Here is a 172,584-nt window from a genome sequence, read left to right on the forward strand (position 1 = left end):
GGGCGAAGAGGACCTCGCTCGAGGCCCAGTAGCCTCGACCAGGCAACCTCTCCCAGGCCCTGGCGCCGAACTCCCTGACCACCAGCCCGCACCGATCCACCTATCGGCACCAAGATGGATACCCCTTTACTCGAATATCGACCGTGGGCTGCAGAGCGCACCGTTCCCACCGAACGATTCATAGAGGACGGTGCCCGGCTTCACCGGTGCAGCAGCAGAGCGAGCGATGTCTGCCAGCTTCTTGGCCCGTGCCGCCTTCTTCGGGTCAGACGGACTGGACGTCTGTGGGACGGCCTTTCGTGGAGTGGGCGCTGGACGCCTGCGAGCCGCAGCCTTGCCTCGTGCACGTCGCAGTCGATCTGCGAGCGGCGCAGGGAGCCCCGCCATGAGGGCCTTCTTGATTAACATCTCGGAAGCTTTCCTCCTCGCGGCGTGAACCCTTGTACCGGGGACAGCCTGCAATGCGTTGTATTCGGAGAGGTGGGTCAGACGACCGGCGGGCGTCCGTGCACGGCCATGGCGAGCAGACCGCGTCCAGACAGTTTGCGATGCTCTTCGTCGTCAGCCCACGGAGCGTCTCTCCACCCATCGCGCCACCCGCTGAACCATGTTCGCAGCTGGTCCGGCCGATTCGCCCAGCGCAGACACTGCACGGCGGTCCACGAACCCACGTACGCCCAGCTGATCGGGAAGGGCAGATTGCGTCGGGCCAGCCAGACCCTGTTCCGTGCATTCATGTAGTAGTACTCATCGTGGCGTTTGGGGTCGATCACCGGATGCGCGACGGACAGGTCGCCCATGTACCAGACCTGGTAGCCCGCATCCCAGACGCGCCATGCGAGCTCGATGCCTTCGTGTGCGTACCAGAACGGTGCCGGCCATCCGCCGCTCTCGTCGAAGGCACGTCGTTGAAGTCCGACAGCACCCTCCCACACGGAGAACACGTTCGACGAGTACTCTGCCGAACCCTTCCTGAGGCGCGGGATCCATCGCGTCGGGGCGTCCTCCCGCGATGGGTCGACGACTCGTGGCTGGACGAGGCCGATCTTTGGCTGTGTGCGCATCAGCTGCGCCATCCGCATGAGCGTCGTGTCATCAGGAAGCCAGGCATCGTCATCGAGGAAGAAGAGGAACTCTCCTGTCACGTGTGGGACGCCTTCGTTACGACCGGCGGGAATCCCGACATTCTCCGGCAGCGCCAGCGAACGCACTCCGTCCGGGAGCCCGGTGGGTTCCCACCCATTGCCCACGCACAGGATGTCGAGGTCGACTCCGCGCTGAGCCAACAACGAATCCAGTCCGCGTCGGAGGTCGTCAGGACGCTTCCCCTGCGTCAGCACCACGACTCCATACCCGTAGCGACGGCGTGTGGCCGGGCTGAACAGAGGTGCGCCGGAGAGAGGCGCTGGCCCAGATGAAGGGCCCTCATCCGCAGACCCCGGGGCAGTCTGCTGACGGGACCGCGACGTGGCAGGCGCGCCGGGCGTAGTAGGCGGAGCGAGCTCGAAGGTCTGCGCACCGTCCGGAGCCTGGCCGACATCCAGGACGTGGGCATCGCGGCGCAGGTGCGCGCTCCGGTCCCACGCCTCGGGATAGTCCGGCAGATCGAACGGGCCGTCGTTCTGCGGACCCTGATGCGCTCGCGCTGGATCGGCCGTCAGAAGCCGTCGATTACGACGAGGGTCTGTCATGAGAGCCTCCTGGATGCCACGATCGCGATGAAATGCCCCACGACGGACACTGCGCACAGAACTGCAAGTGCCACGACGAGCACGCGATCCGCGGTGAGTCCGATAGCGGGAACGAGACCGACGATGCCTGCAACGACGGCCAGCAGGGACATCTCGACGGAATGGTAGATGCGATGGAACGGAACGAAGCGCACGATCCGCTTGAGTGTCGCGACGAGTCCTCGGGGGATGTCGGTCGCAGCTGCGGTGTCGGGCAGCCTGCCGAGTCCGTTGAAAGCGCGCGACACATGAACCATGTCGTTGAGTGCCTTGTTCAGGAGTACGAACCACCCCAGGGCGAGGCCGGCCACGATGAAGGGATACGCCTGCCCCGGGTCCGTCCGCACCAGCGAAAGATCACCGACTGCACGGAACCCGAGCGCGACCGCGACCGCGCCTTCCGTGGTGTAGTGCCCTACCTTGTCGAGGAACACTCCCTTCGCTGAGCTGGTGCCGCGCCACCTGGCCACCTCGCCATCGCAGCAGTCGAAGTAGAGCTGCAGCTGCGAGAAGAACAACGCGAGCAGCGCTCCCCAGATTCCGGGTATCAGCAATGCACCCGCGATGGCCCACCCGGAGAGGATCATCAGTGCGGTGACGCCGTTCGCAGTGATGGGGGTGCGCACCAGTGCCGCTGTGAGATAGATCGAGATGTGTCGGAGGTAGAGCTCAGCGGTCCAGTGCTCGGCGTTCTTGCGTGCCCGAACCTCGGGTGGCTGCGCGATCGCACGAAGCTGGTCGAGAGTCGGCGAGCCGGGACGCGATTCGTCGCCCATCAGGTCTCCCGCCTCTCGGTGCGCGGATAAGGGTTCGGTGGAGGTCATCGTCGTGGATTCTAGCTCTGTTCCATGGACTTTCGCTCAATGTTCATCTTGGTCGTTCGATTATCGGCAGAGCCGTCTAGTGAAGAGCGAGTCGACGACACGTTCAGCGGCATGCCCGTCCTCGTGCGGCGCGAACCATTCGAGGAAAGCCTCCCGCGCTGCGAGATCGACGGCTTCCTCACGTCGGAGAGCGCTGGCGAGCTCACCGAGCTCCGTCGCCACCGGTCCCGGCAGGTCGTCCGGATAGTCGAGGTAGAAGCCGCGTAGCTGGTCTCGGTATTCCTCGAGGTCATACGGGAAGAAGGCGATGGGACGGCCGAGTGGCGCATAGTCGAAGAACAGTGACGAGTAGTCAGTGATCAGCGCGTCGCTTGCGACGAACAGCTCATTGAGGTCCGAATGGTCCGTCACGTCGATGATGCGGTCTTCGAACCCCTCAGCTACAGCCAGCCGATTCTTGATAACGACGTGGAGGCGCACCAGGAGGACCGTGTCCTCACCGAGCGCTTCCGCCATCTCTTCGATGCTGAACGGTGGCTGGAACCAGAATCGCCCTCTGCCCGCCGACAGATTGTCCCGGAAGGTGGGTGCGTACAGGACCGCCCTCTTCCCCTCCGGGATTCCGAGACGGTTGCGGACACGCGCACGCACACCTTCTGCATCGTCCGAGTGAAGTGAGTCATTGCGCGGGTAGCCGAGCTCCAGCACCTCCGCGTCGTGACGGAAGGCGGAGGCGAATGCCTCTGTGGCGAACGGACTGGGCGAGAGCACGTGTGACCACTGAGCGATCGCGTTCGTGACACGCGCCTTGTACCCTTCGTCGCGTCCGTGGACGGTCTCCAGATCGTGAAACATGCGTTTCAGCGGTGTGCCATGCCACGTCTGCAGGTACACCCCATCCGGTCTGCGCGTGATGTAGTGAGGAAGATTCTGGTTGCTCACCCAGTACTTAGCGCGGGCGAGGTACCAGAAGTACTCAGGGGAGAGCTTCTTCACCACCCGAGTGCGGGAGTCAGCCACATGCGGCTTCCTGTTGTACACCCATACCTTCGTCCGGGTATCACCACGTCGCAGCAGCTCGTCGTAGATCGCCTTGGGACTGTCGTTCATCTGGCGGCCCAGCCCCGCCTCGAACACGATCAGATCTTCCGATGCGGGCAACCGCTTGAAGACGCTGTACAGGCGACGCATCACCGGCAGGTACTGCCTACGACGGCGAGCGACCCGGGACGCCGACTGCAGGAGCTCCCCGTACTTCTCCTTCATCGAGTTCTTGCGATGGTGAGCCCGCTCGGCGATGTCGAAGATCCGCTCAGAGTTCTGAGAGTCCCGGTGGGCGATGAGCTGGTCGGCCTGCGAAGCATAATCGGCAGAGATCGTCCCGCCGCGCTGAAGCGCTTCGTCGATCCGCGAGACGAGTGGGTCGAGGGCAGCGACACGGGGGCCGGGAAGCTCCGAGTCGAGATCGATGTGGGCGCCGTCTCGAAGGAACCGTCCTGCGTCGAACTGGTAGTACACGACGGACTTGCCGAGGAAGCTGAAGTCCGCACCCACGCTGGAATAGTCCGTGACCAGCACCGCGCTCTGCTTGAGCATCCGCTGCACAGACTCCTCGCCCTGCTCTACGGTCCGGACATGGGGCGCCGAGAAGTGCTCGGCGAACATCCGCATGTTGGGGTGCAGGTGGAAAACGGCTTCCGCTCCATGGTCCGTGAGGACCTGTTGGAAGCGATCGGAATGGAGCAGATCCGTCCACCGGTGGAAGTACTCGGAGTCCAGGAATGCGGCCTCGTTCTGCAGCCATTCGCGCCACGTGGGCATGATGAGTACCTGCCCCGGCCGTGCTGCTTCCCGTCCGTCGAACAGCGTGTCGAAACGGGCGAGGCCCGTGACTGCGACCTCTTCCGGCCGGTATCCGAGGTCGTCGACGATGATCTGCTTCTCACGCTCAGAGCTCACCAGGAACAGGTCCGTGTCGAACCCTTCCACGGATCGCCCGTAGAGCGGATCCACACGTCGGATGGCGATCACACCGTGCTGCAGGAAGACCTTCACAGGGTCGACCATGCGGTTGAACGTGCGCGAACGACTGGGGAAGAGGTACTCGGGATGGTGGGTGCCGAGCACCCGCTCGGCACGGAACATCAGCTCGAGATGCTCCATGGAGCGGTAGTCCACCACATGGTCCAACCCGGACAGGTTCTCGCGGTCAGGTGCAGCCCGATCGATCACGTAGTACGCGTCGATCTCCCGATGGTGCGTGCGCATGTAGCGGAAGAATGCGAGCCCATTGTCTTGGGCCTTGAAGCTCTGCTCGCCGATCAGCCAGACCGGAGCGGGGACGGATCCGCCGCCGTCTGAGCTCGTCTCGGTCACAGTGCCGACCGGTCTCGGCCCCGCCAGCATCGCGCGCAGGACCTCTGGCGCGTAGTACTCGACCCGAATCGAAAGCTTCTTGGCTTTGAAGGTGTAGTACGGGCTCACGAGCACCGCGAGGCCGTCCCGCTCCGCAGTGGCCTCGTTGGCCTGCCGCCGTACGAGGTACCGTGAACGTCCCACACGAGCGCGGTGCTCGTCATCGGACTGCATGGAGCGGCTGACTACACGCACGTCGAAGAGGTCATCGCGAGCGGTGACTGTACTCGCAAGGTCATCGCCGAGGAAGTCTTCGTGCAGGAGGTCTGCGAGCGGGAACGTCCCTTGCAGGTCGTACCGATGATGGCCCCGATGTGACTCAGCGAACCCGGGAGTCGCCTCGAACAGGAGAGGAATGGACAGCACTGCCCCGGTATCGCGTCCTTCGAGCAGCAGTACGGCGTCTTCGAGCTCTCCGTGGCGTGTGTACATACGTCCACGGAAGACGAAGTCACCCTCCGAGATGCGAGCCTCATCGATGTGCACACGACCGTAGGCGTTCGGCAGGTACCCGGCTGCGATGACGAGGTTCCCGAAACGGGTGGGGTAGATCAGCGCACTGCGCTCGGAGGACAGGGGCACGGGCACCGCACCTGTGACGATCGTGCGGTCGAATCGTCCGAGCGCGATGAGGCCGCGCGCTCCGCGCTGCGGAGCCTGAGCTATCTCTTCGGCTTCCGGAACGTCGTCGATGGCCTGCCGCTTCTCCCCCAGGCGCCATGCAGGAGCAGTCACCTCGACGAACAAGTTGAACCGCTCGCCGTTCTCCGGCGAGTCGAGTGCCGCATCGTCATCAGTCCGCGCGTGATCTGCCGCGGCGCGCAACCACCCGGCGGTCTCTGTGTCGGAGAGGGACAACAGCGCCTCGAAGGCACGCGTTCCCGGCACGACGCCGCCACCAGCCGGCGCGAACACCGCCAGCTCGTGCAGGTCGCCGCGACTGGAACGCGCCCACAGCCGCCGCGCCACCGCGTCAGCAGCGACCTCCAGCCGGATGAATACATGGGCGCCCTCCTGCCGATATTCCAGCCTCGCTCGCAACGGCACGTTCTCACTGCGACGGGCACCTTCGCCACGCGGCGAGAGCACTCCGTGAAGGTTATGTCCGAGTGTGTTGAGCAGGTTCATGGCGAAGAAGTTCCTTAGCGGGTGAATAGCAGAAGATGACACAGATCAGAACCGCGTCACCAGGGATGCGACCCAAAGCGCTGTGCGCCTTCAGCCGGGCGCCATCAATCAGCTGGTGCCGAGGTCGCTCTTGATCTGCGTGGTGGAGATCTCCGGGGTGCGCGGCAGATAGACGACGTCGACCTTGTCCTTGAGGAAGTCGAACTCTCCCGTCCAGTCGTCGCCCATGACGAACGTGTCGATGTGGTACTTGTCGACGTCCGTGAGCTTCTGCTCCCACGACTCCTCTGGGATCACAAGGTCGACATAACGAATCGCTTCGAGCATGTTCCGGCGGTCATCGTAGGAGAAGTACGACTTCTTCCCCTTGCCGTCGTTGAACTCGTCCGTCGATAGCGCGACGACAAGGTAGTCGCCCTGTGCCTTGCACCGCTGCAATAGGCGGATGTGTCCGTAGTGCAGCAGATCGAACGTGCCGTATGTGATCACTCGGCGCATGATTCTCTCCTTGAATGTCTGATGTGACGTGCGTTGTGGTTCATCCGAGACGACCTGTTGGAACAAGTTCGAAGCTGGAAGGCACCGGGAACCGGTCCTCGAGGAACTCGCCCACCAGAGCATCGATCGTCTCCTCCGACTGTGGTGGGATCGTGGTCTCGTTGAGACAGACGACGTCCAGGTCAGTGCGCCGTGCGGCGCGGCTGAGACGAAGTGCGAGATCATGACTGGCCAGATCGATGAACTGATACCCGATCCGGCCCTCGACGGACAGCCCCTGCATCGCTGCATCGAAGTGATGCAGGGAGGACGGGATGGAGACGTCGTGCGGCGAACGGAACGGTGACGATGCCACCTCCGCGAAGAGCTCTGGGCACTCGGCTTCCATCGTCTCCAGTACCCGCCGAAGCTGCGCGTGAGGCGTGTGCTTGAACCGCTGGGTCACCGTTCGCTGATACCGCTGGATGAGGTGTTCTCTGCCGCGTTTGGCGGCGGACATGACAGGGAGGTCCCGAACACTCTGTCCACCGATGTCCAAGGGCACAGTGGATGGGAAGTGCTTGGCGAGCCCGCTCCCAGTGAAGAAGAGCTCCGGATCCGTCGGACGGAGGAAGAGCACGTCATCATTGAGGTACAGATATCGATCGCTCAGACCGGGGATATGGTGCAGCTGCGATTCGATCGCGTGGGAGTTGAAGACGGGAAGCACACGGGGATCCGAGAAGATTTCGCGGTGGTCCACGACTGTGACCCGTGGGTTCGACGTATCGAGCCATGACGGGGCCTGCCCATCAGTGACGATGTAGACATGCCTGGCCCAGGAGGCGTAGTACTCCAGCGACCGCAGCGAATAGCGGAGCTCATCGCGCGACGTGAAGCGTGATTCCGCGGTCGAGCTCACCTCTGCACCGTCGTCGGCCCGTTCGTCCCGCGCCGCGACCATGCGCTGACGCCACCGAGGGTCGTCACCGTCCACCCACGTGTAGACGATGTCCACAGGTTCGTTCAGTGCATCGAGATGCGGAGCGGGCAGACCGAGCACGGAGTCATCGGACACGCAGGCGCTCCACACCTTCGGTTCGATGTACTCGAGCAAGAGGCTGCCGTCATTCTGACGGCGCCGCAGCGTGCCTGGCAGATGCACCGAACCGTCGGCTCGAGGCACCCCCGCGCCGAGCTCCTCCCAGAACTCGATCGTGACGGCCTCCGCCGGAGTAGTGAGGTCCCGGCCGTTCGCTGCGATCCACCGCCGACGGCACTCGACTGCGGCCAGCGCCTGCGGCCTTCCCCTTGCGCGGCGAGCGCTCACGACGTGCCCCCGGGCATCTGCGCATCGGATCGTCCAGCGCTGTCGGCTCGAGAGCAATCCGGCGACCGCCGCAAGAGCCGCCGCAGACTGGCTATCGCACACCACAAGAGTGGGGCCGAAATGACTGAGTCGGGGCAACTCGACGTACTGCACGGAAGCGTTCGTCAGTGCATCGCGCACGGCGCGGAGGGACAGATCCTGCATTCGGCGTGCGTCGTACCCGGGGAACTCATCGATCTCCTTCCGCACCGCGGGAGCCGGTGTGCGGCGTTGCCACGAGAGCTCTCCGTGGCGCAATCGGGAGAGCCAGAGCTTGCGCTCCGGGGTCAGCTTGCTGGCTACGATGGAGCGCACGGCTGAAGGGGAAAGCCGCACGGTACGAAACTCCTCACGACACTCGGTGGGCAATGGATGCCGTTAGGGCATGGACAGTATCCTAAACCGCCGAGTTCAACGATCGTTCGCAGAACGTTCACCACCCGGCCCCTTCAGCGCAGCAACTCCTTCCGCTCTCGGACTATATCCGTCACTGCGGTCACGAACCGCCGCACCTGCGCCCCCTGGCCCACCTCACCGAGGTAGTACTGGGCAGCGGCTTCGACTTCTCCGGAGATACCACCTTGACCAGCAGAAACAAGGTTTGCGAGCGATTCGACGGCCCCACCGGCGGCCTCGGCCTCATACGACGGCACACGGTCGAACAGCCCACCGCTCAACATTTCCGCTCGGCTGTCTGTGGGAAGGATGAGAGCCAGCGGCTTCGTGGTCGAGAGCCAGTCGAACGCGACAGAAGACATCTCTGCGAGACAAGCGTCTGCCGCATCGAATTGCCAGCTGACGGAATCAGTCTCGTCGACGAAACCCCCGACGGCTCTCACGTGCTCGCGCAATTCGCGGTCCGCCTCACGGAACCGGCGATCGACGTACCCGGTACGAGGGTGAGGACGATAGATGATTCGCACGCCCGCAGCGTGTGCGGCTTCCACGATGCGCATGCCAGATGTCGGGAGGGTCCCGTAGGCCATGGAGGCTGAATCACCCTCCCACGTGGGCGCCCACAGCAGGACCGGGCCGCCCGAGATGTGCCGTCTCTCTGAAGAACGCAGAAAATCCTTCCACTGCTGCGGCGTGCTGCGCGGCTGGTCCAACTGCGGTCGCCCCACGTCGCGAGTGCGTTCAGGGCCGAAGCCTATGAGCTGCGACGTCAGGCGGTCGCGGGCCGCATGACCTGCCGTCAGCACCTCGTCGTAGGCCTTGAGCTGGTTGGTGACCATGGACGCCTTCTCGCTTTCGCCGTGCGAGAGATGGACATGCGCGGGGCGCGGATGACGAAGAGCGTGGAAGTTCATCGGCGATTGATTCACATAGAGCACGCACAGAGTGGAGTCAGCGCCCAGTGCGGCATCAAGATGGTCGATACTTCGCCCGTACCTCACGGGAGTCGTCGTGAGCTCCGTGACGCGCTCCGCGGTCCGCGCACCACGGCACAGGATTCCCACCGACGTTCGCTTCGCCAGCTGTTCCAGGGGCCACAGCCACTGCTCGAGCTGGTACGTTGACGCCGAATCGCCGGCGAAATGCACTACTACGGTGAACCGGTCTGCCGAGCGGGGAGCGAGTACTCGCGCGACCCTGGGGCCTGCAAGCCGGTTCGAGCAGAGGTCCGCGAGCCTCCGCACGACAGGGCCGAACCGTCCAGCGGCGGCGGCGACCCGGGGAGCGATGATACGACGCAGACCAGACATGCCTAGTAGCGTGCCACATCCGCCGACCACTAACAGGTCATCTCCCGCCGATGCCGAATCCGCAGAATGTATGCATCCGCACCTCTGGGGTCGCTAGTCTGATGAGAGCACCGACGTTCCCTCGCGCCTCGCGCATCAACTCCAAGGAGCCGCCATGAAGCTTCTCGTCACCGGTGGTGCCGGATACATCGGCTCGGTGGTCACGTCCCAGCTGCTCGACGCAGGCCATGAGGTCACCGTCCTCGACGATCTCTCCACTGGGCATCGGGGGTCGGTCCCCGAGGGGGCGCACTTCGTACATGCGCGTATTCACGACAGCCACGCGCACCTGATCGGCCGAAAGTACGAAGGCGTACTTCACTTCGCCGCGAAGTCACTCGTGAGTGAATCAGTCGCCGCACCTGAGTTGTACTGGGAGAACAACGTCGCAGGCACGTTCCTCCTCCTCGAGGCCATGCGCGCGGCGGGAATCCCCAGGATCATCTTCTCTTCCACGGCCGCCACATACGGCGAACCTCAGGACTCACCCATCACCGAACAGACTCCTGCAAACCCGGTGAATGCCTACGGCGCATCCAAGCTTGCCGTCGATCACATGCTGAGCTCGTACAGCCGTGCACACGGTCTGGCAGCGACATCGCTCCGCTATTTCAACGTGGGAGGAGCACGCGGACGATTCGGAGAGAAGCACTCGCCGGAAACCCACCTCATCCCGAACCTACTGAGTGTCGCTGCCGGACTCACGGATTCGTGCAAGATCTTCGGCTCCGACTATGCGACCCCGGACGGTACCGCGCTTCGGGACTACCTCCACGTGACGGATCTTGGGCGGGCCCACCTCCTCGCACTCGACGCATCACAGGCGGGGATCCATCGCGTGATCAATCTGGGCACCGGCAACGGATACACCGTTCGACAGGTCCTCGACGCGTGCCGCGGAGTGACCGGCCATCCTATTCCTGCGACTGAGGAGCCTAGACGACCAGGTGATCCCACGTCGCTCGTCGCGTCCAATCACCGTGCTCAAGAAATCCTCGGGTGGCGACCTGAGCTGACCCTCGAGCAGACGGTCGCCGATGCGTGGAGTTTCATGCAGGGAGTCGAGGACGAGATCTGACATTAGTTCGGTAGCAGGTCGGCCTCCCGGGCTAGGCTGAAAACGCTCACCCCACACCAGCGCGGCACCAGCATCAGAAAGGCGGCTCCCATGGAATATCGCTACCTCGGCAATTCCGGCTTCAAGATCTCCGAGATCACCTACGGCAACTGGCTCACCCACGGCTCACAGGTCGAGAACGACATCGCCACGCAGTGCGTGCACGCCGCGCTGGAGGTCGGCGTCACGACCTTCGACACCGCTGATGTCTACGCAAACACGAAGGCGGAGCAGGTCCTGGGCGATGCGCTGCAGGGCCAGCGTCGCGAGTCGCTGGAGATCTTCACGAAGGTCTACAACCCGACGGGCCCCAAGGGACCGAACGACAGCGGTCTGTCACGCAAGCACATCATGGAGTCGATCAACGGCTCTCTGCGCAGGCTCGGCACCGACTACGTCGATCTCTACCAGGCACATCGCTTCGACTACGAGACACCGCTCGAGGAGACGATGCAGGCATTCGCCGACATCGTCCGTCAAGGCAAGGCCCTCTACATCGGCGTCTCTGAATGGCGGGCAGACCAGATTCGCGCGGCCCATGCGCTGTCGAAGGAGATGGGCTTCCAGCTCATCTCGAACCAGCCGCAGTACAACATGCTGTGGCGCGTCATCGAGGCCGAGGTCATCCCGACTTCTCAGGAACTGGGGGTCTCCCAGATCGTCTGGTCTCCTATCGCGCAGGGCGTGCTCACCGGCAAGTACAAGAAGGGCCAGCCGCTTCCGGCAGGTTCCCGCGCGACGGACGAGGCAGGCGGCGCCCGCGCGGTCCAGCGGTACCTCTCCGAGGACTACCTTGACGCCGTCGCACAGCTGGAGCCCATCGCCAACGACATGGGACTGACCATGGCGCAGCTGGCCATCGCCTGGGTCCTGTCGAATGACAATGTGGCATCCGCACTCGTGGGTGCGTCGAGGCCTGAGCAGATCGAGTCGAACGTCCAGGCCGCTGGCGTGAAGCTCGACTCTGATGTGCTGAAGCGCATCGACGAGGCCATCGGCCACCTGGCAGAGCGCGATCCTGCAAAGACCGTCTCACCAGAAACCCGCCCCAGCTGACCGCTCTGCCCTACGCCCCTTCCGCTCTCCACCCGCCGCATCACTCACGACAACGAGGCGCCTTGAGAAGTCGAGCACGCACCCTTCCCGACGTTCCGATTCACCATCTGCTCTGGACCATTCCGGAATCTTTCGGTGGAATGACCACGGTGGCTCTGCGGCGCGCTTCGATCTTCGCGGACACGAGTCGACGGCGGATGGACATTCTGACCCTCGCCCCTGACTTCTCACCACGCACCAGACAGCGCGAGCTATACCGCGAAGGGAGCATCAGTCGCAGAGTCCGCGTGCGGAATCTCTGGTCCGAACTCAGGCGAGCCGGTAACAAGACTCTTGTGAGGCTGGGGCAGAGCACTCGCATAGCCGACCACTCGGACCATTCACGCACACCCACACGCGGAAGCGAGGACTACGAACTCACGAACGACGCTGGGGAGGTGATACAGATTGCCCGGTTCCGCGCGGACGGGAGCCTCCTCCTGACCGACCGACAGGACGTCAAGACCCCCGGCTCGCGCGGAGGCAGACGGTTGACTCTGTACGCTCGCAGCGGCGTCCCGGTCGGACAGTGGCCGACTGCCACAGCGTTCTACCAGAAATGGCTCAAGATGATCGTCGGAAAGAAGGAATCGATCATCGTCAGCGATTCTGCATTCGTCGGCGGTCTGATGCATTCGTTCTCAAGTCCGCACGCATCATTCGTGCAAGCGCTCCATTCGCATCACCGCAATGACACGAGGCACACAACCGGGCACCTGGTCGAGAGAAACTTCCCGGTTCTCTCGAACGCTGACAGGTTCGACCGCCTGGCGATACTGACCGAGCGGCAGCGCGACGACCTCATCCGAGACAACATCGGGTCAGACAATCTCGTAGCGATTCCCAATCCGTTCCATGGCGAAGCCATCAGATCGATCAAGCCGAGGAGCCGCGAGCGCGGAGTCACTATTGCGCGGCTCTCCGGAATCAAACGTTTGGACCACGCCGTCCAAGCCCTCGCTGCGATCACGCACCCCACGCCTCCGACACTCGACATATACGGGGAAGGGGACGATCGAGGCCGAATTGAGAACCGCATCGCACAGCTCGGGCTCAATGATTCCGTGCGGCTGCACGGCCACGATTCAAGAGCTCGCGACCAGTTCGCGAAATCCTCGTTCAGTCTTCTCACCAGCCGTTCCGAGGGGCAGTCACTGATGCTTGTGGAGAGCATGGCGAGCGGGTGCATCCCGATTGCATATGACATCGACTACGGCCCCTCAGACATCATCACAGACGGAGTCGACGGCTTCTTGGTCACCGCGGGTGATCCACGCGCGCTTGCAGAAGCACTCAGCCGCTTTCTCATAATGGATGAAGAAGACGTGGTCGCCATGCGGGCGGCCGCGGTCGAAACATCCAAGAGGTTTTCGGCGGAGGCCGTCACAGCACGATGGGGACAAGTCTTCCACGAGCTCACGGGTGCTCCCACGACTCCCAGCAGAGGAGTGAGCGCGAGCGTTTCCGCCCAGCTTGTCGCAGCAGAGGTCACTGACGAGAACCTCGAGTTGTCCATTCGTCTGGAGACCGGGGAGGCGGAGACAGCCTCCTGGGCGAAGCTCACGTGGATCGGCAGGGGAAAGGACGGGTACTTGCGTGTCGCGATGCGCCCGTCTGAGAGCGACCGCGGCCTGCTCTTCACGGGCGCTGTGCCGGTCGACCAGCTGATCCTGGGCCCCTCGGGATTCCTGGATCTATTCGTGGACGCCCGAATCGACGGAACACGGGCACGAAAGCGAGTCGCGGTCGGGCCCGACGTCGCCCCGGTCTCTATCGGCGCCGTCGAACTGTATGCGACGGCCCATGGAAACGCCAGTATCCGCCGTCCCGCCGACCCCGCCGCCAGCCCCGCGTGAACGGCATGGCCGCAAGCAGCACACCGACAGTCCGTACCTGATTCGTAGTATCACCTGCGAGCTGCCACCCCCGGCAGCTGTCCGCGTATACGGCATCACCCGACTCTGCTGAACGGATCGCCCGGACGGCGACGGCGTCCTCCTGGGCGACACATCCTTTCGCGACGCTCGCTGGCGGGGCGGCACGCCCGTCAGCCCAATCGTCTCAGCAGTCTCCGAAACGGGGATTCAAGAAGAACTGAACCTCCAGAAGGTGGGTCAGGTCGGCTCTCCGTCGATCCTCGACCTCCTGACGATCTGCGGGCACGAGAGCGAAAACTTCATCGCTGTGACCTTGGCGAAGCGCTCAGCCGTCGCCGCAGGAGATCACTGCTTACCTCGTCACAATGAATGTCTCCCCGATGTTCGGCACGCTCAAATAGACCCTGCCGCGAGCCGGTTCCGACGACACTCTCCGCTACCGTCTGCGGAACACTCGCGCAGCAAAGACCGGGTGGGCGAAGACCGGCACACTCATCGAACGACGCGAGGTCTGAGGTCGGTTTCTGAGACGTCCGCTCCAGGACTCGCTGGCGGGCTTCTGCCGAGGCCGGAAACGGTCGGTCGCGTTCTCCCACGTGAACGGACGCGCAGATAACCGTATGGGGTCTCGCGCCAGGCGTCCGCAGGCAGTGGGTCGCGGCGGTCAGCCCCTGCTGGAATTCCGCCATTTCTCGACTCTGTCTCGCGCTCGCAGCGGCAGCGCGACCTTTCGCGCACCTGCGCCTACTGTGAGGGATATGAACGACATCGTGGTCACCGTCAGGGGCTGGTGACGTGCGAAGGGCCGAAGGCCATAGCCGCGGCGGCTCCGGTGCCGGACCGTCGCGCATGAAGCTTGGCAGGACCGGAGCCTTCTGGACCGCAGCCATTGTTCTGGCCCTGGTCCTCTGGTCCAGTGGTGCGCCCAGCGTGCTCTATCCGATCTACGCGCAGCAGTGGGAGCTCAGTCCGGTGGTCGTCACCACCGTGTTCGCGACGTACCAGCTCGCGCTGCTCGTCGTCCTGCCAGTCTTCGGCAGCCTGTCAGATCAGTTCGGACGCCGTCTCGTGATGACCTGGGGCGTGACGCTGCTGGCGGCCTCCGCGATCGTCTTCGCCTTCGCCCCGCATGTCAGCTTCCTCTTCCTGGGGCGTGCGCTCCAGGGCGCCGGCTCCGGCCTCGCGATGAGCGCCGCCACGGCCTCTCTCGTCGAGAACAACACCACCGGGAACCCCCGGTTCGCCAGCTCGCTGGCAACGATCGCGACTGCCGTAGGACTCACCTTCGCACTCGTCCTCAGCGGAGTATTCGCGCAGTTCCTTCCCATGCCGCTGTTCTGGAGCTACATCGTCCTCCTGGCGCTGACCGTCGGGGCAGTGATCGCACTCGTGCTGACTCGTGACGACCGCCCCGCCTACACGCGGCCGTGGCGGCCCCAGGCTCTGCGCCTCGCTCCGGGGCTGCGCCTGAGCTTCTCGATCGCCACGCTGTCCGTATCGCTCGCATACTGCGTCGGAGCCATCTTCCTCTCACTCGGTGCACAGATGATCGAGCAGTTCACCCAGACGTCCGACACCGCTGTGGTCGGGCTGCTTCTCGGATGCTCGTCCGCAGCCATCGGCGTCACAGCGCTACTTCTTTCACGCGTGACCCCGCACGTCGCGGTCTGGACCGGAACGTTCCTGACCGTCGCCAGCCTTGCTCTCATGGCTTCGGCCGCCGCATTCGGATCGATCACGCTGTTCCTGTGCTGGTGCGTGATGGGAGGCGTCGCCTACTCGTTCGCGTTCACCGGCGGCCTGGGGGTGATCAACCACACTGCCCCGGTGCACAGTCGCGGTGCAGCGCTCTCACTGCTGTACCTCGTTGCCTACGCGCTCCAAGCCGCCACCGTCATCGGCATCGGCGCATTCGCCACCGCGGGGACGCTCCGCACCGCTGTGGGCGCCGCGGCGATAGTGCTCACTGGGCTCTGCATCGCGCTGCTGGTGCTCACCACCGTCGATGCACGACGAGCATCCCCACCGGTGAGTATTCACGCCTGATGGGGAGGTTGAGCCGCAAGGTAACCGAGCACCGTCCTGCGCAGCTGCACGAGCGGGTCCGGCATTGCACCGCCATCCAAACCACCCAGATACATCGCACCGACCAGTGTGGAAAGCCACTGCGCACCCGCACGCGGGTCGAGACCTGCATCCGCCTCACCTGCCTCAAGCGCCCGAGTGAGCAGCTCCTCGATCCCGGCCTGCTCCTCATCGTCGACTTCCTCGAGGATCGTCCGCACCTCCTCGTCACGCTGCGCCTGCATCATCGCCTCGAGGACGAGCTGTGACACCAGCGGATGAGCAGTCGCTGGCGCGGCGAGGTGTTCGACGAACGCCAGCAGCGCCTCGAGCGGGCTCTCTCGTCGTCGCAACTCCCGGAGCACCTCACCCGTCTCACCCCTGTCCGCGGTGAGTACCGCGATGAACAGCGGCTTCTTGCCGGCGAAGTAGTGATACAGGCGGCCGGGGCTCATTCCGACCGCGTCGCAGATCATGACGGTCGTCGTGCGCTCGAAGCCGTGCTCGGCGAAGAGCAGCGCCGCCGCATCCATGATCTGCCGTCGATTGGCCGCGTGCTTGACCGGGTCGACAGTCCTCGCCACAACGCCCTCCTACAATTCACAGACTGACCGCTCGGTTATACACTGGAGTCTCGCACACGAGCCGGAGGTCCTCCACCTCAGCACCGCATATCGGACTCGTCTGATCCCGAATCCATTCAGCGCCCCAGGAGCCCCGCGATGAGCGCACCATCCACCACGATCACCCTCGACCGCCGCCTCACACCCGTCTTCATAGGAGTGGGAGCGGCTGCCGGTCTCGCCCTGGCTTTCATCGCCGAACCCGTCACCGCCTGGCTGCTCGACCGCGTGGACTCCGCTCCGGTCTTCCTGCGCATCGTCGACGAGGTCCCGCTCGTCGTGGCACTCCCGGCGCTGACCGTGATCGGCGCGCTCGCAGGCTGGTTCGTGTTCGCGATCTGGGAGGGTGAAGTCGGCACAGTGACCCTCGATGCGGACGGCGTGCTCATCACGAAGGAGAAGTCATCGGCTCGTTTCATGACCGACGAGATCGCGGAGGCCTTCCTCGACGGCGACGAGCTGGTACTCGTCGATAACGCCACCCGGGAACTCTCCCGCACCACATCGGACAACGGGTTGGAACCGCGCCTTCGCACGGCCTTCGAAGCCCACGGCATCACGTGGCGCGGCAAGGAGGACCCCCGCGGTGCCGCGTTCCAGCCGTGGGTCGATCGCGGTGCGGAGCTCGACGCAGAAGACCACGCGCTGCTGCGCGCCCGTCAGCGAGCACTGACCGACAAACGCGCAGGAGAGGCCGCCACCCTGCGTGATCAGCTGCGCGATCGCGACATCGTCGTCCGCGACCGGGACAAGGCTCAGCAGATCCGACGCATCACCGGCTGAGAACCGGCGGGCCCCGCTCTCACCCCTCCGTGAACCTCGCAGCGATGAACTGGGCGCCCTCCGTCAACGTGAAGTTCGCCTCATCCAACAGCCTGCCGAAGTGCAGGTAGGAGTGCAGCACGCCCGGCACCTCCCGCACATCAGGGGTATGCCCTGCTCGCCGCAGCATCTGCGCGAACGCCGCTGTATCGTCCGCCAGCGGATCGAGTTCCGCAGACCGCATGAACACTGGTGGCAACCCGCTCAGATCCGAGTGCAGCGTCTGCACGTACGGGCTGTCAGCATCGGCCGGGTCTGCGTACAGCGCCTCCTGGAAGCCGGACAGGTCGTCCATCTTCATGCCGTCCCACCAGCCGCCCCACAACCGGCGTGCAGCGGAGTCCTTCAGCCCGAAGCCGCCGTAGATCAGCACCAGGGCCTGCAGCCGCGCGAACACGTCGGGAGCTTCATCCCGCAGCAGCAGTGCGGCCCCGATCGACAGACCCGACCCCGCGGAATCACCCGCGAAGGCCAGTCGGCTGCCGTCCAGCCCCAGCTCCTCGCCGTGCTCTGCCACATGAGCGGTCACCCCGGCGCATTCGCGCAGTGCCTGGGGAAACTTCACTTCAGGCGACAGCGAGTAGTCCACTGCGACGACCGCCGCCCCACTGTGATGGGAGAGCATCCGGTGGATGCGGTCGTGCGTGTCCAGGTCTCCCAGCGTGAAGCCGCCGCCGTGGAAGAACAGGATCGCAGGGACGCGGCCGGACTCGTCCGCGCTGCCGGCGGCGTCCACGGTCGCCGGCAGGTGGATCCGCACTGGCACATCCACCCCTGCAGCGTGGATCTGCAGCTCCCGTGTCGATGCCATCGTCGGCCCGCCCTCGTTCCAGAAGGCGCGCTCCGCGCGATACTCCGCCCGAGCGGCCTCGGTCGGGTCCTCCGGCAGGGTCACCTCCGCCCGCCTCCGGGCCTCGTCCTCGAACTGGTGCTCCAGGACGTCCCGCATCTGCGGAGTGAGCCGCTCCAGCAGATATGCAGGCAGGTCCTCGAGGCGCGACTGCGCCGGCGTCGAATCGTCGTTCACAGAATCTCCTTCCACAGAATCTCCTTTCACAGAGTCGTGTCACACAGAGCTGCCGCTCACAGCTGCGGGATGTCCGACAGCAGTGACTTCGTGTATTCGTGGGAGGGGTTCTCCAGCACGTCCTCCACGGTTCCACGGTCCACGATCACGCCCTTGTTCAGCACGTTGATATGGCCGGACACGTGCCTGGCCAGCGTGATGTTGTGGGTGACGAAGAGGATCGCCAGCCCGCGCTCCTCCCGCAGCGTGTTCAGCAGCGACACGATAGACGCCTGGACGGACACGTCCAGCGCACTCGTGATCTCATCGCACACCAGCACGCGGGGCGCGTTCACCAGGGCACGGGCGATCGCCGCACGCTGCCGCTCACCGCCGGACAGATCGCCGGGCCTGCGGTCGTAGAAGGACCGCCCCAGACGCACTGCGTCCAGCGCCTCTTCCACCGCTTTCTTGTGCTCGCTGCGGGGAAGCCGCTTGCTCATCTCCAGCGGAACGGTGAGCGACTCCCCGATCGTGCGTCGCGGGTTGAGCGACGAGAACGGCGACTGGAAGACGTACTGGATCTCCTGGCGGTGGTCGACCGTGCGCTTGCGCGTCGACTTCGCCAGCTCCTCGCCCCGGTACTTCACGGAGCCCGTGTACCCGTCCACCAATCCGGTGATGCAGCGCGACAGAGTCGTCTTGCCCGAACCTGACTCGCCCAGGATCATCGTGGATTCCCCCGGCTCCAGCGTCATGTCGATGCTGCTGAGCACGACGTTGTCGCCGAACTTCATCGCGAGGTCGCTCACCTGCAGCAGGTACGGCTCTGCCGCTTCCGTCGCCGAGGCCTCGGTCGCGGGAGTCGGTCCGGTCACCTCAGTCCTCGCAGCCTCGGACGCGGGCTCTGTGCCCCCGGCCTGGTCTGTGCGCCCGGCCTGGTCTGCACTCCCAGCAAGACCCGCACCCCCTGTCAGGTCCTTGCGACCGGCCAAGTCCGGCACTGCGGCCAGGAGCCGCTTCGTGTAGTCGTGCTGGGGCCGGTGCAGCACCTGCTGCGCCGGACCCTCCTCCACGAGCTCACCGCGCAGCATGACCGCGACCCGATCCGCCAGCTCCGCGACGACGGCGAGGTCGTGCGTGATGTAGAGGCTTGCGACATCGTGCCTGCGGGTCATGTCCCGGATGGTGTCCAGGACGTGTGCCTGTGTGGAGACGTCCAGTCCGGTGGTGGGCTCATCGAGGATGAGGACGTCCGGGAACATCGCGAACGCCATCGCGATGCCGATGCGCTGCTGCTGGCCGCCGGACAGCTGGTGGGGCCAGCGGCGCTGGTACTCGTCCGTCCCGGGCAGGCCCACGTCCTCGAGCACCTCCTTGACCCGCGCGCTGCGCTCGGCGGAGGACTTCCCGAACGCGTGGACGTCCAGGACCTCCCTGATCTGCTCCCCCACCCGGATGGCAGGGTTGAGGGACAGCGCGGGGTCCTGTGGGATGTAGGCGACGCGTGATCCCCGCAGCTCGCGGGTCTGCTCCGTGCTGAGCGATTCGAGGTAGAACGGATCCCCGTCTCGCGGGAACAGCTCGATCCCGCCAGCGGTGTGCTGGAGCCCTGTGCGGTAATGGCCCATGCAGGCGAGCCCTGCAGTGGTCTTGCCGGAGCCGGACTCCCCCACCAGTCCCAGGATCTGGCCGCGGTACAGCTCCAGCGAGATCCCCAGCAGGATCTCACTGCCGCCCACTGCTGACACTCGCAGGTCATCCATCCGCAGGACGGTCGACAGGCCCTCGGCCGTCTCTGCGGTCGTCGTCATCGCGGTACTCATGATTTCTCCACATTCGTCGAGGCCGTGGCGCGTGCGATCGCGTCGGCCAGCAGGTTCGTGCCGATCGTGAGGATCGCGATCGCGACGACCGGCAGGATCACGCCCCACGGCTGGATGCTCAGTGCGATGCGGTTCTCGTTGATCATCAGGCCCCAGTCCGCCGTGGGCGGCTGCATGCCCAGCCCCAGGAAGGACAGGGAGGCGATCGAGCCGATCGAGTACGTGAGCCGGAGTCCGGCTTCGACGCTCAGCGGCCCCATGATGTTGGGGACGATCTCACGGAAGATGATCCGTGCGCGCGGCACCGCGTACATCTCTGCGGCCCGGATGTAGTCCTCGTTGATGACGTTGAGTGTGGCCGCACGTGACACGCGTGCGATGCGGGGTGCGTGTGTGATGCCGATGACCATGATGAGGACCCAGCCCTGCGGTCCCAGCACCACGATCGCGAGCATCGCGAAGACCAGCTGCGGAATCGCCAGCAGCACGTCGTTGCAGCGCATGATGAGCGCGTCGACGGTTCCGCCGACGTATGCGGCCGTCATGCCGAAGGCCGCGCCGACGATGAGGCCGATCGCGGTCGCCGCCACGGAGTAGGTCACCAGCAGGGTTCCGCCTGCCAGGAACCGCGACGCGACGGAGCGACCCAGATCGTCCGTGCCGAAGAGGCCGGTGTTCTGGAAGGGCCGGTCGGCGAACGCAGTGGGCGAGTAGCCCGTGAGGACAGGAGCCAGCAGCGGGCCCAGGAAGGCGAGCAGGACGATGACGGCCGTGAGGAGGACGCCGATCCGCCCCTCCGACTGCGCCCAGACCCGCTGGACGACGTTGGTGGGCTTCGAAGCGGACTGCTTGAGCTCCGCTGCCTGGTCCTCACGGTGCATGCCGGACGGATCGACCACGGTGTTCTCACTCATGACGCGCTCCTCAGCTTGGGGTTGGACATGATGCCGACGATGTCGGCCAGCAGATTGACCACGACGTAGACGACGGCGACGATCATGGAGACCGCCTGCACGACCTGCACGTCACGGAAGGTGACAGCGTCGATGAGCGCCTGTCCGATACCGGGGTAGCGGAACAGGAACTCGACGACCACGACGCCGCCGGCCAGCCAGGCCAGCTGGATGGCGATCACCTGGGCGACGGGGCCCACGGCATGCGGCACTGCGTGGCGCATGATGACCTGCCGTTCCGGGACGCCCTTGAGCCGCGCCATCTCGACGTAGCCGGAGTCCAGGACATCGATCATCGTCGCGCGCATCATCCGTGCGATGTACGGAGCGACGACGAGCGCCAGGGTGATGGTCGGCAGGATCAGCTGCGATGGGAACATCCACACCTGCTGACCCGGCGGCGACATGGTCACCGCGGGCAGGATCTGGAAGACGGTCGTCGCGAAGATCGTCACGAGCACGATGCCGATGACGAACTCCGGCAGCGCCGCAAGCGTCAGGCTCACCCATGTGACCGCCTTGTCGCGGCGCTTGCCGCGGTGCAGGGCGGAGAAGATGCCGAAGCCCAGGCCCAGCGGGATCGAGATGACTGCGGCCAGCACCATGAGCACGAGGCTCGAGACGATCCGGTCGGAGAGCAGCGCACTGACGGGACCGCCGAAAGCGGTGGACATGCCGAAGTCGCCCATGAACAATCCACCCAGCCACAGGAAGTACCGCACGATGGCCGGCTGATCGAGGTTGAGCTGCGCCTGGAGTGCGGCCACGCGCTCCGGTGTGGCCTGCTGGCCGAGGATCGCGCGGGCGGGATCGCCCGGCAGCAGCAGTGTCGCGAAGAACACCAGCACGGACACTGCCAGGAGGATGAATACCGACAGGACGAGCCTGCGGAGGATCAGTTTCGCCATCATGAGACTTCACCCATCCAGTTGCGTCGGAATGTGTATCCGGACAGCGGCAGCCCCGTCGCGTTCTCGACGAACCCGCCCACATAGTTCTGGTAGGCGTCCGCCTGATTGCCGAATCCCCAGATGATGTAGCCGCCTTCTTCGTACAGCTGATGCTGTGCCTGGCGGATGAGCTCACCGCGCAGCCGCGGGTTGGTCTCCGACCGGGCACGGTAGAACGTGTCCGCGAAGTCCTCATCCGTGTACTGCGTCTCGTTCGTGCTCGATTCCTCGAGTGCGCACGATGTGGCCTGCGGGATGAAGTTGCGGGTGTACCAGAAGCTCTGGGCGAAGTCCCACGACAGGTAGTTCTCGCCGAAGAAGGTGGTGGTGTCGACGCGGCGGATGTCGACGGTGATGCCCGCGAGCTTCGCCTGCTCCGCGTACACCTGCGCCGCCTCGACGGCACCGGCCTGGATGGGCGCGGTCACCAGTTCGACCGTGAGGCCGTCGGGGTAGCCGGCGTCCGCGAGCAGCCGCTTCGCCTCGTCGATGTCCTGCGTGCGCTGCGGCAGGTCGGAGGGGTAGTCCGGGTCCAGCGGGGAGAACATGTCGTTGCCCAGCCGTCCGTGGCCGGAGAAGACCTGTTCGAGCATCTCCTCGCGGTCCACCACCAGGCGCATCGCCTGTCGCACGCGCACGTCGTCGAACGGCGCCTTGTCCACACGCATGGAGAAGGGCAGCCACATGCCGGTCTCAGAATTGAGGATGCGCATCCGCTCATCCGATTCGATGACGTCGACCAGCGAGAGGGGGATCTGGCCCACGCAGTCCACCTGGCTGGACAGGAGCGCGTTGATGACCGCGTCCGTGTCGTTGAAGTTCAGCAGGTGGACTTCGTCCAGGTAGGGGCCCTCGTCCCAGTAGTCGTGGTTGGCCTCGAGCACGGCGGACTGCCCGGGCTCGAACGACTTGAGCTTGAAGGGCCCGGAGCCGATCGGATTCTCCGGGTCGTAGCCGCGCGGCACGATCCCCATGGCGTACTGGCCGAGCGCGTCGTCCAGAGCACTGTTGGCCTCGTTCAGGCGGAACTCGACGGTGTGGTCGTCGGTCGCGACGACCTCGTCGAGCATCGACAGCTGCGCGGCGCCCGACTTCGGATCATCCGGGTTGGTGATCCGCTCGAAGGTGAAGACGACGTCGTCAGCGGTGAGCGGCTTCCCGTCGTGGAAGGTCACGCCTTCGCGGATCTTCGCGGTCCAGACGGTGCCGTCGTCGTTCGTCTCGAACGTCTCCGCCAGCCTGTGCTGCAGCTCGAACTCATCGCCGCGGATGAGCAGGGTGTCGTAGATGTTGATCACGCGCGCGGAGTCCCCGGAGTTCACCGGGATGTGCGCATCGACCGTGTCCGCGGACGAACCGCCGGACAGTCCGACTCGCAGTGCGCCGCCGCGCTGCGGCCCACCGCTCATGTCCACCTGGGCTGCGGGGCCGGGCCCGCACGCTGCGAGCAGCCCGACCGAGCCGACCCCGATGGCCCCTCCCAATATCCCTCTGCGGGTGAGCGCCTGCTCCACCCGTCTCAGTCCGGTTCCCGTTCTCATCGTGCCTTCCCTCTTCCTCACGTCGCCGGCTCAGCGAATCGCTCTCCGGCACACACCCAGCGGACACGGTCCGGGGACCGTCCCGCTCGGGCTCCTCTGTTCAGTCGTCGGTCGCGGCGCCGTCGTCGTGGTGCACGTCCTCGTGGTGCACGACGGCGCCGCTGGGCGTCAGATCCGCACGGCACGCCCCACCCAGACCGGCGGGGAGATCCGATGCTCCGCCGCCGAGGCCGCAGTCGCCTCCGGCAGCACCGTCGCCCGGCCGTCGGCCTGGCTGACATGGATCCCGAGGATCTCCTCCGTCGCGACGAGCTCGTCGCCCACGAACATCTCGTGGGCGAGGTGGAGCTTCTTCTGCGCGACGCCCACGACGTGGGTGCGCACTCGCAGCCGCGCGCCCTGGGCGACCTCCTGCAGGTAGCGGACGTGCGCCTCCACTGTGTAGAGCGAGCAGCCAGACTCCTGCCGGTAGTCGGGGCCCAGACCCAGTGCGTCCATCGCGGCATCGGTCGCGAAGCCGAACACCAGGACGTAGTAGCCCTCCGTCAGGTGGCCGTTGTAGTCGATCCAGTCCTCGAGGACGGGGGTCTCGTACGTCGTGAGGCTCATGCGGCGCCGCCGTCGGACCGCTGGCCGTTCGGCTGAGGGCTGGTCTGTGCGCCGGCGCCCTCCGCAGCCCCGGGCATGCTCGAGCGCAGTTCGCCGACGACCCGGCGGATGTCGATGATCGCGGCGTCGCGAGCCGCGACCAGGTCGTCGAAGGAGCGCCCGTCTGCCTCGTCGTCGCAGCCCGCGATGACCGCGTCGCGCAGCTCTGGTGTGAGCTCCGGTGCGGTGAGCCGGGTCCACGGGGAGAGCAGTGAGGGACCGAAGTGGTCGAGCATGTGGGCCATGCCGCCCTCTCCCCCGGCCAGTGCGAAGGTGAGCATGGGGCCCTGCAGGGGCCAGCGCAGTCCGGGACCGTCGGTGATGGCGCGGTCGATCTGGTCGACGGTGGCCTCGCCCTCGTTGACCATGTGGAGGGCCTCGCGCCACAGTGCCTCCTGGAGGCGGTTGGCGATGAAGCCGGGCACCTCGCGGTCCATCCGGATGACCGACTTGCCGATCACGTCGTACCACTTCGCGGCCCAGCCCACGGCGTCCGGAGCGGTGCGCTCGCCGCCGACGACCTCGACCAGGGGGATGAGGTACGGCGGGTTGAAGGGATGGCCGACGACCAGACGGTCGGCGATGCTCTCTTCGGCAGCAAGTGCGGCCATGTCCGTCATCGAGTAGCCGGAGGTGGAGGAGGCGATGACGACGTCATCGGCAGCCGCGCGGGCGATCCCGGCGAGCAGCTCCTGCTTCATCTCCAGGACCTCGGGCGCGGATTCCTGGACGAAGCCTGCGCCGTCCAGGGCCTCGGCCAGGTCCGTGTGGACGCTCCAGGCGTCCTTGTCCGCGCTCTCCGCCAGGCCCAGGCGGGTGAGCGCGGGCCATGCGGAGTCGATGAGGCGGCGAAGCTTCTCCTCGGCCACCGGGCTGGGGTCCCACACCCGCACCCTCAGTCCGCGGGACAGGAAGTAGGCGGCCCAGCCGCCGCCGATCGTGCCGGCACCCACGCAGGCGACGGTGTCGATGGAGTCGATATCGCGAATCTGCATCTCTCAGGCCTCCTTCGTCGCGGCGGAGGCGCCGGTGAGTGCGGGGTGGGTGGCGTGGCGGCTGGCGCGCTGGTCGACTGCCACGGGCAGGTCGAGCATCTCGCGGGCCTCGTCGGGCGACGCGACAGACGAGCCCATGCCCTCGACGATGCTGACCGCGCGTTCGGTGAGCTGCGCGTTCGTCCCCTTCACGCCCTTCGACAGGTAGAGGTTGTCCTCCAGGCCCACGCGGACGTGGCCGCCGGCCAGGACCGACTGCGCGACCCAGGCGAGCTGGTTGCGGCCGATCGCGAACGACGTGAACTGCGCGGTCTCCGGCAGCATGTTCACCATCGCGTGGAGCAGGCCCGCGTCCACGGGCGCGCCGTACGGGATGCCCTGGCACAGCTGGTAGAACGGCGGGTCGTCCAGGAGGCCCTCCTGGTGCATGACGTTCGCGAACCACAGGTTGCCGGTGTCGAAGATCTCCAGCTCCGGCTTCACCCCCAGCTCGCGGATGCGGGCGGCGCCGGCGCGCATCATGTCCGGGGTGGAGATGTAGGTGCTGGAGCCCTCGCCGAAGTTGAGCGTGCCGCAGTCCAGCGTGCAGATCTCCGGGCGCAGGGCCTCGACGTGCTTGAGGCGCTCCGTCTGGTTCACGAGGTCGGTGCCCTCGAGCTGAGTCGTGGGGTTCTCCGGGTCGATGACCAGGTCGCCGCCCATGCCCGCGGTCATGTTGATGACGGGGTCGACGTCGGAGGCGCGGATGAGGCGGGCGACCTCTGCGTAGAGCTCGGTGTCGCGCGAGCCCTGCTTCGTCTGCGGGTCGCGGACGTGGATGTGGATGATCGAGGCGCCGGCGCGAGCGGCGGCGATCCCGGAGTCCGCGATCTCCTGCGGGGTGACGGGGACGTGCTCGCTCTTGCCGGCGGTGTCACCGGCGCCGGTCAGGGCGCAGGTGAGGATGACGTTCCGGTTCACGGTGCGGTTCATGGTGGTGGTCCTTTCGGACGGAGTGGCTGAGTTTTCAGTCGGTGTGGCTGGTGTCAGTCAGAGGTCTCTGCCACGGGCGGTCCGACCTCAGATGGGTCTGCCCGACGACTGTCGTGTCTCGTCGTGGCGTCTGTGGCGTGATGTGTCTGGGGAGAGATGGGGGGCACATGCGCGGGCCCAGTGGTGCAGGGCCCGCGCCTCCTCGTCACGAGGAGTGCGCGTTGGAACGGTCCGCGGGAGGCGAGCCGTAGGGGCCCTGATGGTCGTCGTCGTCCATCCGGTGTTCGGGGGCCCGCTCTTCGTCGGTCCGATGTCCATCGGCGAGCAGTTCGTCGTCGATGTGGCCGAGCACGGCGGCGAGCATGTCCTGGGGATCCAGGAGTCCGGACAGCACGCGCACGCCCAGTCCGTCGATGAGTCCGGTGAGCTTGAGCACCGCCATGTCGAGCGGCTGGGGTCGGAAGGCGCCGGTGTCGATGCATTCGGCGACGATGTCGCGGATGGTCCGCTCCCAGCGGCCGTAGCTGTACTCGTGCTCCGTGCGGGCTGTTTCGCTGTTGGTGCCGGCGGCGGACCACATCTGCAGCCAGATCGACCATTCCCTGCGGGTGACGGTCTTCTCCGGCAGCTGGAGTCGGACCACTTCACGCAGGCGGTCGACGGGGTCGGCGATCTCGCCGAGCTCCGCGAGCTGGCGGTCGTATGCGAGTTTGACGCTGTACCGCATCGCCTCCGCGAAGATCTCCCACTTGTTCGCGAAGTGGTAGTGCACTGCGGGGGCCGATACCTCAGCGGCCTGAGCGATGTCGGCCATCCGCACGTGCTCGTACCCCCGCTCCGCGAACAGGGTCCAGGCCTCGACGACGATGCGCCGCCGGCGCAGTCCTCGATCCGTCGGGGAGTTCGTCATCTTGGCGGGAAGCGCTCCGGGCGACGGCGCGGCGGTGGATTCGCCATCGGAGTCCGTGCCGGTGAGCAGCCAGCTCACCGTCACACCGGTGACGGTGGCGAAGGAGAAGAGCTCATCCGGCTGGAAGCGACGTGCACCGGAGAGAGACTTCGACAGCTTCGTCTCGTCCAGACCGATCGCCCGGGAGACCTCACGCTGCGCCATTCCGGAATCACGGACAGCGGCACGGAAGCGCGCGGTCATCTCCGGCGCGCGCACATCACTCTGCTGTCCCATGTGGTCAACAGTAGAGGCTACTTGCGAGTATCGCAAACACTTGAGTCAGCTTCAGCAAGAATCGCAAGTTGTGGGGAGACATAATGCGGCCTGAGAGTTCACCACAAGTGTGGGTCAAGGGCGGCGGAGAGGAGCACTGAACGACTTCCACGAAAGACCAGAAGCCACTCGCACACAGACAGTGGATCAGGCGTCAGTCGCGACCAGCCAATATTGAGTGTCTGTCTCAGTGCACCCGTCAGGGATTATCGCGTTCTCCGGTGGCACCGCGAGCGCTCCCCCTCTGAGACTGATCACGTCACCGTCGGATAAAGCAGAGGTTCTCTCGTCCTTGCTGCCGAAGATGGGGATGAATGATCCTTCTATGTTCTCGCCACTGACACGAGTGCAGCCGTTCTGCGTCTCGATGGTTCCTTCCAAGAGAGCGGAGTCCCCTCCCTCGTCAATCGAGCTGCTCGCATAGGTCGCAATCGATTGAGGGACACCGGGAGATGAGCACCCCACACAGAGCAGTGCGATCGCCACCCACGCAGGTGAACCCAGAAGTACGTGGCGAGGAGTGTTCTTCACGGTTCCTCTGTCGAAGAGGTTCGCAGCCTGGAGTGCAGAAACCGCTCCAGTAGCGACAGGAGACCCCAGACGATCACCGCGACGGGGATCAGGACGAGTCCGTGCCCGCCGATAATGCGGGCTGCTTCGACGATCCCGCCTCCTGTCTCGTAGAAGAAGGTCACGACCCACATCCCGACGACGGTCACGATCATGCCCGTGAAGTAGATGCCCAGCGCAGCCCACAGTGCTCGGAGAGTGGAGAACGTGCTCCCGATCGGCACTTCTCGCAGAGGCCAGGCGAAGAAGGGTGCTGTGACGATGAGCCCCAGCAGCAGGAGGAACGCGTACCAGAGCAGGAAGATGGCGAAGCTGACGGGTGGAACGACAGCGGCGAGGATCAGCAGGATGGATACCGAGACTCCGTAGGGCAGCAGACTGGCCGCATACGCCTGCACAACACCCCTCAGCAGAGATGCCGCTCGAGGCTGCTCGCGGAACGAGCTCCCATCATCCGCGACAGCCCGGCCCCTCCCCCGCTTCAGCACATCTCCCACACCACGCCTCCTACAGCACAGGCCTCCGCGCGCCGTGGTCGGTGAGCTCCTCGAACGCCTGGGCGACCAGCAGCAGCTCCACGTCCTTCCCGGGTGCGGCGACCAGCTGCACTCCCACCGGCAGGCCGTCGCGCGTGAAGCCCGCGGGCACGGACACGGCAGGGCAGCCGGTCGCGGAGATGACCGTCGCGGCGCGCATCCACTCGAGGTAGTCCTCCATGGGCTTGCCGTCGATCGCCTCCGGGTACTCCAGGTCCGCGTCGAACGGCGCCACCGAGCTCGACGTGAGGACGAGCAGGTCGTGGTGTGCGAAGTACGTCTCGACCGCTCCCTGCAGCCGGGCACGTGCCGCATCCGCAGATATGAGCTCGTCCACCGTGAGGTTCAGGCCCATCTCCGTGTTCCAGACGACGGATTCCTTCACCTGATCACCGTGACGGCGCACCGTCTCGCCGTACCGCGCGGCGAACTCGTAGGCGCGGGTGACGCGGAAGACCTCGTCCGCGTCCCGGAGGTCCGGGACCATGCCGTCGACGTGACCACCGCCGATGGTGAGCGAGTCCGCCGTCCGGTCCACGACCTCGGCGACGGAGGGGTCGACCCGCAGCATCCCGCCCAGGTCAGTCGAGAAGCCGATCCGCAGACCGCGCAGGCCCGGACCGACCCGGTGCTCGCCGGGCCAGCGGAACTCGAGCCGGTCGAACACCGATCCGGGTTCCTGCACGGACAGCGGCGCACCGTCGGCCGGGCCGGAGGCGATGGACATCAGCAGCGCGACGTCACTCACCGACCGGGCCATGAAGCCCGACTGAGACAGCCACGACCAGGGGTTGCCGGGCAGCGCCTTCGGGATCCGACCGTTCGTCGGGCGCATGCCGACGATGTTGTTGAACGATCCCGGCAGCCGCAGGGAGCCGCCCATGTCCGACCCGTCGCCGGATGCCTGGACGCCCGCGGCGATCGCGGCGGCGGCGCCGCCTGACGAACCGGCCGCGGACTTCGTCGTGTCGTACGGGTTCACCGTCGTGCCGAAGAGCGGGTTGAACGTGTGCGAGCCGGCGGCGAACTCCGGCACGTTCGACTTGCCCGTCGTCACGACGCCTGCGGCACGCAGCCGCGCGATCACCAGCGCGTCACGGATCGGCACGTTGTCGGCCAGGGTCGGCGAGCCGTAGGTCGTGCGCATGCCTGCGGTGTCGTGCGTGTCCTTGTGCGTCATCGGGACGCCGTGGAGCGGGGTGAGGCGATCGCCGCGCGAGAACGCGGAGTCCGCGGCAGCCGCCTGCTCAAAGGCGCGCTCGTCGTCGCGCGTGACGACCGCGTTAAGGGTCGGGTTCACCGCATCGAGGCGGGCCAGGTGGTCGGCCAGCGCCTCACGGGCGGACAGTCGGCCCGAGGCGATCTGGGCCGCCAGCTGCCGCGTACTCAGCCAGGTGAGCTCGGATTCATAGGCGGACCCCTTCGCCGAGGTCCTGCCGGGAGTGACGACCCCGGCGCCTTCCGCTGCGCTCACGGCGGGCTCGAAGCGCGGCGCCTGCGCCGCCCCGCCGGTCACTTCGCCACCTGCGCGTTCCGACCGACCTGCGCGTCCTGACCGATGTTCTGACCCACGCGCGTGAAGAGCGCGGTGAGGCCGGCGCGGACGCCGGTGCGCAGTGTCGCAGGCACGTCGTCGGGGCCGAAGAACGGCGAGTGGTTGCCGCCGGGCACGCCGGTCTCGACGGTGCCTGCGGCGTAGCCGCCGAAGAACCAGTAGACGCCGGGCACTCCCAGCGAATCCGCGAAGACTCCGAAGTCCTCGCTCCCCGACACAGGTCTCGTCTCAGTCACGCTGTCTCCTCCCAGTTCCGCGGTGAGTGCGGCGAGGACCTCCGCCGCCTCTGTGTCGTCGTTGTAGCAGCGCGGGAACCCGTACATCCTCTCGACGTCGGGTTCCGGTGCGCCCGCGGCCTGCGCCTCACCGCTGATGATGCGGCGGACAGCGGCCAGAACGCGTTCCCGCACGTCCGTCTCGAACGTGCGGATGTTGAGCTCGAAGACCGCCTTCGCCGGGATGATGTTCTCCTTCACCCCTGCGTGGAACGTGCCGACGGTGAGCACCGCCATGTCCGAACCGGCGACCTCCCGCGACACGACGGACTGCAGCCGCGTCACCATGTAGGCGCCCAGCACGATCGGGTCAATCGCGTTCTCCGGCTGCGAGCCGTGCGCCTGCCTGCCGTGGACCGTCACGCGCAGGGAATCGGCCATCGCCATCGCGGTGCCGATCGACAGGTTGACGGTCCCGGCGACGCCCGGCCAGACGTGCTGGCCGTAGACGGCCTCGGGCCTGGGGACGCGCTCCCACAGGTCGTCCTCGACCATGGCTGCGGCGCCGGCGGCGGTCTCCTCGCCGGGCTGGAACAGCATGACGACCGTCCCCGTCCACGCGTCGCGGTGGCGGGTGAGGAGGCGGGCGATCTCGAGGCCGGCGGAGATGTGCGCGTCGTGCCCGCACCCGTGCATCACGGGGGTCACGGTGCCGTCGGGCAGGGTGCCGGTCGCAGTCGACGCGTACGGCAGGCCGGTGGCCTCCTCGATCGGGAGTCCGTCCGTGTCCGCACGGAATGCGACGACGGGACCATCGCCATTCTCGATGACGGCGACGACGCCGGTGCCGCCGACGGTCTGGGGCGCGAGGCCGTAGGACTGCAGGCGGACCGCGATCGCCTCTGCGGTCCGGTGCTCCTGCATCGAGAGCTCCGGGGCGGTGTGGAACTCGCGGTAGAGCTCGACGAGCGCGTCGAGCCCCTCCTCGAGACTCGAGGTGATCTCCGAAGGGAGGGCCATGGTGTTCCTCTCGTGGGGCGAACGGTTCATGGATGGCTGAGTGGCGGGCGAGGCACAGTACTCAGGCTATGCCCACTGTGCCCACTGCGTCATCGCCTGACCCGCCGCCCCGGCCCCTCCCCCTGAGCCTCTCATCGATTTGAGCCTCTCATCGATTCCGGTCTGGCGAACCAGGTGACCACGATCGGGAGAAGCACGACGGCGGCGGTGCCGCAGAGACTGCAGCCGCTTCGTGACCCTCCTCACGGTAACGCGGAACGGGGCGATCCGACAGGAAGGGTCCTGTGTTCGGGAAGGTTCTGTGTTCGGGAAGGTTCTGTGCCGAACCTGCCACACCTACAGCACACCTCCCACACGGCGCCGGAGTGGAATGGGGATCAACGACGACCACCCGGCGCAGTGGCAGATCCGTCCCGCCGGTCGAGGAGAGGTGATCCGTGCAGCGTTACCGACACGTACTCGGCCATGGCCGTTCATGCACCGCAGAGGACCCGCCGGCGGATCTCTACGGACTGCCCGCCCTGCCGCCGGACGAACCGATGCCCAAGCCCGCCCCCGCTCGCTCCGGCCCCGGTCAGCCCGGCTCCGCTCAGTCCAGCCCCGCTCAGTCCAGCCCCCGCCGGAGCAGGGTCCGCCCCGTATTCGTGTGGCTGGGTCTGGCAGCGGGCGTGGTGGCGACTGCGGCCTCGGCGGCGGCCTTCTTCTCAGCCTTCTGACTTGCCTCCTGACCTGCCGTCAGCCGAGGAGGCGCGCGAGCGCGGGGACCACCTGCGCACGAGTGAGCGGCGCGATCGTGAGGGCTGCAGAGTCCTCCGGCAGTGCGTCGGGGACGAACCAGGCGACGGAATCGATCTCCGCCTTCGGCCGGATCTCGTCGAAGTCGAATCCCTCAGGCATCCCCCGGTGGATGAACACTTCGCCGATGACCAGGTGGTCCGCCTCGTTCGCGGCCGGAGCCTCGAAGGTGCCGAGCTCCTCAAGGTCCTCAGAGGCGAGGGGAAGCCCCAGCTCCTCGTCGACCTCGCGGATGATCGTGTCGATCGGGGCCTCCCCCGGCTCGGGCTTGCCACCAGGCAGCATGTACGCGGCAGTGCCCCGCTTCCGCACCATGAGCATCGCGTCGCCCCTGCGCAGCACGAGCGCGCTCACGCGGATTGTGCGGATTGCTGTGCGGTCCCCCGGGCTGACGGCGCCGGGTGTCACATCAGTCGAGTCGGGCATCGAGCGGTCATCCTCTCCATATCGGCCGAGCCTCCACATCGGCGGACTCCCCATATCGGCAGACTCGCCACACCGGCAGAGCCTCCACATCGGCAGAGCGCCGATCTTACGCGGATGATGCGGATCTGCAACGCGATGCGCATTGGGTGGCCACCCTGTGCTCGCTATCCTGGGAGAACATCACATCGTAGAAACGGTCGCCGCACCGGTAACGTAGCGCACCGTGACCGGCCGATCGGCCACCGCCCGATCGTCGACCGGCAGACCATCAGCCTTCACAGCACCAACGCGCACCCGACAACTGGGAGAGAACAATGACCTACGGCAACCCCCCGTCCGACCCGTCTCAGGGCGGCCAGGGCCCCTACGGCTCAGGACCTTACGGATCCGGACCGTCGCAGCCAGCCGGACAGCCGGCCTCCGGACAGCAGCCGTACGGCCAGCAGCAACCCCCGCAGTATGGTTCACAGCCCGGTGGCCAGCAGCAGCCCCCTCAGTACGGTTCGCAGCCCGGTGGCCAGCAGCCGTACGGTTCGCCCCAGTACGGCGCACAGCCGTACGGATCCCCGCAGGGAGGAGCGCCGTACGGTGCCCCTCAACAGGGCGGGTCGCCGTACGGCGCTCCTCAGGGCGCAGGCGGGTACGGCGGTGCGTACGGCGCAGCACCGATGGGCGCCGGCTCCATCACGACGACGGTCCCGGGCGGGCCGCAGCAGATGGGCCCCGGCGGCGAACCCGCGCTGAGCCAGCCGCTCTACGGAGCGACCTTCATGCAGGCGACCAAGCGCTTCTTCAAGAAGTACGCGCGGTTCTCCGGGTACGCATCCCTCAGCGAGTACTGGTGGGCGATGCTCGCGATCGGGATCGCGATGCTGATCCCGACGGCCATCGCGATCATCGGCGTCATCATCATGTCCGCCGGCGCGGCGTCCGACCCCTACGGCTCCGCGGGCGGAGCAGGAGCCGCCATCGGCGGGATCCTCATGATCATCGGCTATGGCCTGCTGTTCCTCTTCAGCCTGGCCGTCCTCGTGCCATCGCTCGCGATCTCCGCGCGCCGCTTCCATGACGGCGGCTTCTCCGCGCTCTTCCTGCTCCTGTACCTCATCCCGTCGGTCGGATCGCTCGTGGTCCTCGTCTTCATGATCCTGCCGACCAAGGTCGAGGCTCGGAAGCCGGAATGGGACGATCCCAAGGGCGACTGACCGTCACAGCCAGGCGGAGAAGGCCGGGCAGTCCCCCGAAACCGCCGAGGTGCCGCCCGGGTTCGCATGCAGCGAACCCGGGCGGCATTCTCGTTCCCACACTCAGGCGTTGTCGGGGTGTCGGACGGTGCCGGGGTGTCGGATTCTCTGCAGACCCGCGCCCCTCTGCAGTGCCGCGCTTCCGGGTTATGTGTGGGTTCAGCTCTGGTCGTGACGGTGGGCAGACGGCATACTCAGGGAGTCTGCGTGACACTGAGATGTACCGGCATCTCTTGGGGCTCAACGAACATGGGCTCAACGCACCGCATGATGCCGTCGGTCGGTTACGTGTCCTCGGACTCCAGCACGGCGCTGGCCATCATCACGCCGAGCATGACGGGGCTGCGCACAGCGAGCGGGACCACTGGTTCATCGTTGACGAACTCAACAAGACCGGCCGTCTCCAGGCGGCGCAGTTCGTGCTGTGCTCTGAGGTGGAACAGCTGCGGCAGGCCGTCCCTGGGCGCTTGCACGATGTTAGAGTCCGGCACGATTGCTTCCATAATCCGTGCGATGGTCTGTGTCACGATGGGGCGAATCATCGGGCCCGCAGTGGTGAACAGGGGGTGGGTGACGATCTCGGCGACATAGACAGAGATGAGCTCATCGGCTATGTCCAGCGAGAGTGCCGCCGCGGAAGTGAGCGAATCGGCATGCGGTCCGGGACGAATTCTGGTGGAGGTCAGCTCGATCACGCCGGCTTCGTCCAGGCCGGTCCACCACGCCATCAGCTCAGGCAGCTCTTTGGCGGATTGCACGTACACTCGCTGCCGTTCAGACACCGGGCGGCCCAGTTCTTCAGCCAGTGAATCCCAGTCGGTGTGTGCTGGCCGTGTGGCGACCCCTTCGGCGGAGACGCCGATCATGGCCGCGACCGTTGCAATGTCGCGACGACGGGGTGCACCTGCCTGCGTGATCGGCTGTGAAGTCCCGATCCAGTTGAGCAGCTCCCGGGTGGCCGAGATTATGCGCAGCTCCGTCACCAGGGGGCGGCGTTGTTCGTCGTCTAGCTCTTCTGCTGCCTGTACCGCGTCCAGCACCGCAGCCGAGGCGTCGTCGTCTCCTTCCGCAGACGCCGTGAACACGTTATGGGCTTCCTCCCACCCTTCACGGTCCTGGTCGGTGTCCATCCGAAAGTGCACATAGTCATGCAACACCTCACACGCCCGCTCGGCCTGATGACGGGGATAGAACTCGTCGACCATGTCCCACAAGGCGACGAACTCGTCCGGTAGATGCGGGTCGATGCCCTCGGTCGTCGCCTGCTCAATGATCGCCTTCAAGACGGTGATCTTGGTTTCGGTGTTTCCCGTCGTGGCGCCCTGGTTGTTCTCGAGCCAGGCGCTGAACTCTGTGACGAAGTTCTGCGACGAGACCGCAGCGGCGGCCGCCGGACCGAACGCACTGCCCGGCGCTGCGGACGTGTGACTCGACCGTGCTGCTCCGGGCAGGTATCGATCCGCCAGCTGCGTGAAGTCAGTCTGCTCGTGCTCGGCGAGTGCGACCACAGACGCTGCGACCAGCAGTGCGCTGCCGTGTGCCAGTGCTAGGCCGCCGTGGTTGCGCATCAGGCTGTTCATCGAGGCGTAGGCGCGGCCTTTACGCGCCAAAGCCAGCAGATCCGGGGCGGCCGAACGGCCACGTCCCAGCTCTTGAGGCACACTCAGTCTCGCCAACGGTGCCTGAGTGGGCCCCTGGGAGTGCCACGAATCCAGCAGCTCCATGCTGGTGCCGATCAACTGTGCGGCGCTGGGTCGACGGGAGGTTGCGTCTGGCTCGATGGTGTCGAGGATCCGCCCGGCCCGAGCTGTGTTGCCCTGCTCCACGGCGTCGCTGATGTCTCGCAGTGTCGCCAGTGCCAGGGACCGCTGTTCACCCACGGCGGTGAACAGCTCCAAGTTGTGCCGTTCGGTGGCGTAGTCCAGGGCAACATTGAGCCGGTCAATGTCGATATCGGCGTCGGGGTCGTTGAGGTCAATACCTTCTTCGGCCAGCAGCGGAGCCAGTTCGTCCAGCATCTCGTCAGCCAGACCGGGCCGATGCACCACGCCAGCTCTCTGCATGGCGGCTTTGACTTCCGGATCGTCGAAGGGTGATTCAGGGTCAGCCACATGCAGAAGGATACCAGCGTCGTTCGGGCGAGCTCTTTCAGCGAAACCCCTTGCGGCGCCATGCGTTCGACTATAGAATAGAACTATTCGATCGTTGGTGATCGAGTCATTGAAGGAAGGGGAGCACGGTGCCCACCACAGACGGACTCCCTTCGAATGCCCACATCGCTCATGAACGCGGGATCTGCAGTATGTCGGACGTGCACGCCGCCCTTGCCCACGGGCACCCCGTTCTCGGAGATGTCGAGACGCTGCTGAGCAACCTGCACATCGGCACGTCCGGTGTCGACCAGACCTCGGTCACCCAGACGTCGTCCGAATCCACGCCGTCCCAACTCGCGGAGGATCTCTCCTCTCATGCGGCGATGATCGACCGGCTCCGAGCACACGAAATCGTCCACCTCGCCACCACCTCTCTGTCGTTGGCTCTGACCCGTCGTCGTTCCGAGGACCGGCTCGAGGATCTGCTCGCCGACGAGGAACCCGACGGCGCGGACACGAGCGCCTTCGCCGCTGCATCTGCAGTCGTCGCCACTCCCCTGAGCTTGGAGGACCCCGAGCGCTTCCTCACCCGCGCGGAGTATCTGCTCGAACGTGAGCACGAAGCCGTCCTCAACGTGCGGCTGAACGCGCGAACGGGTGACTCACGCCGTCGCCTCGGGCTCGCCCTCACCGCATACATCGGGATGCCGCTGCTCCTGCGGTCGATGCTCATCGGGCAGATCCGGTTCAATCGGTGGGAGGCTCTCACTCGCAAGCTCAAGCACCTGCCGCTCGCCCACCTGCGGGCCCTCGATGCATTCCTCGCCGGACTGGATCCCCGGTACTCGCTGGGGCAGTTCCTGCGTCATGCCGCATCGTTCCTCGCGCAGTTCGAAACCGAACCCGTCCTCGCTGCCCGGGCCAGGGCAGATCGCGATGTGTGGGTCGAACATCTGCCGGATGGCCTCGCGGTCCACTGCATGAAGGGCCCAGCACCCATCATCGAAGCGCATCACGCGGCGACGAAGGGCACGGCCAGCGCGATCTTCAGAAACCAGCTGAAGAGCATGGCGGTCACACTCGTCGACCGCCCCGGGCATGCGGGGAACGGTGATGCGTCCGAGCCCGATGGACTACCCCGAGCCGGTGCGCGGCCGAACTCCGGTGATCAGCTCGACGCGGGTGAGGTGCTCGCCACTGGTGAGCTGCCGGACCTGAGCGATCTGTCCGTCGCTGACCAGCGCACGCTCCGGCAGCTGATGTTCGACCTCCTCATCGGCGCTCGGCCTCGCACGCAGACCGTCGTAGAGCGGGTGACCGCTGAGGGAGAGACGACCGAGCGCTACCACGTCGACGTCGTGTGCCCTGACGACGCCACGGTCCTTCGCAAGCAGGCCACGGTCGTCGTGACAGTACCGATGACCACGCTCCTGGGACTCGACGACAGGCCGGGGACCATCGCCGGCGAGCCGCTCCCGGCGGACATGGCCCGCGCCATCGCCGCATCCTCGAAGACCTGGTACCGCATGCTCACCGATCCGGCGACCGGACAGGTGCTCGACGAAGTCGCCCTCAAGTACAAGCCCGACAAAGCCACCCGGCTGTCGGTGCTCGGGAAATGGCAGACCTGCACACTGCCCGGGTGCAGCAGACCTGCGCAGGAATGCGAGATCGACCACGGCGTCCCGTTCAACCACGAGCACCCCGAACTCGGTGGCCGGACGGAGCCTGCCAATCTGCATCCGCTCTGCAAGTCGCACCACCAGGCGAAGACGGAAGGACGGATCCGCATGCGTCGCACCGGTCACGACCAGGTCGAGTGGCTGCTTCCCCTGGGCACGACGGCCACCACGGTCGCGCCCTCCGTCGACGACGGCGGCATTCTCACGGCTGCGTGTGCGCCGGCGGACACCGCCGAACGGCGGAAGTCTCGGAGTGCGGTGGAAGAACGACTCGTCCGAGATCCACTCACGCACCGCCGCACCGCAGACGCCGCATTCGACCAGGCGGGGAGGGAGTTCCTCGCGGCAGAACGTGCCCGGGAGGAACGACAGGCCGCCAGGGCGAAGGAACGAGTCCCCCTCATCGAGGAACAGAAGAGGGTGAGGCAGTGGTCAGAAGCGACGACCGCAGACCTGCAGAACAGGGAAGACCGGGTGCGCGACCGCGAAGCCGCGGCGTGCAGGAGGGAACGGACCCTGGCTCGCGACGAACGGCTCGCATCACTCCAGCATTCCCGTGCGGAATCGCAACTGGCAGAAGCCAAGCGACTATCCGCAGCAGCGAGGCACCCGTCTGATCAGACGCAGTCGACACGACGAGCGCGGTTCCGGACCATCATCCCCATGAGGACGGAGGAGTTCGACCTCGGGAACGGAGTGACCAGCAGTCTTCATTCCCCTGTCTTCTTCGGGGCCGAGCCGCTGGGCGACGGCGTGTCGAAGGACCACGGTCTGTCAGCGGCCGACAAGTCGATGGCGACCGCGATCCATGATGCATTCGCTCGAAAGCAGATCGTCATCGACTGCAGCCGCGTGGATCAGAGCCTCATCCTGAAGCCGCCCCGAGAACCACGGCCCACGGACGGCTTCGACGACGGTGAGCCACCGTTCTAGCACGGAGGCCAGTCCCAGCACACAGGACAGGGCCCCGGTTCCCACAGGAACCGGGGCCCTCGCCAGCGCGAACTATGCCGACCAGCGGTCGGACGCAGTCACACGGTGAACGCGGTCACACGGCGAACATCATGCTCAGCGCTTCTTGAAGACCAGCTGCTTGTTGACGAACTCGTCCATTGCCAGCGGTCCCAGCTCACGGCCGACACCCGAACGCTTCACGCCGCCGAACGGCAGGTGCTCACGCGTGCCCTCCGGCGTGTTGAGGAACACCATCCCCGCCTCGATCTTCGAACCGACGCGCTCCGCCCGCTCCAGGTCGTCGGAGAACACCGCGGAACCCAGACCGAACGGCGTGTCATTCGCAAGCGTCACGGCCTCTTCATCAGAGCCGACCTTGAACAGCATGAACGCCGGACCGAACAGCTCCTCGTGGTACCCGCGCATTCCGGGCTTCACGTCTTCGAACACGACCGGCTGCACATACGAACCAGCAGTGTCGTAGTGGTCACCGCCGGACAGCACCGTGGCACCGCCGGCCTTCACCGCGTCGACCTGCTCCATGAATCGCTCACGCGCTGCAGGCGAGGACAGCGGCGACAGGCCCGTGTCACCCGTCGACGGATCAGCCGGCGTCGCAGACTTCGCGAGACTGGTGAGCTCGTCGCGGAACTCGTCGTAGATGTCGTCCATGACGATCATCCGCTTGGGCGAGTTGCACGCCTGGCCGGTGTTGCCCATGCGGGCCTGGAAGAACGTCTTCGCGGACTTCTTCACATCCGATGAGTCCAGCAGGAGATACGGATCGGAACCGCCCATCTCCAGGACGACCTTCTTGAGGTTCTTGCCCGCCGCGGCAGCGACCGCGGAACCGGCCCGCTCAGAACCGGTCACGGACACACCCTGGTTCTTGGGCGACGGCAGGATGATGTCCGCGACCTGCTCGTTCGTCGCGTAGATGTTGATGTACGCATCCTTCGGCACACCCGCCTGGTGGAAGATCTCCTCCATGACGGCCGCCGACTTCGGATCCTGCGGCGCGTGCTTGAGCATGATCGTGTTGCCCAGCGCCAGGTTCGGCGCCGCGAAGCGCGCCACCTGGTAGTACGGGAAGTTCCACGGCATGATGCCCAGAAGCGAGCCCACGGCCTTGCGACGCACGAACGCCTCTTCGTCCTCGCTGGTGCCGCGCAGCTGCTCGTCGGCCATGAACTTCTCCGCGTGGTCAGCGAAGTAGCGGTAGATCAGCTGGCAGAGCTTGATCTCACCCTTCGCCTCCGGGATGGCCTTGCCCATCTCCATGTTGATGATCTCTGCGAGTTCATCGGAGCGCTCGCCGTAGATGTCCGCGACCTTCGTGAGGATCGCAGAGCGCTCTGCCACCGTGGTCTCCGACCAGCTGGTGAACGCCGCCGCGCTGCGTTCCTGCGCGTCGACGATCTGCTCGTCGGTGGCAGTGGGATATGTTTCCACGACTTCGCCGGTTGCCGGGTTGAGGACCTGATAGTTCGACATTGACTGCTCCTCCTCGTGGGGTACGAACACAATCGGCGAACGAGCCGACTAGTGTGGTCCCCACGTTAGGCGGGTCACACCCCCCGGAGCAAAAGGCAGACAGCGGATATGGACGCCCGCGTCTATCGACGTGAGAAGACTCTGTCACGCAACGGCTGCCGAACCCGACCCCGCGGATCCGTACGAGAACGGCCACGGAACCGCACGAGAACGACCGCTCGAAGAGAACACCCGCACGAGAACGACTGACACGCGATCGGCAACGGAGGACCCATGTCACGCACCGAGGATCTGGCACGCCACTACTACACCGTCGTCGACGCCGGCGACGCGGACACGACAGTGGCCCTCTTCGCGCCGGAAGCCACCTACGATCGCCCCGGCTACGACACGCTCACCGGTCCGCAGATCGGCGAGTTCTACCGCGGCGAACGCGTCATCGTGTCCGGCGCCCACACCGTCACGGAGATCATCGCCGATGGCCGGCGCGCCGCGATCCGCGGCACGTTCGACGGCGTCCTCAAGGACGGCGCAGAGGCGCACGAAGGCTTCGCGGACTTCATGGAGTTCGACGACAAGGATCGCATCGCGAAGCGCACCACGTACTTCTTTCGCGCCGCGGTCTGAGACGGCCGGGTCTCAGGGCAACCCCACCACCGCCGAGGCCCCGGTCCCGGTGCGGGCGAGGCCCGGGTCCCGGTGCGGGCGAGGCCCCGGTCCCAGTGCGGGTCCGTCACCTCACTCGAACTCGCCACGGTCGAACGCGTCTCACTCGAACTCGCCTGCCCGCTTCCGAAGCTGGAGGATCTCCTCCTGGATGCGGTCGCGCTCGCGGGCGATCTCCGGCCGCGGCGGCAGTCCGTAGGCGTCCTCGGCCTGTTCGAAGACCTCCGCCATCCCGTCGTCCGCTAGGTCCGGCTCGTGCAGATCGATCGCCGCGAACGACGGCCCGATGTGCTCCATGAAGCCGCGCAGACCGTGCTCTCCCCCGCCCAGGTGCATGCCTTCGAGCGGGCCCACCGCTGCCCAGCGCAGCCCCAGTGAGCCCTTCACGACAGCGTCCAGGCCCTCGGCGTCGACGACACCGGTCTGCACCAGGTGGACCGCCTCCCGCAGAATCGCGTTCTGCAGGCGGTTGCCGACGAACCCGCGCGCCTCCCGGGCCAATGCGACCGGCTCGCGACCGTACGCCCTGTAGATCTCGAGCGCCCTGGCCACCGACCCCTGCGCGGTCCTCTCACCGGGCACGATCTCGACCAGCGGCATGATGTGCGGCGGGTTGAACGGATGCCCGATGAGCATCCGCGCGGCGGCATCGTCCGACAGATCAGCGGCGATCCGGGTCGGCAGGATCGCGGACGAGGACGAGACGAGCAGGGCGTCCGATGCAGCGGCCTCGGCGAGTTCGACGAAGAGCGCAGCCTTCGCGTCCGGGCGCTCCGGACCGCTCTCCTGGACCAGCTCGGAGCCGTCCGCAGCCTCGGCCGCCGAGGCCGCGAGGTCGACAGCATCCGGGCTGACTCCGGCGGAGGCGACGGTCGCGTTCACAACCTCGGCCAGATCGGGCCGGGGGTCGAAGACGGTGACGTGCGAACCATGGGAGGCGAAGAGCCTCACCCAGGACAGCCCGATCGTCCCTGCCCCGATGACAGCGACCCGAGACGGAACCCGAGACACGACCCGAGACGGGACCCGAGGCTGGGACGATGCTGGGTTCGGGACGCTGGTTTCCATCCCTCCACACTACGTCCGGCGGCGAACCGCCTCGTGTCCTGAGTCAGTGGCCCACTGTCAGTGGCACAATATGGACATGGAGACGCACGTCACGCAACCGGTCAGCCAGGAGCACCTCGCCGCCGCGGAGGAGGAGCTCCGGGAAGCTCTCGACAGCGCGGGCATCGATGTGCGGATCATCGAGTCCGCTGAAGCCGCAGCAGAGGCGTCCCTGCTGCTCGACGAGGTCTGGAGCGTGACAGGTTCCGGCACGACGGTGCTGGAGCCCAGCCTCTTCATCGCCCTTGCGCACGCCAAGAACTACACGGCCGCAGCGTATGACCGGAGCAGCGGGCTCATGCTCGGCGTGACCGTGGGATTCTTCGCCGCCCCCGTCGGGACGTCGATGCACTCGCACGTCGCGGGTGTGCGGCACGAAGCGGTGGGCCGCGGCATCGGCGCCGCGATGAAGCTCCATCAGCGTCTGTGGTGCCTGGAGCACGGCATCACGCGCATGTCGTGGACGTTCGACCCACTCATCGCGCGCAACGCCTACTTCAACATCGCACGCCTGGGCGCCCTTCCCTCCGAGTACCACCCGGACTTCTACGGTCAGATGCGCGACGGCGTCAACGCCGGCCACGCCTCCGACCGCGTGTTCGTCGAATGGGATCTCACTGCGCCTCGCCCTGCCTCAGAAACGGGCTCACCCTCAGAGGCGGGCTCACCCTGGGACGCAGACTCACCCTCAGATTCAGACTCATCCTCGGAAGCACGCACACCCGACGGGACCGCGCCCAGCGAAGCAGCTCCGCATTCGCACGGGACGTCGCCGGATGACGCCGTCGCGGCCGTGCGGATCGATGCCGACGGCCGCCCGCTCGAGTTCGACGTGCCGCGCGAGGCGACACTGGTCTCCATCGAGATGCCCAGCGACATGGAGACGCTGCGCGGCACAGACTCGGAGCTCGCCTCCCAGTGGCGGGAAGCCGTGCGCCGGGCGTTCCTCGAGCTGTTCGACGACGGGTGGGAGGTCACCGGCTTCCGCCGCAGCGGCGCCTACCTGCTCACCCACCCCTGAGGGGCGGGAGGTCCGCAGCCCTCCAGCCGCAGCCCCCCCCCAGCCGCAGCCCTCCAGCCCTCCCGTATCAGCCCTCCAGCACAGTGAACAGGTCCGTGCGCAGCGTCGCGGGGTCCATGTCCGGCGTCGGCTCGGTCGTGTAGACCTCCCAGAACGGCATGGCGACCCGCTCGCCCTGGGCCTCGAGCGCGCCGATGAACGTCTGCCACGCCTCGCCCAGGCGGTCGTACCCGCCCAGGTGTGCGGCCGTCGCGATCCGGCCGCCCGGCTTCGCCGAGGCCCGCGCGACGAGCGCGAACGCTCCGCCGTCCGGGGTCTCGATCCGGCCGAGGTCCACCTCCCCGTCGAGCACTCGGTCCACGGGAATGCCCACCTCGAGGTCGACGGTGTCCGCCGGCACCCTCGAGTACAGCGAATACGCGGCACCCACCGGCTCCACGCCCGCCTGTCCCAGTGCGGGGAACAGGCGGGAGAACACACCGTCGAACAGGATCGGCAGGTGCGCCCCAGGGAATCCCTCGACTCGCACGGATGCAGTCACCAGTTCGGGGGCCTCGGTGAGGGCCGGCCGGGACGGGACCGGGACGTCGGAGCCCGCTCCGTCGTCAGGCCCGGCCCCGTCCGCCCCACTACCTTCTGCCCCAACACCGCCCGCCATCAGGTGTCCTCACCCAGGTGCTGCGTGCGGAGCACCTTCTTGTCGAGCTTGCCGACCGACGTGCGGGGCAGTTCGGTGACGAACTCGACGGTGTCGGGCAGCTGCCACTTGGCGAACTTCACCAGCAGGCCCTCGCGGACCTCGTCGGCCGACACCGTCTCTCCGTCGCGCAGGACGACGTAGGCGACGGGGCGCTCGTCCCACTTCTCGTCAGGCACGGCGATGACGGCGGCCTCGAGCACCCGCGCATCGTCCATGATCGAGTTCTCCATGTCGATGGAGGAGATCCACTCGCCGCCGGACTTGATGACGTCCTTGAGGCGGTCCGTGAGCTTCACGTAGCCCTCCTCGCTGATGACGGCGACATCGCCGGACCTCCACCAGCCGTCGTCGAACCGATCCGCGTTGTCATCCAGCTTGTGGTACGCCGTCGCGATCCACGGTCCGCGGATCAGGAGCTCGCCCATCGACTGCCCATCGCGCGGCAGCTCTTCGCCTGTCGGGTCGACGACTTTGACCTCGACACCGGCGACCGGCAGACCCTGCGACCGCTTGAGGTCCCAGTACGCGTCCTCGTCCAGCTCGCCCAGCTCCGGCTTGATGTGCCAGTTCACGGTGACGACCGGGGTCGTCTCCGACGCGCCGTAGGCGTGGATGACCTCCGCCCCCGTGAGGTCGCGGAAGCCCTTCATCAGCGACACCGGCGGTTCCGTCGACCCGCTCACAAGGCGGGCGCGGGACAGATCGGGCGTCTCCTCCTGGGCGCGGATGTACTCGAGCAGCCCCGCGAAGATCGCCGGCGCACCGTTCGCGACCGTCACCTCCTCGTCGACGAACGCCTTCGCGATCGCGCCCATCTCCTCGGCGGAGAACCGGCCCGGCAGCACGACCTTCGCTCCGGCGCCCGCCGCCATCTGCGGGAAGCCCCACGACAGCACGTGGAACATCGGAGTGATCGGCATGATGACGTCGGTGTAGCCGGCCTTCAGCCCAGCCGTGATCGCCATCGTGTGCAGGTAGGAGGCGCGGTTCGAGTAGTACACGCCCTTCGGCTTGCCCGTGGTGCCCGTCGTGTAGCCGGCGTACGCGGCCGTCGACTCCTCGACCTGTTCGAAGTCGTACTCCTCCGGCTCCTCGCTCATGAGGTCCTCGAGGAACACGACGTTCTCAAGCGACGTCTCGATCTGCGACGACGGTGTGTCCGAGGCGACGATCCACTGCTTCACGTACGAACCGGCGGCCAGCTTCTCTGCGATCGGCAGCAGCGATTCGTCGACGACCACGTACTGGGCCTGCGAGTGGTTGACGACGTATCCCAGGTCCGCCTCGCCCAGGCGCAGGTTGAGCTGCACCATCGTCGCGCCCAGCGCCGGGACCGCGAAGTACAGCTCGAAGTGCCGCCGCGAGTTCCAGTCGAGCACCCCCACCGTGTTCCCGGGGCCGATACCCAGCTTCGTGAGCGCGTGCCCCATCCGCGATACGCGACGCAGCTCCTCCGCGTACGTGCTGCGCCCCCAGTCGCCGCCCGACCGGCGGTACACGACCTCCGTGTTCGGGAAGTTCACCGCAGCGTGGCGCAGGAGTGACAGGACATTGAGCTGATGGGCATCGCCCATCGTGGACGGGATTCCGCGGAGCATCGGCACCTCCGGTGCGTTGATCGTGGGACAGGATTCTGGATGTGACTCAGATCCTGGATGTCACTCAGAATCTGGATGTGACTCAGAATACTGTGTAGCCGCCGTCGATCACCACTTGCTGACCGTTGACGAACGACGAGCCCGATCCCGTGAGGAACACCGCGGCCGCCGCGAAGTCCTCGGGCGTGCCCCATTTGCGGAAGGGCACCCGCGAGATCACCTTGTCGGTGAACTTCTGGCTGTCGACCGAACCCTCCGTCATCTCCGTCTCGATCCACCCGGGCAGGATCGCGTTCGTGCGGATCCCCTCCCGCGCGTACTCCGTCGCGAGGCCCCGCATGAGCGACAGGACCGCGGCCTTCGTCGCCCCGTACAGGGTGTTCCGGGTGGGTGCCTCGATGCCCGCCAGCGAGGACACGAGGACGAGCGAGCCGCCCTCCCCCTGCTCCATGAGCGCGCGCACCGCGGCCTGGCAGCTGAGGATGACGCCCTCGACATTCACCGAGGACACGCGCCGCCAGTCGTCGACCGACAGTTCGTGCAGCCGCCCGTACGCGCCGGACACACCGGCATTGGCGATGAGGGTGTCGAGTCGACCGAACCGCTCAAGGGTGCTGGCCATCGACCGGGTGACGTCGGCCTCGTCGGCCACGTCGCAGGCGAACGCCTCGGCGTCGCCACCCAGCCCCCGCAGCTCCGCGACCGCCGCCGCGTTCACCTCTTCATTCCGTCCCCACACCGCGACCGAGGCCCCGGCCTGCACCAGGCCCCGCGCCATCCCGAGGCCGATGCCCCGGTTGCCGCCGGTCACCACGACCACCTTGCCGGTGAGGTCGAGCCCGACGGCTGCTGCGCCTGCCGCCTGTCCCGTCGCCGAGGCCCCGGTCGCCGGATTCTGCTGTGCATCGGTCATCGTCAGGCCTCTTCTCGTACCTGGAGCAGCACCTTGCCGTGCACGCTGCGCGTCTCGAGCTCCTTGATCGCCTCACCGGCCTGCTCGAGGGTGTAGGTCCCGTGGACGACGGGATCCAGCCTGCCCGCGACGAGGTGGTCCCACATCGCCTCCCACTGGCGGGCGATGAGGCCCCGGTCCTTCGCGAACGCCGCGCCCCAGCCCACGCCGGCCACGCCCACGTTGTTGAGGAGGAGGCGGTTGACCTTGACCTGGGGGATCTCGCCGGCGGTGAAGCCCAGCACGAGCACGGTTCCGAAAGTGTTCAGGCAGCGCAGCGAGTCGGTGAACCGGTCGCCCTCCTTCGGGTTGCCGACCGGGTCTGCGACGAGGTCGACGCCACCGGGCGCGATCTCCTTCACCGCGTCCTTGAAGCCGTCGCTCAGGACCGCGTGCTCAGCACCCAGGGACCGGACGGTCTCCGCCTTCTCCTCTGTGGACACGACACCGATCACGGTCGCGCCCATCGCGACTGCGACCTGGACGAGCGCGGTGCCCAGTCCGCCTGCGGCACCGTGGACGAGCACGGTCTGCCCGGCTTCCAGCCGTCCGCGCACGCGCAGTGCGAAGTCTGCGGTCAGCAGGTTCATCGGCATGCCCGCCGCGGCGGACAGCGACACCGAGTCCGGCAGTTTCACAGTCGCGTTCGCCGGCGCGGTCAGCACCTCGGCGTAGCCGCCCTTGCCTGCGATCGTGGCGACGCGGTCACCCACGGCGAGGTCCTTCACCCCGTCGCCGACTGCAGAGATGACGCCGGCCGCTTCGGAACCGAGTGTGAAGGGGAGCTCGTGCTTGATCTGGTAGAGGCCCCGGGTCTGGAGCAGCTCCGGGAAGGTGACGCCTGCATAGGCGACCTCGATGAGGACCTCTTCCGGTCCGGGGGCGGGTGTTTCGACCTCGGCGACGGAGAGGGAGTCGGGACCGTCGAGAGTGGTGACCTGTACGGCTTTCATAGATTCCTTTCGGGAAGCGCATTGGCTGGAACTGTGCAGGATTGGCTTGGTGCAGCAGGATCGGATTGGTGCAGCAGGATTGGCTTGGTGCAGCAGGATCGGCTTGGTGCAGCTGGTGATGGCTGGTCGGGTCAGCGGCCCCTGTACTGGGGTGCCCGCTTCTCGCGGAACGCCGTGGCGCCTTCCTGCGCGTCCTCGGTCCCCAGCAGGTGCGTCTGGCCGACGACCTCGCGGTTGAGGTCGGAGCGCAGGGTCGGCAGCGCGATCTCGTTGATCGCCTGACGGGTGGCCGCCATCGACAGCGGTGCTCCTGCGGCGAAGGATGCGGCGACCTCCTGCGCGCGCTCGAGCGGGGAGGAGTCCTCGACGAGTTCGCTCGCGAGTCCCCATTCCAGCGCCTTGGCACCGTGGACCCGCTCCGCGGTGAGTGCCATCCGCATCGCGCGGTGACGGCCTGCGGAGGCCGCCACGAGGGCGGAGGCTCCACCGTCCGGCATGAGCCCGATCTTCGTGAACGCGAGCATGAAGAATGACTCCTCATTCATCACGACGTAGTCGGTCGCGAGCGCGAGCGAGCAGCCCACTCCGGCGGCGGCACCGGACACTGCGGCGACGGTCGGCACGGACGAATCCTTCAGCAGCATGATGATCTCGTTGACGTCGTCCAACAGGCTGCCGGACGACTCGCCCTCGGCCTCGGCCTTCGCCTGCAGGTCCGCGCCGGAGCTGAACGAGCGGTCGTCGCCCGTGAGCACGATCGCGCGGACGGAGTCGTCGGTCTGCGCGTCCTCGAGCGCCTTCCTCACGGTCGCGACACTCGCGAGCACGAGCGCGTTGAGACGGTGCGGGCGGTTGAGCTGGATGGTCATGACGCCGCGTTCGTCGGTGGAGACGAGGACGGGCTTCTCAGCGGTGTCGGTCATGTGTGTTCCTCTCGAGTGCTGGATTCAGGTGAGCGTGGGACTGGGGTACAGGGGTACAGGGGTGCGTTTCAGCTGCGCGCCAGCGTGGGGTCGAGGCGTCTCTTCACGAGCTTGCCCGTGGGGGTGCGCGGCAGCGATTCGATGGTGTGGAAGCGGCGTGGGATCTTGAAGTTCGACAGGCGGCCGTCCAGCCAGACCCGCACCTGACCGCCGAGGTCCTGCGACGGCTCGACGTGGTCCTCGGGCTCCAGGTACGCGACGACGATCTCGCCCAGCTCCTCGTCCGGTTCGCCCACGACCGCGACATCACGGACGTCCGGATGGAGGGCGAGCGCGTTCTCGATCTCCTGCGGGTAGATGTTCACCCCGCCGGTGATGATGAGGAAGCTCGTGCGGTCAGCGAGGAAGAGGTAGCGGTCTTCGTCGATCCACCCCATGTCGCCGGTCGTCACCCACGTGCCATGGTCGGGATGGCGGGATTCGGCCGTCTTCGCCTCGTCCCCGAAGTACTCGAAGGGCGTCCGTCCCTCCGCGACTTCGAAGTAGACGAGTCCCGTCTCCCCTGCAGGCAGCTCCTCCCCGTCCGGACCGCAGACATGGATGGTGCCCATGTATCCGTCACGTCCCACGGAGCCTGGCTTGCGCAGCGCTTCCTCGGAGCTGATGAGCGTGAGGCCCGCAGCTTCCGTCGACGCGTAGTACTCATAGATGACGGGCCCCCACCACTCGATCATCCGCTTCTTCACCTCGGCAGGACACGGAGCCGCCGCATGGATCGCGTACTGCATGGACGTTACATCGTAGGAGTCGCGCACCTCCTGCGGGAGCTTGAGCATGCGGATGAACATCGTCGGCACCCACTGCGAGTGCGTGACGCGGTACCGCTGGATGACGGCGAGCGCCTCCTCCGGATCGAAGCGAGGCATGATCACGGCGGTGCCGCCCCGTGCGTGCGTCGTCATGACGTAGCGCAGCGGTGCCGCGTGATAGAGCGGGGCGGGCGACAGATAGACGGTGTCGGCGTCGAAGCCGTAGACCTGGGTGAACAGCTGCACGAGCGGAACATTGGGGTCGTCGACCGGCTGGTCTTTGAGTTCCGGCAGGATCCCCTTGGGCCTGCCGGTCGTCCCCGACGAGTAGAGCATGTCGTCCCCGCGCGGCTCGTAGTCCGGCTTCACATCGTCCGCAGCGGCGAGCACGTCCTCGTACGAATCGAATCCTTCGAGGGGCTCGCCGATCGAGATGCGGTGGTCGACGTCCGCGCACAGCCCGGCGAGCTCCTCGACCTTCTCCAGGCCGCTGGAGAGCAGGACCGCCTTCGCCTGGCAGTCGTGGACGATGTACGAGGCCTCGTCCGGGGTGAGGTGGCGATTCACCGCGGTGATGAGCGTTCCGGACCGGAGCGCGGCCCACAGCACCTCGACGATCTCGAAGCGGTTCTCCGCGACGATCGCCACGTGGTCTCCGGGCTCCAGCCCGAGCGACCTGAAGTGGTTCGCCAGCCGGAGCGAACGCTCCTCGAGCTGCGCGTAGCTGAGGACCTCTTCCGTGTCCGCCATGATGAGAGCGGGCTTGTCCGGGTGCGTAGCTGCGTGGACTCCTGGATACATCGTGATCACTTCCCTGTGACGGTCGATGTGCCGATAACGGTTCTTCCTGACGCTACACTCAATTTGAGTGAACGTTTGCTCAGGACCCTAGCGGGATCCTGAACCACAGACAAGGATCGTCCGCGCCCCCGTCCCCACCAGCGGCTCCACGCCGGACCGGACACGGGCGGGACGGACACGGGCCGAACGAACACGGCCCGGATGAACTCGAGAGGACCACCATGGGACAGCGCTCCCCCGCCGCACAGCATTCTGCCGTCGCCCAGCATTCCCCGTTCGCGGAGCATTCCCCGTTCGCGGAGCATTCGGCCGGGCTCACCCGATCGCTCGCGCACGCGCTCGTGAGCGAGACTGACGACGCGGTGCTGGCGGAGACGGTCCGCTCGCTCGCGACCCGTCTGCTCGAGGCCGCCGCCGATCCCGCAGCAGTCACGGTCGACGACCCGCACCCGCGCAGCGGCAGCTTCCCACAGGACCTCACGCCGATCACCTCCGCTGTCAATCCGCTCGCCCCGCCGATGGCCATCCGCCGCGAAGGCGACGAATCGGTGAGCGACGTGGCGCTCCCCCTCCAGTACCAAGGACCGCCCGCCCGCGTGCACGGCGGGATCGTCGCCCTCATGCTCGACCAGGTCCTGGGCAATGCCGCGCACTCGATCGGCCTGCCCGCCTCCTACACGCGCGAGCTCACCATCACGTACGACGCCGCGACCCCGCTCGACCGTCCCGTGCGGGTCGTCGGACGGATCGACCGGGTCGAGGGCCGCAAGCGGTTCATGTCCGGCGAGATCCTGGTCGACGGCGCACCCAGCGCTCGGGCCCACGGCCTGTGGATCAGCCCCCGCGAGGCTCAGACTCCCCGCCCTGCGCCCCAGGATCTCTCCCGACCTCATTCCTGACCGACCACCTGGTCGCTCAGAGCGCGCTTGTCGACCTTGCCGACCGCTGTCTGCGGAAGGCTGTCGACGAAGAAGACCTGCTTGGGCGCCTGCACGGCACCCTTGAGGTCTTTGACGTGCGCCATGAGCTCGTCCGGCTCGACCGAGTGACCGGCTCGCAGCACCACAGCCGCGGTCACCTGCTCGCCCCATCTCTCGTCGGGTACACCGAACACCGCCATCTGGGCGACCGCCGGATGCGTGGCCAGCGCGTCCTCGACCTCGCGGGGGTAGACGTTGAAGCCGCCGGAGATGATCATGTCCTTCTTCCGATCGACGATGTAGAGGTATCCCTCCTCGTCCTTCCGCGCGATGTCTCCGGTGTGCAGCCACCCGTCGATGATGGTCTCCGCCGTCAGGTCGTCGCGCTGCCAGTAGCCGTCCATCGCCCCGCGTCCGCGGATGCACAACTCTCCGGATTCGCCCAGCGGGACCTCTTCACCCATCGGGTCGAGGATCCGCACGTCGACCGACTGCACCGGCTTGCCGCAGGACAGCAGCCGCGCCGGATTCTGATGATCCTCGCGCGACAGGACGGAGATCGGATAGCACTCGGTCTGGCCGTAGAGCTGCCCGAACACCGGACCGATCCGCTCCAGCCCCTCCCGCAGCCTGGACTCCGACATGGGTGAGGCGCCGTAGAGCACGTACTCGAGGCTGGACGTGTCGCGCGCGTCCAGGTCCGGGTGGTCGAGCAGGGCGTAGATCATGGTGGGGACGAACAGCGTGAAGTTGATCCGTTCCCGCTCGATCGTCTCCAGGACGGCCGCGGGGTCGAACCCGTTCATCAGATGCACCGTGCCGCCCCTGGCCAGAGTCGGTGTGATGTTCGTGCCCGCCACGTGGCTCATGGGCGCGATCAAGAGGTAGCGGGGCGAGGCCGGGAGCTCGAAGTCCGCGAGGATGTCCGCGGTCGACGGACCCATGTTGAACTGCCGCCGTGTCACGCCCTTGGGCCGACCCGTGGTGCCGCCCGTGTAGTTGATGATCGCCCGATCGTCGGGCCGTCCCTCTTCCCGGAAGGACTGCGGTCCCGCCTGCGCCGCGGCGGTCTCCAGGTCCCCGGCGTACTCCAGGTCCCCGACGAACTCCGCGGGGCCGAACGACCACGCGGTGAGCCCGGCGCCGGCAGCGAACTCGATGAGCTCACGACCCCGCTCGGGATGATGCAGCTCATCGACGACCAGTGCCGACACCCGGGCATCCTCGATCTGGAAGATCTGGTCCGAGACCCCGCCCATCGGATGCAGCCACGTGGCGTAGAGGCCCAGCGACTGCACCGCAGCGCCCAGTGCCCAGACCTCGAAGCGGTTGGCGCCCAGCGCGGCGATCCCGTCTCCGCGGCGCAGGCCCGCGTCCGAGAGCACCGCCTGATAGCGACTGATCAGGTCGAGGACCTCGGCATAGGTCTTCTCCCCGCGATCCTCCTTGAAGGCGACCCGGTCCGGATAGCGCTCGAGGACGCGCCGGAACTGGGAGGCGAGTGTCGGGCCTGTGAGGTGTGCTGCGATCTCCATTGATCCTCCGTCTCGTGCTGGAATGGTCCAGGTCTCGTACTGGAGTGGTCCAGCTGAATGGGTTCAGGTGGGAATAAGTTCAGGTGGGAACGGGCCAGGGGTGAATGGGTTCAGGGGTGGATGAGACCAGGCCCCTATGCACGGGCCCGGTCGTATCCGCGGGCGAAGTCGTCGACGATCTGCTCGACGGACCGCACGCCGCGCACGCCCGCCACCGAATGCCCGGCAGAGTGGATGTCCGCCCAGCGCTTGGGGCCGATCCCCCTGGCACGGTTGCCGAAGAGCTCTGCCGCAGATTCCCGTGTGACGCCTTCGTCGAGCGACTCCGGGTCCACCCCCGCCGTTCGCATCGACTGCGTCAGCATGTTCGTCTGGAGACCGGTGAAGGCCTTCGTGAGCATGATCCCGTCCGGGTCGGATTCCACGATCTCCTGCTTATAGGACTCTGAGGCGGGGCTCTCGCTGCTCGCGATGAAGGGGGTGCCGGAATAGGCGAGGTCATAGCCGGCCACGCGCGCCGCCGCGATGCTCCTCCCGCCTGTCATGCCTCCGGCGAGCACGACGGGCCCGTCGAAGAAGTCGCGCACCGCGGTGATGAACGCGAACGGATTGAGCCACCCGGTCTGCCCTCCGGCCCCGGCGGTCAGCAGAACGAGGCCGGTGGCGCCCGCCGCCACCGCCTTGCGGGCGTGCGCCACCGTGGCGACGTCGGCGAACACGGCGATCCCGGCCTCGGCGAACAGAGGAGCGACCGGTACGGGCGATCCCACTGACGTGATCACCATGCGTGCGGAGGATGCGGCGATCAGGTGCGCGTGACGCACGGAATCGGCATCGGCCATCACGAGGTTGGGGCACAGAAGGCCGGTCGACTCGTCCTGCACCCGCCCGAGCTCGTCCAACCACTCCCGCAGAGTGGTCTCCGACCGGGCGTTGAGCGTGGGGAACGACCCGACGACCCCCGCACGCAGCGCTGCGGACGTGAGCCGCAGATCGGACACCCGCAGCATGGGGGCGACGATCAGCGGCAGTCGGAGTCCGGAGAGTTCGGGCCCGGAGAGGTCAGGAATCGTACTCATCGCGCGAGGAACGCCTCCGTCCACGTGTCGAGCATCGGTTCGGTGCGGTGGTCGCGGCCGGAGAACGTGTAGGTCAGAGCCATCCCGCGCATGCTCGTGAACACGAGGTCGAGCGTGCGGGGGAACCCGGGCGCAGCGGACACCGCCTCACCGAATGACTTCGCCGAGGTCTCACGCACCCGCCGCAGCACCCGCCGTTCGTGGTCGACGATCTCTCCCGCGAGCTCCGGATCGGTCCGTGCGGCGATCCACGTCTCCATAGCGGCCCAGAAATTCTCCGCGAAGAACGTCTCCCACATGCGTCGCACGGCCCACTGCACTCGGGAGGGCACGTCGTCCGCGGCCGGTGCGTCGGCGAAGTCCGACTCCTGCGCCGCGTCCATCCGGTCCTCCATGAGCCGCTTCACCGCAGACGCGATGAGAACCCGCTTCGACGGGAAGTGGTGCAGCAGCTTGCCCCGCGACACCCCCGCCCGCTGCTGGACGCGGAGCGTCGTCGTCGCCGCGTACCCGTCCTCCAGCAGGCAGTCCATCGCCGCGGCGAGGATCGCGTCCTTCGCGATCCGACCGCGCTCCTGACCACCGCCGAGGCCGTGCTGGTCTCCGAGGCCGTGCTCACCGCCGAGGCCCAGGCCGGCTGGGGCGGGACTGCTCCCCGAACCGGCCGGGACCTCGGCGGCGGTGTTCTCGTGCACGTCGATCGGGCTGCCGATCAGCGCGGAGCCATGCGGATGGCGCCGTCCAGACGGATGGTCTCGCCGTTGAGCATGGGGTTCTCCACGATCTGCGCGGCCATGAGCGCGTACTCGGCGGGCACGCCCAGGCGGGACGGGTGCGGCACCTGCTCGCCCAGCGAGTTGAGCGTCTCCTCCGACGCACCGAGCATGAGCGGTGTGTGGAAGATGCCGGGCGCCACCGTCATGACGCGGATCTTCGACGACGCGAGGTCACGGGCGATCGGCAGGGTCATACCCACGATGCCGCCCTTCGATGCGGAGTAGGCCGCCTGCCCGATCTGCCCGTCGAACGCCGCTGCGGACGCCGTGTTGACGATGACGCCGCGCTCCTCGCCCACCGGATCGATGTCCTGCATGAAGACCGAGGCCAGACGGATGACGTTGAAGGTGCCGATGAGGTTGACGGTGACGACCTTCGTGAACTGGTCGAGCGGGAAGGCGCCCTTCCGGCCCGCCACGCGGTGCGAACCGCCGATGCCCGCGCAGTTCACGACGATGCGGAGGTCACCCAGCTCCTTTGTGCGCTCGATCGCGGCCTGCACCTGCGCTTCGTCCGTCACGTCGCCCTCGACGAAGATCACGGAGTCGCCCAGAGCTGCGATCTCGTCGGACCCCTTGAGGTCGAAGGCGACTGCCTTGCCGCCTCGCTCGACGATCGCCTGCACTGTCGCGAGCCCCAGCCCGGAAGCGCCTCCCGTGACGAAGGCGACCTGGTCCTTGATCTGCATGATGATGCTCCTTCTCCGAGCCCTGTGCTCGCTAGAAAACGATTACCAGTCCATATTGACTGGTTTAGGCGGATATGTGAAGCTGGGCACATAATCACCGAACATTCGTTCAGTCGGATTCACGAAGTTCGATCAGACTCACCGAGGAGAAGCCATGACCGATGCAGTCATCGTCGCCGCGCGACGCACACCCACAGGAAAGCGCGAGGGCGTGCTGTCCGGCGTCCACCCCGCGGACCTGTCCGCCCACGTCCTCGAAGACCTCGTGAAGACGGCCGGCGTCGACCCAGCGCTCGTCGAGGACGTCATCTGGGGCTGCGTCACCCAGGCCGGTGAGCAGACGGGCGACATCGCGCGCACCGCGGCCCTGTCCGCCGGCTTCCCGGAGACCGTCACCGGCGTCACCGTCGACCGCCAGTGCGGATCCTCGCAGCAGGCGGTCCACTTCGCCGCCGCGGGCATCGTCTCCGGCCAGTACGACATCGTCATCGCAGGCGGCGTCGAGTCCATGTCACGCAACCCCATGGGCTCCTCCGCGATGGGCAAGAACCCGTACGGCGACCGATTCATGGAGCGCTACGGAGCCAAGCCCAACCAGGGCGTCGGCGCAGAGATGATCGCCGAGCAGTGGGGCCTGTCCCGCTCGCAGGTGGACGAGCTCGCACTGGAGTCGCACGCCCGCGCCGCAGCGGCCACGGACTCACGAGCCTTCGAATCGCAGATCACCCCGGTCCAGACGGAGCACGGGCTCATCTCCGCGGACGAGGGCATCCGCCGCGGCGGCACCGCCGAAGGACTCGGCAAGCTGAAGACCGTGTTCAAGGAGGACGGCGTCGTCACTGCCGGCAACTCCTCGCAGATCTCAGACGGATCCTCCGCCCTCCTCATGATGAGCGGCGACCGTGCGAAGGAACTGGGCCTCAAGCCGATCGCACGCGTCCACACGGCAGTACTGGCAGGCACCGATCCCGTCATCATGCTCACCGCACCCATCCCCGCGACGCAGAAGGCACTGAAGAAGTCCGGACTCAGCGTCGATGACATCGGCGTGTTCGAGGTCAACGAGGCCTTCGCCACCGTCCCGCTCGCCTGGCAGCAGGAGCTGGGCGTCGACTTCGCGAAGGTCAACCCGAACGGCGGCGCCATCGCGATGGGCCACCCGCTGGGCGGATCCGGCGCGCGCCTCATGACGACGATGGTCCACCACATGCAGGACAAGGGCATCAAGTACGGCCTCCAGACCATGTGCGAGGGCGGCGGACAGGCCAACGCGACGATCCTCGAGCTGCTCTGATCCGGGCAGACCGGTGAAGGACGCAGGCATGAGCACGAACATGGGAGTGAGACAGTGAAGCGAGAGCTCTACAACGAGGACCACGAGGACTTCCGGACGACGGTGGCGGCCTTCTTCGACAGGGAGGTCGTGCCCCACCAGGATCGCTGGGAGGAGCAGGGCGTCGTCGACCGGTCGATGTGGAAGGCCGCCGCAGAGGCCGGCGTGATCGGCTTCTCGCTGCCGGAGGAGTTCGGCGGCGGAGGGGTCACCGACTACCGCTTCGAGATGATCCGCGGGGAGGAGTCCGCGCGCCGCGGCATCCAGTCCTCCACCAGCGGGTGGGGCGTGTCCGACGGCATCGTTCCCGGATACCTCACCGGATTCGGCAGCAGGCACCTGCAGGAGAAGTACCTGCCGGGGCTCGCGGCCGGCGACCTGATCGGCGCGATCGCGATGACGGAGCCGGGAGCGGGATCCGACCTCCAGAACATCCGGACCAAGGCTGTCCAGGACGGCGACGACTGGGTGATCGACGGCGCCAAGACGTTCATCACGAACGGGCAGACCTGCGACTTCGTCATCGTCGTCGCGAGGACGGACCCGGATGCCCGCGGCTCCCGCGGCACCTCCCTCTTCATCGTCGACGACGGCACGCCCGGCTTCACGAAGGGCCGGAAGCTCGACAAGGTGGGGCTCGCGGCCCAGGACACCTCGGAGCTGTCCTTCGAGAGCGTCCGGGTCCCCGGCTCGCAGCTGCTGGGTCAGCTCAACGAGGGCTTCATCCACCTGATGATGAACCTGCCGTACGAGCGGATGGGGATCGCCTCAGGCGGTCTCGCAGGCGCCCGCGCAGCCTTCCAGTGGACCGCCGAGTACGTGTTCTCCCGCCAGGCCTACGGCGGCACGATCGGAGACCTGCAGGCGACCCAGTTCGAACTGGCGGACCTCGAGGCGCGCATCGACATGCTCGAGGCGTTCGTGGACCGCTGCGCCCTCGCGCTGAACGCGGGAACCCTCACCGCGATCGAGGCGTCGAAGGCGAAGATGCTGGGCGCGGACCTCCAGATCGATGTCGTGACCAGGGGGCTCCAGCTGCACGGCGGCTACGGCTACATGCTGGAATACCCCATCGCCCGCGCCTTCCGCGACAGCCGGATCCAGTCGATCTACGGCGGCACGTCCGAAGTCATGAAGCACATCATCGGCAAGGACATCCGCTCGCGCTACCGACAGGACCGGTGACGCACCGGAGACTCCGGATGCGCTGACTTCCACGCCACTGCGATCACGAAGGGGCGGGCCATCGGCACGCCCCTTCGTGCGTCCGAACGACAGTCAGCAGGAGCGACTAAGATCACAAGTTGAGCAAGGCCTCGATTCTTCGACGGTCTCCCCTTGCGCTCTGGGTGATCAATCGATAAGTTCTACCCCGAGGTCGGCGATCCCTGGATCGGCACCCGGCACAGAAGCCGTGATCGGTCCGACCCCGATCCAAGACCAACGGGCAGCGGACACCCGCCTGCCCGTCCAATGAAGGCGAAGGTGACTTCAATGACTCGAGTGAACGCAGGCATGGACAAAGTGCTCTCCGTGCTCACCGCGATCGCCGTCGTAGCGATGATGCTGCACGTCGTCGCGCACGCGCTCATGCGCTTCTTCCTCAACTCCCCCCTCTACGGCACCAACGAGATCGTGTCGTACTGGTACCTGCCGATCGTCGCGCTGCTGGGCATTCCGGCGGCCCACCTGCAGAAGGAGCACATCACCGTCGTCCTGCTGGTGGAGAACCTGGGCCGGAAGGTCCAGAACGTCTTCCTGGTCTTCGCCTGCCTCATGGGTGCTCTCGTGAGCATCGGCTTCATGGTCTTCGGCTTCCGCGAGGCCATGGACAAGATGTCCATGGGAGCGACCGCCGGTGTGACCGACATCGTCACGTGGCCGGTGTACTTCCTCGTGCCCCTGGTCTTCTTCGTCCTGGCCGCGCTCTACATCCTCGACATCTTCGTCGTCGCCCGCACCGGGAGCCCGGACATCGACGTCCGCACCGGCGAGAAGGCCGACGCCGAACCGCTCGACGAGACCGCACTCTGAGACCTCGTCACTGACGAGCCCCCACTTCTCTTGGCGAAGGACCCCACGATGACAGCTTCGAACCTCACCACCGACGGCACCGCAGCCGCCGGTGCCCAGCAGCCCTCCTCCTTGGCCTCGGGCACCCTCCTGCCCTCGGGCAACCGCCGCAAGCCCGGCAAGACCGCGCTGATCGTCTGCTTCGTCCTCCTGGCCGTGTGCCTGGCCGGGTTCTTCACCAGCGCGTCCGGCCCCGTGGCCGGTCTGTGGTGCGTGGCGATGATGATCCTCCTGATGTTCATGTCCGTACCCGTGGCATTCGCCCTGGCGATCCCCAGCCTGATCGGCGTCTACGGACTCTCCGGCGTGCCGGCCATGACGAACATCCTGGCCACCTCACCGTTCAATGCGGTCTCCTCCTGGACCTACTCCGTGCTGCCCATGTTCATCTTCATGGGCATGCTCCTGGCCCAGTCCGGCATGGCCGCCCGCATCTACCGGGCCACCGACCGCTGGTTCTCCTGGCTGCCCGGCGGCATCGGCATCGGCACCACCGCAGCCGGCGCCGGCCTGGCCTCGGTCTCCGGCTCCACCATCGGCATGACCTACACACTCGGCCGAGCCGGAATCCCTGAGATGCTGCGCGCCGGCTACGACAAGCGCGTCGCCGTGGGCACCGTCATCGTCTCCGGCCTGCCCGGCGGACTCATCCCGCCCTCGATCCTGCTGGTCGTCTACGCAGGCATCGCCTCCGTGCCCGTGGGCCCCCAGCTCATGGCCGGCGCGGTCCCCGGCATCCTCATCGCAGTCACCTTCGGCCTGTTCATCTTCTGCCTGGGCATCTTCGCCCCGAAGCTGGTGGGCCGCGGCAAGAACGCCGTCGTCGAGAAGGAGAAGGTCACCTGGGGCCAGCGCTTCCAGTCGCTCGGCGAGATCTGGGGCTTCCCCCTGATCATGATCGTCCTCTTCGGCGGCATGTTCTCCGGTGCCTTCACCCCCACCGAAGCCGGTGCCGCCGCGGCACTGACCGCGATGCTGCTGACCCTGTGGTACAAGCGCAAGGACAGCCCCGTCGGCAACGTGTCCCGCGCCGCCGTGTCCACCGTCTCCTCCACCGCCGCGATCTTCTTCATCATCATCGGTGCGGAGATGCTCACGAAGCTCCTGGCCATCACCGGGCTGGCACCGGTCATCACCGAGTTCATCACGGGGCTCGGCCTCAACCGGATCGGCTTCCTGCTCGTCCTCGTCGTGCTCTACCTCTTCATGGGCATGTTCTTCGACACCCTGTCCATGATGCTGCTGACCATCCCGATCCTCCTGCCGACCCTGACCGTGATGGAAGTCAGCCCGCTCTGGTTCGGCGTGTTCGTCGTCCTGCTGGGAGAGATGGGCATGATCACCCCGCCCGTGGGAATCCTGTCCTTCATCGTCCACAACATCGCGAAGAATCCGGAAGTCAACCTCGGCCAGACCATCACGCTCAAGGACATCTTCACGTCCCTGCTGTGGTTCCTGCCCGTCGCGGTCTTCTTCCTCGTCCTCATGATCTCGTTCCCCCAGATGACCGAATGGCTGCCCGACCTGCTCGAACGCACAGCCGGCGCCACAGCCACCCAGTAGCACAGCAGTACCGCCACACAGCCACACCGCAGCAGAGCCACACAGCAGTGAGGTGCCGACCGGCCACGCGGTCGGTCGGCACCTCCTCGCCCCACCAGTTCGCAGATATTTCCGGGGGTGACCCTCCCGGCAGAAAGTGAGACCACGATGGTCCTCTCCGCAGCGCGCACCGCGCGTCTCCGCCGCCTGGCACCCGCCGTCGCCGGCGCCAGTGCACTCGCATTCGCCCTCACCGCCTGCGCCGGTTCCGCCGGAAGCGGCGGCGGCGGAGGCGGCGGCGACGCCGCCGGCGCCTACGAGGCCGGTGCCAGCCAGGAGGACGTCGACGCGGCACTCGCGGACCTCGAACCGGTGGAGATCATCTACCAGCCGTCTGCCGCATCCCAGGAGTCCGTCCAGTCGCCGTCCGGGACGGTGCTCGCGGAAGCGATCGAGGAGCGCTCCGGCGGCAAGATCACGGTCGACACCGTCTGGGGCCAGGCGATCGCCGGGTACTCGGAGATCCACGACGCCCTGGGCGACGGCCGCATCGACCTCGCCTACACCCTGCCGGTCTACGACCCCGCACAGTTCCCCGCGGTCAACGCTCTCGGCGATGCGCTGGGCGGACTGGATCCCTCGCCGTTCATGGGCGAGATGATCACGAACGCCGTCGCCACCGACGTCGCGTGGCAGACGCCGGAGATCGTCGCCGAGTACGAGGAGCTGGGCATCTCGCCGATCGCTCCCACCGTCGCATCCGGCGGCTACTACACCATGTGCAACACCCCCGGCGTCGAGGAGTCCGACTTCGACGGCCGCCAGGTCCGCATCGCGTCCAAGACGCAGGGTGAGCTCATGTCCAGCATCGGTGCCTCGCCCGTGTCGATGGAGTACACGGAGACCTTCGAGGCGCTCCAGCGCAATACGGTCGACTGCACCCTGGGCCAGCTCGTCCCCTCTGCGGAGAGCGGCATCTTCGAGGTCGCCCCGCACATCGGATACATGACGGAGACGAGCATCTCCCGCAGCCCCGGCGCCCTCATCGCGGGGTCGGGCGTCGACGACCTGCCCCTGGGCTACCAGCAGGTCATCTTCGATGCCTACACCGACTACTTCCACGGCCAGATGATGACCACGATCAATGGCAACTCCGTCGCCATCGGCATGGCCAAGGAAGCCGATGGTGAGATCGAGCAGATCCCCGAGGAGTTCCAGCAGGAGATCGCCCAGTTCAGCGAGGACAAGCGCGCGGAGCTCGCCGAATCCGGCGTGGCCGGCGACGAGCTCCAGGCACGGGTCGAGGAATCGGCCGAGAAGTGGGCGACTCGCATCGAGGAGATGGGCTACTCGGACGAGGGCACGACCGAGGACTTCGACGAGTGGTTCGACGAGGACACGGACTTCCGCCCCGTCGGCCAGGCGATCTTCGACGAGGTGATCCTCCCCCACCGTCCGTCCTGATCCACACAGTCCCACCACGCAGTCCCACCCATCGAGCGGCGCTCACAGAATGCGCCGCTCGGTCGACTCAAAGGAGAGCCGATGACCACTGCACAACTGACTCACCGACTGCCCCGAGCTGCGACCGCGGCCGCCGCGTTCAGCGCACTCGCGCTGACGCTCGGCGCCTGCGCAGGAACGGCGGGCACCGGGGAAGGAGCCGGCGGAGGGGGTGAAGCGGGCGAGGGCTTCGCCTACGACGCGCCTCAGGAGGACGTCGACGCGGCGCTCGCGGACCTCGACCCGGTCGAGATCACCTTCCAGCCGTCCGCCGCCTCTCCGGACTCCGTCATGGCACCGGCCGGCACGGTCTTCAAGGAGATCGTCGAGGAGCGGTCCGGTGGGAAGATCACCGTCGACATCGTCTGGGGCCAGGCGATCGCCGGCTATGCGGAGGTCCACGACGCACTGAGCGACGGACGCCTCGACGTCGCCTACACGCTGCCGGTCTACGACCCTGCTCAGTTCGCTGCGATCAATGACCTGGGCACCGTCATGTCGGCGGTCGAGCCCTCGCCGTACACGGGCGAGCTCATCGCGAACGCCGTGGGCAACGAGCTCGGATGGAACAACGAAGACGCGCTGACCACCTACGAGGAGATGGGCCTGACTCCTCTCACTCCCTTCGCGGCCTCAGGCGGGTACTACACCGTCTGCAACACCCCCGTTGAATCGGCTGACGACTGGGACGGTCTCCAGGTGCGGATCGCGTCCACCGCCCAGGCGGCACAGACCCAGCAGCTGGGCGGTTCGCCCACGTCGATGGAGTACGCGGAGACGTTCGAGGCGCTGCAGCGCGGCACCGTCGACTGCACCCTGGGTCAGCTCGTCCCGTCCGCGGAGGGCGGCATCTTCGAGGTCGCTCCCCACCTGGGTTACACCACGGAGGCCTCCTTCTCACGCAGTCCCGGCGCCTACCTCGCAGGGTCCGGCTTCAAGGATCTCCCGCTGGCGTACCAGCAGATCATCTTCGACTCGAACGCACTGGCGTCCGCCGGCGGCATGGAGGCCGTGATCGGCGGCAACGCGGATGCCGTGCGGCAGGCGAAGGAGGCCGGCGGTGAAGTCACTCCGTTCGCCGATGAGCTCCAGGAGTCGATCAGCGAGTACTCGAAGGAGCTCTCCGAAGAGGCGATCGGCAACGGCCTGATCGGCGAGGACATCCTCGAGACGATCAATTCTTCGGAGGAGGAGTGGTCGGCCCGCTTCGAGGAGCTGGGCTACACCGATGAGGGCACCGTCGAGGACTTCGACGAATGGTTCGACCAGGACACGGACTTCTCCGGCTACGCGAAGGCCGTGTACGAAGAGGGCACTGCGCAGGAGCACCGCCCCAGCTGATCCTCTGCTCGTCCCCCGCTGTTCCCACCGGAGCGTGCGAAAGGGCCCGGGATCTCGATCGGTCATGACGACCGCCGAGGTCCCGGGCCCTTTCGCACGCGCCTGGCCGTTCGCGTGTGCTTCGCTGTTCGCGTGTGCCGGACAGCTCTCACATGCTCAGTACCGGCTCACATGCTCAGTACCGGAAGGTCGCGATGGCGTCGGCCGACCACTCCCACGCATCCCAGGTCCGCACTGAGCCCCGGGCACGGACCGTCGCGAGCACGGCCTCGTCCGCGAGCTCCGAGGCATCGGGAGAGCTCAGCCGCTGCCCGTCGCGCGGCAGGAAGAGGGTGTCCACGCGACCTTCCCGCGCGGCCGCAGCGATCTCCGCCAGGTCGAACGATCCTCGACCGTTGTGGGCCTGCGTGAGGGCGCGCTCCGACTCTTCCTTCTCCACCGCCTCGGACCGTGCCCCCAGTCGCTTCCACGCCTCGGACCTCAGTGCGTCCGGCGAGGTGTGCTCGGGGTTGCCCGCGATCACCTCGTCGTGGATCACCGGATACGGGCAGACGCTGCGGAAGATCGAGAGGTACTCCGCGACGGAGGCGAGCACGAGCGGCTGCGACCGGGCGGTCCCCAGCCTCGCGGCCACCGCTTCGCCCACTGCGCGCAGGAACTTCTCCGTGAGCATCGTGTCCGCTTCGTCCGCGCCGCCGTGGCCGTGGAAGGCGGCCTGGCCCGCACCGATCGAGCGGTGCTGCAGCTGCGGTTCCGGCAGTTCCCCGATGACGTCGTCGAAGTCCGTCGGGATGTCCCCCTGGGGCAGCTGCTCGATGCTGTTGCGGGTGGCGTCGAAGAGGCGCACGGAGTTCTTCGACAGTGCGAGCACATACGCCCTGCCGGCGTTCTCCACCACCGGCACGACGGGACGGACGTGGAAGCGCTCACCCACCGTCACCGCATCGGAGACCTCGATCGGGATGCGGTTGGCCGAGTGGAAGCCCGCCGCCGCGAACACGACGAGTCCGCGGCTCTGCTGCCGCCAGTACGTCGAATCGGAGACCAGCTCACGCACCGGTGCGAGCAGCGCGGACGCTTCCTCCTCACTCAGGCCCTCCTCGCGGAGGCGCGACGCCGCGGTCTTGACCTGCGCGGCGAGGATCGCTGCGGACGTGTCCGCGGTCGTGCTCCGGACTTCCGTGGGGACATAGAAAGTGACCTTGGGACCCGGGACCGCATCCGCTTCGACGACGGTGTCGAATGCGAGTGTGTCTACGATTCCCTGGGGATTGGTCGTCATCGGTGATGACCTCCTTGGCGGCAACGCGTCTACGGTGACGTAGCTGACGCTTCCCACCCTAGTTCAGGCGGCTCCCCCGGTCACCGCTTCGAGGGCCTCCTCCAGGTCCGTCCAGAGGTCCTCGACGTCCTCTATGCCCACACTCAGGCGCACGAGGCCCTCCGGGACGGTCTCCGGCTCCGCCGTGTGCCGACGACGGCGCTCGATGAGGCTCTCCACGCCGCCCAGGCTGGTGGCGGGCGTCCACAGACGGCAGCGGGCGACGAGTGCCTCCGCTGCCTCTGTCGACCCCAGGTCGATCGCGATGATGGCCCCGAAGCCGTCCATCTGCACGGCAGCGCGGTCGTGGCCTGGATCGCTGCGCAGGCCCGGGAAGCGGGTCTCCTGCACCCCGGGGTGGGCCGCTAGCCGCTCCGCGAGCGTCAGGGCGTTCTGCCCGGAGCGCTCCACGCGCAGCGCGAGGGTGCGCAGACCGCGCAGGGCCAGCCACACGTCGAACGGCCCGGCGATCGCACCCTGGATCGAACGGTGGTGCAGCAGCAGGTCCCGGACCGGGGCCTCGGCGGGCACGCATGCGCCCAGGACCACGTCCGAATGCCCTGCGAGGTACTTGGTGACGGAGTGCACGACGACGTCCGCCCCGCTCTCCAGCGGTCGCTGCAGCAGCGGCGTGGCGAACGTGTTGTCCACGACCACGAACGCGCCGTCCGCCTTCGCCCGTTCGACGAGGGCGGGGAGGTCGGCGACCTCGAGCATCGGGTTCGTGGGGGATTCGATCCACAGCATGACGGAACGGTCGTGTCCCAGCGGGGCCTTCGCCTCGGTCGCGCTCCGCACAGCCGCGATGACGGCCTGCGTGTCCTCGATGTCGACCGTCACCAGGTCGAAGCGCCCGGTCCTCGCCGTCTCCTGCGCGCCCAGCAGCGCGCCCTGGTACGTGTGGGTCGGCATGATGACAGTGCCGCCCGGGGCCACGAGGTCGAGTGCCGAGGCGATCGCCGCCAGTCCGGACCCGTAGACGAGCGCGGGCACGTCCGCGCCCTCGAGACGGGCGAGCGCGTCCTCGAACGGATCCCACGTCGGATTCGAGTACCGCCCGTACGCCCGGGCACCGCTCGCGACCTCGCCCGTCCCCACATACGTGGACGACAGCGTGATGGGCGGGTTCACGGGGGTGTCCTCGCCGCGGGCCGGGCGGCCCAGATCGACGACACGTGTGGCGGGACGATGATTCCGGGGTGAGGACTTCGACATATCCCCACTGTAGACCCGGGTGTCCGATAGTCTTCCCCCGGCTCGAAACGAGTCGTCACCAGGTGTGAAGCCCCAGACCATCTCCCCGAGGAACAATGACTGCTCAGATCATCGCCCTGGCGATCTTCATCGCCCTCTTCGCCCTGGGCGCCATCCGCGGTGTGCACATCGGTGTGCTCATGTTCGCGGGTGCGGCGGGCACCGCCCTCCTGCTCACGGACATGCCGCTCGAGGACGTGGTGGGCGGCTTCCCGCTCTCCATCATGGTCCTGCTTGCGGGAGTCACGCTCTTCTTCGCGATCGCCCAGCTCAACGGCACGATCGACAAGCTCATCGACCGCGCACTCGCGAAGGTCGGCTCGAACGCCCTGCTGCTGCCGTTCGTCTTCTTCCTCATCACCGCGGCGATCGCCTCGATGGGCGCACCGCTCGCCGGCCTCGTCATGATGCCCGTCGGCATGCAGGTGGCCCGCCGCTACGGCATCGACTACGCGCTGATGGGTCTGTCGATGTGCTTCGCGATCGGCGCGGGCGGCTTCGCCCCCACCAGCCTCTACGGCATCGTCACCTACTCGACGGCGCACGGCGCGGGCATCGATCTGAACCCGTTCCTCCTCTTCGCGATCGCCGTCGTGACCTACCTGCTCATGCTCGGCTTCTCGTACTTCGTGTGGGGCTTCAGGAAGTCGGCTCGCGCGCCCGAGGCCGTGGCGGCTTCCGCAGGAGCCGGCGGCGGCACACTGACCCGCGGCAGTGCGTCGACCTCGTCGATCGAGTTCGGGGAGGGCGACGACGATGATGCGCGCTTCTCCTCCGCCGACGTCGACGGCGACGGCAATACGGACGGGGACGGCAATGCGGACGGGGACGGCAATGCGGACGGGGACCACTCCCAGGCCTCCACGGCCGCACCCTTCACGTTCGAGCAGTCCGCGACCGTGCTGGCGATCATCGTGCTGCTGGGCTCCGTCGTCCTCGTCGCGGCGCTGGGCGGCGACCCCGACATCGGCATCCTGTGCTTCGGGCTCTCCTCGCTGCTGCTGCTCCTCACGCCGTCCCGCGGCAAGGAGGCGGTCACCCGCATCGACTGGTCGACGGTCCTGCTGGTGGGCGGCATCATCACCTTCGTGAGCGTCCTCCAGGAGATGGGCGCCGTCGACCTCCTGGGAGAGGGCGCGAAGGCACTGGGCTCACCGCTCGTCGCGGCGTTCGCCCTCTGCCTGGTGGGCGGCCTCGTGTCCGCGTTCGCGTCGACGACCGGGATCCTCGCCGCGCTCGTCCCGCTCGCCCTGCCGCTGGTGGCGGACGGCAGTCTGCCCGGCTGGGCACTCATCGCGGCGCTGGGCGTGTGCTCGGCTGTCGTCGACGTGTCGCCGTTCTCCACCCTGGGCGCGACCGTGGTCGCCACCGCACCGGAGGAGGAGAAGCCGCGCCTCACCCGGGTCCTCATCCGATTCGGCATGTCGATGGTCGTCGTCGGGCCGGTCCTGCTGGTGGGCGGCCTCGTCGTGCCCGCGATGATCGCGGGCTGAGAACCGGGCGAAGACTCAACCAGCCGATTCGACTCAGTTCGGCAGCGTGACTCTGTCCGGCTGCATCACGTCGAGCCGAAGAATGCTCAGTCCAGCTGCTTCTCCAGCACGACGAACTCCAGATCCTTGCGCTGGGGACGCCCGAACTGCTCCTGCCCGTAGGGGAAGGGCTCGGTCTCGCCGGTGAGGGCGAATCCCCGCCGCTCGTAGTAGGCGATGAGCTCCGAGCGCTGCCGGATGACGGTCATCCTCAGCGTCGTCGCACCCCAGCGATCGCCGACCGCCTGCTCCGCCGCCGCCATGACCAGTGAGCCGATCCCGCCGCCCTGCTGCTGCGGGAACACCGCGAAGGTGCCGAAGTAGGCGACGCCGTCGCCCCTGTCCTCCAGCTGCACGCAGGCGACGGGAGGAGCCGGGGCGCGTCCGGTGGACGCGGTGACGGCTTCGATGCCCTCCCCCTGCCAGAAGAGGAGGACCAGGCTGCCGGCGGCATCGATCATGTCGCGCCCCATCGCCTCGTCCAGCCGCTGGCCGGCCAGCAGGTCCGCCTCCGTCGTCCAGCCGGCGCGGGAGTCCTCGCCCCGGTATGCCGATTCGACGAGCGCCACGAACGCGGACACGTCGTCGGCCTGCGCTTCTCTCCAGGTGAGTGCATCGGCCATGCGGCCCCCTCCGTCAATAGGTCAGTCGTTCAGTCGTTCCCCCGACCGCGCCAGACCGCGGCCGAGACGACGACATCCTCCCACGACATCCCGGTCGTCACGTTCACGATGGGACGCCCCGGAGCGGGATCGGGGGCGTCCGCCGTGACGACGTCGCGCAGCGTGAGGACCGCGTCCCACGACAGGTGCCCCTCGCGGATCGCGATCCCCACATCGCCGGACTCCGCCTCCGCACTCGCACGGCTCTCCACGATCACCTGCGACCGTGCCAGCAGCGCACCCGGCAGCTCGCGCTGATGCGCTTCGTGCGCACCCATGCCGATGACGACCGCGTGGTCCGGCACTGCCTCCGCGGACAGGAGCGGGTCATCCGACGAGGTGGCGGTCACGATGACGTCCGCATCCCGCACGGCCGCGTCCAGCGCGGGGCCGATGAGGGCCTCGGCGGCGGTGATGCCCTGCTGGGCGGCGACCTCCCGCAGCGCGTCTGCTCGGCCCGCCGTGCGGACTCCATAGGTGACGTGGGTGACCGGCACGACGCTGCGGGCCGCGTCCAGGTGCAGACTCCCCTGCACCCCGGTGCCCACGATCACCAGGCGGATGCCGCCCGGGAAGCGCGCACGGAGGGTCTCCGACACCGCGGCGAAGGACAGTGCCGGCGTCCTGAGGTTCGTGAGTGCGGCACCGTCGAGCACCGCCTGCAGCGTGTGCGTCGTGCTGTCGGAGAGCAGCACCGCCCCCTGGATGAAGGGCAGGCCGCGGTCCGGATTGCCGGGGGTCAGGGTGAGGACCTTGATGCCGGTGTGGGCGCCCACCTCGGACGGCATGAGGACGTAGTCCCCGTTCTCCATGGGCACGCGGGTCCGGATGCGGTCCGACTCCGGGTCGAAGTCCACGACAGCGTCGCGCAGTGCCGCGATGGCGTCAGCGAATCCGACGGACGCGACCTCAGCGGGACCCAGCATGAGAGGCGCGCCGGCTGCGGCCTCGGGCGCGGTTCCGGGGGTTCGGGCACTGTCTGGGGTGCTGGTGCTGTCCGGAGTCATGCGTCCTCCGTGAGCTCGCGAAGATGATCCGCGAGCACGAGCGCGTGGTTCTCCTCCTCGTCCTTCGCCGCATACAGGAGGACCAGCAGGTCCTTCCCCGACTCCGCGAAGCGGTCGAGCAGATCCTGCGGGGCGTCGGAGCGCCGCAGTTCGGCCTCGTAGGCCTGCGCGAAGTTGTGGAAGGTCAGGTGCCCGCCGTGGAATCGTCGGCGCAGGTCGTCCGACGGTGCGACGTCGCGGTCCCAGTCGTCGTGGCCGAGGTCGGACTTCGCCACGCCCCGCGGCCACAGCCGGTCCACCAGGACCCGGAAGCCATCGGGCTGGTCGTCGCGGTGCAGCCGGACTGCCGCGATGCCGTCGGTGTCGTCGATCTTCGTCGTCTCGTCGTCACTCATACATCCACGCTACTCGCACCGGTGCCGGGCGGCGAGTGGTGAGTGCGGGTCTGAAGGGCCGTCGGGTGTGATGGGCCGTCGGGTGGTGAGACGGCCACGGGCAGTGTGGTCCAGGGCACGTAGACTGACGCCGTCCGGAACTCACCGTCCAAACTAGGAGGAGACGACGTGGATCTGACTCCGATCATCGAGAAGCTCAAGACCGGGCTGTTCATCAACGGCCAGTGGCGCGACGCCGAAGGCGGCCGCACGCTGGAGGTCCGCAATCCCGCGAACGGATCTGTCATCACGACGATCGCCGACGCGTCCGAGGCCGATGCGCTCGACGCCATCAACGCCGCACGGGACGCACAGGCCGGCTGGGCGGCGACCGCTCCGCGTGAGCGCGCGGAGATCCTCCGCCGCGCCTTCGACCTGCTGCACGAGCGCGCCGACGACATCGCGGCCATCATGACTGCGGAGATGGGCAAGCCGCTCGCCGAATCGAAGGGCGAGGTGGCCTACGGCGCCGAGTTCTTCCGCTGGTTCTCCGAGGAGGCCGTGCGCGTGGGCGGCGACTTCGTCCAGTCGACGGACGGCAAGAACCGCCTCATGATCTCCAAGGAGCCCGTGGGCCCCTGCGTGCTCATCACACCGTGGAACTTCCCGCTGGCGATGGGCACCCGCAAGATCGGGCCCGCGATCGCTGCCGGCTGCACGATGGTGCTCAAGCCCGCACAGCTCACCCCGCTCACGTCGTTCATGCTCGTCGAGGCCCTGCGCGACGCCGGTCTGCCCGATGGTGTCCTCAACGTCGTGACCTCCTCCTCCGCACGCCGTGTCGTCACCCCGTGGATGGAATCCGGCATCGCCCGCAAGATCTCCTTCACCGGGTCGACCGAGGTCGGCGTCAACCTCATGAAGCAGGCTGCGGAGAGCGTCATGAAGACGTCGATGGAGCTGGGCGGCAACGCACCGTTCCTCGTCATGGACGATGCGGACATCGACGCGGCCGTCGAAGGTGCAGTGCTCGCGAAGATGCGCAACAACGGCGAGGCCTGCACCGCCGCGAACCGGCTCTACGTGCAGAAGCCGGTGGCCGAGGAGTTCTCGCGCAAGCTCGCGGAGCGCATCGGCTCCATGAAGGTGGGCGACGGCCTGGTCGACGGCACCCAGGTGGGACCGCTCGTCGACCAGGACCAGCTGGACAAGGTCGCGGAACTCGTCGACCAGGCGGTGGGCGCCGGTGCGACGGTGCTCACCGGCGGCAAGAAGGTCGAGGGCGACGGCTACTTCTTCGCGCCGACCGTCCTGACCGACATCCCGGAGTCCGCCACGCTGCGCGTGGAGGAGATCTTCGGACCCGTCGCGCCCATCGTCACCTTCGAGACGGACGATGAGGCGATCGAGCTGGCGAACGGCACCGAGTACGGTCTGGCCGCCTACCTCTTCTGCAGTGACCTCGAGCGCTCGCTGGGCCTGTCGGAGCGGATCGAGTCCGGCATGATCGGGCTCAACACCGGCCTGGTGTCCAACCCGGCCGCACCGTTCGGCGGCGTCAAGCAGTCCGGGCTGGGCCGCGAGGGCGGCACGTCCGGCATCGACGAGTACCTCGAGACGAAGTACGTCGCCGTGCCCCGCGCGAACGCGAAGTGATGCGCACAGCCTCCTGATCGGCGCAGCGCCTCGTGATCGGCGCAGCGCCAGAGGCATGAAGAAGGCCGCGCCCACGTGGAATCACGTGGGCGCGGCCTTCTTTGCTGTGCGCTCAGGCTTCGCTGTGTGCTCAGGCGCGACGGCGGGCGAGGATGTCGCCCAGCTGTGCGGGCTGCTCCGCGGCGGGAGAGGTGCTGCGACCACGGCTGCTGCCGCTGCCGCGGATGGCCGCACGGCCGTGGCCCAGAGGCCCGTCCGAGCCCGTGGCCCTCTCAGTCTCAGCCTTCGTCGACTGCACGCTCTCCTCACGCGCCGCGTCTGCGAGCGCAGGACGGTAGCCGAGCTCCTCGGCGAACTGCGCGGCGAGCGATTCGTGGTTCGTGGGTGCCAGCGAGTAGGAGGATGCGTCGGCGACGACCGGCGAGGGCTCGTCCCTTTCGGCGACGGGCGCGTCCACGTAGGAGGGCGTCGGCAGGACGGACGGTGTCCACTCCCCCGGCGCGCGCCTGCGTGCCAGCGATTCGGCGATGGTCGGCGCCTCCGGCTCCGGCAGCGCCGAGGCCGCGAAGATCGACCGCGTGCGGCTCGTGGCGGTGTGCTGGGCAGAGGTGCCTGTCTCAGATGTGTCAGCCTCAGAGGTGTCGGACTCGAACGTGTCAGACCCAGACGTGTCAGCCTCGGACGCGTCCGCAGGAGCCTGCACATCATTCGCAGGCTCTGAGGTCACGTGCTCTGCGCGCGTCGACGCAGTCTCTGCCTTCTCAGCCGGAGTCGGCTCTGCTTCTGCTTGTGCGCCCTCTGTCTGTGTGCCTTCTGCCTGTGCGTCGTCAGCCTGTGATTCCCCTGCGGCGGCGGCTTCGCGGACGACGGGGATGTCCGCGGTGATGGGCTCTTCCACCTCGATCACAGTGCGCGCCGCAGCGGGCGCAGCGGCGTGCTTCTGCGGAGCCGGACGCTCGGTCGCAGCCGGACGCGCCGGCGAGGTGGAGCGAGTACGAGGAGCTGCGGGGGCCTCGGCGGTCATGCCGCGACGCAGGACCCTGATCTCCTTGTTGAGAGCGCGCACCAGACCGAGGCAGGCGAGCCCCAGCGCTGCGGTGACGACCGGCACGCCCCAGGGCATCGATCCGAAGGCGACGAAGCCCACGAAGACGAGCGTCAGCAGTGCCAGGCCCATCAGGGCGAGGCCGCAGAAGGGCAGCACTGCCCTGAGCGTGCGCACGCGCTTCCGTGCAGATGCGTCCATCGTCGGACGAGCGGGACCGGGGCGGTGGCTGCCTCCGCGCGCACCGTGGTGCGTGTGGGGACGAGGCCCGGCTGCAGTCGACGGGCGAGACGACGAGCCGGACCCCGAGCGTCCCGAGGAGGGCTGTGCGAGGCGTGCGCGGATGTCCGCGGGGAGCGCGCTCGGCATGCGCTCGGCGGCCGCATCCACACGTCGAGGAGCGGGGCGGTGCGAGGAGTTCATGGGAAGGTCCATCGTTTCGTGATCAGTGGATCCTGCGGTGGCGACGACTGTCGCGCCCGCGGGGGCGAAGGCGAGGACGTCCGCGGTGCCGGTGGCACTGCGGACGGCGGAGGATGTCGGAGCGGAGAGATCGAGCGGAGCGGACTGCCCCACCGCCATCGGCAGGGCTGCTGCGTCGCTCTCCCATCCCGGTGGGGCGTGGGTGTCCGTGTCGACCCGGTGGTCCGGACGCCTGTCCGAACCGGTGCGCGGCGTATGAGACCCGCCGACCACTTCCAGTGCGGGACCCTCCGTGCGGAGGCTCAGCCGCGGTGCTGCCCGTGAGGTCTCCACGTCCGGCACCGGCAGGTCGATCCCCGCCGGGTGCGAATCGCCCCGCAGAAGATGTGGGCGCGAATCGTCCGTCGTGCAACGCGGGGTGCGGTCGACGTCGACGGTCTGTGCCCGTTCCGGAAGCCGCTCCTCATGCTTCTCAGCGCTGCGCTTGAGGATTGCGGGCACGATGACGGCAAACAGCACTACTGCGAGAAGCAGGAAGGCGATGCTCGTGTCCACGGTCCAACCTTAGATTCGCAGGCGCGGTCACGATCGGATCACCACCCGCGTGTCTCTGATGTTTTCGCTGGAAGTGTCACCGAAGTGCCCCGCCCGCCCGGATCTCGTGCGATTCGGGAGCATTCGACTGAGAAACGGTCCGACTCTGAACCGATCCGGGTCGAGGTCAGTCCGACTCCGGATCAGTCAGACTCAGAATCAGTCTGAGTCGCCCTCATCGACCGGGTCTCCCCCGCCCGCCAGCAGACCACCGTTGAGCCCCTGGTCCTGGGAGTACCAGTCCATGAGTCCGAACGGGACGTCCTCGCTCAGCAGACTGAACACGCGATGGTCCCGCCAGTCGCCGCCGATGTGCATGTAGCGCTCCCGCATACCCTCGTCGCGGAAGCCCAGCTTCTCCACCACCCGCAGACTCGCCGCGTTCTCCGGGCGGATCGCGACCTCCATCCGGTGCAGTCCTGCGGCGAAGCAGTGGTCGGTGGCCAGCGCGACCGCAATGGGCATGCAGCCACGGCCTGCGACTCGACGATCGATCCAGTAGCCCAGGCTCGCGGACGCCAGGGACCCCCACTGGAAGCCCGAGACCGTGAGCTGCCCGCGGAAGCGGCCGTCCAGCTGCAGCGCGAACGGAAGCGAACGTCCTTCGCGACCACTGCGCGCGGACATGCTGCGGACCTCCGCGAAATCGGGAGCGCGCCACGTGGGGTCCGGGACGGTCGCCTCCCACGGACGCAGCCAGTCGGCATTGGCCCGGCGGACCTCGACGTACTCGCGACGGTCGCTGCGGCGCAGCGGGCGCAGCAGCAGAGGCCCCCAGCTCAGCTCAGCCGGCCACATCCGGTCACCGGCCATCTGCGCAGCGCTCGCCGGCGGGCTCAGTCGTCGAGGCCCGCAACGAACTCCTTCAGCCACCCGCGGAGGTCGGCTCCCAGGTCCTCACGGCGGCTGGCGAGCTGGATCACCGCCTGGATGTACGCGAGCTTGTCCCCGGTGTCGTAGCGATCACCGGTGAACACGACTCCGTAGACGCCCTGCTCCGATGAGCTCGCAAGGTCCTTGAGCGCGTCCGTCAGCTGGATCTCGTCGCCGCGGCCCGGCGCGGTCCGGTGCAGCACCGGGAAGATCTCCGGCGCCAGCACGTATCGGCCGATCACCGCGAGGTTCGACGGCGCGTCTTCGGGAGCCGGCTTCTCCACGAGATCGGTGATCTTGACGACGCCGTCCGTGCCCGTCTGCTCGACTGCCGCGCAGCCGTACATGTTGATCGATTCGTGCGGGACCTCCATGAGTGCCACGACGCACCCACCGGTCTTCTCGTACACGTCGATCATCGTCGGCAGGATCGGGCTGCGCTCGTCGATGAGGTCATCGCCCAGCAGCACGGCGAAGGGCTCGTGGCCCACGTGCTGCTCGCCCTTGAGGACCGCGTGTCCCAGCCCCAGCGGGTCGCCCTGGCGGACGAAGTGGATGTCTGCGAGCTCGGAGGACTCGCGGATCAGTTCGAGCTTCTTCTCGTCGCCCTTCGCCCGCAGTGCCGCTTCGAGACCGTCGACGCGGTCGAAGTGGTCCTCCAGCGGCCGCTTGTTGCGTCCGGTCACCATGAGGATGTCGGTGAGCCCGGCGTGCACCGCCTCTTCCACGACGTATTGGATCGCCGGCTTGTCGACGACGGGAAGCATCTCTTTGGGGGTCGCCTTCGTCGCCGGCAGGAATCGCGTGCCCAGTCCAGCGACGGGGACGACGGCCTTGCGCACCGCTGCGGTTTCGTTCTTCGACATGCTGGTCATTCTAAGCTGGAGACGATGAACAGTTCAGGCACTTCTGCAAAATCCGCTCTGAGAGCGTCGATCCGAGCGCGGCGCACCGCCCGGATCGACGCGTCGCGCGCGGATTCCGGAGGTGCTCCCGCCCTCTATGCGGAGCATGTCGCCAAGCTCGTCCGCGCGGTGCGGCCCGCCGCTGTCGTGGGCTATGCGGCGCTGCCGGGCGAGCCGAGCCTCGATGCCGCGCTCACAGCGCTCCTCGACTCGCAGACCCCTGTCCTCCTCCCCGCCACGCGGAAGGGCGAGCCCCTGCAGCTCGGGCACGTCACCGGCCCCCTCGACGATCTTCCCCGCGGCACCTGGGGCATCCGGGAGCCGGACCGCACCCTGCCCGCGCCCGAGGCCCTGGCCCGGGCCGCAGATACCGCTGCGGCTGGTGCTGGTGTCGGTGCGGGTGCGGGTGCTGGTGCTGGTGCTGCGCCGATCCTGGTGCTCGTTCCGGGCCTGGCCTACGACACCCGCGGGGTCCGCCTGGGCAACGGGGGCGGGTTCTACGACCGGACCTTCGGCCCGCAGGGTCAGTTCGCGGGGGGCGTCGCAGACGGCGTCCTGGCACCGCTGCGAGCGCGCCTGCGCTTCGTGGGTGTCTGCTGGGACGACGAGCGCACCGACGACCTGCCGCGGGCCGCATGGGACCTCACAGTCGGAGCGGTGCTCACCGAATCCGGCCTTCATCGCGTGACTTCCGACACCTGACGCTCCGTCCGGAAGACGGGAGCACTATCATTCAGAGGGTCCCTGTCGCGAAAGGTCACAATGCCCACCTACTCTTACCGCTGCAAGAACTGCGATCACGCGTTCGACATCCACCAGAGCTTCTCCGACGATGCGCTGACAGCCTGCCCGTCATGCGGCGAGGAGCGGCTGCGGAAGGTGTTCGGCTCCGTGGGCGTCAGCTTCAAGGGGTCCGGCTTCTACGCGACCGATTCCCGCTCGAGCAGCAGCGCCAGCACTCCTGGATCGTCCGACGCGTCCTCCTCGTCGTCGGCATCGGAGTCGACCTCATCGGCCGCCGCGTCGTCCTCGACGTCCGGATCGTCAGAATCCAGCGGTGCCGCGGCGACGACCTCGGCGGCTTCCGCCCCGGCCGCAAGCTGACAGCAGAGCACGCGCGGCACAATCAGCCGCAGCAGCACCACTAGCGGTCACAGGTTCGCATCCAGGGGCGGTCTCCATCCACAGATGGGGGCCGCCCCTGGCGGACCGTGACCAGTCCCGGCACAGTCGGAGCATGGACGTCCTCTCCACGCTGCGCACCGGACTCAGTCGGCCACGAGCACTGCTGGTCCGCATCCCCGCACGCCCTGCGGGGGTCGCGCTCCTCTGCGCGGCCACCGTGCTCGGGGCCTGGACGATCGTGCCGCGCACCGGGACGGAGTCCGTGCTCGTCGCTGCGCACGACCTGTCACCCGGCACTGCTCTGCAGGCAGGCGACGTGCGCGTCGCCGACTATCCCCCGGAGCTCGCGCCCGCAGGCGCGCTCACGGAGTCCTCGGCCGTCGACGGAGCCGTGGCCGGCGGAGCCATCGCGTCCGGCACTCCCCTGACCTCGGCGTCACTCGTCGGACCCGACTCCGGGCTCCGCCCGGAGGGCACGGTCCTCGTCCCCACCGTGTTCGGCGATTCCCAAGCGGTCTCCGTCATCCGCCCGGGCCATCGCCTGCGGGTCTACACCGCGAACGATGGAGCCGATGAAGCAGGCGCAGATACGGACGACGCAGACCTCCCCGGAGCAGCGGGCGGCACCGACGCCCTTCTCGAGGACGCAGTGGTCACCGCCGTGCATACGCCGTCCGGCGGCATGGGGCAGGGCTCGACAGTCGTGACGCTCGCGATCTCCGAGGAGGAGGCCGCGGCACTCGCACGCGAAGCGGGCTCGTACCTGAGCTTCGCGCTCCTCAACTGAGCGTTCGGCAGGGGCCCGTCATTCCTCCGCCACGCCCTGAGGTCCCCGTGATCATGCGGCTTCCCTGTGATCCGAGGCCCCGTGATCATGCGGCTTCCGTGCGACGTCTCACACGAGAGATGCTCAGATGCTTTGCACACGTGATCAACATGTGTAGTCTCGATCCTCGCAGTACTGTAGAAAGCGCTGAGCCCTGTCATGGACGTGATCGTCAGCTCCGTCGCCGCTCCGTCTCATCGAACACGACGCTGCGAATCACCGCCGGGATCGGCCCTTCAGCCAACTCCGTCGTCGCGGTCGCGAAAGGATCACCCGAAATGTTCCAAGGCTTCAAGGACTTCATCCTCCGGGGCAATGTCATCGAGCTGGCCACTGCGGTCATCATCGGCGGCGCGTTCACTGCGATCGTCACGGCGATCTCCGACAAGGTCATCAACCCGCTGATCGCCGCGCTCGGCTCCCCGGACATGGGCGGGCTGGGCTTCCGGATCCGCCCCGAGGTCGAGGCGACGTTCGTCGACCTGGGCGCCGTCATCACCGCGGCAGTCAACTTCCTCATCATCGCCGCTGTCGTGTACTTCATCATCATCATGCCGATGAACAAGATCTCCGAGATGCGCAAGCGCGGAGCAGCTGAGGACGACATCCCGCCGACCAGCGAAGAGCTGCTCGCCGAGATCCGCGATCTGCTGTCCAACGGCCGCCAGCTGCAGGTCCCGGACCAGCGCGCCGACGGCGACGATCCCGAGGTCCCTCGCCACTGAGACGGATCCAGCCACTGAGGCTGATCCTGCCACGTCACAGTGGCTCGCTCCATCGCTCATGACTCAGGGCGTGGATGACGTTCACCCGTCATCCACGCCCTGAGTCATTGTCGTGGCCGGCACTCATACGATGCGGCCCTCATCCGACCGCGGCGCTCATACGATGCAGTGCTCACGTGCTGTCGTCGCGTGAGCGAGATGCCTCACTGCGGGGCGGAGCCCAGTGCGGGGGCCTCTCCGCGAGGTGCCGTTCCAGGTCGCTCCGCGGCTGACCCATGGCAGCATCGCCTGGTTCGGGATCGGCCACGTTGCCCATCAGCCGCCGGTAGCGGGCGATGGCGGCCTGCGCAGCGGGACTGAGCTCCCGGGGAGCATTGCCCGACTGCTGAGGCACGCCGTCCGGAGTCGTCGAATCGCTGTTCGGCTTCTTGGGAGCGTTGTCCGCGCCCACGGTCGTCAGTCCCTCGGAGTCGGGGAGTCAGTACCGGGGTCCGCCTCAGGGTCGCCCGCATCCGCCGCGTCCTCTGCCGCTGTGGAGTCAGCCTCGTCGGTAGAACCTGAGGCGTCGGTGGGACCAGAGGCGTCAGGAGAACCTGCTGCGTCAGTGGAATCCGCAGTGTCGGCAGAATCGTCTGTCGTGGCCGCGTCGTCTTCTGCCAGGACATCGGTGTCGTCCGCCGGTTCCTCGGCATCAGCGGTCGCGGCGGTATCCACGGGCTCAGCGGCGGTATCCGCGCCGCTGTCTGCTGCGCCGTCTTCCGGGGAGTGGTCCTCCGAGGAATCGGCGTCCGCTGACTGCGTCCATTCCCGCAGACCGGCATCCCGCAGTTCAGCGTGGCGGAGGCTGTCCGTGTCGTACGACGGGATGATCTGGTCGGCCGGGATCGCTTCGGGAGCCGCGTCAGCATCCTGTGCGTCCTCGTCCACGACGGTGCCGGTCGACGGCGTCCGGGCAGCGGCCTCGGCGGCGGCAGCCTGTTCAGCGACCCGGCGCTGGGCACGGGTCAGCGGAGCGTCCGAGGTCGGATCCGATGCGGCCGAATCCTCGGAGTCCTGCTCCGTCTGCGCTGACGAGTTCGACGCTGCGCGCTTCGAGGCCGCCACCCAGGCGCGATAAGCCTTCACTGCGCTGTCCAGTGCGGACTCGGTCCGAGCGGAGCGCAGCTTCTGCGCCAGCGCGGCGCGCAGCTGCTCCTTGAGGTCCGTGTCGGAGCGGGAGACGCCGTCGGACTGGATCCACTCGATCATCGCGATGAGCTGCTCATCGGTGTACATGTGCATCGGCAGACCGGACGCCACACGCGGGCGGCTGCCCTGACGGTCGACGACGACCGCTGCGGCGCGGGCCGCGTTGAGAAGCGCCTGCGGAGACAGTTCCTCGACCGTCTCCTTCCACGCTTCGAAGAGTCGGTTCGCCTGGCGCTGCGGGTCGACGAATGCATCCGTCGTCCAGATGCGCACGGACCTCCATCCGCGACGTGCCAGCTGTTCGGGGCGCAGGCGCTCCCGCTGGCGGATGCTCTCCGTGTTCGCATACATCGCGCCGTCCGATTCGACGGCGACGACCATGCCGTGGACGGCATCCGCGGAGTTCGCGATCGCCAGGTCGATGCCCTGGTAGTCGAGGTGTGCGAGCACGCCCTTGCGGCTCAGCCGTTCCGCGAGGTCGGTCACGATCGGATCGCCCAGTTCCGCTGCCGGCTCCGTCGCGATCCGGTTGGCCTCTTCGCGGTCACTGCGCACCATCGTGCCGGTGCCGGTCACAGCACCGTATGTGCGCTCCGTCGGTTCACCACCGGATGCGATCTCGCCGAGCAGGGCGGGCAGCAGCGCTGCGCCGTGGTCCAGCCGCGCAGGGTCGAAGTCATCGGCTTCGAACGCGGACACGACGGTGAGGCGCCTACGCGCACGGGTGACCGCGGCCGCCAGAAGCCTGTCGCCTCCGGGCTGGGACAGCGGGCCGAAGGAGTGGATGACGCGTCCGTGCCGAGTGCGGCCGTAGCCCAGGGACAGGATCACGGCGTCGCGATCCATGCCCTGGATCTGCTCGCAGTCCGTGACGACGAACGGCTCCTTGTCCGGGTCCTCGAAGAACGCGGCGACGTAGGGGAACTGTCGGATCGCCTTCTGGATCCCCGCCGCGACGCGCTGCGCGTGCCAGGGCGTCAGCGTGATGACGGCGAGCGACTGGCGCGCACGGGTGCGCGCGTGTCGGATGACGAGGTCGACGACCTTCTCCACTTCGACGTCGAGGCTCTCGACCTGTCCCGTCGCGGTGTCCGGCGAGCCCATCGCGTCGGGGACGTAGGCGAACTCCAGTCCGCTGCCCTCTCCCGTGAGCGCGGTGGGCACCGTGCGGATGTGCCCGTCGTAGAAGTGGCGGTTGGCCAGCTCCACGAGCTCCAGCGGGGAGACCCGGTAGCTGGTGTGCAGGCGGTGCAGCGGAAGGAACTCCGCGAGGTCCTCCCACACGCTCTTCGGCGCCTCCTCCGGCGTGAGCGTCCGCCGGTCGACGGTGACGCTGAAGTCGCGGGGACCCGGCAGGCGCATATCGCCCAGGGCTATGACCTGCTTGGCGCGGGCCAGGGCCGGAAGGACCTCTGAGGTCGTGAGGCGCCCGGCATCCGCCACGATGACGGTGTCGAACAGCGGCATGTCCGCGAAGAGCTCCGGCACCTGGAAGGGCGTCACAGTCCACACGGGGGCCAGGGTCGTGACGATGTCCGGTGCGCGTGCGGTGATCTCTGCGACCGTCGGCCGATCGGACCGCAGGGTGTCGCGCACGATCTGCGCCTGATCGCGTTCGTCCGCGATCGCCCGCTTCCACCTGCGTGCGTGCCCGTAGCGCAGACGGGAGGCGCCGGCGGCGACGTACTGACGGTCGGAGATCCGGTAGTCCGCCGCGATGCGATGGAGGACGGCGCCGTCGTGAGCACCGATCAGTGCGTCTGCACCCGCGAGGTCCTGGAGGATCGTCGCCCACAGCGCCAGATCGAATTCGAGTCCCACGACGTCGTGCGAGACGCGGCGGTCCCGCAGATCGTCGAGCAGCTCACTCAGACCCGCATCGCGCAGCGCATCATCCGTGCGGGTGCGTGCGGGGAGGTCGCTCAGCGACTCGTTCTCTTCGGCGAGCGCCTGCAGGCGCGCTTCGAGCTCCTCGACGAGCATGTCTTCGAGTTCGCCCCCGTCGGGGGTCGTGGCGAGCGTGGGACTGAGCGCAGACAGCTCTGCGGACAGTGCTCGGTACTCGGCGACCGCTTCGGGGATGCCGCGGGGCACCTTGGGGCGGATGTCTCCACCGGCGAGCTCCTTGAGCTCCTTCCGCTGCTGCGAGGCGGCCAGCAGCCCTTCGTGCATATCCGTGACCTGGGCGCCGGGGCGCAGGAATTCGCGAGCAGCCTTCTTCAGCCGGTTGCGCTCGAAGAGGCCCATGTCGCGACCCGCCTGGGCGCGGTACTCAGCGGTGCCGGTGGCGGCGATGAGGTCGCTCAGACTGTGCTCGAAGACGTCCGGGCTGAACACATCGAGGGTCTTCCTGAGCTCCTGCAGCAGCAGGAGCGCACGGCCCCATGCGCCGATGGTGCGTTCGGGGTTCAGACCCGATTCGCGCAGCACGGGCAGCGCGACCCGCGAGAACTCCGGGACCAGCTCGACGGACTTCTTCGCGCGCTCCTGCGCGCGGGTCACTTCGTCACTGGAATCGACGCGCGCACCGAACCAGACGGTGTCGCTCACCTCCATCGTGAATGCGCCCATCCGTGACAGCTCGAGCAGCTGGGTCCGCAGATCCGCACGGTCCTGCGTGGACAGTTCCAAGACGGTGCGGTCGAAGCGCACGCTCGTCGAGGGTCCGGGCCGGACCGCGGTCAATGCGGCCAGTCGCTCCATCACTTCATACGCGGAGACTCCCCACGGTTCGCGGATGCGGTGCAGGGACTCCCCGTGCTCGCGCAGTGCGGCCCGCTGCTCCGAGAGCCGGTCCACCAGTCCGGTGAGCTCCGGCTGCGGCGTGCGCTCCGCAGAGCTGATGAGGCGGATGAGGCTGCGGCGGAGGGCTTCGCCGTCACCGCGGCCGTCGATCGCGAAGCCCTCGAGGCCCGCCTGGGACATCCGCTGCGAGAAGTCGCCCAGCTCGTCCTCGTCCTGCGCCACGAAGAGGACGCTGCGACCGGAATGCGTCAGCGAGGTCGACAGAGCCACGGCCAGCTGGGTCGCGCCCGTGCCGGGAGGGGTGTCGACGACGAGCGACGCACCGTCGAGTGCCGAGTCGACCACGGCCTGCTGGTCGCCGTCGACGTCGATCGCGAGGAACTCTTCGTGCGGAGCACGGTCCGGAAGCGGACGAGGGCCCTGGTCCGCAGGGTCGGACATGTCGATGCGCTCCGTCGGCACACCGTCATCCGTCGCGCCCGAGGCTGTGGACGAGACGGCTGTCGCAGCCGAGTCCGTGGTTGCGGTCGAGTCTGAGTCTGCGTCCGGATCTGTGTCCTCGTCCGCCCAGGTGCCGGGCAGTCGGAAGCCGACGCGGGCCTCGGCGTCGCCTGCAAGAGCGCGCAGCAGCGGATGCGCGGCCGGCAGCGATTCAGACGCGTACGGCGCCGTGATGTTCGCGAACGTCGACACGACGAGCCGCTCGTTCACGAGCATGCCCAAGACCGGCCGGGTGAGTGTCCGGAGTCGGTTGAAGACGGGGGCCGGATCGAAGCCGTGCGCCAGCCCCGTCGCGGCGACCCATTCGTCGACGTCGACGATGACGTCGTGCTCCTGCCGCAGGTAGTCCACGAGTGCCGGATTGATGCGGACTTCGTCGGAGAGGCTGATCTCGTAGTCGTCGACGCTGCTGCCGCGCGGCAGCAGGTTCACGTGGCGGAGGATCACGGGAGCCGCGAAGTCTTCGCGCCCGCTGTCCTTCGGCCGATTCCACGACGCGAAGCCGATCGCCAGCTGCGCGGCGGCAATGCCGCGCTGGCGCTGGAGCTGATCCGCCTTGCTGCGGATCGACCGGGCGCGCCTGCGTGCGTCCGAGAGGTGTTCGGGGTCGCGCAGGAGACTGGAGAGCCGCGTCGCGCGGCCCGCGAGCAGCTGGGCGAGGCCGGAGGGGTGGGCGCCGGTCAGATCGATCGATCCGTCGCGAGACTCACGGAAGTGCAGCATCGTGTCGCGACCGCCGATCCGGGCAGCCTGAGCCCTCCAGTCGACGAACACGTCATCGACTGACGGGGGAAGAGCGGAAGCAGATTCTGACACGGCTCCGACACTACCGGGTCGTACGGACACGGCACGATGCGGCGCACCGAGGGCGGCGGAATTTCCAGGAGGCGCCTGACCAGCGGCCCATTCCGCGGCGCACGAAGTGCAAGAACCCGCGCTGGGCGGAGCGGGCCAGAATTCGCGCAGGGGTCGACAACCAGCAGTAAGGCGACGTTCACGCGCACGAGCCTGCGAGCACGCCCCCGCAGCTCGGGGGATAGAGCACCGCTCTCCTAGAGCGAGCGCCGGCGACCCTCAGCGATCCCACCCCGGAACTCCCACTGATCCGGGAAACGCTCCGCCCACCGAAACAACAGCAGTTGCGATACAAAATCTGAAGCCCGACGATGTACAGCATGAGCCAACATCCACTGCCGCCTGCCGGATGGCATCCCGATCCGTCGAATCCCGGACAGCTTCGCTACTGGGACGGAACCGCATGGACGGATCACACTCATCCGACCACTGTGCATTCACCGGGCTCTCATCATGAGTCGGCCCTCTCGCCCGGAACGACGCCAACAGGAAGCGGCGACAGCACATTGAAGCTCTGGAGAGTCGCTAGGATCTGCGGCTGGTCAGCGGGGCTGCTGGCCATCGTTCTCCTTGCGCTGAACCACTTCAACCAGCCTTCCCTCAGCGAGAACCTGTTCCTCAACCGAATCGACTACAGACTCCCGCTGGTGATCATCCTCGGTGCAGTTGTTGCCGTTGCCCTTGAGTACGTCATCTATTTCGCCACGTTCAAGAAGCTGACGCGTCTATCCAGAAAAATCTGGGGCGCCGCCCTCCCCGTCGTCACCGGCGCAATCGTCTTCCTCACAGCTTTCGCCCTCATTTCTCTCTCGAGCTACCTTCGTTTCGAAACAGGCCTCACCTCTCCGGACACACTCGCCTCCTACGAAGACGACGCCCGGTCTCTTGTGGACACTTACGCGGTCACGGACAGCGAATGGCGTGCGCTCAGTGGCGACGCATCAGTGACAGATGTATACGGCGACAGCAGTGACGCCGCAGTCTTCGTCAAGACTATCGACTTCACGTGCGAAGAGGGACTGTCCGGCGAGAAGAGCAGCTTCGACTTCAAGCACATGAAAGATGCCGACAATCAGGAACCCGGCGACGAATCGATCGTCGAAACTGCGAACGCCACCTTCCCGTCGCCAGGCGCCGACTTCTCCTGGGCATACGACAATGATGGCTTCTACGGAACCACCTGCCTGGCGGAATTCGCGTATTTCATCGACAACGACAACAGGGGAGTCATGGACATCAGTGGCATCGATACTCCTTCGCTGATCGTCTATTCCTACCCGGACAGTAAATACATCGAGCCGGAGATCGAAGCGCTGGACGAGGACACCGAACTCTACAACTCAGACGAAGACGGCTTCATCGACGGGGAAAAATTCATTCCGGCTGAACTCTTCGACCGTGGGCTGAACGCCACCACCGTCTTCCCGAACGAGAACACCGGAGTCAACGATATCGTGTTCTCGTGGGCTACATTCGACATCGCCTTCCCCGTCAAGGATGTGGACTCTACGTCGATGATCGCGGTTGCACCCCTGGGCTTCACGATGGGGGACGGCACGGAGCGACCCGGATCCGGGATCAACGAGCCCCAGAATGGCGTGCCGCCTGAGGCCGTCGATCAGACGAGTCCTGACTACGAGTTCGGCGCCGAATCCGTTTCGGTCCAGGACCCGAACGAGATGGGTACCATCGACGACTTCTAGCCGGGCTCTCAGGGATGCGGGGACTTGTAACCGACGCCCGCTGGGAGCCGCGAGTTCGCACTGAAGGCGCAAGGCAGTAGTATGGCGACGTCCACACGCACGCTCTCGGGCGAGCACGCCGTGGGCACGCCCCCGTAGCTCAGGGGATAGAGCACCGCTCTCCTAAAGCGGGTGCCGCGAGTTCGAATCTCGCCGGGGGCGCGATCACGACTCGGACACCATGTGTCCGCGCCATCGCTCGACCGCCTCACCGTTCGCGGGCGGCCCGCCGATGCATGGCCGCGAGCGACAGCCGGGCCTTCTCACTCAGCTCGACCTCGTCCGACGACAGCCGGGCGGAGATCTCCTCGATGATGCCGGCGATGGAGCCGTTGCACGCCATGATCCGAGCTTGCAGCGAGTCGCCCGCGGCTCGCACCGCTTCTTCATTCCCGCTTCTCACCGCATCGTCCAGCTCCCATGACGCGTCGCGGACACCATCGAACAGCAGAGCGACGTCCGCCGTGTGGCGGATGATCTCCTCCGTGTCCGGCACGGACGACAGCAGATTCCACCAGGTCACCAGCGCGGCGGAGAGGCGACTGCGTTCGCGCACGACGGCCCTGCGCAGCTCCTCGGTCCCCGCCAGCAGCGCATCCGGCCCGTGCGACGCATCCGGGATGGGGAGTCGACGCGGCTCGGCAGGCCACTGACCTGCACGACCTCGCTCCGCGTCAGCCAGCTGGCTGAGCATCTCCGTGAGAGCCAGACGAGTCACGGGCGCCCACCGGCGCCGTGCTGCGCGCTGGATGAACCGGTCGATGAAGAGCGTCGTGAACAGGAACGTCACGACACCGGCGACCAGCCCGGAGACGATCACGAGGTTCTGCCAGACAGGAGTCGTCACATCGATCCAGATGACGACCGCGATGACTGCAAGAGCCGATGTGAACGCGACCGCACGCCAGAGAGAACCGAACACGACGCACCTCCAGAGGTGATTGAACCGGAACCGCTGATCTCAGAGGCGCAGCGGGGAACGCCTCAGACCGTGTAGCCGGCGGGGAACGGGTCGGACGGATCGCCGCGTTCACAGGACGGCGCACCCGCTCAGCAGGGCGACGGCGCCGGCCGCGTGGACGCCCACCCCCGCCGCGGACACCGGCGCGATGAGTGCCGCGAGGCCCGCACCCGGCCACCGCCGGGGGCACTGGCGCCGGCCCACGAGGGACGCCACCCGGGCACTCGGTCCGTCCCCTCTGCGGGAGCCTCCTCGCTCCGGCGAGCCTTCCCTGGGGCTCCCGCCTGTCGCCCCCAGGGCGAACAGTGCTCCCGCAGCGCGGACCTCCGGTTTCGCACCCGAGGCCGTTTCCACTGCAGAGGCACCGGCCGCCTCGGGGACCCGGGGATCCTCCGCGTCCTGCAGCTTCACGAGCGCGCTCACGAGCGCGCTCGTCCCGGCCGTGCGCAGTGCGCCCGTGTCCGCGTCGATCTCCAGCAGGTCCAGGACCGTCCGTTCGCACGTCGCGATGAAGGGGACCCAGCGCAGCGGCGCCGCGATTCCCATCGCGAGGGCGGCAATGAGGTGGTGCCGATGCTTCAGGTGAGTCGCTTCGTGTGCGACGACGGCGCGCAGCTCGTCCTCGTCGAGGATGTCGACGGCACCGCGGGAGACCACGATTCCGCCGCACCGTGCCGGCAGGGCATAGGCGAAGGCCGTGCGGTCATCGTCTATCCGCACCCGCACACCGGCCACCGATGCGGTCGCACGGAGGTCGGCACGACCGGTGCGGCACACCCGCGGAACCAGGACCACGAACTCCCGCAGCACGGAGCCGGCGATCACAGCGATACTGAGCGCGGAGGCTCCGATGAGGACCGCGCTCGGTATGCCCGCCGGGACCGGTTGCTCGGGGAACGGGTTGGTCGCCGCGAGGCACTGCTGACAGACCTCACCCACTGCACCCGGCACCAGGCCAGGGCCGGTCACCGACCACGTGAGGACGGGGCCGACGGCGATGAGCGCCAGTACCCATGCCGCACCTCCCGCGGCGACGGCGGCGATCGATGTCTTCGGGCGCGCGGAGAGCTGAGGCCGCACCGCGCCGAGCGCCACGGGCCCCACGAACGCGACGCAGACGAGGGCGGCGAGCAGGGCCGCCGCGAGGGCGAGCGCACCGGGCATGTCAGCGCTCCCCGCCCTGTGTCCGCAGGTGCTCGCGGAGCAGGTCGAGATCCTCCGCGGACATCGAGTCCGCGAAGCGGAGGATCGTCGCCGACCGGTCGCGGCTGGCGGCAAGCACTCCGCCCATCACCGCGGCGTCGTGGTCGGCCCGGCTGGTGACCGGCACGTACCGGGTCGAACTGCCCTCACGCTGAGACCGCACATACCGCTTGCGCTTGAGGTTCGTGAGCACAGTCGCGATCGTCGTGTAGGCGGGGTCGGTGGGCAACTGGTCGATGACCTGCCGCACCGTGAGTGGGCCGTGGTCCCAGAGGATCTCGAGGACCTGCCGCTCGAGCGGGCCGAGCGCCTTCGGCTGTCGATCCACCGGATCCCCTTCCATAGTCGTCGTCGGGTGTCGCGCGTCGCTGCCCGCACGGCTCATACCGATGTCCGCAGTCGCGGCACGGGGCAGGCGACCAGGCCCTGCAGCCGCCACAGCAGCGCATACCCGGTGAGGGCGAGCGCCAGGACCGCGAGGATGGGCTGCAGCGGCGCGAAGTACGTCAGCGCTCCCGTGTAGCCCAGCGCCAGGAGCGCGATCTTGTTGCAGACCGGGCATCCGACGGCGAACCACGCGAGCACAGTCCCGAGGATACCCATGCGGCCGCCGCGCGAACCGCTGCTGCCTCCGCCCTCGTGTCCGCTGTCGCTCGCGCTCGGTTCCTCTCCGGGCGTCCTGTCCCGTCGCACCGGTGAGTCGATGCGCACATAGGTCGCAGAGAGCATGCCCGTGAGACCGGCCATGAGGACGAGGACGGGCGCATTCCACCACACGGGCGGGATGTCGCGCGCGAAGACGGGGTTCGGGATGAGGACTGTCGCCACACCGATGAGGCTCCCGACCAGCACCGCCACGGCACAGGCCACAAGAGTCCGCCGCAGCGTCCAGGTCCGCAGGCCCAGAAGCACCGTCCGCCCATCGATCCGCCAGGGCATCCGCCCCCGGGGCTTCCGACCGGCTGGGCGTGCTGACGGCGAGCTCGTGCGGTCCGTCGCCACCGACGGACCGCCCTTCGACTGCTGCGGTGCGGACACGGCGGGCTCCCTCAGTCGGCTTCGGCTCACGCCGCCATGTGCGGCGTCAGCGGTATGACTATGCACATCAGTCGACTATGCGTCATAGTATTAGTCGGTCTCGCCCACATGGACTCGGCACAGATCCCAGGAGGTCTCCATGACCGCACGCTCAACGCGCCACCGCCGCCGCAGGTGGTGGATCCCCGCGACCGTCGTCGTCGCTGCGGCCGCCCTCGTGACAGCGGTTCTCGTCGTCGACCGCGACGGCGACGCGGCGGCTCCCTCGGCGCAGACCACGGAGACCTCCGGCACACAGGCCCACGACGCCGCCACCGACGTCCAGGGGCCGGAGCAGGCCGCTTTCACCGAGGCGGAGACGCGCGACGAGGGCGACATCCAGGCGATCGGTCCGGTCGACGCACCGGTCGTGCTGGTCGTCTTCTCCGACTACCAGTGCCCCTACTGCGCGACGTGGGCGAACGACACGCTGCCGGTGATGATGGAGCACGTGGACAGTGGGGACATGCGCATCGAGTGGCGGGACGTCAACGTGTTCGGCGACGCCTCCGAGCAGGCAGCCAAAGGTGCGCATGCCGCAGGCCTCCAGGACTCGTACTGGGAGTTCCACGACGAGCTCTTCGCCGGCGGAGAGCATCGCCCCGCAAGCGGACTGACCGCAGAAGCACTCACGGAGACCGCGAACGATCTGGGCCTCGACGCCGACCAGTTCCAGCAGGACATGGGATCCGACGAGACACAGGAGAAGGTGGACGCCTACGCGCAGATGGGGCTGGACCTCGGTGCGTTCTCCACTCCCGCCTTCCTCGTGGGCGGCGAGCCGATCGTCGGCGCCCAGCCCACGGACGTGTTCGTCGAGGCCGTCGACTCCGCGCTCGCGGCCCAGGGCTGAAGCGCACTCGTGGACATCGGCTTCGTCAGCGCGTTCGTCGGCGGGATCCTGGCCCTGCTGAGTCCGTGTGCCGCCCTCCTCCTGCCGGCGTTCTTCGCCTCGACGGTGGGAGCGGGAACCCGCCTGCTGCTCCACGGCACCGTCTTCTACATCGGGATGCTGCTGGTGCTCGTCCCGCTGGGGATCGGTGCAGGGGCGCTGGGGTCCCTCTTCACCGCCTACCGCACGCAGATCGTCATCGGTGCGGCGATCATCCTCATCGTGCTGGGCGTCGCCCAGTTCGCAGGACTCGGCTTCGACCCGGCGAAGCTCGTGCCGGGCGGTGACGCAGCGCGCACGCGCACGGCGCAGATGAGCGGGATGCCCAAGACATTCCTGCTGGGAGCCACGAGCGGTGTCGCGGGGATGTGCGCCGGCCCGATCCTCGGCGCAGTGCTCACTCTCGCAGCCGCTCGCGGCGACCTGGTGGGATCCGCCATCATGCTCGCGGTCTACGGGGCCGGCATGGTCGTCCCGCTCCTCGTCGTCGCGGCCCTGTGGCACCGCCTGGGCGGACGCGGGCGGGCGCTGCTGCGCGGGCGCGAGGTCTCGATCCTCGGCATGCGACTGCACACGATCTCCATGCTCACCGGAGCACTCATGGTCGTCGTGGGGATCATGTTCTGGACCACGAACGGGCTCGCGTCCATACCGTCATTCGTCCCCCCGGACCTTCTCGCGGAGCTCCAGTCGTCCGCATTCCTCACGAGCGCCGCGGCAGACATCACCGCGATCCTCGTCGTCGCGGCTCTCATCCTCGCACTGTGGTTCGCTCGTGACCGCCGGAACAGGCGGGCGGACGCTTCCGCCTCCCAGACGGAAGGAGCGGATCATCAGACGCATCGATAGCAGCCCGGTCGATATACGCCCGTTCGCGAAGCCCGCCCGGACCCGCACAGGATTCCGCCGCCGTCCAGCGGTCGTTGCGGTTTCCGTGGCCGCCGCCCTGACCCTCACCGCGTGCACATCCCACGGAGTGACCGAGGGTCAGGACCCCGCCGAGGTCGAGGGGCTCGATCGTGTGCCCAACGCATCCTCGGAGCATCTGCCCGCGGCCGACACCTCCGACGTGCGCCTGCCGACCCAGTTCGATCAGCTCGTGACCGTCGAACCCACGTGGGATCTGCCCGTGCAGCGCGGCGGGGACGTCTTCCTGTCTGCCGAGGAGACCGACCGGGCGCTCGTGTATCGCGCCGTCGACTCCACCGGCACCGTGCTCTGGACCGCGCAGCGCCCCCTCGCCTGCGCGGGCTTCGTCGTCACCCAGGATTCGGAGGGCCGCAACCTCGCGGTGCTCACCGATGCGGAGACCTCCGACAGCAGCCTGTCGATCACCACGGCCAGCGCCTACGACCTCGGCAGCGGCGAGCAGGTGTGGGGACCGGTCGAGGTGCCCGGACCCCACACCGGTCCGGGTCTCGTGTTCGCAGCACCGCCCGAGGGATTCATGGGCGAGAGCGGTGAGTCTGTGGCGCTCGACCCGACGACCGGCGAGCCGCTCGGCGACGACGGCAGAGTGATCGGCGAGTTCGACGGCACGGGCCCGCTGCTCGACCTCGAATCCGGTGAGGTGCTCGGTGAGACGGTGCACGACGCAGCCCACGACGCGGGGGCCGGCATCACTGCATTCCTCGACGCTGACGGCCTCACTGTGCGCGACGCCCACGGAGAACAGCAGCTGGCGATGTCAGTCCGGGAAGGGACGACGCTCGAGGCTGTCGTCGGGGCACTCGTCTACCTGCGCGACGGCAGCTCCGTGCGCGTCCACAACGGCGTCACCGGACGCGTCGCGCAGGCCTATGCACAGGACGGCGAAGGCCCCGTCGCCGTCCCCGACCTCGTGACTGAGAAGGGGGCCGGGACGCTGACCGTGGGTGGTCGGACCGTCCTCGCAACCGAACGGGCAGACGAGCAGAAGGGGTGATGCGCGACCGCGTCGCCCCTTCCCCGCGCGGCAGCTTCCCCGCGCGGCATGCTCAGCGCTTGACGCGCACCACCATCGTGGGAGCGGCGGAGTAGGGCAGGACCGACTGCGAGGTCGAGCCCAGGAGGAGCCCCGCGAACCCGCCGCGGCCTCGGGAGCCGATGACGAGGATGTCGCACGTGTCCGACGCACGCACAAGCACTTCGGCCGGCTGACCGTCGAACAGCGTCCACCGCACGTCGAGGTCGGGGTGCTTCTCCGCCAGCGCGGCCCGAGCCGCCTCGAGCTTGTCCGTCCCTTCCTGGATGAGCCGCTCCAGGTCACCCTGGGATGGGATCCATTCCGGCCCGATCACCGTCGTCGTGATGACCGCCTGGATGTGGAGCGGCGAGTTCCGCCGCATCGCGATGTGCGCTGCTTCCCAGAGCGCAGGCGACTCCTTGCCCAGCGAATCGACGCCCACGACCACCTGACCGGAGTAGTCGATGCCCGGAACCGTGTCCGTCTCCTCCGACCGCTCGATGGGGCCCTCCGCGCTGCTGTGGACCGGACGGGACGAACTGGGCCTGGCCTCGCCCGTGCCCTCCGGCGTCCACCCGACCGGCACGACGATCGTGGGACATGCGGAGTGCGCCGGCAGCGCCGAGGACACGGTGCCCAGGAGTCGCCCGGCGAAGCCGCCCTTGCCGCGCGACCCGACCACCGTGAGGCTGGCCTGCTTCGACTCCTCGACGAGGACGCCCGCGGCATCGCCGATCTCGATGATCGCCTCGACGGGCACGTCCGCCGCCTTCACCTCTGCGGCGGCCTCCTTGAGCACCGTCGTGACGGAGGAGCGCACCGCAGAGTCATCGATGGGCACGTAGGACACGTCGATGGTCGCAGCAGCGACGCTCGGCACCGTGTATGCACCGACGACGCGGATGGAACGGCCCAGGGACTTCGCCTCACCGATCGCGAAGCGGAGCGCGTTGCGGCTGGCATTCGACCCGTCGACGCCGACGACGATCGCATCGGGGTCCGCAACCTCCGAGGTCTGGTTGTCTGCCATGTCTCCTCCTCCGTGTCACCACGTGCCGCACTGGGCGGTCCGTGCCTCGCTCACCCCATGTGCGGGTGCGTCACAGCACACATTACCGGCGAAGCCGTCCTACTGGCCGACTCACCACCATGTGATCGACCCGCACCCGCATCCTGGACCGCCGCGCGGCGGCCAATGCACTGACTCTTGCAAGTCTCCTTGTAGGCTGGATCGGCGCACTCATCTGCGGTGCGCTGGGTGCTGTGGTCGGCGGCTGGATCGGCGGCGCAGTGTTCGGCACTGGCGTGTCCGAGTTCTGGTCGCTCAGCTCATGGCTGCTGGCAATCCTGGGCGCCCTCATCGTGCTGGTCGTGTGGGGCTTCATCTCCCGCGCCATCAGCCGGAAGTGACGCCGCTCGCGCAGCAGCGCGAGCACAGCTGACGCACAGGGGCGCGTCGGAGTGGGAACACTCCGGCGCGCCTCTGTCATGTGCTCACGGCGCCACACAGCGACCGGCCGCTCCAGACTGTGCAGCCTCAGGCAGACTGTTCAGCCTCAGGCAGCCGGCGCTGACACTGCCGCCGAGGTCGTCGTCACCGCAGCTCTCCCACTCCGCTGGCCGTCGGGCACGAGGAAGGGACGCCACTCCTCGACGGGCTCGTCGATCTCGCGCAGCCAGAACCGCCCCACCCGCGGCGGCGCCGGGGTGAAGCGCAGTTTCCACCGCATCTCCTCCGGCGTCCGATTGCTCTTGCGGCAGTTGCACGCCCGGCAGCAGGCCACCAGGTTCGTCCACGTGTTCTGCCCGCCGCGCGAACGCGGCAGCACGTGATCGATCGTCGTCGCGTGCGCGCCGCAGTACGCGCACAGATGGCCGTCCCGTCGCAGCACGCCCCTGCGGGACAGCATGACCCGCCGGTTGCGGGGCGGCTTCACGTACCGCGTGAGGATGATGACCGACGGCCGGTCCAGCTCGAGGGATTCGCTGCGGATCGGGACGGCGTCGTCCGACTGCACCACTGCCGCCTTGCCCGTCAGCACGAGCACCACTGCGCGCTTGAAGGACACGACGGACATCGGCTCGTAGCCGGCGTTCAGGACGAGGGTCTTCACGACACACCTCCGGGACAGCGCGGATGCGCGTGAATGACGGAACGGCGCCACACATGCGTGTGACACCGTTCGTGGTGGACCGACCCTGGGCCGAAGAGAGGGGATATCGCCTCTGGGCATATCCCCTCGACAGGTATGAGATGAGGGCGTATCTCCTCCGCGCCGGTCACGGCGCGTCGGATGCCGGCGAGCGCAGACGGCACTGCGAAGCCACGCGCGCACAGTGTGCGGCGCGTGCGCATCACCGGCGTCGTCGCCGTTGGCAGTGCGTGCCTCTCACCCATGACCCCTCCTGGACTCACTTCACCAAGGGTAGGCCCATCCGGGCTCGATGTGGAGTACTGCGGCCCTTGTGTCATCGACCGTGCCGTCTGCGTTCCCGCTTCGTTCACCTGCCGGGGCGGGACTCACGCGCAGTCGTCAGGAGCGCAGGAGACGGGCGATCGCGTCCGAGGCCTCCTGCATCTTGGCGTCGGCCGCCTCGCCTCCGACTGCGGCGGCATCGACGACGCAGTGCTTGAGGTGGTCGTCGAGCAGCCCGAGGCCGACATTGCGCAGTGCGGAGATCTGAGCAGAGATCTGGGTGAGGATGTCGATGCAGTACTGCTCATCGTCGACCATGCGGTGGACGCCGCGGGCCTGACCCTCGATGCGCTTCAGGCGGGTCAGGTACCGCTTCTTGTCGGTGATGTAGCCGTGGTGACCGTGCTGGTCGGCGTCGGTCGGTTCGCCATCGGCGGGCTCGTGGGACGCGTCGTGCTCCCCGGTATGAGTGCTCATGCGGATGTCCTTTCGCGGGATGTGGTGCCCGCCCAGCTGCGGAAGCGGCGCAGCCGCAGGCTGTTGCCGACCACGAAGACGCTGGAGAAGGCCATCGCCACTCCGGCGAGCATCGGGTTGAGCAGCGCGAACGCTGCGACCGGAATGAGTGCTGCGTTGTAGGCGAACGCCCAGAACAGGTTGCCCTTGATGGTACCGAGGGTCTTCCGGGAGAGGCGGATCGCGTCGACGGCAGAGAGCAGGTCATTGTTCATCAACGTGATGTCGCTGGCCTCGATCGCCACATCCGTGCCCGCGCCCATGGCCAGGCCCAGATCGGCGCGGGCCAGTGCGGCGGCGTCATTGACACCGTCGCCGACCATCGCGACATTGCGCCCAGTGTCCTGCAGGCGCTCGACTTCGGATACCTTGTCCTCGGGCATCACGCCTGCGATGACGTGCTCCGCGTCGATGCCGACCTCTGCGGCCACGGCCCGGGCAGCCCCGGCATTGTCACCCGTCAGCAGCCACGGAGTCAGGCCCAGGTCCTTGAGCCCGCGCACGGCCTCGGCGGAGGTCGGCTTGACGGTGTCGCGCACCGCGATGACGCCGGCGCTGACGCCGTCGATCTGCACCACGACGGGGGTGCCGCCCTGGTCCTGAGCTCCGGTGAACGCGTCCTGCAGATCCGTGGAGAGGTCACCGGCGGGACGGCCGACAGTCACTCGCGCTCCCTCGACGGTGCCGGTCACGCCATGGCCTGCGGTGCTGCTGAAGTCGGTGACCTCGACGAGCGGCGCAGAGCGCTCGGCCTCGCGGACGATGGCCTGGGCGATGGGATGCTCGGAGGCTGACTCCACTGCCGCCGCCATGGCCAGCACCTCGGTGGGGTCGAATCCAGTGGCGGGGGTGACGTCGCGGACGGACATGACGCCGGAGGTCACGGTACCGGTCTTGTCCATGACGATCGTGTCGACCTTCTTGGTCGACTCCAGGATCTCCGGCCCCTTGATCAGCAGCCCCATCTGGGCGCCGCGCCCGGTGCCGACGAGGATCGCCGTCGGCGTCGCCAGACCCAGGGCGCACGGGCAAGCGATGATCAGCACCGCGACGGCGGCGGTGAAAGCCGTGGCCACGCCATGACCCAGCATGATGTGCACGATGAGTGCGACGAGCGCGATGACGACGACTGCGGGCACGAAGATCTGGGAGATCCGATCCACCAGACGCTCCACCGGCGCCTTCTTCGCCTGCGCATCAGTGACCAGCTTCGCCATCTGGGACAGCGTCGTGTCCGCACCGACGCGGGTGACCTCCACCAGCAGACGGCCCGACGTGTTCAGGGTCGCGCCGGTGACCTTCGTTCCCACGGTCGCCTCGACCGGCACGGACTCACCGGTGAGCATGGACTCGTCGATGGCCGACGAGCCCTCGACCACCCGGCCGTCGATCGCGATCTTCTCACCCGGACGGACGATGAAGACATCACCGATCTGCAGCTGTGTGACGGGCACCCGGACCTCGGCACCGTCACGGAGCACAGCGGCGTCCTTGGCGCCCATGTCCAGCAGGGTGCGCAGCGCTTCCGACGAGCTCCCCTTGGCCTTCGTCTCGAACCAGCGGCCCAGCAGCAGGAAGGTGATGACCACAGCCGCCGTCTCCAGATAGATCTCATCCATCGTGGAGTTCGTCGGCAGCAGATGCATCTCCATGGTCATCCCGGCGACACCGGCGTTGCCCACGAACAGCGCCCACAGGGACCAGGCGTAGGCGGCAGTCGTCCCCATCGTGATCAGGGTGTCCATCGTGACCGCACCGTGGCGGAGGTTCACGAAGGTGGCTCGATGGAAGGGTGCGCCGCCCCAGACGTAGACGAGGGTGGTCATCGCCAGTACCGCCCACTGCCAGTTGGTGAACTGCAGCGCCGGGACCATGCTCAGCCCGGTGATCGGCACCGTCAGGATCGCCGAGCCGATCACCCGCTGCTTCAGATCAGCGGCCTCCCGCTCACGGGCAGCCCCGATCTGGTCCTGCGGACCCACTGCCCCTCCAGTGGAGTCACCGGACTCGTCACCCCCGGAATCAGCATCACTTCTCAGAGCGAAAGCGTCATAGCCGGCACCGCGGACGACCTCGATGAGCTGATCGGTGTCTGTCGTGCCCGCTTCGTACTTCACCGTCGCGGTCTCGGTGGAGAAGTTGACGCTCGCGTCCACGCCGTCGAGCTTGTTGAGCTTGCGCTCGACTCGCGACGAGCACGATGTGCACGTCATCCCGGTGACGCCCAAGTCGATCTCGAGCAGGTCTACCGATGGTGGAGTCTGAGTCATCAGGGATCATTCCTTCGAGCAGATGAAGACGATGGGGGTTCGGCCGGCACGCTGCGGCGAGGCCGGGAGGGGTTCACAGCTTGACCGTGTAGCCGGCCTCTTCGACTGCGCCGACGATGTCCTCGTCAGTGAATCCCTCACCGCTCACAGCGACCCGGCCGCCGTCCACAGTGGCTTCGACGGAGGTCACGCCCGCGACCTCGCGCACTTCCTCCTCAACGGAGGCCTTGCAGTGGCCGCAGGTCATACCCTCGACCGTGTAGTTCTTCGTCGCTGTCGCCATGATGGAACCCTTTCGCTGCGAATCTGCGGGGCGGGGCCGCCCCGTCACCTTATACCCTATACCCCTATGGGGCATGAATCAAGGGCGCAGTCTCCCCCGACTGTGATACTCATCATCGAGCGGTGCGGACCTCAGTCACTCGCAGGCGCACACACGAAGACACCCGCACTCCGTCCGGACCTGGGGACGGAGTGCGGGTGTCTCTATGCTGCGCGTGATCAGAGAACGCGGATGTACGTGACGCTTCCCATCCACGAGTGGCTGCGGTACGAGGTGCCGGATGATGACGAGCCCGCGTCGTACATCATGCCGTCGCCCGCGTAGATGCCCACGTGTCCGGACTTGTAGACGAGGTCGCCGGGCTTCGCTTCGGAAGCGGAGACGGTCTGGCCGGCTGCCGCCTGGTCGCCGGAGTTGCGGGGCAGGTTCACCCCGACCTTGTTGTACACGAAGGAGGTGTAGCCGGAGCAGTCCCAGCCGGAGGTGGTGGTGCCGCCGAAGACGTAGGGAACGCCCGTGTACTGCTTGGCGATCGCGAGGACCTGCTCGGCCTTCGAGCCGTCCGGAAGCGCAGCGTCGCCGCCACCGTCAGAGGAGCCCGAATCCGAGGACTCGGAATCAGACGAACCGGAGTCGGACGAGCCCGACTCAGAGGAGTCCGACTCGGAATCAGACGAACCGGAGTCGGACGAGCCCGACTCAGAGGAGTCCGACTCGGAATCAGACGAACCGGCGTTCGACTCGACCGACTCGGAGGGAGCCGGCTCGGGCTCCGGCTCAGGCTCCGGAGCCTCGGTCGCGGTCACATTGGAGACCGAGGCGGCACCGACGACGTCTGCGTCCTCGCTGTCCTCGCCCTGCTCCGGGATGACCGTCTTCGCCTGGTTCACGAAATCAGTGCTGGGCTTGTTCTCCGCCTCAGCGGTGACCGCTGCCGCCTCGTCTTCGCCCTGGCCCATTGCGGGCAGAGTGGCGGTGACGACGAGTCCGCCTGCTGCGGCGACGACCGCCGCGCGACGACCGACGACGCCGTAGTTGGCACCCAGCGCGTCGGTGAGTTCTGTGAGCGGGGTCTTGACGCGGGTTTCGGCCGCGCGGCGACCATGCTTCCTTGTAGCCACGATGTCCTCTCCATTTCCTACGAGGCGACGCACGTCGAGCTGGAGACGCCCTGTCCTTCCGGACTGTGCTGCCGGTTTCCCGGCCCCTCGCCGCCGCTCAGGTCCTGTTGCTGTCTCTTCGATCCGATCGTGCGGGTGCGGCGTGCGGAACCCGGGTCGGATGGCCTTCTTCCGAAGGCGCCTCGACAACTGTAAACGATCGGCAACGTCATGTCACATTTGGATCACGGATCAGATCTCATATCGTGATCCTCTGCCCCGGCGGGTCATCATCGATGCAGGTCAGAGAGCCAAGTAACGGGATGAAACGGATGTAACGAGGTGATGTGTCAGCGTGTCACGAACACGAACGCCGCGGTCTCGGACGGAAGATCCAGCACATCGGAGGACCCCTCGGCACGGATGCTCACGTAGTCGCCGTCCGATTCCACGGTCACCACCGTGCCGGGCACGATCCCGGTCTCCTGCAGCTGCGCCAGCAGCTCGATGTCGACCTGGAGCGGCTCCGCGAGCCACGCGATGCCCACGGTCCGCTTCTCACCGGACTTCACCGCGCGCGTGAGCGAGGTCGTCTCCGGAACGGCAGCGGGATCCGCACCCAGATCCTCGAGGGCGGGGATCGGATTCCCGTACGGACCCGTCGTGTGCTCCGGGAGCATCGAGAGGAGTCGCGTCTCGACCTGCTCGCTCATGACGTGCTCCCACCGGCATGCCTCGTCGTGGACGAGTGACCACTCGAGACCGATCACGTCGGACAGGAGCCTTTCGGCAAGACGATGCTTGCGCATCACGCGCGTCGCGAGCTCGCGTCCCTCGTCGGTCAGAGCGAGGTGACGGTCCGCGTCCACGACGACCAGACCGTCCCGCTCCATGCGCGCCACGGTCTGCGAGACCGTCGGGCCGGAATGCTCGAGACGCTCAGCGATCCGCGCTCGCAGCGGCACGATCCCCTGCTCCTCAAGCTCGATGATCGACTTGAGGTACATCTCGGTCGTGTCGATGAGGTCGTTCACGTCTCACGCTCTCTCTACGCAGTCCCGACGCAGTGTCGGGGAGCCATCGCATCCGTCTGGACAGGGCGGAAGCACCCGCGGTCATTTTACGTGGTGCGGCGGGGAACTGATACTCAGCCGGATCGGAGCACACCGCGGCGTCATGGCTGGAGGCGCACCGCAGACCACGTCGCCGCGTCGTCGAGGGGTGCCGGACGGCCATCCCGGCTGGTGAAGAGGAACCGATCATGCATGCGGTTGAGCCGCCCCTGCCAGAACTCGATCTCGTAGGGCTGCACTCGATAGCCGCCCCAGTGGGCCGGCCGCTCGACGTCCTTCCCCTCCCACCGGGCCTCGAGCTCTTCCACCGTCTGCGCGAAGGCATCCCGGCCTCGCACCGGCTGCGACTGCGCCGAGGCCGCCGCCCCGATCTGCGAGCCGCGGGGCCGCAGCGCGAAGTAGGCATCCGACTCTTCCGGCATCACCTTCGACACGAGGCCTCGGACCCGCACCTGGCGCTGCATGTCATGCCAGGGGAAGACGAGCGCCACGAGCGGATGGGCCTCGATCTGGCGGCCCTTCGCGGACTGGTAGTTGGTGTAGAACACGAAGCCGCGCGCGTCGAAGCCCTTGAGGAGGACGATGCGCGCAGCGGGGCCGGCGTCGTCGTCCGTCGCCACGACCATCGCGTTCGGCTCCCCCAGGGCCTCTCCCGCCTCTTCGTACCAGCGCGAGAAGATGCCGTGGGGCGTATCCGCAGGCAGGTCGATGTCCACATCGTCGTACTCGACCCGCTGCCGCGCCAGTGCGGCGATCGCGTCCTGCGCAGCCGCGGGAGTGGCGTCAGTCTGTTCGTCCATGGCTCCACGCTACTCTCGGCAAGCCCACGGGCGTACGGTGCCCGCGGCCGGCCCTCCCTCGGTGCGCGCGACCAGCGGCCTCGCAGTAGGATCGCTCGCGTGAGTACAGACACCCCCGCAGACATCGTGATCCCCGCACACCTCAAGCCCGCCGACGGACGCTTCGGCGCAGGTCCCTCGCGCGTGCGCCCCGAGCAGATGGCCGCGCTCTCCGCCGCCGGCTCCACCGTCATGGGCACCTCCCACCGCCAGAAGCCGGTGAAGGAGATCGTCCGTCGCGTGCGCACCGGACTGGCTGAGCTGTTCTCCCTGCCAGACGGCTACGAGGTGATCCTCGGAAACGGCGGCTCGACCGTGTTCTGGGACGCCGCCGCGTTCGGGCTGGTCCGCACGCGCGCCTCGCACGCCCAGTTCGGTGAGTTCGGGTCGAAGTTCACCAAGGCGACGACGACCTCGCCGTTCCTCGAGGAGTCTCTCGTCGTGGATGCCGAACCGGGCACCTCGGCCGTGCCGCAGACCGATGCCTCCGTGGACGTCTACGCGTGGCCCCACAACGAGACGTCCACCGGTGTCGCCACGTCGATCCAGCGCCCGTCCGGCATCGCCGACGACGCACTGGTCGTCATCGACGCGACGTCCGCGGCCGGCGGCATCCCCGTCGACATCCGCGAGACCGACGTCTACTACTTCGCCCCGCAGAAGAACTTCGCATCGGACGGCGGCCTGTGGGTCGCCCTCGTCTCCCCCCGGGCCATCGCGCGGATCGAGGAGATCGCCGGGTCGGACCGCTGGATCCCCGAATCGCTCAGCCTCGCGACGGCGCTGGACAATTCCCGCAAGGACCAGACGTACAACACTCCGGCCGTCGGCACGCTCATCCTGCTCGCGGAGCAGATCGAGTGGATAAACGCCAATGGCGGACTCGCCTGGGCAGGTGCCCGGACGGAGGAATCCTCCGCGCTCATCTACACGTGGGCAGAATCGTCCCCGGTGGCCCGTCCGTACGTCGCCGACCCGGCCGACCGCTCGCCGGTCGTCTGCACCATCGACTTCGACGAGTCGATCGATGCCGCGCGCCTGGCATCCGTCCTGCGCGCCAACGGCATCGTCGATGTCGAGCCGTACCGGAAGCTGGGCCGCAACCAGCTGCGCATCGCGACGTTCACCGCCGTGGACCCGGATGACGTCCGTGCGCTGCTCGCCTGCATCGATCACGTCCTCGAGCAGTGGGGGGCCTCCGCCACCGCACAGGGCTGAGGCCCGCCGGCACAGGGCTGGGGCATGTCAGCACGAGGCTGGGGCGTGGCAGCACAGGGCTGAGCCGAACCGGCACCGCGGACCGATCACAGTACACACGTCGAAAGCGCAACATCCGAGCCCTCCGAGGGGGGCGAATCGTTCGGATGTTGCGCTTTCGTCGTTGCGGCTTACGGGGTGCGGCGTCCAGCGTGCGGGGTGCGAGGTGTGGCGTGTGGGGTGGGAGGAGTGCGGCCTGCGGCGTGCGAGAAGTCCCGCCCACCTCAGGCGGCGACGTGGTGGCCTCAGGCGGTGACGAAGTGGTGGATGACCGTCCCGCTGAAGACCGCGAGGGCCAGTGCTGCGCAGCCGAACTCGATGAGGATGCCGATGCCCGCGGCCTTGATCGCCGCCCAGCTCGTGTCCCAGGCCTTCCGCGCGTCGCCCAGCCGCTGCCATTCCGCGGCCCAGAGTCCGCCCACGAAGCCCAGCAGCAGACCGATCACGGGCACGACGAAGAATCCGACGACGGCCAGGATCCCGCCGATGAGCAGCGAACGGTTCGGGATCCCCCGCTCCTTCAGCCGTCGACCCGTCAGCACCCAGCCGGCTGCCATCCCCAGGGCCACGAGCACCGTGATCGCTGCGAACGCCGACCAGCCGGGGCCGGTCCCCGCGACGATCGCCCACACCAGCGCGGCGACCGCGATCGTGGCGGAGCCCGGCAGCACCGGGACGACGATTCCCACGATGCCCACGAACATCGCGAGTCCAGCGAGCACGGTGACGATGACGTCTGCGGTCACGGTGAAGAGCTCCATTCGGATCGGGGTGCGGAGGGACGCCGACAGGAGGATCGGTCCTGGCGCATCCGTCCGGTCCGCAGTCTACGGGCGGGGCTGAACACGCGAACAGTGCAGAAGGGGCCGGGACTCACACTGTGATGGAGCTGTGATCGCTCAGCCGTCGGACTCTCAGCCCTCCGGCTCCGGCCGCACCGGACTCGCCGACACACGCCCCTTCGACTTCCGCCCGTCGTAGCTCAGCCGGATGAACCGCCGCGACCGGCGCACGTAGTGCACGCGCATGTGCTTCGCGGACACCATCCAGACCACCCCGATGAGGATCCCCACCGCACCCGCGGCGGCTCCGACCCCCAGCGCGGCCCGCGGACCGAACTGATCGGCGATCCACCCGGCGAATGGAGCTCCCAGCGGCGCCCCGCCCAGGACCACGGCCGCGTAGATCGACATGATCCGACCGCGCACGCCCGACGGAGTGGTCGTCTGCACATACGCGTTCGCGGCCGTGAGCATCGTGATGGACGACAGGCCGAGCGTGGTGAGCGTCAGCGCGAACGTCCAGTAGTTCGGCATGACGGACGCTGCCGCACACGCCGCACCGAACGCTCCCGCCGCCCAGAAGACGGTGCGCAGGCGCGGCCGGTCCCGCCTCGCGGCCAGCAGAGCACCGGTCAGGGAGCCGACTGCCAGGATGGAGTTCAGCAGCCCGAACGCGCTGGCGTCCCGGCCGAACTCCACGCGCGCCATCGTCGCCGTGAAGATGTTGAACTTGATGCCGAAGGTCGAGACCACGAAGATCACCGCCAGGACGACGATGATGTCAGGCCTTGTGCGCAGGTAGCGGAAGCCGCCCATGATCCCCCGACCGGGAGCTCGGCGGGTGCGGGCGTCCGGCGACTGCAGGCGGCTGCGGTCCAGCGACAGCAGCACCCCGACGGTCCCGGCGAATGCCAGTCCGGACAGCAGGAACACGGTAGACGCACCGATCGCCGCGGTCAGCACGCCGGCGACCGCGGGGCCCAGCATCCGCGCAGTGTTGAACGATGCGGAGTTCAGCGATACGGCGTTGGCGACGAGCGAGTCGCCCACGAGCTCGGAGACGAACGTCTGCCGAGCGGGGTTGTCGACGGTCGCGACGATGCCCAGCGCCAGGGCGAGCAGGTAGACGTGCCCCAGCTGGATCGCCCCGGTGACGGTGAGGACGAAGAGGACCAGCCCCATCGTGCCCATGAGGATCTGGGTGATGAGGAGCAGCCTGCGCCGCTGGAACCGATCCGCGATCGTGCCGGCCACAGGGAAGAGGACGAGCTGCGGCCCCAGCTGCAGGGCCATCGTGATGCCCAGAGCAGTGGCGTCCTCATCGGTGAGCTGGGTGAGGACGATCCAGTCCTGGGCGGTCCTCTGCATCCAGGTGCCGGTGTTCGACACCAGTGCACCGCCGAACCACTTCCGGTAATTGGGCTCGGCCAGCGACCGGAACATCGACGTCATCCGCGGGAGTGCGCCTCCTCAGGCAGTGCTCCCGCAGTCCGTGCTCCCACATTCTCGACGAGGTCGAGCGATTCGTCGAAGTCGTCGACGACGGACTTCACGGGCTCCGAGGAGCGGCGCTGCACATCCGTCTCCGAATGAGCACCGCACCCGGCGTCGAGCGCCACGATGCGCCCGTCGAAGGGCGCCCACTTGTTCGCGCACACGCCGAAGCGGGTGCGCATGCTGCCGGCGATGGGCAGGAGGAAGCCGCAGGTCGAGCACTGGCTGCGGGCCTCGCGGGCGAACTCACCGTCCGGTCCGGCGTCGGATTCGACCCACCGCTGCGCGGCGTTCGCGATCCCCTCGCGGGACAGCACGCGGGTCCGGCCCAGCCCGTACTCGAAGTTCGGCACCTGGTCGATGTCATCGCCCGGGCGCAGGTCGACCTGCTCGAGGCCGAGGTCCAGGTTCGGATCGTCCTCCGCCTTCGGCAGGACGTCCTTGGGCCGCATGTCGCCGGGGCGCACGCGCTCCTCCCACGGCTCCCACGCGGGCGCGACGAGGGCGTCCGCGCCTGGCAGCAGTGCGGTCTCGCACACGGTGGCCTTCTTGGCACGCGGCGCACGCGCCAGCACGGCCACCCAGTGCCATCCGCGGTAGGCCGGGTTGGTGCACTCGAAGCTGTGGGTCACGAGCCGGGTGTCCTCGGCGACGGCGCCCAGGTGGGCACCGACCTCGGCCTCGCCGGCGACCTCGGTGATGGCGGCACGGGCCACGTCGACGGCCTCGGCCAGGACGGTGTCCAGGACGATCGCGGCCGGCCTGCGCGGCTGACGGCGCTCCCGTGCGGTCGGCGCATCCGACGCCGAGGCGGTGGTCGCCTCAGCAGGCACGGTCGCCTCTGCAGACGCCGCCTCAGCTGTATCAGCCGACTCAGTGGCACCAGCCGCCTCGGTCGTCGCCGTCGGCGGGGCGGCTTCCATGGACGCCAGCCAGCGGTCGAACAGTCCGGACATCAGCCCTCCAGGTCGTCTGCGATTGCGCGGAGCACTTCCGCCACGCGGTGGGAGTGCCCAGCATCAGGGTACCGCCCGCGGCGCAGGCCGTTCGACGTGTCGTCCAGCATCCTGATGACGTCCTCGATCATCGATGCGGTCTTCTCCGGGTTCCGGCGCACGCGGGCAGGAGACTCGTGGACACGGGCCTTGAGCACCTGCTTGCCCTTGCGGCCGTCGACGATGTCGAACTCCAGCCGCATTCCGGGGGTCGCGGTGACCCCGTCCGGCAGCGACGAGCCGTGGAGGAAGATCTGCTCGCCGTCTTCTGCGGTGACGAAGCCGAATCCCTTGTCTGCGTCGAACCACTTCACGCGTCCTGTGGGCATGTCAGTCCTTTCACGACCGCGCGGCGGCGCGGCCGATCGATGTGGTGCGCGGTGCGCACGTGTGGGAGTGCGCGGTGCGCACTGGGGCTGTGCGCGAGGCGCACGGTGTGGGCGGCGAGGAGGTCGTCGTGTCGACGGTGCCGCGCCGGGTCGCGCCATGCGGCGCAGTGAGATGTGGGGCCCGCAGGCCGGATCCGTCCGGGACTCAGACGGAGCGGCGGCGGACGATGCCCTGGACGAGCACCACCAGCATCAGGACGAACGCAAGCGGCAGCAGTACCATTCCCGTCCAGGTGAAAACCGGTGACACCGACGATCCGAGCAGTCCGACGATCACCACCAGGGTGAGGCAGGCCAGACCGAGCAGTGCGATCACTGCGGCAGCCGTGCCGAGGACGGCACCCGGGGGTCTCTGCGTGTCTTCTGCCATCGGGCACCTCCTTCTTCCGCTGACCGTGGGCCCCCACCATGATAGCCCCGACTAGGATGGGGAGGATGCCCGAGTCGCCGTCCTTCGCCGCCTGGCTGCGCACCGCGCCGGAACCCTGGTTCCGGGCCTTCGCCGCATACCGCACCGATCTGCTCCGCACCGATGTCACCGATGTCGCCCGTCTGGCCGCGCTCGCGCCCTCGCAGGCGGCGGTCGCCCGAGGTCTGGAGTCCCTCGACGCGCCGGCCCTGCGCGTCGTCCACCGCGCTGCCGTGCTGGCCCGCATCGCCCCTGCCGTCGACCGCTCCGAGCTGCTCGCCGCGGCAGAGGACCCCGCTCCCGAGGCCGCCCTCACCTCCGCGATCACGGCCGGACTCCTGTGGCCGGCGACGAGTTCGGGCGACCCGGCCGCGGCCTCGGCGTACCGCGTCCAGCCGGAGGCCGGTGCGCTGCTGCCCGTCACCGCAGCCGCTCGCGCGACGCCCCAGCCGTGGCAGTCCGCGGCGGATCCGCGACCGCTGCGAACCGCCGCGGTGTCGGACGCACTGCTGGAGAACGCGCAGGGCGCCGGCGTGGCCGGAGCCGTCTCCCGTGCCCTCATCGTCGTCGCCGAGTTCTCCGACCACGAGGTCTCGCAGCTGGTGAGCGGCGGCGTCGGCAAGCGAGATGCGCAGACCCTCGCCCGCGCCGCGGGAACGGACACCGCTCACTTCGCGCTGCTCGTCGAGCTCGCCTCGTACCTGGGGTGGCTGTCCACGACGCGCGATCCCGCCGACCCGCAGTGGAGGCCCACAGCAGAGTTCGACACCGCAGCCGCCTCGCCGCGGGAGCAGGTGTGGACCGACCTCGTCACCGCGTGGCTCACGCATCCCGTCGATATCGCGCACGTGCTCGCGGGGACCACCCCTGCGGGCGAGCGCATCCACCTCCTGGGCCGCGATGAGCACGCGCGCACTGCGTTCGGGGGCTTCCCCTCCGCGCGTCCGCAGATCCTCACGCTGCGGCGGCTGGTGCTCGTCGCACTGCTGCGCGAAGGTGGGGGCCGCGCGCTGAGCGAGGAGGACGTCGTGGCCCTCCTGTCGTTCACCCACCCGCTGCTGGCCGCCGTGCGCACGGATGAGGTGGCGCAGGTGCTCGACGAGGCGGAGTCGTTCGGCCTCACCGCCTCGCCGCTGGGCCATCCGGACGCGCACGCGCTCACGCCGATCGGCCGGGTGCTCGCGGAGTGGATCGCGGCGGTCGACGATCCGTTCGACCTGCTCGGATCGAGTCCGGTGAATGCGCAGGAGCTGGCGAGCGGACCGCCGGCGGCCCTGCGCGAGCAGATCGCGGCGCTGCTGCCCCCGCTGGAGACCGCGGTGACACTCCAGTCCGATCTGACCGGAGTGGCGTTCGGGCCGCTCGACCACACGGTCAGCCTGCGCCTCGAGCGGATCGCGGACGTGGACACCCGCGGGCAGGGCACCGTCTACCGGTTCACGGACGACTCGGTGACCCGCGCGCTGCGGACCGGCGAATCCGTCGAGTCGATCCTCGCCGTCCTGGAGGACGTCTCCGCGACCGAGGTCCCCACGACGCTCGAGCACCTCGTGCACGCGGCCGGCGCCCGACTCCACAGGATCCGTGTGGCACGTGCGCGGTCGGTCGTCGTCGTGGACGACCCGACGGATCTGGACATCCTGCTCGATGACCCCGTCGCCTCCGCGATCGGGCTGCGCAGGCTCGCGCCCACGGTCGCGGTCGCGGATGCCTCCTCCGACCGGGTGAGCGCGCTGTTGGAGACCGAGGACCGTCCGATCCTCCGGATCGACCCCGACGCCGAGGACCCGGCCGGCACCCGCGCGCCCGTCCCCGCCCGTGCCGCGCCTCCCACGACGCGGACGACGCGCGTGCCGGCTGCTCGGATCGAGGCGCACATCAACGATCTCGCCGCTGCCCGAGCGCAGTCCCCGCGCACCGGCTCCCCGGCCAGGCGAGCGACCTCCCGCAGTGCGGCAGGGGCCTCAGCCGCGGGGCGTGGCACGACCGCAGGGTCGTCCGGCACCACCAGTACCACCAGCACCACCAGCACCACCGGTGCAGCAGGGGCGGCAGGGGCCTCGGGCACTGCGGCCGGCGAGGGGGCGGGGAATACCGGCACCGGCGCGGCCGTTGGGCAGGATGCTGCCGCGAGTGCGGACGGCGACCCGCAGACGGTGCTCGCGGAACTGGGCGAGGCCGCGGCGGTGTCGGCACCGGTCGACGTGATCCTCACGACCACCGACGGGACCCAGCGGACTGTGCGCATGGTCCCGCAGTCGGTGAGCGGCGGACGCGTCCTGGGTCGCACGGACGCGGGGAAGGCTCTGCGGATATCGGTGGCGCGCATCGTGAGGGTGCGGCGCTCCGGCAGCAGGGACGACGAAGGGAGCACACGCGGATGACGATCGACGGGCACGGCGACGTGACGACGAGGGGACCCCTCATCGTGCAGTCCGACAGGACGGTCCTGCTCGAATCCGACCATCCGGACGCGGCAGAGGCCGCGATCGCGATCGCACCCTTCGCCCAGCTGTCGAAGACCCCGGAGCACGTCCACACCTACGCCATCACGCCGCTGGGGCTGTGGAACGCGCGGGCGTCGGGGCACGACGCGGAATCCGTCGTCGACGTGCTGCTCGACTACGCGAAGCACCCCGTCCCGCACGAACTGCTGCTCGACATCGTCGACGTCATGGACCGGTGGGGCGTCCTCTCGCTCACCCGCTCCCCCGTCCACGGCCTGGTCCTCGAGACCACAGACACCGCCCTGTTGGAGCACCTGCTGCAGCAGCCCGACCTCGCGGGGAAGACCGGCGCGCGGATCGATGACTCGACCGTGGCGGTGCACCCGTCGGAGAGGGGCGAGCTCAAGCACGTCCTGCTCAAGCTGGGACACCCCGTCGCAGACCGGGCGGGCTACGTCGACGGCGAGGCGCACGAGATCGCACTGGCGCACGAAGCGCATGTGGAGGCGGAGCAGGAGTCCACGTGGTCGCTGCGGCCGTATCAGCAGCGGGCGGTCGACACGTACCTCGCCGGTGAGTCCGGCGTCGTCGTCCTGCCCTGCGGCGCGGGGAAGACGATCGTCGGTGCGGCGGCGATGGCGAAGGTGTCGACGACGACCCTCATCCTCGTGACGAACTCCGTCGCCGCGAAGCAGTGGAAGGCGGAGCTGCTGCGGCGCACCTCCCTCACCGAGGACGAGATCGGCGAGTACTCCGGGACGACAAAGGAGATCCGCCCGGTGACGATCGCGACGTACCAGGTGCTCACGACCCGCAGGAAGGGCTCCTACCTGCATCTCGAGCTGCTGGATGCCCGCGACTGGGGCCTCGTGATCTACGACGAGGTCCACCTGCTGCCGGCACCCGTGTTCCGCCTGACGGCGAGCCTGCAGGCCCGGCGCCGGCTGGGGCTGACCGCGACGCTGGTGCGCGAGGACGGCCGCGAGGACGAGGTGTTCTCACTGATCGGGCCGAAGAGCTTCGAGCTGCCGTGGAAGGAGATCGAGCGCGACGGGTTCATCGCCTCCGCCAGCTGCCACGAGGTGCGGGTGCCGCTCGGTGCGGACATGCGCCGCGCATACGGCTCCGCGGAGGGCGAGGACCGGTACCGGCTGGCGGCGACCGCGGACACGAAGGTGCCGGTCGTCCGCGACCTGGTGGAGGGCCACCCCGATGCGCAGATCCTGGTCATCGGGCAGTACATCGATCAGCTCGAGGAGCTCGGTGAGGCGCTGGACGCACCCGTACTGACCGGCAAGACGCCGGAGAAGGAGCGCGAGGAGCTCTACGCCGGGTTCCGCGATGGCTCCGTGCGCGTGCTCGTCGTGTCCAAGGTCGCGAACTTCTCCGTCGACCTCCCGGAGGCATCGGTCGCCGTGCAGGTGTCGGGAGCCTTCGGATCGCGCCAGGAGGAGGCTCAGCGGCTGGGTCGGATCCTCAGGCCCAAGGCAGATTCCCAGGCGGCGACCTTCTACACGGTCGTCACCGCCGATACCGTCGATGAGCGGTTCGCGGAGCACCGGCGCCGGTTCCTCACCGAACAGGGCTACTCGTACACGATCGAGAACCGGTGAGGCAGCGCTTGACCCTCCTGTGAGGGGAGGCCGGATTCTGGACCCATGATGAACATCGGAGAGTTCGCCGCCCTCACCGGGCTGAGTGTGAAGGCCCTGCACCACTACGACGAGCGCGGAGTGCTCGCGCCCGATTCGGTCGACCCCTTCACCGGGTATCGGAAATATACCGAGGACCAGGTGCGCGGAGGACTCGTGCTGGGGACGCTGCGGGACGCGGGAGTGTCCGTTCCCGAGGCCGCAGTCGCGACCGCATCACCCCTGCGGGCGCTGCGTGACCATCGCGCCCGGGTGCTCGCGGAGAGAGATGCGGAGGATCGGGCATTCGAGCGCGCGCAGTCCCTGCTGCGATCGCTTGACCAGCCGGTCGACGTGACCGAAGTGGCGAAGCCCGCCCAGCCCTACGTCGCCGCAGTGCTCACCGCGGACGACGACACGTCGGATGAGCTGGTCGAGCAGGCGATGGCCGATCTCTGGCAGCTGCTCTCTGCCGACGGCGTCCAGCCGACCGGCCCCCTGTGGATCTCCATGCGCATCCGCGACCGGGAGACCATCGAACTCGCCTGCTGCCTGCCGACCTCCCGTCGCCTTCCCTCCGGGTGGGGCGGAGGGTCCGTCGAAGTGGGCGAACTCCCCGCGCGCACGGAGCTGTGCGCGGTCTGGAGTCCCGCGCCCGGCGAGGACGTTCCCGATGGAGTGACCCACCCCGCCCTGGTCGGCCTGCTGGACGCCGTCGCAACGCATCCCTCTGCGGCGGATTTCGCAGATTCTCGCGAACTGCGTCAGACGGCGACCGGCACCTCGCCCGAGGACTGGAGGGTGGAGATCGCCGTTACGGTGGGGTGAGCCCGACCGACGAGAGGAGCCGGACGTGAACGGTGACGAGCTGCACGGATTCGCACGCAGCCGTGCGTTGGAGCTGCCGGGGACCTCGGCGGGGTGGCCGTTCGGACCGAACCACGAAGTGATGAAGGTCCGCGAGAGGGTCTTCCTCATGCTCACGATCGTGCCGGCGGCCAGCAGCGGATACGGCGTCGACGACACCCAGCGCGGTCAGCCCGTCATCACCCTCAAGGCGGAACCGGAGGACGGGGAGGCGCTGCGCAGGCAGCACCCCTCGATCGCCCGGGCTATCACATGAATAAGCGCCACTGGGTCAGCGTGGCGACCGGCGCCTCGATCGATGCGGACCTCGTACGGGAGCTCGTGACGGACTCCTACCGGCTCGTCGTCGAATCCCTGCCGCGGCGAGCGCGACCGTTCGACTGGGACGCCCCCGACCCGGCGTCCACGGCGCGATCGTCGGACACCTCGACGATCGACAGGGGGCCCGTGGCGGGATCGGACAGCAGCACTACGCGCCGTTGGATCCGCCGCTCCTGACGCACTTCGCCCCACTTGATGAACACGACTCCCACGACGATGCCGATCCCGCCGTACATCTGTATCACCGAGGGCAGCTCTGCGACGACCAGCCACGCGACGATGACGGAGAAGGGCACCTCGGTGAGGTTCACGAACGACCCGACGGTCGCGCCGACCATCCGCAGGCCGAGGATCCCGCACACGTAGGCGCCCACCGTGGTGAAGACGATGATGAGGATCGGGACGACCCAGCTGTACGGCGACGCCCCCAGCGTCACGTCCGCCGTGGAGAAGTCCGCGGGGAGGACTCCGAGCAGCAGGAGACCCGCGACCACGAGTGTGCCGACGGCCATCCCCAGACCGGTGAGCGCGACGGGCGGGACATCCACCTCGACCTTGGCGGAGACCATGAAATAGCTCGCCAGGCACACGGCCGCGCCCAGCGCGAACACGACTCCCGCCAGGGACAGCTCCGAGCCGCCCGGGTCCAGGACGAGCACCAGTCCGACGAGTGACACCGCCATCCCGACGAAGGTGACGGTCGCGGGACGTATCCGCGTCGTCGCCCACAGCCAGAACACGATGAGGAGGGGCGCAGTCATCTCGAGCAGCAGTGCGACCGCCACCGCCAGGTGCTCGACCGCGAGGAAGTACAGCAGCTGGACTCCCGCCATCGACACCACGCCGTACGAGACGACGGTCCGCCACCCCCGCACCACCTCGCGCCACCGACCGCGCAGACTGATGATCGTCGGGATCAGGAGCACCAGCGCACACCCCAGCAGGCGCAGCAGGACGACCGCGCCGGGGGACCAGCCGGACGCGTACATCGCCTTCGCGTACGGACCGGACGCGGCGAAGAAGAACGCGGACAGGAGCACGAGCCCGAAGCCCACAGCAGTGCGGTTCACGGCGAAGTCCTCCTCGGGAGCCCTGCGGCGATGCGCGCACATCGCACGACACACGTCGAACGGTCAGTGCACCCACATCGAACACGAGCCGACCGTCATGAGTCAAATGCGTGACGGTCCTGACTTCGCGCGCATTCTGTGCCACCATCGTCGGCATGCCCCTCTCCGTCCACACGCAGTCGATCCTGCGACTGATCGCCGCACTCGCGAACTCCGCCCTGGACCGCGAGACGCTCGTGACGCAAGCGGACGTCCGCGACTTCGCGCTGACCCACGGCTTCTCTCCCCCGGTCCGCGTCACCGCCGATGACGCCTCCGGGTTGCACGCCCTGCGTGAGCGCCTCCGCGCCGCCTTCGCTGCGGAGGCCCCAGCCGCCGAAGCGACAGGGACCGCAGAGATCGATGAAGCGACCGACGCGCATAAGGCGACCGACGCGCACGAGGCCGCCGCCAGCGCCACCGTCGCCCGCGCCGCGGATCTGGCGAACGCCCTCTTCCAGGAGACGAACACGCTGCCGCAGCTGCAGCGCCATGACGGGTGGGGCTGGCACCTCCACGCCGTGCCGAACGAAGCGGGGATCGCAGTCCGCACCGCCGCGGACATCGCGATCGCCCTGGCGGACGCCGTGATCGACGGGGAGGTCTCCCGCATCGGCCGCTGCGCCGCCGACGACTGCAGCGCCCTCTTCGTGGACCTGTCGCGCAATCGGTCCAAGCGGTTCTGCGATCGCGGCAACTGCGCGAACCGCACCCACGTCGCCGCGTACCGCGCGCGCCTCACGTCGTAGCGGGTGCAGCTATAGGTGCAGCTATAGCGGACGCCGCCCCAGCACGACGAGCACTCTGCGTCGGCAGGACGACCGTCACGCCCTCCGACCACGACGCCCTCCGATCGTTACGCTGGACCCATGTCACTCCTGGGATTCGCAGCGCTGCCGGCCCTTCTCACCCTCGCCGGAGCGGTGCTCGCTCTGACGATCAGTCCGTGGTGGTGGATCCTCGCCGCCGTCGGCGCAGCGCTCCTCATCGTCGCGATCATCGACTACGCCCAGCCGAAGAACTCGATCCTGCGGAACTTCCCGCTCCTGGGGCACGGCCGCTTCATGCTCGAAGAGGTGAGGCCGATGATCCAGCAGTACTTCATCGAGCGGAACTGGGACGGCAAGCCCTTCGACCGCGATGCGCGCGCCCTCATCTACGACCGGGCAGAGGGCAGAGCATCGGTCAAGAGCTTCGGCACGGAGCTCGAGGTCCGCCAGCCGGGGTACGAGTACCTCACCCACGCCACCCTCCCCGCGCCCCCGGCCGCCCAGGAGCACCGCGTGACGATCGGCGGCCCCCAGTGCGCACAGCCCTACGACGCCAGCCTCCTCAACATCTCCGCGATGAGCTACGGCTCGCTGTCCGTGAATGCAGTCCGCGCAATGAGCGCCGGAGCCGCGAAGGGAGGCTTCCTCCACGAGACCGGGGAGGGCGGACTCACCTCCTACCACCTGGACAGCGGAGCCGACCTCCTCTGGGAGTTCGGCAGCGGCTACTTCGGATGCCGCACCCGCGAAGGCGACTTCGATCCGGACGCGTTCCGTGAGAAGGCCCTGCACCCGCACGTGAAGATGATCAACGTGAAGCTGTCGCAGGGAGCCAAGCCCGGCCTCGGCGGCGTCCTCCCGGCGCCCAAGGTGACGGAGGAGATCGCGCAGATCCGCGGAGTCCCCGCCTTCCAGGACTGCATCTCTCCCCCGGGACACACGGCCTTCTCCACACCGCGCGAGCTCATGCAGTTCATCGGCCGACTGCGCGAGCTGTCCGACGGGAAGCCCGTCGGCTTCAAGCTCTGCGTCGGCACACGGATCGATGTCCTCGCCATGTGCAAGGCGATGATCGACACCGGCATCCGCCCGGACTTCATCATCGTCGACGGATCGGAGGGCGGCACCGGCGCCGCCCCGCTCGAGTACCAGGACCACATGGGCACGCCGCTGATCGAAGGGCTCCACATCCTGCACAACGCGCTGGTGGGCGCAGGACTGCGCGAAGAGATCAGGATCGGCGCGGCCGGCAAGATCAGCAGCGGGCACGATGTGGTCCGCCGGCTCATCCAGGGCGCCGACTTCACCATGTCGGCCCGCGCGATGATGATGGCCGTCGGCTGCATCCAGGCGCAGAAGTGCCACACCGATCGCTGCCCCACCGGCGTCGCGACGCAGAATCCCCGCTACTACCGCGGCCTCGACCCGGCCACCAAGGGCGAGCGCGTCTTCCGCTACCACCAGGCGACCGTCAAGGAGGTCGCACAGATGATCGCGACGCTCGGCGCCCGCGGACCGCAGGAGCTCTCGCCCACGATGCTCCGGCGACGCATCTCACAGACCGAGGTCGTCTCCTACGCATCCCTCTACAACTGGCTCGCGCCCGACGAGCTCCTCAACGCCCCGCCGCGCGGCTGGGCCGGCGACTGGGAGCGTGCGGACGCCGACCGCTTCGGCGCCATCCCGGAACCCATCACGCCCTCCGGGAGAATGTGACGGGGCGCACACTCACGTCCAGCCTTGACTCAGGAGACTCCCAGACTCGAACGTCACACTGGATACCATGAAAAGCCCCCAGCAGAACACCCCCGCAGAGGTCGAGGCAACACTCCTTGTCGTCGACGACGAACCCAACATCCGCGAGCTCCTGTCCACGAGCCTCCGCTTCGCGGGCTTCGACGTGCTGTCCGCCGCGAACGGGACCGATGCCCTGCGCATCGCGGAGCAGAAGGAGCCGGACCTGCTGGTCCTCGACGTCATGCTCCCCGACATGGACGGATTCGCCGTGACGCGCCGCCTCCGCCAGGCCGGCAAGCACATCCCCGTCGTGTTCCTCACTGCCCGCGACGACACCTCCGACAAGATCACCGGACTCACGGTGGGCGGCGATGACTACGTCACGAAGCCGTTCAGCCTCGAAGAGGTCGTCGCCCGCATCCGCGCCGTCCTCCGCCGCACCCACAGTGCAGAGGACGAGGAGACGGCGGTCATCGAGGTCAGCGAACTCGAGCTCGACGACGACACGCACGAAGTGCGCCGCGGCGGCATCCTGATCGACCTGTCCCCCACGGAGTTCAAGCTGCTCCGCTACCTCATGCTCAACGCCAACCGCGTGCTGTCGAAGTCGCAGATCCTCGACCACGTGTGGGAGTACGACTTCGGCGGCGACACAGGCATCGTCGAGTCCTACATCTCGTACCTGCGCCGCAAGATCGACGTCGCCCCCACATCGGACGAGGCGGGCAACCCCATCGATGTCGACTGGACCCCGATGATCCAGACCAAGCGCGGCGTCGGCTACATGCTGCGCACCCCGGACTCCAAGTGATCACTGCTCTCCGCGAGCACCCGTGCACGTGACCCGACACACCAAGCGCCGCCGTCGCGTGATCTGGGAGGAGTGGTCGCTCACCGCGAAGCTCCTCACGATCATGATGACGCTCATGCTCGTCGTGCTGTCCGGCACGAGTGCGTGGGTGCTGGAGAACCTCCGGTCCAGCCTCATCGAGCGCACTGACGCCCAGCTCATCCAGGCATCGGAGGCACTCGCGATCCAGGCGGCGGAGACCGTCCTCGCACCCTCTCCGCTGGCCAGCTCCGAGGACCGGTCCCCCACGGAGGACTCGCTGAGGCAGCTGCTGCCCGGAACGTACTACGTGCAGTTCTACGACAGCGAGGGCAGCGAGGTCTACAGCCCCGTCGCCCCGCTCGACGGGAACGAGCCGCAGCTGCCCGTCATCGACCAGCAGACCGTCACGACGATGCAGGGCGCACCCTTCACCACCGACGGCTCGCAGTCCCAGTGGCGCGTCCGCGCGCTGCGCGTGGAGAACTCGCAGCTGCTCGTGGCGATCGCGGTCCCGTTCGACCAGGACATCGATGCGGTGGGCGAGCGCGCCCGCAACACCGTGCTGGGGATCGGCATGCTCGCCCTCGCTCTGGTCGCCGGCGTGGGCTACTTCGCGATCACGAACACCTTCCGTCCGCTGCACGACATCGAGAACACGGCGTCGAAGATCGCAGCCGGCGACCTCTCCCAGCGGGTGTCGACGTACCCGTCGAACACGGAGCTCGGCAGGCTGTCCGCCGCTCTCAACACGATGCTCGGCCACATCGAGGACTCCTTCGACGGCCGCAAGCAGTCGGAGAAGCGCATCCGGCAGTTCGTGTCCGACGCCTCCCACGAGCTGCGCACCCCGCTCGTGACCATCCGCGGGTACGCAGAGCTGTACCGGCAGGGGGCGCTCACGGACCCGGATCAGATCGGTCAGGCGATGGGGCGCATGGAGTCGGAGGCGAAGCGGATGACCGTGCTCGTCGAGGACCTCGTGCAGCTGGCACGGCTGGACGAGCGCCGTCCCACGGAGATCGGCCCGGTCGACATGACGCGGCTGGTCCGCGACGGTGCCGCGGACGCACTCGCCCAGGCCCCGGACCGCGACATCAGCTTCATCGGTCTGGACGGGGAGGACGCCCAGCAGACACCGATGATCCTGGGATCCGAAGCACGTCTGCGGCAGGTCATCGTGAACCTCGCAGGCAACGCCGTGAGGCACACGACGGAGGGCACCGAGATCGAATTCGCCGTGGGCGTCGTCGATGTCCCGCACCAGCAGCAGGCTCCGCAGGCACCGGCGGAGGCACGGCGCCCGGAGGCACGGAAGCGAGGGCTTCCCGTCCCGAACTTCCTGCGCCTCCCCACATCGTGGGGGCAGAAGCCCCCCGCCGAGGCCCCCTCCCCCGACGCCGCGGCCTCCTCCCAGCAGGACACGCCACCGTCCGCGCAGTCCGCGGGCCCGTCACCGACGGGGCCCCACGGCACCACCGCCTCGGCGTCGGTGCCGTCCGGCGACGCACCGTCGCAGGCGATCCCGACCAGCGGCGTCACGCATTCGAACCCCTTCGTCACCGGACCGCTGGAACTGGGCGAGGACCTGTCCGGCTTCCCCTACGGACGCGTCAGATTCGAACTGCGCGACCACGGCGAGGGCATCGCCCCCGACCAGGTCTCACGGATCTTCGAGCGGTTCTACCGGCTCGACTCCTCCCGCGGACGGGACACGGGCGGGTCCGGTCTGGGGCTGTCGATCGTCAAGGCGATCGTCGACTCCCACTCCGGTGCGATCTCCGTCCACCCCACCCCCGGCGGCGGCGCGACGTTCCGCGTCGACATGCCGGTGCCCGGCCCTGATTCGGTCCGCCGACAGGCCAGCCGGGCCACATCTCAGGCCACACCCCGAAAGGACATCCCATGAGTCAGCCCACGGATCCCACGCGCCCCTCCGTCCCGCGCGATCCGGGTGCGCCGACCCCTCCGCCGGGTCGGCGGGTGAGCGACTCGCGGCACACGTTCCCGGCGGACGCCCCGGCACCGCCGTCGGCACCCCCGCCGTCCGCGTCCTCGGACCGGCCGGCGCATCCGGGACAGTCGGTACACGCCCCGGACGGGCAGACCTCGCCGCTCGTCCCGCAGATCGGCTCGCCCGACGACGGAGGGTCCGGTGGCAGCGCACAGAACCCGTACGGCGCGGCAGGTGCACGCTACTCCTCGCAGACTCCTCCCCCGGCCGCCGGACTGGCGACCGGAGCGATCCCTCGCGTGAACCCTGCACAGGGACCCGGACAGAGCAGTGATCACGGCAGTGGACTGCACAGTGGTCACAGCAGCGCCGCTGACGGTCGCATGGGACCCGGACACTCTGGACCCGGACACCCAGAACCCGGCCACTCAGGACCCGGTCACACGGGGCACGATGGGTCCGCTCCGGTCACGGGTCCGGTCCCCCACGCCGGTCCCGCGGCACCCGCCGGCGGACAGCCCGCCGGAGCACAGCCCACCGCAGGCGGCGAGGGCCAGACCGCGGCCTTCGCAGGGGCCCCCGCTCACCACTCCGGCCAGATGCCTCCGGGCGGACCTCCCCCGTCTGCACAGAGGCCCCGCCGCCGAGGTCCCGGCTGGGGCGCGCTCATCGCCGCCGCCGTCGCTGCGGCGATCGTCGGCGGGGCGCTGGGCGGAGGGGGCGCATGGCTCCTGTCCGGTGACGCCTCCCCGGTCGCGTCCCAGCCGTCCCAGGACTCGCCGGGGCAGTCGGACCGCTCGATCAGCCAGTCGACGGAGACGCCGGACTGGGCGCAGATCGCAGACCAGACCACCCCCGGCGTCGCCGCGATCCAGGTGGGCGTGGACGGCGAGGTCTCCGGCCTCGGCTCCGGTTTCGTCTACGACGACCAGGGCCACGTCATCACGAACAACCACGTCGTGGCCCCCGCAGACACCGAGGGCGGCGAAGTGCAGGTCGTCATGACCGACGGTTCGATGATCCCCGCCGCCCTCGTGGGGCGTGACGCGGAGACGGACGTCGCAGTCCTGAAGCTCGAGACCGTCCCGGAGGACCTCACCCCCCTGCCCATCGGATCGTCCGAAGACATGTTCGTGGGCGACCCGGTCATGGCCCTCGGCAACCCGCTGGGACTCGCCGACAGCGTGACGACGGGGATCGTGTCCGCACTGGACCGCCCCGTGTCGACGCAGAACATCGGCGATGTGAGCGAGCAGGAGGTCGAGATGACGATCACCAACGCCATCCAGACCGATGCCGCCATCAACCCGGGCAACTCCGGCGGTCCGCTGGTCAACGGCAACGGGGAGGTCATCGGCGTCAACTCCTCCGCCGCCACCCTGTCGGACCCGTCCTCCAGCGAGGCCCAGAGCGGTTCGATCGGCATCGGTTTCGCGATCACCGTCGAGCAGGCCACGTACATCACCGACCAGCTGATCCAGACCGGTGAGGCGAAGCATCCGTTCCTCGGCGTGACGATGGTGAACTCGACCGTCGACGCCCAGGGCGTCTCCCGCGGGTCCGCCCGGGTCGAATCCGTCAACGACGGGACCCCCGCCGCCGCTGCGGGGTTCGAGGAGGGCGACGAGATCATCGCGATGGGCGACAAGCCGGTGAACAACGGCGTGGCCCTGCAGGCGCTGGTCCGGTCGACCGCGCCCGGTGAGCCCGTCGACTTCACCGTCATCCGCGATGGCCAGGAGCAGACGCTGCAGGCGACTCTCGAAGCTCGATGAGGCGCCGGCCGGCCGGCAGTGCGTCACAGCGGTGACCGCGCGCGGTCGGACACGCGCACACTCCTCCTGTGGACGAGCACGCGCCGTCCACAGGCGGCCACCGGCGTTTCCGCACCGGTCGCCGGTCTCCGAGCATGGGTCCCACGGCGATCGTCGCCGCGGATCCTCCCGGTCCTGCTGATGCGGCATGCAGGGCCGGGAGGGTTCCTGTCCTCGAGGAGGCCCCATGTCCCTGTTCCACGTCGACTCCGACCGAGTGCTCGCCACCGCGTCATCCGCCCAGACCAGATCCGATGAGATCGCCACGAGCGTCGATGCGCTCATGCACGACCTCGCATCGCTCGCTGACACGTGGCAGGGCACCGCGGCGTCGAGCTTCCAGTCGGCGGCCGAGGAGTGGCGGAGCGTGCAGACGAGCGTCCACGACTCACTCCGCTCCATCAACGAAGCGCTCAGGATGGCCGGTCAGCAGTATCAGGAGGTCGAAGCGGCGAACACGCGGATGTTCTCACCCTGAGTGATGGACCGGCCACAGAAATTGCCAGGCACACCGACTAGTGTGGGGGACAAGCTGCACACGCGCTTGCACGCGGCTCCTCCGTCGCGGAGTTGCGAGACGTCAGAACGGAGACCCCACGCACATGAGCATCTTCCAGCGCATCAAGACAATATTCGGCGCGAAGACGGACAAGGCCCTCGACCGGATGGAGGACCCGAACGAGACCCTGGACTATTCGTACAAGAAGCAGCTCGAACTCCTCCAGAAGGTACGCCGCGGTGTCGCGGACGTCGCAACGAGCCGCAAGCGGCTCGAACTGCAGATGGGCCAGCTGGAGCAGCAGCAGGGCAAGCTGCAGGGCCAGGCCCAGAAGGCGATGGAGGTCAACCGCGAGGACCTCGCGCGCGAAGCCCTGAGCCGCCGATCGGGCCTCACGCAGCAGATCAACGATCTGCAGGCACAGCACCAGAACCTCGTGCAGGAGGAGCAGAAGCTCACCACGGCCTCCCAGCGCCTGCAGGCGAAGGTCGACTCGTTCCGGACCCGCAAGGAGACCCTCAAGGCGACGTACAACGCCGCAGAGGCCCAGACGAAGATCGGCGAGGCCTTCAGCGGCATCTCCGAGGAGTTCGGCGATGTGGGCATGGCGATCCAGCGGGCCGAGGACAAGACCGCCAGCCTGCAGGCACGTGCGGGTGCGGTGGACGAGCTCCTCGCGTCCGGCGCACTGGACGACCTGTCCGGCACCCCCCGGGACGACATCGGCTCACAGCTGGATGCCCTGTCATCCGACCAGGACGTCGAGATCGAGCTGCAGCGGATGCGCGAGGCGCTCCCCGGCGGCTCCGCAGGCGGCCCGCGCGCCGCGCTGGAAGCGGAGGACGCTGATGTCACCGACGCAGGCGAGCAGACCGGACAGGGAGGTGCACAGGCATGATCATCCGCATCATGGGAGAAGGCCAGTTCGATCTGTCCGACGTCGAGCAGACTGCCCTGCAGAGCTTCGACGACGAAGTGGAGCGAGCCGTCGACGTGGGCGATGAGTCCACTGTGCGCGACGCACTGCACCGACTGCACGACTTCATCACCTCGAAGGGGGCGCGGGTGGCCGACGACTACCTGGGCACCTCCGACATCCTGGTGCCCGGCGAGGACGCGACGCTCGCAGAGATACGAGAGATGCTCAGCGGCGAGGGCTTCATCCCCAACGGGGTCTGACGGATGCTGGGCCGGGCTCTTCGGAGCCCGGCCCAGCTGTCTCCGTCCGCTGACCGCACCGCATACGACAGACTCACCGGCACACGCGAAAGGAGCCGCTGATGGCGCCCACGCGCTTCACGAAGGACGCGGGGCTGTCTGCCCGCATGGGCCTCACGATGTTCTTGAACGGGCTCATCTACGTGGTCCTCATCGCCGCCATCTGGTGGATCCTCGGCGGCAGCACCGGCGGCGTCGTCATCGCAGTCCTCCTGTCCGTCGGCATCTTCTGGTTCCAGTGGTACTTCTCCGACAAGGTCGCGATCAAGGCGATGGGCGCACGCGTCGTCAGCCCGCAGCAGGCCCCGGAGCTGCACAGCCTGGTCGACCGGCTCTGCCAGCAGGCTGACATGCCGAAGCCCCAGGTGGCGTTCGCCGACACCCGGGTCCCCAACGCGTTCGCGACGGGGCGCTCCCCCGCGCACTCCGTCATCGCCGTCACCCGCGGTCTGCTCGACGAGCTGGAGCCCAAGGAGGTCGAGGCGGTGCTCGCGCACGAGCTCTCCCACGTCGCGCACCGCGACGTGACCGTCATGACCGTCGCAGGAGTGACCGGCATCGTCGCGAGCCTCATGATGCGGTCGTTCCTCTTCGCCCGCGGCGGCCGCAACAACAACGGCGTGCCGATCCAGCTGCTCCTCATGCTCGTCGGAGTCGTCGTCTACGCGCTCAGCTTCCTGCTCATCCGCGTCCTGTCGCGCTACCGGGAACTCGCCGCCGACCGCGCCGCCGCGCTGCTGACCGGCAGCCCGTCGACGCTGGCCTCCGCGCTCGTGAAGATCAGCGGCCAGACGCAGAAGATGCCGCAGCAGGACCTCCGGCAGACCGCCGGTGCATCCCACCTGGCGTTCTTCAACGTCGGCAGCCTGTTCTCCACGCACCCCAGCCTGGAGAAGCGCCTCGCCCAGCTCGACAAGATCAGCAACCAGCTCTCCACCGAGCTCTGACGACTGCGGGCCGTGGCGACACCGCGTCAGCTCACGCCTGCTCGTCCTCCGCTCGTCCCGCCGTCCTCGACACGAAAGCCACAGCGATGGGATTCTTCGACGCACTCTTCGGCCGCACCAAGCCGAAGGAACCGAACCTCGACGACCTCTTCGCCGTGCCGTCCGCGGCACTCACGCTCGAAGCCCGATCCGGGATCACTCCGACCGGGGTGGGGGCCGTGGCGTTCCGTGAGGTCGAAGGCGGTGCGTTCGACCGCGCGGAGCAGGAGGCGCGGGCTCTCATCTCCGCCGATCCCAACACGGACGTCACGCAGGTGAACGACGGCTACGGATACACGTGGCAGGTCGTCGAGCAGCAGGCGGCGAGCACCTCGGACCTCGTGACCAGCCTCCACGCGGTGAACGCCGCGCTCGAAGCCCAGGGGTTCGGCCCGATGCTGCTGTGCTCGAACGTGTACTTCCGGGCACCCGACGGGCGCACGATCGCGGTGGTGTACCTCTACAAGCGCGGGACGTTCTACCCGTTCGTCCAGCGCGCGAAGCACCAGCGCGACAGCGCCTTCGAGATCCAGCTGCGCGGTGTGCTCGACGAGGACCTTCCGGTCGAGGAGGACATGACGAAGTGGTCACCGCTGTGGGACGCCCCTGGCATGGACCGCTGAGGCCCGTTCTCCGCTTCCGCTTCCGGGCAGCTGTCCCTCACCTGCGGACCGCCGTTGTCTCCTCCGGGTAGTCGGCCTCTCCTCCGGAAAGTCGACCGGTCTGTGCGATAGCCTGGCCGCGAACGACCTCTCGTGAAGGGCACCGCATGCCGGCTGCAGACCGAACGACCCCGTCGATCCACTCCTCATCGCGACCATCACCGCTCCGCACGCTGGGGCTCACCGCTGCCGTCCTCACCGGCGCGGCCGCAGGCGCCGCCGCCCTCTGGACCGCGCGGAACACTTTCCACGCTCGCATCGCCCGCACGGCCTGCGAGCGCGCAGGCTTCGTCGACCGCACGACGATGGTGAACGGACACGGTCTGCGCTTCGTGGAGGGCCCTGCGTCCGGTCCGCCGCTGCTCCTCATCCACGCCCAGAGCACGGATCTGTGGTCGTGGGCACCCGTCATGCCGGCGCTCGCACGCGATTTCCACGTCTTCGCGATCGATGTCCCCGGCCACGGAGCCTCCGACTGGGATCCGGAGCTCTACAACGGTCCGGTGCTCGGAGAGCTCTTCGCCGACTTCATCGCGGGCGTCATCGGCGAGCAGACGATCATCGCCGGTCACTCCTCAGGCGGCCTCATCGCCGCGTGGATGGCCGCGGCACGGCCGGACGAGGTGGTCGCAGCCATCCTCGAGGACCCGCCCCTCTTCTCCTCCGTGCCGCCCCGCTCCGAAGCGACGTGGAACCACGTCGAGCTCGCGCAGCCGTGCCGCGACTTCCTCGCATCCGACGCTGCGGACTTCACCGAGTTCCTGCTCGAGCACAGCCGACTCTTCGACCTCTTCGGACCCGCAGGCGAACGGATCCGCACGGATGCGCTGCGCAGACGACGCGCGCATCGCGACAGGCCCCCGACACTGCCGTACATGCCGCCGGCGATGAACGAGGTCTACCGTGCACTCGACTCATACGACCCGATGTTCGGCCTGGCGTTCTTCGACGGCGCGTTCCACGACCTGTTCGACCACGCAGACACCCTGTCCGCGATCTCCCGCCCGACGCTGCTCATCCACTGCGACTGGCAGACGCGGGACGGAATCCTGCTGGGGGCGATGGATGATGCGGACGCGGCGCGCGCGGAGATGCTGATCCCCGACGTCCGTGCGGAGAGGGTGGCGGCCGGCCACGGATTCCACATCGAGCGGCCGCGGGAGTTCGTGCAGCGAGTCCGAGCGTTCACCCGCGACGTGGTGGGCGAGGTCGACCTGCTCGAGTAGCCGCGCGCCTGCTCGACCAGTCACCGGTCAGCTCACGCAGCTGCCGGCCCGACCGACCTGCCGCAGGCCGGAGGCCGGAGGCGTCAGGCTTCGCGCGCCACCACGGTGAACACTTCACCGGCGGCGTCGACGACGTCCCCGGGGCGCACCTTCGCACCCCGTCTGGTCTCGACCGCATCGTTGACGCTCACGGCCTCTGCCGCGAGCATGTCCTTCGCGTCTGCGCCGGTGCCGGCGACCCCCTGGAGCTTGAGGAGCTGTCCCAGGGTGATGGCTTCGTCTCTGATCTCGATGCGTTCCATGTCAGAAGTCGAAGCCGCCGAAGTCGAAGCCTCCGCCGTCGCCACCGCCGAAGTCACCGAAGCCTCCGCCCATGTCGCCGCCCATGTCACCGCCGGCATCGGCGCCGTCCATGCCGCCGCCGTCCATACCACCGTCCATGCCGCCGCCGTCCCAGCCTCCGCCGAAGCCGCCGAACATCATGGCACCCATGAGGACACCGGGGAGCAGGCCGGAGCCCGCGTAGGAGTTGAAGTAGCCGCGGTTGTACTCCGCGTAGGCGGGACCGGCCTCCCAGTAGGCGCGCCGGTGCAGGCCGTTGCCCACGGGCACGGTGCGCACAGCGGGCTCGGCGCCGCAGCTCACGCGCTCCGCGTCCGCAGCGCAGACCGGAACGGGACGCGGCTGACCGCCCGCGGGAGCCCAATCCACGTCCTCGACGGACGGTCCGTGCTGCGGGTTGAAGAAGCAGGGGGGACGTCGCACGGGGAGAGGCTCGCCCTCGACACGGGCGCGCACGCACTTCGCGGCGTACCGACCGTCCTCGATCGCCTCCGTCACGTGGCTGATCTCATCTGCAGACGAGATGCGGTCGAGCAGGTCCTTGGCGCGATCGTACTCATCGATCGCCCGAGAGTAGTCCTGGCGGCCGCCCTCATCGAGCTCGACGCCGCCGGTGATGACGTCCAGATCGGCGACCTCTTCGCCGAAGGCGACGACATCTTCTTCGACGGTCGTCTTCACACGCTCGAGCTCTTCCGCCTTCTCCTCGAGTTCGCGGGCCTTCTGCCTGCGGGAGCCGATGAGGAACGCTGCGGCGATCGCCGCCAGCAGCAGGAGGAACACGAAGGTCATGCCGACTCACCTTTCCGATGGTGTGCGCGAGGGTCACGGTCCTCCCGAACGGGAGTGCGGACCGGCGTCATTCCGTCTTCAAGTATCGCAGTCCATCCTGGAAGCGCTCTGAGCAACGACCCCGAAGAAGCCTCCGCGACTCGTCTCAGAGCACTCCGAGCCCGCGGCCGATCGTGAGCAGCCCGCCGAGGAACGCGAGCGTGAGCATCCCGGCGCGCGCCGCCTGCACCGGCGTGATCTTCGACAGCCACTCCCCCAGCACCTGCCCGCCGACCAGGGCGCCCAGCAGCAGTGCCCACGTCACTCCGTCCAGGTCGGGCCATCCGGACGGGTCGAACAGCAGCTTCGACATGACGGCGGCGGACGAGGTCGCCACGAAGACGGGCTGGATCGTCGCGGCGAAGGAGCGCTGCTCCCACCGGGACAGCAGGGCGAGGGTCGACAGCGCCGGTCCGCCCACTCCCGCGGAGGAACTCATCGCGCCGGAGATCAGACCCGTGACGCCCACGGCCGTCCAGCTGCGGCGCATGGGAGGAGCGAAGCGGTTGAGGACGAGCGACAGCGTCAACGTCACGACGATGAGTGATCCGATGAAGATCTCCAGACCGCGCGCCGGCATGACGACCGCGAACAGCGCACCGGGGAGGGTCCCGAGCACGCAGGTGACGATCAGGCCCGCGGCGAGCCTCCAGTCGACCTCCCGGTACGTGCGCCACAGGACGATGAGAGAGGACGTGAGACCGCAGAGATTCACGAGGACGACGCCGGAGAGGGGATCGAGGAGCAGGACGAGGAAGGGGCCCGACACCATGGCGAACCCCATGCCCGTCACCCGCTGCGCCAATGCACCGACGAAGACGGCGAGGAGGATGAGGATGATGACGGAGCCCATCCCCTCAGGCTAGACGGGGAATCGAGGGGACGCGCACGCGTCCCACGCCGGGCGGTCTATGGTTCTTGTATGCCGCAGGACACCATCTGGTCGCGCTTCCGCCTCGATCCACGACTGCACACACGCCTGCGCGCAGCGGATGAGGACCGTGACATCGTCCGGGAGTGCCTGGGCGAGGCCTTCGCCGACGGACGCCTGGACCGCGACGAGTTCGACGAACGGCTCGCGGCCGTGGGCGAGGCCCGGCTGCTGGGCGACCTGCTGGACTCCCTGTCCGATCTGGTCCTGGACGCCCGCCCGATCGACCCCGACTCGGACGAGGGCAGGGCGCTGGACCGGGGCACAGCGCCGGAGACCGGCATGGTGCGCACCGGTGCCGCTCCCGGTGCCAGCGGCACTCTGTCGCGCGGCGCATCCCACGACCCGCTGTCGCCCCCTCTGCCCCAGACCTATGACGAGATCGACATCGCATCACGCGAGCACTATGCGAAGATGCTCCGCGCGAGTCTCAGCAGCTTCGTCGGAGCCAGCGCGATCACGACGCTCGTCTGGCTGGCGGTGGGACTCTTCAGCGGAGGATTCTCCCTCTTCTGGCCGATCTTCGTCATGCTGGGCACCGGCATCAACGTCATCTCCACGATCAGCTCGCGACGACGGACCATCGAGGACCGTCGACGGAAGCTCACGCGGCAGGCCCGGAAGCAGCGAGAACTCGACGCGGGCCCCGGCACGTACGGCGGCGGAAGCGGCCCGCGCTCACGCAGCGATGAGCGCCGCGAGATCCGCCGGAAGCGGACTCGTGCAGACGACCAGGACCCCGGCGAGCAGGACCTCGACGACTCCGACGAGCGCGGCTGAATGACGAAGGGCGGGAGCGGTTCCGTGTGGAACCGCTCCCGCCCTTCGTCCGGGCGATCAGCTTCTGGCCGATCAGCCCTGACGACGTGCGGCCCGGCGTTCAGCCGGTCCGCTGCAGGGGATCAGAAGCCCATGCCGCCCATGTCTCCCATGCCGCCCGAGGGATCGGCCATCGGAGCAGCCGGCTCCGGCTTGTCCGCGACGACCGCTTCGGTCGTGAGGAACAGGCCGGCGATCGATCCGGCGTTCTCCAGTGCCGAACGAGTCACCTTGACCGGGTCGTTGATGCCCGCGGCCAGCAGGTCCTCATAGTTCCCGGTCGCGGCGTTGAGGCCGTGCCCGGCGGTGAGGCCGCGCACCTTCTCCGCCACGACGCCCGGCTCGAGCCCGGCGTTGAAGGCGATCTGCTTGAGCGGAGCGTCGATCGCAACCTTCACGATCGATGCGCCGGTCGCCTCGTCGCCCTCGAGGGACAGCGAGTCGAACGCGGAGAGGCCCGCCTGGATGAGAGCCACGCCGCCGCCGGCGACGATGCCCTCGTCCACTGCTGCCTTCGCGTTGCGCACTGCATCCTCGATGCGGTGCTTGCGCTCCTTGAGCTCGACCTCCGTCGCCGCGCCGGCCTTGATGACGGCCACGCCGCCGGCCAGCTTCGCGAGGCGCTCCTGGAGCTTCTCGCGGTCGTAGTCGGAGTCCGATGCCTCGATCTCCGCACGGATCTGCGAAACGCGTCCCGCGATCTCCTCGGAGTCGCCGGCGCCCTCGACGATCGTGGTCTCGTCCTTCGTCACGACGACCTTGCGCGCCGTGCCCAGGAGGTCGACCGTGGCGTTCTCGAGCTTGAGGCCCACCTCTTCCGCGATGACCTGACCGCCGGTCAGGATCGCGATGTCGGCCAGCTGCGCCTTGCGGCGGTCGCCGAAGCCCGGAGCCTTGACGGCGACGGACTTGAAGGTGCCGCGCATCTTGTTGACGACCAGCACGGCCAGGGCCTCGCCCTCGACGTCCTCGGCGATGATGAACAGCGGCTTGCCTGACTGCTGCACCTTCTCGAGGACCGGGAGCAGGTCCTTCACGTTCGAGATCTTGGAGTTGGCGATGAGGATGTAGGGATCCTCGAGCACCGTCTCCTGGCGCTCCGTGTCAGTCACGAAGTATCCGGAGATGTAGCCCTTGTCGAAGCGCATGCCCTCCGTGAGCTCGAGCTCCAGGCCGAAGGTGTTCGACTCCTCGACGGTGACGACGCCTTCCTTGCCGACCTTGTCGATCGCTTCCGCGATGAGCTCGCCGATCGCAGGGTCACCGGCGGAGATGCCGGCGGTCGCAGCGATCTGCTCCTTCGTCTCGACCTCGGTGGCCGAAGCGAGCAGCACGTCGGAGACGGCGCGAACGGCCTTCTCGATGCCGCGCTTGAGGCTCAGCGGATCCGCGCCGGCTGCGACGTTGCGCAGGCCTTCGCGGACGAGCGCCTGTGCGAGCACGGTCGCCGTCGTCGTTCCGTCACCCGCGACGTCGTCCGTCTTCTTGGCGACCTCCTTGACGAGTTCCGCACCGATCTTCTCGTACGGATCGTCGAGTTCGATCTCCTTGGCGATGGAGACGCCGTCGTTCGTGATCGTGGGTGCGCCCCACTTCTTCTCCAGGACGACGTTGCGACCGCGAGGCCCCAGCGTCACCTTGACTGCGTCGGCCAGCGTGTTGAGGCCGGTTTCAAGGCCGCGACGGGCCTCTTCGTCGAATGCGATGAGCTTTGCCATAGTGGCTTGCTGCCTCCCTTTTCGGGGTGGATGTGCTCCTCACGTCGACATGCCCGCGACGGCGGGGCTCCGTCCACTGCTCCATTCCGCAGGGGCCGGGACCCTCAGTGTCGAGAGAGGCTCACGCTCTACTTTTAGCACTCGGCACTCGAGAGTGCAAAAAAGTTCCGCCGTCGGCGAACGGTCAGGGCTGTGCGCCCTCCGCGCCCTCGCCGCCAGCGCCCTCATCCGGGACTGCGGCGCCCTCGCCCTCGGACTCCGCCGCTCCACCCTCGGAACCGGGAGGCCCCTGCTCGGCGATGTCGGAGGTGATGACCGCGGTGAGGTCGGACGTGAACTCCGCCGACTCCTCGACCTGCTCGATGCCCAGCTCCGCGGCCAGGGCCGTCGCGTGGTCCTCGTGGGCGGGGTCCGCGTAGAAGACGGTCGACGTCGTGTCCGGGGTCGCATACGTCGTCGTCTCCGCGATCGTCCAGCCGTTCGACTCCACCGCCTCGGAGTACTCCGCACCCGCACCGTTCACACCGGAGCCGTTGTAGATCGCGACGGAGACCTCGGTCTTGTCGACCTCCGGCACCGCCTCTTCGGTCTCCTCCGCCGGCTCCCCGCCGGGAGACTCCGTCTCCTCCGCAGCAGGCGGCTGCGCCACCTGCTCCTCGGGACCCGAGAACGATGAGCGGATGATGTTGAAGACGCCGATCACCAGCAGCACGGCGACGACGGCGATCACCGCGATCACCACATAGGCACCGCGCATGCCCCCGCCCGTCTCCTTCCGGTGCGCACCACGGCGCCCGGTGGGAGGGAGGCGGTCGAATTCGTCTTCAGGGTATGAGGCCACGGGCCAGCTCCTCAGCGTGCGATGCGTGCGTCCGACCGGCTGCGCTGCCGGGAGTCGCGGATTCGGCGCAGACGCTTGATGAGAATGGGGTCGTGCGAATAGGCGTGCGGGTCGTCCAAGAGGACGGCCAGCCGCTGGAAGTAGGCGCCTGCGGACAGGTCGAAGCGCTCCCGGATCGCGTGGTCCTTCGCACCGCCGTAGGAGTACCACGTGCGCTCGAAGTCGAGGATCGCCGCATCGAGCTCGTTGAGCCCGTCGCCGTCACCACCGTGCGCGTCCTGCGCGTCTGCCTTCTGAGTCAATGGACACCTCCTCCGTCGCAGAGTCTACCTGCGGAGAACACCGCTGTGATTTCCCCACTCCGACACCGAGGCGCCGGTCACCTGCGGGGTGACCGGCGCCTCGGCGAGGGTGGGACTTCGTCAGCGCAGCTTGACGTTGATCTGCTTGATCTGCGTGAAGCCCTCGAGCATGCCTTCGAGCGACGCCTCGCGGCCCAGGCCGGACTGCTTGAAGCCGCCGTAGGACTGGCCGACCATCTGGGCACCGCCCTGGTTGATCTGGACCCAGCCCGACTGGATGCGGTTGCCGGTCGACAGCGCGCGGTCGATGTCCTTCGAGAAGATGAACGCCGCCAGGCCGTACTCGCTGTCGTTCGCCATGTCCACGACGTCGTCGACGTCCTTCCACGGGATGACGGAGAGGACGGGGCCGAAGATCTCCTCCTGGCTGGTCTGCCAGTCGTTGCGGGCGCGCGAGAAGATCACCGGCGCGTGGTAGAAGCCGGGCTCGCCGACCTCGAGCGTCTTGCGGCCGTCGTAAGCGATCTCGACGCCGTCCATCGACTCACCGATCTCGATGTAGCTCTGGATCGTGTCGAACTGCTTCTGCGAGTTCACCGCACCGATGTCGCTGGCCTCATCCCGCGGGTCGCCGACCTTCATCGTCGAGACGCGGTCCACGATCTTCTGCAGGAACGAGTCGTAGATGTCCTCATGGAGGAACAGACGCGAACCGGACGTGCACGACTGGCCCTGACGCGCGAAGCGGGTGGACAGCACCACCTGGTCCGCGACCTCGTCCAGGTCCGAATCGGGGAACACGATCGTGGGCGACTTGCCGCCCAGCTCCATCGACGTGTGGGCCAGTCGGCGACCGGCGACCTCGTTGATGTGACGGCCCACCAGAGTGGACCCGGTGAACGAGACCTTCGCGACGTCCGGGTGGACAGCCAGGCGCTCACCGATGACGGATCCCTTGCCGGTGACAATGTTCAGCACGCCTGCCGGGAGGATGTCCGCGATGATGCGGCCCATCTCGAGGATCGTGAGCGGAGCGTCCTCTGCGCACTTCAGCACCAGCGTGTTGCCGGCCGCCAGCGATGCGGGGGTCTTGTACCCGGCGATCATGAGCGGCGAGTTCCACGGCAGGATGCCCGCGACGACGCCCAGCGGCTCACGACGGGTGTACTGCAGCTGATCGTCCCCGGCGGGCAGGACGACGCCCTTGACCTCACCGGCAATGCCGCCCATGTAGCGGAAGAGGTCGACGAGCGTCTGCGCTTCGGGGCGCGCCTGCGTGCGCAGCGCGTTGCCCGTGTCCAGCGCGGTGAGCTGCGCGAGGTCCTCGATCTTCGCCTCGAGCGCGTCCGCGGCACGGAGGATGAGCTTCTGACGCTCCTTGAAGTGCATCCCAGCCCATGCGGGGAACGCCTTCTGCGCCGCTTCGACGGCACGGTCCGCGTCCGCTTCCTTACCGCGCGGGATGGTGGCGATCACGACGTTGCGGTCGATCGGGGTGATGACGTCCGACGTCTCCCCGTCGATCGCGTCGACCCATTCGCCGCCGATGAGCATCGGATAGTGCTTCTTCTCCGGGAACCCGGTCATTGCGCCTCCTTGAAAGCGATCGCTTCGAGCATTCGTCTCTGAACCAGTTCGAGCATATCCACGCAGGCGCGCAGACGCGATCCCCGTCCGGTGCACAGGCCCGCACACCGGGTGTGCGACGGGGCCTTCTACCGTGCGCGGGGCGGGCCGCAGACCGACACAGAGCGGGCACCGGGTCGCCGACCCGACCAGGAGCCGCACCGCACTCCGGGTGATCGCATGCCGGCTGCGCCGTCGCCGTAGTCTGGTCGCATGAGCTCACCAGTATCCCTGGACACCCTCGTGGCCCCCGACTGGGCGCAGGCACTGGCCCCAGTCGAACCCACGATCCATCGCATGGGCGAGTTCCTGCGGGAAGAGGTGCGGGCCGGTCGCGGGTACCTCCCGGCAGGCGAAGACGTCCTCGCCGCGTTCCGCGAGCCCCTCGCCGAGGTCCGTGTCCTCATCGTCGGGCAGGACCCCTATCCGACTCCGGGCCACCCGATCGGGTTGTCGTTCTCCGTCGCCCCCGATGTCAGACCGCTGCCCCGGTCGCTCACGAACATCTACCGGGAACTGCACGAGGACCTCGGCATCCCACCCGCCGGGACCGGCGACCTCCGCCCCTGGTCGAGTCAGGGCGTCATGCTGCTCAACCGCTGCCTCACCGTCGCACCGGGCTCGCCCGCCTCCCACCGCCGCCGAGGCTGGGAAGAGGTGACCGACCGCGCCATCGAGGCGCTCGTGGCCAGGCGCACGGAGCAGGGGGCTCCGCTCCTCGCGATCCTCTGGGGCCGGGACGCCCAGTCCCTGGGACCGCGGCTTGCGGACATCCCCCGCATCGAGTCCGCGCACCCGTCCCCGCTGTCCGCCTCGCGCGGATTCTTCGGGTCACGGCCGTTCTCGCGTGCGAACGCGCTGCTCGAGGAGATGGGAGCACCGCCGGTCGACTGGCGGCTGGATGCCTGAGGTTCAGTACCGGTTCTCGGTGTCCGTGGGGGTGCTGCGGTCGAAGCTCGCGGTATCCGCGGTCTCCGCCTTGTCCACCGCCGTGTCGACGGCCTTCGCGCGCCGGCCCTGCCCGTACGGCATCCAGGTCGCGAGGAACGTGCCGAACACCGCGCCCACAGCGAGCGCAGCGTTCACGGTGAGGGCGGTGAACAGCGACGAGAGCCCCTGGGCGAGCCCGACAGACTCCTCCGGCTGCACGATGAGGAAGGCGGCGTTGAAGATCGACAGGCCGGACAGCAGCGGGTAGATGCCGGGGACCACGAGCGCGATCGCCGGTGCGCCGAACCGCAGGGCCACCGGACGGGCGAGGAGGCCCACGAGCGTCGCGGACACGAAGCTCGTGAGGATGCCGTTCATCCCGGCGACCAGGCAGGCGACCATGACCGCGAAGCCCGCGAGCCCGATCACCGCCGCGGGGATGATCAGACGCTTCTGCGCCTGCATGCCGATCGCACCGCCCGCGGCGACGAGCAGCGCGGCGACCAGCGACAGCAGGGTCGTGAGGAACTGGGTGCCGGTGCCGGGCAGGATCACCTCGATCGTGCGCAGGCCGGCGGCCCGTCCGATCATGATGCCCGCGGCGATGCCGGCGACGATCGCGGCGAACGTCAATCCCACGGAGATGGCCCGACCGGATGCGGTGAGGGGGAACTCCGTGAGCGCGTCCTGCACCGCGGACACCAGCGCCATGGTCGGCAGCAGGAGGATGATGCCCGCCGCGACCAGGAACTGCGGTCTGGCGATCACGTCGAGCGTCGCGGCCCCCATCGACAGGACCGTGATCGTCGTGGCCTGGATGACGGTGATGAAGAAGCCGGGCATCCCCGTGCGGTTCAGCAGTGCGCCGAACCGCTGATTGCCGATCGCGATGAAGAAGCCCAGCAGTGAGGACATGAGCGAGCCGCCCACCAGGTTCACGACCCCGGCGACCAGCGCGCCCCAGGCGATGTCGACCAGCCATTCCGGGTAGGGGCGCTTCTGCTTGCGGATCGCGTCGAGCCGTTCGCGGGCGCGCTCGTAGTCGATCTTGCCGTCGACCAGGTCGGTCACGAGCGCGTGGAAGGCGGACAGCTTCGCGAAGTGGACGGAGTCCTCGCGGTTGACGCGCATGACGGTGACCATCCGGCCCTCGGGGTCGGTGTAGTGCACCGTGAGCGAGTTCGAGGTCAGGTCCACCTCCGCCGTCGACAGTCCGCAGGCGGTGCACGTCGCGATGACCGACACCTCGACGTCCTGTGACGAAGCACCCGCGCGCAGCATCATCTGCCCCATGTCGACCGCGAGGTCGAGGATCATCCGCGCCTCGTCCTCGCTCTTGGCGGACGCCTGCACGGGTGCGGAGTACGGCGTGCCCCGCAGCACCGCGACGATCGGGATCGGCTGGGTCGTGGGTGACGGGTCCTCGACGATCTTCTCCACCGCCCGCCGCGCGATCCGCTGGGCGGCGCGCGCCGCGCTCGTGGCGTTCCCCGACCCCGACTGCTTCGATCGGCCCAGCAATCCGCTGACCCGTGCCCGCTGCGACCCCTGCGCATCCGCGCCCGAGGTCCCGGACCGCGCCCGCTGCGAGCCCACCCTGCGCGTGGCTGCCGTCCCGGCCTCGGAGGGCGGGAGGTGACCGCCGGTGGGCGCCGTGCCGGCCTCCGACTGCGGCAGGCGCCCGCCCGTCGGAGCGGTGCCCGCCTCACCGCTGTGACCGGTGGGATCGATGGGGCCGGTGGGAGGAATCGCCTCAGGGGACCCTGAGCCCTGCTCAGGGTCCACGCGCCTCGAGTGTGAGGTGCTGCGGGGGCTGTCGTCCTCGGTCACTGCGTCCTGCTGCCTCCTGGCTCTGCGATGCGAGTGGTGCCGAACGGGTCGGCGACCTCTCCCATCCCCGTCGATTCGTCGTAGTGGAAGACCTCGCGCCCGTCGACGAACACGCGGGCGGCACGCGCGTCCAGCTCGAGCGGGTCCTGCGTCCAGAGCGCGAAGTCCGCGTCGAGGCCCGGTGCCAGAGCGCCGACGCGATCATCCAGCCCCATCATGACAGCAGGATTGATCGTGAGGGATTCGAGTGCGACCACCGGGTCCAGGCCCTCCTTCACCGCCAGCGATGCCTCATGGATGAGGAAGTTGATGGGGATGACGGGATGGTCGGTCGTGAGCGCGATGCGCACGCCCGCATTCGCCAGTGCCGCCGGAGTCGCCAGGGTGCGCTCGCGCAGCTCCACCTTCGACCGGCTCGTCATGAGCGGCCCGACGATCACGTCGATCCCCTTCTCCGCCACGAAGTCCGCGAGGACGTGCCCCTCCGTGCCGTGGTTGATGACGAGGCGGTAGCCGAACTCCTCGGACAGCCGGATGGCCGTCGCCATGTCATCGGCACGGTGGCAGTGCTGGTCCCACACGAGGTCGCCCGCGAGCACTGCGGCGAGCGTCTCCTTGCCCAGATCGCGGTCGAAGGGCTTCCCCTCCGCCTCAGCATGGGCCCGCGCCGCCACGTAGTTCTGCGCGCCGACGAACGCCTCGCGCAGCGCCGCAGCCACCCCCATGCGGACGGACGGCAGACGGCCCTGGTCGCCGTGGACGCGCTTGGGGTTCTCCCCCAGCGCGGACTTCACGGACACGTCCTCACGGATCACCATCTCGTCGACCACGCGGCCCCATGTCTTGATCGCCGTCGTGCGACCGCCGATCGGGTTGCCCGAGCCCGGCTTGATGACAGCACTCGTCACTCCGCCGCGCAGCGCATCCTTGAAGCCGAGCTCCGCGGGATTGATCGCATCGAGCGCACGCAGCGCGGCACCATTGACGACCGTCATCTCGTTCGTGTCATCACCGGACCAGCCCTCGCCGTCCTCGTGCACGCCCAGGTGCCCGTGGGCCTCCACGAGGCCCGGGGTCAGCACCATCCCGGCACCGTCCACGACGTCGATGCCGTCCGGGACCGGGACCTCGGCGGCGGTGCCCACGGCAGCGATGCGGCCGGCGCGCACGATCAGCACGCCGTCGTCGATGGGCGCGGCCCGACGGCCCGCGGCATCCGCGACGGGAAGGATGCGGGCACCCACGACGGCCAGGTCTCGCACGGTCGGAACGGGTACGGATCGATACACGGCGCCTCCTGTGTGGCGATGCTGCGCTGGACTGGATCGGTGGTGACCCAACGATCCGGTGGTACCTCAACGGTATCGTCCGGAGTGGCCCGATGGCTCCCCTCACCACCTCGATCAGGAGGCAGATCACAGTGGCAGCACGCTTCTCACGCTACGTCGCGATCGGCGATTCCTTCACGGAAGGACTCATGGACTTCGCCGCCGATTCCGAGCACACCGACCCCGGCGACGGGTTCCGCGGATGGGCGGACCGGCTCGCCGAGCAGCTCGTCACCTCGCCGGCTGGCTCACCCGACCTCGCATACGCGAACCTCGCGATCCGCGGCCGCCTGGCCGACCAGGTGCTGACCGAGCAGCTGCCGAGAGCCCTCGAACTGGCACCGGACCTCGTGAGCATCGTCGCCGGCGGCAACGACTGCCTGCGTCCATACACGGACATCGACGCGCTGGCGGGAGAGATCGAATCCGCTGTCGTCCGGCTGCGCGAGGCCGGGGTCGAGGTCCTCATGGCCACCGGCTACGACACGGAGACCGCGTCGCCCCTGCTGCGTGCGGTGCGGTCCCGCGTCGCCATCTTCAACAGCCACCTCTGGACGATCGCCCAGCGGCACGGCTGCCACATGCTCGACCTGTGGGGCCTGCGCGACCTCTACAGCTCTGAGATGTGGGCCGACGACCGCATCCACCTGAGCGCACTGGGGCACGAGCTCGTGTCACGGCAGGCACTCGCGACGCTCGAGGGCACGGCGGCCACGCGCCGCGGCTTCGCGATGCCGGAGCGGCCAGGGCGTCCCGTGCGGCAGGCGGTGGCCGAGGAGACGACGTGGGTGCGGACCCACCTCGCCCCTTGGGTATCGCGCCGGCTGCGTGGCGTGTCCAGCGGCGACGGGCTGGAACCGAAGCTGCCCACCCTCACGCGCGTGCGCGGCGCGGACGGGCAGGATCCGGGGCAGGACTGACCCGGGCGGGACTGGCTTGGGCGGTGTTGGCTGGGGCAGGGCTTGCCGGGGCAGGTCCGGCGTGGGTGGGACTGGCGTGGGCAGGGCTGGCCGTCAGGCCGCGCCCAGGAGGTCCTGCAGCGGGCCCGACACGAAGTAGACGAGGAAGAGCGCGCTCGTGAGCAGCATGAGGGGGTGCACCTCGCGGATCCGCCCGCGGACGATCTTGATGATCGCGTAGGTGAGGAACCCCGCCCCGATCCCGTTCGTGATCGAGTAGGAGAACGGCATCATGACGATCGTCATGTAGGCCGGGATCGCGAGCTCCAGATCCTTCCAGTCGATGTCCGTGATCTGCTGCATCATGAGGAAGCCCACGAGCACCAGGGTGGGCGCCGCCGCCTCCGTCGGGATGACCGCGGCCAGCGGGGCCAGGAGGATCGTCACGAGGAACAGCACGCCGGTGACGACGTTCGCCAGTCCGGTCCGCGCACCGTCGCCGGCACCCACGGTCGACTCGATGAAGCCGGAGTTCGACGAGGTGCCGCCGATGCCGCCGCCGATCGCGCCCAGCGCGTCTGCGACCATGATCCGCCGGGAATGAGGGATCTCACCGTCCACGTCCTCGATCCCGCCGGTCTTCGCGACCGCCACCATCGTGCCGAGCAGGTCGAAGAAGTTCGCCAGCAGCATCGTGAAGACCGCGAGCGTCGCGGCGATGATGCCGATGTGCTGCCATGAGCCCAGGAGGTTGAAGGAGCCGAGCACGGAGAAGTCCGGCAGCGACAGCCACTGCTGGTCGAGTGTGGGGACGGAGAGGCCCCAGCCGTGCTCGTTCGCGGGCTCGCCGTCAGCGCCGGTCTTCGGCCCCACCCGGAAGATCGCCTCGAGCACCAGGGCGAGGACCGTGGCGCCCACGATGGACAGCAGGATCGCGCCGCGCAGTCCCGACGCCCACATGACGAAGAGTGCGAAGAGCGCGACGAGGAAGATGACGAGCGGCCAGCCGGAGATGTAGCCGCCCATGCCCAGCTGGAAGCCCGGGCCGCCGTCGTAGGAGATGAAGCCCGCGTTGATCATGCCGATCATGGCGATGAAGAGTCCGATGCCCACGCTGATCGCGGTCTTGAGCTCCGGCGGCACGGCGTTGAAGATCGCGGTGCGAAAGCCGGTGAGCACGAGGATGAGCAGGATGATGCCCTCGATCACGACGAGCCCCATCGCGTCCGCCCACGTCATGCCCGGAAGCGCGACGATGCCGTAGGTGAGCAGAGCGGACAGGCCGAGGCTCGAGGACACCGCCATCGGGAAGTTGCCCACGAGTCCCATGAGGATCGTCAGCAGGCCGGACACCAGCGAGGTCGCCGCGGCGATCGCCGGCAGGTTCGGGACGTCGCCGCCGCCCAGGAACTCACCCGCGGAATCGGCGACGGTGCCGAGGATCAGAGGGTTGAGAACGACGATGTAGGCCATCGAGAAGAAGGTCGCGACACCGCCGCGCACCTCCCGGCCCACGCTCGAATGGCGAGTGGGGATCTCGAAGAAGCGATCGAGGAATCCGGTGGTCTTCGCGCTGTCGGCCGCGTGCTCGCTGGGAGTGCTCTGTGGAATCACCGCTCTATGCTAGCGTCCGGCCGCTTCGCGCGGAGAACCCCTCAGTCATCGTCATCATCGTCATCATCGTCGTCATCGTCGTCATCGTCGTCATCGTCGTCGTCGTAGTCGTCGTAGTCGTAGTCGTCGTCATCGTCGTCGCACTCCCACTCGCCGTCGTCCCACTCGCAGACCTCTCCGGAACCGCCGCCGGTGCCTCCGCCGGAATTGCCGCCGGAGCTGCCACCCGAATCTCGAGCCGCAGGGACGGGCGCGGGCTTCTCCTGGAGTGAGGCGCTGCTCGTCGGCAGGTCCTCGGCATCGCGGCGGGTGACGGTGCCGTCCTCGTTCCGGATGAGGATCGAGCCTCCATCGCTGGACTCGGGGTCATCCACTGCGGGTGCCGTGGTCTCACCGACGCTGATCCCCGGGCTCGTGGCGCCGTTGTCATCGGTCAGGGGCACGATGACGAAGGCGGCGGCGGCGACCAGACCGACGACGCCGACCAGAATGGGGGCCTGCACCGACTTCATGCCACCTACTGTTCCAACCGTGTGTGAATCGGCAGTGAAGCGGTGATGAGAGATCTCTCATTCACGCGACGAGGCGGTACCCGGAGCCTCGGACGGTCGCGATCGATTCGGCCCCGAGCTTCCTGCGCAGATACCCCACGTAGACATCGACCACATTGGACGCGCCGTCGTAGTCGTAGCCCCACACGCGCGACAGGAGCTGCTCGCGGCTGAGGACCTGCCCCGGGTGCTCGAACAACATGAGTGCCATCGAGTACTCGCGTGCACTCAGCTCGACCTGCCGGGTGCCGGTATCGGTCGCGACCGCGATGGTGCGGGTGCGCACGTCCAGCGACAGATCGCCCGCCTCCAGCACGGCCGAGGCGGTCTCCGCGGACGCCGCTCCGTTCGCACCGACGGCTCTGGCCCGCAGCCGGATGCGCGCGAGCAGCTCCTCGAAGCGGAAGGGCTTCGAGAGGTAGTCGTCCGCCCCGCCCTCCAGCCCGTGCACGGTGTCCTCGACGGAGTCCCGCGCCGTGACGATGATGACGGGGATCGTCGATCCGAGTTCGCGCAGGTTGCGCAGGACGGTGAAGCCATCCATCCGCGGCAGGCCGACGTCGAGCACGAGGAGGTCGAAATCTCCGCTGCTCGCATAGTCAAGTGCCGTGATGCCGTCGTCGACCACGGTCGGCGTGTATCCGCTGGCCTTGAGACCGCGCGCGACGAATCGTGAGATGCGCGGTTCGTCCTCCGCGACGAGGATCCTCATGCATGCCTCCTGGCATCGGGTGGGGGCTGGTTCGGGAACTGGGGTGGGCTCGATGGGACAGGCGGCACCTCCAGCAGCGGGAGGATGAGCGAGAAGTCCGAGCCGACCCCCGGTTGGGAATCGACGTGGACGCGCCCGCCGTGCCCCTCCGCGATCGCCCGGACGATCGACAGGCCCAGCCCGCTTCCGGACACGGAACTCCCGGAGTCCACCTGCACGAACCTCTCGAAGATCGTATCGAGCCTGTCGGTCGGGATCCCCGCGCCCTCATCCCGCAGGCTGATGAGGATGCTGCGAGACCCCGCATCGGCGGTCCCGGGGAGCGGTCGACGGCCGATCGTCGTGACGCGCAGGCGGATGCGGGAGCCCTCCGCGCTGAACCGCACGGCATTCGCCGCGAGCTGGACGACCGCCTGGATGAGGCGATCGCTGTCGGCGAGCACGGTGCCGCGCGCATCGGACTCCAGCATCCAGTCCCGCGTTCCCAGATGCTCGATGCGGGCCAGCACCCGCGATCCGAACTGCTCCAGGTCGACGGGTGCGGTGCGGATGAAATCGGGCCTCCGCGACTTCGCCAGCGTCGACAGGTCGGTCACCAGCTTGTCCATCCGCTCGACCTCCTCGAGCGCGATCTGCCGGCTCTCCGCCACGTCGTCGGGGTCCGTCGCGTCTGTGGTCTCGAACGTCCCGCGGATGATGGTGAGAGGCGTGCGCAGCTCGTGGCTCACATCGCTCATGAAGCGCCGCTGCTCGATGAATCCGTCGTCGATCCGATCCAGCATCGTGTTGAACGTGCGGGCCAGGGCGGCGACGTCATCGTCGGTCTCCGGGACCGTGACCCGCATCTCGAGGTCGTCGGGGGTGATGGACTCCGTTGCCTCCCGCAGTTCCCCCAGCGGGCGCATGAGCCGTCCGCTCACCAGGTATCCGGCGACCGCGGCGAGGAGCAGGACGCCGAACGACGTGGCCGCGAAGATCCCGGCCGACGTCCAGATCTCCTCCCGCTGCACGGAGATCCGGTTGGCGACGACGAACGTCCCCTCCCGGTCGTCTCCGCCGACGGACACGGAGGCCACCGCGGCACGATGCACCTCACCGTCGACGGTGAGGCCGACGAAGACCGTCCGACCGGGGACGCGGTGACGGCGGATCTGCTCGAGCACCGCTTGGTCGGAGAGGGAGTAGGGCAGGTCCTCCGGCTGGTAGCGCGGTGCTCCGTCCACCAGCGCGAGGACGGATTCGTACTGGCCCGGAACGACCGCCGCTGTGGCGGACTTCAGGAGCTCTTCGAGACCTGCGGGCGACTGGTCCATCGACTGCTGGGCGAGCAGTGTGAGCTCATCGATCTCCTGCCGCAGCTCCAGATCGACGCGATCCTCGAGCGTCTCGAACTGCGAGGTGTAGGTGACTGCGCCGGCGGCGGCGAGTCCCACGAGCATGAATGCCAGCATCATCGCGAGGACCCGTCCGCGGACGGTGCGACGCCCGGGCAGCACCGTCGACGACGAACGAGGCGTGTGCTCCGTTCCGCCGCTCTCATGCGTCATGCGCATCAGCATCGCCGATCGGTGCGAGATCGACAACTCCCGCTGACGCGCAGAGCGCCTCGCCCAGGATGGGAGAGGCGCTCTGCGGATTCGGAGCCTCCTATCGGATTCGAACCGATGACCCTCTGTTTACAAGACAGATGCTCTGGCCAGCTGAGCTAAGGAGGCGTACGGCGACCCAGTGTAGACGATGGGGCGGTGCGCCGCATGCCGCGGCGGTCGGCGGGCGTTCCCGCCGACCGCCGCGATAGCTTGGCCGGAGACTCAGCTCTGGCCGGAGGCGCGGATGAGGTCCGCCGCGAAGGTCTCGCGGTTCGACCAGTCGCCCTGGTACGGCTCACCGTCGATGGTGATGTGCGGGGCGCTCTGCAGGCCCTCGTCGTTCAGCGCATCCTGCGTGCTGCTCTCGACGTAGCGGTCGAAGGCGACCTCCGTCACGCAGTCGCGGACGGTCGCGGAATCCTCGTTGGCGACCTCCGCGTCGACGTCCACACCTGCCGATTCGGCGATCGACAGCAGCTGCTCGTCCTCCATGCCCGTCTGGCCCTCGCCCGGCTGCTGCGCGAAGAGCTCGAGCATCACATCGGGGAGCAGCTCCGACTGGCCGGAGTCCGCGATGCAGGCGGTCATGTTCGACGAGCGCGTCGAGAACTCGTTGCCGCTGGACATGCGGTCGAGGATCGCGACCGGCTCGTACTCGAGCACGATCGAACCGTCTTCGGCCAGGCTGGTGAGCGTCTGGCCGTTCGTCTCCTCGAAGGCCTTGCAGCCAGGGCACTGGAAGTCCAGGTACACCTTGACCACGGCCGCGCCCTCGGCGGCACCGGAGTCCGCTGCCGTCGGGAGGTCGGACACGTCAGCGCCCTCCTCCTCGCCCGAGGGCTGCACTGCCTGGATCCCGTCGTCACCCGCCGCGAACGCGACGGTGCCGGACACCATCGCCTGCGGAGGCGCCACGGGTCGCGATGACTGCCAGACCAGCGTTCCGACGACGGCTACCACTGCCACTACTACCACGGCGATGCCGACGTAGAGAATGGTCTTGACCGTCTTCTCCTTCTTCGCCTGCGCTGCGGCGATCTGGCGTGCCTGCTCCCGCGCGGTGTTGCGCCGGTCCTTGGGTGACGGATGATTCGCCATGGGCCCTCATGATCGTTGACGTTTGAATTTTTACAGTACGAGGCTACAGCCCGGAGTCAGTCGACCACTGTCAGGTCGCTCACAGAACGAGTGGTCTCACAGTCCCGGCTCCGGAAGGACATCGAACGGGTTCTCCGGCGATGGCCACCACACGGCGGACGCCCCGCCCAGCGCCGTCGTGAGTGCGAGGGCGGCGAGGACGACGAGCGCGATCGCCCATATCCCCTCCGCGCGCGGACTCCGCACCAGGGGCGCCACGAGCACCCGTGAGCCCAGACGCAGGTTCTGCGACCCGGGGCCCAGCCACAGGACCACGCCGAACACCAGTGCCGCAGTCCAGAGGGCCCATTCCTCATTGCGCCCCTCCGGCACGATCCCCACGACATCCAGCCACGCCAGCACAGCCGCTGCGGCTGCGGCGACGGTCGGGAGGATGAGGCTGAGGGTCGAGGTGAGGATCGACGCGAGAGCGGAGCCGGGAGCGCGGGCGACCGCTGACCAGCCAGACGCCGACTGCGGCCCGTACTCCACGAACCGGCGCCGCTGCGCGGCGTGGAGGCGGCCGGCGGTGCGGGCCACGACCTGCCACAGCAGCATGACGATGGCCACGAGCAGCGGTCCCAGCGCGGTGAAGGCGATCGCGAACAGGTTGAGCGCCAGCATGAACCAGGCGGCGCCCGGCAGCCGTCGGCCCCGCGCGGAGTACGGCGAGTAGCCCTGCGCGTCGACAGGCCGGCCTTGGCCGTACGGCTGCATCTGTCCGTGCGGTCCCGGCTGCCCGGGACCGTGGGGGCCACCGGCGTAGGCAGCTCCCACGTATCCGTTCGGCGAGGACTGTCCCTGCCGCTGACGCGCGGCCTCGTCGAGTGTGAGGGCGCCGTAGGGGCGCTCACCCGGCTGCAGTCCATATCCCTGACCGCGCTGCGGCGGGGCGGGAGGCGAACCGACCGGAGGACCTGTCATCGGCGGGCCGGCCGAGCCGACCGCGGCTCCGTGCTGCGGGCCTCCGGCTCCGTACTGCCCGGGAGGTCCGGCGTCCTGCTGGGCGACTGCGGGCAGGCCCACGGCGGTCTGCGGTGGACCGTGGTGCGCGCGCGGCTGTCCCGGATAGGCGCCGGCGGCCCCTATCGCATCCGCGCGGGGGATCTGCGCGCTCGTCCCGCCGCCCAGCTCCGGCACGCGTCCCGACTCGATGTCGACGAGCGCCTGCAGGATCATGGCTCCCGACGGGCGGCGCTCCGGCTTGGGCTCCAGGCAGGCGCGCAGGAGCGGCACGAACCGCGGCGGCACGTCGTCGAGGTCCGCCCGTCCCATCGCGACGCGCCCCAGCACTGCTTCGAGCGGACCGGAGCCGAACGGGTTCCGGCCGGTCGCGGCGAACACCATCGTCGCCGCCCAGCCCCACCAGTCCGTCTTCTCGCTGGACGGCTTGCCGTCGGCGATCTCCGGGCTGAGATAGCCGGGAGTCCCCATGACGAGCCCCGTCGCGGTGACCTTGACCTCGTCAGCGACCTGCGCGATGCCGAAGTCGATGACCATCGGTTCGCCGTCCATGATCATGACGTTCGCGGGTTTGAGGTCGCGGTGGATGACGCCTGCGTCGTGGACCGCGTTGAGGGCGTCCAGCAGGGCGTGGCCGAAGTGGACGAGTTCGTCCTCCTGGAACGGCCCATTCTCGCGCACATCCTCGGACAGCGTCGTGCCGTCGACGAATTCGGTGATGATGAAGGGACGGTCGGACTCGAGCTCTGCATCCAGCACCTCTGCGATCCGCGGGTGCTTGATGCGCCGCAGCGTCCGCACCTCGCGGGCGAGCCTGCGGCGCGCCGTCTCATCACTGGAGATGTGCGGGTGGAGCACTTTGACCGCGACGGGGCTGTTGCCGCCGTCGATCCCCAGGTGCACGACGCCCATGCCGCCCGCACCGAGCTCCTCGATCAGGCGGTATCCGCCCAGTTCCTCCATTCCCACGCGGCTAAGCTTAGAGGAGAGACCTGAAAGCACCCGGCCGGGCCGTTCGGCCGGCGTTCAGCAGGAGCTCGGGAGGAGTGCACCGCATGACCATCGACGGGACTCAGGATGAGACGTTCGACTTCGTCGTCATCGCCAACCGCCTCCCCGTCGACCGGGACATGTCGACGGAGCCGCCCACCTGGCGCACGTCCCCCGGCGGGCTCGTCACCGCTGTCGCCCCGGTCATGCAGCAGAACCGCGGCGCGTGGGTGGGGTGGGCCGGTGCGACCGACCAGGAGTTCGATCCGTTCGACCTCGACGACATGCACCTGGTGCCGGTCCCGCTGAGCTCCGAGGAGATCGTGCGGTACTACGAGGGGTTCTCCAACGCCACGCTCTGGCCGCTCTACCACGACCTCATCGTGCATCCGGAGTACCACCGCACCTGGTGGGACGACTACGTGCGGGTGAACGAGCGGTTCGCGGAGCGCGCCGCACGCGTCGCGTCTCCGGGTGCGACGGTCTGGGTGCACGACTACCAGCTGCAGCTGGTGCCGGCGCTGCTGCGTGAGGCCCGCCCGGACCTCGCGATCGGGTTCTTCAACCACATCCCGTTCCCCGGCTGGGAGCTCTTCGCGCAGCTGCCCTGGCGGTCCCAGGTCCTCGAGGGCCTGCTGGGCGCGGACCTCATCGGCTTCCAGCGGGCCGCGGACGCCGCGAACTTCCGCCGTGCCGTGCGCATCAACCTCAACCGCTCCACGAAGGACACCGCGATCACGGTGCCGACCGCTGACGGCGAGCGCGAGTCACACGTCGCCCACGCCCGTGCCTTCCCCATCTCGATCGACACGGAGGAGCTGGACCAGCTCGCACGGGAGGAGCGGATCGTGGCGCGGGCCCGGGAGATCCGGTCCGAGCTGGGTGATCCCGACGTGCTCATGCTCGGCGTCGACCGGCTCGACTACACGAAGGGCATCCGCCATCGCATCAAGGCGTTCGGCGAGCTGCTCAACGACGGCAGCATCCTGCCCGGCGAAGCCACACTCGTGCAGATCGCGACGCCCAGCCGTGAACGGATCGAGCAGTACCGGCAGATCCGCGACGACGTCGAGCTGGCGGTCGGCCGCATCAACGGCGAGCACTCGACGCTCGATCACCAGGCGGTGCACTACTTCCACCATTCCTACCCCCGCGATGAGATGGCTGCGTACTACCTCGCCGCGGACGTCATGCTGGTGACAGCGCTGCGCGACGGCATGAACCTCGTCGCGAAGGAGTACGTCGCATGCCGGACGGACGACGACGGGGTGCTCGTGCTCAGCGAGTTCGCCGGTGCCGCCGAACAGCTCACCCAGGCGGTCACCGTGAACCCCTACGACATCTCCGGACTCAAGGCCCGCATCCTCATGGCGGTGCGCATGCCCGACGCGGAGCGCCGTCGCCGCATGCGCGCGATGCGCCGCAAGCTGCGCACCGAAGACGTGCGACGCTGGTCCGCTGACTTCCTCGGCACGCTCCGCGGGCTGGCCGCCGCGCGCCAGGGAACCGCGCCGGCCGTCATGCAGCGGCCAGTCGTCCCTGATCACCCCACATCCTCGGAGACCGCTCAGTGACCCTCGCCCTCCGCCCGCCCGTCATCCCGCCGGACGCCCTCGACATCACCGCGATCAGCTCCGCGCACACTCTGCTGGTCGCCCTCGACTTCGACGGGGTCATCGCCCCGCTGCAGGACGATCCGGACTCGTCCGCTCCCCTGCCGGCCTCCGCGGACGCGGTCGTGGCGCTGGCGGCGCTGCCGCACACCCCGGTCGGGTACATCTCCGGGCGGAACATCGACGTGCTGCAGGACCTGTCGAATGCCCCCACCGGCGCGATCTTCATCGGCTCCCACGGCCTGGAGACGGATTTCTCCGCACTCGATCCGTCGAACGGGAGCACACCGAACGGGAGCACATCCGCGACCGCACCCGCCGCGGACGGTCTCCCCCGGTACTCCACTCCCCTCACCGCAGCGGAGGCGGACACGCTCGCGCAGCTGGACGCCGCGTTCGAGTCGATCCGTTCCCGGACCCCCGAAGCCGGGCACGGCGAGCTGCGGATCGAGCGGAAGCCGCTGGGCCGCACGGCGCACACCCGCGGCACGAGTGCGGAGCGAGCGGCCTTCTTCGAGGCGGAGCTCACCGCCCTCGCGGCGCGGATGCCGCAGCTGCGCAGCTTCGCGGGACACGCGATGACCGAATTCGCGGTGCGCATGGAGACGAAGGGCCACGGCCTGGCGCGCATGCTCGAGGCGACGGGCGCGGACGCCGTCGTCTTCCTGGGCGACGACACCACCGACGAGGACGCGTTCGCCTACCTGAACGACCGCACCGACATCGCGTCGCTGCCGGTCAAGGTGGGCACGCAGGCCACGTGCGCGCCGTTCCGCGTCGCCGATCCCGAGGCCGTCTCCACCTTCCTCGCCCGGCTCGCCGCGGACCGCGGCCGGCACCTCGGCGGTGGTTCCACGGGGACCTCCGGTCCCGTCAGCGCTTCGTGACCGGACGGACGGACGCGCGGAGCACGAGCTCCGGCACCACCCGGTAGTGCGCGGGCACCGACGGCGAGTGCCCCGCATCGCGCTGGCCGATGATCCGCCGCAGCTCGGACACCGCTGATTCCGCGAGCTGCGTCCAGTCGTAGGTGACCTGCGACATCGGTGGGTCGAGCACATCGGCGTCCGGCAGATCGCCCACCGTGAGCAGCGACAGGTCCTCCGGCATGTGCAGCCGTGCACGCGCCGTGGCCTCAAGGAAGCCCAGGGTGATCGCGGGCGACGAGCTGATGGCGGCGGTGATGCCCTGGGCGAGCAGGACCTCGGCGGCGTGGGCGCCCGCGAGCTGGCCCTCGCGCGTGATCTCGACGGGGGCCTCGGCGCGGGTCGCCTGCACGTGGAGCGTCTGGGCGACCGCCTGCCGGAACACGTTCGCGCGCGATTCCGCCGCGGAGTTCTGGACGACGGCGAACCCGATCCGGCGGTGGCCCATGTGCGCGAGGTGGCGCACCGCGGTCTCGATGCCGCTCGACGCATCCAGCACGAACTGCGGCAGGCCGGAGTGCGGCGCGTTGGAGATGCGCACGACGGGCATCCCCGCCGTGGCCAGCCTCTGCGATTCGTGGCCTGCGTCGGCCCCGCCCAGGACGATGGCTCCGGCCACCCCGCGTGAGGCGAACGCGGTGGCCGGGTCCAGCCCGTCGCCCGCCGCAGCGGTCACCGCGATGTCCCCCAGCTCGAAGATGCGGCGGTTGAGTGCGAGCGCGAGCGTGGCGTAGGGGTCGACGTCCGGACCCACGAGCGCGTTCGAGACGACGGCGATGAGCCGGGCGCCGCTCGCCGTATCCGGGTTCGTCGCCGGCGGCGGTTCGACGCCCAGGCTGCGCAGTGCGATCGACACCGCTCTGCGCGCGTCCTCGGACACTCCTGGCCGGTCGCGCAGGACGCGCGACACCGTGGAGAGGGAGAGCCCGGAGGCCTCCGCGATGCGGGCGAGCGTGGGGCGGCTCATCGCAGCACCGCCGTCGTCGAGCGGCGCGCCACGAGCATCGGTCGGAAGGTGGGAGGGACCGCGGGGAGCCCGTCGCCCGGCATCCCCAGCACGGTGCGTGCGCCGGCGACCAGCGCCTCGGCCATGGCCTCGGCGTCGAAGCCCAGCACCGTGGCGGGAGGACGGGTGTAGCGGACGGTGAGCGAGTCGCCCAGACCCACCGCGGACAGGTCGCGGGGAACCGCGAGGCTGCGCTGCCGGATGCCCTGGAACACCCCGTAGAGCTGCAGCCCGGACTGCACGATGACAGCCGTGCACGTGAGGTCCTTGAGGCGCAGCGCGGCGTCGGCACCGCCGGAGACCGATTTGGGGACCGGTGCGATCCAGTCCTCGAGCGAGTCGTTGAACCGCGCCATCGGATGCTCCGCGAGGAACCGGGCGCGCAGCTGATCGGCGAGCACTCCGGAATCGTTGCAGATGAGGCCGATCCGCCGGTGTCCGATCGCGGACAGGTGGTCGAACGCGAGAGACAGCGCACCGGTGAGATCGATGCGGGCTGCGACGAGCTCGTTGGGGTGGGGCCGGCGGTCGTCGGTGTGGCTGGCACCGGCGAAGCGCACCACGGGGATGTCCATCTCCAGCGGCGTGAGCATGGGGGTGATGACGAGCGCCGCACCCGCGTCGACGACCGCCAAGACCTCCGACAGGTCCGCACCGATCGCCGGGGTCGCGGTGAGGACTCCGCGCTGCTGCAGAGCGGAGTCCACGCGGCTGAGCACGTCGAGCTGCCAGTGCTCGGGGCGTGCGGGGACGCACACCGCTGCCAGCGGGTGCTCCGTGCTGCGCAGCAGGGTCGAGCGCGAATACCCCAGGTCGGTCATCGCGGTCCGGACGCGCTGCGCCGTGGCGTCCGCGACCGGGCCGCGGTCATTGAGGACGCGCGACACGGTCGACAGGGAGACCCCCGCCCGCTCTGCGATGTCCTCGACCGTGACGCTCATACCGTCATCCTAGGGCGCGGGGCACTTCTACCGACATGCGGACTGGGGTCGCGCGGAGGAAGCCGGATGGCGGATGATCGAGGTGTCCGCACCCCGGACACATCCGTACAGAAAGGACCCCACCCGTGTCAGATCTGCCGAACATCCCCTCCCTCTTCGATCTTGCCGATCGCACAGCCGTCGTGGTCGGCTCCGCGTCCGGCCTGGGCCGTGCGACAGCTGTGGGCCTCGCCGACGCGGGCGCGCACGTCGTGTGCGCGGACCTCAACACGGAAGGTGCGCAGGAGACGGCGCAGATCATCGCTGATCGCGGAGGTCGGGGCGAGGCGGTCGCCCTCGACATCACGTCGACGGAGAACGTCGAGGCCGTTGCGGAGCAGTTCGCGGACGCCCACGTGCTGGTCATGACCCCGGGCTTCAACGTGCGGAAGAAGATGGCTGCGACGACGGACGAGGAGTTCGACCGCGTCATCGACATCAATCTCAAGGGCACCTACCGGCTCATGCGCGCATTCGGCACCCGGATGGCGGAGCGCGGACGCGGCTCGATCGTCACGTTCGCAAGCTTCCGGGCACTCGTGATCGAGCCCGGCCAGGGCCTTTACGCCGCGGCGAAGGCCGGTGTCGTCCAGCTGACGAAGACGCTGGCCAGCGAACTGGGCGGATCCGGAGTGCGCGTGAACTCCATCCTGCCCGGCCCCTTCGAGACGCCGCTCACCGAACAGATCAAGGCCGACCGCGAATGGTGGGACGCCTACGCAGAGAAGGGCACCCTGGGCCGTTGGGGCGTCCTGCACGAAATCGCGGGACCTGTCCTGTTCCTCGCATCCGACGCGTCCTCCTACGTGACCGGCCACTCGCTGCTGGTGGACGGCGGCTGGATGGCGCAGGACGGGCGGTTCACCCCGCGGGTGTGAGAGCGGTGAGCACGCATCGAGTCTGGACGTCGTCGGGCTCCGGGGGCTCGACACACCGGACGCTCGACCTCGCAATCGTCGTCGTGTCCATCCTGACTTTCGTGGGTCCGCTGTTCTACGACGTGCCGATCATGGACGCGCCGAGGACGTTCGTCGATGCGAACCCGCTTGTGGTGTCGGCCTTCGCGCTCGTGTAGGCCGCTGCCGTCCTCCTGCCGCAGCGATGGACGCGAGTGGGCAAGACTGTGCGCCGCCTCGTCGCGGCCGCCGTCATGGGAACTCGCGCAGCGCAGAGGAGCCCCGGCGTTGAGCGGGTCACGCCAGCTGAAGGCTCGGATGCAGTCGGGTGATCGTGTACATCCGCTTGCGGCGGCACCCGATGATCGTCATGCCCATGGCGAGCGCACCCGTGAGGAGCAGGGCCCCGAGGTGCACGGCGAACATCCCCGTCGTCCCTCCGGAGATGAGCATCCGCAGACCCGCGACCGAATGCGTCATGGGCATGAGCGGCGAGAGCCACTGCAGGAACTCCGGCGCTGTCGCCACCGGGTAGGTTCCCCCTGCCGTCGCCAGTTGGACCATCAGGAGGACGAGCGCGACGAGACGGCCCACGCCGCCCAGCCAGACGACACAGACCTGGTGGATCGCGGCGAACACCCCTGCGATGACGATTCCGAAGGCGATGGTGGACGGCCACTTCGCCGCATCGAAGCCCAGCAGGCCGGCGATCACGCCGAAGAGCAGCAGCACCTGCCCGACGCCCAGCACCGCGCCGGGAACGAAGCCCGACCAGGCGATCCGGCGTGAGCTCGCCGGCGTGACGAGAGAGCGTGGCGGGATCGCGTTGATCACCATGTACGTGATCATGCCGCCGATCCACAGGGCGAGCGACAGGAAGAACGGTGCGAGGCCCTCACCGTAGTGGGACACTTCGTTCGCCTTGTCGAGCTCGCCGTCGACCGGTAGGGACACTACGTCGCTGCGGACGTCACGGTCCTCGGCGTCGTACGTCGGGATCTGTTCGAGCCCGGATCCGAGGCCGTCCGCGAGCCCGCCCGCGCCGTCCTCGAGCTCGATCGTCCCGTCGTGCAGCGAGACGCTGCCGTCGTGGAGCTCGTCCGCGGCGGAGACGAGCTCCCCCGCTCCGTCGTCGAGCTCGACGGCTCCGTCCTTGAGGCGGCCCGCGCCGTCGCTGAGGTCGTTCCCGCCGTCGGCGAGCTCGCTCAGCCCGTCCTCGAGCTGGCCCGCGCCGTCGGCCACCTGCTTCGCCCCGTCGTCGAGGTCGTGGACGCTGTCGCGCACTTCGTGCGTCGTGTCGACTGCCTCGTCGATCGACCCCCGCAGCTCATCCGCGAGCTCCTCGGACTCGTCCGCGGCACTGCCGGCGCGTTCCGAAGCCCGGTCGAGGTCGCGGCCGAACTCGTCGGCTGACTCCGTGAGACTCTGGACGTCCGGATCATCGGGGTAGCGCTCGGCTAGCTTGTCGATGTCCTCGCTCATACCGTCGCGCACGGATCCCGCGTCGTCCAGATCGTCACGAGCAGCCTCCAAGCCGGAGGTCGCATGGTCGAGGATGTCGTGCGCGCGGTCGGCAACGTCGTCCACCCGGTCGACGACCGAGTCCGCGCCGTCCGCGAGCGTCGCCGTGCCGTCCGCGACCTGGTCCGCCCCGTCTGCGAGCTGACCGCCCGAATCGTGCGCCTGTCCCAGTCCGTCGGCGAGGATGCCTGCGCCCGAGGCGAGCTCCCCAGCACCCGAACGTACCTGTGCGGTGCCGTCTTCGAGCTCGTGCGCGCCGTCTGCGAGCCGACCGGAGCCGTCGGCGAGCGACGCAGCGCCGTCCTCGAGTTCGACCGTTCCCTCGTGGAGCTCCGTCGCGCCGTCCGCGGCCTCGCCGATGTTGTCGTGGATGTCGTTGAAGCCGATGTAGACCTGGTCGAGGTATTCGGCGGTGATGTCGGAGTTCAGGGACGTGCTCAGTTCCTGGAGGATCGTGTTGGCGACCTGTCCGACGATGAAGCTGTAGGCGTCGTTCGTCTGCAGCGTGAGCCCCGCCTTCTCCGGGGCGTCTCCGCCGGAGGAGGCAATGCGCTCGGAGAAGTCACTGGGGATGGTGAGGGTGGCCGCATAATCGCCTGATGCCAGCCCGCTCGCCGCGTCCTCCACATCCGTCTCGATCCAGGTAAAGCCTGCATCCCCCTCATTCGTGAGGGTGTGGGTCAGCTCATCACCGACCTCGAGCCTGTCGTCGGCCTCGCTGTCGTCCTCACCATCGGAGTCCCCGGAGGACGAGGGGCTCGGCGCGTCCGCGCCGGTGTCAAGGTTCACCACGGCGGCGTCGAGCCGGTCCAGGTTGTCTGTAGGCGCCCAGTTCGCCGTGAGGTAGAGCCCTGCGTAGATCGTCGGCACGATGAGGATCGCGACGATGGCCGCCTTGGACAGCGCCGAACGACCGAAGCGCGACATCTCCAACCACGGGAGGGTGAACATCAGTGGCGTCCTCCTCGGGACTCGGGGGCCGGGGCCGGGGCGGGGTCAGGGCGCTGCACCTCGTCGAGGTGCACGCGGACGGTGTCCTCACGGCCCTGGGGCACGGCGAACCCCGCGTCGTTCTCACACGTGACGATGATACTCAGCGGTCTGTCCGGCCGTGCTTGGGCGACAGACTCCTGGACCCTGCCCAGCAGGCTCCAGGCATGCTTCCGATCCTCCGGCTCACGCAGGAAGTCGATGTTGTCGAGCGCGATGATCGCCGATCCGTCGAGCCGCGCGAGCAGGAGTTCGGCCTCGAACTTCTGCAGCTGCGTCAGTTCGGATGCGAAGGCGCGCAGTGGGAGCTCGTCGCTGAAGCCCGCGAGGTCGAGCGCCTGGTGCACGTCGGCTCGTCGCACGAAGGGCCTGTACCACGGCTGGAGGCCGATGAGGCGTTCGGCGACGTGCTGCTCGACGGTGTAGTCCTTGTCCAGGTCGGTGATCCCGTCTACCCACGCGACTGAGGAGTCGGACCGGATGTGTGCCTGGTCCTTCCGCACGTCCGCCCCGAGCACCGTGCCGGAACCTCCCGTGGCGTGCATCCTGCCGGTGAGGGTCAACAGGAGTGCGGTCTTGCCCGACCCTGCGGGACCGACGATCACCAGCGTGCCCCCGGGGCCGACCTCCAGGTCGAGCGGTCCGAAGACCGGTTGGTCCGCGGATGCCTCCAGGCCCTCGACGTCGATCGCGGGACCGTCACCGGATGTCCACGACGAACGGCTCATGCGTCTGCCCTCGTCGTCGCCGTGGGCTGCGTGCAGGCCTCGAGAAGAGCCTCCGCCAGCACACGCGTGTCGTCGAGCGCGTCCCGGCCATCGCCGTCCGCAAGCTCCCTGAGCACACCCGTGGCCGCGGACCACAGCAGGCGAGCAAGCTCGTCGACGGAGCCCGTCGCTTCGCGGCCGGACGCGTCGAGCACCTCCTCGAGCAGCGAGGCAAAGCCACCGAAGATCCTCGCCCGGGTCTCCCGATACCGCTTTCGCACCGACTCATCCTCGAACATACGTGCGTAGACGCGATCGTGCACGATGAACCATGTCTCGTCCGCGGCCAGCGCTTCGAGGACCGCGCCGATCGTCTCCACCAGCAGGCCGCTGTCGTGCCCGGACCAATCGTCCAGGACTCGTCGCGATGCTTCGGTCGCGCGCACGAGGAAGCGGTCCACGCGCTCCTGATGGAGCGCGAGGAACACGGAGTCGAGGCTGTCGAAGTTCGAGTAGAACGCGCCGCGCGTGTACCCGGCGCGACCACAGAGGTTTCCGATCGTCACGTCCGACACGCCGGACCCATGGACGATCTCGTCCATGGCGGCGAGCATCCGACGACGGGTCTCCGACCTTTTCCTGGGTGCGTCTGAAAGTGTCACCCGGCAAGGATAGCAGTCTCGATGCATTCTGTATCGAGACTGCCGGCATGAGCCGTCAGCGGCGGATCGGCACGAACCGCGGCAGCGCCGCGTCACCGTCCGTCTCGTGGAAGACGACGGTGACCGGCAGTCCGATCCGCAGCTCGGCCTCGTCGACGTCGACGATGTTCGTCATCATCCGCACGCCTTCCACAAGCTCGACGTACGCGAGCACGTAGGGCGGGCCGCCGGCGTAGGCGCCCAGTCCGCCGCGACGCACGACGGTGAAACTGTGGATCTCTCCCCTGCCGGAGGCCTCCTCCCACGTCACGTCGAGCGTGCCGCAGTGGGGGCAGAACTCACGCGGGTACCAGGTGGGCTCGCTGCACGCGTCGCAGCGCGTGAAGAGGAGCCGCCCCTCCGTCGTCGCCTTCCAGAAGCCTGCGGTCTCCGCGCTGATGGGCGGGGTGGGCGCCGGCAGCTCGCTGCCGATCCGTGCAGCAGCCCCCGCCGCCGAGGTCGTCGTCGCGTCGCTCATCATGCCTCCCGTCCGAGGATGAGCGTCGCAGAGCCCATCCGAGTTCCCAATGATCCGCCCGTGCCGTGGGCCAGTGCGATGTCGCAGTCGGGGACCTGCACCGCGGGGTGGGCCTCTCCGCGCAGCTGGCGGACGGCTTCGAGGATCTTGGTCATGCCGCCGCGGTTGACCGGGTGGTTGTTGCACAGTCCACCGCCGTCGGTGTTGAACGGCAGACCGCCGTCAGGTGCGCGCAGAGCTCCGGACGCGACGAACGCGCCGCCCTGCCCCTTGGGGCAGAAGCCCAGGTCCTCGAGCGTCTCGATGACGGTGATCGTGAACGAGTCGTAGATCGAGGCGTAGTCGATGTCCGCGTGGGTGACCCCGGCCTCGGCGAAGGCTGTCGGTCCGGACCACACGGCGCCGGTGTGCGTGAGATCGATCCGACCGGCGGCCGCCGTCTTGGGAGCCTCTCCGTGGCCCAGCACCGGAACGGACTGCCGCTCCAGCCGCTTCGCGACCGCAGGGCTCACGACGACCACTGCGCCGCCGCCGTCGGTGATGACGCAGCAGTCCAGCCGGTGGAGCGGGTCTGCGATGTACGGCGAGTTCAGGACGTCCTCGACCGTGACGACCTTCTGCAGCAGCGCGTTCGGGTTGTGCTGCGCGTGGTGGGAGGCCGCGACCTTGACCTCCGCGAGCTGCTCCGCCGTCGTGCCGTACTCGTGCATGTGGCGCTGGGCGGCGAGCGCGTACATCGCGGGGGTCGTCGTGCCGAAGACGTTCTCGAACCCGAACTCCGGTGCACGATCGGTCACCGCGCCCGCTGCGAGCCCCTGGAGCGGAAGGCCCGCGAGCGTCACGAGTGCGACCTCGCACTTGCCCGCCGCGATCGCCGCAGCCGCGTGGCCGATGTGCGCCACGTAGGACGAGCCGCCGATGTCCGTCGAATCGACGTACTTCAGGTTCAGCCCCATGTAGTCGGCCATCGACAGCGGGCCGAAGCCGGGAGCGTCGCCCGCGCAGAAATACGCGTCGACGTCCGCGAAGGTGAGACCTGCGTCCCCGAGGGCGCCTGCGGCGACCTCGGCGTGGACCCGCTGGATGGACGTGTCGGGGATCTTCCGCAGGGGGTGTTCGAACGCCCCCGCGATCATCGCCTGGCCGCGAATGCTCACGCACCGACTCCTAGTGATCGATCGTTCAGTATCTGACGATCGTAGCGCACGCCCGAGCCGCGGTCAGCACTTCTTCTCACCTCGCGCGCGAGCGACCTCGTACAGGCTCACTGCTGCAGCGACACCGGCGTTGAGCGACTCCGTGGAGGACACGATCGGGATCGACACGATCTGGTCGCACTCCTCGCGCACCAGGCGGGACAGTCCCTTGCCCTCGGAGCCGACGACGATGCAGACCGGCGAGTCCGCCAGCGCCAGACCGGGCAGCGTGACATCACCGTCCATGTCGAGGCCCAGCACGAACACGCCCTGCTTCTTGAGACCCTGCAGCGTGCGCACCAGGTTGACTACCTGAGCGACCGGGATGCGGGCCGCCGCACCGGCGGACGTCTTCCACGCCGCCGCCGTCATCGACGCGGCCCGACGCTCCGTCACGATGACGCCGTGCCCGCCGAACGCCGCGGTCGACCGCACGATCGCACCCAGGTTGCGAGGGTCGGTGATCTCGTCGAGCGCCACGAGCAGCGGCGTCTCCAGCCGGCTCTTCGCCGTGTGCAGGAGATCCTCCGGCTGCGCGTACTCGTACGGCGGCACCTGCAGGGCGATGCCCTGGTGGATCGCATCGTTCGTCAGACGGTCGAGGTCCTGCTTGCTCGCCTCGAGCATCGCGATCCCACGGTCCGCCGCGAGGGAGATGGACTCCTTCACACGGTCATCGGCCTCTGTGCGCGACGAGACGTAGAGAGCCGTCGCCGGCACCCCCTCGCGCAGCGCCTCGACGACGGAGTTGCGGCCCGCGACCGTGTCCGGTCCGGACTCGCGCTTGCGCCGGCGGGACTGCCGGGCACGCTGCTCCTTCTCCTTCTCGTGCTCGTTCTTGAAGGCCTTGTGGTAGACCCGGTCCTCCGCCTTCGGAGTGGGGCCCTTCCCCTCGAGCTTGCGGCGGCCCAGGCCGCCGGTCCCCTTCTGGGGGCCCTTCTTGGACTTGCGGACTGCTCCGCTGCGTGGCTTAGGTGGCATGGTGTCTCCTCTTCCGAGGGTTGATTGAGAAAGTCGTCATGGCGGCTCGAGCGGCGCGCGGCCGCGTCAGTCCCGAGCCAGGTCGTAGCGGTAGCCATCCGGGGTGTCCTCGATGAGGACGCCAGCCTCCCGAAGTCGGTCACGGAGGGCGTCCGCGGTCGCGAAGTCCTTCGCCGCCTTCGCGTCGAGCCGCTGGTGCGCGACGAGGTCGACCAGGCTGTCGAGCGCCGCCCGCACCGGATCGTCGTCGCCGGAACCCTCCGTCGCCGAGGCCCCGTCCGCCTGACCGGCCCACGCCGGGTCGGTGGGGTTCACCCCGAGGATGTCGAGCATCAGCTCGACCTGCGCGAGCAGCTGCACCAGCTGCGCGCGGTCGGCGTCGCCGAGTCCGCCGACCTTCGCCGCGGCGACCAGCTTCGACCCGTCGCGCACGGTCGAGAACACGACGGACAGGGCCCGTGGGATCGACAGGTCCTCATCCATCGCCACCGCGAACTCGTCGGGCACATCCGCGACGCGGGAGTCGTAGCCGACCGCGGCCTCGGGCGCGGCGGGTGCCTCCGCACCCAGCACCTCCCGGGCACGCGCCACGAATCCGGCGAGCTTGTCGTAGGCGGTCCGCTGCTTCTCGATGAGTTGCGGCGAGAATTCGAGCGTCGACCGGTAATGGGCCGTGGACAGGAAGTAGCGCAGAACGGCCGCCGGGAACGCCTCGAGCAGGTCGTGCGCGAACACGGAGTTGCCCAACGACTTCGACATCTTGTCGCCGCCCACGTTGAGCAGCCCGGAATGCATCCAGATGCGGGCGAAGGCATCGCCGGCGGCATTGGACTGGGCCATCTCGTTCTCGTGGTGCGGGAAGCGCAGGTCGAGCCCACCGCCGTGGATGTCGAACTCCGCACCCAGATACTTCGTCGACATCGCGGAGCACTCGATGTGCCAGCCGGGCCGGCCGCGCCCCCAGGGAGCCCCCCACGACGCGGTGTCCGGCTCGCCCTCCTTGTGCCCCTTCCACAGCGCGAAGTCGCGGACGTCGCGCTTGCCGCGGGGATCCGCGTCAGCGGCGTCCGCCATGTCGTCGACGCTCTGGTGGGTAAGTGCTCCGTAGTCCGCCCACGACCGCACATCGAAATACACGTCCCCGGACCCGTCGTCCGCCGCGTAGGCGTGCCCTGCCTCGATGAGCCGGCCGATCAGCGCGATCATCTCCGTGATGTGCCCTGTCGCACGCGGTTCGTACGTGGGCGGCAGGACGTTCATCGCCTCATAGGCCCGGGTGAACACCCGCTCGTAGTGATAGGCGTGGGCCCACCACTCGCGCTCCTCCTCGACGGACTTCGTGAGGATCTTGTCGTCGACGTCCGTCGTGTTGCGCACGAGCGTCACGCGCAGACCGCGGTAGGTGAGCCAGCGACGCAGCTGATCGAAGACGACCGCAGAGCGCATGTGCCCGATGTGGGGCGCTCCCTGCACTGTGGCACCACAGACGTAGATCCCCACCTCGCCGTCACGGACGGGCTCGAGGGGGATCAGATCTCCGGTGGCAGTGCTGTGCAGTCGTATCACGTCCGTAAGTGTACCGAGAGGACCGCACACGGGGCTTGCCTCGCGTGCACTCATCAGCGCCGAGAGCGCTTCCCGACGGACCCAGGCGCACCCAGCGTGCGAAACTTACACCATTCGCGGTGATCTGTGCCACACTTGAGGCACTATTCACAGTGAGTGCCCGGTCGCGACTTACACTTCACACCTCAGTGCAGAGTCGCACTCGGACGAAAGGACCACACTTCATGTCGCCGGCACAGCAGGCACCTGGACGCCAGGTGTTCGTCAGCCGCACCGCCTTCATCTTGGCCGCGATCGGATCCGCGATCGGATTGGGGAACATCTGGCGCTTCCCCTACGTGGCCTATGACAGCGGCGGCGGCGCCTTCATCATCCCCTATCTCATCGCACTCCTGACAGCCGGGATCCCGCTGCTGTTCGTGGTCTACGCCATCGGCCATCGAGCGCGCTCCTCGGCACCGCTGGCGTACCGATCCCTCCACCGGGCCGCAGAGCCGATCGGCTGGTTCAAGACCGGCATCGCGACCCTCATCGGCATCTACTACGCCGTGATCGTCGGCTGGGCGGTGTCGTACACCGGCTTCTCCTTCACGCAGGCGTGGGGCGACGACGCTGAGGGCTTCTTCATGGGCGAATACCTCCAGCAGAGCGGCGAGGCCGGACTCTCCGGCGACTTCGTGCCCGGAGTGATGATCCCGCTCATCATCGTCTGGGTCGTCTGCCTCGTCATCCTCTATGCCGGCGTGCAGAGCGGCATCGCTCGGTTCTCCAAGATCTTCGTGCCGCTCCTGGTCGTCGTCTTCGCGATCATGGTGGTCCGCTCGCTGTTCCTCCCGGGCGCCGCCGCCGGCCTCGACGCACTGTTCACCCCCGACTGGGCCGCACTGACGGACCCGTCGGTCTGGATCGCCGCCTACGGACAGATCTTCTTCTCCCTGTCGATCATGTTCGGCATCATGCTCACCTACGCCTCGTACCTGAAGCGGAAGACGAACCTCACGGGCTCCGGCCTGGTCGTGGGCTTCGCGAACTCCAGCTTCGAGATGCTCGCCGGAGTCGGAGTCTTCGCCGCGCTCGGATTCATGGCCCACACTGCGGGCACGGGCGTCGACGAGGTCGTCAGCAACGGCGTGGGCCTGGCCTTCATCGCGTTCCCGACGATCATCAGCCAGATGCCCGGCGGCGCGATCTTCGGCGTCCTGTTCTTCCTCACACTGATCTTCGCCGGCCTCACGTCACTCGTCTCGATCATCCAGGTGCCCATCGCCGCGATCGCGGACAAGACGGGCATCAGCGAGCGGACCTCGACCGTGATCGTGGGCGGCCTCATGGCCGTCGTCTCGATCCTCATCATGCCCACGGCCACCGGCCTGAGCGTGCTGGACACCATCGACGCGTTCACGAACAACATCGGCATCGTCGGCATCGCGCTCACCGCCATCATCGCGGTGGGCTGGCTGCTGGTCGGCCTGCCACAGCTGCGCGATCACCTCAACGGCGTCTCGTCGTTCAAGGTCGGCCGCACGTGGATCGTCTTCGTCTCCGTCGTCACCCCGATCGTCCTGGGCTTCATGCTCATCCAGCAGATCATCACGTACGCGCAGGAGGGCTACGAGGGATACCCGACATGGCACCTGCTGCTGTTCGGCTGGGGCCTCATCGCCGCACTCGCGTACGTGTCCTTCCTCGTCAGCATCATCCCGTGGCCCAAGAAGAGCCTGGATCGCGTCGACAAAGCGCGGGCGGAGTTCGAAGCCGAAGCCGAAGCCGGGACCGCGACCGGGACCAGTACGGCCCGCACCCGCACGCTGACCTCTGGAGGTGAGAAGGCATGAGCGCAGCAGCCGTCGTCATGATGGTCGTTTCACTGGGCACCGTCTGGGGAGGTCTGGTCTGGTCGATCCTGCACCTGCGCCGCCACCCGGACGCCACCACGGGCGAGGTCGACTGACCTCACCCGCACTGGACCGGCACCACAGCCGGACCACCGTTCCCGAGGCCGGGGTCCGGTGCCGCACGCGCGGCACGGGTCCCGGCCTCGGGGTCGTCCGGGCCCAGTCCCGGGGTGGCCCCGACCCTGCCTCGGGGTGGTCCGGCCCCGGTCTCGGGGTCATCCGGGCCGGAACGCTCAGCCCCTCACTGTCCAACGCCCGTCACCGTCGATAGGCTGGCGGTGACCCGTTCCCGCACACCCCACCTGGGGTGTGGTCGAAAGGAGCCTCATGCCGTCAACGGTCAAGGGAGTCATCTCCCGCTCGAAGGGCGCTCCCGTAGAGCTTGTCGACATCGTCATCCCGGACCCCGGTCCCGGTGAGGTCGTCGTCGACGTGAAGTCCTGCGGAGTGTGCCACACCGATCTGCTCTTCCGCGATGGCGGGGTGAGCGACAACTTCCCGTTCCTGCTCGGGCACGAATCCGCGGGTGTCGTCTCCGAGATCGGCGAAGGCGTCACCGACGTCGAGGTGGGCGATTTCGTCATCCTCAACTGGCGCGCGATCTGCGGCATCTGCCGTGCGTGCAAGCGCGGTGAGCCCTGGTACTGCTTCGACACCCACAACGCCACGCAGAAGATGACCCTGGCCGAGGACGGCGCAGAGCTCGAGGCAGCTCTGGGCATCGGATCGTTCGCGGAGAAGACACTGGTCGCCGCCGGGCAGTGCACGAAGGTGCAGGAATCAGACCCAGCCGTCGTGGGCCTTCTGGGCTGCGGCGTGATGGCCGGCATCGGCGCGGCGATCAACACCGGCGGCGTCACGCGCGGCCAGTCGGTCGCCGTGATCGGCTGCGGCGGTGTGGGCATGGCATCGATCGTCGGCTCGAGGCTTGCAGGCGCCGGCACGATCATCGCGATCGACCGCGACCCGAAGAAGCTCGACTGGGCGAAGGAGCGCGGGGCCACGCACACGATCGACGCGTCGGACCTCGACGAGGACGGCGTCGTGAGCGCGGTCCAGGAGCTCACGGGCGGATTCGGCGCGGACGTCGTCATCGACGCCGTCGGACGACCGGAGACCTGGCGCCAGGCGTTCTACTCGCGCGACCTCGCGGGCACCGTGGTGCTCGTGGGCGTGCCGACCCCGGACATGGAGCTGTCCGTACCGCTGCTCGACGTGTTCGGCCGCGGTGGCAGCCTCAAGTCCTCCTGGTACGGCGACTGCCTGCCGGAGCGCGACTTCCCGATGCTCGTGGATCTGTACGAGCAGGGCAGGCTGCCCCTGGACGGCTTCGTGACGGAGAGGATCGGAGTACACGGGGTGGAAGAGGCGTTCTCGAAGATGAAGCAGGGCGACGTCCTGCGATCGGTGGTGGAGTTCTGATGAGTGCACGCATCGAGCGGATCGTCACGTCCGGCACGTTCTCCCTGGACGGCGGCACATTCGACGTCGACAACAACGTGTGGATCATCGGCGACGACTCCGAGGTCATCGTCATCGACCCCGCGCACGACGCGCAGGCCGTCGCGGCCGCCGTGGGAGAGCGGAAGGTCAAGGCCATCCTCCTGACCCACGGGCACGACGACCACATCCGCGCGGTCTTCGAGACGCAGGAGGCGCTGGGAGGACCGGCGATCCACCTCAACTCCGACGACCGCGTGCTGTGGGACATGGTCTTCCCCGACCAGGGCCCGGACAAGGCCATCGAGCCGGGCTCGGAGTACTTCGTGGCGGGCGTGCACCTCAACGCGCTCCACACGCCGGGGCACTCCCCCGGGTCCACGTGCTTCTACGTGAGCGAATCCCTGCGCATCCCGGAGGACGTCCTGCCGGAGGGCGCGTCGGATTCGAGCCCCGTCCTGTTCTCCGGGGACACCCTGTTCCAGGGCGGACCCGGTGCGACGGGCCGTTCGTACTCGAGCTTCGAGACGATCGTGGCATCGATCGCGGAGACGCTCTTCGAGCTGCCCGGCAGCACGGTCGTCTTCACCGGCCACGGCGACGCGACGACGATCGGCGGCGAGATGCCGCACCTGCAGGAATGGCTGGACCGAGGGGAGTGACCCGCTGACAGCAGCCCTGCCCTAGGATCAGGGCTGTGAAGAGCCAGCCTTCGAACAGCGAACAGTCCCAGCCGGTCGGCGAGGCGGGCGGCGCGTCGGGCGGCGGACTCCGCGCCGCGATGCGTCCTCGGCATCTCATCATGATGAGTCTGGGATCCGCGATCGGCGCCGGACTCTTCGTGGGGTCCGGCGCCGGCATCGCCGCCGCGGGACCGGCCGTGCTCGTGTCCTACGCCATCGCCGGCCTCATCGTCATCGCGGTGATGCGGATGCTCGGGGAGATGGTCGCAGCGGACCCGAACCCCGGCGCGTTCTCCTACTACGCGGGGAAGGCGCTGGGCCCGTCCGCCGCGTTCGCCGTCGGCTGGCTGTGGTGGATCACCCTCTGCCTCGTCGTCGCCGCGGAGGCGACCGCCGCCGCGCAGATCATGGCGGGCGTCGTCCCCCTGTTCCCGCAGTGGGGCTACGCGCTCGCGTTCATGGTGCTCTTCACGTGGATCAACCTGTGGGGCGTCAAGAACTTCGGCGAGTTCGAGTTCTGGTTCTCCTTCATCAAGGTCGCGTTCGTCTTCCTGTTCCTCGCCCTGGGCGTCGCGTTCCTGCTGGGCTGGACGCCGGCGGACAGCCCGGGGCTTACGAACATCACGCAGACCGCGTTCATGCCCAACGGCCTGGGCGGTATCGCTGCGGGACTGCTGGTGGTGGTGTTCGCGTTCGGCGGCATCGAGATCGTGGCCGTCGCCGCGGCGGAGACCGCGGAGCCCCAGCGATCCATCCGCTCCGCGACCCGCACGATCCTCTGGCGGATCCTGCTCTTCTACATGGGCTCCGTGGGCATCATGGTGCTCGCACTGCCGTGGGACGACCCGTCCCTGCTCGAGAGCCCGTTCGTCGCCGTCCTCAACCGCGCCGGACTCCCCGTGCTCGCCGCGATCATCGGCATGATCATCGTCGCCGCGCTGCTGAGCTCGCTCAACGCCAACATGTACGGCGCCTCGCGCATGTTCTACTCGCTGGCGCAGCGCGGGATGGCGCCCCGCCGCATGGGCGGCCTCAATGAGCGCGCGGTGCCGTCGCTGGGCGTGTGGATGTCCGTCGCGTTCGGCTTCGTCGCCGTGCTGCTGAACTACTTCTGGGCCGAGGCGGTGCTGGGGCTCCTCCTCAACATCGTCGGCTCCACACTCATCGTCACGTGGCTGTCCGCGATCATCGCCCACCTGATCCTGCGCACCCGCGCGGAGAAGGCCGGTGAGGAGCTCCCGCTGAAGATGTGGCTGTTCCCGTACCTGTCGTGGGCGACGCTCGCGGGGCTCGTCGTGATCATCGTGCTGGGCTTCACGGTCCCCGACGTCCGCACGCAGCTGCTCCTCACGTTCGCCCTCTTCGCCGCGCTCCTGGTCCTCGGACGCTTCGCGACCCGACGGGGAGTGCAGTCTGCCGACCATGCGGTGAGCAGCCCCAAGCGCTCGCGGCTGGACGTCGACGAGGGCTGAGCCACTCCGCGCCTCAGCCCATCGGCACGACGAGTGCCGTCGCGATCGCGGCGGCGCCCTCTCCCCTGCCGGTGAGTCCCAGTCCGTCGGACGTCGTGCCCGACACGGACACCGGAGCGCCCACGGCCTCGCTCAGCACCCGCTGGGCCTCGTCGCGGCGGGTGCCGATCTTCGGCCGCACGCAGACGGCCTGGACGGACACGTTGCCGATCTCGAAGCCTGCCGCCCGGACCAGCCGGGCCGCCTCTGCCAGCAGCACCGCGCCCGAGGCCCCCGACAGCTCCGGACGGTCCGTCCCGAAGTGCGCCCCCAGGTCACCGATGCCGGCAGCCGCGAACAGCGCATCGCAGCAGGCGTGGGCCACGGCGTCGGAGTCCGAGTGGCCCTCCAGCCCTGCCTGCCCCTCCCAGAGCAGTCCGGCCATCCACATGGGCCGCTGCGGGTCGGTCGAGAACGCATGCACGTCCACCCCCGCGCCCACCCGGGGCAGCCGCACGGCCGAAGGGACCTCCGGAGAGGGGCCCTGCGGTGAGGGGACCCCGGGCGCCGGGACAGGTGCATCGGTCATTCGATTCTCCTTCGTGCATGATCTGGAGTGCGGGCTGCGGCAGTGTCCGGTGTCGCGTCGAGATCACCCGTCACGTACAGCTCTGCGATGCGCAGGTCGATGGGGTGGGTGATCTTGAGTGCGGCCTCGTCACCGGGCACGCCGACGACGGCGATGTCGAGGCGCTCGACCAGCCCCGCATCATCGGTGGCGGAGGCATCCGGGTCCGTGCGCTGGAGATCGTGTGCGGCCACCAAGACGTCCCGGACGAAGCCCTGAGGGGTCTGGACCCGGCGCAGGGCGGTGCGATCGAGGTCGCCGACGACGGTGCCCGCATCCGTCGCGGTCTTCACGGTGTCAGTCATCGGCAGCACGGGGACGACGGCCGCGGCACCCTCCGCCAGTGCCGCGACGACGCGGTGGTAGACAGACGCAGGGGTGAGGCAGCGCGCGGCATCGTGGACGAGCACCAGGTCCGCCTCCGGCACGACCGCCAGTGCTGCGGCGACGGACACCACTCTGTCGGCACCGCCCACGACGACGCTGATGGGGACCGGGGCTGAGCCTGAGACCGGGACTGAGTGCGCACCGGAGCCGTCCGGGTCGTCCGGGTCGTCCGCGTCGTCCGCTGAGCCGGCGGGGGCCTCGGCGGCGGTCTCCGCGATCCGTCGTGCGTCCTCGACCAGCGAGGACGGAGCGGCGATGACGATCGCGTCGATCACGCCTGAGCGCACGGCGCCTTCGACCGCGTGGGCGAGCAGTGACCGTCCGGCCAGCGGCACGAACGCCTTGGGCACCCCGGCAGCCAGCCGGGTGCCGGACCCCGCGGCGGGGATGAGGAGCACCGTAGACACGGGATCAGGTCTCACGCGGGGAGATCCAGAGACCCTCTGCTCGCACGCGCACGACGTCGTCGCAGAGGATCTCCGCCTCCATGAACTTCTTGCGACCCTCCACCCGGGCGATGCGGCCGCGCACGGTGAGCGGCTCCCCCACAGGCGTGCCTGCGTCGTAGTTCAGCGTCAGTGAGCGGGTGAAGGAGCGCTTCTCCGCGTTCCAGTTCGCAGCATGGCCCAGTATGTGATCAATGAGCAGGGCCACGATTCCTCCGTGCACACGGCCGGGAGGGCCCTGGTACTGGAGCGGCAGTATGAGGTCGCACCGGTAGTCGTCCCCGTCCGGCACGATGCTCATGGGCGGCGCGATCGGATTGCGCGCGGACGACGCGGGGGTGATGTCGCCCGTGATGTGGTTGGGCGTGGTGTGCGGGTCCTCGACGGTGACGGCGTGCGGCGCTGCGGCCGCCCGCGTCAGCTGCTCCGCGATGCCGGCGACCTGCCGGGCGAGTGCGTCCGTGTCGTCTTCGGTGACGAGTGCGGTCATGAGCTCACGGCTGAGCCGCGCGGTGAGTTCCGTGAACGGGGCGATGGGTGACGGCGTCATGTGGTCCTCGGTGTCAGTGCGGGGGTCGGTGCGGGTGCGGCATGCGAACGGCCGACCACCTGGTGGGGTGATCGGCCGGTGCGCTCCGCCGCGGGGGCGGATGAGGGGACGTCAGGAGGCGAGGACTTCGTCGAGCATCGCCTCTGCCTCCTCCTCTTCCTTCTTCTCCGCCAGTGCGAGTTCGGACACGAGCACCTGCCGTGCCTTCGCGAGCATGCGCTTCTCACCGGTGGACAGTCCGCGGTCCTGCTCGCGGCGCCAGAGGTCGCGGACGACCTCTGCTACCTTGATGACATCGCCGGACTGGAACTTCTCCAGGTTCGCCTTGTAGCGGCGGGACCAGTTCGTGGGTTCTTCCGTGACTTCCGCACGAAGGACCTGGAATACCTTCTCCAGGCCCTCCTCACCGACGACGTCCCGCACACCCACGAGGTCGCAGTTCTCAGCGGGGACCTCGATGACGAGGTCGCCGTGTGACACCTGCAGCTTCAGATAGAGCTTCTCCACTCCCTTGATCGCGCGAGTCTTGATCTCCTGGACAGTCGCAGCCCCGTGATGGGGGTAGACGACGGTGTCGCCGACCTGAAATGCCATATTCTGTGAACCCCTTTCGCAGTACCCAAGTCTAACATGTGACGCGCCGCAGAAATGATGCGGTTCACATGAACAGAATGATAAGGTCCGGCGCTTCTCGCCATGCGGACACGCGCGCGATCGCCGCCCTCGTCCGGCGGGGCACCCCTGTGACCTGCGGAATCCATGGTTCTGCCAGCGGAATCGCAGCGAGTTCTACGTCAGGTCGAAAGAGCGATAGGATGACTGCGAAGTTCCGTGTCGTCGTACCGTCCAAGGAGCCCGGATCGTGAAGAAGAGGACCGCGCGCCTGACTGTGGCCGCAGCCGCGATCGCAGCCATCGCACCCCTCAGCGGCTGTGCCAACATGCTGTCCGCAGATCAGACAGCGAACTATGAGTACCACGGTGGTGACGGCGCTTGGTCCCGCGAGGACCTCGAGGGCGTCGACATCCGGGGACTGCTCCTCCTCCAGAGCGAGGAGGGCGACGCCCAGGTCTTCTACACCGTCATCAACGGCGCCGATGAGCCCCGCGACGTGACGCTCGAAGTCGGTCCGGAGACCTACAACCACACGGTGGAGCCGGACGAGGTCGTGAGCCAGAACCCGGAGAACCCCGCATCGGACGCCGAACCGGCGATCATCAGCGGTCTCGATGAAGAGGTCGGCTCCCTGTTCGACGTCGAGGTGACGGTCGGCAGCGAATCCGAGACGATCGCCGTGCAGGTGCTCGACGGCTCGCTCCCCGAGTACGCGGACCTCGTCCCCACGAGCGGCGCGGAAGAGCCCACGACGGATCCGACGGAGGAAGGCGCAGCTGCAGAGGGCGCCGAAGGCACCGAAGGAGCTGCGACGGCCGGAGGCTGAACCAGACGCCACGCATGAGGAAGGGCTCGGAAGGATCACTCCTTCCGAGCCCTTCGTCGTGAGGCTGCGGGGTCTCGTGAGGCTGCGGGTGCCGCGGGTCGGCTCTCAGGCCTCGAACTTGTAGCCGAGGCCGCGGACGGTGACGAGCAGGCTCGGCGAGGACGGCTCCTCCTCGACCTTCGCCCGCAGACGCTTGATGTGCACGTCCAGCGTCTTCGTGTCGCCCACGTAGTCCTGGCCCCAGATGCGGTCGATGAGCTGACCGCGCGTCATGACGCGGCCGGCATTGCGCACCAGCATCTCCAGCAGCTCGAACTCCTTGAGCGGGAGCGACATCTCCTCGCCGCGGACGGATGCGACGTGCCGGTCGACGTCGATGCGGACACCGCCCGCCTCGATCACGGAGTCGGTGAGGTCCGTCTGCTCCGCGTTGCGTCGCATCACCGCACGCACGCGGGCGAGCAGCTCGCGCGACGAGTACGGCTTCGTGACGTAGTCATCGGCGCCCAGCTCCAGCCCCACGACCTTGTCGATCTCCGAATCCTTCGCGGTCAGCATGATGATCGGCACGGTCGACCGTGCGCGCAGCTGTCGGCAGACCTCCGTCCCGGATGCCCCCGGCAGCATGAGGTCGAGCAGGACGAGGTCCGCTCCCGCCCGGTCGAACTCGCTGATCGCCTGCAGCCCGTCGGCCGCGACGGTCACCTCGTACCCTTCCTTGCCCAGCAGGTACGACAGCGGGTCGGAGAACGATTCCTCGTCCTCGACTAGCAGAATGCGCGTCACGATGCTCCTCTTCCATGTGTGTACTCTCCATCCGCGGCGGAGTCGACGGCATGCTGCGCCGCGTCGTCCGCGCTGGAGTCGATCAGGATCCCCTGCCGCGCGGCTTCCGCGAGACCCGGGGTGATGTCCTCTGCGTGCGCCTGCGGGAGCAGGATCGTGAAGGTCGACCCCTGACCCAGTCTCGACCATACGCGCACCTCACCGCCATGGGTGGCGACGATGTGCTTGACGATGCTGAGTCCCAGCCCGGTCCCGCCGGTCATGCGCGAGCGGGCCGGATCGACTCGGTAGAAGCGCTCGAACACGCGCTCCGTGTCTTCGGTGCTGAGGCCGATCCCCTGATCCGTCACGGCGATCGCGACGCGCTCGTCCTCGAGCTTGGCGCCCACGCCCACCCGTGTTCCCTCATTGGAGTAGTGGATCGCGTTGTCGACCAGGTTCCGCACTGCGTTGACCAGCAGCTCGAAGCTGCCCTCGATGTACCAGTCGCCGCCGTGCAGCACGGACAGCTCGATGTTCTTGCCGTCGGCCACGGTGCGGGCGCGGTCCACCGCCTCTTCGACGACCCGGGCGACGGGGACGCGCTCCGGGCTCGCCGGCACTTCGTGGTCCTGCACCCGGGAGAGGTCGATGATCTCCTTGACGAGTTGCGTGAGCCGGGTCGACTCCCGCTGCATCTTCGAGCCGAACCGGGCCACGGCCTCGGGATCGTCGGCGAATTCGGTGACGGCCTCCGCGAGGAGGGAGACCGCGCCGATCGGGGTCTTGAGCTCGTGGGAGACGTTCGCGATGAAGTCGCGGCGCACCGCGTCGACGCGACGGGCCTCGGTCTGATCATCGCAGAGCACGACGACGAACGCGGAGCCCAGCGCGGCCACGCGGGCATGGAGGAAGCGGGGCGTCGCGGACGACGCGATCGCGTGCTCGAAGTCGAGCTCCTCGATGAGCCCGCGCGCACGGACGCGCTCGACGACCTCGGCGAGGGTGTCGGCCACGAGCGAATGCCCGCGGACCAGCCCGAAGGTATAGGCGGCGGGCGAGGCCTTCACGACGTCGTCCCCCGCGTCAACGACGATCGCGGCGCTGGGCAGCACGGCGAGCACTTCCGCGATGCCGTCCGGGAGCTCGTTGTCCGAATGGAGGTCCGCGGCGCTGCGACTGTGCTCGGAGAAGCGGAAGGCCAGGATCCCGGCGATGCCGAGCCCCAGCCCCACGGTTCCCGTGAGCACGGCGACGATGAGCAGGTCCACGCTCCCAGCCTAGACCGATGGCGGGGGCGCGGGCGTCATGGGAGCGGCCAACGCCTAGAATGATGGCAAAGGTTCACCGACAGGCCAGGAGCGGTTCACGCAGCGGTGCGAGAGTAACCGATGGATCTGTGCCCGCCCCGGCGCGAACCCTGTGGAAAGGAAATCCCCCGAATGCGCGAAGTCTTCCAGAACGAACTCGATTCACTCGCCGACATGCTCGTCGAGATGACCGAGAAGGTCAGCGCCGCCATGGAGAAGTCCAAGGAGGCGCTGCGGACCAACGACCTCGAACTCGCAGAGGAGGTCATCGCCGGTGACGTGGAGATCGACCGCCTTCAGCTGCAGCTCGACAAGTCTGCAGCAGAGATCCTCGCACTCCAGGCCCCCGTCGCACACGACCTGCGCGTGGTCATCTCATCGCTGCGCATGAGCGCGTCGATCGAGCGGATGGGCGACCTCGCCCGCCACGTCGCCCAGCAGGTGCGCATCCGCTTCCCCGAATCGGCTGTGCCCGAGGGCTTCGAGCAGATCTTCAAGGACATGACGACGGCGGCGGTGCGCATCTCGCACGCGATCCGTGAACTCGTGTCCGAGCCGGGACTCGAGGCCGTCCCGACGATCGACGACCTCGACGAGTCGATCGACACCCTGCACCTCGCGGTGTTCACCAAGATCGCCGGCTCCAACCTGAACCCCTCGCAGGTCGCGGACGTCACGCTGCTGTCGCGCTACCTCGAGCGGTTCGGCGACCACGCGGTGTCGATCGCCCAGCGCATCGAGTACCTGCTCACGGGCGAGTGGAAGTCGGAGCTCATTCCCGGCGACCACGGCTGAGTCGCACACTCACCACCAGCACGGCCGTCGCCGTGCGCACGAGGCCCCTTCCCGGATCGCTCCGGAGAGGGGCCTCGTGCATGCAGTCGGTGGTCAGCGGCCCTGGTTCGCCACCGCGCCGATCGCGGCCTCTGCGGCCTCGGGGTCCAGGTAGCGGCCCCTGCCGCCCACGGGAGTGAGCGTCTGCTCGTCCAGCTCGTAGTGCAGCGGAATGCCGGTGGGCACGTTGAGTCCGGTGATCGCGTCATCGGAGATGCCCTCGAGGTGCTTGATGAGCGCGCGCAGCGAGTTGCCGTGCGCGGCGATCAGCACGGTCTTCCGCAGCTGCAGGTCCGGAACGATCGAGTCGTACCAGTACGGCAGGAGCCGCACGATGACGTCGGCCAGGCATTCGGTGCGCGGCAGTGCCGCACCCAGGTTGCCGTAGCGGGCCTCGCCCACCTGCGACCACTCGGAGGAGTCGTCCAGCGGCGGGGGCGGGGTGTCGAAGGAGCGTCGCCACTCCATGAACTGCTCCTCGCCGTACTCGTCGCGGATCGCCTTCTTGTCCTTGCCCTGGAGCGCACCGTAGTGGCGCTCGTTGAGGCGCCAGGAGCGGACCGTGTCGACCCACGGGCGATCAGCCGTCTCCATCGCGATCTGCGCCGTGAGGATCGCGCGCTTGAGCAGCGACGTGTGGAGCACGTCGGGCAGGAGGTCGTGCTCACGCAGGAGGTCGCCCGCGCGCACCCCCTCCGCGCGGCCCTTCTCCGTGAGCGGCACATCGACCCACCCGGTGAAGAGGTTCTTCTGGTTCCATTCGCTCTCCCCGTGGCGGAGCAGCACAAGGTTGTACGTCATGCTCACATTCTGGCACGGCCCCGGCCCAGCGCCCGCAGCGCGTCTCACCGGGGGCCAGCGGACATGCACCGGCGGCACGCACCGGGGCCCCTCACCGCAGCGAGTACACCAGCTCCACGGTGCCGCTCGCGAACGACCGCTCGCGGAGCAGCGTGAGATCGATGCGGGAATCCGGCCAGAACGACAGCCCGCTCCCCAGCACGAGCGGCTGCACCCAGCCGTGCACTGCGTCGACGAGACCCTCGCGCAGCGCATGCGCCGCGAGCGTGGGCCCCTCGATCGTCACGTCACCCGGCGCGGCCTCCACCAGCGCCCGGACCTCCTCCGGGTCGAACTCCCGGCGCAGCTGAGTCCTCTCCGTCCGCACCTCGTCGAGGGTCGTGGAGTAGACGACCTTCTGGGCGCGCTGCCAGATCATCGCGAATTCCGCCGACTCCGGCGACTGGGTGGTCGCGGAGGGGTCCGTCTCCCACACGTGCATGAGCTCATACATGCGTCTGCCGTAGAGATACGTTCCCACGCCGGCGGTCACCTCGTTGATGGCCGCCAGCACCTCCTCCTCGGGCTCTCCCCAGTCGAAGACCCCGTCATCGTCCCGCACGAATCCGTCCGCGGACACGATCATCGAATACACGAGTCGCCCCATTGCGACCTCCCCACTGCGGCCCCGCCGGACCGCTGTTCGCCGGGATCCGACGGTCGGATTCCGGTCCGCTCACGCGCCGGCAGTCGGTCACTTGTGACCAGCCATCGGCGGCCTCACCTGCACTCTCCGGCCTGCAGCCGTCAGCTGCCGGACGCGTCCTCCGGCCCCGGTCCCAGGTCCGTGAACGTGCCGATGAACTCGTTGTCCTCCCCGGACACCAGATGCTCGAACGCAGAGAGATTGCGCGTCGACTCCCCGCGCGCGATCCTCCACGCCCATTCGCGCTTCATGCTCGTGAGGAACCCGAGCACCAGCAGCTCGTTGAACGACTTGTCCGCGATCCCCAGGAACCGACCCAGGTACGAATCCAGCACGTCCTCCGCGCTGTCCGCGGCGAACGCCTCCGGAGGCAGGCTCGCGTTGAGGTAGACGTCGTCGTGGCCGTCGACGGAGAACGACAGTCCGCCCAGCCTCCCGTTCTGCTGGAGGAGCCATTGGAAGAAGCGCTCCCGGTTCTCATCCGGCTTCCGCACGATGAACGCCTGGAAGTCGACCGCATGCGCGCCCGCTCGGATCGACACGTTCGTCTTGAGCTTCTTCTCACCCGGCAGGATGACCACTGCCTGCTCAGCACTCACCGATTCGACCTCGACCTCGTTGTCGTCCGCCCAGCGACGGACCAGCTCGATGACGTCAGTCATGCGCTTCTCCCTTCGTCCTCGCCCACTGCACCGGACGGGGCAGCGAGCTCCATCAGCACGTCCAGCATGCCTGCTTCCGCTGTCTCCCAGCTGAGTTCCTCCCGCATCGCGACGGCACCGGCGGCCAGCCGCGTCCGTCCGAGCGGGTCCGCGAGCAGCGTCACGATCGCGTGCGCCCACGTGTACCGACTGCGGTCAGCGACGAGGACGCCCGACTCCCCGGGCCGCACGATGTGGGTCAGCCCGCCCACCTGTGAGGCGAGGACCGGGGTGCCGCTGGCGACGGCCTCGGCGGCGACGAACCCGAAGGATTCCGAGCGGGACGGGACCACGACGAGGTCCGCGGCCCGGTACCAGTCGGCGAGCACGCGCGCCGGGACCGGCTCGCGGAACTCGACCAGACTGCCCGCCGCCGAGGTCCTGGCCGCCTCCTGCATCCCGCTCTCGTCGGCCTCGCCCGAGGCGCCGCCCAGCATGACGACGCGGGTGCGGCCCGCGAGGACGGGCTCGGTCACGGCGATGTCGGACAGCGCGTCGAGGAGGATGTCCGTGCCCTTGACGTACTGCATGCGGCCCACGCAGAGGACGAGGAGATCCGCGGATTCCATCCCGATCGCGCGCCGCGCCACCTGGACGGGGCCGGGGCGGAAGGTGTCGGTGTCGACTCCGGGCGCGACGATCCTGATGCGGGCCGGGGGTGCGTGCAGGAGTGCGGCCATGTCGTGCGCCTCGGACGCGGTGTTGGCCAGCAGGACGTCCGCCGTCGCGGCGATACGGTCCTCCGCCGCGAGCCGGGCGGCAGGTTCCCGCGCCTCCCCCAGATCGCGGTCCTTCACCGCCGCGATCGTGTGGAACGACATCGCCAGCGCCGGCCTCGTCGGGGTGGGGTCCGTGGCGTGGCTCGTGGTGGGGTTCGTGGTGGCGTTCGTGGTGGGGTCCGTGACGGAATCCGCTGTGGCAGCCGCAGCGATCTCGCGCAGCTCGCACGCGACGAGGCCCGACACCCAGTAGTGCGCCCACACGACATCGGCCCGCCGGAGCAGCGTGCTCAGGTCCGGGTCGTCTGCGATCCGGCGGGCGATCTGCGCGGCCTCGGCGCCCATCTCGTCCTTAGACGTCGCCTGCACCGCGACGGTGTGGAGGCGCACTCCCTCACCGAGGTCGACCGCGGCGGGGGCATCGGCGATCCCGGGGTCCGCTGTGAGGATGTCCACGGCGTGCCCTGCTCGGACCAGGTGGGCAGCGGTGTGGGCCACGTAGACGTTCAGCCCACCGGCATCCCCGGTGCCCGGCTGCGCCGCCGGTGAGGTGTGGAGGGAGAGGACGACGATACGCACGGGCGAAGTCTATCCGGCGGCGCGGCGCGGCGAGACGGCCGCGTCCCCCGCCGCACGCTGCGCTCGGACGACGCGCCTGGCGAAGCGATGGGCACGGGAGCGGCGCAGGCGATGGCTGGGCGAGCCGGCGGACGCCGCGACGCTCGTCTCCTCCAGCACCCGGGTGAGTCGGTGCTGGTAGCGGGGCAGGGCCTCGGCGACGGACAGGGTGTGGGTGTCGACGAGGGTGCAGAGGAACTCATCGGCGGTGAGCAGCGAGTAGCCCCGCTGCTCGGTGGGGATCGGGGCGAAGGCGTGGACGTCATCCGTGACGAGCAGGTCTGCTCCCCAGGCCAGCGCTGCGGCGTCCAGGTGGGCGTCGTCCGGGTCCAGCACGTGGGAGCGAGGTGGTTGGTGGAGTGATGGGTGGGCGGGCTGGCCCGTCGGCTGATGCAGGGGCGGAGCGGCGGGGGCGTCGTCGATGCGCGTGAGCGAGTCCGTGCGCAGACGCGCCGCTCGATCCGCCTGTGCGCGGGTGAACTGCGGGTCGATGCGGCGCAGCGCGTGCCGCAGTTCATGCAGGACGCCGCGGGAGACGCCCAGGTGCGGGCGGAGGTCGTCCGGGATCCCATCCGTGAGGGCGAGAGTCCAGAGCCACAGCGGCTCCGGTGCCAGCACGCTCGTGTCGATGAGTACGCGCCAGGGGTCGGCTGACGGCTGCTGGGCTGGCGCCTCGGGCATGGTCCGCGGTGTGGTCTCGGGTCCGGCTCCGGGCGTCATGTCGGGCAGCTGCTTGTCGGGCATGGGGTCAGCCGTTGAAGAAGTCGGTGAGGATCTGGCGGATGCGGGTGCGGCCGCGCCACAGGATCGATCCGGGCGGGAGGACCTCGAGCTGGGCACGCGGGAAGGCCGCAGCGTACTCACGGGCGACCTCCACGGGGTGGGACGCATCGTCCTCATGGGTGAGGACCAGGACGTCGCCGGCGAAGTCGCCTGCGGCCTCGGGCTGGTCCACGGCGATCTTCACGGCGAGGCCCACACCGTCGGACATGTCGGTCTCGACCAGCGCGTCGACCTTCTGGCGGGCCCAGGCGCGGGCGGGTTCCAGGGTCTGGACCTCGGCGGGCTCGCGGGAGAGGAAGTAGTCGACGAGGCCGTCGCGGTCACCGTCGGCGAGCAGCCTGCGGATACGGGTCAGGCTGTCGTCGATCGCGTCGCTGAGTGTCGGCGAGAACCCTGCCCAGGAGGCGGGGAGGACGAATGCGACCTTCGTGAGCGCTGCGGTGTGGGTGTCGCCGGAGGTGAGGAGGCGGGCGAGGCCTCCCGCGCTCATGGAGACGCCGAGTGCGCGGGTCGCACCCGTGGTGGCGAGCGCGGTGGACAGCTGGGAGGCGATCGTGCCGTAGTCCCACCCTGTGCCCGGCGATGGTCGACCGCCGTGTCCGCCCAGGTGGACGAGCGCGCGGGTGCCGTCGATTCCTGCGGCGAAGGGGCGGGTGTCGCGGATCTGGCCGGAGAAGCCGTGGGCGAAGAGCGTGACGGGGTCGCCGGAGCCGAACGTCGAGATCCAGTCGGTGTCCGCACCCGGGCGGTTGCGGTCGGAGACGGGGCGATTGTGGCCAGTAGCGCGAATGCGTGCGGGACCGTCGCCCGCGGTGCCCGACGAGGAGGGATCCGTCATGGTCCACAGTCTAGAGAGCCGCTGCGGGGCGACCCGCCACCCACCAGCTTTCATCAGACCGCACAACTTCTTTCCTGTGCGGTCTGATGAAAGCTGGTAGGTATGGGAGACCCGGACTCGACGCCGAGGTGGACGGGCTGAAGGAGATCAGGCTGGTTCGCGCGTAGGGACCGATCGGCCCCATGTCATGGGCGGTTCTGTGGCATGGGCAGGCTGGCGGCATGGGCGGTCCCACGGCATGGGCGTCCCGGCGGGTCGTTCAGCGCTTGTTGCGGCGACGCGGGTCCACGCTGCGCAGCGCGGGGCGCACGTCCACCCAGTACACCGCGACGGCGATGGGGCGTGTCAAGAGATTTGTGTATGGGACTTTCTCAGAGGTAGGGATTGATTCTGTCGGGGTAGGCCACCTGCAGCTGCGCGAGGGCCTGCTTCCAGTTCGTTGTGATCTGTCCCTGCACGAGCC

Annotated in this window: 154 protein-coding genes, 2 tRNA genes and 2 pseudogenes; 58 read left to right on the forward strand and 100 right to left on the reverse strand. The window is 68.2% G+C overall.

Annotation, left to right across the window (positions count from 1 at the left end; translation table 11 throughout):
* Positions 1-485 precede the first annotated feature (485 nt).
* From BSP109_RS04120 to BSP109_RS04145, 6 genes are all read right to left on the reverse strand, one after another.
* Complete coding sequence (locus BSP109_RS04120) at positions 486-1,343, reverse strand: glycosyltransferase (RefSeq protein ID WP_308297903.1); 858 nt, start codon at positions 1,341-1,343, stop codon at positions 486-488.
* A 344-nt stretch (positions 1,344-1,687) separates the two neighbouring features.
* Complete coding sequence (locus tag BSP109_RS04125; RefSeq protein ID WP_101599465.1) at positions 1,688-2,506, reverse strand: CDP-alcohol phosphatidyltransferase family protein; 819 nt, start codon at positions 2,504-2,506, stop codon at positions 1,688-1,690.
* Between the two features lie 108 nt (positions 2,507-2,614).
* Positions 2,615-6,058: a CDP-glycerol glycerophosphotransferase family protein gene (locus BSP109_RS04130; protein WP_180959606.1), complete on the reverse strand. Its 3,444-nt coding sequence runs from the start codon at positions 6,056-6,058 to the stop codon at positions 2,615-2,617.
* A gap of 147 nt (positions 6,059-6,205) precedes the next feature.
* Positions 6,206-6,595 (reverse strand): glycerol-3-phosphate cytidylyltransferase, encoded by a 390-nt coding sequence (gene tagD / locus BSP109_RS04135; protein WP_101599467.1) that lies wholly within the window; start codon positions 6,593-6,595, stop codon positions 6,206-6,208.
* A 40-nt stretch (positions 6,596-6,635) separates the two neighbouring features.
* Positions 6,636-8,258, reverse strand: coding sequence for a stealth family protein (locus BSP109_RS04140; protein ID WP_101599468.1), 1,623 nt, complete (start codon positions 8,256-8,258; stop codon positions 6,636-6,638).
* A gap of 134 nt (positions 8,259-8,392) precedes the next feature.
* Positions 8,393-9,277 carry a CDP-glycerol glycerophosphotransferase family protein gene (locus BSP109_RS04145; protein ID WP_180959607.1) on the reverse strand — a complete coding sequence of 295 codons (885 nt, stop codon included), beginning with the start codon at positions 9,275-9,277 and terminating at the stop codon, positions 8,393-8,395.
* Between the two features lie 526 nt (positions 9,278-9,803).
* Between BSP109_RS04145 and galE the strand changes: the two genes are divergently transcribed.
* The 4 genes from galE (at position 9,804) to BSP109_RS04165 (ending at position 15,823) form a co-directional block, all read left to right on the forward strand.
* Positions 9,804-10,766, forward strand: a complete 963-nt coding sequence (gene galE, locus BSP109_RS04150) for a UDP-glucose 4-epimerase GalE (RefSeq protein ID WP_101599470.1) — start codon at positions 9,804-9,806, stop codon at positions 10,764-10,766.
* A 90-nt stretch (positions 10,767-10,856) separates the two neighbouring features.
* Complete coding sequence (locus BSP109_RS04155; RefSeq protein ID WP_101599471.1) at positions 10,857-11,861, forward strand: aldo/keto reductase family protein; 1,005 nt, start codon at positions 10,857-10,859, stop codon at positions 11,859-11,861.
* Between the two features lie 197 nt (positions 11,862-12,058).
* Positions 12,059-13,756, forward strand: a complete 1,698-nt coding sequence (locus tag BSP109_RS04160) for a glycosyltransferase (protein WP_180959608.1) — start codon at positions 12,059-12,061, stop codon at positions 13,754-13,756.
* A gap of 870 nt (positions 13,757-14,626) precedes the next feature.
* On the forward strand, positions 14,627-15,823 hold the full coding sequence (locus tag BSP109_RS04165) for an MFS transporter (protein ID WP_101599473.1): 1,197 nt from the start codon (positions 14,627-14,629) through the stop codon (positions 15,821-15,823).
* On the opposite strand, the gene BSP109_RS04170 is transcribed toward BSP109_RS04165, so the two are convergent.
* The gene (locus tag BSP109_RS04170) at positions 15,814-16,425 is read right to left on the reverse strand and encodes a TetR/AcrR family transcriptional regulator (RefSeq protein WP_101599474.1); all 612 of its coding nucleotides are present in this window, start codon (positions 16,423-16,425) and stop codon (positions 15,814-15,816) included. The two genes, BSP109_RS04165 and BSP109_RS04170, sit on opposite strands and share 10 nt — an antisense overlap.
* Positions 16,426-16,563: 138 nt before the next feature.
* On the opposite strand from BSP109_RS04170, the gene BSP109_RS04175 reads away from it, so the two are divergent.
* On the forward strand, positions 16,564-17,247 hold the full coding sequence (locus BSP109_RS04175) for a hypothetical protein (protein ID WP_101599475.1): 684 nt from the start codon (positions 16,564-16,566) through the stop codon (positions 17,245-17,247).
* Between the two features lie 19 nt (positions 17,248-17,266).
* Here BSP109_RS04175 and BSP109_RS04180 read toward each other — a convergent pair whose 3' ends face one another.
* The 12 genes from BSP109_RS04180 to BSP109_RS04235 all read right to left on the reverse strand — a co-directional run bounded on the left by BSP109_RS04180 (position 17,267) and on the right by BSP109_RS04235 (position 31,298).
* Complete coding sequence (locus tag BSP109_RS04180) at positions 17,267-18,313, reverse strand: alpha/beta hydrolase fold domain-containing protein (RefSeq protein WP_257944548.1); 1,047 nt, start codon at positions 18,311-18,313, stop codon at positions 17,267-17,269.
* Between the two features lie 56 nt (positions 18,314-18,369).
* Positions 18,370-20,118 carry an ABC transporter ATP-binding protein gene (locus BSP109_RS04185; protein WP_101599476.1) on the reverse strand — a complete coding sequence of 583 codons (1,749 nt, stop codon included), beginning with the start codon at positions 20,116-20,118 and terminating at the stop codon, positions 18,370-18,372.
* Complete coding sequence (locus tag BSP109_RS04190) at positions 20,115-21,032, reverse strand: ABC transporter permease (RefSeq protein WP_257944549.1); 918 nt, start codon at positions 21,030-21,032, stop codon at positions 20,115-20,117. Before BSP109_RS04190 ends, BSP109_RS04185 begins: the two co-directional genes overlap by 4 nt.
* Positions 21,029-21,979 carry an ABC transporter permease gene (locus BSP109_RS04195; protein WP_101599565.1) on the reverse strand — a complete coding sequence of 317 codons (951 nt, stop codon included), beginning with the start codon at positions 21,977-21,979 and terminating at the stop codon, positions 21,029-21,031. The genes BSP109_RS04190 and BSP109_RS04195 overlap by 4 nt, the downstream gene beginning before the upstream one ends.
* On the reverse strand, positions 21,979-23,562 hold the full coding sequence (locus BSP109_RS04200) for an ABC transporter substrate-binding protein (protein ID WP_101599477.1): 1,584 nt from the start codon (positions 23,560-23,562) through the stop codon (positions 21,979-21,981). Before BSP109_RS04200 ends, BSP109_RS04195 begins: the two co-directional genes overlap by 1 nt.
* A gap of 168 nt (positions 23,563-23,730) precedes the next feature.
* Positions 23,731-24,171: a thioesterase family protein gene (locus BSP109_RS04205; RefSeq protein ID WP_087005497.1), complete on the reverse strand. Its 441-nt coding sequence runs from the start codon at positions 24,169-24,171 to the stop codon at positions 23,731-23,733.
* Positions 24,168-25,205 (reverse strand): 3-hydroxyacyl-CoA dehydrogenase NAD-binding domain-containing protein, encoded by a 1,038-nt coding sequence (locus tag BSP109_RS04210; protein WP_101599478.1) that lies wholly within the window; start codon positions 25,203-25,205, stop codon positions 24,168-24,170. The genes BSP109_RS04205 and BSP109_RS04210 overlap by 4 nt, the downstream gene beginning before the upstream one ends.
* 3 nt (positions 25,206-25,208) lie before the next feature.
* Positions 25,209-26,165 carry a 3-keto-5-aminohexanoate cleavage protein gene (locus tag BSP109_RS04215; RefSeq protein WP_101599566.1) on the reverse strand — a complete coding sequence of 319 codons (957 nt, stop codon included), beginning with the start codon at positions 26,163-26,165 and terminating at the stop codon, positions 25,209-25,211.
* A 217-nt stretch (positions 26,166-26,382) separates the two neighbouring features.
* Entirely contained in the window at positions 26,383-27,363 is a 981-nt protein-coding gene (locus tag BSP109_RS04220; protein ID WP_087005503.1) for a TetR family transcriptional regulator C-terminal domain-containing protein, read from the reverse strand.
* A gap of 566 nt (positions 27,364-27,929) precedes the next feature.
* The gene (locus BSP109_RS04225; protein ID WP_146001079.1) at positions 27,930-28,469 is read right to left on the reverse strand and encodes a hypothetical protein; all 540 of its coding nucleotides are present in this window, start codon (positions 28,467-28,469) and stop codon (positions 27,930-27,932) included.
* 10 nt (positions 28,470-28,479) lie between these two features.
* A complete protein-coding gene (locus tag BSP109_RS04230; RefSeq protein WP_101599480.1) occupies positions 28,480-30,024 on the reverse strand; it encodes an amidase in 1,545 nt (514 codons plus the stop codon).
* Entirely contained in the window at positions 30,021-31,298 is a 1,278-nt protein-coding gene (locus BSP109_RS04235) for an amidohydrolase (protein ID WP_101599481.1), read from the reverse strand. The genes BSP109_RS04230 and BSP109_RS04235 overlap by 4 nt, the downstream gene beginning before the upstream one ends.
* A 437-nt stretch (positions 31,299-31,735) precedes the next feature.
* Between BSP109_RS04235 and BSP109_RS16880 the strand changes: the two genes are divergently transcribed.
* Positions 31,736-32,014 (forward strand): hypothetical protein, encoded by a 279-nt coding sequence (locus BSP109_RS16880; protein WP_146001080.1) that lies wholly within the window; start codon positions 31,736-31,738, stop codon positions 32,012-32,014.
* Between the two features lie 19 nt (positions 32,015-32,033).
* Here BSP109_RS16880 and BSP109_RS04240 read toward each other — a convergent pair whose 3' ends face one another.
* A complete protein-coding gene (locus tag BSP109_RS04240) occupies positions 32,034-32,519 on the reverse strand; it encodes an NUDIX domain-containing protein (protein ID WP_101599482.1) in 486 nt (161 codons plus the stop codon).
* A gap of 314 nt (positions 32,520-32,833) precedes the next feature.
* Between BSP109_RS04240 and BSP109_RS17880 the strand changes: the two genes are divergently transcribed.
* Complete coding sequence (locus BSP109_RS17880) at positions 32,834-33,724, forward strand: DUF805 domain-containing protein (protein ID WP_308297904.1); 891 nt, start codon at positions 32,834-32,836, stop codon at positions 33,722-33,724.
* A gap of 323 nt (positions 33,725-34,047) precedes the next feature.
* On the opposite strand, the gene BSP109_RS04250 is transcribed toward BSP109_RS17880, so the two are convergent.
* Positions 34,048-35,874 (reverse strand): hypothetical protein, encoded by a 1,827-nt coding sequence (locus BSP109_RS04250; protein ID WP_101599483.1) that lies wholly within the window; start codon positions 35,872-35,874, stop codon positions 34,048-34,050.
* A 191-nt stretch (positions 35,875-36,065) separates the two neighbouring features.
* Between BSP109_RS04250 and BSP109_RS04255 the strand changes: the two genes are divergently transcribed.
* On the forward strand, positions 36,066-38,471 hold the full coding sequence (locus BSP109_RS04255; protein ID WP_101599484.1) for an HNH endonuclease signature motif containing protein: 2,406 nt from the start codon (positions 36,066-36,068) through the stop codon (positions 38,469-38,471).
* Positions 38,472-38,606: 135 nt separating this feature from the next.
* On the opposite strand, the gene BSP109_RS04260 is transcribed toward BSP109_RS04255, so the two are convergent.
* Positions 38,607-39,986: an NAD-dependent succinate-semialdehyde dehydrogenase gene (locus tag BSP109_RS04260; protein ID WP_101599485.1), complete on the reverse strand. Its 1,380-nt coding sequence runs from the start codon at positions 39,984-39,986 to the stop codon at positions 38,607-38,609.
* A 273-nt stretch (positions 39,987-40,259) separates the two neighbouring features.
* Here BSP109_RS04260 and BSP109_RS04265 point away from each other — a divergent pair, with 273 nt between their 5' ends.
* Entirely contained in the window at positions 40,260-40,613 is a 354-nt protein-coding gene (locus BSP109_RS04265) for a nuclear transport factor 2 family protein (RefSeq protein WP_101599486.1), read from the forward strand.
* Positions 40,614-40,754: 141 nt separating this feature from the next.
* Here BSP109_RS04265 and BSP109_RS04270 read toward each other — a convergent pair whose 3' ends face one another.
* A complete protein-coding gene (locus BSP109_RS04270) occupies positions 40,755-41,720 on the reverse strand; it encodes a 3-hydroxyacyl-CoA dehydrogenase NAD-binding domain-containing protein (protein WP_101599487.1) in 966 nt (321 codons plus the stop codon).
* A gap of 76 nt (positions 41,721-41,796) precedes the next feature.
* On the opposite strand from BSP109_RS04270, the gene BSP109_RS04275 reads away from it, so the two are divergent.
* Positions 41,797-42,780 (forward strand): hypothetical protein, encoded by a 984-nt coding sequence (locus BSP109_RS04275; protein WP_101599568.1) that lies wholly within the window; start codon positions 41,797-41,799, stop codon positions 42,778-42,780.
* 67 nt (positions 42,781-42,847) lie between these two features.
* Here BSP109_RS04275 and BSP109_RS04280 read toward each other — a convergent pair whose 3' ends face one another.
* From BSP109_RS04280 to BSP109_RS04305, 6 genes are all read right to left on the reverse strand, one after another.
* Positions 42,848-43,438: an AraC family transcriptional regulator gene (locus BSP109_RS04280; protein WP_257944551.1), complete on the reverse strand. Its 591-nt coding sequence runs from the start codon at positions 43,436-43,438 to the stop codon at positions 42,848-42,850.
* On the reverse strand, positions 43,438-45,078 hold the full coding sequence (locus tag BSP109_RS04285; RefSeq protein WP_180959609.1) for a long-chain-fatty-acid--CoA ligase: 1,641 nt from the start codon (positions 45,076-45,078) through the stop codon (positions 43,438-43,440). Before BSP109_RS04285 ends, BSP109_RS04280 begins: the two co-directional genes overlap by 1 nt.
* A gap of 82 nt (positions 45,079-45,160) precedes the next feature.
* Entirely contained in the window at positions 45,161-45,991 is an 831-nt protein-coding gene (locus BSP109_RS04290; protein WP_101599488.1) for an SDR family NAD(P)-dependent oxidoreductase, read from the reverse strand.
* Between the two features lie 2 nt (positions 45,992-45,993).
* Positions 45,994-46,983, reverse strand: coding sequence for an NADPH:quinone oxidoreductase family protein (locus tag BSP109_RS04295; protein WP_101599489.1), 990 nt, complete (start codon positions 46,981-46,983; stop codon positions 45,994-45,996).
* A gap of 131 nt (positions 46,984-47,114) precedes the next feature.
* On the reverse strand, positions 47,115-47,906 hold the full coding sequence (locus BSP109_RS04300; RefSeq protein WP_101599490.1) for an enoyl-CoA hydratase-related protein: 792 nt from the start codon (positions 47,904-47,906) through the stop codon (positions 47,115-47,117).
* A 68-nt stretch (positions 47,907-47,974) separates the two neighbouring features.
* Positions 47,975-49,516 (reverse strand): acyl-CoA synthetase, encoded by a 1,542-nt coding sequence (locus BSP109_RS04305; protein WP_101599571.1) that lies wholly within the window; start codon positions 49,514-49,516, stop codon positions 47,975-47,977.
* Positions 49,517-49,737: 221 nt separating this feature from the next.
* On the opposite strand from BSP109_RS04305, the gene BSP109_RS04310 reads away from it, so the two are divergent.
* Positions 49,738-50,415 (forward strand): PaaI family thioesterase, encoded by a 678-nt coding sequence (locus BSP109_RS04310; RefSeq protein ID WP_101599491.1) that lies wholly within the window; start codon positions 49,738-49,740, stop codon positions 50,413-50,415.
* Here BSP109_RS04310 and BSP109_RS04315 read toward each other — a convergent pair.
* From BSP109_RS04315 to BSP109_RS04330, 4 genes are all read right to left on the reverse strand, one after another.
* The gene (locus BSP109_RS04315; RefSeq protein WP_101599492.1) at positions 50,406-51,971 is read right to left on the reverse strand and encodes an AMP-binding protein; all 1,566 of its coding nucleotides are present in this window, start codon (positions 51,969-51,971) and stop codon (positions 50,406-50,408) included. The genes BSP109_RS04310 and BSP109_RS04315 overlap by 10 nt on opposite strands.
* 134 nt (positions 51,972-52,105) lie before the next feature.
* Positions 52,106-53,050 carry a nitronate monooxygenase family protein gene (locus tag BSP109_RS04320; protein ID WP_101599493.1) on the reverse strand — a complete coding sequence of 315 codons (945 nt, stop codon included), beginning with the start codon at positions 53,048-53,050 and terminating at the stop codon, positions 52,106-52,108.
* Positions 53,047-53,745, reverse strand: coding sequence for a TetR/AcrR family transcriptional regulator (locus tag BSP109_RS04325; protein ID WP_101599494.1), 699 nt, complete (start codon positions 53,743-53,745; stop codon positions 53,047-53,049). Before BSP109_RS04325 ends, BSP109_RS04320 begins: the two co-directional genes overlap by 4 nt.
* Before the next feature lie 17 nt (positions 53,746-53,762).
* On the reverse strand, positions 53,763-54,515 hold the full coding sequence (locus BSP109_RS04330; protein WP_101599495.1) for an SDR family NAD(P)-dependent oxidoreductase: 753 nt from the start codon (positions 54,513-54,515) through the stop codon (positions 53,763-53,765).
* A gap of 154 nt (positions 54,516-54,669) precedes the next feature.
* On the opposite strand from BSP109_RS04330, the gene BSP109_RS04335 reads away from it, so the two are divergent.
* From BSP109_RS04335 to BSP109_RS04360, 6 genes are all read left to right on the forward strand, one after another.
* On the forward strand, positions 54,670-55,809 hold the full coding sequence (locus BSP109_RS04335) for a thiolase family protein (protein ID WP_101599496.1): 1,140 nt from the start codon (positions 54,670-54,672) through the stop codon (positions 55,807-55,809).
* A 54-nt stretch (positions 55,810-55,863) separates the two neighbouring features.
* On the forward strand, positions 55,864-57,033 hold the full coding sequence (locus tag BSP109_RS04340; protein WP_101599497.1) for an acyl-CoA dehydrogenase family protein: 1,170 nt from the start codon (positions 55,864-55,866) through the stop codon (positions 57,031-57,033).
* 309 nt (positions 57,034-57,342) lie between these two features.
* Positions 57,343-57,882 carry a TRAP transporter small permease gene (locus BSP109_RS04345; RefSeq protein ID WP_257944552.1) on the forward strand — a complete coding sequence of 180 codons (540 nt, stop codon included), beginning with the start codon at positions 57,343-57,345 and terminating at the stop codon, positions 57,880-57,882.
* Positions 57,883-57,930: 48 nt separating this feature from the next.
* A complete protein-coding gene (locus BSP109_RS04350; RefSeq protein ID WP_101599499.1) occupies positions 57,931-59,484 on the forward strand; it encodes a TRAP transporter large permease in 1,554 nt (517 codons plus the stop codon).
* Positions 59,485-59,631: 147 nt separating this feature from the next.
* The gene (locus BSP109_RS04355; RefSeq protein WP_101599500.1) at positions 59,632-60,927 is read left to right on the forward strand and encodes a C4-dicarboxylate ABC transporter substrate-binding protein; all 1,296 of its coding nucleotides are present in this window, start codon (positions 59,632-59,634) and stop codon (positions 60,925-60,927) included.
* A gap of 81 nt (positions 60,928-61,008) precedes the next feature.
* Entirely contained in the window at positions 61,009-62,307 is a 1,299-nt protein-coding gene (locus tag BSP109_RS04360) for a TRAP transporter substrate-binding protein (RefSeq protein WP_101599501.1), read from the forward strand.
* Between the two features lie 175 nt (positions 62,308-62,482).
* Here the strand turns inward: BSP109_RS04360 and BSP109_RS04365 are convergent, their stop codons facing one another.
* Both BSP109_RS04365 and BSP109_RS04370 read right to left on the reverse strand, forming a co-directional pair.
* Positions 62,483-63,589 (reverse strand): hypothetical protein, encoded by a 1,107-nt coding sequence (locus BSP109_RS04365; RefSeq protein ID WP_101599502.1) that lies wholly within the window; start codon positions 63,587-63,589, stop codon positions 62,483-62,485.
* A gap of 63 nt (positions 63,590-63,652) precedes the next feature.
* Entirely contained in the window at positions 63,653-64,843 is a 1,191-nt protein-coding gene (locus BSP109_RS04370) for a PLP-dependent aspartate aminotransferase family protein (RefSeq protein WP_101599503.1), read from the reverse strand.
* 95 nt (positions 64,844-64,938) lie between these two features.
* Between BSP109_RS04370 and BSP109_RS04375 the strand changes: the two genes are divergently transcribed.
* Positions 64,939-66,375, forward strand: coding sequence for an SLC13 family permease (locus BSP109_RS04375; protein WP_101599504.1), 1,437 nt, complete (start codon positions 64,939-64,941; stop codon positions 66,373-66,375).
* 86 nt (positions 66,376-66,461) lie between these two features.
* On the opposite strand, the gene BSP109_RS04380 is transcribed toward BSP109_RS04375, so the two are convergent.
* The 3 genes from BSP109_RS04380 to BSP109_RS04390 are packed head-to-tail and all read right to left on the reverse strand — an operon-like array spanning position 66,462 to position 68,478.
* Positions 66,462-67,037, reverse strand: a complete 576-nt coding sequence (locus tag BSP109_RS04380) for a GNAT family N-acetyltransferase (protein WP_101599505.1) — start codon at positions 67,035-67,037, stop codon at positions 66,462-66,464.
* A gap of 29 nt (positions 67,038-67,066) precedes the next feature.
* Positions 67,067-68,083 carry an ornithine cyclodeaminase family protein gene (locus tag BSP109_RS04385; protein WP_101599506.1) on the reverse strand — a complete coding sequence of 339 codons (1,017 nt, stop codon included), beginning with the start codon at positions 68,081-68,083 and terminating at the stop codon, positions 67,067-67,069.
* Positions 68,080-68,478, reverse strand: coding sequence for a DUF488 domain-containing protein (locus tag BSP109_RS04390; protein ID WP_101599507.1), 399 nt, complete (start codon positions 68,476-68,478; stop codon positions 68,080-68,082). The genes BSP109_RS04385 and BSP109_RS04390 overlap by 4 nt, the downstream gene beginning before the upstream one ends.
* Before the next feature lie 168 nt (positions 68,479-68,646).
* Between BSP109_RS04390 and BSP109_RS04395 the strand changes: the two genes are divergently transcribed.
* Positions 68,647-70,113: an NAD-dependent succinate-semialdehyde dehydrogenase gene (locus tag BSP109_RS04395; protein WP_101599508.1), complete on the forward strand. Its 1,467-nt coding sequence runs from the start codon at positions 68,647-68,649 to the stop codon at positions 70,111-70,113.
* A gap of 130 nt (positions 70,114-70,243) precedes the next feature.
* Here the strand turns inward: BSP109_RS04395 and BSP109_RS04400 are convergent, their stop codons facing one another.
* The 3 genes from BSP109_RS04400 to galU form a co-directional block, all read right to left on the reverse strand.
* Positions 70,244-72,136: a hypothetical protein gene (locus BSP109_RS04400; RefSeq protein WP_101599509.1), complete on the reverse strand. Its 1,893-nt coding sequence runs from the start codon at positions 72,134-72,136 to the stop codon at positions 70,244-70,246.
* Positions 72,137-72,334: 198 nt separating this feature from the next.
* Positions 72,335-72,988 (reverse strand): GNAT family N-acetyltransferase, encoded by a 654-nt coding sequence (locus tag BSP109_RS04405; protein WP_101599510.1) that lies wholly within the window; start codon positions 72,986-72,988, stop codon positions 72,335-72,337.
* A gap of 23 nt (positions 72,989-73,011) precedes the next feature.
* A complete protein-coding gene (gene galU, locus BSP109_RS04410) occupies positions 73,012-73,923 on the reverse strand; it encodes a UTP--glucose-1-phosphate uridylyltransferase GalU (RefSeq protein WP_101599511.1) in 912 nt (303 codons plus the stop codon).
* A 15-nt stretch (positions 73,924-73,938) separates the two neighbouring features.
* Between galU and BSP109_RS04415 the strand changes: the two genes are divergently transcribed.
* Together BSP109_RS04415 and BSP109_RS17885 are read left to right on the forward strand one after the other, a co-directional pair.
* The gene (locus BSP109_RS04415; protein WP_087005596.1) at positions 73,939-74,655 is read left to right on the forward strand and encodes a 5-formyltetrahydrofolate cyclo-ligase; all 717 of its coding nucleotides are present in this window, start codon (positions 73,939-73,941) and stop codon (positions 74,653-74,655) included.
* A gap of 60 nt (positions 74,656-74,715) precedes the next feature.
* Positions 74,716-74,811 (forward strand): annotated as a pseudogene (locus BSP109_RS17885) (FmdB family zinc ribbon protein); the annotation flags it as partial.
* Positions 74,812-74,873: 62 nt separating this feature from the next.
* Here the strand turns inward: BSP109_RS17885 and BSP109_RS17890 are convergent.
* Positions 74,874-75,068, reverse strand: coding sequence for a hypothetical protein (locus BSP109_RS17890; protein ID WP_306298561.1), 195 nt, complete (start codon positions 75,066-75,068; stop codon positions 74,874-74,876).
* 122 nt (positions 75,069-75,190) lie between these two features.
* On the opposite strand from BSP109_RS17890, the gene BSP109_RS04425 reads away from it, so the two are divergent.
* Positions 75,191-75,865: an SAF domain-containing protein gene (locus BSP109_RS04425; RefSeq protein WP_087005602.1), complete on the forward strand. Its 675-nt coding sequence runs from the start codon at positions 75,191-75,193 to the stop codon at positions 75,863-75,865.
* A gap of 317 nt (positions 75,866-76,182) precedes the next feature.
* Positions 76,183-76,629: a large conductance mechanosensitive channel protein MscL gene (mscL, locus tag BSP109_RS04430; RefSeq protein ID WP_087005604.1), complete on the forward strand. Its 447-nt coding sequence runs from the start codon at positions 76,183-76,185 to the stop codon at positions 76,627-76,629.
* 172 nt (positions 76,630-76,801) lie between these two features.
* On the opposite strand, the gene BSP109_RS04435 is transcribed toward mscL, so the two are convergent.
* Positions 76,802-77,080, reverse strand: a complete 279-nt coding sequence (locus BSP109_RS04435) for a hypothetical protein (protein WP_087005607.1) — start codon at positions 77,078-77,080, stop codon at positions 76,802-76,804.
* A 5-nt stretch (positions 77,081-77,085) separates the two neighbouring features.
* Positions 77,086-81,879, reverse strand: coding sequence for a DUF4011 domain-containing protein (locus BSP109_RS04440; protein ID WP_257944553.1), 4,794 nt, complete (start codon positions 81,877-81,879; stop codon positions 77,086-77,088).
* 359 nt (positions 81,880-82,238) lie between these two features.
* Between BSP109_RS04440 and BSP109_RS04445 the strand changes: the two genes are divergently transcribed.
* Together BSP109_RS04445 and BSP109_RS04450 are read left to right on the forward strand one after the other, a co-directional pair.
* A complete protein-coding gene (locus tag BSP109_RS04445; protein ID WP_101599512.1) occupies positions 82,239-83,621 on the forward strand; it encodes a DUF2510 domain-containing protein in 1,383 nt (460 codons plus the stop codon).
* Positions 83,622-83,749: 128 nt separating this feature from the next.
* Positions 83,750-83,822 (forward strand) — tRNA-Arg (locus BSP109_RS04450).
* A gap of 46 nt (positions 83,823-83,868) precedes the next feature.
* Here the strand turns inward: BSP109_RS04450 and BSP109_RS04455 are convergent.
* The 4 genes from BSP109_RS04455 to BSP109_RS04470 form a co-directional block, all read right to left on the reverse strand.
* Positions 83,869-84,582, reverse strand: coding sequence for a hypothetical protein (locus BSP109_RS04455; protein WP_101599513.1), 714 nt, complete (start codon positions 84,580-84,582; stop codon positions 83,869-83,871).
* A 108-nt stretch (positions 84,583-84,690) separates the two neighbouring features.
* A complete protein-coding gene (locus BSP109_RS04460) occupies positions 84,691-85,785 on the reverse strand; it encodes a M56 family metallopeptidase (protein ID WP_101599514.1) in 1,095 nt (364 codons plus the stop codon).
* 1 nt (position 85,786) lies between these two features.
* Positions 85,787-86,152 carry a BlaI/MecI/CopY family transcriptional regulator gene (locus BSP109_RS04465; protein ID WP_257944554.1) on the reverse strand — a complete coding sequence of 122 codons (366 nt, stop codon included), beginning with the start codon at positions 86,150-86,152 and terminating at the stop codon, positions 85,787-85,789.
* A 53-nt stretch (positions 86,153-86,205) separates the two neighbouring features.
* Complete coding sequence (locus tag BSP109_RS04470) at positions 86,206-86,862, reverse strand: hypothetical protein (RefSeq protein WP_256970388.1); 657 nt, start codon at positions 86,860-86,862, stop codon at positions 86,206-86,208.
* A 139-nt stretch (positions 86,863-87,001) separates the two neighbouring features.
* Between BSP109_RS04470 and BSP109_RS04475 the strand changes: the two genes are divergently transcribed.
* From BSP109_RS04475 to BSP109_RS04485, 3 genes are all read left to right on the forward strand, one after another.
* Entirely contained in the window at positions 87,002-87,754 is a 753-nt protein-coding gene (locus BSP109_RS04475; RefSeq protein WP_087008742.1) for a thioredoxin domain-containing protein, read from the forward strand.
* A gap of 9 nt (positions 87,755-87,763) precedes the next feature.
* Positions 87,764-88,642 (forward strand): cytochrome c biogenesis CcdA family protein, encoded by an 879-nt coding sequence (locus tag BSP109_RS04480; protein WP_101599516.1) that lies wholly within the window; start codon positions 87,764-87,766, stop codon positions 88,640-88,642.
* A 127-nt stretch (positions 88,643-88,769) separates the two neighbouring features.
* On the forward strand, positions 88,770-89,717 hold the full coding sequence (locus tag BSP109_RS04485) for a hypothetical protein (protein ID WP_146001081.1): 948 nt from the start codon (positions 88,770-88,772) through the stop codon (positions 89,715-89,717).
* A gap of 52 nt (positions 89,718-89,769) precedes the next feature.
* Here the strand turns inward: BSP109_RS04485 and BSP109_RS04490 are convergent, their stop codons facing one another.
* Positions 89,770-90,768: a universal stress protein gene (locus BSP109_RS04490; protein WP_101599518.1), complete on the reverse strand. Its 999-nt coding sequence runs from the start codon at positions 90,766-90,768 to the stop codon at positions 89,770-89,772.
* A 224-nt stretch (positions 90,769-90,992) separates the two neighbouring features.
* On the opposite strand from BSP109_RS04490, the gene BSP109_RS04495 reads away from it, so the two are divergent.
* The gene (locus BSP109_RS04495; RefSeq protein ID WP_257944561.1) at positions 90,993-91,148 is read left to right on the forward strand and encodes a GlsB/YeaQ/YmgE family stress response membrane protein; all 156 of its coding nucleotides are present in this window, start codon (positions 90,993-90,995) and stop codon (positions 91,146-91,148) included.
* A 146-nt stretch (positions 91,149-91,294) separates the two neighbouring features.
* Here BSP109_RS04495 and BSP109_RS04500 read toward each other — a convergent pair whose 3' ends face one another.
* The 7 genes from BSP109_RS04500 to pdxH form a co-directional block, all read right to left on the reverse strand.
* The gene (locus BSP109_RS04500; protein WP_087008753.1) at positions 91,295-91,852 is read right to left on the reverse strand and encodes an HNH endonuclease; all 558 of its coding nucleotides are present in this window, start codon (positions 91,850-91,852) and stop codon (positions 91,295-91,297) included.
* A 420-nt stretch (positions 91,853-92,272) separates the two neighbouring features.
* Complete coding sequence (locus BSP109_RS04505; protein ID WP_087008755.1) at positions 92,273-92,632, reverse strand: metal-sensitive transcriptional regulator; 360 nt, start codon at positions 92,630-92,632, stop codon at positions 92,273-92,275.
* Positions 92,629-94,941: a cation-translocating P-type ATPase gene (locus BSP109_RS04510; RefSeq protein WP_087008757.1), complete on the reverse strand. Its 2,313-nt coding sequence runs from the start codon at positions 94,939-94,941 to the stop codon at positions 92,629-92,631. The genes BSP109_RS04505 and BSP109_RS04510 overlap by 4 nt, the downstream gene beginning before the upstream one ends.
* A gap of 73 nt (positions 94,942-95,014) precedes the next feature.
* Positions 95,015-95,224: a heavy-metal-associated domain-containing protein gene (locus BSP109_RS04515; protein ID WP_087008758.1), complete on the reverse strand. Its 210-nt coding sequence runs from the start codon at positions 95,222-95,224 to the stop codon at positions 95,015-95,017.
* 218 nt (positions 95,225-95,442) lie between these two features.
* Positions 95,443-96,345, reverse strand: a complete 903-nt coding sequence (locus BSP109_RS04520; protein ID WP_101599520.1) for a C40 family peptidase — start codon at positions 96,343-96,345, stop codon at positions 95,443-95,445.
* A 329-nt stretch (positions 96,346-96,674) separates the two neighbouring features.
* A complete protein-coding gene (locus tag BSP109_RS04525; protein WP_087008762.1) occupies positions 96,675-97,358 on the reverse strand; it encodes a metal-dependent transcriptional regulator in 684 nt (227 codons plus the stop codon).
* Positions 97,359-97,498: 140 nt separating this feature from the next.
* Positions 97,499-98,197 carry a pyridoxamine 5'-phosphate oxidase gene (gene pdxH, locus BSP109_RS04530; protein WP_087008764.1) on the reverse strand — a complete coding sequence of 233 codons (699 nt, stop codon included), beginning with the start codon at positions 98,195-98,197 and terminating at the stop codon, positions 97,499-97,501.
* A gap of 99 nt (positions 98,198-98,296) precedes the next feature.
* Between pdxH and serC the strand changes: the two genes are divergently transcribed.
* Positions 98,297-99,454, forward strand: coding sequence for a phosphoserine transaminase (gene serC / locus BSP109_RS04535; RefSeq protein WP_101599521.1), 1,158 nt, complete (start codon positions 98,297-98,299; stop codon positions 99,452-99,454).
* A gap of 284 nt (positions 99,455-99,738) precedes the next feature.
* Here the strand turns inward: serC and BSP109_RS04540 are convergent, their stop codons facing one another.
* From BSP109_RS04540 to BSP109_RS04560, 5 genes are all read right to left on the reverse strand, one after another.
* Complete coding sequence (locus BSP109_RS04540) at positions 99,739-100,239, reverse strand: DUF456 domain-containing protein (protein WP_087009210.1); 501 nt, start codon at positions 100,237-100,239, stop codon at positions 99,739-99,741.
* Positions 100,240-100,407: 168 nt separating this feature from the next.
* Positions 100,408-101,727 carry an MFS transporter gene (locus BSP109_RS04545; protein WP_101599522.1) on the reverse strand — a complete coding sequence of 440 codons (1,320 nt, stop codon included), beginning with the start codon at positions 101,725-101,727 and terminating at the stop codon, positions 100,408-100,410.
* Entirely contained in the window at positions 101,724-102,725 is a 1,002-nt protein-coding gene (locus tag BSP109_RS04550; protein ID WP_101599523.1) for a DUF3027 domain-containing protein, read from the reverse strand. Before BSP109_RS04550 ends, BSP109_RS04545 begins: the two co-directional genes overlap by 4 nt.
* Entirely contained in the window at positions 102,725-103,093 is a 369-nt protein-coding gene (locus BSP109_RS04555; RefSeq protein ID WP_101599524.1) for a cold-shock protein, read from the reverse strand. Before BSP109_RS04555 ends, BSP109_RS04550 begins: the two co-directional genes overlap by 1 nt.
* Before the next feature lie 205 nt (positions 103,094-103,298).
* Positions 103,299-103,523, reverse strand: a complete 225-nt coding sequence (locus BSP109_RS04560) for a hypothetical protein (protein ID WP_087008773.1) — start codon at positions 103,521-103,523, stop codon at positions 103,299-103,301.
* A 65-nt stretch (positions 103,524-103,588) separates the two neighbouring features.
* Between BSP109_RS04560 and BSP109_RS04565 the strand changes: the two genes are divergently transcribed.
* From BSP109_RS04565 to BSP109_RS17895, 4 genes and pseudogenes are all read left to right on the forward strand, one after another.
* A complete protein-coding gene (locus BSP109_RS04565) occupies positions 103,589-105,946 on the forward strand; it encodes a helicase-associated domain-containing protein (protein WP_101599525.1) in 2,358 nt (785 codons plus the stop codon).
* On the forward strand, positions 105,943-107,622 hold the full coding sequence (locus BSP109_RS04570; RefSeq protein WP_101599526.1) for a DNA repair helicase XPB: 1,680 nt from the start codon (positions 105,943-105,945) through the stop codon (positions 107,620-107,622). Before BSP109_RS04565 ends, BSP109_RS04570 begins: the two co-directional genes overlap by 4 nt.
* 45 nt (positions 107,623-107,667) lie before the next feature.
* Positions 107,668-108,468, forward strand: coding sequence for a MerR family DNA-binding transcriptional regulator (locus BSP109_RS04575; RefSeq protein ID WP_101599527.1), 801 nt, complete (start codon positions 107,668-107,670; stop codon positions 108,466-108,468).
* A gap of 121 nt (positions 108,469-108,589) precedes the next feature.
* Positions 108,590-108,789: pseudogene (locus BSP109_RS17895) on the forward strand (MmcQ/YjbR family DNA-binding protein); the annotation flags it as partial.
* A 50-nt stretch (positions 108,790-108,839) separates the two neighbouring features.
* Here the strand turns inward: BSP109_RS17895 and BSP109_RS04585 are convergent.
* Positions 108,840-109,898, reverse strand: a complete 1,059-nt coding sequence (locus tag BSP109_RS04585; protein WP_257944555.1) for a DMT family transporter — start codon at positions 109,896-109,898, stop codon at positions 108,840-108,842.
* A gap of 110 nt (positions 109,899-110,008) precedes the next feature.
* Between BSP109_RS04585 and BSP109_RS04590 the strand changes: the two genes are divergently transcribed.
* The 11 genes from BSP109_RS04590 to BSP109_RS04640 all read left to right on the forward strand — a co-directional run bounded on the left by BSP109_RS04590 (position 110,009) and on the right by BSP109_RS04640 (position 121,632).
* Positions 110,009-110,686 (forward strand): CGNR zinc finger domain-containing protein, encoded by a 678-nt coding sequence (locus tag BSP109_RS04590; RefSeq protein ID WP_180959610.1) that lies wholly within the window; start codon positions 110,009-110,011, stop codon positions 110,684-110,686.
* 120 nt (positions 110,687-110,806) lie between these two features.
* Positions 110,807-112,423, forward strand: a complete 1,617-nt coding sequence (locus tag BSP109_RS04595; protein ID WP_101599529.1) for an FMN-binding glutamate synthase family protein — start codon at positions 110,807-110,809, stop codon at positions 112,421-112,423.
* A gap of 67 nt (positions 112,424-112,490) precedes the next feature.
* Positions 112,491-113,255 (forward strand): response regulator transcription factor, encoded by a 765-nt coding sequence (locus BSP109_RS04600; protein WP_087008785.1) that lies wholly within the window; start codon positions 112,491-112,493, stop codon positions 113,253-113,255.
* A gap of 28 nt (positions 113,256-113,283) precedes the next feature.
* Complete coding sequence (locus BSP109_RS04605; protein ID WP_101599573.1) at positions 113,284-115,182, forward strand: ATP-binding protein; 1,899 nt, start codon at positions 113,284-113,286, stop codon at positions 115,180-115,182.
* Positions 115,179-117,002, forward strand: coding sequence for a trypsin-like peptidase domain-containing protein (locus BSP109_RS04610; RefSeq protein ID WP_101599530.1), 1,824 nt, complete (start codon positions 115,179-115,181; stop codon positions 117,000-117,002). The genes BSP109_RS04605 and BSP109_RS04610 overlap by 4 nt, the downstream gene beginning before the upstream one ends.
* Before the next feature lie 226 nt (positions 117,003-117,228).
* A complete protein-coding gene (locus tag BSP109_RS04615) occupies positions 117,229-117,519 on the forward strand; it encodes a WXG100 family type VII secretion target (protein ID WP_087008789.1) in 291 nt (96 codons plus the stop codon).
* Between the two features lie 124 nt (positions 117,520-117,643).
* Positions 117,644-118,438, forward strand: coding sequence for a PspA/IM30 family protein (locus tag BSP109_RS04620; RefSeq protein ID WP_087008791.1), 795 nt, complete (start codon positions 117,644-117,646; stop codon positions 118,436-118,438).
* On the forward strand, positions 118,435-118,719 hold the full coding sequence (locus BSP109_RS04625) for a hypothetical protein (protein WP_087008793.1): 285 nt from the start codon (positions 118,435-118,437) through the stop codon (positions 118,717-118,719). Before BSP109_RS04620 ends, BSP109_RS04625 begins: the two co-directional genes overlap by 4 nt.
* Before the next feature lie 101 nt (positions 118,720-118,820).
* Complete coding sequence (gene htpX, locus BSP109_RS04630) at positions 118,821-119,705, forward strand: zinc metalloprotease HtpX (RefSeq protein ID WP_101599531.1); 885 nt, start codon at positions 118,821-118,823, stop codon at positions 119,703-119,705.
* A gap of 86 nt (positions 119,706-119,791) precedes the next feature.
* Entirely contained in the window at positions 119,792-120,367 is a 576-nt protein-coding gene (locus BSP109_RS04635) for a hypothetical protein (RefSeq protein WP_101599532.1), read from the forward strand.
* A gap of 146 nt (positions 120,368-120,513) precedes the next feature.
* A complete protein-coding gene (locus BSP109_RS04640) occupies positions 120,514-121,632 on the forward strand; it encodes an alpha/beta fold hydrolase (RefSeq protein WP_087008799.1) in 1,119 nt (372 codons plus the stop codon).
* Positions 121,633-121,715: 83 nt separating this feature from the next.
* On the opposite strand, the gene BSP109_RS04645 is transcribed toward BSP109_RS04640, so the two are convergent.
* From BSP109_RS04645 to BSP109_RS04655, 3 genes are all read right to left on the reverse strand, one after another.
* On the reverse strand, positions 121,716-121,934 hold the full coding sequence (locus BSP109_RS04645) for an RNA-binding S4 domain-containing protein (RefSeq protein ID WP_087008801.1): 219 nt from the start codon (positions 121,932-121,934) through the stop codon (positions 121,716-121,718).
* Between the two features lies 1 nt (position 121,935).
* Entirely contained in the window at positions 121,936-122,766 is an 831-nt protein-coding gene (locus BSP109_RS04650) for a hypothetical protein (RefSeq protein ID WP_087008803.1), read from the reverse strand.
* 145 nt (positions 122,767-122,911) lie between these two features.
* Complete coding sequence (locus BSP109_RS04655) at positions 122,912-123,658, reverse strand: sulfite exporter TauE/SafE family protein (protein WP_087008805.1); 747 nt, start codon at positions 123,656-123,658, stop codon at positions 122,912-122,914.
* 69 nt (positions 123,659-123,727) lie between these two features.
* Here BSP109_RS04655 and BSP109_RS04660 point away from each other — a divergent pair, with 69 nt between their 5' ends.
* Positions 123,728-124,516, forward strand: a complete 789-nt coding sequence (locus BSP109_RS04660; protein WP_101599533.1) for a DUF1707 domain-containing protein — start codon at positions 123,728-123,730, stop codon at positions 124,514-124,516.
* A 122-nt stretch (positions 124,517-124,638) separates the two neighbouring features.
* Here the strand turns inward: BSP109_RS04660 and groL are convergent, their stop codons facing one another.
* The 4 genes from groL to BSP109_RS04680 all read right to left on the reverse strand — a co-directional run bounded on the left by groL (position 124,639) and on the right by BSP109_RS04680 (position 129,003).
* Positions 124,639-126,273, reverse strand: a complete 1,635-nt coding sequence (gene groL, locus BSP109_RS04665) for a chaperonin GroEL (RefSeq protein ID WP_087008808.1) — start codon at positions 126,271-126,273, stop codon at positions 124,639-124,641.
* A gap of 184 nt (positions 126,274-126,457) precedes the next feature.
* Complete coding sequence (locus BSP109_RS04670; RefSeq protein ID WP_101599534.1) at positions 126,458-127,114, reverse strand: LytR C-terminal domain-containing protein; 657 nt, start codon at positions 127,112-127,114, stop codon at positions 126,458-126,460.
* 11 nt (positions 127,115-127,125) lie between these two features.
* The gene (locus BSP109_RS04675) at positions 127,126-127,416 is read right to left on the reverse strand and encodes a DUF3263 domain-containing protein (RefSeq protein WP_087008812.1); all 291 of its coding nucleotides are present in this window, start codon (positions 127,414-127,416) and stop codon (positions 127,126-127,128) included.
* A 120-nt stretch (positions 127,417-127,536) separates the two neighbouring features.
* A complete protein-coding gene (locus BSP109_RS04680; RefSeq protein ID WP_101599535.1) occupies positions 127,537-129,003 on the reverse strand; it encodes an aldehyde dehydrogenase family protein in 1,467 nt (488 codons plus the stop codon).
* 252 nt (positions 129,004-129,255) lie between these two features.
* On the opposite strand from BSP109_RS04680, the gene BSP109_RS04685 reads away from it, so the two are divergent.
* Positions 129,256-129,951, forward strand: coding sequence for a uracil-DNA glycosylase (locus tag BSP109_RS04685; RefSeq protein WP_101599536.1), 696 nt, complete (start codon positions 129,256-129,258; stop codon positions 129,949-129,951).
* Positions 129,952-129,954: 3 nt separating this feature from the next.
* Here BSP109_RS04685 and BSP109_RS04690 read toward each other — a convergent pair whose 3' ends face one another.
* Both BSP109_RS04690 and BSP109_RS04695 read right to left on the reverse strand, forming a co-directional pair.
* The gene (locus BSP109_RS04690) at positions 129,955-131,757 is read right to left on the reverse strand and encodes a threonine/serine exporter ThrE family protein (protein ID WP_246076132.1); all 1,803 of its coding nucleotides are present in this window, start codon (positions 131,755-131,757) and stop codon (positions 129,955-129,957) included.
* Between the two features lie 41 nt (positions 131,758-131,798).
* Positions 131,799-133,091 (reverse strand): amidohydrolase, encoded by a 1,293-nt coding sequence (locus BSP109_RS04695; RefSeq protein WP_180959611.1) that lies wholly within the window; start codon positions 133,089-133,091, stop codon positions 131,799-131,801.
* A gap of 92 nt (positions 133,092-133,183) precedes the next feature.
* On the opposite strand from BSP109_RS04695, the gene BSP109_RS04700 reads away from it, so the two are divergent.
* Positions 133,184-134,050 (forward strand): SGNH/GDSL hydrolase family protein, encoded by an 867-nt coding sequence (locus BSP109_RS04700; protein WP_087008820.1) that lies wholly within the window; start codon positions 133,184-133,186, stop codon positions 134,048-134,050.
* 93 nt (positions 134,051-134,143) lie between these two features.
* On the opposite strand, the gene BSP109_RS04705 is transcribed toward BSP109_RS04700, so the two are convergent.
* The 7 genes from BSP109_RS04705 to BSP109_RS04735 form a co-directional block, all read right to left on the reverse strand.
* Positions 134,144-135,643 carry an NCS2 family permease gene (locus BSP109_RS04705; RefSeq protein ID WP_257944556.1) on the reverse strand — a complete coding sequence of 500 codons (1,500 nt, stop codon included), beginning with the start codon at positions 135,641-135,643 and terminating at the stop codon, positions 134,144-134,146.
* Positions 135,644-135,684: 41 nt separating this feature from the next.
* Positions 135,685-136,155, reverse strand: coding sequence for a hypothetical protein (locus BSP109_RS04710; RefSeq protein WP_101599538.1), 471 nt, complete (start codon positions 136,153-136,155; stop codon positions 135,685-135,687).
* Between the two features lie 61 nt (positions 136,156-136,216).
* The gene (locus BSP109_RS04715) at positions 136,217-136,906 is read right to left on the reverse strand and encodes a response regulator transcription factor (RefSeq protein WP_101599539.1); all 690 of its coding nucleotides are present in this window, start codon (positions 136,904-136,906) and stop codon (positions 136,217-136,219) included.
* Positions 136,903-138,453, reverse strand: coding sequence for a cell wall metabolism sensor histidine kinase WalK (locus tag BSP109_RS04720; protein WP_101599576.1), 1,551 nt, complete (start codon positions 138,451-138,453; stop codon positions 136,903-136,905). Before BSP109_RS04720 ends, BSP109_RS04715 begins: the two co-directional genes overlap by 4 nt.
* A 94-nt stretch (positions 138,454-138,547) precedes the next feature.
* Positions 138,548-138,621 (reverse strand) — tRNA-Thr (locus BSP109_RS04725).
* 96 nt (positions 138,622-138,717) lie between these two features.
* Entirely contained in the window at positions 138,718-139,593 is an 876-nt protein-coding gene (locus tag BSP109_RS04730) for a thioredoxin domain-containing protein (RefSeq protein ID WP_101599540.1), read from the reverse strand.
* A 96-nt stretch (positions 139,594-139,689) separates the two neighbouring features.
* Positions 139,690-141,558: a serine/threonine-protein kinase gene (locus BSP109_RS04735; protein ID WP_257944562.1), complete on the reverse strand. Its 1,869-nt coding sequence runs from the start codon at positions 141,556-141,558 to the stop codon at positions 139,690-139,692.
* A 92-nt stretch (positions 141,559-141,650) separates the two neighbouring features.
* Here BSP109_RS04735 and BSP109_RS04740 point away from each other — a divergent pair, with 92 nt between their 5' ends.
* A complete protein-coding gene (locus BSP109_RS04740; RefSeq protein WP_087008830.1) occupies positions 141,651-143,159 on the forward strand; it encodes a trehalose-6-phosphate synthase in 1,509 nt (502 codons plus the stop codon).
* Positions 143,156-144,085, forward strand: coding sequence for a trehalose-phosphatase (locus tag BSP109_RS04745; RefSeq protein WP_179207188.1), 930 nt, complete (start codon positions 143,156-143,158; stop codon positions 144,083-144,085). Before BSP109_RS04740 ends, BSP109_RS04745 begins: the two co-directional genes overlap by 4 nt.
* Here the strand turns inward: BSP109_RS04745 and BSP109_RS04750 are convergent.
* Together BSP109_RS04750 and BSP109_RS04755 are read right to left on the reverse strand one after the other, a co-directional pair.
* On the reverse strand, positions 144,072-145,091 hold the full coding sequence (locus BSP109_RS04750) for a LacI family DNA-binding transcriptional regulator (RefSeq protein ID WP_101599542.1): 1,020 nt from the start codon (positions 145,089-145,091) through the stop codon (positions 144,072-144,074). The genes BSP109_RS04745 and BSP109_RS04750 overlap by 14 nt on opposite strands.
* Positions 145,088-146,071 (reverse strand): LacI family DNA-binding transcriptional regulator, encoded by a 984-nt coding sequence (locus BSP109_RS04755; RefSeq protein WP_101599543.1) that lies wholly within the window; start codon positions 146,069-146,071, stop codon positions 145,088-145,090. Before BSP109_RS04755 ends, BSP109_RS04750 begins: the two co-directional genes overlap by 4 nt.
* Before the next feature lie 125 nt (positions 146,072-146,196).
* Between BSP109_RS04755 and BSP109_RS04760 the strand changes: the two genes are divergently transcribed.
* Positions 146,197-146,988 (forward strand): SDR family NAD(P)-dependent oxidoreductase, encoded by a 792-nt coding sequence (locus BSP109_RS04760; protein ID WP_101599544.1) that lies wholly within the window; start codon positions 146,197-146,199, stop codon positions 146,986-146,988.
* 315 nt (positions 146,989-147,303) lie between these two features.
* Here BSP109_RS04760 and BSP109_RS04770 read toward each other — a convergent pair whose 3' ends face one another.
* From BSP109_RS04770 to cysS, 7 genes are all read right to left on the reverse strand, one after another.
* Entirely contained in the window at positions 147,304-149,478 is a 2,175-nt protein-coding gene (locus tag BSP109_RS04770; RefSeq protein ID WP_101599546.1) for a YhgE/Pip domain-containing protein, read from the reverse strand.
* On the reverse strand, positions 149,478-150,245 hold the full coding sequence (locus tag BSP109_RS04775) for an ATP-binding cassette domain-containing protein (protein ID WP_101599547.1): 768 nt from the start codon (positions 150,243-150,245) through the stop codon (positions 149,478-149,480). The genes BSP109_RS04770 and BSP109_RS04775 overlap by 1 nt, the downstream gene beginning before the upstream one ends.
* The gene (locus BSP109_RS04780) at positions 150,242-150,886 is read right to left on the reverse strand and encodes a TetR/AcrR family transcriptional regulator (protein ID WP_146001083.1); all 645 of its coding nucleotides are present in this window, start codon (positions 150,884-150,886) and stop codon (positions 150,242-150,244) included. Before BSP109_RS04780 ends, BSP109_RS04775 begins: the two co-directional genes overlap by 4 nt.
* 55 nt (positions 150,887-150,941) lie before the next feature.
* Positions 150,942-151,403: a Zn-ribbon domain-containing OB-fold protein gene (locus tag BSP109_RS04785; RefSeq protein ID WP_257944557.1), complete on the reverse strand. Its 462-nt coding sequence runs from the start codon at positions 151,401-151,403 to the stop codon at positions 150,942-150,944.
* Positions 151,403-152,560 (reverse strand): thiolase domain-containing protein, encoded by a 1,158-nt coding sequence (locus BSP109_RS04790; protein WP_101599550.1) that lies wholly within the window; start codon positions 152,558-152,560, stop codon positions 151,403-151,405. Before BSP109_RS04790 ends, BSP109_RS04785 begins: the two co-directional genes overlap by 1 nt.
* A gap of 63 nt (positions 152,561-152,623) precedes the next feature.
* Positions 152,624-153,580, reverse strand: coding sequence for a 23S rRNA (guanosine(2251)-2'-O)-methyltransferase RlmB (gene rlmB / locus BSP109_RS04795; RefSeq protein WP_101599551.1), 957 nt, complete (start codon positions 153,578-153,580; stop codon positions 152,624-152,626).
* 66 nt (positions 153,581-153,646) lie between these two features.
* A complete protein-coding gene (cysS, locus tag BSP109_RS04800; RefSeq protein ID WP_374700135.1) occupies positions 153,647-155,146 on the reverse strand; it encodes a cysteine--tRNA ligase in 1,500 nt (499 codons plus the stop codon).
* A 224-nt stretch (positions 155,147-155,370) separates the two neighbouring features.
* Here cysS and BSP109_RS04805 point away from each other — a divergent pair, with 224 nt between their 5' ends.
* The 5 genes from BSP109_RS04805 (at position 155,371) to BSP109_RS04825 (ending at position 160,636) form a co-directional block, all read left to right on the forward strand.
* Positions 155,371-156,981 carry a sodium-dependent transporter gene (locus tag BSP109_RS04805; RefSeq protein ID WP_101599553.1) on the forward strand — a complete coding sequence of 537 codons (1,611 nt, stop codon included), beginning with the start codon at positions 155,371-155,373 and terminating at the stop codon, positions 156,979-156,981.
* Positions 156,978-157,097, forward strand: a complete 120-nt coding sequence (locus BSP109_RS04810) for a methionine/alanine import family NSS transporter small subunit (RefSeq protein WP_101599554.1) — start codon at positions 156,978-156,980, stop codon at positions 157,095-157,097. Before BSP109_RS04805 ends, BSP109_RS04810 begins: the two co-directional genes overlap by 4 nt.
* A gap of 271 nt (positions 157,098-157,368) precedes the next feature.
* Positions 157,369-158,463, forward strand: coding sequence for an S-(hydroxymethyl)mycothiol dehydrogenase (locus BSP109_RS04815; RefSeq protein ID WP_101599555.1), 1,095 nt, complete (start codon positions 157,369-157,371; stop codon positions 158,461-158,463).
* Entirely contained in the window at positions 158,463-159,143 is a 681-nt protein-coding gene (locus BSP109_RS04820; RefSeq protein WP_101599556.1) for an MBL fold metallo-hydrolase, read from the forward strand. Before BSP109_RS04815 ends, BSP109_RS04820 begins: the two co-directional genes overlap by 1 nt.
* Positions 159,144-159,262: 119 nt before the next feature.
* Positions 159,263-160,636 (forward strand): amino acid permease, encoded by a 1,374-nt coding sequence (locus tag BSP109_RS04825; protein WP_101599577.1) that lies wholly within the window; start codon positions 159,263-159,265, stop codon positions 160,634-160,636.
* Positions 160,637-160,649: 13 nt separating this feature from the next.
* Here the strand turns inward: BSP109_RS04825 and ispF are convergent, their stop codons facing one another.
* The 4 genes from ispF to BSP109_RS04845 all read right to left on the reverse strand — a co-directional run bounded on the left by ispF (position 160,650) and on the right by BSP109_RS04845 (position 163,220).
* Complete coding sequence (gene ispF / locus BSP109_RS04830; RefSeq protein WP_101599557.1) at positions 160,650-161,204, reverse strand: 2-C-methyl-D-erythritol 2,4-cyclodiphosphate synthase; 555 nt, start codon at positions 161,202-161,204, stop codon at positions 160,650-160,652.
* A complete protein-coding gene (locus BSP109_RS04835; protein WP_219618495.1) occupies positions 161,201-162,037 on the reverse strand; it encodes a 2-C-methyl-D-erythritol 4-phosphate cytidylyltransferase in 837 nt (278 codons plus the stop codon). Before BSP109_RS04835 ends, ispF begins: the two co-directional genes overlap by 4 nt.
* 4 nt (positions 162,038-162,041) lie before the next feature.
* Positions 162,042-162,626: a PaaI family thioesterase gene (locus BSP109_RS04840; RefSeq protein WP_087008864.1), complete on the reverse strand. Its 585-nt coding sequence runs from the start codon at positions 162,624-162,626 to the stop codon at positions 162,042-162,044.
* Between the two features lie 111 nt (positions 162,627-162,737).
* Positions 162,738-163,220 carry a CarD family transcriptional regulator gene (locus BSP109_RS04845; protein ID WP_087008866.1) on the reverse strand — a complete coding sequence of 161 codons (483 nt, stop codon included), beginning with the start codon at positions 163,218-163,220 and terminating at the stop codon, positions 162,738-162,740.
* A 268-nt stretch (positions 163,221-163,488) separates the two neighbouring features.
* Here BSP109_RS04845 and BSP109_RS04850 point away from each other — a divergent pair, with 268 nt between their 5' ends.
* Entirely contained in the window at positions 163,489-164,067 is a 579-nt protein-coding gene (locus BSP109_RS04850; RefSeq protein WP_087008868.1) for a hypothetical protein, read from the forward strand.
* A gap of 105 nt (positions 164,068-164,172) precedes the next feature.
* Here the strand turns inward: BSP109_RS04850 and BSP109_RS04855 are convergent, their stop codons facing one another.
* Both BSP109_RS04855 and BSP109_RS04860 read right to left on the reverse strand, forming a co-directional pair.
* A complete protein-coding gene (locus tag BSP109_RS04855) occupies positions 164,173-164,853 on the reverse strand; it encodes a response regulator transcription factor (RefSeq protein ID WP_087008870.1) in 681 nt (226 codons plus the stop codon).
* Positions 164,850-166,103, reverse strand: a complete 1,254-nt coding sequence (locus BSP109_RS04860; protein WP_257944558.1) for a cell wall metabolism sensor histidine kinase WalK — start codon at positions 166,101-166,103, stop codon at positions 164,850-164,852. The genes BSP109_RS04855 and BSP109_RS04860 overlap by 4 nt, the downstream gene beginning before the upstream one ends.
* Before the next feature lie 171 nt (positions 166,104-166,274).
* Between BSP109_RS04860 and phoU the strand changes: the two genes are divergently transcribed.
* Positions 166,275-166,937: a phosphate signaling complex protein PhoU gene (gene phoU, locus BSP109_RS04865; RefSeq protein WP_087008873.1), complete on the forward strand. Its 663-nt coding sequence runs from the start codon at positions 166,275-166,277 to the stop codon at positions 166,935-166,937.
* 93 nt (positions 166,938-167,030) lie between these two features.
* Here phoU and BSP109_RS04870 read toward each other — a convergent pair whose 3' ends face one another.
* From BSP109_RS04870 to BSP109_RS17465, 7 genes are all read right to left on the reverse strand, one after another.
* The gene (locus tag BSP109_RS04870; protein ID WP_087008874.1) at positions 167,031-167,777 is read right to left on the reverse strand and encodes a phosphoglyceromutase; all 747 of its coding nucleotides are present in this window, start codon (positions 167,775-167,777) and stop codon (positions 167,031-167,033) included.
* Between the two features lie 91 nt (positions 167,778-167,868).
* Positions 167,869-168,423 (reverse strand): dihydrofolate reductase family protein, encoded by a 555-nt coding sequence (locus BSP109_RS04875; protein WP_101599559.1) that lies wholly within the window; start codon positions 168,421-168,423, stop codon positions 167,869-167,871.
* Between the two features lie 140 nt (positions 168,424-168,563).
* The gene (locus tag BSP109_RS04880; RefSeq protein ID WP_087008879.1) at positions 168,564-169,124 is read right to left on the reverse strand and encodes a YbjN domain-containing protein; all 561 of its coding nucleotides are present in this window, start codon (positions 169,122-169,124) and stop codon (positions 168,564-168,566) included.
* On the reverse strand, positions 169,121-170,461 hold the full coding sequence (locus BSP109_RS04885) for a glycosyltransferase (RefSeq protein WP_101599560.1): 1,341 nt from the start codon (positions 170,459-170,461) through the stop codon (positions 169,121-169,123). Before BSP109_RS04885 ends, BSP109_RS04880 begins: the two co-directional genes overlap by 4 nt.
* A gap of 9 nt (positions 170,462-170,470) precedes the next feature.
* A complete protein-coding gene (locus tag BSP109_RS04890; protein ID WP_101599561.1) occupies positions 170,471-171,244 on the reverse strand; it encodes a PIN domain-containing protein in 774 nt (257 codons plus the stop codon).
* 4 nt (positions 171,245-171,248) lie between these two features.
* Positions 171,249-172,121, reverse strand: coding sequence for an alpha/beta fold hydrolase (locus BSP109_RS04895; RefSeq protein ID WP_257944559.1), 873 nt, complete (start codon positions 172,119-172,121; stop codon positions 171,249-171,251).
* Between the two features lie 259 nt (positions 172,122-172,380).
* The gene (locus BSP109_RS17465) at positions 172,381-172,470 is read right to left on the reverse strand and encodes a DUF2516 family protein (RefSeq protein WP_219618496.1); all 90 of its coding nucleotides are present in this window, start codon (positions 172,468-172,470) and stop codon (positions 172,381-172,383) included.
* Positions 172,471-172,584 lie beyond the last annotated feature (114 nt).

The sequence above is a fragment of the Brevibacterium sp. Mu109 genome, from assembly GCF_900169375.1.
GTDB lineage: Bacteria > Actinomycetota > Actinomycetes > Actinomycetales > Brevibacteriaceae > Brevibacterium > Brevibacterium yomogidense_A.

Excerpts from the sequence above, each read along its gene's own strand:
- BSP109_RS04125 (WP_101599465.1), bottom strand. The coding sequence starts at position 2,506 with ATGGGCGACGAATCGCGTCCCGGCTCGCCGACTCTCGACCAGCTTCGT.
- tagD (WP_101599467.1), bottom strand. The coding sequence starts at position 6,595 with ATGCGCCGAGTGATCACATACGGCACGTTCGATCTGCTGCACTACGGA.
- galE (WP_101599470.1), top strand. The coding sequence starts at position 9,804 with ATGAAGCTTCTCGTCACCGGTGGTGCCGGATACATCGGCTCGGTGGTC.
- BSP109_RS04155 (WP_101599471.1), top strand. The coding sequence starts at position 10,857 with ATGGAATATCGCTACCTCGGCAATTCCGGCTTCAAGATCTCCGAGATC.
- BSP109_RS04160 (WP_180959608.1), top strand. The coding sequence starts at position 12,059 with ATGGACATTCTGACCCTCGCCCCTGACTTCTCACCACGCACCAGACAG.
- BSP109_RS04165 (WP_101599473.1), top strand. The coding sequence starts at position 14,627 with ATGAAGCTTGGCAGGACCGGAGCCTTCTGGACCGCAGCCATTGTTCTG.
- BSP109_RS04175 (WP_101599475.1), top strand. The coding sequence starts at position 16,564 with ATGAGCGCACCATCCACCACGATCACCCTCGACCGCCGCCTCACACCC.
- BSP109_RS04185 (WP_101599476.1), bottom strand. The coding sequence starts at position 20,118 with ATGAGTACCGCGATGACGACGACCGCAGAGACGGCCGAGGGCCTGTCG.
- BSP109_RS04190 (WP_257944549.1), bottom strand. The coding sequence starts at position 21,032 with ATGAGTGAGAACACCGTGGTCGATCCGTCCGGCATGCACCGTGAGGAC.
- BSP109_RS04195 (WP_101599565.1), bottom strand. The coding sequence starts at position 21,979 with ATGGCGAAACTGATCCTCCGCAGGCTCGTCCTGTCGGTATTCATCCTC.
- BSP109_RS04200 (WP_101599477.1), bottom strand. The coding sequence starts at position 23,562 with ATGAGAACGGGAACCGGACTGAGACGGGTGGAGCAGGCGCTCACCCGC.
- BSP109_RS04205 (WP_087005497.1), bottom strand. The coding sequence starts at position 24,171 with ATGAGCCTCACGACGTACGAGACCCCCGTCCTCGAGGACTGGATCGAC.
- BSP109_RS04210 (WP_101599478.1), bottom strand. The coding sequence starts at position 25,205 with ATGCAGATTCGCGATATCGACTCCATCGACACCGTCGCCTGCGTGGGT.
- BSP109_RS04220 (WP_087005503.1), bottom strand. The coding sequence starts at position 27,363 with ATGGGACAGCAGAGTGATGTGCGCGCGCCGGAGATGACCGCGCGCTTC.
- BSP109_RS04235 (WP_101599481.1), bottom strand. The coding sequence starts at position 31,298 with ATGGCCCTCCCTTCGGAGATCACCTCGAGTCTCGAGGAGGGGCTCGAC.
- BSP109_RS04240 (WP_101599482.1), bottom strand. The coding sequence starts at position 32,519 with ATGCCCGACTCGACTGATGTGACACCCGGCGCCGTCAGCCCGGGGGAC.
- BSP109_RS17880 (WP_308297904.1), top strand. The coding sequence starts at position 32,834 with ATGACCTACGGCAACCCCCCGTCCGACCCGTCTCAGGGCGGCCAGGGC.
- BSP109_RS04255 (WP_101599484.1), top strand. The coding sequence starts at position 36,066 with ATGTCGGACGTGCACGCCGCCCTTGCCCACGGGCACCCCGTTCTCGGA.
- BSP109_RS04260 (WP_101599485.1), bottom strand. The coding sequence starts at position 39,986 with ATGTCGAACTATCAGGTCCTCAACCCGGCAACCGGCGAAGTCGTGGAA.
- BSP109_RS04265 (WP_101599486.1), top strand. The coding sequence starts at position 40,260 with ATGTCACGCACCGAGGATCTGGCACGCCACTACTACACCGTCGTCGAC.
- BSP109_RS04270 (WP_101599487.1), bottom strand. The coding sequence starts at position 41,720 with ATGGAAACCAGCGTCCCGAACCCAGCATCGTCCCAGCCTCGGGTCCCG.
- BSP109_RS04275 (WP_101599568.1), top strand. The coding sequence starts at position 41,797 with ATGGAGACGCACGTCACGCAACCGGTCAGCCAGGAGCACCTCGCCGCC.
- BSP109_RS04280 (WP_257944551.1), bottom strand. The coding sequence starts at position 43,438 with ATGGCGGGCGGTGTTGGGGCAGAAGGTAGTGGGGCGGACGGGGCCGGG.
- BSP109_RS04285 (WP_180959609.1), bottom strand. The coding sequence starts at position 45,078 with ATGCTCCGCGGAATCCCGTCCACGATGGGCGATGCCCATCAGCTCAAT.
- BSP109_RS04290 (WP_101599488.1), bottom strand. The coding sequence starts at position 45,991 with ATGACCGATGCACAGCAGAATCCGGCGACCGGGGCCTCGGCGACGGGA.
- BSP109_RS04295 (WP_101599489.1), bottom strand. The coding sequence starts at position 46,983 with ATGAAAGCCGTACAGGTCACCACTCTCGACGGTCCCGACTCCCTCTCC.
- BSP109_RS04300 (WP_101599490.1), bottom strand. The coding sequence starts at position 47,906 with ATGACCGACACCGCTGAGAAGCCCGTCCTCGTCTCCACCGACGAACGC.
- BSP109_RS04305 (WP_101599571.1), bottom strand. The coding sequence starts at position 49,516 with ATGTATCCAGGAGTCCACGCAGCTACGCACCCGGACAAGCCCGCTCTC.
- BSP109_RS04310 (WP_101599491.1), top strand. The coding sequence starts at position 49,738 with ATGGGACAGCGCTCCCCCGCCGCACAGCATTCTGCCGTCGCCCAGCAT.
- BSP109_RS04315 (WP_101599492.1), bottom strand. The coding sequence starts at position 51,971 with ATGGAGATCGCAGCACACCTCACAGGCCCGACACTCGCCTCCCAGTTC.
- BSP109_RS04320 (WP_101599493.1), bottom strand. The coding sequence starts at position 53,050 with ATGAGTACGATTCCTGACCTCTCCGGGCCCGAACTCTCCGGACTCCGA.
- BSP109_RS04330 (WP_101599495.1), bottom strand. The coding sequence starts at position 54,515 with ATGCAGATCAAGGACCAGGTCGCCTTCGTCACGGGAGGCGCTTCCGGG.
- BSP109_RS04335 (WP_101599496.1), top strand. The coding sequence starts at position 54,670 with ATGACCGATGCAGTCATCGTCGCCGCGCGACGCACACCCACAGGAAAG.
- BSP109_RS04345 (WP_257944552.1), top strand. The coding sequence starts at position 57,343 with ATGACTCGAGTGAACGCAGGCATGGACAAAGTGCTCTCCGTGCTCACC.
- BSP109_RS04350 (WP_101599499.1), top strand. The coding sequence starts at position 57,931 with ATGACAGCTTCGAACCTCACCACCGACGGCACCGCAGCCGCCGGTGCC.
- BSP109_RS04355 (WP_101599500.1), top strand. The coding sequence starts at position 59,632 with ATGGTCCTCTCCGCAGCGCGCACCGCGCGTCTCCGCCGCCTGGCACCC.
- BSP109_RS04360 (WP_101599501.1), top strand. The coding sequence starts at position 61,009 with ATGACCACTGCACAACTGACTCACCGACTGCCCCGAGCTGCGACCGCG.
- BSP109_RS04365 (WP_101599502.1), bottom strand. The coding sequence starts at position 63,589 with ATGACGACCAATCCCCAGGGAATCGTAGACACACTCGCATTCGACACC.
- BSP109_RS04370 (WP_101599503.1), bottom strand. The coding sequence starts at position 64,843 with ATGTCGAAGTCCTCACCCCGGAATCATCGTCCCGCCACACGTGTCGTC.
- BSP109_RS04375 (WP_101599504.1), top strand. The coding sequence starts at position 64,939 with ATGACTGCTCAGATCATCGCCCTGGCGATCTTCATCGCCCTCTTCGCC.
- BSP109_RS04380 (WP_101599505.1), bottom strand. The coding sequence starts at position 67,037 with ATGGCCGATGCACTCACCTGGAGAGAAGCGCAGGCCGACGACGTGTCC.
- BSP109_RS04385 (WP_101599506.1), bottom strand. The coding sequence starts at position 68,083 with ATGACTCCGGACAGCACCAGCACCCCAGACAGTGCCCGAACCCCCGGA.
- BSP109_RS04390 (WP_101599507.1), bottom strand. The coding sequence starts at position 68,478 with ATGAGTGACGACGAGACGACGAAGATCGACGACACCGACGGCATCGCG.
- BSP109_RS04405 (WP_101599510.1), bottom strand. The coding sequence starts at position 72,988 with ATGGCCGGTGACCGGATGTGGCCGGCTGAGCTGAGCTGGGGGCCTCTG.
- galU (WP_101599511.1), bottom strand. The coding sequence starts at position 73,923 with ATGACCAGCATGTCGAAGAACGAAACCGCAGCGGTGCGCAAGGCCGTC.
- BSP109_RS04415 (WP_087005596.1), top strand. The coding sequence starts at position 73,939 with ATGAACAGTTCAGGCACTTCTGCAAAATCCGCTCTGAGAGCGTCGATC.
- BSP109_RS04425 (WP_087005602.1), top strand. The coding sequence starts at position 75,191 with ATGGACGTCCTCTCCACGCTGCGCACCGGACTCAGTCGGCCACGAGCA.
- mscL (WP_087005604.1), top strand. The coding sequence starts at position 76,183 with ATGTTCCAAGGCTTCAAGGACTTCATCCTCCGGGGCAATGTCATCGAG.
- BSP109_RS04445 (WP_101599512.1), top strand. The coding sequence starts at position 82,239 with ATGAGCCAACATCCACTGCCGCCTGCCGGATGGCATCCCGATCCGTCG.
- BSP109_RS04460 (WP_101599514.1), bottom strand. The coding sequence starts at position 85,785 with ATGCCCGGTGCGCTCGCCCTCGCGGCGGCCCTGCTCGCCGCCCTCGTC.
- BSP109_RS04475 (WP_087008742.1), top strand. The coding sequence starts at position 87,002 with ATGACCGCACGCTCAACGCGCCACCGCCGCCGCAGGTGGTGGATCCCC.
- BSP109_RS04490 (WP_101599518.1), bottom strand. The coding sequence starts at position 90,768 with ATGGCAGACAACCAGACCTCGGAGGTTGCGGACCCCGATGCGATCGTC.
- BSP109_RS04505 (WP_087008755.1), bottom strand. The coding sequence starts at position 92,632 with ATGAGCACTCATACCGGGGAGCACGACGCGTCCCACGAGCCCGCCGAT.
- BSP109_RS04510 (WP_087008757.1), bottom strand. The coding sequence starts at position 94,941 with ATGACTCAGACTCCACCATCGGTAGACCTGCTCGAGATCGACTTGGGC.
- BSP109_RS04515 (WP_087008758.1), bottom strand. The coding sequence starts at position 95,224 with ATGGCGACAGCGACGAAGAACTACACGGTCGAGGGTATGACCTGCGGC.
- pdxH (WP_087008764.1), bottom strand. The coding sequence starts at position 98,197 with ATGGACGAACAGACTGACGCCACTCCCGCGGCTGCGCAGGACGCGATC.
- BSP109_RS04545 (WP_101599522.1), bottom strand. The coding sequence starts at position 101,727 with ATGACGTCGATGTTCCGGTCGCTGGCCGAGCCCAATTACCGGAAGTGG.
- BSP109_RS04550 (WP_101599523.1), bottom strand. The coding sequence starts at position 102,725 with ATGTCCGGACTGTTCGACCGCTGGCTGGCGTCCATGGAAGCCGCCCCG.
- BSP109_RS04555 (WP_101599524.1), bottom strand. The coding sequence starts at position 103,093 with ATGCCCACAGGACGCGTGAAGTGGTTCGACGCAGACAAGGGATTCGGC.
- BSP109_RS04560 (WP_087008773.1), bottom strand. The coding sequence starts at position 103,523 with ATGGCAGAAGACACGCAGAGACCCCCGGGTGCCGTCCTCGGCACGGCT.
- BSP109_RS04565 (WP_101599525.1), top strand. The coding sequence starts at position 103,589 with ATGCCCGAGTCGCCGTCCTTCGCCGCCTGGCTGCGCACCGCGCCGGAA.
- BSP109_RS04570 (WP_101599526.1), top strand. The coding sequence starts at position 105,943 with ATGACGATCGACGGGCACGGCGACGTGACGACGAGGGGACCCCTCATC.
- BSP109_RS04575 (WP_101599527.1), top strand. The coding sequence starts at position 107,668 with ATGATGAACATCGGAGAGTTCGCCGCCCTCACCGGGCTGAGTGTGAAG.
- BSP109_RS04595 (WP_101599529.1), top strand. The coding sequence starts at position 110,807 with ATGTCACTCCTGGGATTCGCAGCGCTGCCGGCCCTTCTCACCCTCGCC.
- BSP109_RS04600 (WP_087008785.1), top strand. The coding sequence starts at position 112,491 with ATGAAAAGCCCCCAGCAGAACACCCCCGCAGAGGTCGAGGCAACACTC.
- BSP109_RS04610 (WP_101599530.1), top strand. The coding sequence starts at position 115,179 with ATGAGTCAGCCCACGGATCCCACGCGCCCCTCCGTCCCGCGCGATCCG.
- BSP109_RS04615 (WP_087008789.1), top strand. The coding sequence starts at position 117,229 with ATGTCCCTGTTCCACGTCGACTCCGACCGAGTGCTCGCCACCGCGTCA.
- BSP109_RS04620 (WP_087008791.1), top strand. The coding sequence starts at position 117,644 with ATGAGCATCTTCCAGCGCATCAAGACAATATTCGGCGCGAAGACGGAC.
- BSP109_RS04625 (WP_087008793.1), top strand. The coding sequence starts at position 118,435 with ATGATCATCCGCATCATGGGAGAAGGCCAGTTCGATCTGTCCGACGTC.
- htpX (WP_101599531.1), top strand. The coding sequence starts at position 118,821 with ATGGCGCCCACGCGCTTCACGAAGGACGCGGGGCTGTCTGCCCGCATG.
- BSP109_RS04635 (WP_101599532.1), top strand. The coding sequence starts at position 119,792 with ATGGGATTCTTCGACGCACTCTTCGGCCGCACCAAGCCGAAGGAACCG.
- BSP109_RS04640 (WP_087008799.1), top strand. The coding sequence starts at position 120,514 with ATGCCGGCTGCAGACCGAACGACCCCGTCGATCCACTCCTCATCGCGA.
- BSP109_RS04645 (WP_087008801.1), bottom strand. The coding sequence starts at position 121,934 with ATGGAACGCATCGAGATCAGAGACGAAGCCATCACCCTGGGACAGCTC.
- BSP109_RS04650 (WP_087008803.1), bottom strand. The coding sequence starts at position 122,766 with ATGACCTTCGTGTTCCTCCTGCTGCTGGCGGCGATCGCCGCAGCGTTC.
- BSP109_RS04655 (WP_087008805.1), bottom strand. The coding sequence starts at position 123,658 with ATGGGCTCCGTCATCATCCTCATCCTCCTCGCCGTCTTCGTCGGTGCA.
- BSP109_RS04660 (WP_101599533.1), top strand. The coding sequence starts at position 123,728 with ATGCCGCAGGACACCATCTGGTCGCGCTTCCGCCTCGATCCACGACTG.
- groL (WP_087008808.1), bottom strand. The coding sequence starts at position 126,273 with ATGGCAAAGCTCATCGCATTCGACGAAGAGGCCCGTCGCGGCCTTGAA.
- BSP109_RS04680 (WP_101599535.1), bottom strand. The coding sequence starts at position 129,003 with ATGACCGGGTTCCCGGAGAAGAAGCACTATCCGATGCTCATCGGCGGC.
- BSP109_RS04685 (WP_101599536.1), top strand. The coding sequence starts at position 129,256 with ATGAGCTCACCAGTATCCCTGGACACCCTCGTGGCCCCCGACTGGGCG.
- BSP109_RS04700 (WP_087008820.1), top strand. The coding sequence starts at position 133,184 with ATGGCTCCCCTCACCACCTCGATCAGGAGGCAGATCACAGTGGCAGCA.
- BSP109_RS04710 (WP_101599538.1), bottom strand. The coding sequence starts at position 136,155 with ATGAAGTCGGTGCAGGCCCCCATTCTGGTCGGCGTCGTCGGTCTGGTC.
- BSP109_RS04715 (WP_101599539.1), bottom strand. The coding sequence starts at position 136,906 with ATGAGGATCCTCGTCGCGGAGGACGAACCGCGCATCTCACGATTCGTC.
- BSP109_RS04720 (WP_101599576.1), bottom strand. The coding sequence starts at position 138,453 with ATGACGCATGAGAGCGGCGGAACGGAGCACACGCCTCGTTCGTCGTCG.
- BSP109_RS04730 (WP_101599540.1), bottom strand. The coding sequence starts at position 139,593 with ATGGCGAATCATCCGTCACCCAAGGACCGGCGCAACACCGCGCGGGAG.
- BSP109_RS04735 (WP_257944562.1), bottom strand. The coding sequence starts at position 141,558 with ATGGAGGAACTGGGCGGATACCGCCTGATCGAGGAGCTCGGTGCGGGC.
- BSP109_RS04740 (WP_087008830.1), top strand. The coding sequence starts at position 141,651 with ATGACCATCGACGGGACTCAGGATGAGACGTTCGACTTCGTCGTCATC.
- BSP109_RS04750 (WP_101599542.1), bottom strand. The coding sequence starts at position 145,091 with ATGAGCCGCCCCACGCTCGCCCGCATCGCGGAGGCCTCCGGGCTCTCC.
- BSP109_RS04755 (WP_101599543.1), bottom strand. The coding sequence starts at position 146,071 with ATGAGCGTCACGGTCGAGGACATCGCAGAGCGGGCGGGGGTCTCCCTG.
- BSP109_RS04770 (WP_101599546.1), bottom strand. The coding sequence starts at position 149,478 with ATGTTCACCCTCCCGTGGTTGGAGATGTCGCGCTTCGGTCGTTCGGCG.
- BSP109_RS04775 (WP_101599547.1), bottom strand. The coding sequence starts at position 150,245 with ATGAGCCGTTCGTCGTGGACATCCGGTGACGGTCCCGCGATCGACGTC.
- BSP109_RS04785 (WP_257944557.1), bottom strand. The coding sequence starts at position 151,403 with ATGAGCGACGCGACGACGACCTCGGCGGCGGGGGCTGCTGCACGGATC.
- rlmB (WP_101599551.1), bottom strand. The coding sequence starts at position 153,580 with ATGCCACCTAAGCCACGCAGCGGAGCAGTCCGCAAGTCCAAGAAGGGC.
- BSP109_RS04805 (WP_101599553.1), top strand. The coding sequence starts at position 155,371 with ATGTCGCCGGCACAGCAGGCACCTGGACGCCAGGTGTTCGTCAGCCGC.
- BSP109_RS04810 (WP_101599554.1), top strand. The coding sequence starts at position 156,978 with ATGAGCGCAGCAGCCGTCGTCATGATGGTCGTTTCACTGGGCACCGTC.
- BSP109_RS04815 (WP_101599555.1), top strand. The coding sequence starts at position 157,369 with ATGCCGTCAACGGTCAAGGGAGTCATCTCCCGCTCGAAGGGCGCTCCC.
- BSP109_RS04820 (WP_101599556.1), top strand. The coding sequence starts at position 158,463 with ATGAGTGCACGCATCGAGCGGATCGTCACGTCCGGCACGTTCTCCCTG.
- BSP109_RS04825 (WP_101599577.1), top strand. The coding sequence starts at position 159,263 with ATGCGTCCTCGGCATCTCATCATGATGAGTCTGGGATCCGCGATCGGC.
- ispF (WP_101599557.1), bottom strand. The coding sequence starts at position 161,204 with ATGACCGATGCACCTGTCCCGGCGCCCGGGGTCCCCTCACCGCAGGGC.
- BSP109_RS04840 (WP_087008864.1), bottom strand. The coding sequence starts at position 162,626 with ATGACGCCGTCACCCATCGCCCCGTTCACGGAACTCACCGCGCGGCTC.
- BSP109_RS04845 (WP_087008866.1), bottom strand. The coding sequence starts at position 163,220 with ATGGCATTTCAGGTCGGCGACACCGTCGTCTACCCCCATCACGGGGCT.
- phoU (WP_087008873.1), top strand. The coding sequence starts at position 166,275 with ATGCGCGAAGTCTTCCAGAACGAACTCGATTCACTCGCCGACATGCTC.
- BSP109_RS04870 (WP_087008874.1), bottom strand. The coding sequence starts at position 167,777 with ATGACGTACAACCTTGTGCTGCTCCGCCACGGGGAGAGCGAATGGAAC.
- BSP109_RS04875 (WP_101599559.1), bottom strand. The coding sequence starts at position 168,423 with ATGGGGCGACTCGTGTATTCGATGATCGTGTCCGCGGACGGATTCGTG.
- BSP109_RS04880 (WP_087008879.1), bottom strand. The coding sequence starts at position 169,124 with ATGACTGACGTCATCGAGCTGGTCCGTCGCTGGGCGGACGACAACGAG.
- BSP109_RS04890 (WP_101599561.1), bottom strand. The coding sequence starts at position 171,244 with ATGCCCGACAAGCAGCTGCCCGACATGACGCCCGGAGCCGGACCCGAG.
- BSP109_RS04895 (WP_257944559.1), bottom strand. The coding sequence starts at position 172,121 with ATGACGGATCCCTCCTCGTCGGGCACCGCGGGCGACGGTCCCGCACGC.